Origin of the sequence: Paenibacillus sp. YAF4_2 (genome assembly GCF_052113225.1) — a bacterium.
Lineage (GTDB): Bacteria > Bacillota > Bacilli > Paenibacillales > Paenibacillaceae > Pristimantibacillus.
This window is the reverse complement of sequence record NZ_JBFRCT010000007.1, coordinates 230687-397314: the sequence shown is the minus strand read 5'-3', so window position 1 is coordinate 397314 and position 166628 is coordinate 230687. Positions and strand designations below refer to the sequence as shown.

Sequence of the window (166628 nt, the reverse complement as noted above, 5' to 3'; positions counted from 1 at the left end):
TATCCCAGTCTTATGGGCAGGTTACCCACGTGTTACTCACCCGTCCGCCGCTAATCTTTCCCCGAAGGAAAAGATCCGCTCGACTTGCATGTATTAGGCACGCCGCCAGCGTTCGTCCTGAGCCAGGATCAAACTCTCCATGAAATGGTGTTTGACTTGCTCAAACTTTTATACCGCATTGGAAAACAAGTTTTCCAATCGGCGTTTTGATCAACCTCTAATCGCGGTCSCTCATCACTGAGTTACTTCGATAGAGATCAATACATCGCTTTTTCCGTTATTTCTAACGGGGCAGTTTTGCTCGTTGTTCAGTTTTCAAAGAACAATTTATTCAACAACGCTGCATATCTTATCACGTTATCGAATTCAGTGTCAAGCTTTATTTTCATCGATTTCAATCTCTATCAATCAATGATGTTCAGCTTTTCGTCCGAACCGTGTATCTCTCTCGGCCGGAATTAGAATATACCATAGGCGTCTATCCCATTGCAAGCCTTTTTCAAAAAAACTTTTCACTCCTTCTCTCGCCAGTAGTCTACTCTTTTCCTATATGCTTCAAAGCTTCTCTTACACTAAGAGAGGATATGGGAGTTTCATTAACAAACCGTCGAACCACATCTGGCTCTGTCTTCGCGTATTCCCTAAGCGCCCAGCCAATTGCTTTACGGATAAAGAACTCTGACTCTTCCTTTTGCAGGTCGATATAATGAAAGAGTCGATCGGTATCTGTACTTCCTTTATACTTCAGCTGATAGAGGATAGCCGTCCGTCGCAGCCACATATTTTCTGAATGTATCCAGCGATCCGGATAATCGGCAAGCAGCTCCGGGTACTTCGATAAATGGAATCCAATAAGCTGCCCAGCAATGATATCTACCGTATCCCACCAAGACTTTGTGACAACCAGTCGCTCTAATACCTCAATATGTGATCTTTCTGCTTGCTTGCGGTGCTTGTCCAGTAAGACCATCGCCGTATATTGATACTCCCGCTCCGGCAGCTGCCATAGCTCACTTACCGTTTGTAGCAGCAGTTCGCCTTTGGGCAGACCATGCTCTTTCCAGAACTCCCGCGTTAACTGTTTACGCTCCGGCGTCTTAAGCCCGAGGAATGGAAATTGATTACGCATATAAGCTTCCATGCTGCGGGCATTTTCCGGATTTGCATGCTTCCCCAGCCATTCTGCTAATTGCCTAGTATGAGTCGACAAATGCTCACCCCTCTCCATAACTTACAATAAAGTATAGTTTGAAGAGTATGCCATCTGCAAACGGTCATGCCATGTCTTCGTACTGTTCATTAGAGGAGCCCGGAGGCAGCATGGATCCTTCCAATTGATTATCCGGATGATCTTGCTTCCATGGTGGATCATGCTTCCGCATCCTATCCGATACCCAGTAGAAACACATAGGGATGACCACACATAGGATGGAACTAGACAAAATACTGACTGACGTCAATAGGCCAATCATTTTTCTCAAGAAATCCATTCTAATCCTCCGTCAAATTAATATTACCGCTGCTCCGAACACTAACCTTCACATCCATTTGTACCGGTCGAGTCGAGAAGAGTTTGCCCTCCTCCTCCCACTGGGACTCATGCTCTTGAAACCATCTGTAATGTTTGTGAAATAAATATTCACGAAGCCCCATGACATCACAGTTGTATTCATGCTGCAGTTTATTGGTGGTTATCGTCATCAATTTGACTATCTCCCCCTGTATAGCGGCCTCCATTTTATTAATGGCAGGTTCCTTCAATGTATCCGGTGCATGAAATACTTCATCGACCGCCCCTTCCACACGAATATGAAAAGTAAACGAAGGCATATTGTCGGGGCCAAACTTACATTCCAGCCTCTTACTCATCCGTTCAATGCTAAATACGCCAAGCCGGTCTTCAAAGGTGAATTTAATTTGACCGCCTCTTACATTCCCTTCCATAAAGTTAAGCCCGGCAGTTTCCATCGGATTTAAAAAACCAATCAGTTGATTCGAGGATCCATTAAAGACAGCTGCTTCCGTTACTGTTAAAAAATTTCGGTTACCATTCTGGACACCCTGGATGGCAAAGCTTTTATGCTTCAGCAAAAACTCATGCACATCGCCGATACGGGATTCGGGTAAAATCCTCGTGCTTTCCTTCGTATTATCTGAGAGCTCTTCCAAATAAGCAGACGGCAGCCTCTGATCAGGTGGATGCGTATTCAAAATATTAACCGCCTTATCCCTTGTTACCATTACTCTAGTAGAACGTCTCATCTGGCTTTCGCGCAGGAAGAAATCAATGGTCTCCGCGAATTTTTTAGGTTTTCGAGCAATACTCTCTGAAATGATAATCACTTTTAAATGCTCAAAGAAAGGAGCGCGGCTTAAACGCTGGGAGAGCTTTGCCATAGAAGTCGCCATTGTATTCTCTTCCACCGCCATATTGAAATAGGCCTTGCCGCCTGTACCATCCCCACCTCCCTTATTGGTGCTTAGGCCAGCTGGCATGATAATCTGATAAACAACCTTGAACATCTGATTCGAGCCGGTTTGATTATTGTTTTTCTGATTATCCTCATCCCCTTTCCCTTCTTCCTTCTTATCCTGCTCATCTATTCCTACTCCAACAACAAAGCCACGCTGATCTATCTCAACTCGGTCCCAACAGCCTGTCATAAAAGCACAAACCGCCAATAGCAAGGGCAGCATTCGTCTTCTAGGCGCTGCTCTTGTCATTAACCTTCTCCTCCTTTTTCTTCTTACCGCCAAACATAAGAAGAGAGATAGGCAATAAAATGCCGGAAAGCATGGCCATATAGCTGATCATCGTCCCGAGAGTGGAGAACTCCGCCATATCTCCCGGAGCCATACAAACTAAATAAGAGACAGGGGCAATGATTAGCAGCCGATATCTCTTACTTAATTTTTTGAACAAAAAGGACATGCATTCATTGGCCAAATCAAATCCCATTGCCGCTGTGTTAAATACCGTCATGATCCAAATGACAAAAAATAAGGATTCAAACCGTTCGAAGAAGTTGCCCGGAAATTGAATTTCTTTGGCAAGCTCAATGGTTGGATAGACGATATTCATGGCACCAATATTGGAGAATATACCAACCACTAGCTGATAGATAACCAGGTAGATGACAACGGACACCGTAATGCCTGACAGGACTGATGTGGTAGCTTTTTCAGGACGTTCCATAAAAACAATGTAGTACAAAATGATCTCAAACCCGAGAAGGGAATAGATAACCTCCCTCATTCCCTGCATGATGCCAATAGGCGGCGTAATGAAAAACGGCTGCAGGTTTGTAAATTCAAACCATCTGTAACCAAAGCAGACGACAGTGATGACCATTAATAGGACAGATGGCAAAAACAAGACATTCAGCCGAAGCAGCCCTGATCTGCTGCCAGAGACTCCATAAACCACAACCAGAATAAATGCTAGCGAAATATACTCAACTGGCGTCCGATCAAATAAATATTGCTTCGATATATTGGCGATCGCTCTTGTCTCATATGAACAGAAGCCTAAAAAATAGCTGAACTGGAGAGCGGCGATGATATATGTTACCGGTTTGCCAACCAGGGTTACTGAATAATCAAGGAAAGTCTTATTCCCTGCACGAATGGCCACCTTGGAAACGAGCACACCAGCAAGAAGCGCAACACAACCCGCAAGTAAAATACTCATCCAGCCGTCGAAAGACCTCGTATAGGTCGCAACCGCACGGGGAAGTGTCAGAATGCCAACGCCAATTAGCATGGAAGCTATGGTCATGCTCATCTCCAGGGATGATAATGGTTTTTCGCCAAAGCTATTGATTCTCATTGTGACCTCTTTCCTTTGCTGCCCTTACTCAGTCTCTTACTATCCATAGGTTCTAATATTTCTGGTCTATGAGATAACCGGATAACGGGCAGCCGATAAATGAGATCCCGCCAATCCGAAAGTCTGAGCGGTGCAAGTGGGGCTGTATACGGAATACCAAAGCTCCTCAAATTCACAAGGTGAATGCAATTAATAATCAGGGCAAGCACGATTCCGTACAATCCAAATACACTTGCCGCGATCATAATCAGGAACCTCATCAATCGAATGGAAATTGCAAACCCATAGGATGGAATAGCAAAGGACGCGATGGCTGTAACAGCTACAATAACGACCATGACCGGACTTACGATTCCCGCGGTTACTGCAGCTTCCCCAATAACAAGACCACCTACAACACCAATGGTCTGTCCGATTGATTTGGGCAGCCGTACCCCCGCTTCACGCAGCAGTTCCAAAGTCGCTTCCATAAGAAAGGTTTCCACGACAGCCGGGAAGGGAACGCCTTCTCTTGTACCCGCTACGGAAAAAGCAAGCTTGGACGGCAGCATCCCGTGATGATACTCTAATAAAGCGATGTACAGGCCTGGCAGAAATAACGCAACAAACACAGCAAAGACACGCAAGATTCGAAGGACACTCGCTAAGATCCAGTTCTGATAGTAATCCTCAGGAGATTGAATAAAAGAAGAAATCGTAACCGGCAGAATTAATTGAAACGGCGTACCGTCAACAAGCACCGCCACCCGTCCTTGCAACAGAGCACCAGCCACCTTGTCGGGACGTTCCGTATTCATGATTTGTGGATATGGTGACCAATAATGATCCTGTATCCACTGCTCAATAAACCCTGAGCCTTCGGCGTCATCCATATCAATGGTGCTGATTCTTCGTTTCACCTCATTCACAAGCAATGGATTCACAATGCCGTCAATATAAGCAACGACTATATCTTTGCGTGACCTGCGTCCAATGCAAAAGGAATCAAACCGAAGATGCGGGTCTCTGATCCGCCTTCTAACCAGTGTTGTATTCGTCCGAATATCTTCCGTAAAGCCATCCCTTGGCCCCCGGATAATGGATTCGGTCTGAGGCTCTTCAATCGCTCGGCTTTTCCAGCCTTTGCTCCCGATCAGAATGACTTCTTCCATCTCTTCTATAAACAAGGCTGCATCACCGGATAAAATGGTCAGCACAATATCATCCCAATCGGCTGAATTTCTCATATCCTGCAAAGCTAACCTTTCGGTTTCTGTTGCATGTGTAAACATGCTATTACTGTGTTCGTCATCCATCTGCCCGGTCTTCTCTCTATGCTCAGTACGAACAAAAGAACTCCCGCCGGAAAGCATGAGTTGGCTAATGACCTGATTCTGGATAACCTGCTTGTCTACCAATCCTTCTATACAAACAACCGCAGCTTTTTCACCTTCAGCCGTTAGAAAGGTGCGTATTAATAAGTCGCTTGGCGCACCAAGCAATTGCTTGATATAGGCCATATTGTCTCTGACGGATGCAGATGGTATAGATGGCTGCTCTAATGGTTGTCCGTTATGCTCCATATATATCCCCCTTCTCGTTCATACGAGACAGACTGCTCCTCTATGTGTATCTTAAGGTTTCCCTCAGAAGGAAATTTTATGAAGGAAAATAAAAAACCACCTCTTCAGGTGGTCATAAAGTTTGTTACTCAAATAATGCTAATGCTTACTGAACTCTGCGATAAAGTTATGGAGAATGGCGGAGACGGGCAGAGACTTGTGGAATAAGACCCATCAGGGTCTTATCAGGTATTCGAGTTGCAGAATCTGTTGTAATAAGTCCCTCGTAGGGTCTTAATAATGTAGGAACGGCGCCTAAAACGACGGAAACAGAGGGCGAGACGCAAAATAAGACCCTGAAAGGGTCTTGTATGAGCAGCTAATTTTGTGTGATAAGACCCTACGAGGGTCTTATCGGGTTTTAGAGTAGTGCAGCTAATTTAGAAATTGGTTTATTGTGGCGCTGACAGCACCGTTCGGAATCCCGCATTGCCTGTGGAGCTGTCGGGGGTGTTTTTATTACGTGCCGCTACACGGTATCGGTTGCAGTAAGAGCTGTGGCATAGATAGGAACCACCTCGCATCACTCTTCCTTCCCCGCCGCGCGGACCTTGCGGATTGTCATTCTCGCCGCTTTGGTAATAAGCTGGGCTGAACCAGTCCGAGCACCATTCCCATACATTGCCCGCCATATTATAGAGGCCATAACCGTTTGGCTGGAAGCTCCGCACAGGAGCGGTGCCGAGGTAGCCGTCGCTGGCATGATTTTTGACCGGGAACTTGCCCTGCCAAATGTTGCAGTGATGCTCTCCGCCTTGCTTCAGCTCGTCCCCCCAAGGATAACGCTTCTGGACAAGACCGCCTCTGCCGGCGTATTCCCATTCGGCTTCCGTAGGAAGTCGTCGGCCTGCCCACTTGCAATAGGCCATCGCATCATTCCAGGATACATGAACAACCGGATGATCCTCCCGGCCTTCGATACCAGAATCCGGTCCCTCCGGATGATTCCAATCGGCTCCTTCAATAGGGAACCACCATGGAGCTGACTGGGGTGTCATGGTCACTTTTGTCGCCTCAGCTTCCGATACGAAAGAGTGAAACACATATGACCAGCCGAACTGCTGGGCTTCTGTCACGTAACCAGTTGCCGCGATGAACCGTCCGAATTGTTCATTCGTTACAGCACATTCATCCATATAAAAATCCGAGACCGTAACCGCATGGATCGGTCCTTCACCATCAGCAGGGAAGCCTTCCTTATCGTTAGTCCCCATAAGAAAGGTTCCTCCTGGAATGAGGACCATTCCTGTCGTATCCTCATTTGAAGGCTTAGCTTTCACCACTTGAACGCCTGCTTTTAGCTTAAGGTTCTTAGGCGCAATTACAATAGACGAACGCTGCGTTGAACAACAAGATTTCAATGGATTGTCTTGCGAATCTTCTGCCATATTGTATTCCTCCCTGCCTAAGCTAAGCCTAGTCTGACATACTGTTCCTCGGGTGCTCCGGCTTGCTTCATTCCATTAATAAGCAGCTCGATCATTCTAGCCTCTGCCGTTTCATCATGCAGCGGATGTTCCTGGGCTCCATCATTCGAAAGATCATAAAGACGTGTCTCCATAACGAACTGATTCCGTGCATACTTCAAGCCTTCCGTACTTTCCGGAATCTTGAAGACTGGATAAGACGTATAGGGCAGGAATCGTCCTGCTTCGATCTGTTCAGGGGCGATACGTCCTAGATAAGAGCGGAACGTCGTTGGCATGGCCGTGTACGTATAACACGGATAATTATCCGGCGAGACCGGCGCGCGCATGTAAGTATAACGACCGTCCGTTACGTTCACGCACATCCCGTGATAACCGTATAAAGCAGCCTCCCGAATATGCTCCTGCGTTCCTTCTATTAATAGAAGAAGCGAAGCTCCTTGCACCGTTTCCGGAATTTCTACGCCCATATAATCAAGAATAGTTGGCATGAGGTCAATATTTTGTGTAAGCGCCTTGATCCGTGTCCCCGCTCCCTGACCTTCAGGAAGCCTGATCATAAGCGGAATATTAGCCAGCTCATTGTAAACATGCATCACGTTTTTGCCCGTCTGCTCATGCTCGCCGAGCAGTAAGCCATGGTCAGTCGTGAAGATAATCATCGTATCATCCAAAATATCCAGCCGTTCCATCGTATCAAACAACTTGCCAAGCCACACGTCAATCATAGTAATGGTCGCGGCGTAACGCTTCTGAATATGGGCAAGGGCATCGGGTGGTACATCAACCGTGCCATACTTCGGCCAGCTATAAGCCGGACCTTGATAGTTATCTTGATACATCTCCAAATAATAATCAGGTGTATCAAAAGGCTCATGCGGATCAAACGCTTCAACGGTTAGAAAATAACGGTCTTCGCGTCCATTCCTCTCCAGCCAATCACATGCCGCTTGAATCGTCCGTGGTCCCGGATAGTCTTCCTCCCGGATGAACTGCGTCCGATTCTTGTCACATTGCTCCCTCACTTGCCCGAAATACTCAGCCCGCTTCTGCAGATCTGCGACAGAAGACAACCAAGGATCATCCTCCTGCCCCCGGTGGAAATCCCACGTCGAGAAAGACTGACAGTAATTCTCCCCACCTGTCGCAAAGTAATGATAATGATCGGTGACGATGTGACTGAAGACGCCCGCTCCCCGAAGGGCAGCCGGCAAGGTTTGGTCAAACGGCTCGATGCCGCCCCAACCTTTTTCTAGAAAAGCAGCACGCCCGGTCATCATATCTCTGCGAGCCGGCATACATGGTAATGAGCCAGACCAGTGTTGGTCGAATACAACAGACTGCTCAGCCAGCCGATCAATGTTCGGTGTTATAACGCCTTCTCCGCCATAAGCGGATAGAGCACGTCTATTCAAAGTGTCGAGCATAATCATAATGGTTCTCATTTGAGCACCTCTAATTCCCCAAATAGTGATTACTTATTAAATAACCCCTACTATAGCAAACTCTTAAAGGAGTGAATAGTAGGAAAGGATTTGCCTTATTAAAAAAGTGACCGCCTCTCCAAATGGGAGAAGCGATCACTCGTTTGCCTAACCTTTATTATTTTGCACCAGCACTAACGGATTTGTACCAGTCATTCACTTCTTGCGTAATTTTGTCGCCGCCGGAAGATTTCCACTTCTCTACGAATTTATCGAAGGAATCAACAGGAGCTTTACCGTAGATGATTTGGGAGAATGTATCTTTCTCCATCTTCGTCAAGATATCATTGCTCGTTTGCATCGTTTCTGTTGGAGCACCTGTGAACATTTGCGGCATAACCGCATCCTTCTGTTCCAGAACAATCTTAGCTGCTTCGAGGAGTGGCTGAGTCGCGCTTAATTTGTTCTTCTTCTCGAATGGTGTAGTTGCCTCTTCGCCATTCGCCAGCTTCGCGAGCACTTGCATATTCAGGCTTGGAATACGTGCTCCGTCAAATGTGAGCGTATACTTCTCTGGAGCAAAACCTCCAGTGCTTGCAGCATCTTTTTTCACCTGACCGTCTACCATTACCCAGTCATAACCTTCTGCCATACCATTCTCGAACTCGCCGCCAGCTGGAGGATTCGCGAGTTGGTCGAACAGGTAGTTCTGATATTCGAAGAACGCTTCTGGATGTTCCATCTCTGCATTAATCAACACAACACCGTTGGAGTTTGTTGTACCATGGCGTCCCACTTTGCCGTCTGGTCCAGCAGGCAGCGCGTAAGCTTTGTATTGTGCGTCTTTATTGTTTTTCTTCACATCTTCAAGCGGCCATGCCGGCATCCAGTGAGGACCAACAACGATACCTGCTTTGCCTGCTGTGAAATCTTCCGACGCTTTCGTCTCGTCGTACAAGCCCGCTTCTGTCGGCAGGTAGCCTTTGCTCATCCAGCTTTGAAGCGTTGCGAGTGCTTGCTTCGAGCCTGCGGATACGGAACCGTATTCGAGCGTGCCATCCGCTGCTTTATTCCATTGGTTTGGCTGCGTGCCATACATGCCGAAGATCCAGCCAGCATCAGACATCCACGTGTTTAGCCAGTTTTTGAAGCCGATCGCGAGACCGTACGTATCTTTCTTACCGTTGCCATCTGGATCCTGATTGGTGAAGGCATCCATCACTTTTTCGAGATCAGCCAGGGTCTTAGGAGCTGGAAGCCCAAGCTTCTGCATCCAGTCCTCGCGAATCCACATAACCGGGTCGCCGTTGTAAGCGTAATCGAGAATTGGAATACCAACTCGCTTGCCATCCTCCATGTACGGATACCATACAGTTGGATCTTCGTTCATGGCATCTTTCCAAGTTTGGCTGGCATATTTGTCGAACAGTTCACCAGCATCTACGAAACGTCCGGAATCGATCAGCTCTCTTACGAGGGTGAAGTCGCCACGGTAGGAGATGATATCCGGCATTTTCTCATTTGTTGCAAGAGACAAGCGAAGTTTCGTTTCAAAAGCATTGTTCGTCGAAGGAGCAATCCATTGGTTCTTCAGCTTGATTCCGAATTTATCCAGTGCCCACTTCGTATGTACGTTATTGTCTGCATCTTCACCATCTTTGAATGTTACATCCGGGCCCCATGGGCGCAGGTAGCTGATCGTGATTGGTGGATCATATTTCTTGAGCTCGTTTGTTCCATTGTCTTCAGCGGCGTTATTAGCAGGCGCATCGCTGGCAGTGGCATTTGCATTTGTACTTGCATTGGCATTGTCCGGTGCATTGTTATTGTTGCCGCACGCACTAGTGATCGCTGTTAGAGACATAACTCCCGCGAGCACCATCGTAGGCAGCAACTTTCTTTTATTTTCTTTCAACTGCATTTCCCCCAGTGCAATGTAGTAGTTTACAAAACCTATATTAAGGAGTTGGACTACCTCGTTCTATACTAAGATTGCAACATCAATTGCACTTCCTTAGGATGTTAAAAATTGAATATATATCTTTAAAATTTTACTGTACGAGGCCACTAACTACTAGCCGGGAATTATTTGCACAGAAACGGTGCAGGAACCTCCTGCACCGTTTCTGACTTTAATTGCTTGTATATTTCATCCAATCATATTCGGCATAGAGCGGATTGGCGCCATTATAGGCACCGAGCCAGCTGTCTACACCTGTGCCGTTCCAGATGTTCATCATGATTTTGCCTGGATTGGTCGGGATCGTTGAAGTAGCCGTATGCTTGAGGACACCGTCAACATACCACTTGATAGAGCCTGCCTGCCAATTAAAAGCATAAGTATGGAAGCCTTGTGACGCATCGAAGCCTAGATCTACGACTTTCTCATGACCGCCTACGCCATTGGTAAAGTAATTAAACTGTACCTTGGTTGTGTCTTTACCGAGGAACTCAATATCAATCTCATCCCATGGCGTGCCATCAGACGGGCCGGTGTAGGTGAAGAAAGAAGATACGATGCCTGTGTTCTTAGCCGGTTTCATGCTGACCTCATAGAGACCATAACCATACTTGTAAACGGAACGGTATTCCGCACAATCAAATACGTTGTAGGCAGAGCTTGTTAAGCCCAGCTTCAAATGGCCATCGCTCGTAAAGCTCACATTGTTCGCACGCCAGGTACAATTGAACATACCGCCGTTGGAGTAGCCATCAGCCTTTTGCCAGGTTGCAGGATTATAGTACGTCAAAGGTTCCCAAAACTCAGTAGCTCCGTACGAACTTGAAACGAATAACATCGATACAATTGCCGAACCAGCCATAACGAGTGATGCTTTCTTTTTCATACAACACCTCCAAATGTGATAGGACACTGTAAATCCGCCAGCCTTCCCCTATCCCTCCTCCAAGCGTGCATTTTCGATCTATAAAATGGTGTTAATTCGGCCCCAAATTGACCAGATTAACATCCGAGATCGTAATGGTCGTATCACCGGCATTGCCGCCCGCAATATTGCCCATATCGAAGGAAATACGAGAAGGATCATAGCTGCCATCTGTCACATCAAAGGTAAAGGTGAAGGTCTGTTCCTCTGTCGTCAGATCGACCTGTTGGCCAAAGTAACCATGCCAAGCATAACCAGCCGGAACATCTACCCAGCCGATGCCAATCCCTAATTTTCTAACGGTGCTGGCCTTCGCTTTAAAAGTAAACTGATACTTAGAGCCTTGCTGAATCGCGAAGCCCTCCTGGATCACTTGCCGATCCCAAGCGTTATCGCCTATCGAGCCGATGGATGCCTCGAGTTTGTTATTATTTGCGGCGATAGCCAGTTGGCCTGAAGCTGCCGTATAGGAGAACCAGCCCTCTGTACCGTTTGTAAAGCCACCATTTTGCAGCAAATTGACGTTAAGAGGCTGTCCTCCTGTCTCTGCCGAGCCATTCACTTCATACAGCAAAATGTGATCGATCGTAACCGAATTTGCGCCCTCGCTAGCTGTCGGATTGCCTAATCCAAACACAAGGACAGAAGCCGGATCGGAATCACTATCCATTGTAAAATCGTAAGTAAAATGAGCTTGGTCTGCTGCTAATGCAGCTGTCTGCTCCAGGTACTTGGCGAATTCGCCGCTGCTCTGCGAGACAACAACCTGTATATTCTTCGAGCTCGACGCAGACGCATCAAACTCCAGTCTGTAAGATTTGCCCTTCACGATGTTCACATTGCTCTGCTGCAGCGTATAATCCCACCAGTTCTGACTTGTTCCCGGCAGCTCTGCTACTAACTCGCCTTCACTCGATCTGCTCATAGAAGCAGGCTCACCAGGAGTAAGGTTCCAACTGCTCAGATCTGTATCAAAATCACCATTCAACACAATATTAGGCGACATATCTACCCAAAGAGTGTTGTAATCGTATCCCTCGAAATCGAGGTAATAGCTGTTACCGGCTTCCAATTCTACTGGGTCCAAGTATATCGTCTTATACTTCTGCCATCCCTCTGTGCTGCCAAGATCATAAGTCGTCTGCGCAATAAGGTCACCTGTCTCGTCTTTGACGTTCAAACGGACTTGCGAATCCTCCTGACCACTCGCTACTCTCGCTGAAATCGCATATTCACCAGAACGTTCTACGCTAATCTTGTATCTCAGTGTATCTCCCTCGTCCATATAGCCAACGTTTTTGCCGCCCTCACTGGCGTTCTCAAGCTGCAAGCCCTGCATCTCCCAAGCACCAGCAGCAGGAATATGCGTATAACCCGATACTGAGATAGGCGCGCCACGCCTCACCAAGCGGACATTATCTACAACTACTTTACCGCTCTCGCCGCCAAATAACAGCTTAAGCTCCGCTTCAGCCTCATCTGCGCCGTCTCCAATCACAACCTCTGTCGAGTAGGTTTGCATCGTTGTTCCAAGCGAAATCTCACTACCACTTGGAAACAAAACAGGGTGGCTGCTGGCCACATCAAGATTCATCTTACGAGCCGTGTCAGACTTTGCATCAAAATAAATCGCGTATTCGCTGTTTTTCTCCAGCACCAATCCCGGTTGAGAGATTGTTACAGCATCCGCTTCTGCTCCTCCATCCGCAACATCAACAACCAATTGCCGCTCCATAACCGGGAACGCAAGGAAATTGTTCACGCTGAACTCAGCTGATGCATCTTCGGCAACCGATGTTGTCCAGAAGGCCAGTCGATTCGAGCCTTGATCAAACGTACCGTTGTAGATCAGATTGCCATCCGGTAGCGTTGTCCGTTCCACCGGCACTTCCGGCTGCGGCGAGGCATCTCCGATTTCTACAAGCTTCACATTTGCGAAATAGGCACTTGTTGCTGCATCTTTGCCAAGATTAAATTCAAATCTAGCATTATTATCAGTGCTTTCTAACATATCAAAGGTATATTCATAGGACTGCCACTCTGTCGTCAGATGGCTCTGCTTTTCCCCGGAGTATAATTTCCAGTTTTTCTCAAATTGATTCACCTTCGACATGATGTTCAGTTCCGCATCCGCTTTGGCATCATAGGTTACTTTATATTTCTTGCCCTTTTGCAAGTAGACCGGCATTTGGGTCAGTTGTACCGAATAGCCCTGTGTACCAGCATTCGTGATTGATACTTTGGCCGCTTTCCCTTTTGCCTCATCATCCACAACAGACACTTGACCACTTCCGCCTTCGTTCAGGAGGAACTGCCAGTATGGCGGAACTCCGTTCGCATCCGTTACTTGGGTAAACTTCTCATTGTAGAGCAAATTACCATCCGCTTGTGCCGCTCGTTTTGGTTCAGGAGCAGGAGGATTACCCGTTACATCTTCCCAGCTGTCCAGGTTCTTATATTCATACACCCGTACAAAATCCACGTTCATCTGATCCGTTGTAAAATCTCCATTTGGCGCTCCCGGCCAGTCTCCGCCTACAGCCAAATTTAGAATCATGTAGAAGGGTCTATCAAATGGTGCAGGATACGTATAGTATTCCGGCTGTCCAGGCCCTTTGGTCTTCCAATCTCTTACTTCATGATAAAGCTGACCATCGACATAGAAACGGATAACGCCTGGCAGCCATTCTAATTGAAAATCATGATAGTCGTCGGCAAAGGTCGCACCGTTCTGCAGCACATAGCTGCTCTGATCGGAGCCATGTGAACCATCCGGTTGAACACTGTCATAGTGAAGCGTACCAAAGACCTTATTTTTGTTTGCTCCGCCAATTAGCTCCATCATGTCAATCTCACCGGAAGCCGGCCATCCGCCGTAATGAGCCTCATCGGTTGGCAGCATCCATATTGCAGGCCACATTCCCTGCTGAGCAGGAAGCTTGGCGCGAACGACCATTTTGCCATAAGTCCAATCGCCCTTTTCTTTCGTTATCAGCTTCGCAGACGTATAGCTGCTTCCCTGATACTCTTCTTTCTTAGCCTTAATGCTCAGGACACTACGGTCTCCATCCTTTTCAATAACAGCATTATTTGGCCTGTAATATTCCAGTTCATTGTTATAGACAACACCCGTGTCCACGACCGTCCATTTGGTCGTATCGATAGCCGGTTTATTAAATTCATCATTCCAGACCAGCTGCCAGTCCTTATCTGGAATCGTCGTTGAGGGTACCGGTGTCTCTCCTGAAGCTACCGGCGGGTTTGTAGTGGTTGGCGGATTTGTTGTACCGGAAGTACCAGCTCCTAATGAAGTCTCCGTTCCCGTAGAAATTGGCTTATCATTCACCGTAACACCATCTGACTGAACCTGGAGGGATTTCACTTCACTATCTTCAGACCACTCGAAATCTGTTGGTGTTTGAATTCTTACCTGCTCTGCATAAGTACCATTCTGAAAAACAACTCGCACGGGACTTCCAGGTTTGTTAATGGAAACGTCATTCAGCTGGGCACCATTAAAGACAACCGAATGGCTTCCCCCTCCCTTAATAACGGTCTTGCCTGTAACCGTAACACCTTCCAGCGTAACGTCGCCTTCCTTGATTCCTTCGGCGAGAAGCAGACTGCCATGCACCGCTGTATTCTTGACCGTAACATCGGTTGCGCGGATGATCAGATTGCCTTCTAATTTGGAAGCATCATAGACGACTGGCTTGGTGATCAAATCACCAATCATGCCGGACAAGAGAACAGCAGATTCAGCACGTGTAATTGGCGACTTTGGCTGTAGCTTACCGTTGAAGCCTTTCATAACTTTCTCACCCGTCAAATAGGAAAGCGCTTTCTTAGCATAGCTGGAAACAGCCTTATTATCCTTAAACTGCTTAAGTTCGGCATCGGATTCGCTGTCTGTTGAGAGCTCAAACGCCCGATCGATCATAACTGCAGCATCTTCTCTCGTAATCTGTGCATTTGGTGCAAAATGATCCTTATCCATCCCATTCACAACGCCTGAACCGCTTGCTCTTGTAACCGCATCATAATACCAGGCATCCGCTGCTACATCATGATAGGCTGCTGATTCCTTACCGGCAAAACCAAATACACGATCCAGCATCGTAATAAATTCAGCTCTGCTGATCGACAAGCCGGGTTTAAAGACCCCCGTGTCGTAACCGCTTACAATACCAAGTGAAGCCATACGGTCTACAGCAGCTTTTGCCCAGTGTCCTTCCAGATCCTGAAACGGTTTCACTTGAGCTGGCTCTGCAGCATACGTACTATCCACTCCGATAACTGGGCTGGCAAAGGAAGCCAGCAGACTGCAAATGACCATTCGAGACATCCATTTTTTAACCATAGTACCCTCCTAAAATTTTTATCATAGATGAGGCCGCTTGCGCGGCCCCTTCTTACAACAGTTGTTATAGCTATTCTTTTACCGCGCCAATGACCATCCCTTTAACAAAGAAGCGCTGCAGGAATGGATACACGAGTAGAATCGGAAGTGCGCCAATAAAGATCTGAGCAGCACGAACGGTACGATTCGAGATGTTCTCCAATTGTTTCGCATCCACATTAATCTTACTGAAGTCCTGCTGCACGATGATCGTCTGAAGCAGCGAAGCCAGTGGATAATCCTTGATATCCCGCATGTAAATCATCCCGTCAAACCAGGAATTCCATTGATAAACCATCGTGAACAGCGACAATGTCGCAATGGAAGGCATCGACAAAGGAATGAACACCAGAACAAGCGTTTTGAGCTGACCCGCACCGTCCAGATGTGCTGCTTCTTCAAGCTCTTTAGGCAAGCCGCGGAAGAAGTTCAGCATCAGAATGATATTATAGACCGACACCGCACCAGGCAGAATAAGTGCCCAAATGGAATCCATAAGTCCAATCTTTTGAATCAGAATGTAGCTTGGGATAAGTCCTCCGCTGAACAAGATCGTAAAGACAAAGATCCAGATATACATCGTACGTCCTTTGAAGTTCTGGTCATCCTTCGACAGGGGGTAAGCAGTCAGTAATACAATGAGCATGCCAATCACCGTAGACAATACGGTCCGCTCAACCGATATCCACAAGGAGTTAAGGAAATTGGAATTGCCGAACGTCTTCGCATAAGCATCTGTCGTAAACCCCATTGGCCAGAAGCCTACGAGATTCGCATTGGCAGGTGCCATGCTGCTGAGCGATACGGCAAGGATATGAATAATAGGCAGAATACATAAGAGAGAAAGAAGGCCAAGAAACACATAGTTGCCGATATTAAAAAGCCTGTAGCCTAACGTTTTGTAATACAAAAGAAGAACCCCCTTAGAAGACGCGATAGTTCGCAAATTTATAGGCTAATCGGTACGAAGTGGCAATGAGCACAATTCCGACAACGGATTTGAACAGGCCAACCGTCGTTGCAAAGCTCATTTTCCCATTCAAAATCCCAAGCCGATAAACGAAGGTATCGATAATATCTCCCTTCTCATACACGAGAGGGTTGTACAGGTTGAAGACCTGATCAAAGCCTGCATTTAGAATATTGCCAATCGATAACGTTCCAAGCACAATGGCAATTGGCATCAGCGCCGGCATTGTAATGTGAATGGTCTGTCTCAGCCTAGTCGCACCGTCTACCTCTGCCGCTTCATAAAGTGCTGGATTAATCCCCGCTAAAGCAGCAAGGAAAACAATCGTTCCGAATCCAAATTCCTTCCAGACATCACTGATTATCAGAGTGAATCGGAACCAGTTATTATCCCCGAGGAAGAAGATTGGTTTCATACCAAGTGCCGTCACTAGCTTATTAACGAGCCCTCCGTCTGGAGACAGAATATCGAGCAAGATACCCCCGAGAATAACCCACGACATAAAATGCGGTAAGTAGACCAGCGTTTGCGTAACCCGCTTGAATGCCATCATCCTAATCTCATTGAGCAGAATGGCGAATAGGAACGGAACAACTAGTCCTGCAGCCATCTTGAAGAAGGCGATAACGAGCGTATTCCAGATCACCTGATCAATATCCGGGTATTTGAACAGGAAGCGGAAATTGTCTAGTCCTACCCATTCGGAACCGGTTAACCCTTTCCACGGTTTAAAATCTTGGAAGGCAATAACAATCCCGGCCATCGGGACGTATTGAAAAATAATGACAAGCAAAAGCGCCGGCAAGAGCATCAAGTGAAGCGGCCAATTCCGTTTCATGTTCCATTTGTTTTTGGAAACACGGCGTTTATTTTGTTGCGTTGTTGATGGTATAGCTGTGTCTTTCACCGCGGCATCCCCCATGTTCTGACAAAATATTTTACTTTGCTAGGTCGTCCTGACCTTGTAATATAACGATTATAGCAACGCCCATTTCCGATCTATATCCTAATATTGCAACAACGATATTGATATTTTAACTATCTTAGGGGGCCTCTCTTTGCTGCTGCGCTTTAATGTTTTCACCAAAATCACACTTCTGGTCCTGCTCTTGCTCATCCCGGTTCTATCCCTTTACACCTACTCCAACCGGGAAAGTGTACGCGTGATCGAGAACGAAATCCAAAGCGGCACAACCAATCGTTTGTCCTCCTTTGCTGCCCAGGTCGAGTCCAATATTTATCAATTATCACTCTATGGCGTATCGATTGGACAAGACTCCAGTATCCAGGATTTCCAGCGTCCTGACTTCAAAGGGCAGCCTTATGAGCGAGTGAAGCTGAGTGTTGCTATTCTGGAAAAAATGAATCTATACAATGCCGCCAGCAAATGGCATTCCACAATCACTCTATACTTCCCACGCACCGGAGACGCTCTGTCGACGGAATATTACAATACGATCTCTTATCAAGAGGATGCTTTTACCAAACCGTTTCTTAAATCATGGGAGTATATGGGAGACAGCTTTGTCTGGTACGCAACCGAGCCAACGACAGCGATGTCCAATCCCCGTCGTGCTCGATTGATTACAAAGATCAACTTCCCAATCAATCACATAAAGACCATGCTGGACGAGAACAAAGTGAACAACAGCGGTGATCCTTTCCTGTTCAATGCCACACAAGGCACCATCCGGAACAAATCCGCTAACGAACCAAAGATCGCCCTTTTATCGCAAAAGTTGAAATCATCCAGTCTTGGCAACAAAGGAGGATTCCGTACAAAGCTGGATAACACCGAATATTACGTCTCGTATATCAAGTCTAATAGTCTAGATTGGTATTACGTCGATTATGTTCCGATGCAGCAAATTCTAAGTCCCATCACAAACAGCCGGAATTTATTTTATACCTCGATTGCGGTCCTGCTCGTCATGAGTATTGCGGTTATATTCGTCATCTACCGTAGTGTCCAGATGCCACTTTTGCAGCTAGTAAGGGGGACAAAACGTCTGTCATCTGGTGACTTCTCGGTCCGTTTGCGCCACTCCGGCAACAGTGAATTCAGCCTATTGCTTGGGAGATTCAACATTATGGCTCAGCGAATTCAAGAGCTGATTGAGAATGTATACGAGGAGAAGCTTCGCAGGCGCGAGGCGACCTTAAAGCATCTTCAATCTCAGATCAACCCGCATTTTCTATACAACTGTTTGTTCTATATCAAGAACATGGCCCGGATGAAAAATGAAAAAGCCGTGGTTGCCATGGCGCTGAATTTAGGGGAATATTTCCGCTACATTACGAGGTCGGAGAACGATGTCGCTACGATTCGCGAAGAGGTCAGTATGGTCACCAATTACCTTGAAATTCAGTCTCTCCGTCTTGAGAGGATGCGATTTACGATTGAGGTGCCCGATGATATATTGGACAAGACGATTTCCCGACTAACCTTGCAGCCGATTGTTGAGAATGCCATTGTCCACGGTCTTGAGCCGCAGGTAGAGAATGGGGAAATCATCATTAGAGGTTTTCATGAAAATGATGGCGTTTACAGAATTACCGTAGAAGACAGCGGAGTTGGCATGTCGGGCGCGGAAATCAATGAGCTGCAACTCAGCCTTACCAAGCCGCTTGATGATAAAATGGGCTGCGGAACATGGAATGTGCATCAGAGACTGATTTATTTATTTGGCGAAGATGCTGGGCTCTCCTATTCCCGTTCGGAATTAGGCGGAGTCAAGACGACTATTTCTTGGAATGACACTAGATCTTAAATGATATAAAAAAGTAGGTGAATCAGCATGTTACAGCTCTTATTGGTAGATGATGAACGGTCCGTTGTAGAGACACTGGCGGAGACGATTCCTTGGGAAGAATGTGGAATTACCGTTGTCCATGAAGCCTTATCCGGCCCAATGGCCCTTCAAATGATGGAGAATCATGCCGTCGATATTGTCATCACAGATATCCGAATGCCGGGAATGTCGGGGATTGAGCTGATTACGCAGATCAACGGCAAATGGCCGCATGTAAAAACGATTCTGCTCACCGGCTACGCCGATTTTGATTATGCCAAACAAGCGATTGCCCAGAATACCTTTGATTACCTTCTCAAGCCGGTAAGTGATGAGGATCTCCTGGAGTCTGTGCAACGTGTCGTTAATCAGATCAAAGAAAAATGGGAAGAGGTAGCTTCCTACCAAAAGACGCTTTATACCTTAAACGAGAATTTGCCGCTACTTCGTGCTAACACGCTGAATGAGCTGCTTAGAGGCAGCTCGCAAGCTGCAGTGGCCGACAAGCTGAAGCTGCTTGGCCTGCCTTTTGCTGATGGGGATAACATAGGTATGATGCTTATTCGGATGGAAGAGCGTTTTGCAGAAATGCCCGGACAAGATGCGGCGCTTATGGAATATGCCATCTGCAATATTACAAGTGAAATGATGCAAAATGATTATTATATCTGGCATACACGGGATGCCCACGATTATATTGTGCTGCTGGTCAAACCAAGGGATTTGTCTATTGCGGAAGCGGATGCCAAGAGTCTGCTTGAACGTTATGCCGCACAGATTCAAACGAATGTTCAGAACTATCTTAAGGGAGCCATCTCCATACTGGTAGGAGGCTGGGGGCAGTTCCCTAGTCAGGCTAAAGAGATCTACGAGCAAGCTGTTACCACTATGCGCAGGAAGATGGGACATGGAAAAGGACTATTCGTCACTACACAAGAGGCCGTGCAGACTAGCCCGATTAATACGATCTGGTCTTTATACGAGCCTCCTACCCTGATCAGTCTTCTGGATGCCGGAAGGTTTGATGACATCGAGGCTAAAATCAGACATATCTTCAGGGATATGCTGGAGGCGGGTAATGAGCAGGATGTATCCGAGCAGTTGATTGAGGCCTATCACGTGCTGGCGGGGGCTTTTTCGTATATCATCCACAAAAATGGCAAGCTGTTGTCAACGGTTCTGTCTCCTGAAGCCTTGAAGTTCTTCCATTCTCCTGCTTATACTACTGCGGCGCAATTGATGGAATGGTCGATTCGTATTTTGCAGGGGATCCGGGAAGATGCGGAGCAAGAGCTGAAGGATAATCATAGCTCCATCGTTCGTTCGGTGCGGTCCTTCATCGATATTCATCTGGCGAAGGATGTGTCCTTGCCAGCTATTGCTGATCATGTTCATCTTCACCCTGTGTACCTGTCGAAGATCTATAAAGCCGAGACAGGCGAACCGCTGACGGAATATGTGTATCGGCTGCGTATGGAAAAGGCGGCTTTCCTGCTGCGTACGACACCGGGTAAAGTGTTCGAGATCGCTGAGATTGTTGGCTATAATAACACGGCTTATTTCATCCGCGTGTTTAAGAAGTTTTTTGATGTGACTCCCCAAGAGTATCGGGACGATGCTCAGCAGCGATGAAACGAAGCTAATTCTGTCGGGTAAAACATGGTACTGCGCAAGTAAATGTTCTTCCGATCGCTGTTGTTTTCAAAGTTTTTCGAATTTAATTGTCTAAGGTTAAACTTTGAAAACAAAGGCGAACGCTACGCTTCTCCAGCACATTTACTTGCTCCGTCCCATCGTTACCCTACAAAAAAACCTTGTTTCATCGTCTTAGGTGAAACAGGAAAAGACATCGCGCGGGTCTTTTTTTATTTACCCGCTCCTCTTTGGCTCGCAGCATTATGCTGGTCGCTCGTTCAACCGCTGTAGTACGGTTTTTCCGCCTTATTTGGCTCGGCGCGCCTCGCTGCTCGCTTGTTTGTCCGCTGTAGTACGGTTTTTCCCTCTTAATTGGCTCAGCGCACCCTTGCTGCTTCACCGATCGATCGCTGTAGTACGGAATTTCCGTCTTATTTGGCTCGCAGCACCCTGCTGTTCGCTCGTTTAACCGCTGTAGTACGGCTTTTGCGATTTATTTGGATTGGCGTGCTCACATGAAAAAAAAGACCCTCAAGGGGTCTTTTCTTTTTGCGGTTCATCGAGCTGTGATGAACCTTTTTAAATTGTTCGAAACGGAGCAAGTAAAGGTTCTGAGGAAGCCTTTGTTTCCGGATTCGGACCACTAGTCCGATTGTTCAGAGAATCCGGAAACAACAGCTAGGAAGAACCTTTACTTGCGAAGTGCTTTTAGTCTGTTTCTTCTTCGCTTTTTGGACGGAACCGGTCGATAATGTCGATTACGTACTTGACTATAAGCGATAGTCCACCTATGAAGTACAATGTGATTAGCGTCCATTCCGTCGGGTCCAAAGCTACAATCGATATGAGGAAATATAGCGGATATACGTAGAATAGAATGTCCTTCAGATAAGGAAGAAATGATGTCTGCTTGAAGCTTCCTTCCCAGAACGACTTGGAAAAGGCAATTACGAAATCAATAATCATGAATCCGAATATGCCCCACAACGTGTACTTAATCCAGTCGACAAGTGTAAATGTCACTTCATCATCACCACCTTACTACACCATATGCGATGAAAGGTGACATGTTGATTATGAAGCCCAAAACTTTTCGACTGGCTTGTGTGAAAATTGACAAATTTCGAAACAGTTAACCTAGATTTTCAGGGAGGTTTCCTTACAAGCTGTTAGCCGCAAATCGTTTGAGTGTATTAATCGCGTTAAAGTGAATCCCTTCATGGAACAGGGTATAGCTTAGGAACTCCTCAATGGTGCTTAAGGCCAAGCCATTACCTGTTGTGAAAGGGGCTTTCACCTGCTCGTCCAGACGATGCTGCAATTCTTTCTTGATCCGTACTGGCTGTTCAGCCAGCAGCTTCAGCAATTCGTCGAGGGTCGGAAGCTGCTCATCCTGCCAATCAGCAGGCTTTGTTCCTTTTGAAAACCAGCGGTCATAGTTGTCCGGCAATTGCAAAGGCTCACCTGCAAAGAGGAACGCGAACTTCTCTTGGATGACATAAATATGACCAAGATTCCATCTGATGTTGTTATTAAAGCCCTCAGGTATGTAATCCAACGCTTGTTCCGGCAACCCTTGTGCTGCAGTTATCGTAACTTGACGTACAAAAGCAAGATGATTAAGTAAAGTTTGACTCATATAAACCCTCTTTTCTCATTTTAGACTTCGATCCAGAACCGTCTGATCACATTGCCATTTTCCTCAATATAACGTTCATCTTCTTTACCGCCATTGTTAAGAATCGTCTTGGCAGATGCCACATTACTCTCATCACAAACGACGAGAGCCTGATGAACACCAAGCTCCTTCAATTTCTGAAGTGACTGTGAAAGCAGCTTATTCGCATACCCTTTTCTTCTTGCCGAAGGGCGGATTCCGTATCCGATATGTCCACCCCTGTCCATCAGCCACGGCGTCAGCTCATGACGGATATTGACTGCACCAACAATTCCCCGATCTGCTGTAGCAAGCCAATAGGTCGTATCAGGTACCCATCCTTCACGCAGATCAATACCATTGGAGTGATCATCCAGCCACTGAATCATCCCTTCAAAGTCGGGTGGATCCTGCTCCACCACCCACGGAACGATATCTTCTCCGCTTGTTATCCATTCCTGATAAAATCCAGATAAGCTTCTTTCCACTCCATAGCAGGACGAACCAAGTAAACTTCGCTCATGCTATTTGCTCCCCTTCTCCCTGTTCTGCGCCGCTCTATAGGCAGTAATCCGTCCGATTAACTCATACGGAATAGGCTTATTAAACGGGAATTGCACGGAGCCTTTGGCACCTTTGTACGCAGACAGTTCCTCCTGAAAAGCACTAACTCCGTCAGCCGTCGGATAGAACCCGATATGCTTTTTGAAGGCAGCGTAATAGACCAGGTTTCCGTTTAGTTCAAATGCCGGCATCTGATAGCTGATCTTTTCCTTCGCATCTGGCGCAGCCTCTTTGATCACTTGCCTGATTTTTGTAAGAATGACCTGAAGTTCGGCGGGAAAATCGGCAATATATTCATCAATCGTGTTATATGTCTTCTTGTTCGCTTCCATGTTAGACCCCTTTCGTCTTTACACATCGTAATTGACAACATAAGGATGCATGTCCGTACTATAAAAGCCAACGCTGTATTCAATCAACTCTTGATCTGCTCCATAAGCAAAGCGGGACCTTTTTAGCAAAACAGCGCTCTCCGCAGTGATACCGAGTGATACCAACACGACTTCAGGAGCTGGCGATACGGCAAACTCATCCTGATAGCGCACTGGCACTACCCCTTGCTCCTCCAGCCAGTCGTAAAGCGACTGAATGGTGAGATTATCATCTGCACCTTGATGATATAGAGCAGCATTCAGATAATGTGTGTAATGAATATAGGGTTTGCCATTAAGCAGGTACAACCTCTCAACCTTTAACGCTTGTGGACCAAAGAAGCGATACGGCTCTGATCCTTCCTCATTGTCCGTCAGTCCTGCACGTATTAGCTGCTTGCCAATCTGATGGCCTTCTTCTACCAACACCTCGGTGAAACGCTTGAGCTTGGACAACTTGGAGGACGACGTATTGCGGATGACCCTCGTGCCCTTGCCGCTGCTCGTCTCCAAATACCCTTCCTGTACGAGCGCTTTGATCGCATTACGCACCGTTATTTTGCTTACTTGGAACTCCTGCTCGAGCTGCGGCTCCGACGGAATATTCGAATCAACCGGGTACACCCCGTGCAAAATCCGATCCTTAATAATGTCCATCACTTGTATATAAAGAGGCCTGTTATTTCGTATCAGCTTCATTAATGTCTATTCCTACCTTTCTACCGCTCATTCATCCTAATATCGGCTATTATACTGTTAAGATACATCGATTACCATTTGTGGTCAATGAACATTATAATGTTTGGCCAAAATAAAAAAGAGAACCTATAAGTTAATGAAAAAATCTTTCAGTAACTTACTGGTTCTCTTTGTGTAAGCAGTTGATTACAGTGTTGCCGATGCCTTGTTCAGCAAGGATGCCAACAGGTCATAATCAACCGCTTGGCCTGACTTAAATTTAATCGTCTTCCGTTCAGGCGGCCCTTCGAACTGCTCTTCTGGAAAATCCACCTCTGATGTGTTAAAAATAACAAAGCTGACGGCTTCTTTCGCTGTTGAGATGACCGCGGCATACTTGCCATTTTTCAAGAAATGCGGTTTCTTATACTGCATTCTCTCCTCGACACCTGGCACCGTCTGGTGAACCATGTCCCGAAGCTTGTTACATATATCAACTTGCCAAGGCTGAACTAATACGGTGATAAAAGACGTAACCTCTTCCAGTTTCATACGATCCTCTCCCTTAGCTCACTTTCTACTATTCACTATACCATTTTGACCAAATAATAGAAAACATACTTATTGAGTAAATATGTATTTAATTGCATAATTATATGATCTATTAATCTAATGGGGGAATCATTCTATGTCTTTTCGTTGTGAATCATCTTCATTAGCCGACTATCTGGCCGAATCTGAATGGATCGATTATCGTCATCCCTCTATTCTGGCTATAGCGGAGGAGTTACATAATCAGTCAGTGGATGAAACAGCATTTATCCAATCTGCCTTCGAATTTGTCCGTGATCGGATCTCCCATTCTTGGGACATTCAAAGCACTCGTATTACCTGCAAAGCCACCGATGTTCTTGCCTATAAAGAAGGCATTTGCTATGCCAAATCAAATCTATTATGCGCGATCTTGCGGAGTCAGGGCATTCCAGCAGGTTATTGCTATCAACGCCTCACCCTTGGGGATACACCAGAAACCGGCTACGTCATCCACGCATTAAATGCCGTCTATTTACAATCTGCCGACAGGTGGATCCGACTAGATGCTCGCGGTAATAAACCTGGAATTAATGCTCAATTTTCTCTAGAGGAGGAACGGCTCGCATTTCCTATCCGAGAGCATTATGAGGAACTGGATTACCCAATCATCTATGTGATGCCTCATACGAAGACCATTGATGCCCTTCAACAGCATAGCGATTGCAGAACGATGTACCTGCATGGTTTGCCTGCTGAGTTATAAGTCAGTGTAAACAAATAAATCCCTGGTCAATTCGACCAGGGATTTATTTCGAAGCTATTCTCAGGCAACCGGCAGAGCTTTCGCTGCTTCAATCGCCTGCTCCAAATCTTGCACAATATCCTTAATTGACTCCGTTCCGACGGAGAGACGAATCAGTCCCGGCGTTACACCTGCTGCAAGCTGCTCGTCTTCTTTCAACTGGGCATGAGTCGTGCTGGATGGATGAATAATGAGAGATTTTGAGTCGCCGACATTCGCTAAATGAGAGAACAGCTTCACGTTGTGAATCATTCGTTTGCCCGCTTCAGCTCCGCCTTTAATCCCAAAGGTAAGAATCGCACCTTGGCCGTTCGGCAAATATTTTTGCGCGAGTTCATAGGATGGGTGACTTGGCAGACCCGGATAGCGTACCCACTCGACATCCTCGTGGTTCTCCAGATAACGCGCCACTTCAAGCGCATTGGAGCTATGGCGCTCTAATCGCAGATGCAGTGTCTCCAGCCCTTGAAGCAGCAGGAATGAGCTAAGTGGTGACAGAGCAGGACCCAAATCCCGGAGCAGCTGCACACGCGCCTTAATAATATAAGCGATTGGTCCAACCGCCTGCGTATACACAACACCATGGTAGCTAGGGTCAGGCTCGGTCAGACCCGGGAATTTGCCGCTGGATTCCCAGTCAAAGTTGCCGCCGTCTACAATAACGCCGCCAATCGTGGTGCCATGTCCACCAATAAACTTAGTCGCCGAATGCACAACGATATCCGCGCCATGCTTGATTGGCTGCAGCAGATAAGGACTCGGAAACGTGTTATCCACGATAAGCGGAATACCATTCTCATGGGCGATAGCCGCTACTGCTTCAATATCAAGCACATCGCCTTTTGGATTACCTATCGTCTCGCCGTAGATCGCTTTTGTGCGATCCGTAATTGCATGACGGAAGTTTTCCGGGTTGCTGGCATCTACGAAAACAACCTTAATACCAAGCTTAGCGAAGGTGTGAGCGAATAAATTATAAGTTCCGCCGTAGAGTGAAGCCGAGGATACGATCTCGTCGCCCGCACCAACGATGTTCAAGATTGATGTTGTAATTGCTGCTTGTCCGGAAGCGACCCCTAGTGCACCAACGCCGCCTTCAAGAGCAGCAATACGCTGCTCGAATACATCCGTTGTAGGGTTCATGACCCGTGTATAAATATTACCGAATTCCTTCAGTGCGAAAAGGTTTGCCGCATGTTCCGTATCCCGGAAGCCATACGAAGTCGTCTGGTAAATCGGTACTGCCCTGGATAAAGTTGTTGGGTCGATCTGCTGTCCCGCATGCACCGCCAAAGTTTCCAAGCCGTAGTTATTTGTTTCGCTCATTGTTCATTCCTCTTTCCCTTATCCATTTATATAAGCTCAAACGTATTGCTGCTCTTCACGGCGGTCCGTCGCAAGCGGCGGCTCAGCCGATAACCGGGAGATCTCGGTTCTTTGCTCCGGCGTTAACGTAATATCCGCAGCGCCTAGGGAGAACTCCAACTGCTCGACATTACGTGCTCCAATGATTGGTGCTGTAATAGCAGGATGGCTGCCGGCCCATGCAACGGCAAGTGATGCGGGATGGTATCCATGCTCTGCAGCATAAGCCGTAAACCGGTCAGCCGTCTCATAGTAGCTGTCTTCCCCATACCGCGTAGTATAGTTTTTCACCTCAACCAACCGGCCGGCGTCCGGTTTATGGGACACGCCATACTTGCCGGTAAGCAGCCCGCCCCCAAGCGGGCTGTACGAGATGACGCCAAGCTGCTCCGACTGTGCAAGAGGCAGAAGCTCAACCTCAGCCTGCCGTTTGACCAGATTGTACATCGGCTGGATCAACTCGAAGCGAGCGAGGCTCTGGTGAATGGAGATGCCAAGCGCCTTCGCAATTTGCCAGGCCGCCCAGTTGCTGACTGCAGGATATCCAATCTTGCCTTGCTTCTGCAGATCATCCAGCGCACGAATCGATTGCTCAATATCGGTTAACGGATCAAAACGATGAATGAAATAAAAATCAATCCAATCCGTTCGCAGCCGCTTGAGGCTTGCTTCGACCTGGAGGGTCAAATGTCGGCGTGATGCCCCACGGTCATTTAAACCAGGACCAGCCTGAAACCCTGCCTTCGAGGTAAGAACCAGCTCATCCCGATGCCCGGTAATAAATTCACCCAGCCATTCCTCCGCTACTCCGCCGCTGTACACATTAGCAGTATCAAAGAAATTAATACCGGCTTCCCGGCTGCGTTTGTATAGCTCCAGCGAGGTTTCCCGATCAGCATTCCCGCCGAATGACATGGTGCCAAAACATAAACTCGATACTTGAACTCCTGTCCTGCCAATCGTTCTGTATTCCATAGTTCCTCCTGTGATTATCGAATGGTTTAGATCTTCTGCTCATGATAGACGCCGTTCAGCACCCAGTTCCCGACGTGACGCAGCTTCAATCTTGCCGGGTCATGAAGAGTATGAATACGTGCATTTCTCCAGTGGCGGTCATAATTGTATTTGATATCCATAGAAGCCGTTCCAGCGACCTCGAACAAAGCATTCGTTACCTCAATAACCGTCTCCGTCATACTGTATTTCGCAGCTTCTACAAGCAGGCCTGCCTGCCCTACATGGTCTTGGCTTGGTAAGACCTCTGCTTTATCCATCGCCGCCGCGGCCTTCTCCAGTAAGGCTTCTGAAGCATATAACCGAATGCCGAGCTCACCAAACCGGCGAATCATATCTGGTTCATCCGAAGCATGCTCTACACCACTGCCATAGGCAGGACGAGTCTTTTCCCTTACGAATGCTGCAGCATCTTCGAGTGCGGCCTGTGCAATCCCGGTATCAATGGCAGCATGCATAATCTGGCCATAAGCCAGATATGTATTTGGCAAATCGAATATGTGATAGTTCGGCAAGACATATTGCTCAGGAACTTCCACATCCCGCAAAATAACACTGCCGCTCCCCGTTATCCGCTGACCAATCCCGGACCAGTCATCAATAACCGTCACCCCTTGAGCATGCCTTGGAACGTATACGATAACCCGTTTGTCTTCCTCATTCAGCGCAGCCACCGGAATCCAGTTGGCATACAAAGAGCCGGTCGAATAATATTTGCTACCCGATAACCGGTAGCCTGCCTCTCCCTTGCTTCTTGTTAACCGGGTCGACATATGCTTAAAGTCTTTTTTTACGCCACGCTCTGCTATTGCATTGCCTAGCAAAGCCCCTCGAAGCACCTCACCGAAAAACAGTCTTTTCTGTTCTTCTGTTCCAACCAGCTCAACGGCCTTCAAGAAATAATAATGATTCTGCGGAATTTGTCCAATCGAGCCGTCTGCTTTGGAGATCATTCGAATGATGTCCGTTAAAGCAGCAGTCGAAATACCTGCTCCGCCGTAAGCCTGGGGTACAGTGGCCCCCAACAGACCACTTTCGGATAATTCCAGCAGTTCCGGAAACGGTAATCGCCGTTCACGGTCACGTTCCGATGCTCCATCTTTGATCGAATCAGCGAATTGCGCAGCTGCTTCAAGTACTTCCTCTTCTGTCTTCAGCACCCTGACAGACCGCCGATCGGTGAAATACTCCTGCGGCACATCCGTTATCGCATAAGGAGATAACTCCTTTGGGTTAAGACTTGAAATGACTCCTGCAGCCTCGGTCAACAAATCCTTTGTAAGATAAGTCCCCAGCTCTAACGACTTCTCCAAAAAATGATTGTCGAGCAGCCAGCTCTGAATCTCTTGCAGCTCTGTGGTAAGATCAGAGGTCAATTCCATATGAAGCTGGGCATGCAAATGATCCGAGAATACCGTTGTTATCTCCTTCTCGGGAACTCCCGTTAGATGACCTATTAGACGGTAAGTTTCCTCCGCATGCTGCTCTGCCCACTCCATCGCAGCAACAATATGGCCAAGAAGCCGCTTCGCTTCCTCAGGCTGCTCCTCGACGAACCGCATCGGTGCGGTTAGAAGAATCGGAACAGCATATCGTTTAGAATAAATAGAACGTGCACCGACAAACGAGCGCAGCCTTTGATCCAGTACACCTTCCGCATAAACAATGTCTGCTTCCCCCAACAGCAGGGCTTCCGTCAGCCGCTCGGCAACCGCTTGTTCCTCCGGAATAGCTGCCGAATGAACGATGAGCGGAGCGACCTTTATTTTGTAAGATTCATAGCTGTTCGTACTGCCCAAAAAATCGTGAACCGCTTTGCTTGCTGCAGCGTGCCAAGGATCCAAGGAGTTGTCAGCTAGCTTTGGAATGCCTAGTTCAACCCCGTTCAAGTCCTGGATGCCACGCAAATGGGAATCCGACCGGACAAGCAGCGAGCCGCGGCGAAAAAGCCGAGTTATGCCGAGAATTACACGGTTCTCCTTCTCACTCGCTAACAGTGATAACCCTTCCAATGGTTCATCCCAGCGTACAGCATACGTTTGCATCTCATCGAAGCTGATCCGGATCTCATTGGGCTGCATCGTCAATGCTATTCCTCGCCGCTTGAAATCCACGATCAGCTCGCCCAATTGATAAGCAAGCCCAAGCGCATGAGGCAACGGTGTCGCTGTTCTCGTCAAAAGATGTACCGTAGTGGCCATCTCCATCCTCCTCCTCTCTCTACACCCTGCTTTGTGCTAAGCTACGAAGCCTTGCCCCGGGATGACCCTCCTGCAGATGGCGTTTGCCTTGCCCGAAGAGCTTCTCCCGATAGGTGCCTGGTGCATATTCTGTCTTATAAATCCCGCGCATCTGCAGTTCAGGAACGACTAGGTCAACGAAATCTACCAGGCTGCCCGGCGTAATCATATGCGTAAGATTAAACCCGTCCACCCCGGTCGCTTCAAAATAACTTTGAATCCCGTCTGCTACTTCCTGAGGATTACCAACAATGGCAAATCTCCGTTTCATCGTATCGAAACCCTCCAACACTTCACGGACGGTAAGCTTCTTCGGACTATCTTTGGTCAGCGAAGCCGCCCGTGACTGTCCATGCTCGGTATGTTTATATTCAAATACCGCGTCGAGATCGGTATACTCCGCCAGATCATAGCCACTGGAGCCGCCATATTGCGCTTTCGCCGCTTCGCCGCTCCATAACCGCTTGTATTCTTCGAATTTGGCTTCAGCTTCTTCTGTAGTCTCTGCCACAATGACATTCAAGAATGTAAATGCCTTAATATGATCCGAATTACGGCCATATGACTCTGCAAGTCTCTTGATCTCTTGAATGGATTGCTTCGTCTGCTCTGGCGTCGGCCCTCCAACGAACAGGCACTCCGCGTGCTTCGCCGCAAATTCCTTGCCCTTTGGTGATGTACCCGCCTGATAAATAACAGGAGTCCGCTGCGGAGAAGGTTCGCTAAGATGCGGCCCAGGAACACGGAAGAAGCGGCCTTCATGATGAATCTCATGCACCTTCGATGGATCAGCGAACACCTTATTCTCCCGATCATTGATGACGGCATCCTCTTCCCAGCTTGCTTCCCACAGCTTATACGAGACATCAAGGAACTCATCTGCCAGCTCATAACGATCATCATGCTTGATCATTTCATCAAGCCCGAAATTTCGTGCAGCGCTTGGAAGATAAGAAGTGACCACATTCCAGGCAAAACGTCCTTTCGTCAAATGATCCAGCGTGCTCATCCGGCGGGCATGCGCATAAGGATGTTCATACGTTGTGCTGACCGTCAGGGCAAATGACAAGTTCTTCGTCACCTGCGCCATCGCCGGGATCGCAAAAGCCGGATCATTGAGTGGTACTTGCACAGCATCCCGAATGGAGGCATCTTTGCTTTTCTGATAGACATCGTATACCCCTATTACATCCGCGAAAAATACCGCATCAAGCTTCCCTCTCTCGAGCAGCAGCGCAAGCTCTGTCCAATAATCCAAATCCTTGTAACGCCGTGTTCTCTCGTTGCCTGGATGCTTCCAAAGCCCATGCGAATTATGCATCGCACTCGACATTTCGAAGACATTAAACAAAATTTGTTTCGCCAAGATGCCTCACCTTCCCTTTCCTCAAACCTATGCCAGAACAAGCTTACTATTCCGATAAATTAAAACGGATATAGAATTTGAGGCTACTCTACCACTGGATAAAGATGGATGTCAAGTGCAACATTAGCTAGCATATTTTTGAATTTTCAGGGATTGACAGCACCCTCTCTAACGCTTTATAGTAAATCCCAAGTTGGAGACACGGATATAAAAAATTCCGCCTCCAATAAGCAACAAATGGTTAAATAGTGTTGTTTTCGATACAGCTGACTGATCATTTCAGAACTGTGCGAACCATATCTCTGCCTGAGATAGAGGAGCCCAGTCTGATTAAGTGGCCTCTTCTTGCAAATAGGAGAGGCCATTTTTTATTTATTTTTCTAAGTATACATATGCGGTTACTAAACTTTATTCAAAGTAATGCGCAATAAAGGAGAGAATTTCACTTGATCAAATTTGAATCGGTGTCTAAAACCTTCCTGTCTCAAAAAAAGGTGGTTAACGCAGTCGATAACGTCTCTCTCTCCATTGCTAAAGGAGAAATCTACGGGGTCATCGGCTTCAGCGGCGCAGGTAAAAGTACTCTGCTTCGCCTGGTCAATCTATTAGAGAAGCCAACCAACGGCAGAGTAGTCGTAAATGAGCAGGACGTAACCTTGATCTCGTCCCGGGAGCTTAGGAAGCTGCGCAGACAGATCGGCATGATCTTTCAAACCTTTAATCTATTCAACTCCCGTACCGTATACGGCAATATTGCTTATCCGCTTAAGCTTGCGAGAATACCAAAGGAACAGGTCAAGGCTCGTGTAGCCGAGCTGCTCCGATTCGTCGGGCTCGAGGATAAAGCTGACCAATATCCCGAACAGCTGTCCGGCGGCCAAAAGCAGCGCGTAGGTATTGCAAGGGCGCTTGCTACATCACCCGATATTCTTATTTGCGATGAGGCTACATCAGCACTTGATCCCGAGACAACAGGCGAAATTCTGAGGTTGCTCAAGCGTGTTAATGAGGAATACAACATTACGATCCTTCTTATTACACATGAGATGCATGTGATCCGTACAATCTGCGATCGGGTAGCGGTAATGGAAAACGGGCGTGTCATCGAAGAAGGACAGGTCTTTGATATTTTCGCGAATCCACAAAAACAAACAACCCGGAACTTCATCAGCTCTGTACAAAACGACAAGCTTTCTCCGAAGCTGCTGAACATTCTGAAGCAGAGCCATAAAGGCCGGCTTTACCGAATTGTATTCAAAGGCGGTACGACAAGCGAACCGATCCTGTCACAGACCGCCAGGAAATACAATATCGACTTTAACATTATTTACGGCAGCATTAATGAATTACAGGGGCAGCTGTTCGGCAGCCTGATCGTGGAGTTCCCGAATCAGACACCGGAGCTCGATCCTATGATTCATGAGCTTGGTCAAAATGTTGAAGTGAGGGAGGTTGTCGACCATGAAAGTTGATTGGAATACGTTCTGGCCGCGCATATTTGAGGCAACAGGCCAGACGATTACGATGGTTATTTTCACCTTACTATTCGGGGCTATCCTGGGGTTAATAATCGGACTCTTACTCTTTGTCACACGCAAGGGTAACATTCTGGAGAATACCTTTGTCTTCTCCTTTCTTAATATTGCCATCAACATTATCCGCCCTGTTCCATTCATCATCTTCCTCGTCACAATTAGTCCATTCACCCGTGCCGTTATTGGAACAACCATCGGTACCTGGGCTGCGATCTTTCCGATGACAATCGTTGCAGCCTTTGTTATTGCAAGAGTTGTCGAGAATAATCTCGTCGCTGTTGATCCTGGCATTATCGAGGCTGCGAAAGCCATGGGAGCCAGTCCCGTTCAGATCATAGTTGGTGTACTCATCCTCGAAGCGCTTGGCCCTCTTATCCTCGGGTTGACGTTTATGACTGTCGCGCTTATTGATTTCTCTGCCATGGCCGGCACTGTTGGTGGAGGAGGGCTTGGTGATCTAGCGATGACTTATGGCTATCAGCGATTCGACGGGTCCGTCATGTTCGTCACGATCGTTGTCCTTATTATCCTGGTGCAGATCGCCCAATTTCTCGGCAACACGATATCACGTAAATTTTTACGCCGATAAACGGGATCTCCATATACAAAAAATAAAAGGAGTGTGTTAAAAATGAAAAAGCAGGTTCTCTTCCTAAGTCTCATGCTGATTTTAATTGTAGGGGTGCTGTCCGCTTGCGGAAGCAACAAAGATTCAAACAATACGACTGCTTCAGCTAACTCGGATAAGTCGACAGCAGCTAATGCTTCCCCATCTGCTGCCAATACGGTGGTTGAGCAAACACCAGAGCCAGTGAAACCATCAGAGCCGATTAAAGTGAAGATTGGTGTCTCCGGCACAGACGGTGAAACTTGGCCGCTGCTGAAGAAAAAGGCTAAAGAACAGCTGAATGTTGAAATCGAGCTTATTGAATTCTCGGACTATACTTTGCCCAACCTCGCACTCGCGAATAAAGAAGTTGATGTGAACTCGTTCCAGCATCTGGCCTTCCTCAGCCAGTTCAATATTGAGCATAATCTGAATATCGTACCTATTGGATCAACTGTTGTCTCACCACTTGGCCTTTATTCCAAAAAGTATAAGAATGTTTCCGAAATTCCGGATGGCGCGCAAATAGCAATACCAAACGATCCGGCTAACCAGGGACGCGGCCTTCTTGTTCTCCAAGCAGCAGGCTTGTTGAAGCTGAAGGATAATGTTGGTCTGTACGGCACGACAGATGATATTGTAGATAATCCGCATAAGCTCAAAATCGTTACGGTTGTGGCTCAGCAAACACCTCGCGTATTGCCAGACGTTGCAGCTTCCATCATTAACGGTGGGATTGCTGGCCAGGCAGGACTGAAGCTGTCGGATGCGATTTTCCATGATGATCCGTTGTCTGAGACGACTCGCCCGTACTTGAACGTATTCGCAACCCGCCTTGAAGATAAAGACAATGAAACCTACCGTGCGATCGCCAAGCTGTACCAAGATCCTGAAATTATTGAAAGTGTGAAAAAGGACTCCAACGGTGGCAGTGTTGTCATCGACGTCCCAGCCGAAACGTTACAAGGTGAATTAGACAAACTTCAATCCGAAATTAAAGTTGCCCAGAAGTAACTGGAAATTTCAATACAAGACCGATGAGACTTCAGTTAAACAAAAGAGAGGCTGCCCATTCATTCAGGGGCAGCCTCTCTTTCTGTTAATCAAACTTATACGTCCAGAACCGTTCCGTTCCGAACCGTTCTCGAAGCTCTTTGTCCGTATGATCCTTGTCTCCAAGAATCTCGCCTGCTTGGAACTGGGAGCGATGCGCTTTGATGGAATCCATCTTATGCTTCAAATAGTCCCGGATATCAAATGAAATATCCGGCTTGCCAATCGCCTGTTCATGGTTCCGGGAGAACGCCATGCAATACACAGGCGGACGCTCTGCCTCAGGCAGTCTGCCCACCGTCCGAACAACAGCTTCCCCGGTCGCATCATGGTCAGGATGGACACTGTAGCCCGGATAAAAAGTGACAACAAGGGTCGGGCGTACTTCTTCTATAAGAGCATTTATATGTTCATCGAGCAGCACTTTATCCTCGAACTCAATCGTTTTATCATGGAAGCCAAGCGTTCTCAAATCCTGTATGCCGATGGCTGCGCAGGATTCTTCAAGCTCCTTCCGGCGAATCTGGGGCAGTGTCACCCGGCTTGCGAACGGCGGAGTTCCCATGTTCCGGGCCATCTCCCCAAGCGTCAAGCACGCGTAAGTGACATAAGCACCTTGGTCTATTAATTGTGCAAGCGTCCCCGACAATCCAAAAGCTTCATCATCAGGATGCGGCAGGACGACTAGAATACGTTGTTCCATATTTATCTCTCCTTAAAGCTTTTTTACAGCACATTGCAGTATATAAGCCAGGAATTTTGTATAAAAGCTACTTCGGAAGCATTAGTTGCGTCTAGAATGGTTCGCGGCTGAGCTGAAGTGATACAACCAGCTTGCCCTGCTGATCATGGCCGGCGAGAATAAGTCGTTCCGGCTCGCTTTCTACATAATGGGTAAGTCCTTCCGAGTATACCCATCCGTGATTCATTTTGAGTCCTACACGGAATGGACCATTGCCAGAGATCGAACCATGTGAATATTGAATAACCGCATTGGTTATAAAAGTAGCTGCCGGATGCTTAGAGGCGTCCATATGAGCCGCGTAAGCTCCTGTCGTCATCTCAAGATGAATATACACATCCTGATCTTTCAAGCTATCCAGACGTCTTTGTATTTCCGCTGGTTGAATCGGTTGTATCATCTTGGATCCTCCTTAAACTTACAGATCATTTCGAGTAATTGAGAAGATTGTATAGTAAAACGATCGGAATTACAACAATTAGATTAGCTAATCGTTACCGGCTTCTCATAAAGATTAAATTCACCGATCGGATTTACTGCCGTTCCTTTAAACGCATAGCCGCAGCTATTCTTATAGAAGTCGTTCAGCTTCGGATTATTGGCAATACAATCGAGTCGGATACGGTCTTTCCCCGGGAAATGAATGCCTGAGCTCGCCCAGCGAACGATCTCTTCACCGAGATTTTTGCCCGCTGCCGCTCGGTTAATATTCAGCCTGTGCAGATAGACGGAGTTCTCATGCCCTTCTTCTCCCCATAGTTCCTTATCCCATGGGCTTGCCTGCTGCATCAGCATAACCATACCCATTAAGGTATCATTCTGGACAAAAATATACACCTCACCGCGCTTAATCGCTTCTGGCGTCCGATGGGAGTCTTCTCCTTGCAGAAGACCACTCCATTGCGTAGAGCCTTTGCTTTTCAGCCATTCCGCTGTATTAACAAGAAGCTGCAGGACAGCCGCTGTATCTTCTTCCCTTGCCTGAAAGACTTCTATATCTGACTGAATAGTCCCAATATGATCTGTTCGTGTAAACATGATGAGTGATCTCCTCCTAATCATAAAGTTACTATAAGTATACAATGTTAGAGCAAGATAAACGAATTTACATCATTAAGCTTTTACAGGGATTATATCACTAATGATTCATCGGCAGCGGCCTCAACAAGCTCATGCTCCAAATGGGACGGAAACAATGCATAAAACCAAACTCAACCACAGGTTGAGTCACCTGAAAAATCAATTAGGAAGTTATTGTTTGCGCCAAACAACTTCAATAGAATGAGTAATAACAAAGGAGTGTGAGCGGCCTATGAAAGAGAAATTAGCGCGGAACATTAGCATTTATCGGAAAGAACGGGGTCTTACGCAAGAGGAACTCGCAACAAGGCTAGGTATTTCTTTTCAAGCTGTATCCAAATGGGAGAACGCACAGACGATGCCCGACCTTTCGCTGCTGCCTGAATTATGTCGTACCCTTCAAGTAAACATCGACAAGCTGCTTGGGTATGTGTCGCAGGATCAGCCCATTACGATTTATGAAGAGGAGTACAAAACTGAGAGTTATTACTGGGGAACGGAGCCAAACAGCGGTGTCTATCGGGTGCTGCAGCATATGCCGCCAACAAGACGACTTAAGCTGCTAGATATCGGCTGTGGTGAAGGCAGAGACGCTGTTTTTTTTGCAAGGAATGGGTACGAGGTTACAGGGATTGATGTGTCGGACGCCGGGATTGAGAAGACGAAACGACTTGCTGACGGGGCCGGCGTCCATGTGGATGTTATCAAAGCGGATGTGCTGGATTTTCGGTTGAATATACCTTACGACATTGTGTATTCTAGCGGTGTGCTTCACTATATAAAGCCGGAGTTCCGCCAGGAGGTTTTCGCGAACTATAAACAGTTTACGAATCCAGGCGGAATCCATGTTCTGAACGTTTTCGTGAATAAGCCATTTATCGCGCCACCACCGGAAAAGGAACCTCATGCCTACAAGTGGCATTCGGGCGAGCTTCTCACCCATTACCATGACTGGTTAATCAAGGACAGCTCCGAGATCGTGTTTGACTGCAACTCCAGCGGCATTCCTCATCAGCATGCAATGAGCACGATTATGGCTCAGAAGGTATAAAGATTATTATTAGACTAGAACCAGTCGGGATGTTCACCTCTTGTAATTGTTATATCCGTAGGGAATATGATTCTATTAAACTTCCCTGTGTCCGCATCAATGGTAATGAGAGTATCGTCAATGTAGATATCCCATACTGTATTCCCAGTTGCTCTATTCCATAACGTATCATTGTCTAGAATTATATATGTAGGAATACTATCCGTTCTGTAATTTAAGTCCAAGTGATGATTAACAGAATCGAGATACAATCTCGCTTTTGCTAGAGCCTCTTGTTTCGTAAGCAGCGGTTTTTGCATTTCGTAAACACCATAAATAGCTGTAATAATAAACAAAGAGAGGAAACAAGAAGCTATTAATTTTTTCACCATTTTAAAAGTTACCTCGCTCATGTCTTCCGTTAATTCCAAATATGGCTTAGAAGATGGCTTTCTTAAAGTAATAGTGGTTACTCCCGAGTGGGGCATCTTTAAATACTGCTACTTCTATATAAGCATTCTTTTGATAAAATTCAGGAGCTTGGAAACTGAAGGTATTCAGCTTAATAAACGTACAACCTTTTTCTTTTGCAATGCGCTCAATTTGATGTAACAAGTGTGACCCATATCCTAGCCCTCTTTGAGATTCCTCAACCCATAGAATTTCTACTTCAATCCAATTCCAACAGAGAGTCGACAATAATCCACCAATCACCTTGCCACTATCATCTTTGATTGTAAGATTTATTTCTTCAAAACGTGAACTTAGATTTTCAGGCACATGTTCCGCATTAAACTCAATTAATCTCTTTCTTATATAGGCACTTTCTTCTTCATTCCCTAATAAAACCACTGGTTCGTTGGCCATGTTGGTCCTCACTTTCTACTGCCAAAAGGCAGCCGTTCATTCTGATCAGTTGCCTCTACGGACTACTTATTTATAAAACCGCCCTCTGAAACTATTCGCTGTCCCGTAACCCATCCTGCTTCATCACTCACTAAGAAGGTAATTAATCTTGCAGCATCCTCGGGCTGTCCACTTCTCCCCATTGGGAACATTGGCAGTAAATAGGACTTAACATTTTCATCCATCCAGCCACTGTCCGTTGGACCAGGATCAACTGTGTAAAAAGAATATCAGCCGTTCACGACTGGCACCAGTAACGATGGCCACACGTCCCTTAAGTTTAAGTCCCATTAAGACACTCGACCTTCTTTTTGTCTATTCAATTTATTTCCATTATCCTGCGAGTCAGCTCAACAGGCAACCCCATCAATCTTCTAGTTAACATTAGATAAACGAATTTGCGCCGCTCGTACATGGCATGGCAGTTGTTCATAGGAGCCAAGCTCCTTGATAATTGGATAAATGTGCTGTAGCGCCTCCTGATTTAGCTGCCCGATGGTCGAATATTTCACCATTTCCTTCGAAGTTACGCCAGAGAAGGCCTTCGCGAAATGATTAGTTGGCAGCACAGCCGTAATACCTATCCCATAATTAGCTGCCGAGAATGGAGTATATTCACCTATTAAAATTTYACCGGCATGTTTGATCTGCTTCAGAAGCTGCTCTTCTTGCTGGCAAACAATCATTAAATGCTCAGGAGCAAACCAGTTAATAAAAGATGCCGCCTGATTCAAAGTAGGCGCGACAATAATAGCACCTTTGCCACTTGGCCCAAAAATCTGCTGTAAATTTGCTCTCCGGCTTTCTTCTACTTCAGTGATACAAGCATAAAGTTTTCCCTGCACTTGTTCAGCCAAACGTGGCGAGGTTGTAATGAAAAGCGCGGAGGAGTCGGGACCATGCTCCCCTTCGTTTATTAGATCGAGGGCTACTCTAAGTGGATCAGCCGACTCATCTGCAAAGATCGCACACTCTGTTGGTCCGATGCCTAACACGCTCTTTTTCCCAAAAGTCATCGCTACACTCATTGCCGCTGCAATACCGCCTGGACCCGGCCCAAAAATCCCATCTACTTCTGGAATAGTTGTCGTTCCCTGTGCAAAGCCTGCAATAATTGCCACCCCATTGCCGACGAAAAATTGATTCGCACCTGCCAGCTTGGCCGCAGCAACGGTTCCCGGGTCGCCAAGTCCATCCTTGTGCGGCGGCATCCCAACAAAAATACGAGGCACACCTGCAGCCTTAGCTGCTGTTACCAGCATGATCGCGGTTGAGAGAAGTGGTCCTTTTCTCGCAGGAATCCAAATTCCAACGGAATCTAGGGGGCGGACGGTTTCACCAATTCGGGTTCCGGGTCTGATGTTACGCTCCCAAGATTGAGGAAGCATAGCGAGGTTCACTTCCATAACATGATGAATAGCTTGATCAATAGCAGATTTTAATGAAGGTGTAAGAGAAGAGATACAACCATTAACATAATCCTCGTCCAGAACTAACGTATTCAATTCAACGTCGTCAAATTTTATAGTGTAACTTCTAATCGCCTTATCCCCTTGTTTCGCCACATCATCGAAAATCGCTAAAACTCCATTAAGCACATCTCTATTGAACAAGGATTTGTGGGTTTGAAACCTGGCTTGGAGCAGCTCCATCTTTTCTGGAATGTCGTAGATCAAGGTTTGGGTTCTCATTGTATGCCTCCCCCTTTGATTTGCTCAATTGCTTCCTCCGCCGTTACAACCGCTTCCTTGCCGATTTTCACTTCATCTTTTCCGCAAAACTTGTTTTCTTTTCCAAAAAAATGATTGGTACCTTTTACATTTTGCATAGCCAGCACTCCTCTTCAAATGGATAAAACAAAAAAACGCGCAGGACCTCTTGGTCCTGCGCACTTCCTATGCCGCAGGGAGGCCAACGCGAAATGCGTTAGCCCTCCCTAGATTTTTATCCTAGGGGTGCTAACGCTGTTTGTGATGATGAAGTTGTTGATTAAGTATGCTTCTGTTCATATACAAAACCCCTTCATTCAACCCAAATAATTACAAACGATTATAACAAGAGCTTCATTGAGATGCAACTTATTCCTTTGTTCATTCACGTTGGAATACATACAGTAAAATTAGAATAAAGGAGCGAACGAAGTATCTACGTTGCACTTTATACAGTGGAATTCTCTTCAAGGCTATGCCAATGGTCTCGAAGGGGACTTTTTATTGTATAAAATCCAATGTAATCTCTTTCGATCACTCTTGTTCCTACTTTTACTGTATAAAATCCATTGTACGGATGATTGGGTGAGATGTACAACCTACTGGCTGGCTAATTCCGTGGACCAAACTTCGAAAAATCAATATCCTCCCACCCAAGCTTGTAAGCTGGCGACTCCGGTACTAATTGATAATTACTATTCGCCTCATCCACGAACCCAATAGGTGCAATCATCGTCTGTGCATCAAACTTCCCATTCAACAGCTCCCGCCATGACTCCCAGGCATACAACCTGCCCCAGACTTTGCTCACCCCGATGGATGGTGCAGGTAGTTCACCCGATACGATTGGTGCTTCGCCGCCGTGCCAGTACAAATTGCGGTCCGCAAACGCCAGCCGTTCCTCGCTCCAATTCACATGGCAGTACATATGGCCAGAGTTCGATATGATGTTTGACTCAATTACAATATCCCGATTACTCTCACCAACCATCTCTTGCGTGCCAATGGCACATTCCGATTCATTATCTGTGATCAAGTTGTTGATAATTCGGTTTCCGATCCCTTTCGAGAAAATGGCCATCCACAGCTTACCTTCCCCCGTCTGATATAAATGATCAAGTACATTGTGAGTAACCTCTACATCATTGGAGGCATCATCAAGGTAAATGCCAAAGCCAAAGGAGAAATGAATGCCGCTATGATGCAAATGATTCCCGTGAATGACATTACCGCGACCGATGCCCCAGGATTCAATAATGCCACCATCCTGACTGTCTGTCATAACGTTGGACAAATCATTATACCGAATACGGTTATTGCGAGTGAAAAGGAAGGAAGCATGATTCTCCCACGTAACCGCTGTCCCCCACAGCTTGGCGGGCATCACCTGATAACGCAGTCCTTTCATCGAGATGCCGTACCGAGGCATATTCAAGATCTGATTATAGGCGATATCGCAATCTCCACATTGGTATAGGACGATCCCGCTTCCATGGCCAACGAGCTCTCCCCCGCAGGTAATCACATTATCCGTAATGAGATGACCTTTATTTTGATTGGGTGCTATACAGTCCTGAAAATCACTTTCACCAGGAGCGTATCCCGAAGCATAAATACCAGTATGGCCTACCCGCTCAATTCGATTGCGAACTAGCCTGACCTCTTCCGCACAGCGGTCCAAGTATATGCCGCAAGTACCCGACTCCCGAATGACACAATGCGAAATCTCAATACCGCGAACATTACGCATATACACCATACCGTTTCGATTCTCATCGGGCTCGGCGTTATCCATACCTGGTTCATCCCTCATCATTCGGAAATCTTCGTAGAAATCACTGCATTTAAGCGTTAATCCTGTGATGGTCAGCCCCGATACTCTTTGCTCTTCACTATCCCCTTGAATATCCAACAGCCTGGTCATTAAAGGCGCCACCACACGTTGGTCAAGTGGAGTCCCGCTTCCTGGACGATAGTAGAGTACACCAGCCTTTTCATCCAAATGAAACTGACCAGGCTCCCGCAGGAATGTAAGCGATCCTTGTAAACAATAACGTGAGCCTTCTCCAATCCCCCAGCAGCTTGGTCTCTTAAACAAAATTTTGTGTTCAACGTCATCAATCGCAGCAACTGGAATCGTCTCTGCAAACCAATTCGCTTCCCCGCCGCCCGGCCAAATATAAGCTTGAATCCCCTCTGCGGCTAACCCTTTCGGAAACTCACCCTCTCGATAACCAATACCGGCCCGTCCATCTTCATCAATAGAAAGCGAATGGTAATAGCCGGATGCCGGCATTCTGGCCTTCGCAACACGCTCCCCATCTGCATATAGGGTGTGAAACCTTACACCATTCGGAACTTGTGCCGTCCATATGCCATCCCCGTGAGGCTCCCACTCCGTTAAGAACATCCCGCCGACCAGTTCAGGTGTTTCACCTTCTGCATTGCGGTAGATAACAGGACAGCTCTCAGCATCCGAATCCTCACAGCCGAAGCGAAGGGGTTCATCAAGGGTATAGCTGCCACCTTGGACAATGACGGTTATTCCTCCTGTCACACCGCTTGCGATCATCGTCCTAACGGCCATCTGCGCTTCGCGTATACCTCGGAAAGGCTGCTCCTTACCGCCATTACCGCTCATACCTGCTAACGGACTAACATAGAGTACTTGTATTCCCTGCATTCCTGCACCGCCTTATGATTATCGTTTAGCTCCACACTGCCATATGTTCCGAAAGACTGTAAACTGCACAATATGCTAAAAAGCGTACGATCCCGGTATCTGCTATTTATAAGGTGATTTTAGCTAAAATAACCCTTGCGCAAGCGGTTGATAGCGTTTACAACTATACATATAGACCTCATGCTTGATAAAGGAGTAGGTTGCTCATGAAGGCATACGGCTACTTTACATCCAAGAAGTATTTTAAACGCGTACTATTCTCCATCATGCTGACCATGGCTCTTATCCTCACGGGCTTATCCGCCGTTAACACCTACTTGCTTGAGAGGTCGGTTAAGAATGTCCAAGAGGAAGCGAACTTAAAGGTCCTGACCCAAACGCAATACAACCTTTCTTATATGAATGAAATTATTGTGCATCTATCCTCTTTCGCCTATCGGGATAATACCTTGATCCCTCTCATGTTTAGCAGTAACCTGCCCAAAATGGATTATATTCGCGGCTATCAGCAAATGTACAACATGCTCGAAAGCTCTTCCTTCCTGCACTCGATGTCTATTTATAATGCGACAACAGGAGAGCTTTACGGATCCTCCAGCGACTTTCTCGTAGATGGCGGTTCGACAAAGAACAGCATTCTTCAGTGGCTGCTGCATACCAATGACAGCTTGCCTGCATCCAGACTTATCCCGTTCAGCTTCAATAACTCCAATGGCATTGACGCCTTTGCTTTTATTGTGACAGATACGTACCGGCCATTTACCCCAGATCAATCGGCGATTATTTTGTTTATCAAGCCTGACTGGGTATTCGAGAGTCTTAGCAAGCTGAATGGAACCGGGAATGGGAATACCGGGGACATTCTGATTCAGACCTCCAGCGGCCAATTGTTCGAAAGCGGTGATTCCTCCCAGACTTTCAATCAAGAGGATATAGGGCGATTGATTCGTAATGACAACGCAGGGGAACCAAGCGAATCCGGTTTTGTTATTGGCAAGGCCGGAGGGCAGAAGGTTATGGTGACTTATCTTCGTGGTATTGGTGACTGGACCATTCTTTACATGCAGCCTTACAAGCAATTAATGCAAGCCGTCTCGGATATGCGCACACGGAATTTGATGCTTACCGGCGCTTTTATCCTTATTTCCATCGGGATTTCCATCTGGCTGAGCTATAAGCTTTATGGCCCAATTGAAACGATGATGAAGCGAATCCTGCCGCATATGCGGAACATTCAGGAGCCTTCCCCAAGATCACGCAGCGAGCTCGATGCAATGAGTGATGTTTATGAGCAGCTGTCAGGACAACTGCAGGAGATCAGCTCCGAGCAGATTGTGCGTAAATATTATATCCGTAAATTTTTGACTGACAGCAGGAGCCTTTCGGAGATGGATATGCGTCAGTTAATAATGAAGCATGAGCTGCAGCTTGCACCAAGCGGTCCTCATATGGTGTGTACCCTTCGGCTTGACCGCTACGATGAGTATGACCGAAGAACATCTCCAGAGATGAAGAAGCTGCATAGCTTTGCCATTACGAATATTACAAAAGAAATCATGTCTCAGAAATTCGGCTGTGAGATCATCGACATGCAGCAGGATCATTTTACTTTTATCCTATCCGGAATGCCTCTTGATCCAGCGATCATTAAGCCTTTAATAACCGATGTACAGCAAGTACTGGACCGCTTCTATTCCCTCTCCCTTACTTGCGGCATCAGCGACAGCACGGGGCAGCTTAACCAGCTGTCTTCCAGCTATTATCAGTCCTACCAGCTTAGCCAATACAGTATACTGATGGGTTATCAAGCCACTATAGAAGCACTGAATATACGTACAAATCTGGATAACAAGCAGAAATCTCTGCCGGATGATGTGGAGAAGAAGTTATCGGAAGCCATCAAGAAAGGGAAGCTGACCGATGCTGGAAGCGAGCTTGAGCGGGCATTCGACATTCTAGCAAAGCTGCAGCTTGAGGATATGAGAAGGGCGATATCGGATATGGCGTGGATTATCAAAAATGCAGCGGCCGATATTACGAGTAACCGGATCACCCACCTTTCGATGGATGTCGAGCGTATCCCGCTCCTGCCGCAGGACTACTATACACTCGACGAGCTGCATATGGCTTTCTTATCTCTTTGCACGGCCATCTGTGAAGAAGCAAAACCCTCCAGTATGGAACGTAATGAGATGATTATTGAGACCGTCAAAGAACTTATCTGGCAAAAATACGCCGACTACAATCTCAATCAGCAGTCCATTGCTTCAACGGTCAAATTAAGCTCCGCTTATGTTGGTAAGCTATTCAAAGACAGCTGCGGATTAACGATTACGGAATATTTGAATGATGTTCGCTTGAGCAGAGCGCAGGAGCTGCTGCTTAAGGAGGATAGTACAATCACGGAGATCATGGAGAAGGTTGGCTACGGCAATCAAAGCTACTTTTTCCGCCTATTCAAAAGCAAGTTCGGCAGCACGCCAAAGGAATTCCGGATTAAGAAATCAATATCTTAGGCCAAACCGCCTGCTATCCTACCAAGGATGCAGGCGGTTTTTTGTATGCCGCAAACCTGTAATAAACAGTAATTCGCAATAAGTACACCTCACTTCTACAGTTTTTCAATGATTGAACTCTATCTCTTACAATCACGGTCATGGCATGCTGGACTCAGCAAAGAATGGAGGAGATGCACTTGTCCAACGTCCCGTCTGCCGGTGTTCCAAGCAGCCCGGAAACGCCTGCTACCCTTAAGAAGCCAAAACGAAAAAACTGGCTTGCCAAGGAGTTCTGGCATATCCGCCGAAACCGCGAGCTGCTCTTGCTTGCTCTGCCCGGCATCTTATTCAAATTCGTTATTGCTTACATGCCCATGGTCGGGTTAATCCTGGCCTTCAAATATTTCCGATATGATCAGGGGATATTCGGCAGCAAATGGGTTGGTCTTCAAAACTTTGAGTTTCTATTCAAGGCGCAGGATGCTTTCCGGATTATTCGCAACACGTTGCTGTACAACTTTACTTATATTCTACTCACGATGGCCGTCTCTCTCTTGCTGGCCCTGCTGCTCAATGAGCTTAGCGGAAAGCTGGTAAAAGTGTACCAGACTACCTTGTTCCTTCCCTACTTCATCTCCATGGTACTGGTCGGCTATATCGGCAGCGCCTTTCTGGATTTCCAGAATGGATATCTGAATACGGTACTTACTTTCTTTGGTCTAAAGACGCATAACTGGTATTTGGAAACAACACCATGGCTGTTCATCCTGCCGCTTGTTGCACTCTGGAAAGGCGTTGGCTTCTCCACCCTTGTCTATTACGCCGGTATTACTGGGATCAGCACTGATTATTATGAAGCCGCCAAGTTAGACGGAGCATCCCGCGCGCAGATGATGACCCGTATTACTCTCCCGCTTCTGAAGCCGCTTATCATCATCTTGTTCATTCTTGGTCTCGGCAATATTTTCAGAGGGGACTTCGGGCTGCATTATTTTGTACCGAATAACGTTGGGCCAAACTTCCCGACCACTGATATTATCGACACCTACGTCTACCGTGCCTTGACGAAGCTTGGAGATATTAACTCTGCTGCTGCCGTCGGGTTCCTGCAATCTGTAGTAGGACTCGTAACCGTCGTATCTGCCAACTTGATTGTACGCCGCATTGACAAAGACAATGCGCTTTTCTGAGTGAGGAGGCCATCTGCCCATGAAGCTTAAATTCGCTGATTCTATCATTAATCTGTATTTCATTATCGTCTGTTTCTTGATTGCTATGCCCTTTGTTCTTGTGGTTGCCATCTCGCTCACCTCGGAAAACAGCCTTCACGATTTCGGCTATCAGTTTATCCCTAAAGAATGGAGCCTGGAGGCTTACCGCATTGTATTCGAGAAGCCCGAATCCCTGCTGAGAGGCTATGGCGTGACGATTACGATCACCATTGTCGGCACCTTGTTGTCTCTCTTCATGACTGCATTAATTGCTTACCCGATTTCCCGGAGTGATTTCCGCTATCAGCGGCCGCTTACGTTTTATGTGTTTTTCACAATGCTGTTCAACGGGGGCTTAATCCCGTTCTATATCCTGATGACTCAGTACCTTCACCTGAAGAACTCACTCGCCGCCCTCATCATTCCTACCGTGATGAGCCCGTTCAACATCATGATTATGAAGGGCTTCCTCGATAAAATATCAAAGGAAATTATCGAATCGGCGAAGGTAGATGGGGCGAAGGAGTACCGAATCTTTTTCCAAATCATATTGCCGCTCTCTACGCCTGCCCTTGCTACTCTCGGGCTGTTCATCGCCTTCGGCTATTGGAACGAATGGTTCTACGCGCTGCTCTTTATCGACAATGATAAATACGTTCCGCTTCAGCTGCTGCTTGTACGGATCCTATCGCAGGCAGAGTTTCTTGCGAACTCGCCGATGGCTGAAGTGGCAGATAAGCTCAAATTCGCGCAATTCCCAACCTTGACCGTACGGATGGCGATGGCGATTGTCGCGAGTGGTCCAATGCTAGTGGTCTTCCCTTTCTTCCAGAAGTACTTCGTGAAAGGGTTAACGGTTGGCTCCCTAAAGGGCTAACCGTTGGCGTGATCTCTCATTCTTTTTAGGAGGTGGTTTGGACATTTTGCTTGTTTTACTTTGGCTTTAGCAGGTTTGCTTCAAGAAGTGTAGTAATACTAAATTAGGAACTATAATTGGAGGGTTCATGGTGAACAACAACAAAAAGAATCGATTGATCGCCAAACTTCTGTCTTTTACCTTATTATTTGTCATTCTCACTGCCTGTTCCAGCAATAACAACGGGAATAATAATGCAACACCTGCACCTACTACAGAACCTACTACTGCTGCCAGCGATGCGCCTGCTGAATCGACCGAACCGGCTCTGGATCCCGTTAAACTTACGTTCATCTATCCCGTTGCAGCCGACCCAGGTCCAGACCAGAAGCTGGTCAATGAAGAGATCAATAAATACTTGCAGGAAAAAATCAATGCGACCGTTGAGTTGAAACCGCTCACATTTGATGAATACGAGCCGAAGCTGAATGCCATGCTCGCTGCTAACGAGAATTTTGATATTGCATGGAGCTCCAAGGGCTGGCTCGGCAACTATCAGCCATACATTGACCGTGGTGCTTATCTTGAGCTGACCGATGATATGATCGCTAAATATGCACCGGAAGCTCGTGCCAATATTCCAGATAAATTCTGGCCAGATATGCTTGCTGCAGACGGCAAAGTATACGGCTTCCCCATCTATCAAGTAGCTGCTAAGCAGAAGAGCTTAATTATCCAAAAACGCTTCATCGACAAATACAGCCTGGACGTCTCCACTATTCATAGCTATAGCGATATCGAACCGTTCCTTCAAACTTTGAAAGAAAATGAACCGGACGTTGTTCCTCTCGGGCTGGCTCAAAACTCCCGAGGCATGTACATCGATCCAAAAGCAGCAGGCACAGACGGCTCTCCTGTGTTCTATATGAAGGATGATCCGACCTATACATTATCTACATTCCTGAACACAGCTAATGATCGTCTTCCTTATTTCCAAAAGCTTCATGAATGGTATGAAAAAGGCTACATCAATCAAGATGCTCCTGTCCTGCAGAACATTAATGATCTGAAGGCAAAAGGCAACGTCGCTGTATCCATCGAGTTCACCTCCAAACCAGGCGGCGAGATTGGCGAAAAAGCGATCAACGGCGGCAATGATGTCGTATACGTTCCGATCTCCGACAGCTATTTCACTGGTATCGCAAGCGCTATGCATGTTATTAATAAAAGTTCCAAAAACCCAGAACGTGCTCTGATGCTTATTAATCTTCTGAATACCGATAAATATTTGTACAACTTGATTTGTAACGGAATCGAAGGCAAGCACTACAAGAAAGTCGATGAGACTTTCATCGAACCAATTGACGGGTCCGGCTACACTCCTAACGGAGACTGGGTATTCGGCAACCAATTTAATGCGTATCTGAAACCAGGGCAAGCAGCAGACACTTGGCAGAAAACGATTGAATTAAACGAGAATGCTGTTGTACTTGCAAGCAGTGGATTCAGCTTCAATGAAGAAAGCGTGAAAGCAGAGATCGCCAACATCAACGCAGTTAAGAATGAGTATGAAACGGCGCTTGAGACTGGGGCTGTTGATCCAAACAAGGTTCTCCCTGAATACGTTGCCAAGCTGAAAGCATCCGGTGCGGAGAAGGTAGACCAAGAGGTTGCGAAGCAGTGGGATGCGTTCCTGACGCAAAAAGGATTGAAATAAGGTTCTGATAACACGGCAGGGCTGTCCTAAGGGCAGCCTTGTTTGTTTGTCTTTTATTGATTTGTCATTGAAATGCCAAAGTGCAGGTAAATCCTACGGAATTAACCTGCGGGGAACGATTAGGAGGGATCATCTGTACTTTCGCATGTTGATGATCTCATTTCGCATGAATCGAGAAAATGACATGTATTTTTGCATTATAGATTACAGTCAGTCCATTTAGTTATATCTAAACTTTATCTCGCATTACGTTACTGTTTGTAGCTATATTAGTTTGTGGGTGATCATTAATGAATGAGATCGAAAGGTGTGCAATGGGATTTTGAAGACTTGGTTTTCCTGTTGACGCACACGCCTATTATTCCTAGCTTCGGAGAAAACGAGCACGACTATCGCATCCTTTATCAATTTGTAATAGAGAATCAAACCAATAAAGGAATCAAAACCAATGCTTCACGTTTTGTGATTACAGCTAGGCTGTAGAACGGTATTCGTTCGAATCGGGCAAACCTGGCTGTGCTAGATTGGAAACCATCCAACCTAATCTGCCACAGATCCATTGTGCTAAAGGCATGTTGGAATTCATACAGTCAAATCGGCTAGTAATGCCACCGGGGACCCTCCAGTACTAAATTTCATTGTATGGAATCCAACCTAGCTACCCCCTACAGTAGAATGGAAGCCATTTTACTGCACAAAATCCAATCTAGCTAGTATTTATAAAAAAACAGCCGCGGAATCCATCCGCGGCTGTTTAGCATTGCCGTTATGCATACTTGGCAATCGCTTGTTGATATACATCCTTTGGCCGGAGGCCAATAAACTTGTCTACTGGATCACCGTTGTGAAAAACAATAACGGTTGGCATCGACATGACGCCAAACTGCGAGGCCATGTCCGGTGATTCGTCGCAGTCTATCTGCAGAATCGATACCCTCTCTCCTTCTTCCTGCTGCAGCTCATCAAGAATGGGGAGCAGCACTTTGCACGGCGGGCACCATTTGGCTCCAAACTCGACTAGTGTTACACCTTGCTGCCGGATTGCATTCCGAAAGCCAACATCATCAATCTTAGTTACACTCATTTTCTCTCCTCCGCTTCCTTCTGTTCATCTAGAATCGACTGAATGCGGTCTTCGAGGTTGGATTTAATATTGTTCAGCAGATGGATTTGAGACTCAATTTCCTCGAGCTTCTGACGGTAGATCGGGAGTACCTCTTGGCAGAACGACTCTTTATTCATCAAGACGCAGTTTAAGAAGCCTGCAATCTGCTCCGTCGATAAGCCAAGATGAAGATACAGCTGAATCGTCTTCACCTGCTCCTCCGCAAGTGGTGAATATTCCCGATAACCGTTATCCAGCCGGATTGGTGTTAGCAGGCCCTGCTCCTCATAATAACGCAATGACCGCAGACTAACTCCGGTACGCTCCGACAGCTCTCCGATTTTCATCCTTTAACGCCTCCTGCATTGTCGATTCGAGTTGATTATATACCCTGACATTAGTGTGAGGGTCAAGCGGCATTTTACACAAAGACCCTTCCGAATCGGAAGGGTCTCTCTCTTGCTTCATTGCAGTCTATAGGCCTGTGGCGTTAAACCGGTCATTTTCAAAAAAGCGCGGTGAAATTGACTGGTGCTAGAGAATCCAAGCTCCACACTTATCTGACCAATTGTAGCTTCTGAGCGGCGCAGCCTGTTCATGGCTTCCTTGATCCGCAGCTTAAGCAAATATTGATACGGCGTTGTACCCGTTGCTTCCCGGAAGGAACGAATGAAATGATAGCGGCTTTGCAGCGCAATTCCAGCCAGCTCATCAATGTTAATCATCTCTTCGTAACAGTCATGAATGTAGGATAAAGCCCGAAGGATATGCGGATCCGAAATCCCTGTTGGCATTCGTTCCTTCTCACCAAGCTTCAGCATGCCGCCCAGATAAGAGACGACATCCTGCTCCACTTCCTGCACAGCAAGCGGATCGGCCAAGGCCTGGCCTTGTATGAGAGCCAGCATCCATTGCCGAAAACGGCTGACAATATCATCAGCATGAAAAGTCTGCTTAATATCATGACCCATCCCAGCAATAAATTGCGAATCGATAGATGCCATCCCACCGTTCCCGCGTTCACGTACCTTCAAGATAATAACAGAAGACTGCTCTCCCAGATAAAAATGATGCTCCGTTCCTGGCGGCTGCAGCAAACCATTCCCTTCTCTCAAGCCATAGCTGTGCTCTTCCTGCGTAAAATGACAGATGCCTTTGATTGGCAGCGTAACCTGCATCCAGTCCTCATGCTTATGGGGAACATTCTTGAAGTTATGGCTTCCTTGCCATAACTCGATCCAATCCGTTTCTACCTTCATCTCCATGTCTCTTCACCTGCCATCATTATAGCAAAAGTTGCTCGGTTTGCAGCACTTTTCGCAACGACCTTGTTCCCCTTCTCCCGCTATACTGGAAAAAAATCAAAAAAGGAGAACAACGCAATGAATCAAACCGCTGCCATACAGGCACAGCGCAACCCAGCGATCTGGATGCTGTTTGGCGTCAGCTTCGCCCATCTGCTGAATGATGCGATGCAGACGGCCGTGCCTTCTGCTTTTCCACTGTTTCAATCCACTATGCATCTGAGCTTTACCAAAATCGGCTGGGTTGCCTTTATGCTCAACATTACGGCGTCCTTGCTCCAGCCCTTCATCGGATACATATCCGACCGGCGGCCAATGCCGGTTCTGCTTCCTCTTGGGATGCTCTTCTCCCTGGCAGGTGTAATTGGCTTCGCTTATGCAGACACCTTCTGGATACTCCTTATATCTGCGACTCTAATCGGCGTAGGCTCGTCCGTCCTGCATCCGGAATCTTCCCGGGTAGCCCGAATGGCTGCTTCAAGCGGCAAGGGTATGGCACAATCGGTCTTCCAAGTAGGCGGCAATACTGGCCAAGCACTGGCACCGCTGCTCGTTGCCTTCTTGTTAATGCCGCATGGACAGCAAGGCTTCTTATGGTTTACGATTTTCGCTGTCGTTGGCATCGCTGTCCAGATCATCATCAGCCGCTGGTACGCCAGCCAGCTAACGTTTGCAGCATCCGCTAAGAAAGCAGCAAATAAAATGCTGGATGCAGAGTCGCCGCATTCAACTATTTTTATTGCGGGCACCATGCTGCTGCTCATCATTCTGCTCTTCTCCAAATTCGTCTATATTGCGGGGATGACTGGTTATTACTCGTTCTACTTCATTGATCATTACAACCTGTCGTTCTCCCGAGCACAAATTTGCTTATTCGCGCTTCAATTCGCCGGCATGGTTGGCACCCTTCTTGGCGGACCACTTGCCGACAAGTTTGGCCGTAAAACGATGATTTGGATCTCGATCGCCGGAACAGCACCATTCTCACTGCTGCTTCCATATGTTAGCCCCGGTATCGCCATGGTACTGTGCTGCGCGATCGGCCTGATCCTCATGTCTGGTTTCTCCGTTATTATCGTCTATGCGCAGGAGCTGCTGCCACGTCATATCGGAACGGTATCCGGCTTATTCTTCGGGCTGGCGTTTGGCATGGGAGGCCTCGGCTCCGTCCTGCTGGGATGGCTTACCGACGTCAAGGATGTTGCCTTCACGATCGAGCTTTGCTCCTTCCTTCCGCTGCTTGGATTATGCGCCTTCCTGCTGCCGAAGGATTCAAAGCTAATGCGTAAAGCGGTGTAGAAATAAGCTTTATTTTCCAGATTCAATCTCTTATAAATTCTATTACAATTGATAGGCTAATCGGCTCTGAAAGAAATGATAAGTTGGAGTCGATTCTGCAAATTCCGCTATGGATTCATTCGGAATGGTTTGAAGATTTAGAGGATGAAGAAATCATTAGTAAGTATGTAAAATATGATTTTTAATAAGTAAAGGAAAAAGAGGGGGCTTTCACCCCTCTTTTTCACGTCCTGCTCTTCAAATTCATTTATGAATCGTAACCTTAGTACCATTCGGTATCGTATCGAATAACCACTCTACATCCTCATTTAGCATTTGGATACATCCTGCGCTGGCATTCGTGCCAACCGACGATGGAGCATTCGTCCCGTGTATCCCATACTTCGTCCCTTGTGTATTCGGAACACTGAGTCCCCGCCCAAGCTAATCTATTCCCCAGCCGATCATGGCGTGCATCATATTCCTCAAAGGCTCCATACTCTTATTAATTAAGGCTACCGTAGTGCCCGCTGATACAGCTGGCCAATCCATAGCCATCCCCACCGCTATAGTGGTGCTCCAAGTCAACAGTACGATATATACGACCAAATCCTTGTACCATTTCTTACGTATAAGCTGCTTCCCACCTACAATGAGCAGCACGACGTACACCGCCAGTATGAGAATAACGATGTATCCCATGGGCTCACTTCTCCCTTTTATCCATCAGATATTGGAATGATTTATTGCTGAGTCCCATCCGGGCCATTCGGAACTTTATCTTCGTTTCAAGCGGTGCCTCGTTGAAGACTTGATCCCAATTCTTGCCCCACTCCTTCCACTGCTTCGGGTATTTACGATGCGTTTTCTCTGCCGCCCCGAATATATCCGTGTTCATCTGCTGACCTTTCTTCCATGCATCCTGCAGCAAGGAGCTGATCTGCATTTGTCCACCTTGCTCAAGTCCCTGAATAACTCCGGGTTTATATAGATCCTGCGCGCAATTTGATTCCATTAATGTCCCAGAGACATCAACATCTGCAGTAAAGGTAAGCTGGCTCCCACGCAGTTTAGGAATAATTTTGGTTTTAGACTTTAATATTTGAACCGTATCATATCCTTTCTTTCCTTCTTTATCTTCACAAGGAACTACTATAAAGGATTGCTGTACGCTATCACGCAAATAGGCGGCGCCAAGCGATTCCTTCCGGCTCATCCAGCCGATCATTTTGTCATCCTTCAGCACAGCCAGACGCCCGAGCTTCAGCTTGGATGGAATAGAGGTGCTGCTGAACGAATCCAGGGAAGAGGTATCCCCTGATCCTGACACAAAGATTTCAGGTACGACCGCACTTTTAGCATCACCCGTTAGCTCCATCGCCAACTGGTATACCGGAATATTCGGCAGAATGGATGTATTTTTCATTTCGGATAAAATGATTTCTTTCATTCCCGCACCCGAGATAGCCTGCAGCTGCATAAACTGCTCCAAAATTCTTCTTGCCGTACCAGGAGTAGCGAGCACACTCACGGTTTCCCTGGAACCCGAATTGCGGAAGTAGACGTCAATAAGCTCATTAATCCCTCGTTTCAGCGCTTTTTCACCAATAACAACGACCCGGTTATGTGCGAAAAACAGCTTGCGGGGGCTTTCGGAAAAGCTGTGCATAATCGCATCACGTATCGTCTTGCCCTTCGTGGAGTACACAATAATGGGCGACTTTGGCCCTCCGCCCCCTGAGCCGCCGGTTACCGAAGAGATTGCGGCAGGTATAACAACCTGATACGATACAATCCAGTTCTCGCCGTCCCAGTCGATTCCCGTTGCCGATGTTATAGCCACTTCGTTGAGCTCGATCCGATTCCAGCAGCCGGTTGTAGTCCATGCAGCAAGAAGTAACAGAGCAGCACAAGCTATTCGTTTCATAACAAGTAATCTCATGGCCTTTGTTTCCCTCCTTGCTTCCTTTTCCCCCGTGTGACTAGAAGACCTAGGGCAATCAGAATAGGCAGACCAACGTTTATAATGAGCAGCTGCGGCATATTGGCCAAGTTCTTATAACCGCTTTCCAAATCACGAGGCCATTCGCCCGCTGACGTTACGAATGCAAGAAGGCCTAGCCCAAGCAGGACATGATGTTTACTCTTCAAACGAAGAGAATGGGTCAGACAATGCACCCCTGCAAACAGAAATACGGTTAATTTGATATACATCGTCAGAAACCAGACGGACACCGTAAAGATTTCTATCCGCTCCAGAAATTCGCCGACCTCCACAATCGCCATCACGTTAACAAAGGTATAGGAAAGCATCGGAACAAGCTGCGGTCCAAAGATGGTTAATGCCAACAAAATAACGAGCAGCAGCTGTGAAGAACTTAAGAGCGAGCCAAATAATCCTGCTCTTATAGCAGATGCTGGTTTTTTCATAAAGGGAGTCAATATAAGCAGAACCGATACTTCAGAGAGAAGGGCAATTGGAGGAAGAGATGCAACCGCCATTCTTGCTGCACTAGTATCAAACACGGGAATCAGCCTCTTGAAGTCAATATCCGTATATAGGATAAAGACGGATACCGGCACAACGATTAGAATCAGAAGAAGCACCATAAAAGCAGAGCGAGCGATAGCTTCTATCCCCTGTAAGACTGTAAAGACGGTTACCACTACCATCATACCTACCAGCATAAATAGAGGAGTCTCATCAAGCACCATATCGGATACAAAGTTGGCAAAAACCCTCACGATGACACAAAAGTTGTTGAAATAATAAATACCAAGCATAATGCCAATAGCAATACCAATCGGTTTACCTAACCTGCCCTCCAGCCATTCAACAAAGTACTGTCCTTTATTGGCCTTACTTATAGCCGCTATGATTAGAGCCATAAGTAGACCGACGATACCCGCTATAACGCCTGAAATCCAAGCATCATGCTGAGCAATGCTGACCATCACACTTGGTATCGCTAACACCATGGTAGGGGCAATCGCGCTTTGGATTAATGCGACTGTCTGCGTTGTCGAAATAGCGGGCTTCATCGTCTAGACTCCTTCCTGATCAGGGCCAGGCTTCTGCCCGGCACCTGCCCTTGTTATGTTTTTCTCGCTAGCAATATTTTTCGGACGAGTACGCATCGCCCACCAAGGTACGCGAATCAGCACATCCTTCAAATTCGATGCAACAAACGGTGCAAAAGGCATCAGGTAAGGCTTGCCGAAGGAACGTAAGCCGCACATGTGAGCAAGCAGGATCATAAGCCCCGACATAATGCCAAACAACCCAAATGTCCCAGCCAGAATCATAAGAAGGAAGCGGATAAGCCGAGCTGCAACTCCCATATTTACAGCGGGAATAACAAAGCTCGCGATCGCCGTGAAGGATACGACAATAACCATCGCAGCTGAAATAATACCAGCTTGAACCGCAGCCTGACCAAGCACGAGTGCACCAACAATCGAAATAGCAGGTCCGATAATACGCGGCATCCGAACGCCTGCTTCCCGTAATATCTCGAAGGTAATCTCCATCAAGAACGCTTCAAGCAATGCGGGAAACGGAATACCTTCACGTTGTGCGGCCAAGCTGATGAGCAGCGAGGTCGGCAGCATTTCCTGATGGAAGGTGGTAATCGCAATGTACAGCGACGGCAGCAGCATAGAGATAAAAAAGGAGGTCATCCGAATTATCCGTAGAAAGGTCGCTATGTCATAACGCTGGTAGTAATCCTCGCTGGATTGAAAAAACTTCACAAAGGTTACCGGAGCTTGAAGAACAAATGGTGTTCCCGACACAATAATAACGACCTGGCCTTCTAATATACCCGCGCATGCCGCATCTGGACGCTCCGTATTTTGGAGGAGAGGGAATGGCGTAAAGGCTCTGTCCTGAATAAATTCTTCAATATAACCGCTTTCGAGCACGCCATCTATATCAATGGCATCTAGCCTGCGGTGAACCTCCTTAATGACCTCAACCTCTGCGATCCCCTCCAGATAGACGATCGCAATATTTGTCCTCGTCTGATGCCCAATCATTTTGTAATCAAAACGTAAGTCGGGTGACTTTATAATCCGGCGGATAAGTGAGGTATTGGTCCGCAAATTTTCGGTGAAACCTTCCTTCGGCCCCCGAATTACCGTCTGGCTGCTTGGCTCCTCCACCGCTCGGGACTTGCCTCCGGTTGTATCAATAATAATGGCCTTCAGGCTGCCCTCTACAACAAGAATGGTGCTTCCTTCCAGCATCGCATAGCATGCTTTATTGATCGAATTGACCTCGCCAAGCTTGCCGTTTGCGATCACCCGCTCGGTTAGATGATGATAAAGGCTCGACTCCACTCCGCCTTCGATATATCGATTGGCGTCATCAAGAAGACCAAGCAGCATCGTGTTGAGTGATACGCCATCTACAATGCCATCAATATAGAGCAGTGCATAACGGGCATTATCAAATGAACGATGCTGAAGGGTACGGCATACGATATCCGCGCCATCGCCTAGAAAGCGATGCAGACGTTCAATATTAATGTCAAAATCGGGAATAAGCACTTGCTCGGGTTTCGTTTCTTTTTTTGGTGCTTCCTTCTCAGATTGTTTGGTTGTCTTATCATTTGGCATGGTTGCTTTCCTCACTAGATGAATGGCTTGGTTGCTTATGATTCCTCCCAGAGCGTACACCTTTTCTTAACAGCATAACGATCAGCAGTACCGCTGGTATAAGCATTTGAAAAATCGGAAAATGATACTTCAAGTTTTGCTCGAAGCCTACGTTAACCTGATGCATATAGCTCTTGAACCAAAATGAGCCGATGAATATACCAAGCCCGACCGGGATCGCAGCTATTCGCAGCGAGATGCCGAGCAAATAAGCAAGGGCGAGTGAAGCGCCCAAATAGTAGGCGGTCAATTTGACATAAACGGCAGTGAAGAAGAGCAAAGCTACAAGTGGATCAATCCGTTCAAATACGTTGCCTATTGAAATATAAGTTGCTGCTTGAAGCAGCGGAACAGTACTCCATCCGGCAAACGATCCAAGGCTGGAGATAATGACTACATTCATAAAGGTGATGAACACCCCAGCGAATAGATAGCCCTTGATCGTCATTTTTATAATTTGGCTGAATTGCTTAAACTCGACATAGCGCCAGAACATGAGGAACAACACCATTTCACCAAACGGAAACGAAATAATCTCAGGAATGGCAGCGTCCCAGACCGGCTTAAACCCCTTCTCCAAGAACGGCAGCAGCCGGTTGAAATCAATAAGCCCCGAGCTAAGCAGCAGAATATACAGAACCACATAAATCAACAACAGAATAGGCAGCAGCATTTCCACCATCCGGAAGAATACACCTGGTCCTCCCATTACCGCATAGCCGCCAATCAGACAGATGATGAGCATAACGACCGATAAAGGCGTATCCGAGAGCAGGAGCATAATAGACAGGTCCGCAAACTCACGTACGTTACGAATACACTTGTAGCAATAGTAGATGACAAAGATGAAACCAAATGCGAAGCCAATGATTTTACCGAAATAAAGTTTATAAATTTCAATAAGATTCCGCTCTGGCTCCAGCTTTTGAATCTGCAAAGTCACTAAGCTAAGAAGTACCAGCCCAGCCAACATCCCTATAAAAACGGACATCCAGGCATCCTTCTCTGCCTTGCCTCCTAGCACAAACAAGGAGGAGCTTCCGATCAGAAATAAAATGACCGTCGAAGCCATCTGCCTCAGCGTCACCATGACTTGTCCCCCTTCACGCGATGTGCCCAGTTTTGGTTTCCTTATCATGCACTACGTGGTGGAAAAAAATTCATTAGCAAGAAAAGGTCAGGATATAAAAAAGACATGGAGAGCTCTCCATGTCCTCAATCGTTATGTATCTATTTTTTATAAGGATTCTGCATCTGCCATGACAGGAGCCACGGCTGCTGCAACAACCTCCACTACCTCCCGCACCATCAAGCTCACCGACCGGCGCTGAGGATTACGGCTCCACTGCAAGGCTGTCCCAAATATGCCCCAACTGATGACCAAAGCAGTCGTTTCCAGCATTTCTTCGGAGATCGATGCGTGGTGCTCATCCTTCAACCACCTAAGCAGCAGTTGTTTAAGCTCCTTATGCATGGCGATTTCAAACAGCGGTTCAAATTGATTATCGCCAGGCGTCATGTATTGCCTGAACCGAATGAGAAACTCGAATACGGTTTGAATAACAATTTGAAGGCTGTTCATCCCCGTAATTCTAAGATCGGGCAATTTGTCCTTCATGATCATCACAAACTTCTCTCTCATCCAGCATTCCAGAAAAGCATTCTTATCATCGAAATGCGAATAAAAGGTGGCGCGGTTGACAGTCGCTTGATTCGTAATATCCTGAATCGATATGGAGTAGATGTTTTTCTTTTGCTCGAGCAGCTCCATGAAGGCGATCATCATCAGCTGCCTCGTACGTTTCACTCGAGGGTCATTTGGATTAACAGGCATATTCTACCTCACTCTTCAGGATACAAAGCCGACAGAACAAGGTATCTGTTGTCTACACAACGATAGCTCTCTATTGCTGATTGTTCGGCTAATGAAATCCGCTTATCCTTTCATTATGCCGTGTATGACGATGGCTAAGCAACACAGGAAAGGATGATAGAGATGATTATTGTAACAGGAGCAAACGGACAGTTAGGACAGGCCGTTGTGGATCAATTACTTGAGCGAGTATCAGCAGAAACGATTGGCGTGAGTGTCCGCGATGTGACTAAAGCACAAGCACTTATAGAACGAGGAGTGCGAGTACGCAGAGGAGACTACGATGATGCCGAAAGTCTTGCCGATGCCTTCGAGGGAGCATCGCAGGTTCTTATTGTTTCTTCCGACAGCTCGGGAGAGGCTACGATCCGTCAGCATCGAACAGCAATTGATGCAGCGAAGATGGCTGGAGCCGGACGCATCTTATATACCAGCCAGATGGGCTCATCACATACCTCGCATTTTGCCCCTATGGTGGACCATGCGGCCACCGAAGAGATGCTGCAAGATTCAGGTGTACCCTACACTTCTCTTCGTAACGGCTTTTACACCGCTTCTGGCATTATGCTGCTTGGCCAAGCCATTCAAACAGGAATCTTGGCAGCTCCGGCTGACGGACCCATTGCTTGGACTTCCCACGCTGATCTCGCGGAACTAACAGCAATCCTGCTTACTGAACAGCCTATTGACGGCGTGACCCCAGTGCTAACATCTTCCGAGATGCTGGACCTGGAAGACATCGCCGCGGTAGCATCGGAACTAACAGGACGTCCAATCCGCCGGGTTGTTATATCCGATGAAGAGTATCGCGACCAGTTGATATCTTATGGCCTCCCCGAAGAACGGGCAGACCTGCTGCTCGGCATCTTTCTCGCAAGCCGCGAAGGGGAGTTCGCACGAACAGATTCCACATTAGCTAAGCTCATCGGCCGTATGCCAATGACTTTCCGAGATGTGCTGAAGACATCACAATCACTTGGTTAATCATAAAATGAACCTGGTTAAATGCAAACGGAGCAATTCGAATGATTCTGGAGAAGCGTCAGCGTTCGCTTTTGTGAGGGGATTCCAACCTTAACACGTTGATTCAAAGGAATCCCCGAGCAATGGCGATCGGAAGAACATTCGAATGCGTAGGTTGCTGCTTAACCTAAATAAAAAAGGGCTGCACCATAGTCATGTCAATGACCGATGGTGTAGCCCCTTATTTTTCAATTATCGAGAAAACAGCTTGAAGTTTGATTTATCTGGGGTTAGACCAGCAACCGGCAGAATGTTTAAGCCGAAATCTACATCAAGCAATGCACCAGAAATATACGATGCCATCTTGCTGTTCAGGAAGACGATTGGCTCCGCCATCTCACGTGATTCCGCTAATCTTCCGGCAAACCCTGTGGATTCGAGGAATTTGTCCATGCCGCCTTTCATAGCAGCGAATTCATTCGTCAGACCGCTCTGCGTTGCGGCAGGCAGTACGCCGTTAACCCGAATATGATTTTGCCCAAACACGGGGACAATTGTTGCAATGTAATAGTTGAGTGCACGTTTCGATAATACATAACCCAAAGGCCCCGGCAGCTCCGATTTCCCAAGATCGTTTAGTGCAGCCGTGATCCCTTCCCAGCCTTTCGCATCAACAACGGATTGGAATTCCGCCAGATTGTCCGGCTTCTCCCATCTCAAGCCACCGCTTGAAGAAATGTAGGAGATCGCTCCACCAGGTTTCATTCTGCTTGTGAGATACTCATCCGTGATGTATTTGTTCGCGGTAAAATTAATCGCAATCGTCGTATTGAAGTCTGTTCTAACTCCAGATACTCCAGCGATGCCGAAGAACTTGTCGATCTGTCCAGGGAGCTGTTTGAACGCTTCATCGATAGATTCTTTTTCACCTAGGCTTACTTTAATAAACGCTTTGATACCTGGTGTTGTCACTTCCATAAGATCCAGTGCGTAGACCTCAGCACCTAGATCAACAAGCATCTCTGTTGTTGCTTTCCCCATCCCGGAAGCCGCCCCGGTTACGACACAGACTTGCCCGTTATAGCCAAAATAATCTTTCATAATGATGATTCCTCCGCTCTAGTAAGTTTTGAAGATTGGTCTAGCATGAGACAGTTCCTTAAAGCCGTGGACACCGTGATAGCTGCCCATGCCGCTTTGATTAACTCCGCCAAAAGGTAGCTCATGGGTGCTCGCATGCATCGCCCAACCGTTAATCGTAATACCTCCGCAGGAAATATGATTAATGACATGATCAACAAATAATTGATTGTTCGAGAAAATAAACAGGCCCAGCGGCTTGCCGCCGTCATTGATGAAATCGATAACCTCTTGGATATCGTCGTAGGCGACAATCGGAATAACCGGTGCAAAAATCTCGTTCTGCACAAGCGCGCTGTCCAGAGTTACATCCGTAAGAATGGTTGGCTCAATCGATAAAATCGATTTGTCATGATTGCCACCAAATACAATGGATGCCCCTTTCTCCAGCGTATCCGAGATATAGCTAGTAACACGGTCAAAGTTCCGTCCGTCGACGATTTTCCCAACCTTCTCTGGTTTGTAAACCTCATTCTCATAACAGCTTGCCTTCAAGAAAGCCGAGATCGCACTTACCAGTTCATCCACTTTGGATCGAGGAGCGAAGATATGATTAACCGCCAAGCAGATCTGTCCGGCGTTCACGGTCTTGCAGATCCCAACCCCTTGGGCAACCGATTGCAAATTAGCGGTCTCATCCAATACTAGAGGAGAACGGCCGCCCAGCTCCAGGGTAACGGAAGTTAAGTTTTTCGAAGCAGCTTCCATGACAGATTTGCCGACCTTAGGACTACCAGTGAAGAAAATATGATCGAATGGCAGCTGTTCCAGTGCATGTGCAACTTCAATACCACCTTCGAAACAAGCGACTACATCTTCATCAAACGTATGCTTGATAACCATTGCAATCACAGCTGAGCAGTTTGGTGTGACTTCATTCGCCTTAACAATAGCCGTATTCCCTGCTGCCAAGAGTGCAACAAGCGGCGAGAAAACAAGATCGAGCGGGAAGTTCCAAGCACCTAGCAATAACACAACGCCTCTAGGCTCGTACTGTACATAGTATTTAGCAGTTGGAATTGTCGGGTGATCATGAACCTCATAGCTCATCCACTCTTCCAAATGCGCAATCGTATAGTCCAATTCTTTAATCACCATATACACTTCAGCAGAGTTTTTTTGGCGGCCCAAGTCCTGGAACAGCGCTTCGTCGATTTCTTCACGATGAAGCTCCAAGGCTGTACGAAGTTTTCCAAGCAGCTCAATACGTTCTACTGCCGATGTATTTTTCATTTTCCATTGGTTTTTCTTTTGCAGATGAAAGACTCTCTCCATCTCTTGCACTTGATCATTGACCAATATTTCTGTCATTAGGAGCACCTCCATACGTATACTTTGTAAGCCTTTACAGTATAGGTTCTTGGCGCTTTATCGATCAATGAACAAAAATTCAGAAAATATCAAATATTCAACAGTTGAACGAAGGTGTGACGATTAAAAGGGGAAAGTTAGACGGATTTTTGTATTGTGTCTGTCGGTAGTCAGTCCGTTTTTAATAGACAATGTGTTGTTTAATTGATTCGATGTTGTTAATATAGAACAATAGGACATGCCAATTGAGAGGGATGGATATGATGAGCGCCGACAAGGCCAAAACCGACCTTCGTATCAAGCGGACTCGAAAACTGCTGAAGCAAGCTATTATTTCACTCATACAAGAGGATTTAGATCGCAGCAAACTGACGGTTCAAGCGATTGCAGACCGCGCAGAGATAAATCGGGCAACCTTTTATTTGCATTACGTTAGTATTGAGGACCTGCTCGAGCAGACCATTGCCGAGATGCTGGACGAGATGCAGCAAACGATCTCCATTCAAACCGTTCAAAAAGCATACTCTACCTCTTCCCCTCCCGTACTAACTGCTTTTCTGGAACATTTCTATAAGAATGCCGGCTTATACAATGCCATGCTGGATAATAAAGCATTCCAGGATCGGATCTATAACATGCTGCTTGAAATCGTAAAGCTGTGGGATGAGGATAAAAAACAAAAAGGACGTCTCCCGCTCCGCGTCCGTCCCGAAATTGTTGCCGCCTCTAACCTAGGAATTGTTACCTGGTGGCTGAAAGAAAAAACTCCGTTCAGTCCTAAATATATGGCAAGCCAGCTTGAGGCTTTATTTATGAACGGAGATCAGTGAAGTTGATGGATTTTATTTTGCATATACTCGGCAAACTCTACTAACTGCTTGTTATCAAACTCCAGCTTATTTTCCCTACCGCTGTATTCCTCTAAGCATTTGTGAATCACAGAATGGAACTTGCTCGGCAATGTACGCAATCCCCATTCCCCGCCTTCCAGCTTGGAGGATACGGTACCTTCCTGCAAATACAAGAGAACTCTGCACAAATTCAAAGAATAATATAACGGTTGGTCAATAATACCCGTAGAAGCGTCTCCAATATCATTAAGAATGGATTGCACATAATATTTACGCTCTATGGGCTGAAACAATTCTTGAATCGGATTCCCGTAAAGTGTAATCCCTCGATGATAGACGACTGTACAATGTGCAGCTAGATCTGGGTCTTCAAACCCGCCGCACAGGTAATATGGGTCTGATTGATACCGCTCACGATGATAATCAGAGTAATGGTATTCAAATGGCGTCGGATAAACAAAGTTGCGTACATAAGTCTCTAAGACCACACTAAGCTCAATTCCACGTCCATTTGGCATTTCATCATGGAGCAGTAACACATGATCTGTCATCGCCTTTTGTTGGTTTTTTGATAACCTACTCTTCACAACGATTAATATATCCAAATCACTTTTATCCGGATTAAAACACCCCATGGCAAGCGATCCGTGCAAATAGATTCCACACAGGTTATCCTGTAACACCTTCTGAAAAGTGGTCACAAGTTTAGTTAAGTAAGTGTCCATATTCATATATAGTCCGCCTTCAATAATATAAAGTAAATATTGTGCCTCCCACGCGAAATGGTAAAGACAGTTATTTACAAAGTATACCATGTAAATAACTAGAAAAATTATCCGTTATTATCGTAGGTTCAACTTGCTATTTGCACATAAACAACCCGCGAGCCTCGTCAATAGAAATTCCTCATATAAACATAAAAAATCCCACTTACTTTCCAACCAAACGTGTTATAATCTCCATAGTTTTCAATTCAAGGAAGAGCCGTCTCTATTCCATTGGATGTTCCTATCCAGGAAGAGGGAGGGCTGTTCTCTCTGAAATTCGGAAATCCACACACAAAAAAGTTGGTGATCAGATGTTTCAACTCAATTGGTTATGGCAGAACTTGAAGGGCGACCGTGTACGGTATATTCTCGCGTTGTGCCTATCGGTCGTAGGTTCCTCGCTTACGATTATTAACCCGTACATTGGTCAGCGCATTGTCGATACCTTTATCGCAGGCGATAATGCCGTTCAAAATCTGACGGATAAACGGGCGCTGCTGATCGGCCTATGCATTGGCATGATTGGCTTTTCCCTGCTGCGTACGGGTCTGGCCTATTTTACAACCTTACTGTACGAACGTGCATCACAGAACATGCTGTACCGTGTCCGGATTTACCTGTACAACAAAATCCAAGGACAAGACATGCAGTATTACGACCGCAACCGTACTGGGGACCTGATGACCAAGATGACAGGTGACCTTGATATGGTGCGACACTCCATGGCTTGGATCATTAAGACGATTATCGAGTCGCTGACGGTATTCCTAGCAGCGGTCGTCTACTTCTTCTTCATCGACGTTGGACTCACCTTATGGCTGCTTCTTCTGTCGCCGCCAATTTTTATCGTAGCGTTTATTTTCGCCAGACGCGTACGCCCGATGTATATCGACCTTCGGGAGCGGCTGTCACAGCTGAATACAACAACCCAGGAAAATATTGCAGGCAACCGTGTCGTCAAGGCATTTGCCCGGGAAGAATTCGAGATACAGAAATTCTCCGAGAAGAATATTAATTATTCCACTGCGAACAAGAAAGCCGCTTTGGTATGGCTTGATTACTTCCCGTATCTGGAGACTCTCTCGCAAGGCTTTAACGTTATTCTGATGCTTGCTGGCGGACTGCTGGTAATGGACGGACGTATCACCTTCGGTGAATTTTCTGCCTTTTCCGCTCTGATCTGGGGCTTGTCTAACCCGATGCGCAACATCGGTATCATCATTAATGATATTCAGCGGTTCTTTGCAAGCCTTACCAAAATCATCGACGTCTACTATGCCCATCCTCAAATCGTTAACGAGCACAAATCAGCGGTTAAGCGGCGATATAAAGGCCGGATCCAATTCGATCAAGTAAGCTTCAAATACGACAGTGCAACGGTGCTGGACAATATCAGCTTTACGGTTGAGCCGGGTGAAACGATCGCCATTATGGGAGCAACTGGCTCAGGCAAGACGACACTGATCAATCTTATTCCACGCTTCTATGACGTGACTAAGGGCCGCGTCTTGGTAGATGGTACTGACGTTCGCAAGATGGAGCTTGATGAATTGCGCAGCAACATCGGGGTAGCTACACAGGATGTCCTGCTGTTCTCCGATACCATTGACGGCAACATTGCTTATGGCGATCCGGATATGCCGGAAGAGAAAGTAACGAAGTTCGCTAAGCTCGCAGCCGCAGATGATTTCATCCGCAAGATGCCCGAGGGTTATGATACTGTCGTTGGCGAACGTGGGGTAGGCCTCTCCGGCGGACAAAAGCAGCGTATCGCTTTGGCCCGTGCCATGGCTGTGCAGCCTCCTATCCTGATTCTCGACGATACGACTTCAGCTGTAGATAACGAGACAGAGGAGCATATCCAGAAGAGTCTTAATGAACTAGATTTCTCCTGCACGAAAATCATTATTGCACAGCGTGTGTCTACAACTGCTCAGGCTGATCGTATCCTTATTCTAGAAAACGGCCGCGTCATCGAAGAAGGCACTCATGCCGAACTATTGGCGAAACGCGGCTACTATTACGGCGTATTCAAGCTGCAGAACGAAGGCATCGAAAGAGAGGTGACCGCTCATGGCAAGAAATAAATTCGACATCGACGAGAATCTGGAGTCACCCTTTAATATACGGCACTTCAAGCGTGCACTCGTCTACATCAAACGCCAGAAGAAGCCAATGATCATCGCTTTCGTGTTAAGTGCACTGTCAGCGGGTATTGCCCTGTCTGCGCCGCTTATCATACAGCATGTTGTTGACTACACCATTCCTGCGAAGGACAAATCAGGGCTGGTCTTATGGTCAGTAGTTATGCTCGCGACCATCGTGGTCAGCGTTATTCTCGCTACGATCCGCTCTCGGATGATGACCCGTGTCGGGCAGGATATCATCTTTGATATCCGTACGGATCTGTTTAAGCATTTGCAGGAGCTGCCGTTCCAATATTATGATGATCGTCCGCAAGGTAAGATTCTGATTCGGGTCGTCAATTACGTCAACTCTGTATCAGATGTACTTTCCAATGGTATTATCAACCTTATCCTTGAGATATTGAACCTGCTCTTCATTGGTATCTTTATGTTCGCCGTCGATGCCAGACTATCACTTATCATCCTTGGTGGTCTGCCTATCTTTATCGCCATTATGCTGCTCATCAAGACGAAGCAGCGCCGGGCGTGGCAGGCCGTATCCAACAAGAGCTCCAACTTGAATGCATACATGCAGGAAAGTATCAGCGGCATTCGCGTTACCCAAATCTTCAATCGGGAACAGCGTAACGAAGGAATATTTACCCGCCTGTCCGTCAACTATCGCCAAGCATGGATGAGAACGATGTACTTCAACTTCCTTGTTCCATTCTCGGTTGATAACCTGACAACGCTAGTAACGACTTCCATCTATTTCGTAGGCTTGCTGGCACTGAGTCCTCAAGAGGTCACCTTCGGCGTCATTCTTGCTATGAGCAGCTACGCGGCACGCTTCTGGCAGCCGATCCTTAACATTTCTAACTTATATAACAGCTTTATCAATGCCGTCTCTTATCTGGAACGAATCTTCGAGACACTGGATGAGCCAGTGACTGTAAGCGATGTGCCTAAGGCCAAAGAACTTCCTCCGATCAAAGGGCGGGTAACGTTCGAGGATATGACCTTCGCCTACGATCCAGGCCACAACATACTGGAGAACTTAAGCTTCGATATTAAGGCAGGCGAGAGTATCGCACTTGTTGGTCCAACCGGCGCGGGGAAAACAACGGTCGTCAATCTGATCTCACGTTTTTATAACGTATCAAGTGGTAAAATACTTATCGATGGCTATGATATTGCGGAGATGAAGCTCAAATCGCTGCGAAGCCAAATGGGTATCATGCTGCAGGACAGCTTCATCTTCTCCGGTACGATTATGGACAATATCCGCTATGGCAAGCTCGATGCCACAGAAGAAGAAATTATCGCCGCTGCTAAGACGGTTTGTGCCGATGATTTCATCCGTGAATTCGAGAAAGGCTATATGACAGAGGTTAATGAACGCGGCTCGAAGCTGTCCCAAGGACAACGCCAGCTGATCTCATTCGCTCGAACACTGCTCGCCAATCCGCGTATCCTCATTCTGGATGAAGCTACTTCATCCATTGATGCGCAGACTGAGCGCTTGCTGCAGAAAGGCTTGAACGAGTTGCTTAAAGGGCGGACTTCGTTCATCATCGCGCATCGCCTCTCCACCGTTAAGAACTGCGACCGTATCATGTATGTAGCTGATAAAGGCATCGCCGAATCAGGCTCGCATGACGAATTGATGGCGCAGCGCGGCAGATACTACAAGCTGTATTCTGCTCAGAAAATGGAAGCTATTTAACAACACAAAGGCCTCTGATCTTACCTAAGATCAGGGGCCTTTTATATAGTCAAATCACATATTTTGCTACTTCGCTGGTTAAAGTAAGGAAATCAATGGCGAAGGAGGGAAAACGTGTGGATACATCCGTAGCAGTGATAGAGCATTATTTCAAGCAGCTGTTCTCCGATCAAAGTGACTTCCAATCAAAGCAGCTATTCATAGGCGGGATAGAGTACAGGTTGTTTTATTTTGACACGTTGATTGACTCCTCTCTCATACAAGATTTTATATTGCGGCCATTGCTATCACGTCCCCAAGAAGCCGTTCGCGATGTTGTGTCCATTCTCGACTTTGCCGAAACCGAGCTATTTGAGGAGGCCGTTCAAGCGGTTATTAGCGGAAAAACCGTCCTGCATCGTAACGGCGAGGATCGCCTTTATCTGCTTGGTGCGGATTTAAAGAAGGAGCGCTCCATCAATATCCCGACCAATGAAAGGATACTTCGGGGAGCAAACGAAGCCTTTATTGAAAACTTAGATACAAACCTTAACCTGATGCGCAAGCTCATTGCGTCTAGGGAGCTTATCGTCAAAACCTATACTATAGGGCGGCTTTCGCAGACAAAGGTAGCCGTCATGTATATCAAGTCGATTGCCAATTCGTCCATTATCGATAAATTGGATCAAAGGCTCAAAAGCATCGACATCGACTATGTAGAGGCACCTGGATTTATCGATGAGCTGATTCGTGAAAAGAAATTCAGCTTATTTCCTCAGCTGCTTATCACGGAACGGCCTGATCGCGCACGTGCTTATTTAATGGAGGGAAAAGTCGTCGTATCCACTGCTGGTTCTCCAGATACGATCATATTGCCCGTTACGTTCTGGTCGTTTTTTCAAAGTCCGGACGATTACCACAGCAGCTGGCTGGTAGGTTCGACTTTCCGCCTCCTGCGCATTTGCTGTTTTCTGCTTACAATTGGTTTGCCTGCCTTTTATGTATCGGTCAGCACCTTTAATCCTCAATTACTGCCGATCAATTTCGTTAACACGTTGCAGAGCTCGCTCAAATATGTCACCTTCCCGCCTTTGGTTGAAACATTGTCGATGATGCTTCTTCTTGAGATATTAAGAGAGGCCACCATCCGGCTGGCAAGTCCCGTCGGTCAAACGATTGGCGTTGTTGGCGGTATTGTCATCGGAACGGTTGTTGTGCAGTCTAATCTGGTGTCCAATACAATGGTGATCGTTGCTGCCTTAACGGGACTGGCTTCTTTTGTTATTCCCTCCTATGAGATGAGCAGTGCAGTCCGCCTGCTGAGCTACCCGGCGATCCTTCTCTCCTCGTTCTTTGGACTATTGGGTCTCGCGGTTTTCTTTATGTTCATTTGTATTTTCCTATGCCAAATGAGTACGATGGGCGTTCCTTACTTTACACCGCCTTTTTCCTTAAGCGATACGAAGGACACCCTCTTGCGTGCTCCGATCTGGAGCATGCGTAAGCGTCCGATAGTAACGGCACCTCATAATCACACAAAGCTACGACGTCCAAGGAGTTGGAAACGATGAGGAAGGAAGAGCATATCACCGGAAGACAGCTTATTTCACTTACGGTTATGGCACAGCTTGGCACTGAGGTATTATCCTTGCCTCATGTTGGAGCAACAACGGCCGGACATGATACTTGGATAGCCGTTCTATTAAGTGGACTAGCTGCACAGGTTGGGATCATGCTCATTTGGTGGTTGGGCAGCCTATATCCTAGGCGAAACTTCTATGCCTATAACAGCCAAATCGTCGGCAAGCCGATCGGAATATTGATTAATCTGTTTTACGGTACCTACTACGCCTTTTCCGGGCTCTTGATAACTGCTCTATATACCGACATCTTAAAAAGATGGATGTTTACGCTCACGCCAAGATGGCTTATCTTACTTATGCTGCTGATTATTTGTGGGTATGCCGCAACCTCAACGCTGAAGAGGCTAGCCTTTATATCGCAATCTTTTATGCTCTTTCCCGTCATCTGTTTTTTGCTTATCGCTTTTAGCGGAGTTTATGGATTTGACGCCAAGAATCTGCTCCCTATTGTATCCGATGGCTGGAGCCCGATTCTGAAAGGAATATATGCTGCATATAGCGCTTATGTTGGCTATGACTTATTGCTTTACGCCTACCCTTATGTACAGACCCAAAGCAGGAAGACACTGCTATGGATCATGTCCATTGCCAACGCCTGTACAATTGTGTTCTATGTCGTCGTCTGCCTCGTCTGCTCTACGATGTTTAGCTTGAAGCAGCTGATTGTTATTCCGGAGCCGATTGTTTTTATATTAAAGAACTATAAGGTCCAAATTTTACAGAGTGTCGATATTTTGTTCCTCATCTTCTATGTAAGCGTCGTAACAGCAACTGTTTACGTTTATTTCTTTATGGCTGCCAAAGCTTTCATTCATTTGCGTAGTGGAGGTTTGGGTAAGCAGCATATTTGGGTTTGGGTTATCGTATCCGCTTGTTTCATTGCAGGCCTCTTTATGACGAAGCGCAACGATCTGTTGCAAGTCGCTGCCGTTCAAGATCAGCTGTCCATCTTCTTAGTTGTCGTACTGCCAGTCATTCTGCTCATAATCTCCGGATTAAGAGGCGCTGGGAGGCGAGGAGTATGAAAAAGGGAATCGCAGTTCTCTTCCTCTGCCTGCTTCTCACGGGATGCCTCGATCAGCTGCAACTGAAAAATCTACTCTTTGTTGATGTGGTCGGGATCGATTATGAAGAAGGCAGCAAACAGCTCAAGGTTGACTTTGTCATTTCGTCGCTTAGGGAAGCTAACCTCGGAGGAGGCAGGCAGTCTGCCTTATTTATGGAAACAACAGGAGCTAACCTCTATGAGGCCGTATCAAAAACAAACAAGGAAATACCCGGTATCCTCTCTGTTCTAGAGACCCGGCTGTATTTAATAAGCAATAAGTTCGCTAAAGAACAGCCACTGGACCATTTGAATATTGCCAGTCAGTTTGCATCCAATCCGTTATATGCTTATCTGGCGATCTATGACGGCGACCTCTCGAAGCTGTTGTCGAAAAAAAGCATGAAGGATCAGACGGTATCTAACTTTTTGATCGGCTTATTAGACGACGAGAAGAGTAGAGGACGAATCCCTTCAAATAAACTGCTTCACTATATTCTTGGGGGCACGCAGTTCATGAATGACTTCGCACTCAATCGGTTCGAGCCCTACAAGGACAGTGCACGGCTTGCAGGCACTTCCTTATTTAGTGACGGGCGATATACCGGGATTAATCTGAGTAATGAAGACACTCAACTCGCGAACCTAATGGGAGGAGAAACGGGTAAAAACCAGCTAATCATTGGTGAGCAAAATGGCATACATTATTCCATTCTCGTTCAAAATGCTGACCGGCACTTTAAGATTAATATGGATGCTGATAAGCTTCGCGAGATAGCCGTCAACATACAGATGGATGTCAAATTAATCGAAGATGGCCCTGAGTTAAAGAAGCATACCAATAAAGAACTCGCTAAGACGGAAAAAGCCATTGAAGCCGATCTAACTTCAAAGGCAGCTAAAGTGATGGCAACTCTTCAGTTGGCCAATTGCGACTACTTGCAGCTGGCACATGAAGTCGCAGCCTTCCATCCCAAAGTATACGCTGGATTGAGCTGGCGTGAGCAATATCCGCAGATGGGTATCAAACCTCAAGTAAAGGTAAGGATCCTTAACAACGCGATTCTGGAATAAAACAAGCGCCATACCATTAGGTAGGCGCTTGTTATTATGCTCCTGAACCGCTATTCATTCAATAACACATCGATAACCCGCTTCGCTTCTCTTGCAGATTCGGACTCCTTATCTTCCGCCGCGTAGGTGATTAATGCCTTCCATAACGCCCAGCCTCTTGCGCGATTTTCCGTATCGACGTCCAGGCCTATCGCTTGAAGGAACACTCGTCTGCTCTCTTCATCAAAAAAAGTCCATGCCATCGTTAACTCAATAGCAGGATCACCAACGGCCATTATGCCAAAATCAATCACGCTCGATAGCTTGCCGTTCTTTACAAGAAGATTTCCCGGCGCGATATCACCATGAATCCACACAGGCTCCCTTGTCCATTCCGATGCTTTCGCTCGATTCCATATCTCAAGGCATTTTTCGGTATCGACTAAATCACCTAGCGCTTCAAGAGCCTGTAAAGTCCCCTCATCATAGACCATTAGAGGACAGCCTCTGAAATAGTTATGCTCCCCGCCTGCTGGACCATTCGATGCGTCGATGGCTTGAAGCTCCTTAATAAATAAAGAAAGCTCCACAGCAAATTCATTTAAGCTTAAGATATTGTCATATCTTAATGTTTCTCCGTCAATCCACTTATTCACTGACCAATAAAAAGGATATTCCTCATCAGGTATTCCTTTTGCCAGAGGAGCTGGAATAGGCAGCGAAATATGAGGCTTCAGCTTAGGAAGCCAGTAAGCTTCCTTCTCAGCTTGCGGTGCGTGGCCCTCGTCTCTTGGCAGCCTCACGCTCATCTCATCGCCTAGGTGAAAGGTGAAGTTGTCATATCCTCCTTTTTCAACAGGACGGATAGGCAGGTCTACCCATTGCGGTAATTGCTTCTTAATTAAACGGCTGACTAGCTCGGTATTTATGGTGTACGTATTCATATCTTCACTCCAGTACAAATTCCATTTGACGAAAGTATAGTTCGCGCTGTGCTTTGTTACAATGTTGAATTTGGTTATATTCGAATTTTATCTATTCTATTTCCCGGAAATTGTTCCGTCGTTATTGACCTTCACATTAAAGGAGATCTTGTTCAGTTTTGAATAAGTCGTCTCATTGTAGGCTGCTTCCCTTAGAGTTGGTCTAGTATTTACTAATTTGACCGGTGTAACTTTGCTGCTTACCTTATCACCGTCAAACGTCAACGTAGCAATCATGGAATCGGTAGCTTTGTTCGAACGCTGCGTTGGTGTGAACACAAAGTTTCCGAGGGAGTAGAAGATTGGTTTCCCTTTATACGTCTCAATCCCTTGTAAACAATGGCTGTGACTCCCCATCACCGCATCAACTCCAGCATCGATAAAAGCCTTCGCATACGTTCTCGCATAATCCTCCGGGTAATCTTGATACTCGTTATTCCAATGGATATAGATGATGGTGATATCGGAATATTTCACTGCATTTTTCACATAGCGCATCATCAGATCAAAGTTATACCCGGATGCGATACCAGCTTTCTTATCCCCAGCGTACCAGGATGGCCCAGACAGAACCCGGCTGATGCCAACGATCGCTACTTTTTTACCGTTCACCTTTTTGGAATAAGCGGTAAAAGCTTCGTCTATATTGCTGCCAGCGCCGGTCCGGCCAATCTTATACTTGTCCAAATTCTGTACGGTATCTTTCAGGGCATCCACCCCATAATCGAGCATATGATTATTGGCAATCGACACTCCGTCAATCCCGGAATTCACGATGCTTTCGAGTGTTTTGGGAGCGGAGCGGAAGGTGTAGGTTTTGTTGGCCTGTTGCCCGCGTGTAGAGATCGGAGTCTCCAGGTTGGCGAAGCTAATGTCCGAACTAGATAAAATATCATGTACCTGCTCAAACGGATAATCAATACCGTACTTATCGATATTAGCCGCTACTTTCCCATCTAGTAAAATGTCACCAGCAAAGCTGATTTCAATCGGCTTATTCTGTTCAGCCTTCTTTGCAGAAGCAGCCTGTACAGCGTCACCACTTACAGAAGCTGACTCTAGATTAAACCCTACAAAAATAAGAATGGCCGCAAGGTACTTTAGAATAATCATCCATATCCACCTTCTCTCTGAATCTATTGATCCTCTGCAAGAAATCTACTAATGTGTATGCTCGTAGAAGGAAATAGATTACTAGAAGGCAAGGAGTTGGCATGGAGATTTGCAAAAAAAAGAAGCCGTGACATACGGCTCCTATGGTTCTCAATTATTCTGATAATCTTTGATAGAGCCAGCTAACGGATACCCTGCCGCTAATCTCGTGTTTGCCTGGATGAATATCTGACTCGAGATGTTCTGGTACTCCCCATTCGGTGTAGGTTTCCAGAAGGATAGTAATTGCATTGCGCGTATCCTTCACTGGGAAGATGGGGTCATACTCTCCTGATTCTACGAACAAAGCTCTAGGGGCAATAAGTCCGGTAATCTCCGGCTGCTCCGCTTCAAGCATAATACCCGGCAAATAATTGTCTATACAATGAGGCATAGCGAGCACGCTGCCTTGAAACGTATTGACCCAGCTGCATAATACCGTTGCTTTCACACGCTCGTCCAGTGCTGACGTATACGCCCCAATTAAGCCGCCACCAGAAAAGCCAAACACACCAATCTTCCCAGCATCTACTTCGGATCGGGATTGCAAATAATCGATTGCTCTAATTGCTTCATATACTCTCATCCCCGCTAATGTTCTTCCGTACGTGAGCAGATGAGAGGCTAAAGCTGCACAGGAGTTGTTGCTGCTTGAGCACACCTTAAGCTCGTTAGCCAGCCGACGATCACCAAAGCCCATGATCTCAGGAATGACAACAATCATCCCCTGTCGAACCAGTTGAACCGCAAAGCGGTTGTAAATACCTGCATCGTCCAGCTCTTGACCTTCCTCGTCAAAGCCCATCGCATCTCTCATCCCATTGCCATGCCCATGGCAGGCGAGCACTGCTGGTAATGGGCGCTCTTTTCCTTTCGGAACGAGTAACCAGACTGGTACATCAACTGACTCCATAGTCGAGTAAGTAACCTTCTCCAGTATAAAATCTCCGTAATCGACACGATCAATGAGTTGAGCATGAAGCGGAAAATTCCTATCAGGTAATGTTCCTAAAGCTTGCTTCAGCTTCTTCAGCAACCCAGCTCTTTTTTCCTCTGGCGATGTTGTACGAATAGCCTGTCGTCTATCTGCTGCCGTATGTTCATACAGCTGCTTCAGCATTGCATCCATCGTCCAATTCATAGTCTCACCTGCTCCCTTACTCCGCGCATATACGACGAATAACCGGAGCATTCTCTATGAAGGATAGATGAAAGACATCCGGATTGGACAAAGCTTCCCATTCTTCAAATCCGATACGGTTATCAAAATACTTCAATAGAAGGGATATCAAGTTGCCATGTGATACAACTATAATATTTTTATTTTCACGAATTAGAGCTTCCCTAACTACGCTAATAGCCCGGCTCATAGCCGTGTTACTGGATTCCCCGCCTTCATAGCATAAATCCAAGTCATCGTAAGTATAACGAAGTCTGTCAAGCCACTCCGGATGATTCTCGCTGGATAAGACTCTCTCAGCCAATCTATGATCCAGCTCCACTTCTATGCCAAGCTGATCAGCTAGTGGCTTTATTGTACGAACAGCTCTCTCATAGGGACTTGATAAGATACAATCAATCTCTTTATCCATAAAAATTGCAGCAAGCTCTTCCGCTTGCCGAACACCTGACTCCGTCAGCCCAGCATCAGGTGCCTGCCCAACTGCTTTGCAATGTCGTATGACATAGACATTTTTCATTTCGCGGTCCTCCTGCTTAACTAGTTCTTACATTAGTTGAACAACCAACTTTGCTGATATTTTCAGGCATCCGGTGGATTCTTTTTTTTGCTAAACCCGCCGAATACTACGCCAAATGCGATTCCAAGTCCGATACCAACAGAGATATTATCCATTGCCACGCCAATCGCTACACCAAGGGCAATTCCTACTGCAAGCGCAGTTGCGGGTTTCATTTTGTTCTTCCTATCCATAATACCTCCACCTCCATTGCTGTCTTTAATAAATACGTCCGTCTAAACTGGCGGTTTCTATAATCTTAGTCTTGTCAAAGTAACCATTTGCTTGTGCCCCGTACTGTCTATAATTTGTGTGCTTTAGTTGAGAAAACGGCAGCTCACATGTATGAGCTGCCGTAGTGTCTTTCTTAAGCTAATTCACCGTTAGTTGAGTTCTTTTAATTTGGTTTTGCATTGATTTCATTAAAGTTCATGCAAACCTAGGGTCGCCCAGTCTTCTTTTAAACGTCACTTATTTATTACCGAGTTGTTCCGCCAAACCGATTAGATGTCCTTCATTCCCACGAATGTAGCAGAGCCGATACGAGTTCTCGTACTGAACCACTTCGCCAACGAGCTGAGCACCATGCTTAGTGAGTCTGGATACCAGTTCGTCAATGTCTTCAACAGTGAACATGACGCGTAGATAACCGAGAGCATTTACAGGAGCAGTTCGGTGATCTGATATAGCAGGTGGGGTGAGAAATCGCGACAGTTCAAGTCGGCTGTGGCCATCTGGGGTAACCATCATAGCAATCTCTACACACTGTGAACCCAGCCCGGTTACACGACCAGCCCATTCACCTTCAACAGTAGCTCGCCCTTCGAGCTTCAAGCCAATCTCCTCGAAGAAAGAGATTGAGTCATCAAGGGACTCTACAACGATGCCAACATTGTCCATTCTTAGTAAATTGTTTTTTGCCATAATTTTATCTCCTTATGTGTACATACCTGATATCTTTATATTTATTCTATCAAAAATTGCTAATTCCCTCCAAATGATTAATCTAACACGAGCAGGCATTATACAAAAGACACGGAACAATTCCGTGTCTCTAGTCACTATCTCAAATTCCCTTTTACCCATTGCGGGTCACACGAAAACCTTGATCGGGGCCAAAGCCATTCGCCTCAAACTTACCTCGAAAAGCTGTCTCACTGCTGCTAATGTCTCCGATCCAGCCGCCACCCTTAACAACCCGTAAAGAGCCGCTGTCGCTATTCAAGTCTCCGTACCAGTTCCAGCACCATTCCCTTACGTTACCTGACATATCGTAAAGTCCTATCTCGTTTGGTTTCTTACCACCAATCGATTTGGTCTGAACATGGTTGTTTTCAATTGCTGGCCAGTTCCAATCTCCAGACAACGGTATTTCCCCGGCATTTCTCCAATACCATTCTACTTCATCGGGATTATTGCTTCCGCTGTAGGTGTAGCTCTTACTCATCTGACCGCCGCCTGCGGCATATTCCCATTCTGCTTCTGTTGGCAGCCGGTAACCATTAGCTTCCGCGTTGACTGTTACTATCCATTTTATATCATCGTTTTCGCTCTTATTATTCGGGTCTTTTGTATTCTTATCTATATTATAAAATGGTTTATAACCCTCTTTAATACTCCTATTATTACAGTACTCAATTACGTCGTACCAGCTCACCATCTCTACCGGCAGATTGTCGCCTTTGAACTGTGATGGGTTACTTCCCATGACTTCGGTCCACTCTTTTTGTGTGACTTCATATTTACCCATATAAAAGTTAGAAAGCGTTCCATTTAAACCATAGTAGTTAGATTTTGTATTCTTAAACGTTCCGCCTTTGACCAACACAAAGTTGGTCATCTTGTCCGTCTTCTCTATCCTATCAGTCGTACCAGTACTAGTCGCCACGGGACTTTCCTTACTTTGAGTCTGCCCCGTCTTATTGGGCTTATCTTGCGAGCAAGCGCTGATCACAACCATTGCCGTTATCAGAAGGAATATGATTGGCTTTCTCATTGTTTTAATCTCCTTTAAAATTCATAAGGCCGCCGGCTGTGAGACCGGCAGGCCTTATTTCTATCAAATGATTATTTTTACCACACCGTTACGTTAGAGCTGCCGCTGCTTTGATAGCCTTCAGTCGCGAGTACCTGGTAAGACCAGCTGCTTCCCAGATTCATTCCTTTGCTCTTCCAAGCGTTAACGTGGTTGCTGAATGTGATTGCAACGTTGCTGCCTGTCGCTCTCTTCGACTGACGAACACTCCAGTACTGAGTGAAGGTTGCCGTTCCATCAATGGAAGGTTGGTTAACCCGTTGAGTCGTATAGATATCATAAGTGCCGCCATCGCTGCTTACAGTGCCTTTGAATGTGCCAGTAGGTCTGTAAGTACCCCAGCTATCGACAACGTAATATTCGATAAGGGAGTTTCTTGTCCATCCGTAAAGCGATAAGTATCCGTTGCCGCTTGGCGCAAATACTCCTGCATTATAATTAATAACACGGGAAGCTGATCCAGTACCCCATCCTTTACCAACAACAAAATTCCCTGTATTTGACCATGTAACGCTGTAATTACCGCCAGATCCATTGGTAGCATTTACGGTACCGCCGCCATCTGTCCAATTTTGCCAGTAGTCTGTTGCTGCATTTGCCGAAGCTGCAAACAAGCCAATGCTCATAGAAGCTGCAAGTAATGTTACCGCGATTTTCTTTTTAATTTTAAACATAATCTACCTCCTGGAATTTGGTTTGACTGGACTTACATACTACTTGAATCATTTGTTCCGTTTGATTCTAGATGCAGTACTGTAAATATTCCCGTGTTTCCATTTACCAATTTCTTACTATAACCTCCTCTCTGAAAAGAGTATAAAAGGAAAACGCTTTCATGAATACGGAACAGATTAAAGGTCTATCCCTAATTTCTTAAGTAATTTCACCTTCAGCAACATTTATGACGGGCGTTCGTCAATAAAAGCAAATAAAAATATGGTAAGGAGCAGATGACGATGGTGTCGCCGTGGTTGAACAGGACAGTAAGCTATATATCGCTGTACGCAATATGTAAGTGAGGACGGCGCTCTGCACCAAAAAACATTCACTCCACTGTTAAGCGAAATGAAGGTTTTTGTGTCTATTGGTGCATGCCTTTACCGCTGCCTGCTCCCCCTCGGCCTCCACCACCGCGTGATTGGGTAATTTCAGTAATCTTTTCTCCATTGACCGTAACATCTCCGCCGTTTAATTGAGCTGTTCCATCCGAGTCAAAAGCGGAAGCTGCTTCTACATTAATGGTACCTCCATTAATATAGAGATCACCGTTTGAATCAAAAGCATCCGTATCACCGCTAGCCATGCTTACATCAATCGTACCGCCATTCACTTCAATCACCACATCAGAATTGACTTTTGGTGAGGCATTTACACCATCATTGTTCGCATACAAGGTGATTTGACCATCGTTTATTTTAATATAGTTTGCCTCAATGCCTTCTTCACTTGTCTTAATATTAATCGTGCCGCCATCAATCTGAACCATGCTGTTACCTCGGATTGCATCATCAGCAGCCGAGATATTTAAAGTGCCATTTTTAATATAGATATACCCCAGGGAAGCATCCTCTTCGTTCTCACTGTGCAGGGCATCCTTATCGGAATCTATTGTAATTGATCCATTATTAATAAGGATTGCATCATTAGCCTCTAATGCATCCGCAGAGGATTGAATGGTATAGACGCCTCCTGTAATTTTAAGATCATCCTTTGAGGAAATGCCATTCCCTTCACTAGATACAATTCCTAATGTACCAACTCCATTCAGGGTCAGATCTGCTCTGGAGAAAATAACGGCATCCAGATTAGTATCTCCATCCGCCACATAGCTTCCGGAAACCTCCATGTTGTTCTCACTGTCTGTCGTTGTAACGAATACTTTATCCGCAGCTTTTACATAAATGGCTGGTGCATCTTCATTGGTTATGCTGGCGTCATTAAGGACGATTTGAACTTTGGCATCCTCAGGAGCTTCGACCGTAACTGTTACATTACTCACCTCGCCGCTTAAGACATATATACCTTCTGTATTCAGCGTCACATCTTTATTACTTTCCAATTGGATTTGTGTGGCCGCTGTAAGATCCACCGACTGTTCGAGATCCCGGTCACTGAATAGCTCCGATGTATCTAGAGCGGTAGTGTCAGCTGCTGACGTTCCAGTTCCAGTTCCAGTTCCAGTTCCAGTTCCAGTTGATGTCCCTGTATTACTTGCTGATGGACTGGTTTCTGATTGAGTGGGAGTTGATTGGGCGGTTGCAGTTGAAGCAGCAGCATTCTCGCTGCTGACTTGTGCCTTAGAGCATCCCACCGCAGATACGCTAAGTAATAGAGCCAATGTAATAGCACTTATGTTATTAAACCTCGTTTTTTTCATAAATGAACACTCCTTTTTATCCTTTGTTTTATCTGAATCACTTGATCTCGCCTTGGCATATTTGAATCATAAAGTACTATTCTTAAATCAAACTTAAACTTAAAAATACAAAAAAGACACGGAAGGAGCTATTCCGTGTCTTTACCTTCAACTTTTATTTCTTGCCGTTTTCCTGCAGCCAAGCGTCCAAAGCGGTTTGGGCACCCTCGACAATTTTATTAATACCCGCGCTTTTCAGCTTCTCGTTGTATTTGGCCAGGTGCTCCGCAGGATCCAGCGTTCCGGTAAGAAGGCCAGGCGAATACTCCTTCATGACGGCATCAACATTCGCTTTCTCCGTCTTAACCGCCGGGAAGTCCCAGCTGAAGCCAAGCAGCGGCGAAACGATTGCCGAGTTGTTCCACTCCTTCGTAATTTCCCACGTTTTCGGATCATAGCCGCCATCCTTGATCGTGCTTACATGAGTTCCGTTAACCAGCTTGTAATGCTCACAGGAGGTTGTACAAATACGGATCCGTGTTGACCAGGCTCCCAATTGTCCCAAAGTATATCGAATTTAGCAGGCCAAACAATAATCGAATACAAGTAACTGTTTCCACTACCTTGCCCTTTACTTCAATAAACTACATTACCGGGCGGATGACCAATTCATTCACATCGACGTCGGCCGGCTGCTCGATGGCTCAAGCAATCCCTCAGCGTTCCCGGACACTGGTGAAATCGCATGTTCATATAGAATCCTCATTGTTTTAATGACAACTCCTGTGTATTCAAAATGGGCAGCCACTTGTGTACGGCCCAGAGCCGTTCATATTTATGGATTTTGTACCATAGTGGAAAAACAAATGATGGCTTTATAGCAAAACAAAAAGAGAGGTTCGCCGCCCCTCTTTTGCTTTTTCCGCTAATATTCGCTAACAGCTTAGCTTAAGATTGAATCAACGATTTTCGATTTGTCGTAAGAGGCGGTTGTTCGAGCCATTTCCGTTCCACCATGATATCATATGTATCTTTGGCGTACGACATCACCTTAGCAATGATTTTGGTATAGTCAACAGTGAGATCTGCTCGCATGGACAGAGACAGGGCATGTGAAATCAAGAGAATGTCTACCGAGTTCAATATATTTATCATCGCCATGATAAACTTATCTGAAAACGGTGAAACAATAGAATTTGTAACTTCCATGCTTACTGTTACCGTTCCGAGCAAATCCTCCTCCATAAGCAGATTATTAAACAGGTCAATTTGTTGTTCGCTGATTTTTTTGCCTCTAAGGACTAGATCCTTCAATTTTTTATCTTCCATTACTTGCGCAAATCCAAGCATGATAATTACTGAAAAGTAATTTCGTTCAATATTGAAAAATATTTCAGATAACTCAATTGCATTGAGAGGTCGCTTCCCGCCAAACATCCCGTCAATGAATGAGATTTTCTGAATGTACTCAATTTTATCAGGGTAGTTCATTTTTGGCGGGCGGTCATAAATCCCTTTCTCCAACATCATTCGCACCGCTTTCCCGAACATCTCGGTAGACGTATGCAGACATTCTTTGAAAAAATCCAATACATCGAGCCGAACGTTATTAGAGGCCGTAAAAGAAAAATTAATCATTCCCAGCCGATTCGTCATGTAGATAAAGCTTAGGGTAAACGTATCGTGAAAAAGCGGAGGAGCAGCTAAATTCACATCATTTTCCGAAAACCCCGCGGGTATCGGGAAATTTTCCGCAAGAAAGATTTTTTTGATTTTATCTACTCGTTCTTGCGAAATCTGCAATGCCTCTTTAGCCAGGGGAACAATCCCTCCATCTTGAAGATGATGCAGTAAGTAGGTAAGGAAACATACCGTCATGCTTTCTTGGAGATAAATGGCCCATAGTCCCCCGATTTCCGTACAGCTTAATTCAATATTTGTTGGTTTTACATGAGGTTGCTGAAACGTCATACGATTCCTCCGCTACATTATGCTTTCTTCCAAGACTTAGTGTCTTACCTTGTTTTGTATTTTATTCACTTTGAGAAGGATTCGTGGACACCAACTTTCCTTCACAAAAATGATTTGTACAAAAAAAAGAGGGGGTCGCCGCAGATTCGCCGCCCCCCTTTGCTATTTCCGCAATACATCCCCGAATTAATTTCCCTCCCGCACTAACAGTGAACAGCACTCAACATGGCTCGTCCACGGGAACATATCAACCGGCGTTACTTCCACCGTCTTATACCCGCCTTCTTCTAAAGTATGAAGATCACGCGCCAGCGTCGAAGGATTGCAGCTTACATAAACGACCCTCTCCGGTTGCATAGCCAGGATCGTATCGAGAAGTGCAGGGTCGCAGCCTTTGCGCGGCGGATCGACGACGATAACATCGGGGATAATTCCCTCTTCACGCCAGCGCGGGATTACCACTTCAGCTGGTCCAGCCTCAAACGAGGCATTCGTAATGCCGTTAAGCTCAGCGTTGCGTTTCGCATCCTCAATCGCTTCCGGCACAATCTCAACGCCATAGACGCGTCCGGCTTTTCGCGCGAGGAACAGCGAAATCGTCCCGATGCCGCAATAGGCATCAATCACTGATTCCGTACCAGTCAGCTGTGCATAGTCCACCGCTTTGCGGTACAACTCCACCGTCTGAGCCGGGTTTACCTGATAGAAAGAACGTGCCGATATCGCGAAACGGATACCGTCCAGTTCATCATAGATAACCTCACTGCCCCATAATACCTTGGTCTCATCACCAAAGATCACGTTAGTATCACGTGTATTTACGTTCTGCACAATGCTCTTCACTTCCGGCAAGGCTGCGCGAATACGCTCTACCCATTGTTCAGCCTGTGGCAGCTTTCTGCCGTTCGTCACAAGAACGATCATAATCTCGCCGCTCACAAAACCAGTCCGCGTCATCACATGGCGAAGTAGTCCTTGACCGGACTCCTCATCATAAGCCGATACCTCGAGCTCACGCCCAATTGTCTTCACAATACGAACAACTTCATCATTCCGGTCATGCTGGATATGGCATTCATCCGTATCAATGATGCGGTGACTTCCTTTGGCATAAAAGCCTGCAATCAGCTCCTGGCTGCCGCTAGCGGATACTCCCGCTCCAATCGGCACCTGCGCCTTATTGCGATAGTGCCAAGGCTCAGTCATCCCAACTGTCGGATGAACCACAACGCCTTCTTTATCATCGCCGGCAATCGTCAGCTTCCCGATTCGCTCTAGCGAATCAATAACATGCTGGCGTTTCCAGCTCAGCTGCGCATCATAATCCATATGTTGTAGCTGACAGCCGCCGCATTTGTCATAAATACCGCATACCGGTACAACGCGTTCCGCGCTTGCATCGATCAGCTCTTGAAGACGAGCGTAGCCGAAAGTTTTCTTTACCTTCATCACTTTCGCCCGTACCCGCTCGCCTGGAAGCGCCCCTTGGATGAACAGGGTAAAGCCATCAGCTCGGCCTACCCCTTCTCCGTCATGAGTTAAGCCGATGATATCAACAACGACCTCATCGTTTTTTTGCACAGGGGCATCTACTACCGCAGCCTGAGCACCACCTCTTGCTCGTCCATTATTCCGGCTGCTGCCGGCCGAAGCCTGCAACTTGCCTTTTCTATTCGAACCCGCATTACGCGATTGATTTCTATTCATTATTGCTCTCCGCTTCCTCATGCTATTATCCCTATAGTGTAATGCATCTGCAAAAAGAAATAAACCTCCAAGGCATGCACAAAGCCTGCCAATAGAGGTTTACTCTTGTCTCTTAACGATGACGATAAGTTGCTTCGCCAAGCTCATCGGCAAAAATTCGCAGATGCGAAGGCAATACCGAGAACGTAAACGGCAGTGTACCACCGTATTCGCCGTCCAAGTTAATTTGGACGTAGCTTGGTGAGGTCACCTTAATCTTATTGGTCCGGAAATGAATGACATGGGAATCATTCAGATGCTCACCACGAAGAGCAAGTGTAGCGATCCGGATAAACTCGGCAAGGTTGCATCTCTTAAGCAGCACAACGTCGAATAATCCGTCATCCAGCTTGGATTCCGGTGCCAGCTTCTCGAATCCACCAACCGAGTTACTGTTACAAATCAGGAAGAGCATAAATTCCTCATGGAATTTACCTACACCTTCTGCTTCAATAACTAATTCTGTTGGGCTAAGCCGGGTCATTTTCTCTAACCCTTTCAAATAATACGCCAGCTGTCCAATCATCGTCTTCAGCTTGATCGGCACATCATAGGTCAGCTCGGTGAGCGAGCCTCCCCCTGCAATATTAATGAAATAACGCTCATTAGCCTGACCAACATCGATTGGCCGTGTGTAATTCTGAATAATGAGGTCACAAGCATATTCCCAATGCTTCGGGATACCCATCGCACGGGCGAAATCATTGGTTGTTCCAAGTGGTAAAATACCAAGAGGCGGCCTGTTTGGCTTATTCGCGAGCCCGTTAATTACTTCATAAATTGTACCATCACCGCCTGCCGCGATGATCAGATCGTAGTCACGATCGGCCGCATCCGCTGCAGCAAGCGTCGCATCACCCGCTCCAATCGTTGCATGACAGCTCGTTTCGATACCCGCTTGATCGAGCTTCTGCAGTATATCCGGGAGACGCCGTTTCATTTCTTCTCTTCCCGATGTCGGGTTGTAAATCAATCTTGCACGCTTCATAGACTAACCCACCATTTCTTTCAAAAAACGGTCATCTAATTCTCCTGAAGCCAAGCCGTCATCCGCCGCTCCAGCCAGCGTTCGATCGCTGGATGAGGCAGCATCGCCTGCCCGTTATACCGGTAATTAAGACCCTTTAACCTTGTAGGAATAACCGTTTTCGTAAAATATCCCTTGCTCAAAAACAAAGGAACAACAATAACCGCTTCATTCGGCCGCTCTTGCTGCAGAGCTCTTACCTGTTCTGCCGCTTGATCTGGGAGGAGCATTGCTGTCGCCGAATGGGCGAAGCCGCCTAGCTTCCGCAGACGTTCCGCAAGCAGATCCAGTCCTTGCTGCCAGCGTTCATGGAAGACCTTCTCCTTGCTGCCATGGGCAATGAGCATAACCGTCTCTGTTTCAGGATGGACAGATAATGACTTAATATTCGACAGCAGCAGCTCCGCAATATCTGAATCATCATCGATTGGCATACCGTAATGGACATTCGCCTTCACCCGGAAGGTTCCAAGATCCCCTTCCAGCTCCGCTGCGGGAGGAAGACCAAACGCTTGCCCAATCTCATCGACATGTGTGCTGCCTGACGAAATAAATAAGGGCAGAACGAATAAATCCGTAACGCCCTGCTCTTCTAACGCATCAATTCCATCCTGAATCAAACGGCCTTCCACGATTTCGAGGAAAGAAGAATAGACCGGCACGCCTCTTACAAGCGGGGAGGCTGCAGCAGCGGTAACCGCTTCATCGACCAGCCGAACCCATTCTGCTTCCCTCGAACCATGACTGATGACTAGAATCCCCGGCTTCATGGCACTATCTGCCTAAACGCTCTAAAGCCATTTTATACCCATCGTTACCATAATTCAAACAACGCTTAACCCGGGAAATAGTCGCCGTACTAGCGCCCGTTTCCGCCTCAATCTGATTGTAGGTACTGCCCTTGCCCAGCATACGTGCTACCTCAAGACGCTGCGATAACGACTGAATCTCATTCACCGTGCACAAATCATCAAAAAAGACATAACATTCCTCAACCGACTTTAAAGTCAGGATCGCTTCGAACAATTGGTCAATTGCTTTATCATTCAGCTTTTTGAGCTGCATTATCATCCACTCCTCAGGCGTGATTACACGCGCATTTACAGCATTTCTATAACTGTTTATTATTCACATTGTATCGGTTTTAGGGGGGTTATTCAAGCATTACCGTATTCACGCTTTACAGGATGGAAGAGATCAGATTAGGTTATAATCCACATTATTTATATAAAATCGGGTCATTCGTCCAATCCGCATGTTTGCCTATGCCATAGACTAATATCAGGAATACTTCCCTATACGACATACGGGACCAGACCTCGCGTGCAGGCTAAGCAGTCCCGAATGGAAGCGGACGGAGCAGGGAAGCGTTATACACTTTGAAAAAAAGGTTGTGATCCGCGTGAATTACCGGAGCTACCCTGATGGCGGCAGCAATCCGAACCATCACCAGTATCCGCCGCACTCGCCGCATAGCGGCCATCACCGACGCGGCTATGCCAGAAATCAAGCAGGCAGCCAAGGCATGAACAGCTTCCAGAATCCTCTTGGATTCGGCAATGGCAGCGCCCCAATTCCACCTGCGCCTCCTGTCTTTTCTGTAGAAGAGATTCCTATACAACAAGAGGAAAGCTTACCTGTCGTTGTGCCAGCAACAGCGGCTGAAATGGTGGAAACGACAACTCCGGCAAAAGCTGGCGGCTTCTCTATGCCAAGCATGACGGAGATCAAGGGCTTTGTCGACCGCCTCGGTGGTCTGGATGGCATTCTGAGTACTGTCGGTAAAGTGCAGAAAGTGGTATCCAGTGTGTCTCAGATGGCCCCGCTCGTTAAAGTGCTGATGGGTTCCTTCAAAAAGGACTCCAGCAGCGACACTTCAGACGATGAAGTGGAAGTAGTACCTAAGAAACGCAAGCGCCGCAAAAAACCAACCGGATCCGCTGGACGCCGCCGCAAGCGGAAACGTCAGCCTTGAGGTTAAACTAGGGGGAGCTCATACACTACTCCCCCATGGACATTGCACCTCCAACGCATACTGTCGGAGTCTCTCCCTCCAGACCCCGTTCTCACTCTCGCTTCATTACTAGTTGCAGAGTAATTGAAGCTATTACGTATCGTTCGGAGTGAAGCACACCCCGATTGCAGCCTTATTGGCTGCAGTCGGGGTGTTTTCTTTTTCCAGCATACCAGGATAGAAAGGAGTGAGTTATAAATGACAGCGGTTAGTTCCTCTTAGCAGCATTTTATTGATTATTGATTCCTTCGAGCGGCACAGAATCCCTCAATATGAAGTAGAGTAGGCACCGCTGTATCTGATTTTGTCGAACACTGTTGAAGCAGTCCAAGCTAAGCACATTACTTTTGACCTAGACACTATGTCGAAATAACTTTCGAGCTGCTTCTGCAAAACCTGTTGATTGGATTTTGCACATACGCATCTAGATTTTGATCTTATCATTCATCTTTATGGAAATTTACTCCAAAAGACTCATGAGTAAATCCTTCGTTTCACCTACAATGATTATAACATTATAATCTTTAATCGAACGTCTCCAGTGCATTTCCAAAGCTTGATGAGCAGTCCGCTACCCGTTGGTCGAAAGTGAACATTTCCTCTGGCACCAATACTTTCACGTGGAAGCTGACGGCTAACCATTCCACTGCAAGCTGGAAATATTACATTACAAAGCCTACCTGGAACCCTAATGCCGCACTTACCCGCGATTCCTTTGACTTGACGCCTTTCTGCTCCGTTGCCTACAACGGCGCACAGCCACCCTTCAGCTACTCCAATACCTGTAATGTTCCTGAGCGAAACGGCTATCACGTAATCCTCGCCGTATGGGAAGTTGCTGATACAGCAAATGCCTTCTATAACGTAATCGACGTCAATTTCACCGGAACGAATCCTGTAGATACGACTGCTCCTTCGGCTCCATCCTCCCTTGCTGCAACCGCTACTGCATCCACCAGCGTATCCTTGTCTTGGAACGCCTCGACAGATAACGTTGGCGTGATTGGCTATAAAATCTATAATGGCAGTACCTTAGTCGCGAATACAGCGAGTACGGGAACAAGTTATACCGTTACTGGCCTTACGGCTAGCACCGCTTATACCTTTACCGTCAAGGCAGTAGATGCAGCCGGAAATGAATCCAGCGAGAGTAACAGCCTTAATGTCACAACAACAGCACCACCGGCCGTAGATACAACGGCACCAACCGCTCCAGCAGGACTTCATATTATGGGTACACCAACCTCTTCCAGCATGATGCTAATGTGGAGCTCTTCTACAGATAATGTAGCGGTGACCGGCTATAAAATTTACAATGGATCGACGCTCGTAACGACGACCGCTGGCACTGCAACGTCCTACACGGTTACGAGTCTTGCTGCAAGCACAACTTACAACTTCTCGGTTTACGCCATTGATGCTGCTGGCAACCAATCCACAGCAAGCACCATCAGCGGCACAACTGCGGCATCCACTAGCGCTCCTGCTTGGGCAGCTAATACCTCGTATGCGGTTGGAGCACTTGTCACCTACAACGGATCTACCTACAAATGCCTGCAAGCCCATACTTCACTTACCGGTTGGGAACCATCTAACGTACCTGCACTTTGGCAGCTGCAATAAATAGAAGAATAAATATAAAAGTGCCGGGAGTGTCCAAATGGACTTCCCGGCACTTTTATATTCTTACTTATAGCTCGTCCAAACTTAGAAGAACACCTTATCAATAATCCAAAAGATGGCTGCCGCTAAGAGCGCCGTAATTGGAATTGTGATTACCCAAGCGATAACAATCTTGCCAGCGAGCGACCAACGGACACTAGAGAAGCGCTTCGCGCTGCCAACACCGAGAATCGAAGACGTAATAACATGCGTCGTGCTGACAGGAAGCTCCAACATCGTTGCAGTCAAGATAACACCAGCCGAGCCTACGTCTGCAGCGAAGCCGTTGATTGGCTCTATCTTGAAGATTTTTGTACCCATTGTCTTAATAATCTTCCATCCGCCAATCGATGTACCAAGTGCCATGGACAAAGCGGCCGACATCTTAACCCACAATGGAACATCCAGATGATCCTGAATACCTCCAGCTACCAGTGCGAATGTAATAATACCCATCGCCTTCTGAGCATCATTCGTACCATGGGAGAACGATTGAAATGCCGCGGTTAGAATCTGACCGAACCGGAAGCTTTTGTTCACCTGATGGGGACTGGACCTCGCAAATATTCGCTTCAGAATCCACATGATGATAAAACCGATTGTAAACGCAATAAGCGGCGAGAAAATAAGCGCTTTAATGATATCGACAAAACCATGTGCGTTGATCGCATCAAATCCTGCCCCGGATGCTACAGCACCGGCAAGCGAACCGATCAAAGCATGCGACGAGGAAGAAGGGATGCCGAACCACCAGGTAAGCAGGTTCCAGATAATGGCCGATATAAGTGCGGCTATAACGATCTCTACCCCGTTAGGTAAATCAGCCGGGTTAGCGACACCGCTGCCGATCTTCTTGGCAACCCCTGTAAAGGTAACGGCCCCAACAAAGTTCATACAAGCAGCCATAATAATGGCTACCCGAGGCTTAAGTGCTCTCGTAGATACCGTTGTGGCGATGGCGTTAGCCGTATCATGGAACCCGTTTATAAAGTCAAAACCGAGCGCGAATATGACAACCATCCATATTGTGATTGAATCCATTTGAATTGACTCCTACTCTCCGTGTAAGCTTAGCTGTTGCGCATAATGATCGATTCCAGCGTATTCGCTACATCTTCGCAGTAGTCGGTCGTTTGCTCCAACATTTCGTAGATTTCTTTCCGTTTCATGAGCTCAATCGGATCCTTCACATTCGTGAACAGGCTCTTAATGCTTACGCGAAGCAGATCATCGGCTTGGTTCTCCAGTTCGTTAAGCGCAATGTTTGGCTCTCGAATGGCAAGCAGCTTCTTGTCTGTCAGCAAGTAGATTGCTTTCTTGATTTGGTTCGCCGAACGAAGCAAAATATCGCCGAACAGCGTTATGTACTCGTCTTTTTCTTGAATATTGTACATCTCAAAGCGGGATGCGCAAGCTTCAATACCGTCAAGCACATCATCCAGAGACGAAGTTAATGCCATAATATCTTCTCGCTCAATTGGGGTAATGAACGTTTTGTTCAGTTCTTTCAGAATGGTGTGAACATATTGGTCACATTTGCTTTCGTACTCTTTCATTGTTTTTGCAAACAGAGTAACATCCGACAGGTCCGAAACACCACTTGAGAAATATTCAATTGCATCAACCAGTGTATCTGCCATTTCTTCAAAAGTCTTAAAGAAAATATCCTTTTTCTTAAACATCTTAATCCCCTTTACCTGACTGGATGGTTAGGCTTCATTCGAAATGAGCCCACAATATCTTAACACAGTTTACTTTAGAATTGTTAAGGGAATGTAAAGGATTTATGAAAAGTTTGCGTTTTTGCAAAAAAAATATAAAAAGGTGCGCTCCGCATAGGAGCGCACCGCCATTATATCCTTTATGGCTGTTTACGCGGTCACCCTCTACACCTAATTAGAGTGTGTCCGACAAGTTTATTTTTTACCCATAAATCACATGCTCTGCAAAAGTCGGTGTATTCGGAACGACGTGGAAGAACGTTTTCCCCGGAATAAAAGCGAGCTCTGCTCCGTCTTTCATAAGACGAACCATGTTGTCGTTGCTTCGTATCCATTCACATTCGACGACTTTGCCTTTCTGGAACAATAAAGCAGAGCCTCCCGCATGCAGATCAACGGACAGACGACCATAATCATCCAGTGTCTTATGGTTCGCGCCAAGCACAACCACATTGACAGCAGTCAACTGCTCGCCGTTATTAAGATCGGTATGTGGTTCGTCGTTAATGGAACGTTTGTAAACCCCACTGGCTTCGTCATACGCATAGGAGACTTTATAATCCTTCAGTAAAAATTTGATCTCAATAGATGCTGCCGCTTCTCCCGAAGCTGTCGAGCCCTCTTCTGCAAATGGATAGGTGGGAACCGTTACATCGCTCTTGTAGCCTTTCTTCTCCGCCCCGGCTCGCAGCTTCGCAAGCTCAGAGTACAAATTATGTGGAGCCTTACGATCCTTGCTGCGCCAGAAATAAGGACCTGCATTCGAAATCTCATCGAGATAAGGCTTGTTCTGATGCTGCAAAATATCATAGCCGTCATTACTTGCCCCTGAGTGGGCTAGAATAGCGCCATAACTTTCTCCAATATCAATCAAGTAAGGACGAATACTGCGGATCGGACCAATCGCGTCATTCACCGCATCTGTGCTTTGAAATATCGCAACAAGCCGTGTGATCCCGCCTTCGGCTAATACTTCCCATACAACGTCGGCATTTGTGAGCCCCGATTGCGGACGCGCCGGCTTCAAATTATTGATCATGACCGCAACTGGTCGTGCCGCTGCTTCCGTTTCACGTTTCAGTCCTGTCAGAGGAGCTGTAAAGCCAAGTTCCGGTGTTGGTTCTAGCATTGGCGTAGCCTCCGGCTCGGTTGATACTGTAGGTGTTGGTGCAGCCTCCTCTGTTTTGCTGCCCGCACTGCTGCCGCATGCTGCTAATACTAGGATTAGTAAACCAAAAATGAATACGCAGCGTAATCGTCTGCCCATGAGTTCCCCGCCTTTTAGTAGAGAATGATAGAGTCGAAAAAGTCGAATACTACCATTTAATCATAAAACGCGGGGATTGTCTTCCTAAATGCTCCAGTTATGCCAATCCTGTTGCTGTTTATCGAGCCCCTCCAGCCACTCGGAAGTGACACGGATCGATTCCTCCTGGTGATGCCTTGAGGAGTAAGTATGATTAGCCTGGAAAATAATCTCTTTATCGCATAGCCCGTCGCTGCGCGTCCAGAACACTTTCTGGTACAAGAAGCTGTAGTCCACTGGAATAAGATCGTCGCTTGTACCGTGAACAAGCAGTACCTCTCCCCCAAAACGCGTTGCCGATTGGAATGGCTGGTGCTGCAGCAGCGATTCGAAGAATACTGGCTGAAGGGTAAAGCCTGCATAATCGGTACTGCCCTTTTGCACAGCCTCGTCGTAGCCAGAACGGCCCACGATACGAACAATATCATTAAACGGATAAGCTACTGGCGACCATAAGACGAGACGTTTTACTCGTTTGTCACGGACAGCTGTCATAATGGCTATCGCACCGCCCAGACTATGTCCCAGCAGAACAATCCTTCTTGGATCGACACAGTCCATCTCCGCTACATAATCAATAACCGTACGAGTCTGGTCGATCATGCTGTCAAAGCCCAGCGCACCATAATCGCCATTGCTCTCTCCGCAGCCGCCATAATCAAACCGAAGCACGTAGGAACCCTGCGCAGCAAGCGCACGTGCTGTCTTGACGAACAAGCGATCAACGCCTACCCGGCTACCGATAAATCCATGGCATATAATAATGGCCTGCTTCTTTTGTGAATTGTCCTTCGCATGATCCGTTGGATAATGAAGCGTAGCTGTCAACTCAAGCCCTTCATGACGCAGCAATAATTGTTTTTCCATAAAAGATGTCCTCCTGCGGTTACTTTCTCATTTATATATAATTCCTACCCGAATACTATGATTTAATTGAGTTCATAGTATCATCTGTATAAGGATGGTGTCAATAGTCTTATTCTGTCCGTCAGCCGGTCCAATAATTTTGCATCTGTTATGAATAACACGGCCTCTCATAGATCACTCTACAATTAGCGCATTAATGCCCATCCAAGGAGATGATCCCCTTGCCGATCTGGATATCCTGGCTCAAAGATCATTGGCTAACGGTTTTATTGCTTGTCGGCATCTTCGTTGCCGTGTTAGTTATTATCTTTGAACGCAGTCTGCTGTTCTACAAGGAATAGCCCGCAAGACAAAGAGTCCACACTACATTGGATTTTGTACAGTAATAATAAGTCCTCAAATGCTACAGCCTAGGTTGTGCTGGATTTCATCCAGTCATTTTATAAATTTGAGCTGGAATTGACCAAAAGAGCAGATTTTACTGTATGGAATCCATTGTAGAATGAGCACTACCTGTTTACAGTATTCAGACTGTATATAATCCAGTGTTGCAAGAAGAAAAACAAAGAAAGCGGTCATACAGGTGAATACCTGCTGACCGCTTTCTTTGTTTTACATGGCTATAAGTAGGCTTAGCCCTTCAACGCTTTTGCTGCAATATCCGTACGGCTATGCATGCCGTCGAAATGAATGACGCTTACCGCTTCATAAGCGCGGGCACGTGCTTCCGCGATATCGCGGCCACGGCCAACAACGCCAAGAACACGGCCGCCGCTAGTCACGATTTTACCATCCTGCTCGGCAGTTCCAGCATGGAAGACAAGCGCGCCTTGTGCTTCTGCTGCCTCAAGGCCTGTAATCTCAAGGCCTTTTGGATACGATGCCGGGTAGCCTTCTGATGCAACGATGACACATACCGCTGCTTCTTCGCTCCACTCAAGCTCCAATTGATCCAGACGTCCGTTCAAAGACGCAAGAACAACGTCAACCAGCTCGGTTTTGAGGCGCGGCAATACAACTTGTGTTTCAGGGTCGCCCATACGAGCGTTAAATTCAATTGTTTTTGGGCCATCTTTCGTAATCATCAGACCAGCGAACAATACGCCGCGGAATGGACGTCCTTCGCTTACCATCGCTTTAGCCGTAGGAATAATAATATTCTGGATCGACTCGTCGATAATCGATTGCTCGATATGCGGCAGTGGAGTGTATGTACCCATACCGCCTGTATTTGGGCCTTTGTCGTTATCAAATACCGGTTTGTGGTCTTGCGCCGGTACCATTGCTTTAACCGTCTCACCATCCACAAAAGCGAGGATCGACATTTCTTGGCCCTCGAGGAATTCTTCGATGACAATTTGGTTGCCAGCATCACCGAATACTTTATCAACCATGGCTTCTCTGAGCGCTTGCTCTGCTTCTTCCAACGAGTAAGCAACCGTTACGCCTTTGCCTGCTGCAAGACCATCCGCTTTAATAACGATTGGCACGGATTGTTCACGCAAATAAGTAAGAGCTGTTTCATATTCAGTGAAAGTCTCGTATTTAGCAGTTGGGATATTGTATTTGCGAAGCAGGTCCTTCATGAAGATCTTGCTGCCTTCAATCTCCGCTGCCGCTTTGTTCGGGCCATAGACCGGAATGTTATGCGCTTCGAACGCATCTACGATACCTGCTGCAAGTGGATCGTCCGGACCGATGAAGACAAGATCAATAGATGCATCCTTTGCAAACTTCACAAGCTCATCAAATTGATCAACGGCGATTGGCACGCAATCTGCAATTTGCGCAATACCTGCATTACCTGGTGCACAAAATACTTCTTTAACCTTCTCGCTTTTCTTCAGCGCCCAGACAACAGCATGCTCGCGACCGCCGCCGCCGACAACTAAAATTCTCATCGCTCTTATTTACCCCCTGATGATAGATACTTATCTTAATTAATAGCTAATAGCGAAGCTGGTCTTGCCGCGCCATAATGACCCGGAAGAAGCTTCGCTATTCAACTTGCTCTCTTAGTGTTTAAAGTGACGAACGCCTGTCATCACCATTGCGATATTATGCTTATTTGCTGCTTCGATCGACTCTGCGTCTTTGATCGAGCCGCCTGTTTGGATAATAGCCGTAATACCAGCTTTTGCTGCAAGCTCAACGGTATCACCCATTGGGAAGAATGCATCGGATGCAAGTACCGATCCAACCGCTTGCTCACCAGCTTGCTCGATCGCAATACGAGCGGAACCAACGCGGTTCATTTGGCCTGCACCCACGCCGATCGTCATGTTGTTTTTCGCCAGCAAAATCGCGTTCGATTTCACATGCTTTACAACTTTCCAGCCGAAGAGTAATTGTTTCAACTCTTCTTCTGTTGGTTTGCGGTCCGTTACGAACTGCAGATCAGCCTCCGTCAAGCTGCGAACGTCGCTCTCTTGTACGAGCAGACCGCCGTCAACTGTCGTAGACAGCCAATCCGATTTGCGCTCAGCAGCCGATGCCGAGAGCTCTCCAAGCTTAAGAAGACGGATATTTTTCTTCTTCGTCAGCACTTCCAGCGCTTCTGGTGTGAAGTCTGGCGCGATGATGATTTCGAGGAAGATTTGGCTCAGCAGCTCAGCTGTGTCAGCGCCGATCGTACGGTTCGCCGCAACGATTCCACCGAAGATAGAAGTAGGGTCTGCTGAGTATGCTTTTTGATAAGCTTCGTGGATGTCAGCACCGATACCCACGCCGCATGGATTCATATGTTTGACTGCTACACAAGCTGGCTCGTCAAATTCCTTGACGATAGCAAGTGCTGCGTTAGCATCATTAATGTTATTGTAGGACAATTCTTTGCCATGCAGCTGTTCAGCAGTCGTAATGTTGCCAACAGGTGCAAGCGGCTTGCTGTAGAACGCCGCCTTCTGATGCGGGTTCTCGCCATAGCGCAGATCTTGAACTTTCTCGTAAGTGACCGTGTAGGATTCAGGAAGCTCTTCGCCAACTTGCTTTGTCAGATAATCAGCAATAAGGGCATCGTAAGCCGCTGTATGACGGAATACTTTCGCTGTCAGACGTTTGCGAGTCTCAAGTGTAGTATCGCCGCCTGCTTTGATCTCTTCGATTACAGCAGCATAGTCATTAGCATCTACTACAACCGTTACGAAAGCATGGTTTTTCGCAGCAGAACGAAGCATTGTAGGACCGCCGATATCGATGTTCTCGATAGCATCCTCATATTCTACGTTAGGGTTTGCGATCGTTTGCTTGAACGGATACAGGTTAACAACTACAAGGTCGATGTAATCCAGGCCAAGCTCCTGCATAACCTTTTGATGCTCTTCGTTGTCACGGATAGCCAGAAGTCCGCTGTGAACCGCAGGATGAAGCGTTTTAACACGGCCGTCCAAAATTTCAGGGAAGCCAGTTACATCGGAAATACCGATAACCGGAATGCCTTCCTTCTCCAGCAGGTTGAACGTACCGCCTGTCGAGATGATTTGTACGCCTTGAGCCGCCAGCTCACGAGAAAATTCAACAATGCCAGTCTTGTCCGAAACACTAATTAACGCTCTACGAATTGCCACGCGAAATTGCCTCCTCGAAAATAGGTACTTATATATTCAAAGCAAAAGCTAAGCTTTAACTGTAACGTTACGTCCGTCCAGGACAACGCGGCCCTGCGCGATCCATTGCACGACCTGCGGGAAGAGCTGCTGCTCAGCAGCATGAATGCGTTCGCCAAGTGTCGACTCTGTATCTCCGCTTAGTACTTCAACGGCGCTTTGTGCAATAATCGGCCCGCTGTCCATACCGCCATCCACATAATGAACAGTAACACCTGTAACCTTCACGCCATGCTCGAGCGCTTGTCCAATGCCATTCACACCAGGGAAGGATGGCAGAAGAGCAGGATGAATATTAATCATACGGCCATAAAACGGCTCTACGAGTACAGAAGTAATAATCCGCATATAACCGGCCAATACAACCAGTTCAATGCCGCGGCGCTGCAGCTCCGCTAGTATTTCCGTTTCGTAAGCCTCACGGGATGAATATTCCTTTGGCACAAAGATAAAAGTATCCACACCCGCCTTGCGAGCCCGCTCTATTACTGGAGCAGATGGCTTATCACAAACAAGAAGCTCGATGGTTGCATCGAGCCCTCCTTGTCGCACCGCATCGGCCAGGGCTTGGAAGTTCGTTCCTTGCCCTGATGCGAAGACGGCTAAACGCAATGCTCCCATTACACGTCCGCTCCTGTAAACGTAACGACGCGATTGCCCTCCGTTACCGTTCCGATTCGGTATGCTGCTTCGCCAAGCTCAGCTGCTGCTTTAAGAGCCTCTTCTGCTTGATCAGCGGGAACAACTACGATTAACCCGATGCCCATATTAAATGTCGTGAACATGTCACGGTTTGTAATTGCGCCTTTGTCCTGCATCAGCTGGAAGATAGGCAGGATCGGCCAAGAGCCGTATTCTACATTTACATTTACGCCTTCAGGCAGAACCCGTGGAATATTCTCAATGAAGCCGCCGCCTGTGATATGCGCCATACCTTTTACATTCACTTGCTCAATCAGCTTCAAAGCCGATTTTACATAAATGCGAGTTGGCTCGATCAGAACGTCGCCAAGTACAGCGTCATTCAGCTCAGGCAGACGTTGGTCAAGCGCGTAGCCGCATTCTTCAAGAAGAAGACGACGTACAAGCGAGTAGCCGTTACTGTGGATACCGCTTGAAGCGAAACCAAGAACAACATCGCCAGGAGCGATTGTAGTGCCATCGATGATTTTCTTTTTATCAACAACGCCAACTGTAAAGCCAGCGATATCATATTCGTCGCCTTGGTACATACCAGGCATTTCAGCTGTTTCGCCGCCAATCAGTGCGCAGCCTGCTTGAACACAGCCGTCAGAAATACCTTTTACAACCGCTTCGATTTTTTCCGGAACGACTTTACCGCATGCCAGATAATCGAGGAAGAAGAGAGGCTCAGCGCCTTGTACGATAATATCGTTTACGCACATTGCAACCGCGTCAACGCCAATCGTATCATGCTTATCCATCATGAACGCCAGCTTCAGCTTCGTGCCAACGCCGTCCGTACCAGATACGAGAACAGGCTCCTCGTATTTGTCTTTGTTAAGACCAAACAAACCGCCAAACCCGCCGAGATCAGTCAGCACTTCTGGACGGAACGTTTTCTTAACATGCTTCTTCATCCGTTCGACTGCTTCATTGCCGGCAGCAATATCGACTCCGGCCTTTTTGTACGCTTCTGACACACCAGTCAACCCCTTTTATCAACTTATCTATTAACAGCTGCAGCTCTTATCCGATTCCTCGTCTACCGGTGTTGGATAATCATTATCGAAGCAAGCCAGACACATGCCGCGGTTATACGCGCCGTCATTGCCGCCTACCGAATCGATAAAACCTTCATGGCTAAGGAAGTATAAAGAGTCCGCATTAATCATTTCACACATTTCCTGCACCGTTCTCGAAGAAGCAACCAGCTCCTTGCGATCCGGCGTATCAATACCGTAGTAACAAGGGTTCTTGAATGGCGGTGATGTAATCCGCACATGCACTTCAGTCGCACCAGCCTCGCGAAGCATGTTTACGATCCGGCGGGATGTCGTACCGCGGACGATCGAATCATCGATCATCACAACACGTCTGCCTTCCACGACTTTACGCACAGCAGACAGCTTCATCTTCACACCTTGTTCCCGCAGCTCTTGGGAGGGCTGAATAAACGTACGGCCTGTGTATTTATTCTTAATAAGTCCAAGCTCGTAAGGAATGCCTGTTTGCTCGGCATAACCAATAGACGCCGAAATACTCGAATCCGGTACGCCAATTACGATGTCTGCATCCACGAACGATTCCATCGCAAGCTGTTTACCCATCCGCTTACGTGCGGAATGGATGTTGATTGTATTAATATCGCTGTCCGGGCGGGCAAAATAGATATATTCCATCGCACATGTTGCCCGGCGCTCTACTTCTGCATAGCGGTCTTCGCGCATACCGTCAGCATCAAGGTAAAGCAGTTCGCCTGGTTGAACGTCACGTACATATTCTGCGCCAATCGATTCGAACGCACACGATTCGGAAGAGAATACATATCCATCACCGATCTTGCCCATTACGAGTGGACGCAGACCATTCGGGTCAGACGCTACAAGCAGCTTATCATTCGTCATAATAAGGAACGCGAAGCCGCCAATAATACGCTGAAGCGCATCTTTTGCTGCTTCTTCGAAGCTCTTAGACGAACGAGCGATCAAGTGAGCGATAACTTCCGTATCGCTGGAGGTTTGGAAGATCGAGCCTTGACTCTCCAGCTCCTTGCGAATCTCCGGTGCATTAACGATATTACCATTCGTCGCAACCGCCAGATCGCCATCCCGATAACGGAAAATAAGCGGCTGTGCATTCGCCAGCTTGCTCTCGCCAGCCGTCGAATAACGAACGTGGCCAATGGAGCGATCACCAGCGAGCGATTGAATCCGCTCTTTATCAAATACTTCCTTCACGAGCCCCATACCACGGTGGTAGGCGAAGCGGTTTCCCGCCTCCGTATCCACTGTACAGATCCCTGCACTTTCCTCGCCGCGATGCTGGAGAGCATGAAGGCCGTAATAGCTGAGGGAGGACGCATTCGGGACATTAAATACCCCGAACACGCCGCATTCCTCACGCAATTTGTCAAACATATCGTCACGGCCAATGCCTTCGTTATAATGATTTCCCGTCCACAGCTTATGCTGTTTTATTTCATCAGACATGGAATCGCATCCTTCCAGACCTTCTCCAGTTGTTGTACCGGTGCATTTACGCCGGATTTGCCATTTACGTTGATGGTCAGGCTGCTGCCTTTTACAGTACCGATTGCCGCATTTACTACGCCTTGTTCAGTCAGGTGCGCTTGCAATGCTGCTGCTTTCTCAGGTGTAGCCGAGAGCAGGATACGCGATTGCGATTCGGAGAACAGAAGGTGGTCAGGACGAAGATCCGTTGCCACGTTCACTTCTGCACCAATTTTGCCGCTGATTGCGGATTCCGCAAGAGCTACAGCAAGGCCGCCTTCAGACAAGTCATGTGCGGAAGCAACAAGACCGCCTTGGATTGCTGTCAGAACAGCGCCAAGCATGTTTTTCTCCGTTACCAGATCAATAGCTGGTGGACGGCCTTCAGCCGCACCGTTCAGAACGTAGAGCAGCTCGCTGCCGCCAAACTCTGCTTTGGTGTCGCCAACAAGGATAATGACGTCGCCTTCTTTTTTGAAGCCTTGTGTCGTGATGTGGTCCACATCATGTACGAGACCAACCATACCGATTACCGGAGTTGGATAGATCGCGCCTTTTGCGTTCTCGTTGTACAAGCTCACGTTACCGCCGATTACCGGTGTATCAAGCACGCGACAAGCTTCGGACATACCGTCTGCAGATTTCTCGATCTGCCAGAATACTTCCGGCTTCTCAGGGCTGCCGAAGTTCAGGTTATCCGTAATCGCAAGTGGTTCTGCACCGGAACATACAATGTTACGTGCAGCTTCTGCTACTGCAATACGTCCGCCGACTTCAGGATCCAGGTATACATAACGACCGTTACAGTCTGTTGTCATTGCAAGGCCTTTACGAGTGCCGTGAATGGTAACTACCGCTGCGTCGGAGCCTGGTTGAACCGCTGTTGATGTACGAACCATATAGTCATATTGGCTGTAAACCCACTCTTTGCTTGCCACAGTTGGCGAAGCGAGTACTTTTTCAAGAGCACCAGTCAGGTCTGTTACTTCAGTGAATGCAGCTGTATCAAGCGTAGCATTGTCACGGTAGTAAGCAGGCTCTTGCGATGGCTTTTCATATACCGGGCACTCGTCAACGAGCGCTTTAACCGGCATGTCAGCCACTTGCTCGCCTTGGTGGAACAGACGAAGACGTCCGTCATCGGTTACTTTACCAACTTTTTTACAAATAACGCCCCAACGGTCGAAGATCTCTTGCGCTTGTGCTTCATGCTGCGGCTCAACAACGAACAACATACGTTCTTGCGACTCCGACAACATCATTTCGTAAGGCGTCATGCCTGTCTCACGTTGTGGAACTTCATCGAGATACAGCTCCAGGCCGTTGCCAGCTTTGGAAGCCATCTCTGCGCTCGAGCAAGTGAGACCCGCTGCGCCCATATCTTGAATGCCAAGTACGATACCGGAATTGATCAGTTCCAGAGTGGACTCCATAACGAGCTTCTCCATGAACGGATCGCCGACTTGTACGGCAGTACGCTTCTCTTCGGATTCTTCTGTCAGCTCAACGGATGCGAATGTCGCACCGTGGATACCATCGCGGCCTGTTGCAGGACCAACGTAGAAGACAGGGTTACCGACACCTTTTGCTACGCCGCGTTGGATTTTATCATGATCGATAAGACCTACGCACATGGCGTTAACAAGCGGGTTGCCTTCGTAGCTCTCATCGAACATCACTTCGCCTGCAACGGTAGGGATACCGATACAGTTACCGTAGCCAGCAATACCGCTGACAACGTTCTCGAACAAGTACTTCACACGATCATTCTCAAGCTTGCCGAAACGAAGCGAGTTCAGCAGGGCAACTGGACGAGCACCCATTGAGAAAATATCACGGATAATGCCGCCAACACCTGTTGCAGCGCCTTGGTAAGGCTCAACGGCAGATGGATGGTTATGCGATTCGATCTTGAATACAACCGCTTGGTTGTCTCCGATATCAACGATACCCGCGCCTTCACCTGGTCCCATCAGGACACGTGGTCCAGTGATCGGGAATTTCTTCAGGATTGGCTTGGAGTTCTTGTAGGCACAATGCTCCGACCACATAACGCTAAATACGCCGATTTCCGTGTAGTTAGGTGTACGGCCGAGAAAACCGCAGATGAGCTCAAACTCATAATCCGATACACCAAATTGTTGATAAATCTTTTGCTCGACGATTTGTTCGGCAGTTGGTTCCTTAGCCGTTAATTGCTGCGCCATGTTGTTCCCTCCATGCATTCAAAATCGATGTAAACATCCGTTTGCCGTCTTCCGAGCCGAGGATTTGATCAACCGCACGCTCAGGGTGAGGCATCATGCCAACGACATTACCCTTTTTGTTGCTGATACCCGCAATGTTCTCAACCGAACCATTCGGGTTCGTGTCGCCTGCGTAGCGGAACACGATTTGGTTATTTGCTTTCAGCTCAGCAAGTGTTGCATCGTCGCAATAGTAGTTGCCTTCGCCGTGAGCAATTGGAATATCGATAATCTCGCCTTGCGAGTATTGGTTCGTAAACGCTGTGCCGTTGTTTACCACTTCAAGCTGTTGCTGCTGACAACGGAATTTAAGGCCCGTATTGCGGATCAGTGCGCCTGGCAGAAGGTTAGCTTCAGTCAGGATCTGGAATCCGTTGCAGATACCAAGGATGAACTTACCTTGTTCTGCTGCTTTCACAACTTCATTCATTACTGGAGCATAACTAGCCATCGCGCCGCAGCGCAGGTAGTCGCCGTAGGAGAAGCCGCCTGGCACGAGAATGGCATCGTATGCGGACAGGTCAGTCGCTGTATGCCATACGTATTCAACCTCTTGGCCGATTGTATCTTCTACCGCTTTGTAGCAGTCGATGTCACAGTTGGAGCCGGGAAATACGATTACTGCAAACTTCATCGATTATCCCTCCAATTCAAAACGGTAATCTTCGACAACCGTGTTCGCCAACAGCTTCTCGCACATTACTTTTACGCGTGCTTCCGCTTCAGCGCGGTCATTCGTGTCAAGTTCAAGCTCCAGGTATTTACCGATGCGAACTTTATCAACTTCTGCAAATCCCATTGTGTGCAGCGAGCCTTGAACGGCTTGACCTTGCGGGTCGAGTACATTTTGTTTGATAGTGACGTAGACTTTGGCTTTCATAAGTGGCCTCCTGAAAATGGTTTTTCCGGTCGATGTGTAAAAGAGTACGCCAGCTCGTGTCCCTCAGTCACACGGGTGTCTGTCTACGTCGCTGTTGAAATCGGAAAATTTCATTTAATCTGCTTCGTGGATATTTTCCGAATTTCAAAGGCGAGTGCTGTCGCTCTCCGACAGACACCCCTGCTCCTTCAGTCCCGGCTGCCGTTTTTTACAACATCCTCCCGGGTAGTCGTGTAAGCAATTAGGGGGCGTTTGCGCACTATCGTGCTCAACGCCAAACTTCAGAGCTAATACAAAAACCTATAAGATAAGATCAAGAACGAAAGATCAAGAAAATATAATTACGATCTATACCAATGAACTGCCAGTTAAACGGCTGTAGATGTCTAAATAACGATTTGTTGTTTCGTTAACAACGGATTCAGGAAGTGGAGCCGGTTTGCTGTCTCTGTCCCAATCGGAACCAAGAAGATAGGTGCGGACCGGTTCTTTGTCCATACTGTCGATCTCGATATCGAAAGCATAGTTGCCCTCTGCCCAGAAACGCGAGGAATCCGGGGTGAAGATTTCGTCGATCAGAATGACTTTGCCATCGATCAAGCCGAACTCGAATTTGCAATCGGCAAGGATGATCCCATGCTTCGCGCAATATTCATGAGCGAACTCGTACAGCTTGATGCTGCAGTCGCGAAGCTCTTCAGCGAGTTCTGCGCCAACCATCTCTTGCATCCGCTCGAATGGGATGTCCTCATCATGTCCAACGTCGTTTTTCGCTGCTGGAGTGAAGATTGGCTTAGGGAAACGCTCGTTCTTGCGCATACCTTCCGGAAGCTCGATTCCGTTAATCGCGGACGTTTGTTGGTATTGTCTCCAACCGCCGCCAGTGATATAGCCGCGCACCACACATTCAATATCAATGCGCTGTGCTTTCCTCGTTACCATGATGCGGTTTCTCAGCAATTCTGGCTCAGTTACGATATCCCCAAGCTTGTCTACATCGGTGTGGATGACATGGTTTGGCTGAATCGAAGCGGTTTGCTCAAACCAGAATGCTGACAGACGGTTCAATACGTTGCCTTTCTGCGGTACAGCAGGATCAAGCACATAATCGAATGCCGAAATGCGGTCCGTTACAACGATCAGGTAATGCTCGCCGAGATCATAAAGCTCACGTACTTTGCCTTTATACAGCAGCGGAGCTTTGATATAATCCGCTGCTGAGGATAAAGCTTGCGATTGTGCAGTCATTCCTCGAATCCCCTTTGCTTCTTAGTTCAAGCCAAGACGTGTGAAAATCGTATTCACATGCTTCAAATGCCAAGCCGGATTGAATGCATCATCGATTTCTTCAGCCGACAGCAGGCTTGTAATCTCCGGTGTCGATTCGATAATGTCGCGGAATTGGCGCTGCTCTTCCCATGCTTGCATCGCGCGTGGTTGAACCGTATCGTAGGCTTGCTCACGGCTAAGGCCTTTATCAATCAGCTTTGTCATCACGCGGCCAGAGAACGGAACGCCAAATGTACGCTGCATGTTTTTCTTCATGTTTTCAGGGAATACAGTCAAGTTCTGAATGATGTTGCCAAGACGGTTCAACATGTAGTTCAGAAGCATTGTTGCATCCGGGAGGATAACACGTTCAGCCGAAGAATGGCTGATGTCGCGCTCATGCCACAGCGGTACGTTCTCGTAAGCTGTCAGCATGTGACCACGGATCACGCGGGATAGACCGGAAATGTTCTCGCAGCCAATTGGGTTACGTTTGTGCGGCATTGCGGAAGAGCCTTTTTGACCTTTCGCGAATGCTTCTTCCACTTCACGGAATTCGCTCTTCTGCAAAGCGCGAATTTCAGTAGCGAATTTATCAAGCGATGTAGCAACGAGTGCCAGTGTCGCCATATATTCAGCGTGACGATCACGCTGCAAAGTTTGTGTCGAGATTGGAGCTGCGCTGATGCCAAGCTTGTTACATACGAACTCTTCTACGAAAGGATCAATGTTTGCATAAGTACCAACAGCACCGGAGATTTTACCGAATTGAACGCCGTTAGCTGCATGCTCGAAGCGCTCCAGGTTACGTTTCATCTCTTCATGCCACAGAGCCATTTTGAGACCAAATGTTGTGGGCTCGGCATGTACACCATGTGTACGGCCCATCATTGGCGTATCTTTATATTGAACAGCTTTCTCGCGAAGGATCGAGATGAAGCGCTCGATATCTTTTCTCAAGATAGCATTCGCTTGAAGAAGCAGGTAGCCATTCGCTGTATCTACAACGTCTGTCGAAGTCAGGCCATAATGCACCCATTTGCGTTCCGGACCAACGGTCTCGGATACAGCGCGTGTGAACGCGATAACGTCATGGCGGGTTTCTTGCTCGATTTCGTAAATACGGTCGATATTGAAGGTCGCTGCTTCACGAAGCGCCTCTACATCTTCCTTAGGAATAACGCCAAGCTCAACCCAAGCCTCACAGGAGCAAAGCTCAACTTCAAGCCATGCTTGGAATTTGTTCTGCTCTGTCCAAATTGCTCTCATTTCCGGTCTGCTGTAACGCTCTAACATGTACCGTTCACACCTTCCAAATGTTTGTCTCTTCTATCCAATCAAGCGCTTGCTGAACATCGCCTGCAAGCACGTTAACATGGCCCATCTTACGCTTATGAACAGCGTCTTTCTTGCCGTACAAGTGAACCTTCGGAGCAACATTCAATCGCGATGCCGCCTCATCATGCTTCGCCATCCGTGCAAGCAGAGGCTCAACATGTTGTCCAAGTACATTCACCATAACAACGGGAGTAAGCAGCTGAGTATCACCTAATGGCAAGTTGCATACCGCACGCACATGCTGCTCGAACTGCGAAGTACGGCAAGCTTCCATTGTATAATGTCCGCTGTTATGAGGACGTGGCGCAAGTTCGTTGACGAACAGTTCACCGTCAGCCGTCAGGAACAGCTCAACGGCGATCAAGCCAACCACTCCAAGCCCTTGAGCAATCTTCATCGCCAGCTTTTCCGCTTCCTGTTGTACACTCTCTGCAATTCGAGCAGGAACGATCGACAGGTGCAAAATATTTTCGATATGAATATTTTCTGCTGCGGGGAAGGCTTTTATCTCCCCTTGCGGGCTTCTTGCTGCAATAACGGATAACTCTTTATCAAATTTAATGAATTGCTCCAGCACGAGCTCTACACCGGCACGGCTTAATGTCTCATACGCTTCTTCAATCTCGTCGAAGCTTCTGATCACCCATTGCCCTTTGCCGTCATAGCCGCCCATTGCTGTCTTAAGTACGCATGGAAGGCCAAACTTCTCAGCCGCGACGCGAAGTTCCTCGCTGCTCCGGATCTCGCAGTACGGGGCAACCCGTACGCCTGCCGCTTCAATTGCCCGCTTCTCACGCAGTCGATGCTGCGTTGTATAGAGAAGCTCGCTTCCCTGCGGCACATACGATTCCGACATGAGCATCGCAGCTACATCAGCGTCGACATTCTCGAATTCGTAGGTGATGACATCTGCCCGGCGTGCAAGCTCGCGAGCTGCTTCACGGTCATTGTAAGCAGCGACGATCTGTTCAGCTACTTGTCCGCATGGTGCGTCAGGTGTTGGATCAAGTGCAACGAAACGATATCCCATTGCGCTGCCCGCAAGTGCCATCATTCGGCCAAGCTGTCCGCCGCCAAGAACGCCAATTGTACTGCCTGGCAGCAGCGTCCTTTTGCCTGCTTCCATCATCATAATGTCTCACTGCTTTCCAGCACTTCCTGCTTGACCCGTTCACGCCGTGCTTCTACACGGGCTTGTACTTCAGGATCAAAGGCTCCAATCATTTGAGCAGCCAGGAGGCCAGCGTTCGTACCGCCAGCGTTGCCAATCGCAACTGTCGCAACCGGAATGCCGCCTGGCATTTGGACGATCGACAGGAGCGAATCAAGACCACTCAAATTGGAGGATTTCACTGGTACGCCGATTACCGGCAGAATCGTCTTTGCAGCAACCATACCCGGCAAATGCGCGGCACCACCGGCACCTGCAATGATTACTTTAAGGCCGCGTTCTGCAGCCGTCTCTGCATATTCGAACATTAGATCCGGTGTCCGATGCGCAGAAACAACCTTTTTCTCGTACGGAATTTGCAGCTCTTCTAACACGTCGCAGGCAAGTTTCATTGTATCCCAATCCGACTTGCTGCCCATGATGACGCCTACTTTCGCAGACATGCGTTCAAACCTTCCTTCATATATAAAATGTGTACATCTCGCGAAAACCAACCCGAAAAAATAGAAAAATCCCGCGCTGCAACCATATCGCTTATGGATGCTGCCGGGACTCGAGCAAAACGTCAGGGTACTTCATTAACGAAGGATTCACCCTGCGCGTCTATAATGGCAACAATTGTCTTTACTTCAATTCTAAGAAATTCTAAGTTTTCCAAATGTTTAATAGGACTTAGAATTCTCGGGTAATGCAAAGACAGCATAAGGCTGCCCTGACTTACAGGCAACCTGTCTATTTGTTCCATCATGCTCGTAGTCCGAAAATATGGTTTTCGGGTAGATACTTTCGGGCCTTTTTCCCGAGGATATACGAGAACTTTCAACATAATAACGGATCATTCGACGAACGTTCCGCCTTAACCTACTCTAGTTTATCCAATCCCCCTATGTCTGTCAATGAAAAGCATATAAAATACGAACATTAAAATAATATAGTTCAAATAAAGTTCGTTTTTGCTTAATAATGCAACAATTTGGCCTCCCTTTTTCTGCCTTTATCAAATTAATTGGCATGGTGTTAAGTTTGGGAAGGTTCGGAATAGAGTAATAGAAGAGATATTAAGCGTATAACTTGAAATGCTCAAGGAATGGGAGGCGAGAGGCGATGCAAATCTATACCGTCAAAACACGTGATACCATACAAAGCCTGGCGCAGCAGTTCAACATAGGACCTGAAGCGATATTTTCAGCCAATGGCATGCATGAATCTGAGCCTCTCGTCTCCGGACAGTCGCTTATTATTCCCGTTCAAGCGGCCACCCACCAAGTGATGCCCGGTGAAACCTTATGGTTGATCTCACAGAAATACAGTGTGACACTGCAAGAGCTGGCCAGAGTGAACCATATCACTAATCCCGCCCTTATTCTCCCCGGCATGATGCTTCGCATTCCGAAGCCCCGTAAGATCGCCATTGAGGTTAACGGATATACTGAACCTGCTGCCATGACAGGAGCCGCTGGATCCTCACCTGCAGCCTACGCTGCCAGGCATTTGACCTTCCTCAGTCCGTTCAGTCATCAAGTTAGACCTGACGGCTCATTAGGCATGCTGTATGATAAGCCAATCATTCAAGCCGCCAATCAGAACCGCACCACACCAATGATGGTAATCACGAACTTTGACGGCTACACGTTTAGTCCCAGCCTTGTGCATTTTATTCTATCTAATAAAACGGTAATTGACCGTCTGATCCATAATGTCATCAACACCATGCGAACGAATAGGTATTGGGTGCTTAATGTTGATTTTGCTTTTATCCCCGCTGCTGATCGTACCTTGTATCATCAATTCCTGGAGCAGCTCACCGACACACTTCATCGATACGGATATCTTGTGTCCTCTACTCTCCCGCCAGCTGTTGAACCTAATCCTGCGGGTCATCTGTATGAAGGACAGGATTATGCTTTCCATGGACGACTGCTCGACTTCGTTATCCTAATGACGTATGAATGGGGCTGGTCGGGAGGACCGCCAATGCCTGTTGCCCCGCGCAATGAAGTTGTTAAAGTTCTCGCCCATGCCTTATCAGTTATACCTGCGAACAAAATCATGCTGGGCATGCCCTTATACGGCTATGACTGGACTCTCCCGTATATCCCGGGCCAGGACTGGGCTTTGTCCATCAGCTCAAACGATGCTGTCCGAAGGGCGGCAAGGTATGGCGCCTCCATTCAATACGATCCGATTGCAGAGTCGCCGTACTATAAGTACTTCGATGAGCAAGGACGTGATCATGAGGTTTGGTTTGAGGATGCACGAAGTGTACAGGCGAAGCTTGATCTCGTCAAATGTTATCACCTGCGCGGAATAAGCGGTTGGGTGCTCGATGTTCCCTTCCCTGTTTTTTGGCAGGTGCTGGAGCAAAATTTCCATGTCCATAAGTGGGTGAAATGAGGAGGGTTAAACGCGCGCACACTGCGCAGACTGTATATAAAGCACACTGCGCATTTAAATGTTCTTTCGATCGCCATTGCTCAGGGATTCCTTTGAATTAGATGTTATATGGTAGGAATCCCTTCACAAAAGCGAACGCTTAAAGCTTTCTGAAAGAAAGCTACTTCGAAAGCATTCACCCTACTTCTACAGAATCATTTAAATGCTCCGTTTAACCTCTGAGGGTAAACAGAAAGAGGCCGTGCAGGTTTTTTATGACCTGCACGGCCTTCTTGTTAGAGCAGTTATTTTATTTAGATTGGCTTGTAGCGATTTGAGCTTCTGCTACGCCGCCTTCTGAAGAGGAGCTGACTACTTTAACTGGTTCCTCATGTGGTTTTACTTTACGGATGAAGAATGCGAGTACCAATGCTGCAACAGCAAACCACGTTGCTACAACGAACGAGTGGTTGATACCTGTAATTGTAGCTTCTTGAACGGCGTGAGCCATTGCTGCTTTATCTGTAGTATCAATGCCTTGTGTCGCAACAAGGTGCTTCGTCTCGGAAGCTGCTTTATTCGTCATCAGCGTTACCAGGAATGCTGTACCCAGAGCGCCTGCAACGTTACGAAGCGTTTGTGACATCGCGGAACCGTGAGCGTTCAACCGTTGCGGCAATTGGTTCATGCCGGCTGTTTGGATCGGCATCATCAGCATCGACATACCGAACATCCGCAATGTATACATTGTGATCAAAAAGCCATAAGTCGTATGATCCGTCAACTGACTGAATTCATAAGACGAGTACACGGTAATCACAAGACCAGTTACCGCCAGCCAGCGAGCGCCGACTTTATCGAAGATCATACCGGTAATCGGGGACATAATCCCCATCAGGATTGCCCCAGGAAGCAGGAGCAGACCAGATTTAAGTGGAGTGAATCCCATGATGTTTTGCAGATAGATCGGCAGCAAAATCATACCCGAGAACATCGCCATCGTAATGATCACGTTAATAACAGTTGTCAGGGAATACATGCCGAACTTGAATACACTAATTTCAAGAATCGGTTTCTTAACAACCAGTTGATACCATACAAAGGCAATAAGTGCGACAACCCCAATGCTCAGGCTTGTGTAAACCGTCGGACTATCCCAGCCGTCTGTACCTGCATCACTAAAGCCATACAGCAGACCGCCAAAGCCCAGTGTAGATAAAATAACGGCGAAGATATCGAGCTTGGATTTTGCAGTTTTTGTTACATTCTTCATCGAAATTGCGCCGTAGATCAAGCCGAATAACGAGATTGGCAAAACAATATAGAACAACACACGCCAGTCATAATGCTCTACGACCCAGCCAGACAGTGTTGGTCCAACAGCTGGAGCGAAGATCATTGCGATCCCCATCATACCCATTGCCTTACCACGCTGTTCGATCGGGAAGATGGTCAAGAAGATGATGGACATTAGCGGCATCAGAATTCCGGCGCCTGCCGCTTGAATAATACGACCTGTAAGAAGGACTTCAAAGCTTGGCGCCAAGGCGCTGACTATAGTACCTGCCGAAAATAAACTTGTTGCAACGATAAATAATGACCTTGTTGAGAACCGGCTGATCAAATATGCACTAATTGGAATAAGGACCCCGTTAACAAGCAAATAACCGGTTGATAACCATTGTACTGTATTGGCGCTGACTTTAAGGTCAGCCATAATACTTGGAAGCGCGACGTTCAACAACGTCTGGCTAAGCAGCGCAACAAAGGCTGCAATGAGTACCGATGCGACGATCGGGCCTCTTTTAAATGCTGCTACAGCATTACTCATAGGTCTTTCTCTCCTTTTTTAGATGTGTTGCATGCTAAATGCTATTTGTTATCCATATTCGCAAGCAGCTGAGTGAAAATCCTCTTCAGATGCTGAATATCCTCTACTGGCAGTGCATGAAAGAATGAGGAGAATGTTTCTTTCTGTGATTCAAGCAAATCGTCCACCATCGCCTTACCCTTACCGGTTAATGTAATGTACACGACTCGCCGGTCATCATTGGCACGCTCACGGCTAATCCAGCCTTCTGCAACCAATTTATCGGCTATGCCTGTTATCGCGCCAGAGGTAAGTCCTAATACTTCGGCCATTTCAGATACTTTGCGCGAACCTGATGTATGAAGGGTATACAAAACTTTGAACTGCGTATAGTTCATACCGCTCATCGTCTTCCTGCTCCATTCATTGTTTACGTTCTTCAAGAATGTCCGGAACTGGCCAAGAAAACCAATTAGTTCTTCATTGGCATTGCTCATTCCCTCTCTCCTTTCTTCTCTGATATATGCCATGGATCGAGATAATACATTAGCATTTAATATTTTAAAGCTAAACAAATTATTAATAAAGCATTTACTACTATATATCTCTTTTATGGATCAGTCAACGGGTTTTTTGGAAAGAAAAAAAGACAGCTTTAGACTGTCTTTTCTTTAATAGCTTTTCCTTATTTGCTTTGGCTAACAGCAACTTGGCCTTCCACATTTATTTCTGTACCACCAGAAACTTCTTGTGGTGCCTTATTGGTTGTACGAAGTGGGATTTCTCTAATGAACCATACAAGGACTACGGCGATGAACAAAATGGCTGCACCTGTCAAAAATACTGTCGACAGCGAATTGCTAAGCGCATCACGAAGCAAGTCTATCATTTTATCAAATTGCACTTGCAGATCAGCCGTTAAGCCTTCACGAGTCGCTTTAAGTGCTGGTTGATCTGTCAGCATCTGAGGATTTGCAAACTGTGCAAACTTCTCCGCTGTAGCTGGATCAAGCTTCGACATATCTGCACCTTCGCCAGACTTGGAGAGATCCGTCAGATTATGCTTCAGTGCTGAGGACAGGACGGTACCCATTACTGCGATACCAATTGTACCACCCAAGTTACGGAACAATTGCATGGTTGCTGTTGCTGCACCAAGTTCTGTGTGCGGTACCGCATTTTGAACCGTAAGCGAGAAGACCGGCATACCAAGGCCAAGACCAAGGCCAAAGATAATCATCGCCAGTACCGCCATTGGTACGTTGTTCATAAACGTCATAATCAGCATACCAACAAGCATAATCGGCAAGCCAATGACTGCAAAACGTTTGTACTTCCCTGTTCTCGAGATCAATTGACCACCAATCGCACTCGTAATAACCATACCAATCGACATTGGCATCGTTACATAACCAGCATGAGTTGGCGAGATGCCAAGAACACCTTGTACGAAGAAGGACAGATAAATTAGTGCACCCATCATACCGAAGTTCATAATAAAGCCAATTACATTGGAAAGAGCTACTGTACCATTACGGAAAATATAAAGCGGAAGCACAGGGTTCTTCGCTTTCCGTTCAATAAGCAGGAAGATAATGAGCGACAAGACGGTTATGCCAAACAAGCCGACAACTTGAACAGAAGCCCATTCGTATTTCGATCCCGCCCATGTAAATGCAAGAAGCAGTGGTACTAGAGTTGTTGTCAGGAAAATCGAACCCAAGTAGTCGATTGGCTGATGAGCTTTGCGCTCGGTTTTGGGGAATAACGTCAGAATCATAATGAACGCAATAACACCAAGCGGCAGGAAGATCCAGAATACCCAGTGCCAAGCCATATTGTCGATAATCCATCCACCAAGTGTTGGACCAATAACGCTGGAGAAGCCAAATACAGCCGTCATTATACCTGTCCATTTGCCCCGTTCACGTGGAGGGAACAAGTCACCTACGGATGTGAAAGCTGTTGCCATAATAATACCGGCACCTACCCCTTGAATACCACGGAAGGTAATGAACTGATACACGTTGTCCGAAAGACCGGACGTAAATGCACCAACAATGAAAAATAAAATACCTGCCAAGATAAACGGCTTACGCCCATATATATCGGACAGCTTGCCAACCAGAATAGTGGCGATGGTGGATGTGAGCATATAGATCGTGATCGTCCATGTATAAAGATTCATACCGCCTAATTGTGCGATAATGCGCGGCATCGCCGTACTTGTTATCGTTTGGTTAATAGCTGCAAAGAACATCGCGAACATGATCGCAATCATAATCGTCAGTTTTCTTTGTTTTGATAAATGTTCCATTGTTTTCTCTCTTCTCCTCTAAATCTATTTGTTGTCCATATTCGCAAGCAGCTTGGAGAAAATTCTTCTCAGGTGCTGAATATCTTCTTCCGGCAGTACATTAAAAAGGGAAGAAAAGGTCTCTTTCTGCGATTCAAGAATTTCATCAACCATTTCCTGACCTTTGGACGTTAAGGCAATGTACACCACTCTGCGGTCATTACTGGCCCGTTCCCTGCTAATCCAGCCTTCTGCAACAAGCTTATCCGCAATTCCCGTTATAGCCCCTGAGGTCAGCCCCAGAATATCAGCAATATCCGATACTTTGTGAGTGCCAGATGTATGAAGGGTGAAGAGCAGCTTGAATTGCGTATAGTTCATGCCGCACATCGTATTCTTGCTCCAATCGCTGTTCACGTTTCTAAGAAACGTCCTGAACTGTCCGATAAAGCCAATCAATTCTTCGCTTGTATTCGTCATTCCCTCTCTCTCCTTCCCACCCTGACCTCGCCTTTCGTTCAACCTTTAATTTAGTTAGCTCTTAATATTTTAATACTAAATTAATTAGCAACAAAGTATTTACAACTATATAGCTTTTCATTCAATCAGTCAACGTTTGTATTCGAGAAGTTATTTCCTATTTGTCCGAAAACCAAGCGTAAACGGCTTCGCCATCCTTTGGAGGAAGAGTAGTTTCGCATTAAATTATAGGCCCAGTATAGAGAAAACCTATATATTCCTATAATTAAAAAAAGCGCCCTTTCGGGCGCTTAAGACTGTCTGTATATCCTACGATTCCAGCCAGATTGTTTTCTCTGCTGCAGGTGTACGTTTCACGTCCGGCGGAGTCATATCGGGATAACCCATATAGACCATAGCAACAATCTGCTCGTTCTCAGCAAGACCAAATGTGTCCTTCATCAGTGGATGGTACATTGGGCCGCCGGAGCGCCAGATTGCACCTAGTCCGTTCGCATGTGCTGCAAGCAGCAGGTTTTGAACCGCTGTATGCGATGCTGCAATTTCCTCGACGAGCGTTGCCCGAGGATCATCCGATGGAGAGCAGACTACCGTAATGACAACAGGTGAACGGAATGCTTTCACCCGTTCCTTGCGCAGTCGTTCCTCCAGATCAGGGCTTTCCCCTGCTTCAAGTGAAGCAAGTGCTACGCGTGCATAACCTTCCCCAAGCTTCGCACGGCCTTCACCTGTCATAACGATAAACTTCCAAGGCTGAGTATTGTGATGGCTTGGCGCCCATGTCGCCGCTTCCAACACCTTTTCAATCAGATTACGTTCAACCGGGTCCTTCTTTACGCGTCCAATCGAACGTCTCGTTCGAATTGCTTCTTCGATATGCATAGCTTCTCCTCCATTAAAAAGTTAATCAAGCATTATTTTTTGAAATAGCCGACGTACTCTCCGTACCCTTCCTTCTCCAGATCCGCTGCGGGAATAAACCGAAGTGAAGCGGAGTTAATGCAATAGCGGAGTCCATTTGGTCCAGGACCGTCATCAAAGACATGACCGAGATGGGAATCGCCTTCTTTGCTCCGCACTTCCGTACGGACCATGAAGTGACTTTTATCAAGCACTTCGTTAATAACCGATTCCTTCACCGGCTTTGTGAAGCTTGGCCAGCCGCAGCCGGAATCATATTTCTCACGGGAGGTGAACAGCGGCTCCCCAGAGACGATATCGACGTACAGCCCATCTTCCTTATGATCCCAATATTCCCCGGTAAAAGGACGCTCCGTTGCATTATTTTGCGTCACTTCATATTGAATTGGAGTTAGGCGGGAACGAAGATCGCCCTCATCCTTCTTAATTGTCCAATGCTTATTAATGAAAGCATCTCGGCCAGATCCCTTGCGGTACATTTTATAACGGAATGGGTTCGTCCGATGATAGCCTTGATGATAATCCTCCGCCGGATAAAACTCTTTCGCCGGCTCAATAACCGTTGCGACAGGCTTATCGAATCTACCGCTGGCATTCAGAGCAGCTTTGGATGCTTCCGCCTTCTCGCGTTGCTCTTCATTATAATAGAAGATAGCCGTCCGATAAGACTCTCCGCGGTCATGGAACTGGCCGCCTGCATCTGTTGGATCAATCTGCCGCCAGAACACATCCAGCAGCTTGTCATAGGAATAGATCGATGGATCAAACGTAATATGAACGACTTCGGCATGGCCGGTTGTTTCCGAGCATACTTCCTCGTAAGTAGGATTTTCTGTATGGCCTCCGGAATAACCTGATACAACAGACAAAATACCCGGTGTTTCTTCAAACGGTGATACCATGCACCAGAAGCATCCTCCTGCAAACATGGCTTGTTCTACAGCTGCAGTCATTTTGGCAACCTCCTTCAAGCTTAATCTCTCCTATTATAACGTATCCTTCAATTCCCACAAAATGATTGACACCTTAATTAGCAATCTTTGTTACAATGTAGTGACAGCCGCAACCTATCGGCATCGTTCGTGCGTCCAAAATGTTAGACTAGCTTTACTCTTATTTTTTTGCAGTCCGTTCACTTCACTCTTCCTATTAAAAGAATGAGGTGAATGCCCTAATGAGCAATACGGCTTTAGATACAACAAGTGCTTCTTATGAGACGAATCCGCGCAAAGCTGTCAAGCAGCGCTCCTTCGTTATCTTTGTATGTGTATGGATCATCCTGATTGCTTCCGGCATAACCGGTGCTATGCTATACAGCGAACATGTTCAGCAGCAGATTGCTGCCGATGTGGAACGCCAGACGGCAAGCCAGATTGCCGAAATGCAAAAGCAATACGAGGATCGCATCGCAAAACTCGAAACGGATTATAAAGCTGAACTGTCGCAATTGGATTCCAAGGTAGAGGCACTAAATGAGCTGCTTACCTTCTCCAAAGACAATGCTGATGTCAAAACCGACAACAGCAACAAGCTGTACAGCCAATTAAACGAAGTGAAGAAGAAGCTGAACGAACTGCAGAAAAACCTGGATGTGCTCAAATGACCCCATCCATTCGCATGATGAACCGAACGATGCTGCTCGCCTGCACACCATTTGTTGCTATGCTTTTATGGCTGATGGTATCGAACATCTCGATTGTGCTGCCAGACAGCAGTTTTCCAAAGGCGAGTTCTGAACAGCAGACAGATACCGAAGAGGCCCGTACGAAGTCACTTGCAGCTGGCCTCGATTCGGCTCATCAAACAGCTGTCCAGACAAGCGCCTCCATCAAGAAACAGCTGAAGCTGTACAACCAGACCAATGCTGATATGGTGCAAATCGTTAAGACAGCGACCGCTCAGGCTGGCCGCCCCCTGCTTGTGTACGATAAGATTATTACAAGCCGGCTGGGTTCTCCATCAGGCACGATTAACTCGGACAAGCTGCGTGCGCAATTATACTACATAAAAGCTGACAATTTTCAAAGCTACGCATTAAAGATTAAATTGAATTCAAGCGATGCGATGAAAATGGTGCTGGGCAAAGATAAAGCAGGAAGCGCGGAAACGACACTTGCTGCCGTACAGCGTTACGGCGCGATCGCTGGCGTTAACGCTGGAGGCTTTGCCGATGGCGGAGGCAAACGTTATCCGCTCAGCACAACAATCGTAAACGGCAATTATGTAGATGGCTTCCAGCCAACACGTGCCGACTTGTTCTTCGTTGGCTTGAATGCGAGCAATAAGCTGGTCGGTGGCAAGTTTACCAACCAGCAGCAGCTCGACAGCTTGAATGTAAAGTTTGGCGCCTCATTCGTACCCGTACTGCTCAAGAATGGAAGCCCTACTACCATTCCATCAAAATGGCAGACCAGCCCGGCGCGAGCACCACGAACCGTCATTGCCAACTATAAGGATGGGCAGCTGCTTATCCTTGTGGCCGATGGCCGCAACGAAGGCGGCAGCTCCGGCGCAACACTCGCTGAGATGCAGCTGTTATTGCAGCGATTCGGCGTAGTTGACGGTTATAACTTAGACGGCGGCGGCTCCTCGTCGCTCATCTGGAACGGACGCGTCATTAACAAGCCGTCCGATGGGCAGCTTCGTAAGCTGCCTACGCACTTTTTGTTCTTTAAATAATTAGCCGCAAACAAACAACTCCAGGTTCAAGGAACCTGGAGTTGTTTGTTTGACGGCAGCCGGGCACGAAGGGGCTGATCGATATTGGCGATGGCGGGAAAGTTTGTAGGATAAGCACGGGTAGGGTAGGATCGCTTAGCCCGCCAAGCTATAATGTTGTATTTTATACATTTAAAATGAGGCTGGTGGAGCGAGAGAGATGCGTAGGTTGTATTTCATACAGTAGATTCAATTATAAGTTACGTCCAGCCACTAAATAGTAAGATTACGCTGGATGGAATCCAACTTAGCTGATCTCTCAAACACCAATGGCGATTTTCATTGGATGATATACAGGCTGACTGTAAACATGCCAATAAATCGAGCACGCACTTAGCGGCATTCTCTGGACTTGCACCCTAAGCATGATGCGCTGCCAAACACACAAAAAAGCAGCGCCGGTCCAGCGCTGCTTTTTGTTTCTTCTATTACAATTATTCCGTTCCCATGATGACGTAGCGGCCGATAATTAGAATCGCCAGTACCCACATGAGCCAGTGAACTTTATATTTGCCTTTATTCGCTGCGTTAGCAACTGTCGCCAGAACAACATACGTTACGATACCAAACGAGATACCGTTAGCGATGCTGTACGTGAACGGCATAAGCGCCAGTGTCAAGAACGAAGGAATCGCATATACCATGTCGGAGAAGTCGATTTCTTTGACCGATTGAAGCATCAGTACACCAACGATAATCAGTGCTGCGTTAGTTGCTGCTGCAGGAACCAGTGCAACGACTGGCGACAAGAAGATCGAGAGCAAGAAGCAGATACCTGTTGTTACCGAAGTAAGACCTGTACGTCCACCTTGCGCAACACCAGCGGAGCTTTCTACGAAAGCCGTTACTGTACTTGTACCAAGCAATGCACCACCGCTTACCGCGAAGGCATCGACGAACATCGCTTTACCAATACGTTTTTTGCCCTCTTCAGGGTTTTTCATAAGACCGGCACGGTTAGCTGTACCAACCAGCGTACCGAATGTATCAAACAATTCAACGAACGTGAAGGTCAATACGACTGTGATGATCCCAACTTCAAACACACCTGGGAAATCAAAGTGGCCAATGTTCATTGTCGTAAAGTCAGGTGCCCAGTTTTGATCTGTGAAAGTCTTTTTCACGTCTACTTGACCAAGGATGATCGAAAGTACCGTTGTACCAAGGATACCCCACAGGATCGCGCCTGGTACACGAAGAACCATCAGAATACCGATAATAAGCAGTGCAACCACAGTCATTACTACCGTTTCATTCGAGAAGCTGCCGATATGGATGACTGTCTCCGAACCGGAAACATCCGTATAAGCACCAGCTTTAATATCGCCAAAGGCTGTGACAGCAACCGTCATCAGGCCGCTGCCTTTCAGGCCAACAATTGTAATGAACAAACCGATACCAACTGTAATTGCATGCTTCAAGCTGTCTGGAACAGCTGTAATCAGCATTTGACGAATTTGCGTCAGTGTCAGGATGATAAAGATAATACCCGAGATAAATACCGCTGTCAGACCCATTGCTACCGAGATTGGTTTATCCGTAGCCTGCGAAGCAATAACCGTCGAAGCGAAATATGCATTAAGACCCATACCAGGTGCCAGGGCAACTGGGAAGTTCACGAACAAGCCCATAGCAATTGTGAAAATACCTGCTGCAATCGCTGTTGCAAGGAATACTGCCGTCCAGTCAAGACCAGTTGGCGTCAGAATGATCGGGTTGACGGCTAGTATGTAAGCCATCGTCATAAACGTAGTCAGACCCGCCATAATTTCCGTTCTAAAGTTTGTACCATGTTCCTTAAACTTAAAGAAACGTTCCATTTTCCCATTAACCCCCCAAAAATGTGTACAAGCCAAGGTGAAACGGCTTCATGCAGCGCGTTTCAATCCGAAGAATTCTAGAGCTCTATCTTATTAAGATAAAAGCCTTAGAATTGCAACAAAGCCTAGGAAAAGATGCGTAAATACGCATTTATCTCCTAGGCTTTGCAAAAAGGGGAAAAGTATACCGCGGACCGAGTCAATATCATTAAGTTAAAATCATAACTTAATGACATTGCGCGGCACTTTTCCACTCCTTTCGTAGCCTGATCATTTACGGTGATCTAGTAGAGACTCTCAAGCCAATTCTTGAGATTATACGAAAAGTTTATTATGTTGTTAGTTGTTGTTATCCGTAAATTAATATAATAAGGAACTTGCTCCTTGTCAACGATATTTTACGAACGTTCGTCTTTGTTCGCAAAGTTATCATTCGTCTTTTTCCGAAAAAATGGTAGTCCTTTGGTCCCGATTCTGGAAGTTAGTTACATCTATATCGGATTAATGGATGCCACAAAAAGCGTAGAAAAAGATGAAAAGCCGCAATCCTATTGGATTACGGCTTTTGCAGCGGTATCGTCTACACTGTTATACGACGAGTATTTACCCTTTAAAGAAGTGAGGCAAATACTTTTCGTTAGCTTCCAGCATTTCACCAAGTAAAGTCTTCGCAACGGAGACGCTAGGCACAAGCGGATGATGCACCATCGCCTGCAGAGCGATGCCCCGGTCGCCGGTAACAGTAGCTTCAATCGTCAGCGATTCATACGTTTTTACCGCGTGGAGCAGCCCTTTGATATGCTCTGGAACACGCTGCAGCGGAAGCGGGATCGGACCTTGCGCCGTTACGACACAATTGACCTCGATGCTTGCATCTTCCGGCAGGAAGTCGATGATCCCTCCATTACGCACGTTGAGCGTCTGGATGTCTCTTCGGTCTGTGTAGAGGGAATGCATCAGGTTAAGCGCCGCCTCGGAATAAAAGGCTCCGCCACGCTTTTCCAGCTGCTTTGGCTTCTCTTTCAGATTAACATCCTTATAGAGCTCGAACAGCTCCTCCTCTACCCGGCTGACGACATCAGCACGAGTACCATCCTTCTCAAGTGACTCTTTCATTTCGGTGAACATCGTATCCTTCATGTAGAAGTACCGCAAATAGTAGGTCGGAAGGGCACCTAGCGAGCGGAGGAAATCTGCATCCCAATCGAAGGCTGTGACATTCGTAGCCGAGTAATCCTTACCGCCGCCGATCATCTCCTGCAGCTTGTCTTCCCCGTTCACATAAGCCGCCGTAATCCAGTGGAGGTGATTGATGCCAACGAACTCCGGAAGAACCTCACGTTCGGTAACTCCGTATTGCTTCGCGAGAAACTTCTGGAAGTTAATCGGCGAATTACAAAGACCAACCGTCTTCACCTTGCTGTGCTTCAGCACGGCTTCCGTCACAATACCGGCTGGATTAGTGAAGTTCAGCATCCAAGCATTTGGCGCTAGCTCCTCGATATCCCGGCAAATATCCAAAATAACCGGAACCGTACGAAGCGCCTTAAGCATACCGCCAGGACCCGTCGTCTCTTGGCCGATAACGCCATGTTTGATCGGAATATGCTCGTCACGGCGTCTTGCTTCAAGGAGTCCTACCCGCATCTGCGTCGTGACAAAGTGGGCTCCCGCAATGGCTTCACGCCGGTTCAACGTAAGATGAACATCGATTGGCAAGCCAGCCTGCTCGACCATTCTTTTCGCTAATTGCCCAACAATCTCAAGCTTATGACGGCCTTCCTCAATATCAACGAGCCACAGCTCGCGAATAGGCATCTCGTTATATCGTTTAATGAATCCTTCTACCAGCTCCGGTGTATAAGAGGAGCCTCCACCGATGACTGCGACCTTTAGACCTTGCTTTGTAATTGATGACATCTACCTCATGCCTCCTAAAAAGAATGATCACCCAGACAGTCATTAAGACTGTCCATGATGATTCTTACTAAGTAAGCGTTAACTTTGAAGAATCATTAAAAGGTTATCCGGCGTAATGCCGCATCCGTATCTTCTGAAATCTGGATTCCACAGCTGTCCATGGCACTCATGACTGCGCCGATGACTGGATCGACTGTCAGCTTCACGATCTTGGCATGTGGTGCCGTACCAGCAACGGCTGCCCTAATCGCATTGATCATATGTGGTGAGTTGCCTTTCGCAAGTACACTTCCCGTCAGCACGATATCAAAGCTTTCCTGCTCCATGCCGAGCCTCCGGATCAAGGCATTTACGGCATTCCCATGCTCATACCCTGCTTCCTCCAGCAGCCTGATCGCAACGTCATCACCAAGTAATGCGGCTTTGAACATCGTTTTGGAGAGTGACTCTAGCGGCCTTATACCATTAACCAGTGCATCATCATACATCTCCTGAACGGATGAATACCCCATTTGCTCGGGCACAAGCTCGGTTAGAATGGATGACTGCTCCCTTCCTTCCCAGCTTCGGATCGCACTTCGAAAAGCATGGATCGCCAGATCCGTACCGGACCCTTGGCCGTCTCCGAACAAATAGCCAAATCCGCCATACTGCAGCTCTTCTCCCTTGGCGTTGCGAGCTGCGCTGTTAAAGCCCGTGCCGCTAATAATCACAGCTCCATAAGATTGATGTGTACCTGCACGCATACCAATCATCGTGTCGCAGGCAATATCATGGCGAGGAAAATCAAGCGATGCGATCATCGGGCGGAGAATCGCATAATCTGGTTCACGATCCGCTCCTGCAAGGCCGAAGTAGGCAAAATCAATTTCATCTTTTGACGCTCCAGCCTGTTGAAGCGCCTCAGAGCAGGCCCGGTCAATCTCGGTCCGCGCTGCTTCGAAAGCCGTCTGATGATTGCCGTTGCCGCCGCTTCCTCTGCCTAGCACACGGCCATTCTCATCCGCAAGCAAAGCATGTGTCTTGCTTCCCCCGGCATCTATTCCAAGAAACAACATAATAGCCACGCTCCTGACGACATAGTCTTCTTATATCTACTAAGAGCATAAAAGAAAAAACACCGTTCCTCTACTGAGAAAGAACGATGTTCTGATACTATCTTACTGTTTTTAGTTAGTGATGTAGTCGAAGCTCTGACGGCAATTTGTCGATATGCTGCTTGAACAGCCGGTTAAAGTTCGATAAATTACGGAATCCGCATTCCTCAGCGACCTCGATAATTTTCTTGTCTGTTATTTCCAGCAGATTAACTGCCGCTGATAAACGAAGCTGGATTAAATAGTCCATCGGCGAAGTGCCTACGGTCTGTACGAACAAGGCGCTAAAGCGCGAAGGGCTGAGGTGCGCTGATGCTGCAAGCTCTTTTAAAGTCCAAGGATAAGCAATGTCCGCTTCGATCTGATTCAACACCTCGCGGATGGTCTCCATCCCCCGGACATGAGAGGAACGTCGGTCTTTTTCCTTGGCAAAATACCGGTTAACAAAGGCCATGAACTGCACAAGCTGTGATCGCACGATGGCTTCATAATGAGGCTCCCGGCGCGAAAACTCACTTCGCATCTCCTCGATCGCTCCGCCAAGGCGGGAGAGCATCGTATGCCCACGGTCCAGCAGGTTATCGAAGCGCATGCCGATCTCACGAAACGGGATAAGGAGCTCCGTATCGTAACGCTGCTCTAGTGCAAAATACGCCGGATCAAACATGATCACGGTCATGATCAGCTCTTCGTTCTCAAAAGCACGATGCAGATCATTCGAGTTGATGAGGATAATATCCCCCTCTTGGAAGTCGTACCGTGTACCGTTAATCAGATAATAGCCGCTTCCCCGGCTGATATAGTTAATCTCAAGAGTCGTATGCCAGTGCAGCCGCTGGAACAACGGGCTCACGCCTTCCGTCTGAGAAATAACAATGGGGAATGTTGGCGGGAGATCGATAAGGTCTCGCGTCACGGGAGCGGTTGGGTTCACGGGCATACCTCCTGATCGTAAGTGTGGTTGGTTGTAGTATAGCACTGGCGTCTAGTGGGGTGATAGAGCTGAGAGCCGGTACCGACGTCAAAGATTTACCTCCCACTAACAAATCTACTGCCTATCCTAACACCCCCCTGATACTGGGCTTGTACACTCATAGTGCCCCTACTTCATCTTTGGGCAACACATTCATAGACTGGTGGTGCATGACATTTTGAAGTTTAACAAGCAATTTCGAATCATATTCCCGGCGGTTCTCTCGGCTAGTATCCTATCATCAGGGCTCACCATTCCACTTCCTAAAGCAGCGGCTGCCGCCGATAACAGCGCCTCGCAAGGCCAATGGTTGACCGGCGAATTCCATGCCCATACGTTTGAATCCGACGATGCTCAAAGCTCTCTTGAATCGGTACTCGACCATGGCCTGACGACTTACGGCCTCGATTTCATTATGCTGGCGGATCATTTGCGCTCCTCTGGACGTGACGATACAGGCGCACCAATTGCTGGCGGATCGATTCCACTATCGAAGGGTCTGCTTAATTACCAGGTTCCGAAGACGAAGGCACTTCAAGAGGCAGGCAAATATGCTGGCAAGACGATTTTCTCCGGCTTCGAATGGGATATCCCTTCCCATGAACATGGCTCCGTTGGCATCCTAACGGATGAGCCCAGCTCCGACGCAGCACTTAAGGCTGCTAACCAATTCGAATATTTGTTCACGAACCGTGATGCGACATGGTTCAATCCGGCTGATGTTTTGCAGTGGGAAGCAGCCGATGACAGGGCCTATTCCACCCATGCGGACAGCTTGACCGCTATTAACTGGTTAAAGCGGAACTACCCGAAATCAAGCTACATGATCGTCAATCATCCTTCCCGTGGTGTTGGCAAATACAAAATATCGGATTTCCGTGATTTTAATAATGCTGCCCCTGATATCGCGTTTGGCTTTGAAGGGATGCTCGGCAACCAAATGGAGCCGGACCGTGGCGGTTACAACTCGGCGTATGATCCAGCTAACCCAACGGCTAACGACAATTATAAGAACCGTTCGTATGGCGGTGTCGATTACATGGTCGCAAAGGTCGGCGGCGTCTGGGATTCCCTGCTTGGCGAAGGCCGTAAGTTCTGGAATTTCGCTAACTCGGACTACCATTTCAAAACCATTGACACCAATTCAAGCGGCTATTGGCCGGGTGAATACGCTAAAAACTATATTTGGAGTGAAGGACAATCCGTTCAAGATATTTTGGACGGCATGCGTTCGGGCAAAACGTTCTCTGTCTTTGGCGATCTGATCAACGCGCTGGACTTCAACATCGCGGACGGCGGCACGGACGCCGAAATGGGCGAGAGCCTGCAGGCGACTGAAGGCGATAAGCTTACCCTTACCATCAAATTCAAAAGCCCAGAAACCAATAATTATGAGAATCCAATCAACAGCGGCCAATCCGGCAACATGAAACCCTCTGTCGATCATATCGACCTAATCGCGGGCGATGTGACAGGACTAGCGGAGAAAGGAACGCCAGCTTACGATAAGGATACAAATGATACTACTCGCGTCGTCGCTACGTTCACGAGCGAAGATTGGGCAACGGATGAGAACGGCTATAACGTCATTACCTACGACCTGCCGAAGGCAAGCAAAGATCAGTATTTCCGCCTGAGAGGCACGAATCTCGGTATGAACGTACCGGGAGAGACGCTGGACGGCAACCCGCTGATCGATCCAAAAACAACAACGGCAGATGCAGCTGCACGTTTCAAAGAGATTAACGACCGCAACTACAAGGACCTGTGGTTCTACTCGAATCCAATCTTTGTGGATACAGCTGCATACACCAACGAGCAAGCAATTAAGGATACGCTCGAAAAGCTGACTCTTGGCAATGTTGACGCGGTTACCGAAAATATCACTCTTCCTTCTGAAGGAGAGCACGGTGCGGCAATATCTTGGGAAGAGACAGCCGACTCATCAAACGCGGTTACAATCGAGAATGGCATCGTCAAAGTAAACCGCCCAAGCGCGGGACAAGCTAACGCTTCCGTTAAGCTCAAAGCAACTGCAACGCGCGGCGAATTATCGGATTCCAAAACCTTTGTATTGACGATAAAGGCACAGACTTCAACTTCGACTCCGGGCGGCGGCGGAAATCCATCTCCACCTGACAATTCGCCGGCAACATCCGTTTCCGTAAACATTGACCCGGCAAAAGGTGCAGAGGGCAGCTTGAAAGACGTTATCTCCTTCAAGATACCGGCAGGGGCCGTATCTTCGAACGGAACAATCGGCGCGCAGGTTCTCTCTTCAGGGCAACAGCCTCCGCTTGGCAATCTGCAGGCGCTGAGCCCAATCGTCGAGATGACCAGCAATGCGGGCACGACGTTTGGCAAGCCAGTTGAACTGACATTTAACTACGCAATGAAATCGACTGCACCAAACAGTCAGCCTGCCGTGTACTACTACAACGAAAAGTTGAAGAAATGGATCTTCCTCGGAGGTAAAGCAAACGGACCGACCATTACCGTCGACGTTAAGCATTTCACGAAATTCGGAGTGTTCGGCTACGCGCCTCAAGCCTTCTCGGATCTGACCACATCGTGGGCAAAACCTTACGCCGACCGCTTAATCGGTATGGGAGTGATCTCCGGTTACGAAGATGGAATGTTCCGTCCGGACCAGCCAGTCACCCGTGCCGAATGGGTGAAGCTGCTGGCGGACTCGCTTGGACTGCCTGAAGCACCTGGTGCAACTACCTTCGCCGATGACAGCCTTATACCAGCATGGGCCAAGGCACAAGTAAAAGCTGCCACCGATGCGGGCTATGTAACCGGCTTTGATACCAAAGACGGCTCCGTCTTCAACGCTTCGCAGCGAATCACACGCGCCGAAATCGCAGTAATTGCCGCGCGCGTTCTGAAGGCTGCCGGCCTTGCCCCATCTGGCACAAGCAAGACATTCACCGATGCAGCAGGTATCCCAGCTTGGGCTCTTGATGCAGTAGGTCAAGCCACGGCCTCGGGTATCGTGAGCGGTTATCCGGACGGCACCTTCCGCCCGGATGACACCTTAACCCGCGCCGAAGCGGTGAAGGTCGCTTATACCTTGTTTGAAGCCTTAACTATCTAACAAAAAACTCCCTTCCGTTGCTATATCGCAGCTTGAAGGGAGTTTTTGTGTCATTAAGAGTGACTCACGCTCAACATTTATTACAGACGGTTTCTACGCGTATTTCCGCGTACGGTCATCTTCGATGACGCCTTCCCAATTCATACCGAACGCAAAATCATAGCAATGATTCTCTGAATCGATATGGCATACCATGTCATGAGGCACATCCTCAAGCTGCTCTTCTACCGTTCTCATGTTCGCCGGCAATTGCAGCGGCAGCAAGCCCGACGGCTCCGCTTGACCGGACAACAGCTCCAGGATTGCCCTGTCGCTGGAACCAAAGTGAACGAGAATCCCATCGGCTGAGCTCTCGAATTCTTCTGTAACGGTCGGATTCACGAGGAACAACGTGACGATAACCGGCTTTTCTCCCATTAATCGCTTCGTTTCGAGAACAAGATCCAAATCGGATTCGTTATGCGTCGTTACAGACTTGCCTTTGTACGAGCGGTTTAACACATCGCGTTCTCTAGCATCGCCTGTGATGCTTATCTCGCGGGCATGATCAGCCGTATAAGGTCTGTATTGCAAGCTGATCGGCACGTAGCCAGTTCCTCCGGCAGCCACGTCCTCCTGGCTGTAGCCCAAGCCTGCTCTCGCGCCGCGAATCGCCACGATTGCGAAATCCGCTTTGCTTGGATCATCAACGATTTCAAAGTACTCGGCAGCCATCTCCAGATCGATCGGAGACTCATTGCGTTCGGGGATGGTGAAACCGATAAAGTGCTTCTCCGGCGCCGTATATCGATTGGGGATATACACGCGGCTGCGAGGCTTAATCGGCAGCACCTGATCTTTATTTTTCACCATGACGACCGATTTAAGCTGAGCTTCATGACCTGCGCTAACGAATGGCTCACTGGCGACAAGCTTCTCGCTGTGATCCGCATCCAGGTATGGATTCTCGAACAGGCCAACGCGGAAAATGTTCTTCAGCAGGCGAACGGCCGATTTCTCGAACCGTTCCCGCATATACGCCTCCCCGTGCTCAGCAACACCCATCCGGTAGGCTTCCAGCACCGGCAGAGAGTCATTGTTGCCGCCAAACTGGTCGACGCCCGCCATAATAAGCTTGTAGTGACGCTCAGCGACGGAAAGCTCTTCTACTCCCCATGATTTCCCGCCAAACATGGATTCGATGGCCGCTCCTTCATCCGCCGTAATGTTCCAGTCCGTGCAGACGACGCCGTCATAGCCGTATTTCTCTCGAAGCAGGTCGGTAATGAGATACTTGTTGTACGAATTCCCTACATTCTCGCCATTTACGCTGTCCCGTTCATGAGAGATCGTATAATAAGGCATAACTGCGGATGCTTCTCCAGTCTTGCCATCCAGCTTAAAGGCACCGTTTACAAACGGCTCGAGATGCTCCTCGAAGTTATTGCCGGGATAGACAGCGTATTTACCAAATCCGAAATGCGCGTCCCTTCCACCTTCTCCGGAACCGCCGCCTGGCCAATGCTTCACCATGGCATTGACGCTGCCCGGCCCCCAGCCGTCTGTCGATCCGACATCCGATGTCTGGAACCCGTCCACGTAGGCACGGGCCATGTCCGTAGAGAGAAGAGGATCCTCGCCAAACGTACCGCTGAACCTGAACCAGCGGGGATCGGTCGCGATATCGATTTGCGGCGACAATGCCGTGGTGATCCCGAGGGCACGATATTCCTGGGAAGCGATTTCTCCGAACTGCTGGACGATACTTGGGTCAAACGTCGCTGCGAGTCCCAGCATCTCCGGCCACTTCGAAATGCGACTGCCCGCTCCACCAGTAAACTCCGCGCCAATATCGATGCCGTGACGAGGGTCAGAGCTGATGTTCACCGGGATACCCAAGCTCTCGGCTTCCGCAAATGCCTGCATCTGGTTGCTCCAAAGCGCACCGTCTTTATTCCCGCTAAGCGCCATGACGAGAACATGCAGTACGTAATCGCGCCCGAGAAAGGCAAGCTGCTGATCGCTGAGCGTCCATGCTTTCACGGAGGCTTCCTCGAAAGGCTTGCCTCCGTAGGTTCCAGAGAAGAAACCCGCGCTTGGTGAAGGTACGCTCTGATGGCTGCTGTACAGCATGAGCCCGGCAATCTGCTCGATCGTCATCCGGGAGGCGAGATCCCTCGCCCGATCGTCGGCAGACAGTCTCCAATCCTCGTAGGGATGCAATTGTCCGTCCTTGCTTAAATCCTTAAACTTAAGTCCGTCCCGCTCTATGATCTTGACGCCGGAAGCCGTGCAATACCCCAGTGTTGGACCGCCTTCATTGGTTACATATTGAATATTCGCCGTTTCAAGTGCTGCAGCATTCGGGTTGTTCATTTCTGTTCCTCCTAGCCGTTTGTTGCAGCCCAGGCATCCAGCTGCTTTTGCTTCTCGGCGATAATCTTATCGATTCCCGCTGCTTTCAGTTGATCAATAAATTTAGGCAGCTGGGTCTCCGGATCAACCGTACCTGTCTCAAGAGCGACCTTATATTGATTCGTAACGTTGGTAACGGCTGCAATCTCCGATTTCACGGCATCGGCATTAAAGTTGAAGCCCAATGCTTTTGATTTCGTAGCGTTCTTGTTGAATTCCATTAGCTCATTCCACAGATCTGGGCTATCCCCATTCCAGATGTAGGAAAGCGACTGATTGCCAAACATCCAGCCCAGTTGAAGGTTATAGCCGGAGTTGGTAGCATCGATGCCTTGAGGGAAATCGATCACATTGTCCGATACCTTCGTGTAATGCTTGCCTTCAATCCCGTAGTCAAACAGATTAATGAGATCCTTGTCTGTATACAGCAGATTAAGCAGCATCATAGCTCGCGAAGGATCTGCGGAGTTTCTTGCTACACTCCACATAATGGAGGTGATATCACTCGTCGTTGAAATCGCCGGTTTGAAATGTATCGATATCATTTCTTTCGCCGTATTTCTTGACTCCTGGGTTTCAATACCCGGCTTCATATGGGAAATCCACGAGAACGCTTTGCCCGATTTCACCATGTTGTATTGCGTTTCGGTGCTTGTAGCAGCATCCTTCGCAATGTAGCCGGCCAAATACCATCTTCTTACTGTATTCAGCATCTCTTTATATTCCGGTGCCTCATACATGTCAACGAGCTTCAAGTTATTGTCATTACCAGGAAGTACGCCGAGCCCATCACTTAATGTGTCAAACGCGCTTCGCACGTAGATGTCGATAATCGAGTTGCCATACTTCACTGTTGGAACGACGCCAGGCTCATTGTCCTTGATCGTTTTGAATATCGCATCCAGATCGTCAAGGGATTTGATCGAGGTCGTATCAATGTTATATTTGTCTACCAAATCCTTGCGCATCGTAATGCCGAAATCCGCGGCCAAGTCCCTGATGCTTGGAACGGCATAAATCTTGCCGTCGATTTTCGTTGCGTTCAGAAAGCCGGGATCAAGGTTGTCCAGCGCTTCTTTAATGCCATGTCCTTCATTTTCCAAATAATCGTTAAGCTCGAGGAACTGGCCTTTCGCCACATCCTGGCTGTAGGTTCCGAGTCCGCTTAGAATCAAGTCTACTTGCTCTTTGCCCGACATCATTAGCGTTCTCTGCTGTGTCCAGGCGCCCCATCCGATCGGAACCAGCTTAACCGTTGCATTGATTTTCTCTTTCGTAATCTTGTTAATCTCATCGGAGACTTGCTGCATATCCTTTGGCTCTCCCGCAGCCGGAAAGACCATCACGAGCTTCACCGGCTTCAGCTCCTGACTTGCGGAACCGTTCGAACTGGCCTCTTTGCCTGACCCGTTGTTAGCCGTGCCGCCGTTTGCGCTATTTCCGCCGTTGTTCCCTCCGCTGCATGCGCCAAGTGCCGTAACGGACAATGTCAGCGCTAAAGCCAAACCTACAGAACGCATCTTTTTCATCCCAATGACCTCCCAATTTATTTTTCTGCAAGCGATTACAAGCAATAGGATAACGGAAACCATTAATCCGGGCTTTCCTATTTCCGAACAGCCGCTTTCGATTTTCAGGACAGGCTGTTATCCTTTTACGGCTCCGACCGTCAGGCCTTTAGCAAAATATTTCTGGAAGAACGGATAAGCAATGAGCAGCGGAATGACCCCAATAACCGCCATAGCCATACGCATTGATGCGAGAGGTATTCTGGCCGCCAGATCACTGGTTTGGCTGCCTGCCTGCGTGGAGGATTGCAGGTATTGAATATCCAGCAGGATCCGGTTAAGCAAATTCTGCAAGCTGTAATATTTGCTGTCCGTTAAATAAATGAGGCCGTTAAACCAGTCGTTCCAGTACAGGATGACATAGAACAGGCCTACTGTAGCCAGCACCGGAGTCGAGAGCGGCAGGACAATCCGGTAGAAAATTTTCCATTCCTTCGCCCCGTCGATATAAGCCGATTCGATAATCGCCGTAGGGATTGAGGTCGCGAAAAAGGTGCGCATCAGGATAATGAAAAATCCGTTCATTAACAAGCCGGGGATAATCAGAGCAAGAAGTGTATTTTTAAAATCGAAATAGTTCGTGTAAAGCAGGTATGAAGGCACCAGCCCTCCGTTAAACAGCATGGTGAAAAAGACATAAAACGCGAGAGAATTGCGGAAAGGCATCTCTATTCGGGACAGCGGGTACGCCACCATGGCGGTAAGCGACAATCCGGCTGCCGTGCCAATGACCGTAGTAAGAATGGTAATGCTGTAAGCTCTAATAATTTCTGAATGCGTATTCCACAAATATTGATAGGCCGAAAAGCTGATATGATCTGGGAAAAAAGCATAGCCGCTGCGGACAAGCTCCATATCGTCGGTCAAGGAAGAAGAAAACAGCAGCCAGATCGGCATGAGGCAGAACAGCGTAAATACAAGCATGACGATGTTGAGAAGCCATTGATAAACTTTACCTGATGATTGCATGTAACCTTCCCCTTTCTAGAACAAAGCGTTGTCCTTGTTGAATTTGCGCACGATGGCATTGGACACGATGACGAGTATAAAGCCGACTAAAGCCTGGTAGAGACCTGCAGCAGAGGACATTCCGATATCCCCTAAATTAATTAAGGCGCGGTATACATACGTATCGATCGTATTCGTTACCGGCATAAGCGAGCCTGTATTAAGCGGCACCTGATAGAACAAGCCAAAGTCGGAGTAGAAGATTCGGCCAACGGCCAGCAGCGTCATGATCGTAATGACCGGCAAAACAAGAGGGAAGGTGATTCTCCTCACTTGCTGCCATCTGTTCGCTCCATCGATCGTAGCCGCTTCATAATATTCCTGGTCAATGCCGATGATCGCCGCCAAGTAGATAATGCACAAGTTGCCGACGCCTTTCCATACGTTAACGATGGTCAGAATCCATGGCCAATACTTCGTTTCGGAGTACCAGGAGATCGGCTCCAAGCCCAGCATAGGAAGCAAGGTTTTGTTCATAAAGCCGTTCTCGACATCCAGGAAGCCAAGCACCAAGTACCCGACAATGACCATGGAAATCAAATACGGCAGCAAGATAAGGGTCTGATACGTTCTTGACAAGAAACGCTTGCGAATCTCATTGAGCATTATGGCGAGAGAAAACGCAATGGTAGTGTTCAGCACTATAAACACGATATTATAAAGCAGCGTGTTCCTTGTGATGACAAAAGCATCTTGCGTCTTGAACAGATATTCGAAGTTTTTGAATCCGATCCAATCGCTTCCCATGATTCCTTTTGCAAAGTTGATGTCCTTGAAGGCAATTACGATCCCGAACATCGGCAAATAATTGTTAATGAACAGGTATAGCAGACCGGGCAGCGCCATCAGAATGAGAGCTCGATATTTCATAACCTTCTTCAGCTTCAAAGCAAGAGCCGAACGCTTCTGTGTCCGCTTTGAGACCTGCTCCACGGCAGCGATTTGGGTATTTGAGTTCACGGACTTGACCACCTCTTTTTAGGATGAGTTGTATTCTTCATAGCTTCATAGTAGCTTAATGAATACAGTACGGGCTTCCAAGAATCCGTCATCCTGTTTTCGAGTTTCCGACATGAGACAAGTCTAAAGGCAGGCCTTGATCGCCGGCTGCTCCGCCTTCCGATACTCCTGGGGCGTCATCGATACTTCCTTCTTGAACAGCGTGGAGAAATAAGAAAAGTTGCAAAAGCCCACCGCAAGAGCTACGTTGCTGATTGTTGTATCCGTTTTGGCGAGCAGCTCTTTCGCAAGCTTGATCCGCTGCGTCAAAATATAATCGGATACCGACATACCCGTCTCCTTCTTGAACAGCTTCACGATATAATCCGGGCTTAGCCCGACATAATCGGCAATATATTGCCTCGACAGCTCCTGATCAAGGTTCAGAGCGATATATCTTCTAATCTTCTCAATAATGGTCTCGCTCGCTTCTACCTTATTCATCTGCACAAGAGCCATCTCGAGCATCCCCTTCACCCAATGCTGCAAATCGTTTACGCTGCGGGTAGCGGTGAGCGAACGCGCCGGCGACAAATGATCGCTGAATATTTCATCCGCACGCAGCCCTTGCTGCTGCAGCGTATACAGCATCATTTGCAGAAAGTTTTGATAGAACCGCGTAAGTCCCTTCACGCCCAAATTATCGATTCGCTTCCATGTATCGAGATATTGCTGGGATTCATAGATGACCTGCTTCATATTCCCCTGCTTAATAAGCTCCGACCATACGGGAATAGGAGTCAGAGGAATCTGGCATTCATCCTTTAATGGCTGGCCATAGCAAATAACACGGTCCACGATATTGACCTGATTTTTGTTGAATGCCATAAGCTCTTCGGCCATATTCCGCACTTCATACGCCGGCAGCGGCTTTCCAAAATAACAGGACAGGTGGCAGCCCAAATATCGATTGCAACCTTCAATGAAGGTGACACAGCGGCTGTAAATCTCTTTCCGAAACCGTTCATATTCTTCCTGCGAAGCCTTCTCCCGTGCAAATACGATCATAAAATATTCCGGATTGATCCGGACAATCTGAGCATTAGGCGAGCGCAAGACGACAATCTCCTCCAGCGCGTTGCGAAGCGCATACTCCATAAGCTGCGCATCACGTACGGAGAGCGACTTCTCCCAATGCGAGATCGAGATGACGACAGGAATAAACGCCATCGATCCGGTATAGGGCAGCTTCTGCTTTTGGATGACCTCCCTCATTTTATCCCAGTTAGAGGGGATGGCCTGGTTCAGCACATCCTGCCAGAACCGCTCCGCCTCTCTCCCGGCAGCCTCCCGTTCATCCCTGATCTTATTGATTAGCCTCGTCATAACGAGACTTAATTCGTCTTGCGGGACGGGCTTTAACAAATACTCAAAGCTTCCTAGCTGCAGCGCTTTTTTGGCATAATGGAAGTCCGCATGACAGGTTATGAAAATACATTCCGTTTGCGGATAATGCTCCTTCACCCATTCATAAAGTTCCAGTCCGCTCCCCTGCGGCATCTCGATATCGCAAATCATAATATCAAAGGGCTGTTCCTGGAATTTCTCCTTAGCCTGCCTGGCGTTATTAGCAATCGATACGGAAGTAATTCGGACACAATTCCAATTCATGCTTGCTTTAATGCCGTTTGCAATGATCGCTTCGTCATCTACAATCAATAACCGATACATATCGCATACCTCATTTCATTGTTCAAGGTGAAACGGCTCTTGCCTTCCAATGGCAGCGAGGCGCGTTTCATTCCGGAGAATTTTAAGAGACTACTTATAAACTCTTAAAATTTTAGGCAATACCATATCGATAACGGCTCCCTGATCGTTCGAGAAAGCAATTGCCGCATCGGAATCATAAAGAAGGCGCAAACGGCGCCGAACATTCCAAATCCCGATATGCTCTCCGCCCTCGTTCGTCAGATTCATTCCTTCACCCAGCTTGTCTAAGATTTCCTCGGAAAAACCGCCGCCCGTGTCTCTAATTCGGATATGCAGCTTCTCTCCCCCCGTATGTTCGATGGTAGCAATGGCGATTTCAATCGTAGTCGGCTCATCCGTATTCACCGCATGTTTAATGGTGTTCTCGGCAAAGCTTTGGATGATTAAAGGCGGAATAATGCAATCAAGCAGATGATTTTCTGCTGAAACCTTATAAGTTAAGCTCTCCGGAAACCGGAAGCTCTGGATCTTCAAATAGTTCTCGGTCAGACTAAGCTCATCGCGGAGCAGCGAGTAATCGGTCTGGCTTCGGAACATGAAACGGAAGTAACGAATGAGAGATAAAGAAAGCTCCTGGATGAGATCGTATTTCTTCTCTTGGGCCATATAGTAGACGACATTCAGGCTGTTCAAGAAAAAATGCGGGTTAATTTGCAGCTGCAGCTGTTTCAGCTCCGCACGCTGGCTGTTCAGCTGCTCCTCGTAAACGTCGATTTTTAATTGCTGAAGCTCGCCCACCATGCTGTTGAAAGTCTTATTCATCAGCTCAAATTCATTGGAGGTCGGCCGATCGGGTATTCTTGCCTCGAGATAACCCTCCTTGATTTTGCGCATCGCGGTAACGATTCGGCGGATGGGCAGCAGGACAACTCTGCGAAGAAAGTAGATCGAGGCCAGCAAGATTAGAATGGAGCCCGTGGCCATGAGCAGGATAACCCGCTGCAGGTAGGGCAGCCTCTCCAGAATCGTATCATCCGGCACAACCGCCGCCAGGCCAAAATCCCCGATGCTTGAATTTTTGCCAATAACCAGATATTGCTGTTTGTCTCCGGTAAGTCGGTAGTCGTCAGACTGAAAGGCCAAATCAATCTTATGCTCGTTAATGAAGGCCTTATCCTGTACGGCGGCATGATCCCCGTCTACCAGCAGCGCCCTGCCCTCATCTCCCAGATCAAGAAGATCAAGCGGCCCCATAACCTCGGATGCGTTCACCCCGGCGCCTATGTACAAGCCTCCAACCTTTACGAGGTGGAGAAGATAATCCTGCTGCTGCATAGGGAGTATTGCCCATTGGTCGTAAGGAACGGCTGCGTTCTCCGAATCGCGCGCGAGCTCGACAATAGCCTTTTGAATCGGTTCGTTATTGGAATCGGCAGACCCCGCAACCTTGGGAGCGAACAGCAGATCATCGTTTACGGGAGAATAAATAAAGAAATAATCTAGCCCATTATAATAAATCGTATTGTCTCTCAATTTGCTGAACAGCCATATCCGTTCTAGATTATAAGCATCCACATCCGACTCGGAGGAGCTTTCGAGAAGAATCAAGCCGGATTCCTCGGCAGCGAATTTAAGCAGGAATTGGTCGATATCATTGAGCTTATTGTCGATGATTCCCATGTACAGATTGAGCATATTGCTGTTCGACTGCGCAACCTGATTGCGGACAACATCCATTGAATAGAAATTGTTATAGATCAGAAGGGAAACCATTGGAGCAATAATAAGGACGATTCCGGTTACGAGCTTAATGTGAAGCGAATTAAACACGGTCCGATTGAATGGTTTCAAACAGCATCATTCCCCTTCCGCTGGAGTAGGAGCATTATAGGGATGGACTTACACAAAAAGAAAAAGAAACCTTCCCGTGTATTGGAAGGTTCCAGGAACGGGAGGTTGGTTAGAACTCTACGACTTTTCCTGTTTCGGCGGATTGATAGATCGCCTCTAATATTTGCGTTACTACATAAGCTTGTTCAGGCTTCACGAGTGGCTCCGTGTCGTTAAGAATGCATTCCAGCCATTGTCTAGCCTCTTTCACGCCATCCTCCTCGGCTCCAGGGCCGAAGTACGCGATGYCTCCGCTGACGGAAGGCTTTGTTTCTACCAGCTGCCCATGTTTTACGCTGTTATAGATAACATCGGACTTGCCCATTACTGAGCTTGCTCTCATTTCTGCTCCGCCCTCCGTACCGCAGAGCGTTGTCATTGCTTCTCTCGAATCCGTCGTATTTAAAGCCCATGCTGACTCCAGGAAGATGGTAGCACCGTTCTCCATCTTAATAAATCCGAAAGCAGAATCCTCTACTTTATAGCTCTCCGGGTCCCACGGACCAAGCATATTGCCTTCGTACTTATCCGCCATCTTATGGAACACGGAGCCGGATACTGATACAGGCTTATAGTTGTCCATGAACCATAACGCCAAATCCAGCGCATGGGTCCCTAAATCGATCAATGGCCCGCCGCCTTGCTGCTCCTTATCAAGGAAAACGCCCCATGTCGGTACTCCGCGCCTGCGGACGGCATGTGCTTTCGCGACATAAATATCGCCAAGCTCGCCTTCACGGCAGGCTTTGTAGAGCGCCTGAGAATCATTGCGGAACCGGTTCTGATAGCCGATTGTCAGTTTCCTGCCCGTTCGCTTCGCGGCATCGACCATTTTCTTCGCTTCTATGGAGTTAATCGCCATCGGCTTCTCGCACATAACATGTTTGCCTGCTTCAAGCGCATCCACGCTGATAAAAGAGTGCTGCAGGTTTGGCGTAAGTACATGAACGACATCAATGGAGTTATCCTGAAGCAGCTCCTTGTAGTCGGTATAAACCTTGGCGTTGTCCCCGCCAAAGTCCTTTGCCGCTTTCTGCGCACGCTCTTCCACAATATCGCAGAACGCGACCATTTCTCCCAGATGCGGCAGCTTGGCCAGCGACGGCATATGTTTTTGGACGGCGATACCGCCGCAGCCAATGATGCCAATTCTTAATTTTTGGGTTGTCATGTTCATTACACCTCCTGTTCCGCTACTATGAATTGTTGAATTTGCGCTAAATCTTGACGGATGCTGGCGAACTTGTCGACCGACTCTCCTTCATTCTCCACCAAGGCATATCGCACATGTCCCATGGAACGAATCTGCTCGTAGACGCCGGCGAAATCGAATTGGCCAGTGCCAAGGTCAACAAAGTCGCCAGGTCCTACATACTTCTGATAAGCCTCGAAGGGACTACTCATATCGTCGCCCTCCCGCTCGGCAGCTTCCAATATATTAAGCGGACCTTTAAGCTCGGCAGCCAGATCCTTCTGGTGAATAATATCGCAGCGGTCCCCGAGCTTCCGGAGGACGGCAATGGGATCAAGTCCCGCGCGCATGACCCACGCCAGATCAACCTCGAATTTCAAATAGGAAGGGTCCGTGTTTTCCAGCAAAATATCAAACAACGTTTCATTGCCGCTCGATTTGAATTCATGAGCATGGTTATGCAGATAAAATTGTAGACCATTGTCCTTCATTTTTTTACCGATTTGGTTCATTTGTTCAGCCGCTCTAAGCGTGTTCTCTCGATTGGAAATCCAGACGGAAGGCAGCACAATACGTTCACAGCCGATACCGCCGTAATACCGGATCAGACCGTCCCAATCATTGGACAGCAAATCTTCCCCGGGCTTTGCACCTTCGTGAACGGCTATGGGGTTAAGGCCAAATTCCCGGCATTTGTCCCGAAGCGATCCCATCGAAATCTCGTCGATATAGCGCGTAAAGGACTTCATGTTGAAGCCAATCAGCTCGATATTCTCATACCCTGCTTCGGCAACCTTTTGCAAAGTGCCAAAGTAATCCTCGCCAAGCTCCCTGTACACCGAAAAAATATTAATGCCCGCTTTCATCGTCATTTCCTTTTATACCTCCTTAAAAGAATTGTGAAGCCATTCTTGCTTCGTAAGCATTAACTCTATCGCGCTAGATTATTTATCGTTCATCAGTATCATAACGAACTAGAGTCAAACTCTCTTTCGCGTAACCGACATCATCCTTTTGAATTTCCGCACATTACGAGATTAAAGTTGATTAAGCTGAGCAAGCAGTCCATCCAGCATCTCGTCCGTAAAAGCACCTTGGCTGAAAGAAACCATAGCGCGCAGCGGCATGTATTTCATCATCTCGGCAAACATCTCGCCCATGCCTTCGCCCAGTGCATCTTTCATTGAATCGCTGTCCATCGAAGCTCCCATACCTGACTGGAAGCTCTGAATCAACCCTTGTACAACCGGCGCTCTGTCTGGATCGCTCATCAGATCGGCAAGCAGCGTACTGCGGTCGACTGTTGTTTTCACTTTAACGGTAGATTCGATGTATACGGTATCGCTCAGCACAATATTTTCAGAGGAACGTCCGAGCAGAATAGCAAAATCCCCGGACTCCACATGCCAGTCTTTTAATTGCACGTTGTAATAGGCGAAAGAGCGTTTGTCCAGCGTCAGCGTTACCGTCGTTTTCTCGCCAGGCTGCAGTTCAACCTTGGCGAACTGTTTCAGCTCTTTCTCAGGACGTATAACAGTGCTCTCCGCGTCGCGCACATAGAGCTGAACGATTTCTTTTCCCGCATGAGCGCCGGTATTCTGCACGGTCACCTGTACATTCAAAGTATCCGTATCCTGCATTGCCTTGCTGCTCAGCCTGAGGTCGGAATAAGCAAACGTCGTATAGCTAAGTCCGTGTCCAAAAGGAAACAGCGGCTTTACCTGCTTCGAGTCGTAATAACGGTACCCGACAAACATCCCCTCGCGGTATTCCACGCGGTTGCCTTCTCCAGGGAAGAACAGAAATGACGGGTTGTCACTAAGCTTCATAGGGAACGTCTCGGCCAGCTTGCCGCTTGGATTCACAATGCCGAACAACACATCCGCAATCGCGCCGCCAACGGCTTGACCTCCCAAATAAGCTTCCAGCACCGATCCCGCTTGACCGATCCAAGGCATCTCGACCGGTGAACCGTTTAATAGAACAACCACCACATTGCTTTGCACGCCGGCAATAGCCTCAATGAGCTGATTTTGATTTGCAGGCATCCGCAGGTGCTTGCGGTCATAACCCTCGGATTCATAGCGGTCCGGTAATCCCGCGAAGATAATTGCGGCATCGGCGCCTTTGGCTGCTTCAATCGCCTGTTCAAGCAAACTCTCGTCGGTATCGTCTTTATCCACATGATAGCCTTGTGCGTACACGACGGCTGCGGCATCACCCGCAAGCGTTTGAATTTCCTCAAACGGCACATCGATCTGCGTTGGTTTAATATGAGAACTACCCCCGCCTTGATATCTTGGCTTTTGCGCAAACGCACCAATTACAGCGAGCTTTTTGTTTTGCGCCAAAGGGAGCAGATTGTGTTCATTTTTCAGCAGCACCATCGTTTCCCCGGCAACCTTCCGGGCGAGCGTATGATGCGCCGCACGGTCGTAATCGGCACCTGGCCTCTTGTTATCCACGCTTTTAAAAATAAGATGCAAAATTCGTTCCACCGCGCGGTCGAGCACCTCTTCGGACAGCTGGCCGCCTTGAACAGCCTCCACAATTTTACGATCGTTAACGCCGCCGCTTGATGGCATCTCCAGCTCTTGACCTGCAGCGAGGCCATCCACTCGATTGTTGTTCGCCCCCCAGTCCGTCACGACCAAGCCCTCATGGCCCCATTCATCCTTCAGAATATCAGTAAGCAAGTAAGAATTTTCGGATGCGTACGTACCGTTCACCTTGTTATAAGCACTCATGACCGTCCAAGGCTGAGCCTTGCGCACAGCGCCTTCGAAGCTGGCCAAATAAATTTCGCGCAGCGTACGCTCATCAACAACCGCATCTACGCCCATCCGGCGGTGCTCCTGGTTGTTCACCGCAAAATGCTTCAGCGAAGTGCCAACGCCTTGGCTCTGAACACCGTTAATGTGGCTGGCTGCAATCTCGGAGGATAGATAAGGATCTTCGGAAAAATATTCGAAGTTCCGTCCGCATAGCGGCGAACGTTTAATATTGGCACCGGGTCCAAGCAAGACGGCGATATCCTCTGCCTGACATTCTTCGCCAAGCGCCACTCCGACGCTGCCGATCAGCTCGCGGTCCCAGGAGCTTGCCATCCCGGCAGCAGAAGGAAAGCAGGTAGCAGGAACGCTTTCGAAAATGCCAAGATGATCGGTTCCTCCTTGCTGCTTACGCAGTCCATGCGGTCCGTCTGTCACCATAATGCTCGGGATGCCTAAACGCTCAACACCCTTCAGACGCCAAAAATCGAGGCCCGAGCACATGCCCGCTTTTTCTTCCAATGTCATTTCGGACAGAATAGCCTGAATATCACGCTTCACTTGAAATCCCCCTTAAAATCCATCGTTATCACAAATTACAATTTTATTTTCGCATGAATGCGCTTACTTTTATGGTATAATAGTCAGAAAAATTGTACAGTTCTGGGGTGGATATATCGTGGAGACTGCCATTTATTCACGCAATCTTTCTCATTTATGCAAACTCATTCAGGAGAGCTGCCAGCTGCCGGTCTTTTATACCCAGAACAATCAGCCTTCTGCTGAAGCTGCCGTAGCAGGCATTCCTTTAAGTCCGCTATTTCCCGGATTGGAGGAGCTTGTTCAATCGCTTCTCACGCTGGAGACGGTATATCCCCTGATTCGCACGACAAACTTCTGGGAACAATTCATCATTATTCCCATCAAGCATAGCGGTCCGGATAAAGCGTTCATCGTAATCGGGCCATCCATTCAAGAGCTTCCGTCAGAGGAGCATGTGTCCAAGCAATTATGCGATTATCAAATCTCCTACCGGGAAAAACCGGTCTGGTMGGCCTATTGGAAAAGCTTGCCCAGAGTGAACCGGATGCGTCTGCTGCATATTTGCGTTATGGCTAACCTGCTTGTAAATCAGGAGATGCTGGAGATCACTGAAGTGCTTCAATATGGCTTCAAGTATGCACAGCCAAGAGACTTCAAGAATGAGTTAGAGCTGACCATCTCCGCTCACCGGGAGTCCTTGATTCTTCATCAGAGCATTGAGGAGGAAAGAAAGTTTTTTCATATGATCCGAGTAGGTGATACAGCCGGGTTAATGATCAAATTAGCGGAGTTTCCCTATGACGGGGCTGGCGTGTTGTCCAAACGCAGTCATGTCCGCAGTAAGAAAAACTTGGCGATTTGCGGCATTGCGCTTGGGATGCGGGCGGCGATTGAAGGAGGCCTTTACGAGGAACAGGCATACATGCTGAGTGATTTGTATATCCAACAAATTGAAGAGCTTCATGATGTCCAGACGGTGGAGGCTGCAATGGCAGGTGCATTGCTGGATTTTGCGGAGAGGGTCGTGCAAAGCCGGAGTCATGTTCTATCCAAACCGGTCAGGGCTTGCCGGGAATACATTTATACCCATCTCTACGAGGATATCACGGTAGACAAGCTGGCCGCGCTGTCGGGGCTGAACAGCAGCTACCTCATGCACTTGTTTAAGAAAGAGACCGGCCAGACATTAACGGGCTATATTAAAAAGGAGCGGATCGAGGAGGCAAAAAAGCTGCTTCAAATGACTGGCGATACGATTTCCTCCATCGGGTCTCGCCTTGGTTTTTACGATCAGGCACACTTCATCAAAGTATTTAAAAAATACGCGGGAACAACGCCGAAGCATTATCGGGCTACTTTGTAGATAAAATAAGGGGCTGTCCCATCAATCCTGGGACAGCCCCTACTCTTTTACTATCTATAGCCTATTCCCACTCAATTGTTGCAGGTGGTTTCGACGTTACGTCGTAAACGATACGGTTTACGTTGTCGACTTCGTTAACGATACGAACGGAGATTTTCTCGAGAACATCCCAAGGGATACGTGCCCAGTCAGCTGTCATGCCGTCGATGGACGTTACTGCGCGGATGCCGACAGTGTACGAGTACGTACGAGCGTCACCCATAACCCCAACGGACTTCATGCCAGGCAGAGCGGTGAAGTACTGCCAAATTTCACGATCAAGACCTGCTTTGACAATCTCTTCGCGCAGAATCGCATCGGATTCGCGAACGATGTGCAGCTTGTCTTCTGTTACTTCGCCAAGTACACGGATTGCAAGACCTGGACCTGGGAACGGTTGACGCCAAACGATCTCAGAAGGAAGGCCACACTCTTCGCCGACTTTACGAACTTCGTCTTTGAACAATGCTTTAAGCGGCTCAACGAGCTTGAACTTGATGTCTTCAGGCAATCCGCCAACGTTGTGGTGGGATTTGATCGTTTGAGCTGTAGCTGTACCACTCTCTACGATATCGGTGTAGAGCGTGCCTTGAGCCAGGAATTCGAAATCATCGAACTTCGCGGATTCTTCTTGGAAGACGTAGATGAATTCGTTACCGATGATTTTACGTTTTTGCTCAGGGTCATCGACGCCTGCCAATTTGCCCATGAAGCGGTCACGCGCATCGATCTTCACAACCTTCATGTCGAACTTGCCAACGAAGGTTTCCATAACGCCTTCTGCTTCGCCTTTACGCAGCAGACCATGGTCGATGAACATACAAGTCAGTTGATCGCCGATTGCTTTGTGAAGCAGGATCGCTACAACGGAAGAATCAACGCCGCCGGACAAGGCGCAAAGTACTTTTTTATCGCCAACTTCGTTGCGAATTTCTTGGATCGTATCCTCGATGAACGATTCCATCGTCCAGTTGCCTTCGCAGCCACAGATGTTGTACAGGAAGTTACGGATCATTTCGTTGCCATACACAGAGTGACGAACCTCTGGATGGAATTGTACCGCATAGAACTTACGGTCAGCGTTACTCATTGCTGCGATTGGAGCATGCTCTGTGCTTGCGTCGACGCGGAAGCCCGCAGGCGGCTCGACAACAAGGTCACTATGGCTCATCCATACTGTTTGACGTGCTTCAAGGCCTTCTGCCAGATGGCTGCCTGCTGCGAAGTCAACTTCTGCTTTACCGTACTCGCGTTTGCCTGCACGCTCAACTTTACCTTCGAGCTGATGGGACATCAGCTGCATGCCGTAGCAAATACCAAAGATTGGCACTCCAAGATCGTAGATGGCTGGATCAACGAGCGGAGATTTTTCTTCATAAACGCTTGCCGGTCCTCCCGAGAATACGATACCTTTCGGCTGTAGTTCACGGATCCGTTCTACCGACGTGTTAAATGGCAGCAGTTCGCTGTAAACGCCCAAGTCGCGAATGCGGCGTGCGATCAGCTGGTTGTATTGTCCTCCGAAGTCGAGAACAATGATAATTTCATTCTTGTTCATTACCGAGCCTCCCTCAATTAATGTAGTAATTATATATATAGCCCTTTGGACGAGTCAAGGTAGGGGAGCAGGGCAATACTCGATTTATGTCGGCTAGAGTTGACGATATTCCGAACTCCTACTGTAAATGAATGAGATCCGGTACCGTTACGAACTCCAAGTTCTTTTTCTTCAGTTCAGCAATTACGCGGTGAAGCGCTTCGACTGACCCTGTCAGGTCCTCTCCCTCACCACCTGCGGAATGCTGTAAAATGATGCTGCCAGCCTTGGTCGCATCCATAATATTGGTATACACCTCGTCTGCACTTAAGCCTTTCCAATCCAGGGAATCTACGTTCCAATTGATGATTTTTTTCTCCATGCTTGCAAGCCATTCGATCTGATTCTCCGTAACGCCTCCGTAAGGTGGCCTTATAAGCGAAGGCCGGTGGCCGAAATACGTTTGGACAAGCTTGTCCGTGCGGTCAACTTCGTCCCTGAAATCCTCATCGGACAGCTTCAAATAATTCGGATGGCTGTAGGAATGGTTGCCGATGGCATGTCCTTCATTCACCATGCGCTGGAAAATATCCGGATTCGCTTCAATCCGGTTACCCACGACAAAAAAAGTCGCATGAACACCTGCTTTCTTGAGTTCGTCGAGCACCAGCGGGGTAAAAGTCTCATCTGGGCCGTCATCAAAGGTAAGCGCGACTCGGTTCTCCTTGGAGCTGCCCTGCAGCAAAAAAGTGCTTTTATATTTCTCGCGTAATTCCGCGAGTGTCAGAGGCTCCTCTTTGCGGACTTCTTTTTCCGATCCATCCACCAGTTCAGGGGTATCATCATTATCCTCGATTTGAATCGGCACTCCCTCTTCATTCGAGTAAGCATCAGGCTGTGGAAGCGGCTCTTTACCGCGATTATGCTCATTTCCTGAGTGACTGCCGCATCCCGCTGCTGCAAGTGCTAACATGCCGCCAATAATGAAAACCACTAACCCTCTAATCATGGAAAATCCCCCTTCTGTACGTAGTCGTGTCGTAGTTTTCCATTTTATTAGAATGGCAACTGGCGTAGAGTCTATGCATGATCGCAAAAAAGCCCGCCCCCCATCAATCAGGGGACGGGCTTATGTTATTCAGCTGCATGAACGGCTGCCGACGTGCCTGTTCTGCGGGGCTTGCCAAGCAGCGCTTGAATTGCGGCGGCAAGCTCCTCCGGAGGCGGGGCTTGCCAGTCGCCCCGCTGTCCGAATCTGGCCGCATCGTCCCAAGCGATGAACCGCCTGAGCGCATCGGCGCGCGCGCCGGGTATCGACGCCGATACGGTGTCCGCGTATTCGCGCGCGGTGTGCTGCGGCGGCCGCACGAGAATGCGGCGGCCGAGCAGTATCCAAGTCGCGGCGGATACTGCCGCGAACTGCTCTTGCACGGCGGCGGCGCGGCCAGCGGCATGCGCCGCCTGGTACCGGCGCAGCGCCAGCGCGAGGCGCAGCCGCTTGCGCTGCGCCGCTGCCGCTAGAGCGGCCGCGAGCAACAGCGCGGCCGCGCCTGCGGCGGCTATGGCGGCGGGCGAAGCCGCCGCCGCACCGCTTGCGGCGCTCTGCGCCGCCTCCGCGAGGGCATCCGCCCCTCGCGACACCGCCGAGGCTGCGCGTTCCGCCGCAGCCTGGGCCCGCGCCAGCATGCCGTCCGTTCCGGAACCGGCATGCTCTGGCGCAGAAGCATCGGCATTACCCGCCGATGCTACCCCGTCCGACGCCGCGTTAACTCCGGCGTCGGCATCCACAGGCCCCATACCGCCGGCAAAACCCGGCGTTGGATCAAACGGCACCCAGCCTGCGCCGGGGAAGTACACCTCTACCCAAGCGTGCGCATCCTTGGCACGCACATTGTAGAGGGTCCCGGCTGCGCTGGTCTCCTCGAAGCCCGCCGTAGTTACCGGCGTGCCGGACACAAAACCTTTTACCCATCTCGCAGGAATGCCTTCTTCCCGAAGCAGGACAACCATTGCGCTAGAGAAATGCACGCAATAACCGCGCAACTGCTCGAACAAGAAGTAATCGACGAAGTCTGCTCCCTTAGGCGGAACCGCGCTGTCGAGCGAATATTTGTAGTTGTTCTTCAAATACTGCTCTACCGCTTTGACCCGGTCGTATTGACTCGTCATGCCCGCTCCAGCGATCTCATCCGCTAATGCCTTTACACGACTTGGAATGGAATCGGGCAGCTGCAAATACTCCGAGAGATCTGCTTCATCCGCCGCTGTATTCAGCGCCGCCGTATTTCCTTCGAAGGTTGAGCGGTCAGAGCTGCGGAGTACGGATACATCGGTAACCGGAAGCCTGCTCTCAACGGTATACCTCTCTACCTTAGCCTCTTTATCAGCCGCGTACAGCGTATCGGCCAGCTCATCTTCGACATACGTGCTTAACTGCCGCTTCGGATCAATTGCCGACAAGCTTACCACACGACCCGAGCTTCCTGCGAAAAAGAGTGGCAGCCCTTGAGCCGCCGATGGCTCTTTCATCACTACAGTCTGCTTAATGATCTGATTATCCGTATCGGTGCTAATGGTGACCTCCGAGATCTTATCGCCGTTTTCTACCGGATGCAGCACTTTCCCGCTCCAGCTATTGCTCCAGCCGCGGCCGTCATAAATGGATTTGGACTCACCCCGCCAGTAGGTCTGAACCGGAGAAAAACCATTAAAGACAACCGTATCATCCGGCGTGATAGATGCTCCAAGCTCACTATCGTCAAAGCCATATCCCGTAACGGAAAGTTTTTGTCCCGCTGTGCCGGCTGCTGCCTGCATCGCCGCGGAATAATCGGCTTTCCCAAGCTCAATCATAGTCTGCTCCAGACGATTCGCTGCGGTTACCGTCCATGCAGCTGGCTCTGTTTGCCTTGGCTGGCCGCTCGACAGCAGCATGCCGATACCTACACATAGCAGCACGAGAAATTCACCAGCGGCAAGCCATTTCGGATGAATCTGCCGATCATACTCACTGCTGCCGCCATGCAGACGTTTGACCCTTGCGATGGTGACAACTGCCCCCAGCAAAAGTCCTTCAGCAGATGTACGCAGCAATCCATCAAAGACATCCATCCCTACCCATATATGCAGCGTTAGCAAATAGGCCGCGGTAATAGCGGTTAGCCCCAAGGCTACCTGCCTCATCCATACCAGCGCCTGCAAAGCAGGAGCCAGCATCGCCCAACCCACGAACAACAACAGTGTCCTTAGTTCATTACTCATTGTCCACATACCATAGATAAACAGCTGCTTGATATCCTCCATAAGCAGTTGCGGATAATGAACGAGCCATTGCAATGCGTTCTGGTCGTCACCTTTAAATAAAAGCATAAGGGTGATAAGGCATAATACGCCATTCATCAGCAGCGACATATACCAAGTAGGACGGAAAAGCCCCGCTATCATCACACAGCCTACAACAACAAGAAGTGGACCAACCTGGTACACATCCGCCCATTCCCCGTAACGGAGCCATGGAAGCATCCATTCCGCTAATAAGCCAAACAGCAGAACCGTTGTCAGCAGTCGGAAGCCAAGCGAGCCGTTCTCATGATTGATCCCTCGCATACTTGATGCCTCCTTCCACCACTTGCGGCTGCTGGTTCATCTGCTCTGGATAAGCAAGCCAGTTCAGAACAATTCCTGCCTGCTCGAGAAGCCTTTGCTGCTCACGCATCGCATAGGTCAACACCAACTGCTTCGTTACCAAATGGAGCTCCAAGCGGCAGCCCTGATCGGCGGCATAAGCAGCGAGCTGGGTCCAGCTTTGACCGTTTTTCCAATCCGCCGTAAAAACATGGATCATCCCGCCCGGCTTCAATCCGCCAAGCTCAGACCGCAAGATCTCTGCTGTGACAGCCGTACTGGCAAGCTCCAGCTTAGCTAGCAGCTCCAAATGAGCTTTTGTCTGCTGGGACAAGCTTCCCCGCCGCGCATTCTCTTTTCGCGACGACTTTGCCTTTGCCTCGTTATCCTTCTTTGGTTGTTTCGCTGCTCCTGCTGTCGCTGTGATCAGCCGTACTTCGCAGCCTTCTGAAGCCGCTCGCTCTATAGCACGGGCTGTCCACCCGAGACAGGCATCAAACAGACGACCATCCTGACTGTAGGCGGCACCAAATGTATCCGCAATGACGATCACTTCTGCCGGCTGTTCGAGCATATGCTGCTTCGTGAACATGCCACGTCCTTTGGCTGCGGCACGCCAATTGATATGACGAAGAGAGTCTCCCTCGCGGTAAGGCCTGCTGTCTGGCCCAATCCCTGATTGCTGAATCAGCTTATCCACCACAGACTCGCTGATCTCTCCACTATCGCTTATATAGGCTGATGAGGAATCCCCAGATATCTGCTCAGCTATCGCTCCATGTAATCGCCCCGCGCGTTTTACGATCTCTTCCGGCAGTGCAGGGAGTGCAAGCAGCATCCCTGGACATGCCAGCTTGCGATGAATGGCCGTAAGGCCCAGCCAATCGCCAACGGTTACCGTTACCTGATCGAACTGATGCTCTCCACGTCTGACTCCAAGCATGGAGTAGTTAATTTGCACCTCTTTTTGAAACAATGGCATTACAATATATCGATAGTCCAGACGTGTTTTCTCTTTCGAGCTCGTATTCACCATGCCATCATGAACAGCCAGCCAGGCGAACGGAATCACAGCAGATCGCTTTATCGTAAGCCGAACATCCGCCTTACCGCCGTCCTTCACCTGCTGGACCTGAATGGTTCGGTTGATGGAAAGGCCAATTACTGAAAGCAATGGCAGCGCAATCGAAATGATTGGCAAGAAGCTGAGCACAATCAGCATATACATTTCCACAGCTCCGCCCTTGGTAAGAACAGCTGATAAGCTTATAGACCAGCCTATCGCTATGATCAGCCAAGCTACCCACCGGGTGCGGTAATACAGCTTACCTGTTTTCTCAAACAATGGCATTTGATCATCAAGCTGCGATTGCGATACATTCTTTGAAGAAGTACCTGCCTGAGTTCCTTGCGTCCTATGCCCCTGAGAAGGATCCGTTACTGCCAAATCCGAATCATTCCGCTGCGCCTTCATCTGTGTCTCCCTGTCATAGAGGCAGGAGCAATCGATGCCGGCAGTGGTGTAGTTCGCATAATACGCGTTAACGCTTCTGACGCTCTTCTTCCACCAGCAGCTATTCCGTTCAAACGATGCGTCAGAACAACCTCTCCAGTTGCAAACAAATCATCTGGCAGTACATATCGTCTGCCTTCAACGTAGGCTCTGGCTTGCGCTGCACGCAGCCAATCCCGTCCCGCACGAGGGCTTAAGCCTAGCTCCAGCTCAGGTGAACGTCTTGTCGCATCCGTCACTTTTGCCATATATTCGAGCAGCCCGGGATGAACATGTCCGAGACGTGCCTCGCGCTGCATCCGCAGCCATTCCTCCAGCATAAGCACTGGCCTCAGTTGATGAGGCTCGGGTCTTGAGCCAGCCGCATACTGCTCCAGCATCCTCGCTTCATTCTCCATAGACGGATAACCGATGGACAGCCGCATCATGAAACGATCCAGCTGCGCTTCCGGCAGCGTATTGGTTCCTTCATAACTTAATGGATTTTGCGTGGCAATCAATACGAACGGCTCAGGCAGCTTGCGCGTCTCTCCCTCAATACTGATGCGCCGCTCCTCCATTGCCTCCAGCAGAGCCGACTGTGTACGTGGTGAAGTACGGTTGATTTCGTCTGCAAGGACAATATTGGCCATAATTGGCCCTGGCCGATAGACAAGCTCACTGATCCGGCTGTCCCAGACCGAGCCGCCAATGACATCTGCAGGCAGCATATCTGAAGTGAACTGGATCCGCTTGAATTCACCGCCAAGAACGCGTGCACAAGCGCTTGCCAGCATCGTTTTCCCCACACCTGGAACATCCTCCAGCAGCACATGACCACCAGCTAGCATAGCTGTGATAAGATGGGTAACCGTTTCTTTTTTCCCTAGCAAAACATGATCTATTCTATGAATAAGTCTCTGCAGCAGCACCTGCGGTGGTTCCGGCCATGGCTGAGCTTCCTGTCTCCCGGGCGACGATCCTTCGAATTTTGGCGCTATCATCTCTTTCATTCAACCTCCTGAAAAATAGCTTCTCTATCTTTCAGTATCGCCACGCGCCGCTATATTTAGACCTGCTAGATGGAGATAGAGTCTGCCCATATCTCTCTTTTATCCGTCGTAACCGTAATTTTGCTAATCCTATAATCAAACTGCTGCAGCGTATCCCTAAGCGGCACCATAACCCGGCTCGGGAACGAATGTCCGCTTCCTCCCACTTCAGCTGCTGTCCAGCTCACACTTTGGTTATTAACCATAGCCTCGACAATGCCGTTTGAGACGTCCAATCGAATAATACCTTTCAGTCCTGTCACCAATTGACGAAGAGGAACTTCGATGGTTCCATTACTCATTTGATAGTCAGCTGGGGCAAAATCAATCTCATAATCGCCCGCATGAACAACTACGCTTTGTGGGTTTGGTGCTTCTACGACTTTTCTTGTTCTAGCCATATATTGAACGAGGGTCTGTTTCTGAGCCTCAGTAACCTTCGGACGTTTCCATTTGATAGACTCCGCCAGCCGGAACTGGATAGGCTTCACTTGGTCGGTCAAGACGGCAAATTGATATCCTTTCTTTTTGAAAAAAGCAATCACTTCCGGCAAAGCCTTCACCGATTCTCCGTGAATGGAGCTGTCATGCATGAGTACAACAACTTTGCTGGATAACCTCGAGCCTTCAACCGTACTTATAATTTCGCTAGCTGGTACATTCAGCCTCGTTGAATCCCCGCTGTCCACATTCCAATCGTTTACGATATAACCTGCCTTCGCAAGCGCATCAAAATAGCCTTTGTCGAAGTTGCCAAACGTCCCGCCCGGCGCACGAACCAGATTCGTCCTAACACCCATCGCTTTATAGATTGCATCATCGGTATCCATAATCTGCTTGGCGAACGTCCCAAAGCTGCTGTACAGATCTGCATATACATGATCATACGAATGATTGCCGATCGCATGGCCCTCCAGCACAACCTGCTTGGCGATAGTCGGATAACGCTTTACCTCTTTGCCCAGCATAAAAAAGGTCCCCTTCACACCTTCCCGCTTCAGGATCGCAAGCACCTGCTTCGTCAGTTCGCTTGGCCCGTCGTCAAAGGTCAGATATACGATTGGCTTAACCTTGTCCGCAGCTTGCACGACTTCTGTGCTAGAGTCAGCTAACTGATTTAATAGAGTGAGGTTACCTTCCCCTGCAGCTATATTTTCTGATACTATTGAACGCCCGGCAGCAGTTGCTGTCTCACTCGAAAAACCTGCAAATGCCGCCTCACGAGCCGCCTCTCCTCCATTTACCGCACCAATCGCCAGCAGCCCAAACCATACAATAAATAAACATAACCCCGTCTGCATCACCAAGCGCATGAATCTGCCACCCTTCTCTATTCTCGTAATCGATCTAATAGAGTATATGAGCGGCAAATCTAGCAAATGCCCAACAGATCATATTTGTTTGTCATCAGCTGCAACAAAAAAAGCGAGCCCCATCAGGGCCCGCCTACAATTCTTATAGCTTTGCTGCCTCGTCCGCTACCTGCTGGACATGGCCTTTAATCTTCACGCCGCGCCACTCGCGGACAAGCTTGCCTTTCTCATCAATGAGAAAGGTCGAGCGGACAACGCCCATATATTCGCGGCCGTACAGCTTCTTCATCTGCCATACGCCGTATTTCTCGCACACCTTGTGCTCTTCATCCGAGAGCAGCAGGAACGGCAAGCCCTGCTTGCCGATAAACTTCTCATGCGATTTAACCGGGTCCGGGCTGATGCCCAGCACTACTGTGTTATGATCAACCATTGCCGGATACGCATCACGGAAGTCACAGGCCTGCTGCGTACAAGTCGGTGTATTGTCCTTCGGATAGAAGTAAATGACGACCTTTTTCCCGCGGTAATCACTCAGCTTCACCGTTTCTCCGTTTGATGCCGGCAGCTTAAAATCCGGCGCCTTCTTGCCAACCTCGATTGCACTCATTATTACTTTCCTCCAATACCTCACCTAACCTGCTGCTCTAGCTTCTGCCTAGGAACCCGCACCGCGGTAACGCTTCACGCCATGATTCCAAATCATAAGACCAAGCGCGAATACGATAATCCCCATGACAGGCGTGAACCATGCCAACTGAGACAAGTCATCCGTTTTCTTCTCCAAGAAGTACGAAGCCGGTATAACACCTACAAAGGCAAACGGCAGCAGCCAGGTCAAGACAAAACGAATCGTTTTATTGTAAATGTTAACCGGATATCGGCCGTAGTTCTGAACGTTATAAATAAGCGGAACGATGCCCGTTGGCGCATCCGAGAAGAAGGAGATCGCCGACAGCGCCGTATAAATGCCCGCATACACAAGCACGGCACCAAGCACGAACAGGAGCATGATCAGCACATAGTACCAATGGAAGGCTAGTCCTAGATCATTCCAGCAGACAGCCATAATGATCGCCCCAACAACCGAACCAATCAGGGATGGCGGATCGACGTTTTCCAGCAATACCTGAAACAGGTTATGTGCCGGCCGAGTTAGAATCCGGTCCATCTCACCCTTCACAATATACCGTTCACTGAAGTTCCACATCCCAAAGAAGGTTGAGAATAGGCCATACGGGATCATAAAGAAGCCGTAGACAAAGATGACTTCGGACTCCGTCCAGCCGCCTAACGTTGGCGTATGCTGGAACACGACCAGAATAAAGACCAGGTTCATCCCCTGAAACATCAGGTCCGAGATCACCTCGACCCAGAAGTCGGCACGGTAAGTCAGACGAGTCTTCGCATAGTTTTTAATATATTCCCAGAACAACACTGCATACAGCATCTAGAATTAACCTCCTTGCACGAACAGCCGCTTACGGGCTGCCCGCCAAGTAAATAGGATTGGCACAAGCAAAATAAGGAACCACAACGCCTGCAGCCCCAGAACACCCCAAGCCTCACTCATCGGGGTACGCCCTGTAAACACCGCACTTGGCAAATACGTGATCGCTTGGAAAGGCAGCCATTCCATTGTCGCCTTCAGCCAACCCGGGAAGAAAGCGATCGGGATGAGGACGCCGGAGAACAGGTCAACAAGGACCCGCTTCATCCGCATCATGCCCTCGTTATTTTCCACGAAGAAAGCCGCAAGACCGGTCAGAATGTTAAGCTGCGAATTGATAAACAGACTAAACATCAGCATGACGAAATAGATAATCCATACGGCTGGATCCTTCGGCAGCTTGACCGGGAAGAGCAGGCAGACGATAACAAGTCCAGGTCCCATAAAGAGAATGAGGCGGAACAAGCCTTCTCCGAGACCTTGCATCATTTTCACAACAAGGTACGAGTATGGCCGGATAAGCTGCATAGCAATGCTGCCATCCCTGACATCATTCGCAATCTCACGGTCAAGGTTATTGAAGTAAAAAGCGCGGGCCATCCAGGATACGGCAATGTACGTCGTCATTTGAGCTAATGTAAAGCCTTGAAGCGTCTCAGCCGAGCCAAAGATCGCCTTCCACAAGAAATAGTAAGCGCCAATATTGATGGCATAGATAATAATGCCGCTGTAATAGTTGACGCGATAAGCCAGCATCGTTAGAAACCTTATTCGGATAAAATCTACGTATGCGCTCATCATCGGAGGGAAGTCTCCTTCTCAGGCTCCACCTCAGCCTCCTGCTTTGGGGAGTCCGTATCAAGCAGCGTTGCAGCGGCTGACGCTGAAGCCGAGCCGGAACGATAAATTTCACGAACGATATCATCGGTATTTGTCTCGAGGATCTTAATATCACGGATATCCGCCCCGCCAACTACCATACCAAGCGCATCAGAAACGTTAATTGTATGCGGCAGCCACATGGAAGCCCCCTGCTCGTTCATTGTCCAGGTGACATCAAGACCTGCTGTCAGCAGCTGCAGCTTTGTCAGAGGGGTTACAGTACCGAATTGGAATTGAATTTCGCGCCCCTTGCTCCAACGATTCTTCAGCTCTTCAAGACCACCATCATATATAATGCGGCCGTCATCCAGCATAATGACACGGGAACATAACGCTTCAATATCCTGCAGGTCATGGGTGGTCAGTAGTATGGTTGTGCCTTCCTCACGGTTTAGTTCCTTTAGAAACTCACGGATTTCTGTCTTAACCACGATATCCAGACCAATCGTAGGTTCATCCAGGAACAAGATCGACGGATTATGGAGCAGCGAAGCAACCAGCTCACAGCGCATCCGCTGGCCAAGACTCAGTTTACGGACCGGACGGTTCAGCAGCTCACCTAAATCAAGGCGCTCCACCAGGTTGTCCAATCTTTTGCGGAAATCCTGTTCGGATACCCGATATACTTTACGCAGCAACTGGAAAGACTCAATAACACCAATATCCCACCACAGCTGGGAACGCTGCCCGAAGACAACACCGATCCCTCCTACAAATTTCTCACGGTCTTTGAACGGCACGTATCCATTTACCTTCAGCTGTCCCGCTGTCGGGACCAGAATACCGGTAAGCATCTTGATCGTAGTTGACTTGCCTGCACCATTCTCACCAATATAACCACAGATCTCGCCTTGCGGAATTTGGAACGAAATATCTTTAACGGCTGTAACCTCGTTATATTCACGTTTGAACAGGTCTTTTAGTGCGCCGGACAAGCCTTCTCTGTTCTTTTGCACTTTAAACTGCTTTCGCAGATCTTTGACATCAATCGCTAACATAAGCTTTAAATAATCTCCTCTCCGTTTACAACGGTCGACATTTCCCGAGGAATTATGAGTTTTTTCCAAGGGAAACGATAAAACTTGCTTCTATCCATCGTTCCGCTTTATAATTTTATGATATGTAATATTACATTAGTTATTGTTGTGCGTAAATGGCAGGCATCTTAGGTTAATCAGATCGCCTGTCTCATTTGGGTTTACACCATTTTGCAGGAGAGTTGCTGAAAGGAGCACTACTACAGTTATGGCTACACAAGCAAAAAAGAAAAGAAAACCTTGGAAATGGGTTCTCAGCGGTTTTCTCGTAGTTATAGTCCTTGGCGTCGCTGCCTTAGTATATTGGGGCACAGGCATATATAATTCATTGGACAACTTCAGCAAGTCGAAGGAAGAATCCCGCTTCGGACAATTTAATAACGAAACCGTTGAACCACCTCCGAAATGGGAGGGCACAGAACGCGTTAACATCCTGCTGCTTGGCGGTGACGCGCGCGGCTTGGAAGAAAATCAGGTGCCGCGTTCCGACTCCATTATGATCGCCTCCTTTGATCCGGTGACGAAGAAAGCTCATCTATTCTCCGTCCTGCGTGACACTTATATTGATATTGAAGGTCATGGCAAAGGGCGTATCAATACTGCTATTACGCTTGGCGGACCACAACTGGCGATGAAGACAGTTGGCGATCTGCTTGGCCTTGATATTCAGTATTATGTGTATACGGATTTCGAAGGATTCAAAGCCCTTGTCGACACGATCGGCGGCGTCTACTTCGATGTTGAAAAGGACATGCATTATACGGACAACGCGGATGAGAACAAATACGATATCGATCTGAAGAAAGGCTACCAGCTGCTTGACGGCGACAAAGCCTTGCAATACGTTCGCTTCCGTCATGACGCGATGAGTGACTTCACACGTACAGAGCGTCAGCGTGAATTTTTAGGTGCTGTAGCTGATAAGCTTAAATCCGGCTGGAACATTGTTCAGATGAAAAAAATTCTAGACAGCGTATCTCCTTACATCGAGACGAACCTGCAGGTTACCGATATGCTGAAGCTTGGACAGCTTGGCGTTGAATCCCATCTAGCTGGTACGCAGCAAGTGCCTCCAATGGATAATATTGCGGAAGAGCATGTTGGTGGTGCATCGGTTCTCGGCGTACGCGATCTGGATGAACTAAAAGCTACGGTTCAAGAAACCTTGACAAAGGATGATACAGTAGCTCCTCCATCCACTTCGCCTGGTGCGGAGAACGGAACGGATACAACAACAGATAACAGCAGCACAACACAATAAAATATAGCTTACTGAATAATAAAGGACCTCATACTCACGCTTAGCAGCGGGAACTGAGGTCCTTTTGTTTATCGGTCAGCCTATCATCATGCAGTACTCGTCACCTCTAACCTGCCTATGTTGGATTTTGTACAGTGAAATGGCAACTCTAAAGATAGAGTCCGTTCTATGTTGGAGATTGTCCAACAAAAATCGCCTCACTTGGACTTCTGGGAGTATAGCTGGATCATTTCATTGGATGGAATCCATTATAGTCGAGCTTACCATTTCTCAATAGCCCATTTTGCTGGATGAAATCCAACCTAAGTACAGTCCGATACCTCTCTACCTGAAGTGACCTCCGCCCCATAGCCTAGCCTGTTCATAGACAGAGGTAAGCACGGCACTTTGCTTTTTGCCCAGTCTGCGCGATAATGGGGAGTGTCGATTTAAAAACAAGGCCATTTGACTGATTAAGGATGGCTTACATATTTCTTATACGGAGGATTTATTCTATGTCTATGCAACGTACACGTTCAGAAGCGCTCTACGAAGAAGCGCTCAAGCATATTGTCGGAGGCGTTAACAGCCCTTCCCGCTCTTTCAAGGCAGTTGGCGGTGGTGCGCCCATATTTATGAAGCGTGCCGAAGGCGCCTACTTCTATGATGTTGATAATAATCGTTACATCGATTATTTGGCCGCATACGGCCCGATTATTACCGGACATGCCCACCCTCATATTACGGAGGCAATCGTTCGTGCCGCGCAAAACGGTACTCTATACGGTACGCCTACAGAGCTCGAAATCCAGATGGCCCGTATGCTGAAGGAAGCTATTCCTTCCCTTGATAAAGTACGTTTCGTCAACTCCGGTACGGAAGCAGTTATGACTACTATCCGTGTTGCTCGCGCGTTCACGAAACGCAACAAGATCATTAAATTCGCTGGCTGTTACCATGGCCATTCCGATCTTGTTCTTGTTGCAGCAGGCTCCGGCCCTTCTACGCTTGGCATTCCAGACAGTGCCGGCATCCCTACAAGCATTGCCCAAGAAGTAATCACGGTTCCATTCAACAACCTGCCCGCCTTAAAAGAAGCTCTGGAACGCTGGGGCGAGGATACAGCAGCTGTTATGATCGAGCCAATCGTTGGCAACTTCGGTATGGTTATGCCTGATCCGGGCTTCCTGGAAGGTGTCTGCAAGCTGACCCGTGAAGCTGGTGCACTCGTCATTTATGATGAAGTCATTACAGCCTTCCGCTTCCATTACGGTACAACTCAAACATTTAACGTGTTCCCGGACTTTAAAGCGATTGAGCCCGATCTTACTGCTCTTGGCAAAATAATCGGCGGCGGACTTCCGATCGGCGCCTATGGCGGCCGCAAAGAAATTATGGAGCAGGTTGCTCCTCTTGGCCCGGCTTATCAAGCAGGCACGATGGCGGGTAATCCGGCATCTATCTCGGCGGGTATTGCCTGCCTTGAAGTCTTGCAGGAAGCTGGCATCTATGAGCGTATGAATGAGTTGGCAACGATGCTGGCGGAAGGCCTTCGTGTCTCTGCATCCAAGCATGGTATCCCACTTACGATTAACCAAATCCGCGGGTCGTTCTCTACGCATTTCTGTAATCATCCGGTTACCAACTATGATGAAGCGCAGGCTACGGACGGCGAAATATTCGGCCGTTTCTTCAAGCTGATGCTTGAACAGGGCATCAATCTAGCACCTTCTAAATATGAGGCGTGGTTCCTGACAACCGCCCATACGAAAGAAGACATTGAGGTTACTCTCGCAGCCGCTGAGACTGCCTTCTCGAAGCTGTAAACTTACAACATCAAAAAGCCACCTTATCGGCTGCCATCAGGCAGTTCGATGAGGTGGCTTTTCTAGTACCTAGTAAATCTCAATCTCATATAACGATGGACCGTAGGTAGCAAGGCCTTTCTCCGTTACATAGATCCGAACATATTGGCCTTGTGCCGAAGCAGCAAGATTAATCGTCTGTTTCAAGTCTTCCCCGCTAAGCGACTGTCCCGTAATGGTATGAACCGTAGACCAGCTATCGTTGCTGGACAGATCCGCACCAGGTTGAGCGACTTGAATGACAAGCGATTTACCGTACGCTCCTTCCCAGTTCAATACAAGCTTACTGAAGGTCTCTACCGTGCCGAGATCAACATAAATCCATTCCGGATGGTTATCCGAGTTTGCTTCCCAGTCTGCTCCCCATCTGGAGCCTTGATCACCGTCAGTCACCTCCGCAGCAAGATAAGGGCCTTGTTCAGAAGAAGCAACTGCCGATTTGTTCAGTGCCAGATTGATAACGGGAGCGTCTGCCGCTGTAATGACTTGCGTCACCGCAGCATCCGAATAGCCGCTTGCTTCAATGACGATATTGTAGCTGCCAGCTGCCGTGAATACTGTTGCGGTAAGAGCAATTCTGCCGCTTTCCACTTTGAATTGCTCAGCAGCAAGCGGTGTCCCGTTAACCTTCACGGCAGACACAGCGCCTTCCCACGCTGCGTCTCCCGTAAAGCTCAGGTCAATACTTTGACCTGCTTTGTTATCTGTTGTATCTGCTGTTAAAGCAGGTGGCGCTGCTGTAACAGGTCCAGTTGCTTCAGAGCCATACACTTCGAACTCCCAAAGGGATGGACCGTATGGAGGGAAGCCTTTTGTTGTCACATACACTCTGATGTACTGACCAACTGCAGGTGAGTCTAGCAAAATAGCATCTTGTATTTTGCCCGAGCCAGTCAGTGTCCGGTCCAAATGCTTAACCGTTGTCCAGCTGTTCGTATCACTAAGATCAGCACCCGGCTGAGCAACTTGAATATCAAAGGTTTTGCCGTAAGCTGTTTCCCACAGCAGGTTCAATCTCGTAATAGAATATACCGCACCAAGATCAATATAAACCCATTCTGGATTACTGCCTGTTGCAGCTTCCCATCTTGTTCCCTGATTGCCATCAAGTACGGCTGCTGCCTGACTGTTATTAGCATTAGACGAAGCAGCAGCTGTCTTACCCAGGGCCAGATTCACATCCGCCGTAATAGCTTGCGTCACTTCATTATCCGCATAGCCCGTAGCAGCAACCGTTATAGTGTAGCTGCCAGCGGCTGCAAATACGCTGGCATTTAGTGTGATTTTACCTGCTGCAACCGTGTATTGATTGGCTGCAAGAGCAGCATTATTCACTTTTACAGCTGTAATTGCATTTTCCCATGCGGTATTGCTTGAGAAGGTAACATCGATGCTGCTGCCTGCTTTATTATCCGAAGAATCGGCTGTCAGAACTGGCCCAAGAGGCAGTACTGGATCCGGATTAGACGGGTTGCCATATACTTCGAATTCATAGAGCGAATAGCCATAGGTCGTACCTCTTACGGTGCCGTAGATACGTACATGACGGGCTTCTTCTCCATGCAGGGTAATGTTGTCGATACCGCCGTTGCCGGATGGCTCGGTGAAGATTGTCGTCCAGTCGTTATCTCCCGGCGTTTCCGCTGTAGAGACTTGAACGGTATAGGTCTTACCGTAAGCCCCTTCCCAGCTCAGCATAATGCTGTCGAGCTTATAAAGCTTCTTCAGATCAAGCGAAATCCACTGTGGATCTTGCGAAGCGCTCTCCCATCTTGTACCCGTCTTCCCATCAATGGCATTTGCCGCAGGCTGATTGTTGGATGAAGCCGTTGCTGTGCTTCCGATCGCAACATTCTTCGCATTGGTCTTCACTTCCTGCGATACCTCCGCAGCCGCATAACCATTAGCCAGAATAGCAATCGCATACGTCTTGATAGACGGGAAGAGCGATGGGTCAAACGTGATTTTGCCTGCTGCAATCGTATACTTGCTTGCATCAACTGCTGCGCCGTCGATCGTGATGCCTGTAATTGCATTTCTCCAAGTTGTGTTGTCTGTAAAGGTCAGCTCAATTGGATTAGTTAATTTATTATCTGTTGCATCGGCAGCTACAGCAGGTGGAGATACTTTCTCGCGGACAGCTACCTCGTCGATGGTGATCGTATGCTCACCTTCTGGTGTCACTTGATCACCATTAATCACATTACCAAGCAGGTACTTCACGGTTAAGGTCATATCAGCGGTTGGTTTCAGCACTTTCGAGTAGACTGCTTCATCACCCGTAATAAAGAACACCACTTGCTGATTATTGTTGTAGCCGGTCAGTTCTACCAGAATCGGACGGTCAACCGTAGACGTTGCTTTAAAGCTAAGCTCATACGTTTTGCCGGCTTTCAGCTGAATACCGGATTGCATGAACTGCGTGGACCACGTGTAAGGCACATGCCATTGCGGATCCAAACCGCCGTTATAGTTAATTTGGATCTTCGCCTTCTCACCTTCTACGGAAATAGATGAGTAATCATCGGCGCCTTTCCAGGACTCCCAGTTCGTCGTGCCGTTCGTGAAGCTGCCATTCAGAACCAGATTGCCATCGCCGGAGAAAACTTGCTGCGTGATCACAGCATCGCCATATCCGCTAGCCATTACCTTCACCGGATAGTTACCATCAACCGAGAAGACGTCCGAGTGAAGCGTCAATGTGCCAGATGTTACCGCATATTGCGAAGCATTTAATACCACCCCATTTACAGAAACAGATGTAATATCGCCTCTCCAAGCGGTGTCATCTGCAAAAGGAATGACGATTTCTTGGCCAGCCAGATTATTTGTGCTATCCGCAACCATTGTTGGCGGACGTTTCACTGGTGCATTTTCCACCTCTAGGACGACATTGTCGATCCATACGGTACCAACTGCTGCATTAGGTGTTTTACCCAGCATGATCTTAAGGGCAAGCAGCTCATCCGCATTTGGACGAACCGCGAATTTGAAGTGAGTCCAGTCCGTACCGATGGATTGAACACCGGAATCAAATTTCCGTACGTAGGATGCATTCTCAAGTGTTGCCTGTAAATCGCGGGCAACGGATGCTTTCACATCAAACGCCAATGTATAGGTCAAGCCCTTCTTGAAGCTCATGCCGCCTTGAATCAGCATATTGCTGTACGGCTGGTTGCCTACGCTTGTTACATTGATCTTCGCAGCGCCATCCTCCGTCGTAAATTGTGCTGCTCCGCCTTCTTGCGAATTCTGCTCCCAGCCCAGCAGGCCAGCGAAGAAATCACCGTTTTTCAGCGGGAACAAATCTACGCCTGTGAAGTCGAAGTTGTTATTTGTTGTGCGGATCAGGGACACGTTATCGATCGCAACATCCGCGTCACTTCCTCCGAGCCCAAAGACAAGCTGTCCTTCCTCATCCGTTACGCCAACAGGCATCGTGAAGGTGAATTCCTGATTACTCATTGCAGTACCAACTGTAAAGTCATCCGAAGCATATACGGTGCTGCCATCTTTACTTACGAATGAAACGTTTATCGATCGATCCAATTCCGCGGAAGCCTTAAAAGTCAGCTTGTAGGAATCATTTTGCAGCAGATTAATGCCTTTTTGCGTCAACGTTATGTCCGCTGGATTGTCGCCACCGTCAGTAATCGCTGCCTCAAGCTGTCTAACATTAGGGTCTACAGATGCCATTGCATCCGCGTCGCCGTATGTTGCGAAGTTCCAGTAAGACATACGGTCCATCGTACCAAGATCGAAGTTTCCATTATAGACGTGCTGGCCATTGCCAAGCGGCGCCTTTGCACCATTGGCTTCGGAGACACTATCCACTTCTTCGATCTTAATATTACCGATCCATACGGTATTCGTATTGAGACCAAGATTAAGCTCCAGTCGTGCAGCAAGATCTGTATCGTTGTTCATCAAGAAGCGATATTCATAATGCTTCAAATTGGTCGTCAGAGCAGCGTCGAAGTTATCCGAATACGCGCCCCAGCCGTTATCAGCGTCTCCGCCAACCTTCAAGCTCATATTTCTTGCTGCCGATGCTTTGGCATCAAAGCTGATTTTGTAAGCATGGCCTTTCGTAATTGTTGCATATTGAATCAATTGCAGGGCGTAGTTCTGACCGCCGCCGTTTGTAATCGATACTTTAGCGAACTTATCGTCACCGATGGTATCGACGGTTGCAGAGCCTGCGCCGCCAAAATCAGGCGTATGCAGGAAGTTCCAGTAGTTCGCATCAAGCGTCTGCGTAGAGTCCGTAATATCTGTCAGACCATGCTCGAAATTCTGGTCAACGATTGCTTTCGCACCCGCAGGAATCTCATCCTTCGAATCAGGCTCTACCGGTGTACGGTAAGGGCGGCCTGTCAGATCATAAGCACGGACGTAGTCGACTTCCATTTTCGCTGGCAGGTCGCTGTCTGCTGGCAATCGGTTGCCGTCAAATTGACCGCCAACTGCCAAGTTCAGAATAATATAGAACGGTTTGTCAAACGGTGCCGGGTAAGCATATTTATCTGGCTGATCTGCTCCCCAGCTGTTCCAGTTGTTAACCGTTTGATACAGCGTGCCATCCACATACCAGCGGATCTCACCTGGCTCCCACTCTACCGAGTAGGTATGATAGCCAGTAATTGATTGGCCTTCAGGAAAGTTATAAGCTGCCCCTGTCGCTTTATTGTTCGGAGCGTTCTTGCCGTAATGGATGGTTCCGCCAACTTCATGCGGCAGGCGTCCTCTAGCTTCCATAATATCGAGCTCGCCAGAAGCTGCCCATCCGCCATATTCACTGTCAGCAGGCATCATCCAGAAGGCTGGCCAAATCCCAGTACCCTCCGGAAGCTTCATCCGAGCTTCGAATTTACCATAAGCCTTCGTGAACGTATTGCTGGTCCAGAGACGGCCCGAAGTATATGGCTTGCCGTTAAATGTCTCTTTCTTGGCTGTGATAACAAGGTTACCTGTTTCGGGGTCTACGTTAATATTTTGCTTGCGGTAGTATTGCTGCTCGTTATTACCCCAATCAGCTACACCATATTCGGAGCCGTTACCTTCTTGGTAGCCCCATTTGGATAGGTCAACGCCGTTTGTATCCGGAGTAACCGCGTCACCGTTAAATTCGTCAGACCAGACAAGGCTCCACATCTGCTCTGTTTCAATCGTTTGTGTCACCTGCCCGAGCTCATAACCGGAAGCTTGGAACACAATGACGTGATCGCCTGCAGTAGTAAAGACACTTGCTTTGATCGTGATGCTGTTTGTTCCAACCGTATAATCTTCAGCCGCAATTGCTGTACCGTCCACCGTAATTGTTTTAATCGAGCTGCTCCAGCCCGGCTGGAAAGCGAAGGTTAGTGTAATATCTTTGCCAAGGCTGTTGTCCGTTACATCAGGTGTTACGATTGGTGCGGAAGTGAGCCGGATATCGTTGACTAGTGAGACTTTTTCGCCAAGTGCTTCTTTAGCCCCTTTCACTTCTAGACGGACGTTATCAATAAAGACGTCATGGACGGACAAAGCATCGCCATTCTTACCAAGCAGATATTTCAGTCCTACCGTATCATCCTTTGGCATTGTGAATTCAAAAGAATAGCTCTTGGTCGTTTCACCAAGTGATACTTTCTCATTCAGATAGCGTGTGTAGGTCCCATTCTCTGCGATCACTTCAATGTTCTTCGCAAGCGTAGATCTTGCATCAAACGTAACGATATAAGTGATGTCTTTCTTAACGAGCAGAGGCTGTTGATACAACATCACATCCCAAGGATTCGCACCAACATTCTCAATGTTCACCTTGGCTCTTCCGCTTGTAAAATCAAACGTTGCTTTCGAGTTACCATCGTATATACCTTGCACATGCTGAGACCAATTAGCACCTTCGCTTGCGAAGTAGCCGTTCTTTAATAGGAAGGCTTTGTCTCTGGCACCTTTAATCTCTACGCGTACATTATCCACGTACACATCATGTGCTCCAGCTGGATTTGTTGTTTGCTTGCCAAGCAGTACTTTAAAGGATGCTAGAGTATCTGCTGTAACAGGCAGTTCGTACGTAAACGTCTGGTAATCTGCCGTCAAATGCTCCATCTTCGAGAGCAGTCGTCCGCCAGCATTATCTACCACAATTTCAACGTCACGTTCTGCAGTCGATTTGAGATCTACGGATACGACGTAGGTGTTGTCTTTGTGCAGATTGAAGTCATTTTGCATCAGCATAACATCCCAAGGATTGTTGCCAACGCTGCTTACATTAACTTTCATGCTGCCTGCATCTTCGGTGTATCCGGTCACTTTGTCCCATCCGTCATAGGAGCCCTGAACATGTAAATTCCAGGAGGTCTTGCCATTTGAGAAGTCACCGTTCTTGAGCGGGAATTGATCCGCCAGCGGCAGATCGCCGATGCCATTGTTTGTGAGTCGAGTCATAACGACACTATCGATAGTTACATCTGCATCATTACCACCAAGCATAAAGACAAGGATTGCTTTATCATCCGCTGCTTCGGCAGAGTTGAAGTTCACCGTCTGTACAGCAGATGACGCGGTCAGGTTCACCTCAATAGGATCAACCACATTTGTGCCGTCCTGCTTCTGAATACCGACCTTTATGGTACGGTTTGATGCTGCACTTGCCTTAAACTTCACTTCATAATCATTGTCAGGAATGAGGTTTACGCCTTTTTGCAGCAATGTAATCGAAGCAGCTCCAGTACCGCCGTTTGTAATATTCGCTGTGAACTCGCGATCATCTGGATCAACCGAAGCCGTTGCTGCTGCACCGTCAGCTGTATTAAAATGCCAGTACGTGAGGCGGTCCAATCTTCCAAGATCAAAGTTGCCGTTGTAAATATGGTTGCCTTGGATTGGTTCCTTAGCAGCATCTTCGTTGTATGGATCTGGCGCATCTACTTCTTCCAGCTTCACATTGCCAATCCAGACAGGATTCGTATTGAGACCAATGTTGAGCTCAAGTCGAGCGAGAACATCGGTATCCGCTGCCATCTGGAAAGTCATGCTGTAGTTCTTGAACTCATCAGTCAAGCTAACGGATAAGACATCCGAATAAGTACCCCATCCGCGGTCAGCCCCGCCGCCAATCTTGGCGGACATTGTCCGGTTCGTGCTGGATTTTGCATCAAAGGACAGCTTGTAGTATCTGCCTTTGCCAACCGTCACGTTCTGAATAAGCTGTACCGCGTAGTCTTGAGATCCGCCGTTTGTAATCTCTGCTTTCGCATAAGTGGTACCGCTAATCACATCTGTTCCGATTAAACCATTACCATTGTAGGTAGGTACATGAACGAAATTCCATTTTTCCGGATCCAGTGTATCTGTGTCCGTTGCCACCGTCTTGAAGCCATTCGCGAAATTCACATCATGCACATAGTTGCCATTAATCGCTTCTTTATGATCAGCCGGTAATGGTTCCTGATCTACCTTCGGCTCCTCAAGACCAGCCGTTGAATATCCGCCTTTCTTGTCGTACACGCGGACATAATCTACTTCCATTGTACGGGTGTTGTCGTCCGTTGGCATTCTGCCGCCATCGAAATTACCGCCAACTGCTAGATTTAGAATCATGTAAAACGGTTTATCAAATGGAGCAGGATAAGCATATTTCGCCGGTTGATCGATCCCCCAGCTGTTCCAATTGTTCTGTGTTTGATAGACTTTTCCGTCTACCAGCCAGCGGATTTCACCCGGCTCCCATTCAACGGCATATACATGCTCGCTGCTAAAATCTACTCCTTCTGGGAAGGTATATTTATTACCTGTGTAGCGGTTACCAGGAGCAGCTTTACCATAATGAATGGTTCCGGAAACTTCACCTGGCAGTCTGCCTACAGCCTCCATAATGTCAATCTCACCGGAAGATGCCCATGTACCATATTCACTAGTTGCCGGCATCATCCAGAAGGCTGGCCAGAAGCCTTGGCCTTTCGGCAGCTTCAGCTTCGCTTCGAATTTACCATAAGCTTTGTTGAACGTGTCCTGGGTAAAAATTCTGCCTGAAGTATAAGGCTTATTATTACTGTTTGCTTCTTTTTTTGCTGTGATGACAAGTTTGCCATCTTCTACTTTCATATTGTCAGCTTCATAACTTTGCTGCTCATTATTACCCCAGCCATCAAGGCCATATTGCGAACCTGTACCAAGCTGATAGTCCCACTTATCAAGGTTCACACCGTTTGTATCAAGATGGCTGCCTGTTCCGTCGAACTCATCATTCCAGACCAGCTCCCACTTATTTTCGTCCGGTGTTGGCGTTGGTGTTGGCGTCGGTGTTGGTGTCGGCGTTGCCGTATCGGTTGGTGTTGGTGTCGGCGTTGCCGTATCGGTTGGTGTTGGTGTCGGCGTTGCCGTATCGGTTGGTGTTGGTGTCGGCGTTGCCGTATCGGTTGGTGCCGGTGTTGGTGTTGCTGATGTTGTAGGTTCTGGTGTTGGTGTCGCCGATGGCGCTGGTGTTGGCGTTCCACCTCCGCCACCAGTGCTTCCTCCACTGCCAGGTGTTGTTCCACTGTCAACGACATAGCTTTGATTATTATTCAGTTTGTTATCATTCCATGTAGAATTCGAGTTTTTGCTATTCAGATGATCAATATCGCTATTATCTGTTTCGAGAACCGTATCCGAATTAAGATTCATGTTGTCGATCTCAGAATCTTCGATTACGACACGTACCGGTGCTTCCTTCTTATCAACGACGATGTTGGGTGCTTTTACATTATGAAAATGAATACTATGAACACCACCGCCACTTACATAGATGGTGCCTTTCACTACCGAATTGCTCAGCGTGAAATCGCCTTCAGCAATTCCCGCAGTTAAGAACAGATTGCCGCTAATCGCCGCATCCTCAAGTATCACACCATCTGTATTTACAAGCGCATTGCCTGTAAGCTGCTGATCCTTATAAGTGCCGCTCTTGGTATAGGCCTCGCCTGCCAAACGATCTAGCAGCACAACAGCTTCTGCGCGAGTAATCGATTTGAGCGGCTGAACAGTTCCGTTAGGGAAGCCCTTCAGATAACCGCCGCTTACTAATTGGCCAAGTGGGTCTACTGCAAATGCGCTAACTTGCGCTTTATCGTTAAAGGCACTTAAGGGGTCATTACCCGTTACTGCAGGCAGACGGAACAATCCTGCTGCAATTTTCGCAGCTTCCTGTCTCTTAATGGCCGCATTTGGCTTGAATGTTCCATCGGGGTAACCATTAATAAAGCCTGCTTTCTTACCAATAGCAACCTGATCCGTGTACCATGCACCAGCTGCTACATCAGAGAAGCTATCGTCACCTTTCATAGTGAAACCAAACAAGCTGTTAATCAATTTCGTAAACTCTGCACGAGTAATTTGCTGCTCCGGCTTAAAGCTGCCGTCCGGATAACTGCTGACCAGACCTTTGGATGTCCACTTATTCACTTGTTCTGCAGCCCAGTGGCCGGTTACATCTGCTGCTCCTGCACTAGTTACGTCCGCTGCACTTGATGATGCATATACCACAGATGGAAGATAGCTTAGTAGAATCATGACCGACATGACAAGCGACAGCATCCGTCTCCTACGAAGACGACTGCCTTTTCTTTTTCTTTGTATCAACGCCGTTTCCCCTCTCTTACGTTATTCTTAGGGAGTGTCTCATGTTGTTAACGCTTTCAGAATGTTGAAAAAATAGATTTTGGCAATAGAAAAGGAACGCCCTGGCATAAATATGGCGTTCCTTATCCTGTTGCAAATGCTTATTGCTTACTGCTAGATTATTTCGAAGCCGAAGCGTACCACTCGTTAACTTCTTTCGTCACTTGGTCGCCGCCGGATTTCTTCCAGTTCTCTACCATTGTATCGAACGAATCGATTGGTGCTTGACCGTAGATGATTTTGGAGAACGATTCGTTAACAAGCTTGTTTAGCAATTC

General features: G+C 47.7%; 131 protein-coding genes, 1 rRNA gene, 4 pseudogenes and 2 riboswitches (1 of these 138 cut by a window edge). Of the genes and pseudogenes, 30 read left to right on the top strand and 106 right to left on the bottom strand.

Going from position 1 to position 166628, the window contains the following annotated elements; genetic code table 11:
* From AB4Y93_RS18695 to AB4Y93_RS18635, 13 genes are all read right to left on the bottom strand, one after another.
* Positions 1-144, bottom strand: a 16S ribosomal RNA gene (locus AB4Y93_RS18695); the annotation flags it as partial.
* Positions 145-535: 391 nt separating this feature from the next.
* Positions 536-1210, bottom strand: coding sequence for a DNA alkylation repair protein (locus AB4Y93_RS18690; RefSeq protein ID WP_441894364.1), 675 nt, complete (start codon positions 1208-1210; stop codon positions 536-538).
* A 64-nt stretch (positions 1211-1274) separates the two neighbouring features.
* Entirely contained in the window at positions 1275-1490 is a 216-nt protein-coding gene (locus AB4Y93_RS18685; protein WP_441894363.1) for a hypothetical protein, read from the bottom strand.
* 1 nt (position 1491) lies between these two features.
* The gene (locus tag AB4Y93_RS18680) at positions 1492-2724 is read right to left on the bottom strand and encodes a Ger(x)C family spore germination protein (protein WP_441894362.1); all 1233 of its coding nucleotides are present in this window, start codon (positions 2722-2724) and stop codon (positions 1492-1494) included.
* Positions 2705-3829 carry a GerAB/ArcD/ProY family transporter gene (locus AB4Y93_RS18675; RefSeq protein ID WP_441894361.1) on the bottom strand — a complete coding sequence of 375 codons (1125 nt, stop codon included), beginning with the start codon at positions 3827-3829 and terminating at the stop codon, positions 2705-2707. Before AB4Y93_RS18675 ends, AB4Y93_RS18680 begins: the two co-directional genes overlap by 20 nt.
* The gene (locus tag AB4Y93_RS18670; RefSeq protein ID WP_441894360.1) at positions 3826-5391 is read right to left on the bottom strand and encodes a spore germination protein; all 1566 of its coding nucleotides are present in this window, start codon (positions 5389-5391) and stop codon (positions 3826-3828) included. Before AB4Y93_RS18670 ends, AB4Y93_RS18675 begins: the two co-directional genes overlap by 4 nt.
* Positions 5392-5822: 431 nt before the next feature.
* Entirely contained in the window at positions 5823-6818 is a 996-nt protein-coding gene (locus AB4Y93_RS18665) for a formylglycine-generating enzyme family protein (RefSeq protein WP_441894359.1), read from the bottom strand.
* A gap of 17 nt (positions 6819-6835) precedes the next feature.
* Entirely contained in the window at positions 6836-8302 is a 1467-nt protein-coding gene (locus tag AB4Y93_RS18660) for a sulfatase (protein ID WP_441894358.1), read from the bottom strand.
* A gap of 157 nt (positions 8303-8459) precedes the next feature.
* Positions 8460-10202 (bottom strand): extracellular solute-binding protein, encoded by a 1743-nt coding sequence (locus AB4Y93_RS18655; RefSeq protein ID WP_441894357.1) that lies wholly within the window; start codon positions 10200-10202, stop codon positions 8460-8462.
* Positions 10203-10413: 211 nt separating this feature from the next.
* Positions 10414-11103: a beta-glucanase gene (gene bglS / locus AB4Y93_RS18650; RefSeq protein ID WP_441894374.1), complete on the bottom strand. Its 690-nt coding sequence runs from the start codon at positions 11101-11103 to the stop codon at positions 10414-10416.
* A 115-nt stretch (positions 11104-11218) separates the two neighbouring features.
* The gene (locus tag AB4Y93_RS18645; protein WP_441894356.1) at positions 11219-15526 is read right to left on the bottom strand and encodes a carbohydrate binding domain-containing protein; all 4308 of its coding nucleotides are present in this window, start codon (positions 15524-15526) and stop codon (positions 11219-11221) included.
* 70 nt (positions 15527-15596) lie between these two features.
* The gene (locus AB4Y93_RS18640; protein ID WP_441894355.1) at positions 15597-16475 is read right to left on the bottom strand and encodes a carbohydrate ABC transporter permease; all 879 of its coding nucleotides are present in this window, start codon (positions 16473-16475) and stop codon (positions 15597-15599) included.
* 13 nt (positions 16476-16488) lie between these two features.
* Positions 16489-17373 (bottom strand): ABC transporter permease, encoded by an 885-nt coding sequence (locus AB4Y93_RS18635; protein WP_167278948.1) that lies wholly within the window; start codon positions 17371-17373, stop codon positions 16489-16491.
* A 220-nt stretch (positions 17374-17593) separates the two neighbouring features.
* Here AB4Y93_RS18635 and AB4Y93_RS18630 point away from each other — a divergent pair, with 220 nt between their 5' ends.
* Together AB4Y93_RS18630 and AB4Y93_RS18625 are read left to right on the top strand one after the other, a co-directional pair.
* Positions 17594-19306: a sensor histidine kinase gene (locus tag AB4Y93_RS18630; protein WP_441894354.1), complete on the top strand. Its 1713-nt coding sequence runs from the start codon at positions 17594-17596 to the stop codon at positions 19304-19306.
* A 27-nt stretch (positions 19307-19333) separates the two neighbouring features.
* Complete coding sequence (locus AB4Y93_RS18625; RefSeq protein ID WP_441894353.1) at positions 19334-20959, top strand: response regulator transcription factor; 1626 nt, start codon at positions 19334-19336, stop codon at positions 20957-20959.
* 711 nt (positions 20960-21670) lie between these two features.
* Here AB4Y93_RS18625 and AB4Y93_RS18620 read toward each other — a convergent pair.
* From AB4Y93_RS18620 to AB4Y93_RS18595, 6 genes and pseudogenes are all read right to left on the bottom strand, one after another.
* Complete coding sequence (locus AB4Y93_RS18620; RefSeq protein WP_441894352.1) at positions 21671-21985, bottom strand: hypothetical protein; 315 nt, start codon at positions 21983-21985, stop codon at positions 21671-21673.
* Positions 21986-22121: 136 nt separating this feature from the next.
* On the bottom strand, positions 22122-22601 hold the full coding sequence (locus AB4Y93_RS18615) for a DinB family protein (RefSeq protein WP_441894351.1): 480 nt from the start codon (positions 22599-22601) through the stop codon (positions 22122-22124).
* A 20-nt stretch (positions 22602-22621) separates the two neighbouring features.
* Positions 22622-23142 (bottom strand): annotated as a pseudogene (locus tag AB4Y93_RS18610) (GNAT family N-acetyltransferase).
* Position 23143: 1 nt separating this feature from the next.
* On the bottom strand, positions 23144-23515 hold the full coding sequence (locus AB4Y93_RS18605) for an iron chaperone (protein ID WP_441894350.1): 372 nt from the start codon (positions 23513-23515) through the stop codon (positions 23144-23146).
* A gap of 18 nt (positions 23516-23533) precedes the next feature.
* Positions 23534-24253 carry a GntR family transcriptional regulator gene (locus AB4Y93_RS18600; RefSeq protein WP_441894349.1) on the bottom strand — a complete coding sequence of 240 codons (720 nt, stop codon included), beginning with the start codon at positions 24251-24253 and terminating at the stop codon, positions 23534-23536.
* 186 nt (positions 24254-24439) lie between these two features.
* On the bottom strand, positions 24440-24784 hold the full coding sequence (locus tag AB4Y93_RS18595; protein ID WP_441894348.1) for a DUF1801 domain-containing protein: 345 nt from the start codon (positions 24782-24784) through the stop codon (positions 24440-24442).
* 136 nt (positions 24785-24920) lie between these two features.
* On the opposite strand from AB4Y93_RS18595, the gene AB4Y93_RS18590 reads away from it, so the two are divergent.
* On the top strand, positions 24921-25529 hold the full coding sequence (locus tag AB4Y93_RS18590) for a transglutaminase-like domain-containing protein (RefSeq protein ID WP_441894347.1): 609 nt from the start codon (positions 24921-24923) through the stop codon (positions 25527-25529).
* Between the two features lie 60 nt (positions 25530-25589).
* Here AB4Y93_RS18590 and AB4Y93_RS18585 read toward each other — a convergent pair whose 3' ends face one another.
* The 4 genes from AB4Y93_RS18585 to AB4Y93_RS18570 are packed head-to-tail and all read right to left on the bottom strand — an operon-like array spanning position 25590 to position 31553.
* Complete coding sequence (locus AB4Y93_RS18585) at positions 25590-26894, bottom strand: homocysteine synthase (RefSeq protein ID WP_441894346.1); 1305 nt, start codon at positions 26892-26894, stop codon at positions 25590-25592.
* 36 nt (positions 26895-26930) lie between these two features.
* Positions 26931-27908 carry an aldo/keto reductase gene (locus AB4Y93_RS18580; RefSeq protein WP_441894345.1) on the bottom strand — a complete coding sequence of 326 codons (978 nt, stop codon included), beginning with the start codon at positions 27906-27908 and terminating at the stop codon, positions 26931-26933.
* A 26-nt stretch (positions 27909-27934) separates the two neighbouring features.
* Positions 27935-30148, bottom strand: coding sequence for an SfnB family sulfur acquisition oxidoreductase (locus AB4Y93_RS18575; protein WP_441894344.1), 2214 nt, complete (start codon positions 30146-30148; stop codon positions 27935-27937).
* Between the two features lie 19 nt (positions 30149-30167).
* Positions 30168-31553 carry an LLM class flavin-dependent oxidoreductase gene (locus AB4Y93_RS18570; RefSeq protein ID WP_441894343.1) on the bottom strand — a complete coding sequence of 462 codons (1386 nt, stop codon included), beginning with the start codon at positions 31551-31553 and terminating at the stop codon, positions 30168-30170.
* Between the two features lie 446 nt (positions 31554-31999).
* On the opposite strand from AB4Y93_RS18570, the gene AB4Y93_RS18565 reads away from it, so the two are divergent.
* The 3 genes from AB4Y93_RS18565 to AB4Y93_RS18555 are packed head-to-tail and all read left to right on the top strand — an operon-like array spanning position 32000 to position 34709.
* Positions 32000-33025 (top strand): methionine ABC transporter ATP-binding protein, encoded by a 1026-nt coding sequence (locus tag AB4Y93_RS18565; protein ID WP_441894342.1) that lies wholly within the window; start codon positions 32000-32002, stop codon positions 33023-33025.
* Positions 33015-33677 (top strand): methionine ABC transporter permease, encoded by a 663-nt coding sequence (locus AB4Y93_RS18560; RefSeq protein ID WP_441894341.1) that lies wholly within the window; start codon positions 33015-33017, stop codon positions 33675-33677. Before AB4Y93_RS18565 ends, AB4Y93_RS18560 begins: the two co-directional genes overlap by 11 nt.
* Before the next feature lie 42 nt (positions 33678-33719).
* A complete protein-coding gene (locus AB4Y93_RS18555; protein ID WP_441894340.1) occupies positions 33720-34709 on the top strand; it encodes a MetQ/NlpA family ABC transporter substrate-binding protein in 990 nt (329 codons plus the stop codon).
* An 85-nt stretch (positions 34710-34794) separates the two neighbouring features.
* Here AB4Y93_RS18555 and bshB2 read toward each other — a convergent pair whose 3' ends face one another.
* The 3 genes from bshB2 to AB4Y93_RS18540 all read right to left on the bottom strand — a co-directional run bounded on the left by bshB2 (position 34795) and on the right by AB4Y93_RS18540 (position 36528).
* Positions 34795-35451, bottom strand: coding sequence for a bacillithiol biosynthesis deacetylase BshB2 (gene bshB2 / locus AB4Y93_RS18550; RefSeq protein ID WP_441894339.1), 657 nt, complete (start codon positions 35449-35451; stop codon positions 34795-34797).
* A 91-nt stretch (positions 35452-35542) separates the two neighbouring features.
* Complete coding sequence (locus AB4Y93_RS18545) at positions 35543-35890, bottom strand: YojF family protein (protein WP_208420346.1); 348 nt, start codon at positions 35888-35890, stop codon at positions 35543-35545.
* Positions 35891-35973: 83 nt separating this feature from the next.
* Positions 35974-36528 carry a GNAT family N-acetyltransferase gene (locus AB4Y93_RS18540; protein ID WP_441894338.1) on the bottom strand — a complete coding sequence of 185 codons (555 nt, stop codon included), beginning with the start codon at positions 36526-36528 and terminating at the stop codon, positions 35974-35976.
* Positions 36529-36802: 274 nt separating this feature from the next.
* Here AB4Y93_RS18540 and AB4Y93_RS18535 point away from each other — a divergent pair, with 274 nt between their 5' ends.
* Positions 36803-37621, top strand: coding sequence for a methyltransferase domain-containing protein (locus AB4Y93_RS18535; RefSeq protein WP_441894337.1), 819 nt, complete (start codon positions 36803-36805; stop codon positions 37619-37621).
* 417 nt (positions 37622-38038) lie between these two features.
* Here the strand turns inward: AB4Y93_RS18535 and AB4Y93_RS18530 are convergent, their stop codons facing one another.
* The 5 genes and pseudogenes from AB4Y93_RS18530 to AB4Y93_RS18510 all read right to left on the bottom strand — a co-directional run bounded on the left by AB4Y93_RS18530 (position 38039) and on the right by AB4Y93_RS18510 (position 42898).
* Complete coding sequence (locus AB4Y93_RS18530; protein ID WP_441894336.1) at positions 38039-38467, bottom strand: GNAT family N-acetyltransferase; 429 nt, start codon at positions 38465-38467, stop codon at positions 38039-38041.
* 62 nt (positions 38468-38529) lie between these two features.
* Positions 38530-38721, bottom strand: a pseudogene (locus tag AB4Y93_RS18525) (SDR family oxidoreductase); the annotation flags it as partial.
* A gap of 159 nt (positions 38722-38880) precedes the next feature.
* On the bottom strand, positions 38881-40197 hold the full coding sequence (gene hisD, locus AB4Y93_RS18520; RefSeq protein ID WP_441894335.1) for a histidinol dehydrogenase: 1317 nt from the start codon (positions 40195-40197) through the stop codon (positions 38881-38883).
* Entirely contained in the window at positions 40194-40334 is a 141-nt protein-coding gene (locus AB4Y93_RS18515) for a hypothetical protein (RefSeq protein ID WP_441894334.1), read from the bottom strand. Before AB4Y93_RS18515 ends, hisD begins: the two co-directional genes overlap by 4 nt.
* 491 nt (positions 40335-40825) lie before the next feature.
* Complete coding sequence (locus AB4Y93_RS18510) at positions 40826-42898, bottom strand: right-handed parallel beta-helix repeat-containing protein (RefSeq protein WP_441894333.1); 2073 nt, start codon at positions 42896-42898, stop codon at positions 40826-40828.
* 206 nt (positions 42899-43104) lie between these two features.
* Here AB4Y93_RS18510 and AB4Y93_RS18505 point away from each other — a divergent pair, with 206 nt between their 5' ends.
* From AB4Y93_RS18505 to AB4Y93_RS18485, 5 genes are all read left to right on the top strand, one after another.
* On the top strand, positions 43105-45414 hold the full coding sequence (locus AB4Y93_RS18505) for a helix-turn-helix domain-containing protein (RefSeq protein ID WP_441894332.1): 2310 nt from the start codon (positions 43105-43107) through the stop codon (positions 45412-45414).
* 179 nt (positions 45415-45593) lie between these two features.
* On the top strand, positions 45594-46586 hold the full coding sequence (locus AB4Y93_RS18500; RefSeq protein ID WP_441894331.1) for an ABC transporter permease subunit: 993 nt from the start codon (positions 45594-45596) through the stop codon (positions 46584-46586).
* A gap of 19 nt (positions 46587-46605) precedes the next feature.
* The gene (locus AB4Y93_RS18495) at positions 46606-47484 is read left to right on the top strand and encodes a carbohydrate ABC transporter permease (protein WP_441894330.1); all 879 of its coding nucleotides are present in this window, start codon (positions 46606-46608) and stop codon (positions 47482-47484) included.
* A gap of 130 nt (positions 47485-47614) precedes the next feature.
* The gene (locus tag AB4Y93_RS18490; protein ID WP_441894329.1) at positions 47615-49180 is read left to right on the top strand and encodes an ABC transporter substrate-binding protein; all 1566 of its coding nucleotides are present in this window, start codon (positions 47615-47617) and stop codon (positions 49178-49180) included.
* A 294-nt stretch (positions 49181-49474) separates the two neighbouring features.
* Positions 49475-49663 (top strand): hypothetical protein, encoded by a 189-nt coding sequence (locus AB4Y93_RS18485; protein WP_441894328.1) that lies wholly within the window; start codon positions 49475-49477, stop codon positions 49661-49663.
* A gap of 283 nt (positions 49664-49946) precedes the next feature.
* Here AB4Y93_RS18485 and AB4Y93_RS18480 read toward each other — a convergent pair whose 3' ends face one another.
* From AB4Y93_RS18480 to AB4Y93_RS18470, 3 genes are all read right to left on the bottom strand, one after another.
* Entirely contained in the window at positions 49947-50264 is a 318-nt protein-coding gene (locus AB4Y93_RS18480) for a thioredoxin family protein (protein ID WP_441894327.1), read from the bottom strand.
* The gene (locus tag AB4Y93_RS18475; RefSeq protein ID WP_441894326.1) at positions 50261-50632 is read right to left on the bottom strand and encodes a MerR family transcriptional regulator; all 372 of its coding nucleotides are present in this window, start codon (positions 50630-50632) and stop codon (positions 50261-50263) included. The genes AB4Y93_RS18480 and AB4Y93_RS18475 overlap by 4 nt, the downstream gene beginning before the upstream one ends.
* Before the next feature lie 117 nt (positions 50633-50749).
* The gene (locus tag AB4Y93_RS18470; RefSeq protein ID WP_441894325.1) at positions 50750-51544 is read right to left on the bottom strand and encodes a helix-turn-helix domain-containing protein; all 795 of its coding nucleotides are present in this window, start codon (positions 51542-51544) and stop codon (positions 50750-50752) included.
* Between the two features lie 123 nt (positions 51545-51667).
* Between AB4Y93_RS18470 and AB4Y93_RS18465 the strand changes: the two genes are divergently transcribed.
* On the top strand, positions 51668-52888 hold the full coding sequence (locus AB4Y93_RS18465; protein ID WP_441894324.1) for an MFS transporter: 1221 nt from the start codon (positions 51668-51670) through the stop codon (positions 52886-52888).
* A gap of 246 nt (positions 52889-53134) precedes the next feature.
* Here the strand turns inward: AB4Y93_RS18465 and AB4Y93_RS18460 are convergent.
* From AB4Y93_RS18460 to AB4Y93_RS18430, 7 genes and pseudogenes are all read right to left on the bottom strand, one after another.
* Positions 53135-53284 (bottom strand): annotated as a pseudogene (locus AB4Y93_RS18460) (L,D-transpeptidase); the annotation flags it as partial.
* Positions 53285-53311: 27 nt separating this feature from the next.
* Positions 53312-53569 carry a hypothetical protein gene (locus tag AB4Y93_RS18455; protein ID WP_441894323.1) on the bottom strand — a complete coding sequence of 86 codons (258 nt, stop codon included), beginning with the start codon at positions 53567-53569 and terminating at the stop codon, positions 53312-53314.
* Positions 53570-53573: 4 nt separating this feature from the next.
* Positions 53574-54809 carry a Ger(x)C family spore germination protein gene (locus AB4Y93_RS18450; protein WP_441894322.1) on the bottom strand — a complete coding sequence of 412 codons (1236 nt, stop codon included), beginning with the start codon at positions 54807-54809 and terminating at the stop codon, positions 53574-53576.
* Positions 54806-55909, bottom strand: a complete 1104-nt coding sequence (locus AB4Y93_RS18445; protein WP_441894321.1) for a GerAB/ArcD/ProY family transporter — start codon at positions 55907-55909, stop codon at positions 54806-54808. Before AB4Y93_RS18445 ends, AB4Y93_RS18450 begins: the two co-directional genes overlap by 4 nt.
* Before the next feature lie 3 nt (positions 55910-55912).
* A complete protein-coding gene (locus AB4Y93_RS18440; RefSeq protein WP_441894320.1) occupies positions 55913-57487 on the bottom strand; it encodes a spore germination protein in 1575 nt (524 codons plus the stop codon).
* On the bottom strand, positions 57477-58616 hold the full coding sequence (locus AB4Y93_RS18435; protein WP_441894319.1) for a GerAB/ArcD/ProY family transporter: 1140 nt from the start codon (positions 58614-58616) through the stop codon (positions 57477-57479). Before AB4Y93_RS18435 ends, AB4Y93_RS18440 begins: the two co-directional genes overlap by 11 nt.
* A gap of 147 nt (positions 58617-58763) precedes the next feature.
* On the bottom strand, positions 58764-59360 hold the full coding sequence (locus tag AB4Y93_RS18430; protein ID WP_441894318.1) for a TetR/AcrR family transcriptional regulator: 597 nt from the start codon (positions 59358-59360) through the stop codon (positions 58764-58766).
* 162 nt (positions 59361-59522) lie between these two features.
* Between AB4Y93_RS18430 and AB4Y93_RS18425 the strand changes: the two genes are divergently transcribed.
* Positions 59523-60383 carry an SDR family oxidoreductase gene (locus tag AB4Y93_RS18425; protein ID WP_441894317.1) on the top strand — a complete coding sequence of 287 codons (861 nt, stop codon included), beginning with the start codon at positions 59523-59525 and terminating at the stop codon, positions 60381-60383.
* Between the two features lie 231 nt (positions 60384-60614).
* On the opposite strand, the gene AB4Y93_RS18420 is transcribed toward AB4Y93_RS18425, so the two are convergent.
* The gene (locus AB4Y93_RS18420; RefSeq protein ID WP_441894316.1) at positions 60615-61463 is read right to left on the bottom strand and encodes an SDR family oxidoreductase; all 849 of its coding nucleotides are present in this window, start codon (positions 61461-61463) and stop codon (positions 60615-60617) included.
* 18 nt (positions 61464-61481) lie between these two features.
* The gene (locus AB4Y93_RS18415; RefSeq protein WP_441894315.1) at positions 61482-62813 is read right to left on the bottom strand and encodes an aldehyde dehydrogenase family protein; all 1332 of its coding nucleotides are present in this window, start codon (positions 62811-62813) and stop codon (positions 61482-61484) included.
* A gap of 260 nt (positions 62814-63073) precedes the next feature.
* On the opposite strand from AB4Y93_RS18415, the gene AB4Y93_RS18410 reads away from it, so the two are divergent.
* Entirely contained in the window at positions 63074-63643 is a 570-nt protein-coding gene (locus AB4Y93_RS18410) for a TetR/AcrR family transcriptional regulator (protein WP_441894314.1), read from the top strand.
* On the opposite strand, the gene AB4Y93_RS18405 is transcribed toward AB4Y93_RS18410, so the two are convergent.
* The gene (locus tag AB4Y93_RS18405; RefSeq protein ID WP_441894313.1) at positions 63637-64395 is read right to left on the bottom strand and encodes an aminoglycoside adenylyltransferase domain-containing protein; all 759 of its coding nucleotides are present in this window, start codon (positions 64393-64395) and stop codon (positions 63637-63639) included. The genes AB4Y93_RS18410 and AB4Y93_RS18405 overlap by 7 nt on opposite strands.
* Before the next feature lie 347 nt (positions 64396-64742).
* Between AB4Y93_RS18405 and AB4Y93_RS18400 the strand changes: the two genes are divergently transcribed.
* The 5 genes from AB4Y93_RS18400 to AB4Y93_RS18380 all read left to right on the top strand — a co-directional run bounded on the left by AB4Y93_RS18400 (position 64743) and on the right by AB4Y93_RS18380 (position 72024).
* Positions 64743-66518 carry an ABC transporter ATP-binding protein gene (locus tag AB4Y93_RS18400; RefSeq protein ID WP_441894312.1) on the top strand — a complete coding sequence of 592 codons (1776 nt, stop codon included), beginning with the start codon at positions 64743-64745 and terminating at the stop codon, positions 66516-66518.
* Entirely contained in the window at positions 66505-68283 is a 1779-nt protein-coding gene (locus AB4Y93_RS18395) for an ABC transporter ATP-binding protein (protein ID WP_441894311.1), read from the top strand. Before AB4Y93_RS18400 ends, AB4Y93_RS18395 begins: the two co-directional genes overlap by 14 nt.
* A 116-nt stretch (positions 68284-68399) precedes the next feature.
* On the top strand, positions 68400-69833 hold the full coding sequence (locus tag AB4Y93_RS18390; RefSeq protein WP_441894310.1) for a spore germination protein: 1434 nt from the start codon (positions 68400-68402) through the stop codon (positions 69831-69833).
* The gene (locus tag AB4Y93_RS18385; RefSeq protein ID WP_441894309.1) at positions 69830-70930 is read left to right on the top strand and encodes a GerAB/ArcD/ProY family transporter; all 1101 of its coding nucleotides are present in this window, start codon (positions 69830-69832) and stop codon (positions 70928-70930) included. Before AB4Y93_RS18390 ends, AB4Y93_RS18385 begins: the two co-directional genes overlap by 4 nt.
* Complete coding sequence (locus AB4Y93_RS18380; protein WP_441894308.1) at positions 70927-72024, top strand: Ger(x)C family spore germination protein; 1098 nt, start codon at positions 70927-70929, stop codon at positions 72022-72024. The genes AB4Y93_RS18385 and AB4Y93_RS18380 overlap by 4 nt, the downstream gene beginning before the upstream one ends.
* A 50-nt stretch (positions 72025-72074) precedes the next feature.
* Here the strand turns inward: AB4Y93_RS18380 and AB4Y93_RS18375 are convergent, their stop codons facing one another.
* The 15 genes from AB4Y93_RS18375 to AB4Y93_RS18305 all read right to left on the bottom strand — a co-directional run bounded on the left by AB4Y93_RS18375 (position 72075) and on the right by AB4Y93_RS18305 (position 86077).
* Positions 72075-72947, bottom strand: coding sequence for an aminoglycoside phosphotransferase family protein (locus AB4Y93_RS18375; protein ID WP_441894307.1), 873 nt, complete (start codon positions 72945-72947; stop codon positions 72075-72077).
* 96 nt (positions 72948-73043) lie between these two features.
* Positions 73044-74099: a CapA family protein gene (locus AB4Y93_RS18370; protein ID WP_441894306.1), complete on the bottom strand. Its 1056-nt coding sequence runs from the start codon at positions 74097-74099 to the stop codon at positions 73044-73046.
* A gap of 154 nt (positions 74100-74253) precedes the next feature.
* Positions 74254-75279, bottom strand: coding sequence for an alpha/beta hydrolase family protein (locus AB4Y93_RS18365; protein ID WP_441894305.1), 1026 nt, complete (start codon positions 75277-75279; stop codon positions 74254-74256).
* Between the two features lie 16 nt (positions 75280-75295).
* Positions 75296-75838 carry a histidine phosphatase family protein gene (locus tag AB4Y93_RS18360; RefSeq protein WP_441894304.1) on the bottom strand — a complete coding sequence of 181 codons (543 nt, stop codon included), beginning with the start codon at positions 75836-75838 and terminating at the stop codon, positions 75296-75298.
* 62 nt (positions 75839-75900) lie between these two features.
* Positions 75901-76071, bottom strand: a complete 171-nt coding sequence (locus tag AB4Y93_RS18355; protein WP_441894303.1) for a hypothetical protein — start codon at positions 76069-76071, stop codon at positions 75901-75903.
* Positions 76072-76348: 277 nt separating this feature from the next.
* Entirely contained in the window at positions 76349-76801 is a 453-nt protein-coding gene (locus AB4Y93_RS18350) for a VOC family protein (RefSeq protein ID WP_441894302.1), read from the bottom strand.
* Positions 76802-76955: 154 nt separating this feature from the next.
* Complete coding sequence (locus AB4Y93_RS18345; RefSeq protein WP_441894301.1) at positions 76956-77873, bottom strand: formylglycine-generating enzyme family protein; 918 nt, start codon at positions 77871-77873, stop codon at positions 76956-76958.
* A 77-nt stretch (positions 77874-77950) separates the two neighbouring features.
* On the bottom strand, positions 77951-78586 hold the full coding sequence (locus AB4Y93_RS18340) for a glycoside hydrolase family 11 protein (protein WP_441894300.1): 636 nt from the start codon (positions 78584-78586) through the stop codon (positions 77951-77953).
* 407 nt (positions 78587-78993) lie between these two features.
* On the bottom strand, positions 78994-80289 hold the full coding sequence (locus AB4Y93_RS18335) for a carbohydrate-binding domain-containing protein (protein WP_441894299.1): 1296 nt from the start codon (positions 80287-80289) through the stop codon (positions 78994-78996).
* A gap of 154 nt (positions 80290-80443) precedes the next feature.
* Entirely contained in the window at positions 80444-80833 is a 390-nt protein-coding gene (locus AB4Y93_RS18330) for a DUF3502 domain-containing protein (RefSeq protein ID WP_441894298.1), read from the bottom strand.
* Positions 80834-81216: 383 nt separating this feature from the next.
* Positions 81217-82239, bottom strand: coding sequence for a DUF3231 family protein (locus tag AB4Y93_RS18325; RefSeq protein ID WP_441894297.1), 1023 nt, complete (start codon positions 82237-82239; stop codon positions 81217-81219).
* A 186-nt stretch (positions 82240-82425) separates the two neighbouring features.
* Complete coding sequence (gene rlmD / locus AB4Y93_RS18320) at positions 82426-83946, bottom strand: 23S rRNA (uracil(1939)-C(5))-methyltransferase RlmD (RefSeq protein WP_441894296.1); 1521 nt, start codon at positions 83944-83946, stop codon at positions 82426-82428.
* A gap of 112 nt (positions 83947-84058) precedes the next feature.
* Positions 84059-84973 (bottom strand): diacylglycerol kinase, encoded by a 915-nt coding sequence (locus tag AB4Y93_RS18315; RefSeq protein WP_441894295.1) that lies wholly within the window; start codon positions 84971-84973, stop codon positions 84059-84061.
* Positions 84974-85008: 35 nt separating this feature from the next.
* A complete protein-coding gene (locus AB4Y93_RS18310; protein ID WP_441894294.1) occupies positions 85009-85782 on the bottom strand; it encodes a sirohydrochlorin chelatase in 774 nt (257 codons plus the stop codon).
* Positions 85783-85786: 4 nt separating this feature from the next.
* Positions 85787-86077: a YerC/YecD family TrpR-related protein gene (locus AB4Y93_RS18305; RefSeq protein WP_028612369.1), complete on the bottom strand. Its 291-nt coding sequence runs from the start codon at positions 86075-86077 to the stop codon at positions 85787-85789.
* Between the two features lie 337 nt (positions 86078-86414).
* Here AB4Y93_RS18305 and AB4Y93_RS18300 point away from each other — a divergent pair, with 337 nt between their 5' ends.
* The 3 genes and pseudogenes from AB4Y93_RS18300 (at position 86415) to AB4Y93_RS18290 (ending at position 88649) form a co-directional block, all read left to right on the top strand.
* Positions 86415-86987 (top strand): hypothetical protein, encoded by a 573-nt coding sequence (locus AB4Y93_RS18300; RefSeq protein ID WP_441894293.1) that lies wholly within the window; start codon positions 86415-86417, stop codon positions 86985-86987.
* A gap of 594 nt (positions 86988-87581) precedes the next feature.
* Positions 87582-87890 (top strand): annotated as a pseudogene (locus AB4Y93_RS18295) (lytic polysaccharide monooxygenase); the annotation flags it as partial.
* Between the two features lie 3 nt (positions 87891-87893).
* Positions 87894-88649: a fibronectin type III domain-containing protein gene (locus AB4Y93_RS18290; RefSeq protein ID WP_441894373.1), complete on the top strand. Its 756-nt coding sequence runs from the start codon at positions 87894-87896 to the stop codon at positions 88647-88649.
* A gap of 84 nt (positions 88650-88733) precedes the next feature.
* Here the strand turns inward: AB4Y93_RS18290 and AB4Y93_RS18285 are convergent, their stop codons facing one another.
* From AB4Y93_RS18285 to purE, 16 genes are all read right to left on the bottom strand, one after another.
* Complete coding sequence (locus AB4Y93_RS18285; RefSeq protein WP_441894292.1) at positions 88734-89729, bottom strand: anion permease; 996 nt, start codon at positions 89727-89729, stop codon at positions 88734-88736.
* Between the two features lie 29 nt (positions 89730-89758).
* Positions 89759-90370 carry a DUF47 domain-containing protein gene (locus tag AB4Y93_RS18280; protein ID WP_441894291.1) on the bottom strand — a complete coding sequence of 204 codons (612 nt, stop codon included), beginning with the start codon at positions 90368-90370 and terminating at the stop codon, positions 89759-89761.
* Positions 90371-90611: 241 nt separating this feature from the next.
* Positions 90612-91676 (bottom strand): DUF3048 domain-containing protein, encoded by a 1065-nt coding sequence (locus tag AB4Y93_RS18275; protein ID WP_441894290.1) that lies wholly within the window; start codon positions 91674-91676, stop codon positions 90612-90614.
* Between the two features lie 84 nt (positions 91677-91760).
* Positions 91761-92582 (bottom strand): alpha/beta hydrolase, encoded by an 822-nt coding sequence (locus AB4Y93_RS18270; protein ID WP_441894289.1) that lies wholly within the window; start codon positions 92580-92582, stop codon positions 91761-91763.
* Positions 92583-93214: 632 nt separating this feature from the next.
* A complete protein-coding gene (gene purD / locus AB4Y93_RS18265; RefSeq protein ID WP_441894288.1) occupies positions 93215-94483 on the bottom strand; it encodes a phosphoribosylamine--glycine ligase in 1269 nt (422 codons plus the stop codon).
* Positions 94484-94597: 114 nt separating this feature from the next.
* Positions 94598-96148 (bottom strand): bifunctional phosphoribosylaminoimidazolecarboxamide formyltransferase/IMP cyclohydrolase, encoded by a 1551-nt coding sequence (gene purH / locus AB4Y93_RS18260; protein WP_441894287.1) that lies wholly within the window; start codon positions 96146-96148, stop codon positions 94598-94600.
* 48 nt (positions 96149-96196) lie between these two features.
* Positions 96197-96808, bottom strand: a complete 612-nt coding sequence (purN, locus tag AB4Y93_RS18255) for a phosphoribosylglycinamide formyltransferase (protein ID WP_441894286.1) — start codon at positions 96806-96808, stop codon at positions 96197-96199.
* The gene (gene purM, locus AB4Y93_RS18250) at positions 96808-97851 is read right to left on the bottom strand and encodes a phosphoribosylformylglycinamidine cyclo-ligase (protein WP_441894285.1); all 1044 of its coding nucleotides are present in this window, start codon (positions 97849-97851) and stop codon (positions 96808-96810) included. Before purM ends, purN begins: the two co-directional genes overlap by 1 nt.
* Positions 97852-97881: 30 nt before the next feature.
* Complete coding sequence (gene purF / locus AB4Y93_RS18245; protein WP_167278812.1) at positions 97882-99360, bottom strand: amidophosphoribosyltransferase; 1479 nt, start codon at positions 99358-99360, stop codon at positions 97882-97884.
* A complete protein-coding gene (purL, locus tag AB4Y93_RS18240; protein ID WP_441894284.1) occupies positions 99345-101588 on the bottom strand; it encodes a phosphoribosylformylglycinamidine synthase subunit PurL in 2244 nt (747 codons plus the stop codon). The genes purF and purL overlap by 16 nt, the downstream gene beginning before the upstream one ends.
* Positions 101566-102261, bottom strand: a complete 696-nt coding sequence (gene purQ / locus AB4Y93_RS18235) for a phosphoribosylformylglycinamidine synthase subunit PurQ (RefSeq protein WP_441894283.1) — start codon at positions 102259-102261, stop codon at positions 101566-101568. The genes purL and purQ overlap by 23 nt, the downstream gene beginning before the upstream one ends.
* Before the next feature lie 3 nt (positions 102262-102264).
* A complete protein-coding gene (gene purS / locus AB4Y93_RS18230; RefSeq protein ID WP_167278809.1) occupies positions 102265-102507 on the bottom strand; it encodes a phosphoribosylformylglycinamidine synthase subunit PurS in 243 nt (80 codons plus the stop codon).
* A 348-nt stretch (positions 102508-102855) separates the two neighbouring features.
* The gene (locus AB4Y93_RS18225; protein WP_441894282.1) at positions 102856-103755 is read right to left on the bottom strand and encodes a phosphoribosylaminoimidazolesuccinocarboxamide synthase; all 900 of its coding nucleotides are present in this window, start codon (positions 103753-103755) and stop codon (positions 102856-102858) included.
* A gap of 21 nt (positions 103756-103776) precedes the next feature.
* The gene (purB, locus tag AB4Y93_RS18220) at positions 103777-105072 is read right to left on the bottom strand and encodes an adenylosuccinate lyase (protein ID WP_167278807.1); all 1296 of its coding nucleotides are present in this window, start codon (positions 105070-105072) and stop codon (positions 103777-103779) included.
* Positions 105073-105079: 7 nt separating this feature from the next.
* Complete coding sequence (gene purK, locus AB4Y93_RS18215) at positions 105080-106246, bottom strand: 5-(carboxyamino)imidazole ribonucleotide synthase (protein ID WP_441894281.1); 1167 nt, start codon at positions 106244-106246, stop codon at positions 105080-105082.
* A complete protein-coding gene (gene purE / locus AB4Y93_RS18210; RefSeq protein ID WP_441894280.1) occupies positions 106243-106728 on the bottom strand; it encodes a 5-(carboxyamino)imidazole ribonucleotide mutase in 486 nt (161 codons plus the stop codon). The genes purK and purE overlap by 4 nt, the downstream gene beginning before the upstream one ends.
* Before the next feature lie 290 nt (positions 106729-107018).
* Positions 107019-107118: riboswitch (purine riboswitch) on the bottom strand.
* 271 nt (positions 107119-107389) lie between these two features.
* Here purE and AB4Y93_RS18205 point away from each other — a divergent pair.
* Positions 107390-108679, top strand: a complete 1290-nt coding sequence (locus tag AB4Y93_RS18205) for a LysM peptidoglycan-binding domain-containing protein (RefSeq protein WP_441894279.1) — start codon at positions 107390-107392, stop codon at positions 108677-108679.
* 289 nt (positions 108680-108968) lie between these two features.
* On the opposite strand, the gene AB4Y93_RS18200 is transcribed toward AB4Y93_RS18205, so the two are convergent.
* The 6 genes from AB4Y93_RS18200 to msrB form a co-directional block, all read right to left on the bottom strand.
* On the bottom strand, positions 108969-110489 hold the full coding sequence (locus tag AB4Y93_RS18200) for a DHA2 family efflux MFS transporter permease subunit (RefSeq protein WP_441894278.1): 1521 nt from the start codon (positions 110487-110489) through the stop codon (positions 108969-108971).
* A gap of 41 nt (positions 110490-110530) precedes the next feature.
* A complete protein-coding gene (locus AB4Y93_RS18195) occupies positions 110531-110965 on the bottom strand; it encodes a MarR family winged helix-turn-helix transcriptional regulator (protein ID WP_441894277.1) in 435 nt (144 codons plus the stop codon).
* Between the two features lie 188 nt (positions 110966-111153).
* Positions 111154-112785: an MDR family MFS transporter gene (locus AB4Y93_RS18190; RefSeq protein ID WP_441894276.1), complete on the bottom strand. Its 1632-nt coding sequence runs from the start codon at positions 112783-112785 to the stop codon at positions 111154-111156.
* 24 nt (positions 112786-112809) lie between these two features.
* Positions 112810-113244, bottom strand: coding sequence for a MarR family winged helix-turn-helix transcriptional regulator (locus AB4Y93_RS18185; RefSeq protein WP_167278800.1), 435 nt, complete (start codon positions 113242-113244; stop codon positions 112810-112812).
* 309 nt (positions 113245-113553) lie between these two features.
* Positions 113554-114126 (bottom strand): nitroreductase family protein, encoded by a 573-nt coding sequence (locus tag AB4Y93_RS18180; protein WP_441894275.1) that lies wholly within the window; start codon positions 114124-114126, stop codon positions 113554-113556.
* Between the two features lie 32 nt (positions 114127-114158).
* Positions 114159-115118: a peptide-methionine (R)-S-oxide reductase MsrB gene (gene msrB / locus AB4Y93_RS18175; protein ID WP_441894274.1), complete on the bottom strand. Its 960-nt coding sequence runs from the start codon at positions 115116-115118 to the stop codon at positions 114159-114161.
* Between the two features lie 221 nt (positions 115119-115339).
* Here msrB and AB4Y93_RS18170 point away from each other — a divergent pair, with 221 nt between their 5' ends.
* Entirely contained in the window at positions 115340-115768 is a 429-nt protein-coding gene (locus AB4Y93_RS18170; protein ID WP_441894273.1) for a hypothetical protein, read from the top strand.
* Positions 115765-116844 carry a phosphodiester glycosidase family protein gene (locus AB4Y93_RS18165; RefSeq protein WP_441894272.1) on the top strand — a complete coding sequence of 360 codons (1080 nt, stop codon included), beginning with the start codon at positions 115765-115767 and terminating at the stop codon, positions 116842-116844. The genes AB4Y93_RS18170 and AB4Y93_RS18165 overlap by 4 nt, the downstream gene beginning before the upstream one ends.
* A gap of 473 nt (positions 116845-117317) precedes the next feature.
* Here AB4Y93_RS18165 and AB4Y93_RS18160 read toward each other — a convergent pair whose 3' ends face one another.
* The 4 genes from AB4Y93_RS18160 to AB4Y93_RS18145 all read right to left on the bottom strand — a co-directional run bounded on the left by AB4Y93_RS18160 (position 117318) and on the right by AB4Y93_RS18145 (position 122660).
* Positions 117318-118703: an NCS2 family permease gene (locus AB4Y93_RS18160; RefSeq protein ID WP_441894271.1), complete on the bottom strand. Its 1386-nt coding sequence runs from the start codon at positions 118701-118703 to the stop codon at positions 117318-117320.
* 242 nt (positions 118704-118945) lie between these two features.
* A riboswitch (purine riboswitch) is annotated at positions 118946-119046 on the bottom strand.
* Positions 119047-119306: 260 nt separating this feature from the next.
* A complete protein-coding gene (locus tag AB4Y93_RS18155) occupies positions 119307-120623 on the bottom strand; it encodes a 6-phospho-beta-glucosidase (protein WP_441894270.1) in 1317 nt (438 codons plus the stop codon).
* A 95-nt stretch (positions 120624-120718) separates the two neighbouring features.
* Positions 120719-121684 (bottom strand): N-acetylglucosamine kinase, encoded by a 966-nt coding sequence (locus AB4Y93_RS18150; RefSeq protein WP_441894372.1) that lies wholly within the window; start codon positions 121682-121684, stop codon positions 120719-120721.
* Positions 121685-121796: 112 nt separating this feature from the next.
* Entirely contained in the window at positions 121797-122660 is an 864-nt protein-coding gene (locus tag AB4Y93_RS18145; protein ID WP_441894269.1) for a helix-turn-helix domain-containing protein, read from the bottom strand.
* Positions 122661-122871: 211 nt separating this feature from the next.
* On the opposite strand from AB4Y93_RS18145, the gene AB4Y93_RS18140 reads away from it, so the two are divergent.
* Positions 122872-125793 (top strand): S-layer homology domain-containing protein, encoded by a 2922-nt coding sequence (locus AB4Y93_RS18140; protein ID WP_441894268.1) that lies wholly within the window; start codon positions 122872-122874, stop codon positions 125791-125793.
* 93 nt (positions 125794-125886) lie between these two features.
* On the opposite strand, the gene AB4Y93_RS18135 is transcribed toward AB4Y93_RS18140, so the two are convergent.
* From AB4Y93_RS18135 to AB4Y93_RS18095, 9 genes are all read right to left on the bottom strand, one after another.
* The gene (locus AB4Y93_RS18135) at positions 125887-128148 is read right to left on the bottom strand and encodes a glycoside hydrolase family 3 N-terminal domain-containing protein (RefSeq protein ID WP_441894267.1); all 2262 of its coding nucleotides are present in this window, start codon (positions 128146-128148) and stop codon (positions 125887-125889) included.
* Between the two features lie 11 nt (positions 128149-128159).
* Positions 128160-129716, bottom strand: coding sequence for an ABC transporter substrate-binding protein (locus AB4Y93_RS18130; protein ID WP_441894266.1), 1557 nt, complete (start codon positions 129714-129716; stop codon positions 128160-128162).
* A gap of 117 nt (positions 129717-129833) precedes the next feature.
* Positions 129834-130724: a carbohydrate ABC transporter permease gene (locus tag AB4Y93_RS18125; RefSeq protein ID WP_441894265.1), complete on the bottom strand. Its 891-nt coding sequence runs from the start codon at positions 130722-130724 to the stop codon at positions 129834-129836.
* Between the two features lie 15 nt (positions 130725-130739).
* On the bottom strand, positions 130740-131633 hold the full coding sequence (locus tag AB4Y93_RS18120) for an ABC transporter permease (protein WP_441894371.1): 894 nt from the start codon (positions 131631-131633) through the stop codon (positions 130740-130742).
* A 213-nt stretch (positions 131634-131846) separates the two neighbouring features.
* A complete protein-coding gene (locus AB4Y93_RS18115) occupies positions 131847-133433 on the bottom strand; it encodes a response regulator transcription factor (RefSeq protein ID WP_441894264.1) in 1587 nt (528 codons plus the stop codon).
* Positions 133434-133523: 90 nt separating this feature from the next.
* The gene (locus AB4Y93_RS18110; RefSeq protein ID WP_441894263.1) at positions 133524-135266 is read right to left on the bottom strand and encodes a sensor histidine kinase; all 1743 of its coding nucleotides are present in this window, start codon (positions 135264-135266) and stop codon (positions 133524-133526) included.
* A 109-nt stretch (positions 135267-135375) separates the two neighbouring features.
* Entirely contained in the window at positions 135376-136476 is a 1101-nt protein-coding gene (locus AB4Y93_RS18105) for a Gfo/Idh/MocA family protein (protein ID WP_441894262.1), read from the bottom strand.
* Positions 136477-136481: 5 nt separating this feature from the next.
* Positions 136482-137369 (bottom strand): sugar phosphate isomerase/epimerase family protein, encoded by an 888-nt coding sequence (locus tag AB4Y93_RS18100; protein WP_441894261.1) that lies wholly within the window; start codon positions 137367-137369, stop codon positions 136482-136484.
* Positions 137370-137534: 165 nt separating this feature from the next.
* On the bottom strand, positions 137535-139829 hold the full coding sequence (locus tag AB4Y93_RS18095; protein WP_441894260.1) for a beta-glucosidase: 2295 nt from the start codon (positions 139827-139829) through the stop codon (positions 137535-137537).
* A gap of 118 nt (positions 139830-139947) precedes the next feature.
* On the opposite strand from AB4Y93_RS18095, the gene AB4Y93_RS18090 reads away from it, so the two are divergent.
* Entirely contained in the window at positions 139948-141174 is a 1227-nt protein-coding gene (locus AB4Y93_RS18090; protein WP_441894259.1) for a helix-turn-helix domain-containing protein, read from the top strand.
* A 61-nt stretch (positions 141175-141235) separates the two neighbouring features.
* On the opposite strand, the gene guaA is transcribed toward AB4Y93_RS18090, so the two are convergent.
* The 10 genes from guaA to AB4Y93_RS18040 all read right to left on the bottom strand — a co-directional run bounded on the left by guaA (position 141236) and on the right by AB4Y93_RS18040 (position 153561).
* The gene (guaA, locus tag AB4Y93_RS18085; protein WP_441894258.1) at positions 141236-142771 is read right to left on the bottom strand and encodes a glutamine-hydrolyzing GMP synthase; all 1536 of its coding nucleotides are present in this window, start codon (positions 142769-142771) and stop codon (positions 141236-141238) included.
* Between the two features lie 118 nt (positions 142772-142889).
* On the bottom strand, positions 142890-143759 hold the full coding sequence (locus AB4Y93_RS18080; protein WP_441894257.1) for a polysaccharide deacetylase family protein: 870 nt from the start codon (positions 143757-143759) through the stop codon (positions 142890-142892).
* A gap of 125 nt (positions 143760-143884) precedes the next feature.
* Positions 143885-146356 (bottom strand): DUF4129 domain-containing transglutaminase family protein, encoded by a 2472-nt coding sequence (locus AB4Y93_RS18075; RefSeq protein WP_441894256.1) that lies wholly within the window; start codon positions 146354-146356, stop codon positions 143885-143887.
* Positions 146337-147848 carry a DUF58 domain-containing protein gene (locus AB4Y93_RS18070; RefSeq protein ID WP_441894255.1) on the bottom strand — a complete coding sequence of 504 codons (1512 nt, stop codon included), beginning with the start codon at positions 147846-147848 and terminating at the stop codon, positions 146337-146339. The genes AB4Y93_RS18075 and AB4Y93_RS18070 overlap by 20 nt, the downstream gene beginning before the upstream one ends.
* Positions 147845-148879: an AAA family ATPase gene (locus AB4Y93_RS18065; protein WP_441894254.1), complete on the bottom strand. Its 1035-nt coding sequence runs from the start codon at positions 148877-148879 to the stop codon at positions 147845-147847. The genes AB4Y93_RS18070 and AB4Y93_RS18065 overlap by 4 nt, the downstream gene beginning before the upstream one ends.
* 65 nt (positions 148880-148944) lie before the next feature.
* On the bottom strand, positions 148945-150231 hold the full coding sequence (locus tag AB4Y93_RS18060; RefSeq protein WP_441894253.1) for a polysaccharide deacetylase family protein: 1287 nt from the start codon (positions 150229-150231) through the stop codon (positions 148945-148947).
* A gap of 142 nt (positions 150232-150373) precedes the next feature.
* Positions 150374-150841: a thioredoxin-dependent thiol peroxidase gene (bcp, locus tag AB4Y93_RS18055; RefSeq protein WP_441894252.1), complete on the bottom strand. Its 468-nt coding sequence runs from the start codon at positions 150839-150841 to the stop codon at positions 150374-150376.
* A 48-nt stretch (positions 150842-150889) separates the two neighbouring features.
* Positions 150890-151681 carry an ABC transporter permease gene (locus AB4Y93_RS18050; protein WP_441894251.1) on the bottom strand — a complete coding sequence of 264 codons (792 nt, stop codon included), beginning with the start codon at positions 151679-151681 and terminating at the stop codon, positions 150890-150892.
* Between the two features lie 6 nt (positions 151682-151687).
* Positions 151688-152482 carry an ABC transporter permease gene (locus tag AB4Y93_RS18045; protein ID WP_441894250.1) on the bottom strand — a complete coding sequence of 265 codons (795 nt, stop codon included), beginning with the start codon at positions 152480-152482 and terminating at the stop codon, positions 151688-151690.
* Entirely contained in the window at positions 152479-153561 is a 1083-nt protein-coding gene (locus AB4Y93_RS18040) for an ABC transporter ATP-binding protein (protein ID WP_441894249.1), read from the bottom strand. The genes AB4Y93_RS18045 and AB4Y93_RS18040 overlap by 4 nt, the downstream gene beginning before the upstream one ends.
* A 247-nt stretch (positions 153562-153808) precedes the next feature.
* Here AB4Y93_RS18040 and AB4Y93_RS18035 point away from each other — a divergent pair, with 247 nt between their 5' ends.
* Together AB4Y93_RS18035 and AB4Y93_RS18030 are read left to right on the top strand one after the other, a co-directional pair.
* Positions 153809-154861 (top strand): LCP family glycopolymer transferase, encoded by a 1053-nt coding sequence (locus AB4Y93_RS18035; protein ID WP_441894248.1) that lies wholly within the window; start codon positions 153809-153811, stop codon positions 154859-154861.
* A gap of 494 nt (positions 154862-155355) precedes the next feature.
* Entirely contained in the window at positions 155356-156666 is a 1311-nt protein-coding gene (locus AB4Y93_RS18030) for a glutamate-1-semialdehyde 2,1-aminomutase (protein ID WP_441894247.1), read from the top strand.
* 69 nt (positions 156667-156735) lie between these two features.
* Here AB4Y93_RS18030 and AB4Y93_RS18025 read toward each other — a convergent pair whose 3' ends face one another.
* On the bottom strand, positions 156736-166311 hold the full coding sequence (locus AB4Y93_RS18025) for a hemoblobin-interacting domain-containing protein (protein ID WP_441894246.1): 9576 nt from the start codon (positions 166309-166311) through the stop codon (positions 156736-156738).
* Between the two features lie 158 nt (positions 166312-166469).
* Positions 166470-166628: the end of an extracellular solute-binding protein gene (locus tag AB4Y93_RS18020; protein WP_441894245.1), read on the bottom strand. It continues 1623 nt past the right edge of the window; only the last 159 of its 1782 coding nucleotides appear in the window; its start codon lies beyond the right edge, outside the window; it ends in the stop codon at positions 166470-166472.

Excerpts from the sequence above, each read along its gene's own strand:
- AB4Y93_RS18685 (WP_441894363.1), bottom strand. The coding sequence starts at position 1,490 with ATGGATTTCTTGAGAAAAATGATTGGCCTATTGACGTCAGTCAGTATT.
- AB4Y93_RS18680 (WP_441894362.1), bottom strand. The coding sequence starts at position 2,724 with ATGACAAGAGCAGCGCCTAGAAGACGAATGCTGCCCTTGCTATTGGCG.
- AB4Y93_RS18675 (WP_441894361.1), bottom strand. The coding sequence starts at position 3,829 with ATGAGAATCAATAGCTTTGGCGAAAAACCATTATCATCCCTGGAGATG.
- AB4Y93_RS18670 (WP_441894360.1), bottom strand. The coding sequence starts at position 5,391 with ATGGAGCATAACGGACAACCATTAGAGCAGCCATCTATACCATCTGCA.
- AB4Y93_RS18665 (WP_441894359.1), bottom strand. The coding sequence starts at position 6,818 with ATGGCAGAAGATTCGCAAGACAATCCATTGAAATCTTGTTGTTCAACG.
- AB4Y93_RS18660 (WP_441894358.1), bottom strand. The coding sequence starts at position 8,302 with ATGAGAACCATTATGATTATGCTCGACACTTTGAATAGACGTGCTCTA.
- AB4Y93_RS18655 (WP_441894357.1), bottom strand. The coding sequence starts at position 10,202 with ATGCAGTTGAAAGAAAATAAAAGAAAGTTGCTGCCTACGATGGTGCTC.
- bglS (WP_441894374.1), bottom strand. The coding sequence starts at position 11,103 with ATGGCTGGTTCGGCAATTGTATCGATGTTATTCGTTTCAAGTTCGTAC.
- AB4Y93_RS18645 (WP_441894356.1), bottom strand. The coding sequence starts at position 15,526 with ATGGTTAAAAAATGGATGTCTCGAATGGTCATTTGCAGTCTGCTGGCT.
- AB4Y93_RS18635 (WP_167278948.1), bottom strand. The coding sequence starts at position 17,373 with ATGAAACGGAATTGGCCGCTTCACTTGATGCTCTTGCCGGCGCTTTTG.
- AB4Y93_RS18625 (WP_441894353.1), top strand. The coding sequence starts at position 19,334 with ATGTTACAGCTCTTATTGGTAGATGATGAACGGTCCGTTGTAGAGACA.
- AB4Y93_RS18615 (WP_441894351.1), bottom strand. The coding sequence starts at position 22,601 with ATGAGTCAAACTTTACTTAATCATCTTGCTTTTGTACGTCAAGTTACG.
- AB4Y93_RS18605 (WP_441894350.1), bottom strand. The coding sequence starts at position 23,515 with ATGGAAGCGAACAAGAAGACATATAACACGATTGATGAATATATTGCC.
- AB4Y93_RS18600 (WP_441894349.1), bottom strand. The coding sequence starts at position 24,253 with ATGAAGCTGATACGAAATAACAGGCCTCTTTATATACAAGTGATGGAC.
- AB4Y93_RS18595 (WP_441894348.1), bottom strand. The coding sequence starts at position 24,784 with ATGAAACTGGAAGAGGTTACGTCTTTTATCACCGTATTAGTTCAGCCT.
- AB4Y93_RS18590 (WP_441894347.1), top strand. The coding sequence starts at position 24,921 with ATGTCTTTTCGTTGTGAATCATCTTCATTAGCCGACTATCTGGCCGAA.
- AB4Y93_RS18585 (WP_441894346.1), bottom strand. The coding sequence starts at position 26,894 with ATGAGCGAAACAAATAACTACGGCTTGGAAACTTTGGCGGTGCATGCG.
- AB4Y93_RS18580 (WP_441894345.1), bottom strand. The coding sequence starts at position 27,908 with ATGGAATACAGAACGATTGGCAGGACAGGAGTTCAAGTATCGAGTTTA.
- AB4Y93_RS18575 (WP_441894344.1), bottom strand. The coding sequence starts at position 30,148 with ATGGCCACTACGGTACATCTTTTGACGAGAACAGCGACACCGTTGCCT.
- AB4Y93_RS18560 (WP_441894341.1), top strand. The coding sequence starts at position 33,015 with ATGAAAGTTGATTGGAATACGTTCTGGCCGCGCATATTTGAGGCAACA.
- AB4Y93_RS18555 (WP_441894340.1), top strand. The coding sequence starts at position 33,720 with ATGAAAAAGCAGGTTCTCTTCCTAAGTCTCATGCTGATTTTAATTGTA.
- bshB2 (WP_441894339.1), bottom strand. The coding sequence starts at position 35,451 with ATGGAACAACGTATTCTAGTCGTCCTGCCGCATCCTGATGATGAAGCT.
- AB4Y93_RS18545 (WP_208420346.1), bottom strand. The coding sequence starts at position 35,890 with ATGATACAACCGATTCAACCAGCGGAAATACAAAGACGTCTGGATAGC.
- AB4Y93_RS18540 (WP_441894338.1), bottom strand. The coding sequence starts at position 36,528 with ATGTTTACACGAACAGATCATATTGGGACTATTCAGTCAGATATAGAA.
- AB4Y93_RS18535 (WP_441894337.1), top strand. The coding sequence starts at position 36,803 with ATGAAAGAGAAATTAGCGCGGAACATTAGCATTTATCGGAAAGAACGG.
- AB4Y93_RS18530 (WP_441894336.1), bottom strand. The coding sequence starts at position 38,467 with ATGGCCAACGAACCAGTGGTTTTATTAGGGAATGAAGAAGAAAGTGCC.
- AB4Y93_RS18515 (WP_441894334.1), bottom strand. The coding sequence starts at position 40,334 with ATGCAAAATGTAAAAGGTACCAATCATTTTTTTGGAAAAGAAAACAAG.
- AB4Y93_RS18510 (WP_441894333.1), bottom strand. The coding sequence starts at position 42,898 with ATGCAGGGAATACAAGTACTCTATGTTAGTCCGTTAGCAGGTATGAGC.
- AB4Y93_RS18505 (WP_441894332.1), top strand. The coding sequence starts at position 43,105 with ATGAAGGCATACGGCTACTTTACATCCAAGAAGTATTTTAAACGCGTA.
- AB4Y93_RS18495 (WP_441894330.1), top strand. The coding sequence starts at position 46,606 with ATGAAGCTTAAATTCGCTGATTCTATCATTAATCTGTATTTCATTATC.
- AB4Y93_RS18485 (WP_441894328.1), top strand. The coding sequence starts at position 49,475 with ATGAGATCGAAAGGTGTGCAATGGGATTTTGAAGACTTGGTTTTCCTG.
- AB4Y93_RS18480 (WP_441894327.1), bottom strand. The coding sequence starts at position 50,264 with ATGAGTGTAACTAAGATTGATGATGTTGGCTTTCGGAATGCAATCCGG.
- AB4Y93_RS18475 (WP_441894326.1), bottom strand. The coding sequence starts at position 50,632 with ATGAAAATCGGAGAGCTGTCGGAGCGTACCGGAGTTAGTCTGCGGTCA.
- AB4Y93_RS18470 (WP_441894325.1), bottom strand. The coding sequence starts at position 51,544 with ATGAAGGTAGAAACGGATTGGATCGAGTTATGGCAAGGAAGCCATAAC.
- AB4Y93_RS18465 (WP_441894324.1), top strand. The coding sequence starts at position 51,668 with ATGAATCAAACCGCTGCCATACAGGCACAGCGCAACCCAGCGATCTGG.
- AB4Y93_RS18455 (WP_441894323.1), bottom strand. The coding sequence starts at position 53,569 with ATGGGATACATCGTTATTCTCATACTGGCGGTGTACGTCGTGCTGCTC.
- AB4Y93_RS18450 (WP_441894322.1), bottom strand. The coding sequence starts at position 54,809 with ATGAGATTACTTGTTATGAAACGAATAGCTTGTGCTGCTCTGTTACTT.
- AB4Y93_RS18445 (WP_441894321.1), bottom strand. The coding sequence starts at position 55,909 with ATGAAGCCCGCTATTTCGACAACGCAGACAGTCGCATTAATCCAAAGC.
- AB4Y93_RS18440 (WP_441894320.1), bottom strand. The coding sequence starts at position 57,487 with ATGCCAAATGATAAGACAACCAAACAATCTGAGAAGGAAGCACCAAAA.
- AB4Y93_RS18435 (WP_441894319.1), bottom strand. The coding sequence starts at position 58,616 with ATGGTGACGCTGAGGCAGATGGCTTCGACGGTCATTTTATTTCTGATC.
- AB4Y93_RS18430 (WP_441894318.1), bottom strand. The coding sequence starts at position 59,360 with ATGCCTGTTAATCCAAATGACCCTCGAGTGAAACGTACGAGGCAGCTG.
- AB4Y93_RS18425 (WP_441894317.1), top strand. The coding sequence starts at position 59,523 with ATGATTATTGTAACAGGAGCAAACGGACAGTTAGGACAGGCCGTTGTG.
- AB4Y93_RS18420 (WP_441894316.1), bottom strand. The coding sequence starts at position 61,463 with ATGAAAGATTATTTTGGCTATAACGGGCAAGTCTGTGTCGTAACCGGG.
- AB4Y93_RS18415 (WP_441894315.1), bottom strand. The coding sequence starts at position 62,813 with ATGACAGAAATATTGGTCAATGATCAAGTGCAAGAGATGGAGAGAGTC.
- AB4Y93_RS18410 (WP_441894314.1), top strand. The coding sequence starts at position 63,074 with ATGATGAGCGCCGACAAGGCCAAAACCGACCTTCGTATCAAGCGGACT.
- AB4Y93_RS18405 (WP_441894313.1), bottom strand. The coding sequence starts at position 64,395 with ATGAATATGGACACTTACTTAACTAAACTTGTGACCACTTTTCAGAAG.
- AB4Y93_RS18400 (WP_441894312.1), top strand. The coding sequence starts at position 64,743 with ATGTTTCAACTCAATTGGTTATGGCAGAACTTGAAGGGCGACCGTGTA.
- AB4Y93_RS18395 (WP_441894311.1), top strand. The coding sequence starts at position 66,505 with ATGGCAAGAAATAAATTCGACATCGACGAGAATCTGGAGTCACCCTTT.
- AB4Y93_RS18385 (WP_441894309.1), top strand. The coding sequence starts at position 69,830 with ATGAGGAAGGAAGAGCATATCACCGGAAGACAGCTTATTTCACTTACG.
- AB4Y93_RS18380 (WP_441894308.1), top strand. The coding sequence starts at position 70,927 with ATGAAAAAGGGAATCGCAGTTCTCTTCCTCTGCCTGCTTCTCACGGGA.
- AB4Y93_RS18375 (WP_441894307.1), bottom strand. The coding sequence starts at position 72,947 with ATGAATACGTACACCATAAATACCGAGCTAGTCAGCCGTTTAATTAAG.
- AB4Y93_RS18370 (WP_441894306.1), bottom strand. The coding sequence starts at position 74,099 with ATGATTATTCTAAAGTACCTTGCGGCCATTCTTATTTTTGTAGGGTTT.
- AB4Y93_RS18365 (WP_441894305.1), bottom strand. The coding sequence starts at position 75,279 with ATGAATTGGACGATGGATGCAATGCTGAAGCAGCTGTATGAACATACG.
- AB4Y93_RS18360 (WP_441894304.1), bottom strand. The coding sequence starts at position 75,838 with ATGAAAAATGTCTATGTCATACGACATTGCAAAGCAGTTGGGCAGGCA.
- AB4Y93_RS18355 (WP_441894303.1), bottom strand. The coding sequence starts at position 76,071 with ATGGATAGGAAGAACAAAATGAAACCCGCAACTGCGCTTGCAGTAGGA.
- AB4Y93_RS18350 (WP_441894302.1), bottom strand. The coding sequence starts at position 76,801 with ATGGCAAAAAACAATTTACTAAGAATGGACAATGTTGGCATCGTTGTA.
- AB4Y93_RS18345 (WP_441894301.1), bottom strand. The coding sequence starts at position 77,873 with ATGAGAAAGCCAATCATATTCCTTCTGATAACGGCAATGGTTGTGATC.
- AB4Y93_RS18340 (WP_441894300.1), bottom strand. The coding sequence starts at position 78,586 with ATGTTTAAAATTAAAAAGAAAATCGCGGTAACATTACTTGCAGCTTCT.
- AB4Y93_RS18335 (WP_441894299.1), bottom strand. The coding sequence starts at position 80,289 with ATGAAAAAAACGAGGTTTAATAACATAAGTGCTATTACATTGGCTCTA.
- AB4Y93_RS18325 (WP_441894297.1), bottom strand. The coding sequence starts at position 82,239 with ATGACGTTTCAGCAACCTCATGTAAAACCAACAAATATTGAATTAAGC.
- rlmD (WP_441894296.1), bottom strand. The coding sequence starts at position 83,946 with ATGAATAGAAATCAATCGCGTAATGCGGGTTCGAATAGAAAAGGCAAG.
- AB4Y93_RS18315 (WP_441894295.1), bottom strand. The coding sequence starts at position 84,973 with ATGAAGCGTGCAAGATTGATTTACAACCCGACATCGGGAAGAGAAGAA.
- AB4Y93_RS18310 (WP_441894294.1), bottom strand. The coding sequence starts at position 85,782 with ATGAAGCCGGGGATTCTAGTCATCAGTCATGGTTCGAGGGAAGCAGAA.
- AB4Y93_RS18305 (WP_028612369.1), bottom strand. The coding sequence starts at position 86,077 with ATGCAGCTCAAAAAGCTGAATGATAAAGCAATTGACCAATTGTTCGAA.
- AB4Y93_RS18285 (WP_441894292.1), bottom strand. The coding sequence starts at position 89,729 with ATGGATTCAATCACAATATGGATGGTTGTCATATTCGCGCTCGGTTTT.
- AB4Y93_RS18280 (WP_441894291.1), bottom strand. The coding sequence starts at position 90,370 with ATGTTTAAGAAAAAGGATATTTTCTTTAAGACTTTTGAAGAAATGGCA.
- AB4Y93_RS18275 (WP_441894290.1), bottom strand. The coding sequence starts at position 91,676 with ATGGGCAGACGATTACGCTGCGTATTCATTTTTGGTTTACTAATCCTA.
- AB4Y93_RS18270 (WP_441894289.1), bottom strand. The coding sequence starts at position 92,582 with ATGGAAAAACAATTATTGCTGCGTCATGAAGGGCTTGAGTTGACAGCT.
- purD (WP_441894288.1), bottom strand. The coding sequence starts at position 94,483 with ATGAGAATTTTAGTTGTCGGCGGCGGCGGTCGCGAGCATGCTGTTGTC.
- purN (WP_441894286.1), bottom strand. The coding sequence starts at position 96,808 with ATGGGAGCATTGCGTTTAGCCGTCTTCGCATCAGGGCAAGGAACGAAC.
- purF (WP_167278812.1), bottom strand. The coding sequence starts at position 99,360 with ATGTCTGATGAAATAAAACAGCATAAGCTGTGGACGGGAAATCATTAT.
- purL (WP_441894284.1), bottom strand. The coding sequence starts at position 101,588 with ATGGCGCAGCAATTAACGGCTAAGGAACCAACTGCCGAACAAATCGTC.
- purQ (WP_441894283.1), bottom strand. The coding sequence starts at position 102,261 with ATGAAGTTTGCAGTAATCGTATTTCCCGGCTCCAACTGTGACATCGAC.
- purS (WP_167278809.1), bottom strand. The coding sequence starts at position 102,507 with ATGAAAGCCAAAGTCTACGTCACTATCAAACAAAATGTACTCGACCCG.
- AB4Y93_RS18225 (WP_441894282.1), bottom strand. The coding sequence starts at position 103,755 with ATGACTGCACAATCGCAAGCTTTATCCTCAGCAGCGGATTATATCAAA.
- purB (WP_167278807.1), bottom strand. The coding sequence starts at position 105,072 with ATGTTAGAGCGTTACAGCAGACCGGAAATGAGAGCAATTTGGACAGAG.
- purK (WP_441894281.1), bottom strand. The coding sequence starts at position 106,246 with ATGATGATGGAAGCAGGCAAAAGGACGCTGCTGCCAGGCAGTACAATT.
- purE (WP_441894280.1), bottom strand. The coding sequence starts at position 106,728 with ATGTCTGCGAAAGTAGGCGTCATCATGGGCAGCAAGTCGGATTGGGAT.
- AB4Y93_RS18205 (WP_441894279.1), top strand. The coding sequence starts at position 107,390 with ATGCAAATCTATACCGTCAAAACACGTGATACCATACAAAGCCTGGCG.
- AB4Y93_RS18200 (WP_441894278.1), bottom strand. The coding sequence starts at position 110,489 with ATGAGTAATGCTGTAGCAGCATTTAAAAGAGGCCCGATCGTCGCATCG.
- AB4Y93_RS18195 (WP_441894277.1), bottom strand. The coding sequence starts at position 110,965 with ATGAGCAATGCCAATGAAGAACTAATTGGTTTTCTTGGCCAGTTCCGG.
- AB4Y93_RS18190 (WP_441894276.1), bottom strand. The coding sequence starts at position 112,785 with ATGGAACATTTATCAAAACAAAGAAAACTGACGATTATGATTGCGATC.
- AB4Y93_RS18185 (WP_167278800.1), bottom strand. The coding sequence starts at position 113,244 with ATGACGAATACAAGCGAAGAATTGATTGGCTTTATCGGACAGTTCAGG.
- AB4Y93_RS18180 (WP_441894275.1), bottom strand. The coding sequence starts at position 114,126 with ATGCATATCGAAGAAGCAATTCGAACGAGACGTTCGATTGGACGCGTA.
- msrB (WP_441894274.1), bottom strand. The coding sequence starts at position 115,118 with ATGACTGCAGCTGTAGAACAAGCCATGTTTGCAGGAGGATGCTTCTGG.
- AB4Y93_RS18170 (WP_441894273.1), top strand. The coding sequence starts at position 115,340 with ATGAGCAATACGGCTTTAGATACAACAAGTGCTTCTTATGAGACGAAT.
- AB4Y93_RS18165 (WP_441894272.1), top strand. The coding sequence starts at position 115,765 with ATGACCCCATCCATTCGCATGATGAACCGAACGATGCTGCTCGCCTGC.
- AB4Y93_RS18160 (WP_441894271.1), bottom strand. The coding sequence starts at position 118,703 with ATGGAACGTTTCTTTAAGTTTAAGGAACATGGTACAAACTTTAGAACG.
- AB4Y93_RS18155 (WP_441894270.1), bottom strand. The coding sequence starts at position 120,623 with ATGTCATCAATTACAAAGCAAGGTCTAAAGGTCGCAGTCATCGGTGGA.
- AB4Y93_RS18145 (WP_441894269.1), bottom strand. The coding sequence starts at position 122,660 with ATGCCCGTGAACCCAACCGCTCCCGTGACGCGAGACCTTATCGATCTC.
- AB4Y93_RS18135 (WP_441894267.1), bottom strand. The coding sequence starts at position 128,148 with ATGAACAACCCGAATGCTGCAGCACTTGAAACGGCGAATATTCAATAT.
- AB4Y93_RS18130 (WP_441894266.1), bottom strand. The coding sequence starts at position 129,716 with ATGAAAAAGATGCGTTCTGTAGGTTTGGCTTTAGCGCTGACATTGTCC.
- AB4Y93_RS18125 (WP_441894265.1), bottom strand. The coding sequence starts at position 130,724 with ATGCAATCATCAGGTAAAGTTTATCAATGGCTTCTCAACATCGTCATG.
- AB4Y93_RS18120 (WP_441894371.1), bottom strand. The coding sequence starts at position 131,633 with ATGAAATATCGAGCTCTCATTCTGATGGCGCTGCCCGGTCTGCTATAC.
- AB4Y93_RS18115 (WP_441894264.1), bottom strand. The coding sequence starts at position 133,433 with ATGTATCGGTTATTGATTGTAGATGACGAAGCGATCATTGCAAACGGC.
- AB4Y93_RS18100 (WP_441894261.1), bottom strand. The coding sequence starts at position 137,369 with ATGACGATGAAAGCGGGCATTAATATTTTTTCGGTGTACAGGGAGCTT.
- guaA (WP_441894258.1), bottom strand. The coding sequence starts at position 142,771 with ATGAACAAGAATGAAATTATCATTGTTCTCGACTTCGGAGGACAATAC.
- AB4Y93_RS18080 (WP_441894257.1), bottom strand. The coding sequence starts at position 143,759 with ATGATTAGAGGGTTAGTGGTTTTCATTATTGGCGGCATGTTAGCACTT.
- AB4Y93_RS18075 (WP_441894256.1), bottom strand. The coding sequence starts at position 146,356 with ATGCGAGGGATCAATCATGAGAACGGCTCGCTTGGCTTCCGACTGCTG.
- AB4Y93_RS18070 (WP_441894255.1), bottom strand. The coding sequence starts at position 147,848 with ATGAAGGCGCAGCGGAATGATTCGGATTTGGCAGTAACGGATCCTTCT.
- AB4Y93_RS18065 (WP_441894254.1), bottom strand. The coding sequence starts at position 148,879 with ATGAAAGAGATGATAGCGCCAAAATTCGAAGGATCGTCGCCCGGGAGA.
- AB4Y93_RS18060 (WP_441894253.1), bottom strand. The coding sequence starts at position 150,231 with ATGCGCTTGGTGATGCAGACGGGGTTATGTTTATTTATTGTATGGTTT.
- bcp (WP_441894252.1), bottom strand. The coding sequence starts at position 150,841 with ATGAGTGCAATCGAGGTTGGCAAGAAGGCGCCGGATTTTAAGCTGCCG.
- AB4Y93_RS18050 (WP_441894251.1), bottom strand. The coding sequence starts at position 151,681 with ATGCTGTATGCAGTGTTGTTCTGGGAATATATTAAAAACTATGCGAAG.
- AB4Y93_RS18045 (WP_441894250.1), bottom strand. The coding sequence starts at position 152,482 with ATGATGAGCGCATACGTAGATTTTATCCGAATAAGGTTTCTAACGATG.
- AB4Y93_RS18040 (WP_441894249.1), bottom strand. The coding sequence starts at position 153,561 with ATGTTAGCGATTGATGTCAAAGATCTGCGAAAGCAGTTTAAAGTGCAA.
- AB4Y93_RS18035 (WP_441894248.1), top strand. The coding sequence starts at position 153,809 with ATGGCTACACAAGCAAAAAAGAAAAGAAAACCTTGGAAATGGGTTCTC.
- AB4Y93_RS18030 (WP_441894247.1), top strand. The coding sequence starts at position 155,356 with ATGTCTATGCAACGTACACGTTCAGAAGCGCTCTACGAAGAAGCGCTC.